The sequence below is a fragment of the Psychrobacter sp. M4 genome (genome assembly GCF_055699795.1).
Genome location: NZ_CM146740.1, coordinates 2,306,861 through 2,537,546, shown reverse-complemented (window position 1 = coordinate 2,537,546; position 230,686 = coordinate 2,306,861). Strand labels below are relative to the sequence as shown.

The window sequence follows — 230,686 nt, the reverse complement described above, 5'->3', positions numbered from 1 at the left end:
ACTCATCGGCAAAGCTACTCGGAGCACTAGACAATAAGCGTCCGTTTTTATCCGCTATGAGCGTCTTTAGATCGTAGTCCAGCCAAGAGGAATGAAGGTGATCAGAGCCAATCGAGGCTGATGTTGGTAAAGTGGGTGAGTTCAGCGAAGTTGCTGCAGATGGTGAAGAAGGTAAAGTTGGATAAGCCGTTTCTTCATCGAGATGGGTTATGCGCCTGCGTAAATTAAACGCGGCATGCGTAATAATCTCTGAATCCATTTGCTTAAAGTGACCATTTACAGAGCGCTGAACCCAGATATAAATAACGATTTGAGAGATGACAACGAATATCGTCAGTAAAAAAATCGTCCGCCATAGCAGAGGTAAGCGTCGATTTTCAAAGTTATATTTCATCTTATTTGGCTTCAGTGCTATTGGTGGCAACGCTATTCACTACATTGCCATTGATGGTAGCGTTATCAGTACTCGTATCCGAAGTATTTATGGCATCCAATCGATAACCCATCCCGCGCACGGTATGAATCAGCTTTATAGCAAATTCATCATCGATTTTGAGTCGCAGACGTCTTATAGCGACGTCAATGACATTGGTATCACTATCAAAATTCATATCCCATACTTGCGAGGCGATGACGGAGCGTGGCAATACCTCGCCTTGACGTTCTAATAAAAACTGCAATAGAGAAAACTCTTTTGCTGTGAGTTTAATGGCGGTATCACCTCTATGTACAGTGCGCTTGGCAATGTCCATTTTTAGATCCGCTATGTGCATAATAGTGCTTTTATAATCTGCTTGATTGGCGCGGCGGAGCAGACTCTTTATTCTAACTATTAATTCTGCAAAGGCAAAAGGCTTGGTTAGATAATCGTCTCCGCCAATTTCAATGCCTTTGATTTTATCACTCAAATCATCTTTTGCAGTCAAAAATAAGACGGGCGTATGCTTGCCAGCGGCGCGGTAATTGCGTACCAACTCAAAGCCACTGACATCAGGCAGCATCACATCCATTAATACCACGCTGAACTCATCTGTCATCAAGGCATGATAGCCGTCTAGACCAGTTGTATGATGGTCAACGATAAAGCCAGCCTCGGTTAAGCCCTTTTTTATATACTCTCCAAGCTTTACCTCATCTTCTACTAGTAATACTTTCATTATTACTCCTTTAAATATCACTCTGATAATTGGTAGCTTAACACTGAATCATTTTTAGACACGTCTATACATCAATTGGTTCGATTGCCTAGTTGTAATAAAGACTTGTATGACAACTTTGATTTATTTCTAACAAACATGTCATGTCTGCGTCATTAAGCTGTCAGTTTCAGTTTAGTATTCCCAATCAACGCTAAATAGAAAGCTTTGTCGGTTAGAGATGGCCTTTAAAAGATAAAGATGACTTCTATAAATAGCTTCACTAACAAACATTCTACTTGAATGTCCAATTATTTATCTTTGAGAGTATTATATGAAAAATTATGGTCTAAAAAGTGCATCTCTATTGTCACTATCGATGTCATTGTCGATGTTTGTCGGAATGTCAGCAGCAAATGCCCATACTACCAACCTAAGTACTTCAATTATCAACAACTGCGATGCGGTTACTCAATTTGCAAAAAATGCGGATCACAATGATGCGCAGATATCTGATGCGCAAATGAAAAGCTATGTCGATGCAAGAGTAGCCTGTCAAGTTCAGCATCAAGATCAACATCTGCAAGCTGAAAAGTATTTTGTAGACAAGTATGGTCGAGATCGCGACAGTAATGCTAAGGCAATACTAGAGGATTATGAACAACATTAAAATCTATAGATGCAAAGATGACAGAATTGTCATCTTGGTGTCATCTGTCAGTCAGAATGAGTAAGTTATCATTTAGACTGATTTGATGGTCTTAGTCTTTGATAGCTTTAAATTAAATATATTCTTTAAGTTTCAAGGCGTTAAGGCCAAATTCAACCCAGCGTAAGCTTTGCTAGCTGTTAATCAAATCAAATAAGGAATTATTATGTCACCATTCAAATCAATGTCTAAATCAATCATCGTCACTGCTGTTGCTTTAGTTGTTTCAACGTCTGCTATGGCTCATGATCCAAAATTGCATGCTGAAAAGGATCAAATGAACTGTAAAAAGATGGAAAAACATATGCAAATGATGCAAAAGATGGATCATAGCAAGATGGATATGAATGATCCTGCTATGAAAGCAATGATGGCTAATATGGGCAAAATGAAACAGATGTACCAAAAACATTGCGTCAGTAGTGACAATAGAAATAATGACAGTAAATCTTAAGAATTTTATATAGTCCTATGAAATATACATCACTACCAGGCAGCTTTGCTGAATAAGCAGTTTTATTAAGTAAACAGCCGTGCTAAATGATAGTGGTGTATTAACAAAAATAGATTTTAGGATAAATACATGAAATTCTTATCGGGGATACTTTTTGCCATTGTTGTTGCGATCGCTGGTGTTTTTGCTGTGATTACTAGTGGTGTCGTAAACGTTGGGGCCGATCAAGAGCATAGTCCAATGGTCTACAATTTCTTGGAAACGGCTCGTCATCGTTCTATAGAAAACGCGAGTAAAGATATCATCGTTCCGGATTTAGCGCAGGTGGACATGATTAGCAGTGGTGGCGCGGATTATAAAGACATGTGCGAAGGCTGCCATTTATCTCCTGGCGTAGAGCAGACTGATCTTAGTCAAGGCCTATATCCAAAGCCACCTAATTTTACCAATACTGATGTTGTTGAGCGTTACCAAACGCAGGCGGGTGCTAGACAAGGGTTTTGGGCGATTAAACATGGCATCATGGCGTCTGGAATGCCAGCATGGGGCGCAACGCATGATGACGATAGAATGTGGGCCATGGTCGCTTTTATTAGATCGTTACCTAAGTTAGATGAAAGTCAGTACACCATGCTAACGACTAGATTGGACGACGATATGTTGGATATGTCATTTGATGGCAATATGGATATGGATATGTCGGGCGATGAATCTGGAATGCAGCATTAATAATTAAATATATACACAACGCTTAGGAGTGACTTTATGAAGCGCGATACCAATATGTTTTCTAATGAACACAATCGGTTATCTGGTCGTGTTCTTTTAGTGATGGTGACATCTTCACTATTATTAGCGGCTTGTAGCCAATCAAATACAAGCGCTTCTGATTCGCAGCCTGTACAACCTGAGCCAACGGTTGCGACACAAACGGCTCAGGTAGCACAGCCACAAGCTGAGCTGACAGCGGTGACGGCTCCTTTGATAAACCAATCAGAGCTCCTTAAAAATGTCTCCGCCACTGTTTATAAAGATGCCAATTGTGGCTGTTGTAAAGAATGGATAGGCCATGCAGAAGATAATGGTCTAAACGCAACGGCACACGATGTTGCAGACTTGTCGGTATTCAAAGAGCGTTATGGCGTACCGCCGCAAATGCAGTCTTGTCATACGGCGGTTACTACCGACGGTTATGTCTTTGAAGGCCATGTCCCCGCCAAGCACATAGCCCAATTCTTAAAAAACCCACCTAGCGATGCTATCGGTCTTGCCGTACCTGGTATGCCAGTCGGTAGCCCTGGTATGGAATATCAAAACCAATTTATGCCGTATCAAATTATGCAAATCAACAAAGACGGTACGACAAGCGTTTATGCCGATATTGAGTCACCGCAGCAGCAATTGTAGTTATGGTTTGAATGTAGTTTTGATTTGAATAAAGTTAACCACCATCTCGCAGATTAAGTTAGGGCATTATTATGAATAATAAAAACATGCTTAACCGCAGGCGTTTTTTGACAGGGTCATCTACGCTACTTGGTGCGTCTATGCTATCGACGTTACCGACTATTGCAAATAGTGCCTTGGGGACAAATCAAAAAAACGTCGTCATTAACAGTGATAAACCCGATCACAAAGTACCCATACTGACAGGCAAAGAGTTTGATCTTTATATCAGCAAAAAGCCCATTACGGTTAATGGCAAGACGAGCATGGCGACGCTTATCAATGACTCATTGCCAGCGCCAACGCTAAAAATGCGCGAAGGCGATACAGTAGTGATCCGCGTCCATAACCAAATGAATGAGTCGACCTCTATCCATTGGCATGGTCTGCTAGTGCCATTCGAGATGGATGGCGTGCCCGGCATTAGTTTTGATGGTATCCCAGCCAATAGCACCTTTACGTATAAATTTACCCTAAAACAAGCGGGCACTTACTGGTATCACTCGCATACTGGATTCCAAGAACAAACCGGTATGCGCGGGGCGATTGTCATTGAGCCGAAAGGACGTGAACGTCATCCTATTGAGGAAGACCATGTCATTTTGCTCAGTGATTGGACGCACCGTGACCCACACAATTTGCTGAAATTATTAAAGCAACGCGCAGACTTTGATAATTATCATTTGCCAGATTTCAAAAAACTGCTGTCCGATATTGCCGCAACGGATTTAGAAGCTGCTTTTGATAAGCGCAAAATGTGGAATCAGATGCGGATGATGCCGACAGATTTTACGGATCTGTCTGGTGAAACGACTTTTACCTATCTGATGAATGGTAAAACCACTGCGGCTAACTGGACGCAACTTGTCAAGGCTGGACAGCCGGTCAAACTACGTTTTATCAATGGTTCAGCACAGACGATATTTGATGTACGCATCCCTGGTCTAAAAATGAAAGTCGTCGCGACGGATGGGATTGATGTCAGTCCTGTCGATATCGATGATTTCCGTATTGGGGTGGCCGAGACTTATGATGTCATCGTGACGCCAACTAAAGATGCCCATACGATATTTGCCCAAAATATTGATCGGACAGATTATGTGGCGACGACGCTTGCTACTAAAAAGGGCGCACGTGCGCCAATACCTGCTATGGATAAAGTTGAATGGCTGACCATGGCCGATATGATGGGTGCGATGGGAGATAAAGGTTATCACGCTCGTCATGCCAAAACAGAATACGACTTTAAGACGGATATGCGCGTCGATAGTCCGCGTATGAACCTTGATGATCCAGGTATTAACCTGCGTAATATTGATAGACAGGTTCTGACATACAGTCAGCTGCGCTCTGTTGATGAGCATATTTTGACCGAGCAGAAAAAACCGACTAGAGAGCTTGAGATTCACCTAACGGGTAATATGGAGCGTTACATTTGGGCATTAGATGGGGTTATGTTCAAAGATGCCGCACCGGTCAATATTAAGCCCAACGAGCGCGTACGTATTACCTTAGTCAATGACACCATGATGAATCATCCCATGCATCTGCATGGTATGTGGAGCGATATGCGTGCGCCTAATGGCGACTTTCAGGTTCGTAAGCATACGATCACGGTACAACCTGCTCAAAAAATTAGTTTTGATGTTACGGGTGAAGTTGGACGCTGGGCTTGGCATTGCCACCTGCTTTATCACATGGAAGCTGGGATGTTTAGAGAAGTTGCCGTTGTTTAATAAACCTTCGAATATGAGCCTTATTATGAAAATATATAAAGTAGGTCTACCGTTTATTGGCATGTCATCTTTGATGTTATTAATGTCACCTTTAGCAAATGCTGCTGAGATGTCGCACATGGATCATGGCAGTATGGATATGTCAGATATGGATCATAGCAGCATGGATATGTCGGGTGATATGTCAGGTATGGACCATAGTGGCATGTATATGTCAGGCGATATGTCGGAGATGGACCATAGTGGCATGGATATGTCAGGCGATATGTCGGATATGGACCATAGTGGCATGGATATGTCAGGTGACATGTCAGGTATGGACCATAGTGGCATGGACATGTCAGATGATATGTCGGGCATGGATCATGGCAGTATGGATATGTCTGGGATGCAAGGCGGTGAACCGCCAGCCGATGCTCGTAGTCCAGATTATTCAAATGGCGTTCCTTATGGAGAGCATGGGAAGCCTTTGATGATGGGTAGCTTACCGTTATGGGGCGTGTCAGTAGATGATTTGGGTTATCAGTTTGACGAGGATCAAATCAATTATGAGTTTGATACGTGGTACGGTACAGATAGCCATCGCGTATCGCTACGTAGCGAAGGTAGTATCCAAACTAAAGATGAAAAAGAAATTGATAGCTTAACCTCATTATCATACTGGAAGCCGCTTAGTATCTTTTGGAATGGGGAGGCTGGTGTTGCTTATGATACCGAAAATGATAAATCTGCCGTGATGGCTGGTATCACAGGCACTGCGCCATACTTCATCGAAACTGATGCTAGAGCGTATTTATATACTGATGGGCAAGTCCGGCTTGATTTAGCTGCGGAGTACGAGTGGCGTTTAGATCAGCATTGGGTAGTCATTCCAGAAGTAGAGCTGACGGCATTTAGTAAAGATGACACTGATAATAATATTACTAAGGGATTTAACGAATTAGAAACCGAAGTTAGGCTGACTTATGAGACATTGAGTCGACAGCTCGCGCCTTATGTGGGTATCAGCTATGAGACCGCTTTAGGCAACACAAGAGATTTGCGACGTCAAGAAGACGAAGCTGTTGATTCTAGTAGCGTGACAGCTGGTGTAAAATTTTGGTTCTAGTGTTAACCATGTAAGCAAAAAACAGTTTATAACACTAGCTCTAAAAAAAGGCACCTCTTCATTTAGGTGCCTTTTTTACTAAATTAAGGACATGAATATGAATAATCATATGGATAATAAACAGAAGCAAATGAACCCCTATGTGAAGTTCACCCTGATGATTTTAACATCGACAGTGGTGATGTTTATCATGATGTATTTTAATACTTATCAATGGGATCACATTTACTTTAGCGAAACCAGAGCTTATATGGCGTTATATATGGGCGCTATGATGGCTATTATCATGCTCGCCTTTATGACCAATATGTATAAAAAGACCAAGGTCAATCTCATGGTTTATGGGATTAGTGTCGTGCTATTTGCCTTTGGTTTATGGGGCGTTAGATCACAACAAACGGTCGATCAAGTGGATTGGATGCAAGCGATGATACCGCATCACTCGATTGCTATTTTGACCAGTACCCGTGCTGATATCGAAGATCCACGCGTACGACAGCTTGCTGATGACATTATCGAAGCACAAAAGCGTGAGATCGGTGAGATGCAGCAACTGATTAATGAGTTGGAATAAACAGTCATAAATTTTAAACACTTTGTATTAGGTGTTATTAAGTAAGTAGCCTATTGAAAGGTGTACGTACACATGCCAGTGCTATATCATTACTAATACTAAGGAAATAACATATGGAGTCCTTGTAATGGTTATTATGATGCACGGTATGATGAATGCGCCTATGCATGGCATGATGAATGGGTCAATGCATGGTATGGGTTGGGGAGGATCTATTGTCTCCTTATTGTTTACAGTACTGATTTTTGTGGTACTGATATTAGTTATTATGTCGCTAATTAAATATCTGCGTAAACCAGACTGAGTCTTAGGCTTAATTAAATTGTTAGGCATGTAAAGCAAGAGTAGAGACAATGGCTATCAGCGATAGATATAACTGATTCAAAATCTCTACTCATGGTCTTCAAGGAGTGGTTTTATGAAACATGTTGACGATGCCAAATCTATAAAAGGCGGACAGTACGATAAAGTTCCCGAAAACTATAACGGTACAGTCTATGCTTGCCCAATGCATCCGGAAGTTAGAGATGTTGAGAAAAGCGATTGTCCAATATGCGGTATGTTTCTTCAACCTGAAGACGAGGTTGCTGACTCTAGCAATAATGATGATAGTCACGCCAGTTGTCATGGAAAGGGTAGTAGCGAGGTAAAATCTATCAAAGGCGGTAAATACGACAAAGTACCAGACGATTATGAGGGTACGGTCTATGTCTGCCCGATGCATCCCGAAGTCCGAGACGTTGAGAATAGTGGCTGTCCGATATGTGGCATGGCACTTGAGCCAGAAACGGTTACTATCGGTGAGGAAGACACGTCTGAGCTTGATGATATGACGCGTCGATTTTGGGTTTGTGCCGTTCTTACTTTACCGCTATTTTTATACGCCATGAGCGATATGTTTGGGATAAACTTAGATCAGATTGGGCCACTCGATATCTCTGGACAACTTGGTCAAATCATACAATTGGTGCTCGCTACTCCGGTTGTACTTTGGGGCGCTGCGCCATTCTTTGTGCGCGGTTGGCAGTCTATAAAAAGCCGCAATCTAAATATGTTTACCTTGATTGCGCTAGGTGTAGGCGCTGCTTATATTTTTAGTATTGTCGCGACCTTTTTTCCTAATATTTTTCCAGACAGCTTTAGAGATGGCGCTGGTCAAGTGGGGGTGTATTATGAAGCGGCAGCTGTCATCGTAACCTTGGTGCTACTTGGCCAAGTGCTGGAGTTGAAAGCCAGAAGCCAGACCTCGGGCGCAATCCGTGCTTTACTTGAGCTCGCACCGCCGACTGCAAGACGTGTCGATGAACACGGTAATGAAGTCGAAGTCTCACTTGATGAAGTCGTCAGTGGCGATAAGCTAAGAGTTAGACCAGGGGAGAAGTTACCAGTAGACGGTACTGTGCTCGATGGTAATAGTAATGTTGACGAATCAATGGTAACGGGCGAGCCTATTCCTGTATCGAAGGTAGCAGGAGATACAGTCACTGGCGGTACGGTGAATGGTACTGGCACGCTATTGGTCGAAGCGGTCAATGTCGGAGCAGATTCGGTATTATCCAAAATCGTGCAAATGGTTAGTGAGGCTCAGCGTAGCCGTGCGCCTATCCAGCGCTTGGTAGATCAGGTGGCTGGCTGGTTTGTGCCCATTGTGATTGTCACCTCCATCATAACCTTTATTGTGTGGGCGATATTCGGCCCTGAGCCGGCTATGGCTTATGCACTGGTCAACGCTATCGCGGTACTCATCATCGCTTGTCCTTGTGCGCTAGGACTTGCCACGCCGATGTCAATCATGGTCGGTACGGGAAAAGGCGCGCAAAATGGCGTCCTTATCAAAAACGCCGAAGCGCTAGAGACCATGGAAAAGGTCGATACTATTGTCGTTGACAAGACCGGAACGCTAACCGCCGGTAAGCCTGAGCTGACTGCTATTGATGCGCTGGCAGGTCAAGATGAGGATGAATTTTTAGCGCTAGTAGCGGCAGTAGAAAGCGCCAGTGAGCATCCTTTAGCAGAAGCTATCGTGAGAGCCGCGCAAGATAGATCACTCATTATTCCTAAAGCTACTGACTTTAATTCGACCACCGGTGAGGGCGTACAAGCCGTAGTCAATGGTAAACAGGTAGCTATCGGTAACTCAAAGCTTATGGAGAGCTTAAACAGCTTCGATCAGGATTTATCTACTAAAGCCGACGTGCGTAGAAAGGATGGTGAAACGGTCATGTTCGTGGCTATAGACGGTAAAGCTGCTGGTATTATTTCAGTGGCTGACCCTATTAAACCAAGTACCAAAGAGGCTATTTCACTGCTTCATGACGCAGGACTAAAAGTCGTCATGCTGACCGGCGATAACGAAAAAACCGCGCAGGCCGTCGCCAATAGATTAGGCATCGATGACGTCCATGCGGATGTGTCACCAGAAGACAAAAACCGCATCGTCAAAGAGATGCAAGACAGCGGTAAATTGGTGGCGATGGCAGGCGACGGTATCAACGATGCGCCCGCATTAGCGCAGGCGGATGTCGGTATCGCTATGGGTACTGGTACTGATGTGGCGATGGAGAGTGCAGGGGTGACGCTATTAAAAGGTGATCTAATGGGTATTGCAAAAGCTCATAAGCTCAGTCATTCGACCATGCGCAATATCAGACAAAACCTGTTCTTCGCCTTTATCTACAATGCACTTGGCGTACCGATTGCCGCAGGTGTGCTCTATCCCTTCTTTGGACTGCTGCTTAGTCCTATGATAGCAGCGGCAGCTATGAGCTTGTCGTCAGTATCGGTGATTGGTAATGCGCTGAGATTGCGTACTTTGGATTTGTGATTGCTGATTAGTACTACAACTTATGTGTTAATCTAATTAAAAAGAGACGTTAATCATGTTAGATTTAGCCAGTATGAGTCCAAAAGATATCCGAGCATTGATTAGAAAAAATGAGATCGATGTGCCTACCTCTGGTATGAGTAAAGGTCATGTGCAAGCAAATTTAGTCGTAGTACCTAAAGATTTGGCTTATGATTTTTTATTGTTTGCCCAAAGAAACCCTAAGCCCTGTCCTGTTTTAGATGTAACCGATATCGGTAGTGCTGAGCCAAAACTCATGGCAAAAGGGGCGGACTTAAGGTTTGATATACCAAGATATAGAATATATAAATATGGTGAATTGGTTGATGAGGTAACAGACTTAGAGGATTACTGGAGAGATGATCTGGTCGGCTTTTTACTAGGATGTAGTTTTTCTTTTGAATCTGCTCTACTAAATGCCTCAATTCCTATCAGACATATCGAAGACAATCATAACGTCCCTATGTATCTCACCACGATAGAGACTGAGCCTGCTGGCAATTTTTATGGAAAAATGGTGGTGAGTATGAGACCGATCCCGTATCAGCTGATTACCAGAGCCGTGCAAGCCACTTCTAGGTTTCCTCAAGTTCACGGTGCCCCGATTCATATAGGCGATCCTAGTCTTATAGGTATTAATGATATAAATTCCCCTGATTTTGGAGAGCCTTCAATCATAAAAGAAGGTGAGGTTCCTGTGTTTTGGGCATGCGGTGTCACCCCTCAAAGCATAGCCATGACCAGCAAGCCTGAGCTTATGATTACTCATGCCCCGGGATATATGTTTATCTGCGATCCAAAAGATGAAAGCTTGGCGGTGTTATAGCTGAAAAATGCCTAAGCTACAAGCTGTTGTAATAGTTTAAGCGATAGCTGACCTTCCACAAAAAGGCGGTACTGAATTGAACCAGTACCGCCTTTGATTTGCTGTTTTTAAAGCAACTTATAAAAAACGCCAATCAATAACAGCGTTTTATGCTAAATGATGAACCTCCTGCAAACCATAAACAAGGGTCTCTAGCCCCTCCATTCTGGCTTTTAGCTGCAGTGATAAATACTGAGAGTAGTGCCGCGACTGATGCAATTTGCCACCGTGAAACCATAATGCCTGTTGCTGGGTGGGTTTCCACATATTTCTTAACTCACCTTCCCAAGGCCCCGGATCTTTCTTGGTATCTGACCCCATACCCCAGCACTTACCAACTTTGTCAGCCACTTCTTGCGAGATTATTTTTGCCGCCCAGCCATTCATAGAGCCATACCCCGTGGCATAGACAATCAAATCCGCCTCTAACTCTGTACCATCGGTGAGCACTACCGAATGCGGTTTAATATGATCAATGCTAACGCCAGATTTAAGCTTTATTTTACCTGTAGCTACCAGCTCGGATGCGCCCACGTCAATATAGTAACCAGAACCTCGACGCAGATATTTCATAAATAGACCCGTATGATCTTCACCAAAGTCGAGCATAAAGCCTGCATCGGTTAGCTTTTGATAAAAATCAGCATCGATCTCTGCCACTTTACGATAAACCGGCTCATGAAATTGCGGCATGATTTTAAAAGGAATAGAGCCGAAAGTCAGATCGGCTTTATAGGTAGTCATGCCATTTTCAACCGCCTCTTCTGAATATAAACCGCCGAGCACCTCATCCATCAAGGTATCTGATTTGATAATATGCGTTGAAGAGCGCTGGATCATGGTGACGTCTGCGCCATTTTCCCAAAGGGTAGCGCAGATATCATGCGCTGAGTTGTTTGCGCCCAGCACAACACATTTTTTGCCTTTATACGCCTCGCCGCCCAGATGCTGGCTTGAGTGATGCTGCTCTCCTGCAAAGTCTTCCATACCAGAGATTTCAGGAGTATTTGGTAATCCCGACATGCCAGTGGCCAACACCAGCTGCTTAGGATGCAGCACTAAACGTTCACCGTCTCTATCGACCTCTACATCCCACTGCTGCAACGCCTCGTCAAAGGAGGCGCTGACACATTCCGTCGAGCCCCAATAGTTAAGTTCCATAAGCTTGGTGTACATCTCTAACCAGTCGCCAATCTTATCTTTTGGGGTAAATACCGGCCAGTTCTCAGGAAAAGGAATATAGGGCATGTGGTCGTACCACACCGGATCATGCAAGCACAACGACTTATAACGGTTGCGCCATGTATCCCCCGGCTTTGGCTGCTTATCAATGATAATGGTCGGAACCTCAAGCTGGCGTAAACGAGCGCCAAGACCGATACCGCCTTGTCCGCCGCCCACGATTAAGCAGTAAGGCTGCTCGCTATAACCCAAATTCTCCTTCTCAAGTTCGCGTTTTTCCAGCCAGGTTAAACGATCAGGGTTAATGCCATGTTCGGCACCTTGTGGACGCAGCTTTTTACGCTTTTCAGGGTAGTCTTTAAGCTCAGTCATGGTGGTTAGTAATGTCCAAGCTTTGCCATCACGCAGGCGTAGATGTCCATAACCTTTGGCTACTTTGGTATTAAAGCTTATCCAAGCTTCTATAATCCCATCAGTTTCGACCGCTTCTTCATCAAGCTGCCAGTTATGCGGCTGGGTAGTCTCTAAGGTATGCGCCAGCATCTCTTTGATAGCATCTTGCCCCTCTAGCGTTTTTATATTCCAAGTAAAGGAAACTAGGTCACGCCAATATCCTTCGGCCTCAAAACATTCGGCGGCTTTGTCTATATCTTGTGCACGCAAGGCGTGATCAAAGTCTTGTAGCCAGTCGGTGACTTGCTGGCTTGCGGATAGTTTGTTGTCCTTATTTTGTTTCATCATAAGATTCCTCTCCATGGTTATCTTAATTTACGTCATCGCTGAACTTCAGGTGCAGCGGTAAACGTTTACTGAAAAGCAACTTTTTAAGGCGCATCAAAATACATAACCTATTGATATACAATAATATTCTTTTAAAGGATAAACAAGAAGAAGTACATTGTTTTTGTAGCTATTATTATCTAAATATCTTTGCCATATATATTTTTAATAAAAGTATAGTGAATCCTAAATAAATAGAGTACAGCTATTATAGCGTGCTACTGGTATAAATTTTCCTTGCTTGCTGTGCGACTTTGTCACTGTTCGATGCTGCGTAAAATTCATCCCAGTAGCACTGTATTTATTTTATAGTGGAATGACTATAGTACAGCCTATAGGCTGAGTGGGGTTTGCGATACTCGACACTATAAAATAATCTATGTTAAAGGCTGTCCTAGATAAGCAAAATAATCTAGGATAGTCTTTAAATCATTAGCACCTAAACTATTGATATTTAAACTATTAGCAACAGGCGAGATCATCATGAAATTAAACCTAACACCGCCTTTAAAGCCAAGCTATTGGCAACAGTCCATTGCTCCAGTAGGAGTATTGCCTGCGTTAACTGGTGAGCATCAAGCTGATATAGTGATTATCGGCGGTGGTTTTGTGGGGCTATGGACGGCCTTAACTATCAAGGAATATGAACCCGATTGTAAGGTGGTCGTGCTCGAGCAAGATATTTGCGGCGGCGGCGCTTCAGGACGCAATGGCGGCATGGTGATGTCTTGGTGGCCTAAGATTAGCTCATTGAATGTTCTTTGTAGTCCAGAGGAGACCTTGTTCTTAGCAAATGCCTCAGAGCGAGCCATCAGTGAGTTAGGTGAGTTTTGTTTGCAGCACAATATCGATGCTCATTTTGTACAAAAGGGCTGGTTGTGGACAGCGACTACGCCCGCTCACGTCAACGCTTGGGACAGTACCCTAAAAGTTTGCGAGCGTTTAGGGGCAGCGCCATTTGAACGTCTTTCTGTCGAGGACTTGCAGCGCCGTACCGGCTCTAGCAGTCATCTTGCTGGGGTTCTAGAAGCATCGAATGCCACCGTACAACCCTTTGCTTTAGTGCAAGGAATGCGCCGCGTGGCCCTAGAGAAGGGCGTCAGTATTTACGAGAAGTCAGGGGTAACTAATATCGTATCGGGTAATCCCGTGCAAGTGCAGACAAAAGGAGGAGTGATAGCCGCGCAAAAGGTTGTGTTAGCAACCAATGCTTGGTCTACATCCATTCCTGCCTTGGCGCGTACAATCGCCGCAGTGAATAGCTCCATTGTGGTTACCAAAAAGCTAAATGAGCAACAAGCGTGGCAAGGAGGAGAGTGCATCACGGATTCGCAGTTGTTAGTAAATTATTATCGCAAAACTCATGACGGCCGCATTGCCTTTGGTAAGGGTACGGGTGCCATGAGTTACGGCTCAATCATTAATGAGGTCTTTAGTGAGGATACAGAGAGTATCGATATGACCCGCGATGATTTTTTTAAGATTTATAGCACCATGGATAAAGAGATTGTAGAGCAAAGTTGGTCAGGGCCTATTGACCGCACCTTTGATAGTCTGCCAGTTTTTGGTTCCTTGTCTGCGCACAATAACATTTTTTATGGTATAGGCTGGAGCGGTAATGGGGTAGGCCCAAGCCGTCTTGGCGGACGTATTCTAGCCAGTATAGCTTTAGAGCGTGATAATGAGTGGAGTCAGTGCAGTCTGGTTGATAGAGCTTATAAACCTTTTCCTCCTGAGCCGTTTCGCTATTTAGGGGGGCGTTTGGTGCGCCGTGCAGTTATCCGTAAGGAGCAGGCTGAGATGTCAGGACGTGATGCCAATGTATTGGATCGTTGGCTGGCTGGTTTGGCACCAGCGGGTCTGGAAGATAAATAAATTGTGTAGGGTTTGATCGCTATTTGTTGGCTGTCGCAAGATGTACTCGATCTATGTATTGCTATGACCATAACTGAACGCTCAAACACGCTATAACTGTCAAATTAGAATCAATCAAAAATAGGGTAGTGGCACAATAAATGCTTATCATTAATACTTGAAAATAGGCCTAATTAAAGAATAAATAGCGATACTCTAAAAGCTAAATATTTGTCAGGTGATGCCTTAAATTAATTAAAAATTACCATCGTAAATGATTGATTGTATTGAGGATAAAATATGAAGTTATATGTGCTAGCGTTGACGCTGCCGTTATTGACCGCTTGTATGAGCATGAAGAATGTCAAAGAGTTGCCCCCAGAGCTGGTTTATCAACCGCCTGTATCGGGTGCGACGGCAACGATCATGGGTAAAATGGAACCGCGCCATACTGCTCTGGTCGGTGATCGTATTGCTTATATTATCGATATCGATGGCAAGCGCGTGCCCAAAGAGAGAAAAGAGGTTTACAGTGATACTTGGGATAATGTCTATCCGCTCACGACAGGTGATCATACGGTAACGGTCACTTATCGTATGGCAGGGCACTATACCAAGCCGACGAAGCTTACCTTTAACGCTGAGGCGAGTAAAAACTATCAGCTAGATTTCGTCACTGATATCGGTACGGCGTGGCTGAGTAAAGACAGTTATGCTGATATTTGGATTAAGGATAAAGCAACGGGGCAGCCCGTGACGGAGGTGGTGCGGACGACGCCACCGCCTGCGCCGAGGACTATTTCTTATCCTATTATTATTAATAATAGATAACTAAATAAGAAAATTTTTTGTCGATTTTAGAAGCAGCTTTAGCATATAGCTAAAGCTGCTTCAGGCGTATATAGAATATTTATTAAGGTATCACTATAAGTCCTTTACAAACTATTCGTTATTGAATAACTTACTCATTATTTGACATATTTCTTTCTCGAATATAATCGTTATAAATAGCGACTTGTTCTTCATGTTTATCAAAATAAAAGTCGAAGAAAGCTCTTTGAGCGAAGCATTTTGGAGTTATGTTATATTCTTCTTCAAAGTTTCTCCATATAAAACCTTCTTCGTCCTCATGAGTTTCGTCACTATCTTCAAAGTAGAATTGATATATGCAATCTTTAGGAATGCTGGGGTCTAAAATCTCGAAAATGCGTTTATCATACAAAATAGGCTCCTTATTATCATTCTCAATACGATAGTACTCTCTATGAATTTCTATTATCTCATAGATTTTCTTATGACTGAGTGCGGTACCCTCAATAATTTTCTTATAAAACTCATCGCATTCGTCAATATTTTTCAGTTTAACTTTCATATACTTTCCTAATAGTTATTAGTTTTAAAATGGATCGTTCTCTCCTGCTCTTTTCCATCCAACAGTAGGGCCGTTCTTTAGTTGATACCAATGGTATTCCTTACCGTTACTGTCCCAACCCTTCTTTTTTGTCCAATCACTAGCTCTACCACCGAATTTTTCTACTAGAACATCTACTTTCCTAATACCACTACCAGTGAACATTACTTCAGTTCTCCTATTAGAATTAGTAGCAATATTCTTGATCATAGCATTACTTGGTTTATTTCTATTCGCATAAGCAATATTGAGTCGTTGTAAATCATCTTTTAATAGGTTAGCCGAATTTCCTGAACTTTTCTTCAAGTCAGTACCTACAACTAAATCAAAGCCTGCTAATAATCTACTCGTAGGAGAGCTGGAACTATTAAATACAGTTAACAAATCATCCGCAATGCCCAATAGTTCATCAGCACCTTGCTCTCTAAAAGAGGTTTTTATATCATCAGCAGTGATCTTTTTGCCAGCTTTTCGTAAATCATCAAGTTTATCAAGAGTTTTGACTAGTATTTTTCCACCAGAACTTACGAGTTTGAAAACTGAATTATTTTTTACAGCTGTCCCAGCTGTATTGGCTGCTACATTAACATCAACATTGGTCAATAATGCTACAGTACCAGCAGATAATTTTGCTATATCCGTAATTTTTACTATTTCATCATCAGTTAAATCAAATGGATTATCAACTAAATAATCACCAATCATCTCGCCTACAGCAGCACCGATCGCACCAGCATCGCAGCTTTGGCTTTTCGCACTCGCTGATACACACCCTACCCCAGCAGCTACTAATTTATGTGCTAAATTATCAGCAAAATCGTTGGAGTCAAAACCTTTTACCAAACTACTAAAGGTTTGGGCTGCAAACACATCTACCAGTGAGCTACGCAAACTATTTTTTAGAGCCTCTTCAAAGCTCATACCATTAATGGTAGCATCAACAACGGCTTGAGTTACTCCAGTACCTACGCCATTTGCTAGCTTCTGTCCAAAAGTATCTGTAGCGGCGCTACCTAAACCTAACTGTGCGCCTACGCCTGCCGTCAACGCTGCAGTTGCCATATTACGAACAGTATCGCTACTCGCCATATCTTTTAACGTTTTACTGATATCGCCCTTGTTATTAATCAAGGTAATAGCAGCTTGCGTCTGTAAAGCAATACCAGCAGCATTAGTAGCTACCATAGATGCGGTGAGACCTGAACCTGCTGGACCTGCTGCGACAGCGATAGCAATAGCGATCAATGCCGCTGCCCCCGGAGTCAACCCTTCTTGTGTATAATCCCACTCTTCTTGAATGAGGTTGACTTGTACCCAGTTGATATCATTACTCTTATCTAAATCAGCTAGATACTCATATCCGGGCTGCTTGGATAGCTCAAGTGCAATTTTACCAAGCTCTTCGGGACTCTTTTGGATACTAGCTTTGGCTTTATTGTTGATATCGACAGTGACATTGACTGGAACTTTTATCGTGACTCCACCAGGTGCAGAAATAGTCGGCGTTTGATTGAATTTAGGCAGGGAGTAGGCAAGGCGAGCATACGGTAACGGTCACTTATCGTATGGCAGGGCACTATACCAAGCCGACGAAACTTACCTTTAACGCTGAGGCGAGTAAAAACTATCAGCTAGACTTCGTCACTGATATCGGTACGGCGTGGCTAAGTAAAGACAGTTATGCTGATATTTGGATTAAGGATAAAGCAACGGGACAGCCCGTGACGGAGGTGGTGCGCACTACGCCACCGCCTGCGCCGAGGACGATTTCTTATCCGGTTATTATTAATAATAGTTGATTGGTGGAGTTCATAAAAATAACTCTGGTACATGACCAGAGTTACTTTTGTCTTGAAGTTGAATTTTTAGACAAATTATTTTTGACTGTTTTAAACTTTAATGCGAAAGATATTATCCATCGCTCAGGCGGTTCTAAAAACCAGCAATCTTTTGATGCTAATTTAGATAAAAATTTAGCCTTTAATCTTGCTTTTTTTCATGGTACCTACGTGCTAAAAACTATCTCTTATACTTTATTGGGAAGTAGTCGTTAACTTTATCAGGGTAATTAATCTCTAAAATTAACTTAAACTCGCTATCCATCTCTTTCATTAACGCTTTACTTTCCTCAGGTTTATAAGTGTTCGTTATAAGCTCTCTTTGAATCCACAACTCACTACCCCGCCACATGTGTTTAGTAAGATGATCATAATAACTAACGCTAATGTAAAGTTTAACAAAGTCAATAATAATATCATTTTTAAAGAAGCTAGTACAAAGCTTGAAGTCCAGCTGTTTGGACAAAAAGTCAAAACAATCTATCTCTTTGGCTCTTACACGTTTTATATTATTAATGAACGACTCTTCGTTTTCTAATTCTTCTGAAAGAAGTTTCCTTGAATAAGCCCATTCAATCATGTAAAAGAAGAAAATCGCATAGTACTCTAGTTCAATTCCAGAAATATCTGAATTAATTTCAAAGTCATCAAATTCTATAATTTTGCTCATAAACGTATCCTAAAATAAGTAATTAGATACTAATTTCGTGTTTAGTTTTGGAGATTCTATGGGAATAACAGCTCCGATTTTAGTCCCAGACTTATCGGTTCTGTTTGTAAACTTCCAAACAGACCAATGCATTTTTTGAGAACCTGGTTTAATTTTTTGACCCGTACTTTGAATAGTTGCACCATTTTTATTTAGATAATAGTCTTTTATCACTTGATTAGACGCTTGTAAACCTCTTGAAGCTTTAGCGGTCATATCTATAACTCTTCTAGGATCTGTCCTTCTTTGAACCCTTCGAACACCATTATCAGCCCGTAGGTTGGGTGAAGCCTGCGACACCCAACGTCATAAAGTAATATAAACCATCAATCATAACTTGCGACATAAAATGCAATACCGAAGGCCCAATGACAAAAGAGCCATCAAGGGGCAAGTTATTTCTTCACCATCAACCTTGCTGATAGATCAAGCGCTTTATTAATTGAGCAAATTGACGTTTTACGATAAGCTTTTAAAACGGCATATAACGTTAACTATAAAACCAACTCATAACTCGTACTACGACCTGCCGCTGCAGACTTTTGCAGCATCCTTTTTTCTATCAAGTCATTGATATCGCGTAGGGCGGTATCGGCTGAGCATTTCATCATCGTTGCCCATTTTTTAGTGGTCAGTTTGCCATAAAAGTTAGTCAATAAAATATTGAGCATCTTTACTTGACGCGCGTTCAAAGCCTGCTCACGATGTCTCTGCCAAAATTTTGCTTTGCCGACTATTTTATCTGTCGTCTCTAGCGCTGATAGCAGTGCTTGCTCTAGCGTTTGCAAAAACCAGACCAGCCAACCTGTGATGTCACTATCACTTTTTTGCGTACGTTCCAATATCTTATAATAATCATTGCGCTGTTTGAGAATCTGCGCCGACATACTATAGAAGCGCTGGGCACTGTCATCACTTTGCGCCAGCACTCGCTCGGTGATAGCGCGGGTCAATCTTCCATTGCCATCATCAAAAGGATGCAGTGTGACAAACCACAAATGAGCGATTCCTGCTTTTATCACCAAATCCAAATGACTTAATTCACCTTTTGGCGTGTTAAACCATAGTAAAAACTGCTCAAGCTCTCGCTCTAATCTATCTGCACTTGGCGCGACAAAATGTACTTGCTCACGGCCATAGCCACCAGAGATAACTTGCATAGGCCCTTGGCTATCATCACGCAGCATGCCCGCTTTAATACGATAAAGGCCACTGTAGCCCGCTGGGAATAGGGCCCGATGCCATCTCAATAAATCATCTAATAATAATGGCTTATCAAAATGATAGGTTGACTCAAGCATCATGGTCACTACCGCGTCAATCTCGCGAGTAGCTGCAGGCATAGCGCTATTATCTACCCCTAAGTGCTGAGCCACAGAAGAGCGTACTTGTTCGATATTTAAGTCTTCCCCTTCTATCTCGGATGTTTTAACGACTTCCAAGGTCACAGCATCAAGCTGGGCTTCGACGTTTAACTCAAAGCCTAAGGTTGAGAGTTTACCGAGTAGGCGTCCTTGTAATATGCGTACACGACTGACGAGAGGCAATAGCGCTTTATCTGACCATTGCCACTCAGTCCAGTCTGATCTTTCATGAATATAGGTAGTATGTTTCATTGTCGTCTCAAATATGCGCTGATTAATGCTATTATTCTCCGCATATTATGCATGGATTAAGTGGTCTATTCAACGCATTTAATGTGTGCAAGGCGACAGGAAAGCCTGTGTCAAAAGGCGAGCGCGGCATTTGGCAACGTCGGTTTTGGGATCATTGTATTCGTAGTGAAGCGGATTATCGGGTTCATATTGACTATATCGCTGTTGTTGAAAATCAGGAACCCTGTGAAGCATGGCTATGTTGAACGGGTTCAGGATTGGCGCTATTCATCATTTTATCGATTTGTGGCAGATAGTTCGTTACCTGTGAATTGGGGTAATTGAATGAATTTTTAAGGGTTATCTGTTGGATGTCGCAAGCTTCACCCAACCTACGTGCTAAAGCCCCAGCTTAAAGAGCAGCGCAAATAAATTATAGGCTCTATCAAACCCCAAAACCCACCCAAAAAAATACCGCTAACCCAATGGCTAGCGGTATTTTAATACTATTTTTATATAGTGGTACCGGTGGTCGGACTCGAACCGACACGCTTTTAAAGGCAACGGATTTTGAATCCTTTGGCTATCTTAAATAACTAGATATACTTAACGATAATAAGCAATGATTAGAGGTAAAATATATTTATAAACAATGACTTAGGTTTAAATCAACTATGTTTAGCTATAACTAAAAAGATGTAACAATATTTTTCGAGTATCAAATAAGTATCAAAATTACTTTTAAAAATTGGTTTATTTAACTGATTTTAGATCTCGTCATTAATTTCAATATGGTGAAGCACATTTATATGACGGACTTCGATTCAGTTAGGAGTATCAAAAAAGTTATCATCACATTGTGCAAAATGTTGAATTGTATAGATTGTAACAATCAAATCTTGGCTCAATCGTTTATTCCTAATTATCACACTGAATGCGCAGCATATCGAATCAGCTGCCATACATTTATTTGCGGCTTAGCCGATAAGCTCTATAGCACATAATTATTTATCCTATGTTAGATATAAGCAGTCGTTAGTAGTCCAGATGCATTTAATGTCACTGACCCACTCCTTATTCGTGCAATTGTCATCAAACTAATAATTTAGCGCGTTTGGATAGTCGAGCTTATTATTTGCTTATGCTTCCTAAAGGTGCAGATGACCTTTTTTTAATATTTAGCACTCTTCATAAGTAGCTTTAAGATCACGTTAAGACATTTCTTTACCAAGGATCCATATTAGTCCAAGCATAAACGTAACCGAGAACCTCTAAGCTATCTATTTTAGATTTAGAAATTTTCTCATCTGGATATTCCTTGTTCTTACATTGTAGTAGCAGACCACCATCAGACTGACTAAATAGTGCTCTTACCCCGTAAAAACTATTCCTTCTTATTAAGTAAAACTTGCCATTTTTTATAGTGCGTTTAGTTAAATCTACTGAGCACTGTGCACCAACACTAATTAGTGGCTCCATCGAACTATCTTCTTGATTATAAAATAAGGTCTTATTTAAGTTAGTATTCGTTCTTCTAGCAATCTCAGATTGCAATCTTAATGTCTCTTCTACATATTTAAAATCTTCTATAAACATACTTAAATTGGAGTATTTCTTTATCTGTTCCAATATTGACCTATTTTCAATAAAATCATCCGCTTTTTCCTCCCATTCTAGCCACTCTTCATACTCTTCTATTTCACGCTCTTGTTCAGCAGAAAGCTGATATTGTTGTTCAATTTTTTCATGCTCACTAAACATTTTAGTTTCAAACTCTTCCTGTAAAAATCGAATGCTATATGGAAGATCAGGTTCTAAACCGAGCTCTGCAATGTAATGATCCCTCATACTTTCTTCGTAAGCGTTCATATAGTCCATAGCGTCGTCAATATCTTCATAAGAACTGTAAGGATATTCACCGTTTAGTATCCAATACTCAGAAGTTTCTAATACTTCAGAGAGGCGGCGAAGATACTCCCCACTTGGACAGGCTTTAGCATTTAGCCATTTAGATACGCTCGATTTGGAAATTCCTATAGCTTTTACAACATCAACTTGCTTTAAGCCTTTAGAGTCCATTAAATCTTTAATTCTCTCAGCCACTTTATCAAGATCCATACTCATAAATAATCCATTGCTGTTGTTAAAAGTTTCTTTTGATAATTCAGTATAAAATAATTAAAGGAAACTTTATATAATATAAATTCTTTTAATGTAACTTTATGTTATAAAGTAACTATTTTTATAATTTAAACCTATCAATAGAAATAAAATAAACACAATTTATACAAATAAAGAACTATCATAAGCTAAAGTCTTCTTATGAGCTATATCTACCTTCATTAGATAACAACTAAATGAGTGAATGCTATGAGTAAAAAAAGTTGGTCAGAATATACAGATGATGAAAAAGAGGTGTTAAGACAAAAAGTTATCGAAGCTGCTCCAGAAACTCCTTTTCCTCCTGAATTTGCCGCCGCCTATATTGGCAAGTCGTTGCACACATTACAACATATGCGCTGTCATCAATCAGACGCTATTACTTATAGCAAAGCTGGCAGGCATGTTTTATATCGTAAAAAACATCTTGATGAATATCTTGATGTCTGCCAAAGGTCATGTACATCAAATTAAATGTTTGTGAAAAGTATTAGTAAATTCAGGACAAATTATATTTAAGGATATTAATGATGAGGAATTCAAAAAATACACCAATTAGCTCTAGTGCCATGCATTATGTTAATCATAATTTCGGTGACTGGGAGCTTGAAACTCGCCATATGACGCGTATAGAGAAAAGCATATATTTAGATATGCGTACGAATTATTTAAAAGATGGTAAGCCGTTTACTTCTGATGTAGATCTATTGGCGCACAGGTTATCTTGTAACAGTGATAATGAAAGAAAGGCCTTAGAAATAATTTTAAAAGATAAATTTAAATTGGATAAACGTACTAAATCTTATAAACACACTGCGTGGGAAACTACTCTAAAAAATTATAGGGCTCGCAACTGGGAAAATAGTACAAACGATACAACAGGCAGTAGTGATGTCACGACTGATGATAGTAACACTATCTCAAACACTCCCTTAACTGATGCTCAAAGAAAAGCCAAGTCACGTGATGCTGAAAAGATAATGCGTCAGCAGTTATCAGACATAGGTGTAGATAGCACAGGCACTAAAGGCATGACTAAGTTGCGAAAATTATTTGACATACATCAGCATAAAATTAACTCAAACAACAATAACATTGCAACGTGTCACTCTGAGAGTCACGCAATAGTCACGCAAAAAGAAGCTATAACTATAAAACATGAACTAGAAAACAGAAAACAAGAAACATTTGAGAGAGAGGCGCACTCACAAGGTTCTTCTATTGTGTGCTCAGATGTTCAAACTGATTTTGTTGAGCAAAATGATACTAACCATGATTTATCCACTAGCGGTTATGATGGTATTGAAAAATGGCAAGCACCCTCAAAGAGCGTTATGCAAGTTGATCTATCTCAGGCAAGTGTGAAATTAGAAATGACAGATAATGAGTATAAGTTACACGTTGAAGATTTTAAAACTTATTACGCAGAGAAGGCTCAGAACGGCAAGCCTTTAGAAAGTGAAGGTATTCGTAAGCTAAGACTACGCCAATGGTTACAGCGTGTTGTAGATGGCCAACGCACTATTAAAAAGCAGACCGATAAACGCTTCAATATCGATGATGAAGACTGGGAAAATGAGAGAAGCAGCAAATCAAATAAGAATGATAGCAGAGAGATTACGACTGATGTTTATCATCCAAGTCATAAAACTTCATCAACTTCTAAAGTTAAAGCCAACCCTAAAATTAATGTAGTTCTTAACGGGTTATGGAGATCATCGCTACCAAATATGTCAGTTGATGAAACCTACACATATATAGGACAACATCAAATGCCTGGCGAGTCGCAGGACGAGACTTATGATCGATTAATAATTGAAATACAAAAAGAAAAATAAATTTGAGACAGTATGAAAACTACAAACTTAAAACCAAATCAAAAGCTCATTAATTTAGATAGAGACAAATTAATTGTACATCCACAAGCTGAGCAAGCTTTAATAATTTGGCAAAGACTTAGGCTTAGCTCATCTTCTGTGAGCATTAGATATCTAGATAAGTTTTATTGTCCACCTATTAGAGTGATCAAAAACAGTAGTGATACATATTACTTTATTAATGATTTTGAGAGAGTTAATGACTTATTAAGAGTAAGAGACGTGGACAGTTATCCATGTCTTGTTACGCCTGAGAGCATCAAAGATATTCAAATGCTGGCATGGTCTGAAGTAGTACAACTTACTAATTTAAAAAATATTAATCATCTAGACTTGTTTAAGGCGCTTAAGCAGACAGCGCCTAGCTCAGTTATTTGTAAATTGATGCGCATAGAGGTTTTATCCGTTGAGTCGTATTGTCAATATGCAGGTATTAAAAAGGCAAGCTTTGAGTATCAACAATGCAGAAGATCTATTGAGAACGATGTGATAGGTATTCCAAAAAACATGGATTGGCTGGTGAACTAATTATGATGAATTTGAGTAGAGATGAGCTAAAAACAGCTCTCAATAAGTTAATACCTAAAGATTCCCCTGACAGTCTAAAAATACAAAATTTGATTATTTACGTAGTGGGCTTTAGGCCAGACTTTGCTCTGAATATAAACTCCACTATAAATTTATTTGAGGTGACTTTTACAAGAAATGAATGCGCTAGCATAGCTAATACGATTATTAAAGAGCAGAAAATTGAAGAATGGGCTGTCTCATATATGCTCGTAATGTTTTATAAAAGATATGGAACGGTAGATAGCAAAAACAGTGCTTGGCAGTTTATGAGTGTTTACCTACAAATAACTTTAAGGATCACACTGCGAGAGGATAATCACTTTGCTAAGGTCAGTCAGTTAGGCGTTAGAGTCAGAATGGGATTAAATTCGCACAATCCTCAATCTGAAATAATAAATGAGCTCATTGGTATACATGCCCAGCAGAGTTCATTAGAAAGTGTACTAAATGCTATTCGCCAGTATGAGGCTTTAACTAAGCAGTCAGAAGCGTCAAATAAGGTTGTCAATACAAAGCTGGCAGCAAAAATTAGCCGCATTAGGCTCGCCTATGAGGTTGTGGCGGAAGATAAAGCGTTTATTGGCAAGACTTATTCTAAGTCTGATGACACTGACAATAATAGTGTTGGTTTAAACAAGGTTTTTCTTGATAGTGATGATGAACCACTTAGAGCCACTATATTTGGGATAAGTCACCAAAACGATAATGTGTCCTCCAATGAAAATTTAGCTGATGATGATCCAGAGAAGCTTTTAGATAATGATTTTAAGCCTTCTAAGTATACTGCTAAGTCTGCTGAGCTGCAGCAATGGAAACTCAAAAATAACTTTCGCCACGCTAGGCGCAATCAATTTGGCTTTCCAACAAGCTTAAGGCAGTTAAGTTTACTCAGTATTCAAAAATTGTTTAATAGAGTTTGGCAGCTTTCAATGGTTACGGATGATTATAGTCGTTTTGGCTATGTAGTTATCTTAATGTCATTCCTTAGTGGACGTAAGATCCAAGAAGTCATTAATGAACTTGGCAAAGAGAAAAGCCAACGCACGTGGCTCAGCAGTAAAAAAATAATAGGTGAAAGCTACTACACTTTGAAGATTGTAGTAAACGTTACTATGAATCGCAGAAGTCATCTACTGCAACATCGCAAGAGCATTGATAACGAATTTATACTTCTTTTACCTACTCAGTTGCATTCCATTATTGACGCAGTCAATATCGAAAATACAGATATATCTGAAATACTAAAAGACCTACAAGAACAATTAGACCTGCCTGCACTCAGTTATCAACACATAAATTCAGCTCTATACCTCATCATAAAAAATAAGTTAAATGAGCCGTTGCACGCTGATTTAATCACTGGTGTTGACGTTAGACATAGCTCGCCTCTTTACTACACAAGCATTGATTCTAATAGTATTGAGAATACATATAGAAGTGCTATTTTGTTAATGAGAAAATATTGTCCTGATATGATTCAATCACAGCTTCGTCAAGATTACAAAACTAAATCAGAAAATATAGAGCGCCAGAGTTATATCGGTAGTGATATGGCTTTAAATAAACTGACATGTCAAAAGTTCTTTTCAGAATTAGCGAATGGAGCCGAAAGTTTTAATGGATGCCTTGAGCGAAACTTAAGTATTCGACAGGATCGTTATATAGAGCAGTTTAATGCCTATGGTATTTGGCTATGGCATATTATCATGATTCAGACAGGTATAAGACCTGTTGTACATGCGCCAGGTGTGTTAAACCAGCTTGATTTTATAGCAGGGTTGTTTTGGGTCTCTGATAAAGAAGAGCGTCAAGGACAAGAGCAGGGAAGACTCATACCTTTAAGCAAATTTTTAATTATAGCGATACAAAATTATATTGAATATATAAAAGAATTTGCTTCACTGCATAATGTTATATATCCCTCTGAGCAGTTTCCCATAGATGATATTTTAAACTCTCGCCAACCTATTATTCAAATCTTTAGTAAAAACCCTAAGGGGTTTTCAGGCATTACACCTAGCAAAGTTCGCTATCAATTAAAGAGATTCTTTAGTCATCAAGACAATTGGCTGAGACACCAGTTGCGATCAATGTTAGTAAATAGAGCGCCAGAGCACTTGATATGCGCTCTTTACGGTCATGAACACCCTGATCAGGAGGCGATGCATCCAATGTCTTCATTATCAATTAATGAGCTAAAGGGAATAAGTAACTATTTGGATGAAATTGCTTATGAACTTAATCTGAAACAAGTTGAGGTGACTATATATGTCTGAGCTAGTTGCACATAAGCTAAGAGCTGAGAATCGTAATAGCGCTCATGAGGACATTAAGAACGAAGCTAAAAGCCTTGTTAAGTCTTATATGAACTCTAATCCACTCTGTAAAGGTATAGATCTGTTTGATTATTACCAAGATATAAATACCATTTTAGAAATCAACTTTGACACTCCTCTTAGTTTTCAGCTGGCACGTCAAGGATTTTTAGAAGTTATTCGTATATATAATAAAAATCATAAAGTTTATCTTGATGAGCCAGTTGTTCCTGTCTTAGCAGAGAGAGACAGCTTGAGCATTGGTTATGATTGGTTCGTAAAGGGGTCACAGGTCAGTCAAGCCAGCCGAGAAATGATAGAAATATGGCAAAGGAAGGTAAAGTTCACTACCAATGATTTGGTCGAATCCGCGATATTCTGCAGCATTGTCTACGGCGGCCTTAACGATATTGAAGTATTAAAAGCATTTTACGAATGGCTTTTGGCTGAATCCGAAGTCTATAGAATAGATTTACCTAGTGAAGGTAATACGGTAGGTGTTGAGAGTGTACCGATTATTCTATTAGTTATTGACGATAATAGTTATGGGTGTTGGGAGTCATCTAGTAGAAACTCAAGTGATACTCCTGACAGCGAATTAAAACGCTATGTTGAGTATGTTCCAGATGACGTAACGTTGTGTTTTTTATATGCGTTAAAGGATAAAGTTTTTAAAAAGGGAGACATTAAATCTTTCGATACAATAATTAGTGATATTAGTAGAAAACTTTCACTGCAAAACAAAGATAAGACAAAGCCACATCTTTCACACCTGATCAAATACGCTAACTATCACTGGAGACAATTAGAAGGAGCTGATATTGATAATGCATTAGCTACGATCAAGCAGGGTAAAATTAAAACTACAAGTCTACCTATAAATAAGCTGCTTAGTTACAATAAAGAAGAAATTAACTCTAATGTTAAACAGCTGCAATGGAATGAGTTATTTGAACTAGATTATTCTAAGCCTATAAATGCAAGTAGAGAAAGTATAAGTTATCCTGCGTTTAGTAAAAATATGATCAGAGCAATTCAGGAAGAGCTTAAAGATACTAGAGTAAATGCCATAGATGGTATTGAGCAGTTACAGAATGAGTTTCTTCAACCAAACGCACAGCGCATACTAGGATGGGTACGTCAGTTATTGGATGATAAAAGTTTAAATCAAGAGAGCATAAGCAAATATTTGGGGTGTATAGGGCGCGATTGGTTGATGCTGACAATTAATGAGGATATAGATAAATGGGACGGCGAAGACTTTGAGGTTATTTATGAGCAAGTTATTCAGAGCAAAAATAAAGATGGTCGAAAAAAATCAGTCATAAATAAGGATTCTAATTTTGAAAATGAGCTGGCAAGTGGTAATGATAGTACTTATATAAATAAGTTTAAAGATGTTCAAGGTTTTACTTATGGTCGTTTAAGAGCTTTTCATGATTATCAGCGTGAGTGTCATGATGCGCCCTATGTATATTTTGCATGGCGTAATAATAGGCAAATCGTCAAAGCTAATATCATTTCTCCTCGCATCTACCATGCTATGAAAGTATATGTTGACGAATCAAAGTTAGAGCTTGAGCAGAAAAGAATTTGTCTAGTTGTTCTGAGTATTGCTTATAGAACAGGGCTACGGATAAAAGAGCTCATTGGTATTAGAGTTTCAGATATTGCAGATATTTATACTGACAATTATAATCAAGAAATTGATGAGCCTAAGATTTGGATAAGACCGAATCGTTATCGTAGACTTAAAAGTAGCAGTGCAAGTCGTGTAATACCTATTAACTGCCTTTTAAAAAAAGATGAAATGGATTTGTTTATCGAGCTTTTTAAGCATCAGAAACGGTTAAAACGGAAATACTTGTTCTCACAAGGTTCAGGTAAACAGCCATTACCGAGTACGTTCTTTAGTAATATGATGAAGTTAATTTGGGATAGACTGCTTGGAGAGCATGACTTTACTTTTCATAGCTTTAGACATACAGCCATAAGCCAACTGGCTTTAGTGCTAGGTAAGTCTTCCTTAGCATCAATAATGACAGATTATGATGCTAAGCAGCGTGAGACTATTATTGAGGGTATTCTTGGCTACCATAAAGCACAAGGATCATGGTTTGGGCTGGCAAGTTTTGCAGGGCATTTGACACCTGATACAACATTTGAGCACTACATTCATACTGCCCACCTGCATACAGCAATACAGTTAGCTGATGCTAAGTTACAACTTCCTTATACAGTCTTTCAGCAAATCACAGATTTAAAATATCAGACTATACATAGACAAAACAAAGATGTTTACGATGCTAAGTCTAAAAAGGTAAGACTTAGCCTGCTAAGATCGTACTTAGTTAAAAGCTTAGTGACTAATAAGAACCCTTTATTTGTTGATAGTCTTAATATTTCTACAAATTCGCCAGTCATAGAATCTAATAGATTAGCATCGCAATCTATTTTTATTCATCAAAAATATTCGGATGTGATTGCCTATTTAGAAGAGCTACAGAAACTTAACTTAGAAAAACGAGATAGACTATTGCCTGAGGTTGCTATAAGACATGGCATTAATATAACCGAAGCTAGACAGTTATATTACAATGCAAATCAGGTTTTTGCTAGCGATGAGAAACTGTTATTAAGCTCACCAAATGGTAGTAAGAATCAAGAGTTATTAGTTAGAGCGTTAGAAAAGGCGTACCAGATGTCTATTCATGAACCCGATCAACTAAAAATGTTTGTTGAAATATTCGTAGCTAAACAGAATTTAAAAACATCATCTATACATTTTGGGATCAAGCCTAGTGAAATAAAGATGTTAGAGCAGTTCTTAGAGGTAGGATGCAAACTTATTAATGCACTACACTGGCAAATTAGAGCTTCAAGTGAAAACGAAGTAACTCAACTAAAACGATGTTTGAAGCTAGATAGTCAGATACGTACTGGAAGTCGTCAAAATTTCCATGGTTATGAAGTTAGGGTAGTGCAGAAAAAAATCAAACGATCAGATAAGAATATGGCTATATCTGAGAATTATTATGCTTCATCAGGTGTGCTGAAGTATCTTGGATATTTATTGAGTGTGCTGATTTATATAGAGTAGAGTCTATGCTATTTGATATTATAGGTAAACCTACAAGATGAGCGATAGTGGATTTGATATATTAGGTAGTACGCTTAAGTTAAAGCTTTACATTCACTGCTGTATGGCATAAGTTTGAAATAGCTTGGGAGTAGCAATTACAGACATTTTATCTATTAGACTATTAGGACTAAACTATGGAAAATCCAAATAACGGTGGTACGAATTCAGATCGTAAAGAAATATCAGATAAGGGTTCTAAGCCATCAGATAAGGGTTCTTGGCCATTAAGTAATAACGGGCAGCGACCAACCCCACCCTCTAGCAACATGCCACCTCTTAAAAAACCGAAAAAATAATATATTAACCTTACTTTTAGTAAAACTTATCTGTGGGTTTCAACTTATCAAAACTATTAGGATAGAATTATGGGGCATTCAAACAATAATAATTCAGGTTCAGATCGTAAAATAAAATCCGATAGAGGGGGTTCTTCTGGTAGACCTCTAGGTGATGCATCTATTGGACAAAGGCCGAGCCCACCAACCAACGTACTACCTCCACTTAAAAAACCAAAAAAATAATATGTTTAAGTCTGTTTGTGATAACGCATTTCTAAAAGTTTGATATCCTCTCTAGGGAAGTAGGTAACCATACTGCCAAGATCGTCTGCCAGTTTGACATCATCCTCTTCTTCCCAGTTTTCACCTGCTTTTGCAATATGCGTTACATAGAAGGCGATACCATCCTCATCCATAGTAAATGGTGCAAATGGCTCGTCTAAAAATTCACTTGTATTTTGAGAGGCATAACAAGTACCGTCTTTGTGGTATAGTTTGATCTGTGTTGCTGCTACTCCTTTATGTGAAGATAGCGTTTTCCATACATTTCCTAAATTTAGAGTGCTACTCACTTTCTTTTTGTACAAGTAGTCTCTCCATTTCTTCTCGCCTCTTGTCAGCCACCAGTACGCTATCAATATCCCAGACGGTATAGAGAAGTAAGCATAGGCTGAGTCCCATAATTGCACTGCGAGAGCAGTTGGTAGACCCAATACCAATATCAGCATCCACACATCGACTAGTTTTTCAGTCTTTCTATAATCACGCCTGAGCAATATATAGCCTAGATAACCCGCGACAAGTGTGGCTTGAACCTGCAATGGCAGTTGTAATAATTCCTGCATATGCCCCCCCCTAATATTTGACTAATATTATTACACACACTAAAAATATAATTTGAACGATAATACGCAATAAAAAACCATCTAAAAATAAGCGGATTTTATTATAAAAATACTAGGAAAGATTAGGCAAGGTAACGTAATTTAGGCTTTAGTTTTTTAATATGCACCAACCTTATTTGTCAGCAAATTAACTTGAATATAATTTAAAGCTTCGATAATTAAAATTACTATAGTTTCCATATCATAAAATTTCAAAACTCACATTATCTAAAACTTCACCCAGTGAAAATAAATTATTATCAACAATATTGTAACCATAATGGTGCTTATCATCAGAGAGCAGTTCTTTTTTCTTCCAGTCTAGAATATCTTTATCGATACGCCCGGCTGATTCTAATAGTGAATAGAAAGATACCTTTTTATGGGTAGAGTTCGTATCTAGTAGTTGAAACTTGACTTCGGCTTGAAGGGCTGTATCATTTTTAAACCTTCGCATTAATGGCTGATAGAAAAAATGGTATTCATAATACGCTTCATTATAGTTAAGGAAAACGATATCAAAAAAATCCATTATATTTTTCAAATCTCTGAATAGAAATTTCATCGAATACGCTAAATCTCTATTTGTTGAAATAGATTTTTCTGCAATTTTATCAAATTCACTTTTTAGCTCTTCATTTTTAGGCCAGCCGTAACATAAAGCCATTAACCTACCTGAATGCTTGTCTATACCCTCGATTTGAGATACTAGATCATATACATCCTTATCTTGGCTAAAGCGTTCTCCAAGCATTCGACCACTATAGACAGCCAAACCTTCATTATCGCTATCAATATTCTTAATTAGAATATTCTTCAAAGAATTACTATTTGTTGATATTTTGCTTAGGAAATCTATAAGGTTAATGTTATCGATGTCATCAATATTATCTTCAATAAAACTTAAGATGTAGGGGGCGGATTGAGCATCTTTTGATGAATATTTAGCTATGAACCCCCAAAGAGGTTGGAGGTTATCGATACTGTGTCTTGATATTTTACTGAAGTCTTTGTCGATTACTTTATAGATATAGTCGAAGTTTGCAATAAGTTTATCTGTCATAACTCTACTATGTCTATAACTATCGTCAAAACTTAATTCAGGACTAGCACGTCTTTCTTCATCGGTTCTATCTGCCATGTATTGAGACTCATCTAATAGCTGATAGTAATCATCTAGACTTTCTAGAGTTAGAAAGCCAAAAAAAGCAATGCGTCTATCCACTTGAAAAGTCGGTCCAGTCTGGAACACTAAATTTTGAGATACATCCAAAACTGTTTCAGGAAATTTTTCCTTTATAAAGTCGAAATATGTTAAAGCAGAGGCTGGTTTTATCACCTCATTCTCTTCGTCATGGAACTGGCTTAATCTACTTACAATTTCATCATCACCAATACGGTTTTGAGCCAGCTCACTTATAAGCTTTAATCGCAAGTTTTCTGCCAAAGGTAAGGAGGTTGAAATTAGATCTTCAAAATTGAGGATTAGGGAAGAATAGTATTTAAAAATTACTTCTGGAAACTTTGATAGGTTTTGAATTGCTAGTTTCTTAACTTTATCATTCTCATAAAAATGATTAATCATTGTATGTAATGCTTCGTAATATCGACCAGTCTCTTTATTCAATGACTCAAGTTCGTAATCAATAAAATTGTCTAAGACATTTTTATCAAAATAATTTCTATCTAATGTGATTAGTGGAGATAATGCACGCTCTCTAAATCTACACTCTTTGTCAAAAAGTATACCTTCAGCGATAATAACACCTTCTGAAGGTTTGTTTCTAAACACATCTTTTATATAATATGCAGATATAGACGCGTATGCATTAGTTGACTTAAAGTAGTTTTCTAAAGACTTTTGTACCTCCTTATCACAACTCCAACCAGCTAATAATGCCGTTATTGACCAATAGGCACTAGAAGAGCTTTCTAAGGTATCCAAGAATTCTCTCTTATTTTCATCCGTACGTCCAATCAAGCCAGCATAGGATTTTTCCATTTGTGGATGGATTCCTTTGGCGCTTTTGATTTTCTTATTAACTACTGAAATAACTTTAGGATTGTTACTAAAGTTTTCTGCTAATAACTTCCATAAAATAGCGGAATGCATAAATGAAAAAGGATACTCTTTATTTTCAAACTCTTCTGTTATCCTATCTACTACTTCGTCTAAGTCATTATAGTGTTCAAACAAGATACGCCATGCAGTTTCTTTCCTAATTTTTGCATCACTTATACGTAAGTTTAAAGAGTCAATAAGATGTATGTAGAGCTCTTTACTCTTTGACCAACCATCAATTAAAATTCTTTCAATCTCATCATCAAGTGTATAACTTGCGCTTCTTTGCTTATTAACGAACGTATCTAAGTCTTTAATAGTATGACAACCTAAATGAATCTTTAATTTCATGACAAAGACAAAAATATCAGGGTGCTCTGTAGCTCCATACTTGTTTACATATTTCTTTTTAATCCTATTATCGACCTTGTCAGAGATTATTGAATTAATAAGATAGGCAAGTATTTCAGGGTTATAACAGCTTTCCATAAGTTGAGCAACTTTATCAAAAAGCCACTTATCATCAATAAATTTCTGTATTCGCTTGGACGATTCTAATTTCTGATAATGGTTTCCATCAATAATGGACTTAAACAGAAACTCTTTGATAGCTGGTGTAAGTTGGTCGAAATTGGCATGCTCTAGTGCTTGTAGACGAGTATCACTGTAATTATACTTATTAGGGAAGTATCTAAAAAAGAAATCGAGTAGTTGAGAACGTATTTTGTTATTAAAAAGGGCTTTTAACAGTATCTCCCACATAATTTCTTTTTTGGTAGGATTGGTCTCGTATTCGAATGTTTTGATGAAATCACTAAGGTAGTTTTTGGACAAATCCACTGGTGCATTGCTTAGTGTTAAGGCTATAGAGGCTTTCAGAAAGTCGACATAATGTAATTCATTACCTTCCGATATTTTTATACAGTCAAAATGCTGTTTAAAATATTTTTTCTTCGGCGAGGGGATTAAGCCAAAGTAAAAAGTAATCACTTGATTCCATTGTAGTAAGCTTGCATAAGCCTCAATCTTGCCCTGTGATACATCAGAATCAAAATTCATAAGGTACTTAGCAGACATAAATTCTTGAAACTGACGGTGCATAAAAGCAATTTCAGTAGGTGATTTTTCTATGATGATACCAATTTTGTTAGCGCCAATATCCAATATATCTTTACTGAGTTTTTTTGCTTGCGGAGAGTGATAGTGCATTTCTTCTTCAAAGTATTTGCTAATTACCTTGGTTGCATCATTTTTTGATATTACTCCATCATGATGCTCTTCTTGAATATGCATAGCCAGTATGATAAAGACTTCTTCAATATCAAAATCAAGGTCTACTTCTTCTGATATGTTTGCTGATACTCGGCGTTTAGTAGGGTGTTTTTTTATCAAGTATTCAGTAATACTCTCAAGTATTTCTACTTTATTTTTAGGTAGTACTGCATTCTGAAATCGTTGAGAAATTAGTATGCTAAGTAATAAAGGATTGTCGGATAATCTGTAGAGATCTTTAGACTTCTTTAACTCTACTAAAAATTGATTTGTCTCCAATTCAACGTATCCGTTAATTGTCTTATTTAAATGAGCCATCAGTTTAGTGTACCAATAACTTATGTGTTCTTTTTTTTGAGTATCGGATAGGTTGGCTATAGTATGGATTTGTAATTGTTGGAAGTACTCTTGCTGAAGTCTATATCCGTAAGGCCGACTAGAATAAATAACTTTCGCATTCTTGAGAGAGGTTTGAGTCTCAATTTTTGCTATAGCTTGCTTGGCAACAGTTATATTTGTCCATTCATCGACACCATCTACTACCAATAGTAAGCGTTCGTCATCTAACGCATCTTTGACTATATCGAATATAGACTCACTGTTATTACTTTTGAACCATAAACACAATAAGTCACTAAGGTTAAGGTTTTCATCTCGATGCAGATTTTTAGTAATAAATGCGAATGGCAACCAAATAGGTAGTAAGTCGCCCCATTTCTTAGTTATATTTTCAAGTTTGGGATGCGTAGATAATAAGTCTAATACAAGATAACGTAACAATGTACTTTTGCCAGAGCCAGGCTCTCCTAGTATCATTATATTATCTGAGGTAGGTAAATGAGCATCTATGCTCAATCGAACCTCGGTTTCATAATTAATAACTTCAAAACTCTTAGACTCTTTAGTTTTATCTAGTTCACCTTCTTTAGAGGGAACATCAGAGTATTCGAAATCATCTACTCTCTTATCAAGACGTCTATACTCACTTGCTTGTTGTTTCTGTATAAATTCTGGCTTAATAAATCGTTCTTGAAGCCTGATAGCACAATCATCCAGATAGCCAGACGGAATGCTAGGGTCATATTTTTGAAAAATAGTATCGTATATCCTATAGAGCTCTACTCGATAAATAGTAATTTGATGAGCATCTAATTTCTTAGTCTTTCGGATTTGGTTTAGTGAATCTTCTCCATGAAATGCTTTCACCCATCCTTCACCAAAAAAATCGAATACAATGGATGGATAGTCTTTTAATAGTCGTGAAATTTTAGACTTATCGAGTGTCTTAAATGTGATACCTTGGTTCGCAAGCTTGGTTTTCAACTCATTAAATTTATTTTGTAATTCAGTTCTATCCAGCGTTGTACTGGTACAAAAGGTAAATTCATCACTATTTTTAAACCAATCTCCATCTTCGAAAACTTTAACAGCTTTGTCTAAATCACCTTCTTTCACTTTTTGATATTTTTTACATTGATAAGAGGCGTACTTATCCCCGTTATAGGCAAAGATATCAATACCATCCTGCTTCTGACCTTTAATACCATAGATTTCACAATCATCAATCGAATGATGAATTTGAACTATTCTAAGGCAGAGCTTTTCAAAGTCTTCCCAAGCCAACTCTTCAACTGGCAAAGTATCAACTGTTCCTTGAATTGGAGGTTTTACTTTAGAAGTATTAGGAGTATGAAGGTATGTAGTATTGAATTCATCAAGCATGGAATAGCCGTTTCGATTATGACAGTGGTTTAGTTAGTATATAAGGGTTTAAAGTTATTTGTATATGCTAAATTTGGAATAGAGAGGTTGTTTAAAGCTATGAGTAAGGCTGAGCTCCTAAAATAGCCGACTCCCAGCGAACTTGTTATTACAAACTAAAAGTAGTTAAGATATCGTAAACAAACTAGATCGAACGTAATCTGTCTTATAAATATTACAACAAACGAACCTTAAAATAAGCTTAGGAAGTCAAAATATTTTTCACAATTAAGCGGTAGTTATCCAGATAATAACATTTGTAAAGAGTGTTATATGCTAGAGATACTATTATTAGCATTGGCGTTAGCAGCTGATGATGGCTTCGCCGCTTCAAACCCTAATATTAAGCACACCACCTAAGTAAAATGATAAATACAAAAAGGGTGCTAACGCTATATTTTATAATACGTGAGCAACCTTTTTTACTACTACCTACATCTAATCATTATCCATATTTATTCATCATACTAATAATTGCAGCCCCTCGTTAACAAAGCTATGAGCATCTAAGAAATTATCATTTAATCTATAAAATAATCTTACTAAAAACATAATCATCAGTGAGCTTTAGTGCTAGCCCGCTGCTTGAATACTAATAAGCAGACAATGATAAAAACTAACAGCGCAGCTGATGCACCAAAGCGACTCAATGCAAGACCGCCATGATCAATAGGTTTATCTAAGAAGTCACCTAGCGCTGCTCCTAGAGGTCTAGTTAGAATGAAAGCACTCCAAAATAGTAGTGTTTTAGATATTTTAGTACCAAAATGGGCTAGAGCAATAAGTACTAATAAAGAGCCAAAAATGATAGCACTCGTTGTATAGCCCATGCCTTTAGTGTCTGCTACCCAGTCACCAAGTGCAGTACCTAATGTTTGCGAAAATATAATTGTCGTCCAATAAAATACTTCCGCTTTAGGTATTGCTAATACTATTGACGGCAATGCTGCCCATCGTTTTTTGCCACGCTATTAAACACATACCAAGTAGAGCTACTAGCAGCGCTGACCCGCCAGCGTAGCCAATTCCTAAGGATCTAGTCACGTAATCCGCTATCGTTGTTCCCAAAGTCGTTGTCGCTATAATGGTGATCCAATATAACCATTTATTAAATGAATTAGCTTTGATTTGGGTGGCTACTGCTATAGCAAACAATACAGCGAATATACCAGTACTGACAATATAGCCTAGGTTTAGCTACATAGATAAGGCGTCACCTGCTGTCTCACCAAGCGTGGTAGCAGCGATTTTAATTATCCAAAAAAGAAGGGTAACTTCTGGAACTTTGGACAAAGCTTTTAACAGGGGATCGTAACTAGAACCAGTGGGTGAATATCGGGCGTTCAAGGTTGTATTCATAGGTGGATTCACTCTATTGAGAAGCAAATTTAATGTTACGTTGTAGACGTCACTAAATTATCAGTAGAGGAGTTAAGAAAGTGTGAAGATATAGCTAATTAAAGCTATTAAAATTTGTATGTATGGGTTTAGAAGATTAGCGTTATACAAAGTCCTCGATTACCATTTAAATTTAAAATTTCAGAAGTAGAGTCATTCATAAAGACATCGATACCTGCCTGCTCACAGATTGACTTGACGATAGAGAGCCCAAGTCCTGTGCCTTCTATTTGTTGTGATTGCTTACTGGCACTATCTGATCTTGAAGCGCTTATAGTATCGCTGGATTGATCAGTAGCTGCTGTTAGCTGATTGAGCCGTACAAAAGGGTCAAAAGCATTTTCATAATCGCTAGGATGAATGCCTGCACCTGAGTCTATTATCTGCAATACCAATCTGCTACCTGACGTTTTATATAGATTACTTGGTTTTCCAGAGTGAATTATATGTGAGCCAAAATTATATTGAGTATTTAGAGCTAATTTATTCAAGCTATCTGAGTGTGGCTTAAGTTGGTACAGTTTAATCATTACTTGACCACCAGCTGGCGTGTAAATAATAGCGTTTTGAATCAGATTTTTGATGAGCATTAATAGTGAAGTCTCATCTATCTTTACTTTGCTATTAGACTCTAAATCGACAGTCAGCTCAATGTTCTTATTATCTGCAATAGGTATGAGTAAACCGATGACTTGTTCGATTATAAATTTAACGTTAGTCGATGTATCTTCATTACTGAGTGCTGTATTGATATTACCCGCTCGTGCCAGTGTTAATAGCTGCTCAACCAAACTTTGATTACGTTTCAGGCGAATAGCTAGTTTATCAAGACCTTCCGACATAATGTCATCATTAGTAATACGCTGTAGTCGTTGTAGCTGTAATGAAATGGCAGTCAGTGGCGAGCGCAGTTCATGAGCGGCATCAGCGATAAAGCGTTGCTGACGTTCAATACTGATTTTCACCAAAGCCAATAGTCTATTTAGGGATTCGGCTAATGGTAGTAATTCAGAGGGTAGGCTGTCAATCTGTAATGGATTTAAATCATTTTCATTACGCGCGCTTATTTCATGATGTAATTGGCGCACAGGTTTCATCATTCGCCACATGATAAAAGGGAGTAAAAGCAGTAATAATGCTATACCGATAATAAGCGGTAAAAAAGACTGTAAAGCGCTGGCTTTGGCTAAATCATCCTGTAAATCCGTCTGTTGGCGTAAGATTAGCGCCACTTCTTCATTAGGATCTAAAGACTTGATCTCGACATCATTTCTATAAGTTCGCCAAGAATGGCCGTCAATATCTTGATCACTTATTCCTTTTGGAATGCCACTTACTAACGCCATCGGTATAGGCTCTGAGTAATCATGCTCATCATCGCTTTTATTGTTCTGATAATCTTGTACTCCGTTATCGAGTGAAGCAGAGAGTATGACGATATCAACGGTGATAGCACCATCATCGTCATCGGTATCAAAATGGATGTTGCTGCTGGCATGTTCTTCATTGCCTAAAGCAGCCGAATTACTATTTAAACTACTAATATTAAGCGACTGCTCTAATAAAGCGGCGGTATTTTTTAAATTATCATCTTGAAAGTCATTTATCTCGTTATAGCTATACCAAAACCCGTAACCCCCCGCGATTATGGCCAATAGTAACAATGACAAAACGGACCAAAAGATTAGTTGGAATTGTAGGGAGTTAAGGAGCTTACGGAATTTAGGCATATCAGTTATCTTCTAGAAATGACAAGGTGTTTTTAAAGTCATGTGTTTAAAGTTAGGCATTACTGATATACCATCCAAGGCCGCGAACATTCTTAATTCTAGCTTGTCCGACCTTTTTACGTAAGCTATGAATTAAGAACTCGATGGCGTTACTTTCAACTTCACCGCCCCAGCCATACAGTGAGTCTTCAAGCTCAGTCTTTGACATCACCTTTTCAGGAGACTGCATAAAGGTAGTGAGCAGCATGTATTCTTTAGCGGTTAAATCTACAGGATTGCTATCCATCATGACTCGTTTATGCGCGGTATCTAAACTCAAATTGCCAACCACTACCTGATTATCCGCTTTACCTTGGGCACGGCGAATCAGTACACGCATTCGTGCAAAGACTTCTGCTAGCTCAAAAGGTTTAACGACATAATCATCGGCCCCTGAATCTAATCCTGCAATTCTGTCTTTTAATTGATCGCGTGCGGTGAGTATTAACACTGGTGTATCAATCCTGGCATCACGCATAGCAGTTAATACGCCCATACCATCAACCTCTGGCAAGCCTAAATCTAATAAGATGATGTCATAAGGCTGCACCCTTAATGTCAGGATAGCTTGGCGACCATCTTTCACCCAGTCGACAGTGTAAGCCTCATCTTGCAACGCTTCACTCAGACTCTCACCAATCATAAAATCGTCTTCGACCAGTAATACGCGCATGGGTATTCCTTATTTGTGAGCTATTTTCTTGGCTATTAGGGTTATCAAAATATAAAAGACGGTTTGCTTTAGCTATAGTGGTACTTTTTAAACGGTATTTGAATTAAAAAGCTCTAATCGATACTAGTGTACAGAGTAGAGCTTCGTGGAGATATATTAAAACTAAATTTTTACCGCATTAATCATCATCGTCTAACTGACTACTGATAACCTGACCATTCATGCTATCGATCATTAGTTTGTATATTTCCATCCCTTTAGCCATTTCAATCTCATAAGCGGGTATGCCGTTATCAAAATCGAACTCTGCCTCAATAATTTTACCATTGATACTTTCCGTCGCTTTTTGCATGGCTTGGGTTAGGGTTATCTGTGCTTGTTTCATAGCGTTATATTCTGCTATATCTTCCGCACCGAGTTTTTTCTGTTTAGTCTTGAGAATTTTACCGCTACTGGCATCAATTTTTACTTCATGCTCCACACCATTCGCGATAAACTCAATGTCATACTCGCCACCTGTCATATAATCGTTTTGGTCAAATTCAGCGCTAATTAAGTCTCCTTTGACTGTTTTTTGCGCAATAGCGATGGCTTGCTCTAGACTAATTTTGCTTTTCGCTATTGCAACTGCGTCACTAGTCTTTGCGCCCGAAATAGCGGGTATTTGACCTGAGGCAATGGCGATGGTACCGATACCTAGAGCACCAACGACAACGATGGCTGATTTGCTTAGTGTTGATAGTTTTTTCATAATATTTACTCCGTATTTAAGATTCATGGCTGACTACATCATCGATGTGAATGTCAGATGTGTCCATCATACAAAATAAGACATAGGAGAAACTTAGCGTAGAGTAAGCGTTTGATTAGAGGCTGAAAAATTGAGAGTGATGAAACCTATTCACTAGAACAGATTTATCTTAAAGCTTTGTAGTACGGTTGCGAATAATGCAAAAAATAAAGCCGTCAGCAAGCTACTAGACAATAGTGCCATACCAAAACCAAATTTATTGAGCAGGTAAGGGAATAACAAGAAAAAAGGCAACGTTCCGAGAACATACCAAAAGGTGTAGTAGGCGTGATTACTTATCTTAGCGATCGGCTGCTTTTCAACATACAGCCAAATTAAGGTAAGAAGCGTGACTAAGGGCAAGGAGGCAAGCAAAGCGCCGACTCTGTCGCTACGTTTGGCAACCTCCGAGATAACAACAACCAGTGAGGCAGTAATTGCGTATTTAAGCCATATATTCAAATCACACTCCTAGATTCAGATCACTCTATTCAGATTTTATTAACTTCAACAGACACATGAGACAGCTGAGGTAGGGATTCTGATAATATTTTTTTGTATTCTTCCGTACTTAAAGGGTATGGTGAGGAAACTGAAAGAATGGCGGCTTGGTGGGTTGACGCTATTTTCCACACATGAATATCGTTAATAATCGTATTTTTCTTATCGAGAGTCTGCGATATCCTCTCAAAAGTTGCAACATCAACAGATTTATCTAAAAGCACGGTACTCGATTCTTTGATCAATCCATAAGACCAGTGAAGAATCACTATTGCACCGACAATGCCCATGACAGGATCAATCCAGATGATGCCTATATATTTACCGGTCAATAACGCCACGATAGCAAGCACAGAAGTAAGGGCATCCGCTAAAACGTGTAAATAAGCCGCTTTCATATTGTGATCATGGTCATGATGATGGTCGGAATCGCCATGATGATCATGGCTATGGTGGTGATGGTCATCTTTAAGTATAAATGCCGATACTATGTTTACTATCAAACCGACAACGGCAACGATAATGGCTTCGTTAAAATGTATATTATTTGGCTCTACTATTCGTTGGACTGATTCTAAAATCATTAATAATGCGACAATGGCTAATGCAATGGCACTCGCAAAACCACCGAGATAATTTACCTTGCCCGTACCAAAACTAAATGATTTATTATTAGCGTTCTTTTTAGCGTACGAATAAGCAAAGATAGCGATAAGAAATGCGGCTGAATGCGTGCCCATGTGCCACCCATCAGCAAGTAATGCCATGGAGCCAGACCATGTACCAGCAGCGATTTCTAAAACCATGATTATCGTCGTCAACCAAAATACAATTTTTACTTTAGATTTGTTTTGGGTGCTATCGACACCGAAATCATGAGAGTGTTCCCACTGAATACTTGATTCTTTCACGTTTCAAATCCCTAGCTGTGTATGAAAAGATGGCAATCTTATGTATTATAAACATCATCAATAAATATACTACCCCCCAGTATAAAATGAGGTAATAAAAACAATGTCACATACTCAAAAAAACAAGAGCAAGCTACTAGGGCGCATTAGACGTATCAAAGGTCAGTCAGTAGCAATAGAAGCGTCATTAGAAGGCAATCCTGAATGTATGGCTCTTTTGCAGCAAATAGCGGCATTAAAGGGAGCGGTAAATGGTCTTATGAAGGAGGTCTTAGAAGAGCATATAAGAGAACATTTAGGGGCAGAAGACATTACCCCGCAACAACGACAACAAGAGATAGAAGATGTGTTATCTATCCTAAAAACTTACCTAAAGTAGAAAGATAAAAGTCTTTAAAAAGGTACTATTTTATTATGTTAGAAATATTATTATTGGCGTTAGCACTTGCTGCGGATGCGTTTGCGGCTTCAATTGGTCTTGGTTCAACGCATAGAAGCGATGTTAAGTCGCAGTTTATAAAAATGGCGTTACTTATTGGATTATATTTCGGGGTTGCTCAGGGGATGATGCCGCTGATTGGTTATGCGCTTGGCTCTACCATGCTAGGTTGGTTTGCTGAAGGGGCTGCTTGGGTTGCTTTTGTCATACTGGTTGCGCTTGGGATTAAGATGCTCTATGAGTCGCGTTCAGTTAATGATGATGATACTCGGATTAACTTAAGTCATAAAACATTACTGTCGTTGGCTATAGCAACGAGTCTTGATGCGATGGGGGCAGGTTTTACTTTGAATCTATTGTCGGTTAATGCTTATGTTGCCTGTTTAATCATAGCACTGACGACAGCTGTTTTAAGTGTCTTAGGGGCTTATATAGGACGCCAATCAGGGACATGGCTCGGCAGTTGGGCAGAAGCTTTGGGCGGGGTAGTGCTAATAGCGATCGGTGTGAAAATGATTGTTTAAAGTATTATGACGCCCTTTATGATGCTTTTTATTATGAGCTACTCTTCTAAAAAACACGCTGGCCAGCGCACAAGCAATGGTTAACGACAGCAACATCGACACTAAGGTGTGACTAAAGAAATGATCGCCAAATAGCATTTTATAGAGTCCCATTGTCCAACCTAATACGGTTACGATTTCAAATATTCTGTAGCGATACTTATGCAAAGTAGGTAAAAATGCTAAACCATACAAAGAAAATCCTGCGCTGGCATGAGCTGCTGGAAAGCATTTTACATCGGTTTTAGCGAGCATATTTTGCCAGATGTTTAAATAGGGTAAGTCACCACCGAATAAGGTTAAATGATTAGGGCAACTGACATGAGTGACACCCTTTAATAGCGCGATAGTAGAAGGTACTGCAATAAGAATAATCAGTAAGTAACTTATCTCACGAATTGAAAAGGGCACGATAAATTTATTGAACTTACTATTGGCAATATAAGTGTTATTTGAAGATTGTCTGTATTTGACAATTAATATAGCTAATAAATAGATAGCTGATAAAATTAATAACGTTTTAGGCCCATCATAAAAAATAAAGGCGTAAGGCTGAGCGCCTTTTTGTATAAGCCATTGTCCATTAGTATAAAAAAGCTCACTAATACGAATATCAAACTGGCTATGCTCAAATATCAGAGTTGCAATGATAGTTAAGCAAAGTAGCTTGAGCCACATCCAATGAGATGAGTTATTTTCTAAAGTCATTAAAACGCCTTGTTTATTAAATCGCAAAAAATATAAGCATTAGTTAGTATAAAAGACTGGATACTGCCATCAACCACAAAACAAACAACAGCAATAGCGATAGAAATTGAGCAGCAGAGCCGACATCTTTGGCTATCTTAGCTAAAGGATGTTGCTTGGTTGAGGTGTGATCGACACTCGCTTCGATACCCGTATTGATAAGCTCAACGATAAGAGATAGGAAAGAGGCAACTACTAGCATCATTTTGATAACTACGCCAAAAGGCATAAACATAATGATTGTGAACAGTACGAGATTGAGCCATAAAACCTGTCTAAACGCTGCTTCAAACTTATAAGCCGCCTTAAAACCATCTATAGAGTATCCTGTAGCTTTTAAGATACGAGCCAGCCCTTTTTTACCTTTAGCATTACTGGCAAAGCTATCAGCTACAAGTAGAGTATTAGATACTTCTTGATTTTTAGAGTATGAGTTTTCTTGATCGTTCTCAAGAGTAATCGGCTTAAGAGGGCTCATATTAATGGCTTAATAGTTATTAAAAGCAGAGTAGATGGTAGGTTTTAAAAATAAAATAAAAAAGTGCAATCACCGATATAATTATTGTTGTAATGATCCCAGTGTAGGAGAAGGGCACTGGTTAGCACTTGGGTATCAGTATGAGCTTGAGGTTGTTAAGAAAACGTTAAGAGAAATAAATTTAATCATTTTGCTTAAATTCATTTAAATAGAACGACTATCAATCTCAGAAAATTGACAGTGCACTATCACTAATTTGAAATTTAAATTCGACATATACTAAAAAAGCAGTAGCCGACACCTTGGTTATCATTGTATCGGTTACTGCTTCCTATTAATGATGAGATAAAAGCTAAAAGTTAGTGCACTCACTGATATGATCAATTGTTTCAACGATTCTATTAGAGACAACCAGTTGGCCCTTAGTTTCCGAGCTTTGATTGCTTTTTAACCATCATCCTCCATATCAACTTGACTACTCAAAACCTTGCCAGTATTGGCATCTATACTCACATCGTATATCTGATTGTCTTTGACAACTTCGATGTCATATAAGGCTTGTCCTTTTTCAAGCTCGAACTCAACACCAATTATTTTACCATTTACGCTTTGAGTGGCTTTTTGCATAGCACTAGTTAGCGTAACTTTGGCCTGCTTCATGGCGCTGTATTCAGCCATATCTTCTTTATCTAGTTTTTCTTGCTCAGTCTTAATAACTTTGCCAGTATTGGCATCGATCTTGACCTCGTAAGAGGTACCATTAGAGATGAATTCAACTTCGTATTCACTCGTTGCAGTACCTTTATCATCATCATCGTCGTCATAATCAAACTCTGCACTGACCAGATCGCCTTTGGCGTTTTGTTTGGCTATATCGATTGCCTGCGTTAAGCTGATTTTACTTTGCATAGCACTGACGGCTTCACTTGATCCTGTTACTGCTTTGGTATTGGTAACAGGGGCGGCTATAGCAGTTGCACCTACACCTGCAATAGTAAGGGCGATGAGTGCTGATTTGGTTAGCGTTGATAAGTTTTTCATGAGAGTCATCCTTTGTATTAAATCAATTTCTGACACACCGTTAGTGGTTTTGTCAGCTACCTTGTGGGTATAAATCTATAATACGAGAGACGACATAGGAGAAACTTAGCGAGGATTAAGGGTTTAGTTAGCGAGTTAAAAATAATAAAAATTTTTTTCTTGAGCTATTCAAGACGGTATTTAAATGGTCTTAGCCAAACCTTTAAAGGCAAATATCTGTTAACTTAAGCGTGAATATAGTGCTTTTCAAAATAAAAGCCATTACTCATTCTTATGCTTAACCTAGATGTTAAATCTGTTCAAGCTATAGAGGTTTTAAGCTTTTGTTTAAAAGCCTCTTCATAAGGTAAAAACGATGTCAGAAAAATTCTTACAAAATACGACCCTTATTGCTTATTCATCGTCACAAGTGTCAAATATGCCTTGTGATGATCTTACAAAGTTAAGCTTTAACTCAAATAGTGACGAAGTTTTTTGGCTCAACACCTATGGGTTGAGTGAGTTAGATGGAATGGAGCACGTTGTCATCCAAAACCAGTTTGATGACTTTTTAATTAAATCTTAGATTAACACACCAAGTGCAACGCTAATTAATATTATAGAACGCCTGCATAGGCGTCTTAAACCCTAATCGTTTTCTTGGTCTGTTGTTTAGTTTGTTCTCAATGTCCTGTATTTCATTATCAGAGACTTGTCTAAAGTCACAACCCTTAGGCAAGTACTCTCTGATAAGGCCATTGGTATTCTCGTTGGTTCCTCGCTGCCATGACGCATAAGCATCGGCAAAGAAGAAAGGGCTAAAGAGCTTTTGTTTCACCTTCTTATGCTGAGCAAACTCTTTACCATTGTCAGAGGTAATGGTCTTAACCTGCAACCTCACTGGCGCTAAGAGTTCTATCATTGCCTCTGATACTTGCTGTGCTGTTTTATGACCCACACGCTTCATCTTCAATAGCCCCGTTTTACGTTCAACGAGCGTGACAATCGCTTGCTTGTGATGCTGACCGATAACGGTATCCGCTTCCCAATCTCCAATACGTGAGCGTTCTTCAACAATACAAGGGCGCTCATGAATCGAGACTCTGTCATTGATACGACCACGGGTCTCAGCGGTTAGGCGTTTACGGTATGGTTTTCCTTTACGTCTGAGACACTGCCACAATGTACCGCCCTGCCTCTTATCACGCCAAATATAGCGATAAATGCTCATATGACTGATACCAGCATGAACGCCAGATATTTGCTCAGGACTCCAGTTCTCTTTAAGCTTGTCTGTCGCCCATGCCCAGAGGTCAGTCACAATAGTTGTGGCGTTGTTAGCCCGTCTGTCACAAGCCTTGTTATTAGCATGCTTTGCTCGGTAACCTCGTAGGCTTTTATTACGCCTAAGCTCTCTTGATATGGTACTGGGACTTCTGTTTAACACCCTCGCTATAAAATTAATACTATGTTTTGCCCCTTTAAGGGCATAAATCTGGTATCGTTCACCTAGGCTTAGATGTGTATAGCTCATGGTTGCAATCTCACTTTGGTCGGTGGATAAAAACTTTGATGCTAGCGCATCTAGGTCTTTTTTTCACCTTGCATTTGGTATTGCACTTCATGTGTTAATCTAAGAATTACTCCAAGATGATGAGCATGCCAATAAGGTTATTGAACTCGATAACGTACTATTTATCGGCTTAAAGATACTGAAAACTGACGACAAAAATCTAAATAATGAACAACTGATTTTCGTTGTATCAGCAAATATGTTATGGAGTTTGCAAGAGAATGATAACAACCATTTTCAGTGGATTCGTAACCGCTTAAGCGAAGGTAAAGGACAAGTTAGAAGCAAAAAAGTAGATTATTTGATTTTTCTGTTGATTGAATCATTAATAGTAAATTACGAAGAGACGTTTGAGAACTTATTGAATGCTGACGGTGATTCGATAAAGGTGACCAATATCAATCCAACACCTTATTTTACCAAGAAGGTTGAGGAGCAAAAACGTCGCATGTTAAATTTTAAGAAAGCGACGCTAAGCTTGCGTAATACGGTTGTAAAGCTTGAAACGATTAGTGTTATCCCTATGGACAGTAAGTATTTCACAGAGCTAAAAGAGCAAGCAAATAACTTAATTGATGAAATTGATTTTGAACTATTTGAGCTTGATAGTAAAACAAATCTAATATTTGCCATTCAGGGGCATCGTTTAAATGAAATCATGCGCACCTTGACTTTGGTATCGGTGGTGTTTATACCGCTGACATTTCTAGCAGGCGTTTACGGTATGAATTTTGAGTACATGCCTGAGCTAAAGTGGCACTATGGTTATTTGATTTTACTTGGTTTGATGGCAGCCATAACCGTAAGCATTGTCATATATTTTAAGAATAAGAAATGGTTTTAAAGCAGTTGTAATTTAGTTTTTCATGTTTTGAGACCTGCAAATATGACGTAGGGAATGCTTAATAGGAGTTGATAATATAATTAGCGAAAATATATTTAAATTAAGAGATAGCTGATGAGGTCTTAACACTTTCTTAATAGCAGGGTGGTTACTATATAAGCTCAAGCTTTTTGATTCAGTTTTATGATATAAGTTAATATTGAGTTAAGTTATTATAAACCGATAGTCAAGTTAGAGATTGAATACTAACAATTTAAACTTGCCAGCCAATTAAACTAGCCGCGCTGTGCGTTATGCTTAAGGCGCCTAATATAAGTAATTAGCAATGACTATAAAAAATATAAAGTTTAATTGGCATTGGCATTGGTTATTAGCTATTATTGCTATCGTCATGTTTGCCTTGGCATCCAAATCGGGCGCACACCTTAGATCTAGCGCAGGTAAAATCTGTCATTTTATCAACACCACCATTAACGATGTTTAAATCCGTTGCAACAGTTATAGCCGCCTACGTATTACTGAGCGTTTATGATCTCATAGCGGTGCGTTATCTAAATACTAAAATACCTTATCCCAAAATACTAAACACCTCGTTGACTGCTTTTTCGATTGGCCACACTCTAGGGGGTGTCAATGCTATCAGCAGGCGCGGTACGCTTTCACTATTATGGCAAGTATGGTGTTGAAAGTGCGAAGATTGCTAATATTATCTTGCTAGTATCTTTAGCATTTAGCTATGGCATGATGACAGTGATCGGTATATCACTAGTAGTGAATCCACATATGCTTTCACAGTTGCTTAGCAATATAGCTTGGCTTGCAAATATATCGCCATTAGTGTTCAAAGCGATCGGGTTTATTATTCTGCTATTAATTGCTGCCAGCCTTATATTTGCTGGCAAGTCAGGACGAGCGTTTGTTATAAAAAGCTGGCAATTGCAGCTGCCACCAGCCACGGTATTATTTAGGCTTATCGTGCTTGCCATTGTTGATATCGCTTTAGTAGCCTACATCATTCATATACTAATACCTGCCAGCACAGTGAGTTATCTAGAAGTTTTCTCAGCTTACGTCCAAGCTATTACAGTAGGTATTATTAGTCACGTACCAGGTGGGTTGGGTGTGTTTGAGCTAACGATGGTGGCCTCACTACCTAAGGTGGATAAAACCACGTTATTATCCGTGCTGCTGTTATTCCGTATTCTTTATTATTTCATCCCCTTTATGCTGGGGATATTATCGTTTGTCTTACATGAAGCTTATATTCGCTCAGGTTTGGATTCAAATAAAAAACGTAGAATGCTTCCCAGTGTCTGGATTCCACAGCTCCTTGCTTTGGCAACAGCGGGTTTGGGTATAGTTATGCTGGTCGTCAGTATCCTGCCGCCTGTAGCGAATCGAGAGCTATTACTGGGTGAGTTTATACCGATACCTGTTATCGAGATGTCTTATCTTCTCAATACACTCATGGGATTTGCTTTACTAGTATTAGCGCGTGGATTGTACCAACGTCTCAATGGCGCATGGCATATATCAATGTGGTTATTGGGTGCGTCAATAATGACTTTATTGGTTAAGCATTTAGAAATAGAAGTCGCTGTCATCTGTGCCTTATTGTTTGGCGTAGCCTACTTTAACCGAAGCTACTTTAACCGTCAGTCTAACTTGATGAGTTTACGCTTAAACGCGCAAACTCTCGTTTTATTATCAGTATTTTTAATCAGTCTATTCTGGGTAGGGATGTATGTTCATCGTCATGAAGCCTATAGTCCAGATTTATGGTGGAATGTGTCAGGAGATGGCGGCGCCCGTTTTTTACGCTCATACGCGATGCTCGCTATATTAACCATCGCCTATACTTTATTCAGTCTCATACGATTTAAAAAACCACTACCAAGCCTCCCCACAGCAATAGAGCTTGCCCAAGCTGAGCAAGTGGCTCGCAACTCTGCTTACTCAATTGCAAACTTAAGCTTGCTGGGTGATAAGCAGTTGCTATTTAGCGACTCGGGCAATAGCTTTATCATGTATCAAACCCATGGTAGAAGCTGGATCGTTATGTCTGATCCTATTGGAGAGGAGAGTGAGTTTGGCGCTTTGATTGAGACATTCATTGCGTTATGCCAAAGCTTTGGCGGTACTTGTGTCTTTTATGAAGTTAGCAATAGATATCGACATCTATTCAATAAGAATGGCATACAGCTGCTAAAAATCGGTGAAGAAGCTATTGTTGACTTAGATAAATTTGGCCTACAAGGAAGCAAAAACTCCAAATTCCGCCAAGTTATCAGTCGCGGCACCAAAGATGGGCTGAGTTTTGAAGTCGTGCCACAGGCGCAAATCTCAATAATAATTGGAGAGTTGAAAGCAGTTTCTGATATTTGGTTAGGCGATAAAAAATCAGCAGAAAAAGGATTCTCACTGGGCTATTTCGATGAAGACTATTTAAAACGTTTTGATTGCGCAGTAGTAAAATACCAAGGGGAAATCGTCGCTTTTGCCAATCTCTGGCAAAGTGGTCAGCTCAATGAGTTATCTATTGATTTAATGCGCTATAAAGGGGTGCAAAATAGCGAAGGTAAAGAAATTAAGAATATGATGGACTATCTATTTATTAACTTATTTATGTGGGGTAAAGAGGCGGGCTTTCATCATTTTAGTTTAGGGATGGCACCGTTTACTGGGTTTGAGGCTCAGGCTAAGCCGGTAGTTGAAAGCCATCCTTTAAAGAATAGTACTTCAAAAGATAATGGCTTAAATGACGACGAAGCCTTAAAAACGATGAGTCAACATATTATAGATAGCAAATATATGGAGAGTCCAGCAAGAGTTGAAGCTATTGGGCCTAAATGGCGCTATGTGACCAATACCGTGACCAAATACGGCAAGACTTATTATAACTTTACGGGACTGCGTAATTTTAAAGAAAAATTCAATCCTGAGTGGGAACCGCGTTATATAGGGATTGAAACGGGACTTCGTGCAGGCATGAAACCTATTAAAGGATTAACCGACACCACATTACTTATCTCTGGTGGACTGGGTAGTTTGGTTAAAACCTAGTAGCGCTCAGTAGGGTTGTCTTAATGGCCTTAACGATAATAAATACTAAACGTACTACCGCCTGTCGCATTAGCCTGATGCGTTAATTCCCAACCCATATGGGTCATAATACGCTGCACGATACTCAGTCCTAAGCCCGACCCTTCAACCTTATTACTAAATGCTTTATCTGTGCTCGAATCATCATCCGTATTGCTATGCTCTAAACGCTCAAAGCGCTCATACAGCAGCGGCATCATACTCTCAGGAATACCAAGACCCGTATCAGTGACGACTATTTTGTCACTATCGATAGTTATGATGACTTCGCCATCATCTGTATATTGAAAGGCATTTTTAATGAGATTGCCAAGTGCCATTTTTAGTAGTTCAGGACGCACGTTTGTAAAATACTCTTGTTCAGCGATTATTGTACAAGTGACTGACTTATATTTGAGCAGATAGTTTAATCGCTGCACCTCATTGATAGCAGTATTATTAATAGAGGTTTGCGGGGCATCCAGTTTTTCAGGAGCACGAGAGAGTAGTAATAACGCGCTGATAATCTCAGAGGTTTCTTTTGCGGTAGTGCTGATACGATTGGTAAATTCGCTTAAATGACTATCATGCGCTAATTGGGAGGCCAAGATCTCTGATGCGCCCATTATTATGGTTAAAGGGGTACGCAGCTCATGGCTGACATCGCCTGTGAATAATTGCTCACGCTTTAAATACTGCTCAAGATTTTTGTTTTTTTCATCAATAGCTCGTGCTAATACGCCAACTTCTGAGGGTAGATGGGTTAATTCGGTTAAATTGTGATGATCGGTCTCTACTGCTTTTTTTAAGTCTAACAACGGCTTAGTGATCTGCCGAGAAGAAAACTGAGAAAACACAATGGCAATTAATAAACTTAAAATAACCGCGACTCTTAAAGCATTAGCAAAGATATCTTCTAATTGTTCAAATATAGCGAGAACGGGGTAGTTTGCCATGACCAGCTCGGTATCTTCTAAGTAGGTCAAAATATACGCTTGTCCGCCCTGCGTGTAGGCGAAAAAATGTAGATTAGTATTAGAGGCACCTGTTTTTGTATTCACAGTGACAGACGTTTCTTGCACCGTTTTAGTTGCTAACGCTTTTAAATCGTCAGGCGCACTATCATAGCGATAAATCTTAATACCTGGATCGGCACTATAAATAGATTGTTCGCCCTCTTTTTCTTGACTCAGCTCTAATTGTTGGAGCAGGCGAGCTTTGACCAGCTCTTGCTCCATGCGGGTTTCAGCATACATAAAAATACTAACGAAAGTTGCGCACAGTAGTATGGCAAACACGAAGTAGGACAGCCGAAACTTATTAACGATAGACGTTATATTAAAAGAGGCTAAATTAAAAGAGGGTAGAGGCATCATGGCAGTGGCTTATTTGGATTTAACTTATGAAGTCGTTCGAATGAGCTAGCAATGCATTATAAAGGTTAGCAGAGCTTAAGCGTTATCAGGGTCGATGATCTGATAGCCAACGCCTGCTATAGTCATGATCATCGGCTCAATGAACGGTTTATCAACTTGAGCGCGAACACTATGCATATGCGTACGTAAGGCATCGCTACTGGGTATATCCTCGCCCCATACTTTTTCCTCAAGCTCATTCTTACTAACGACTCGAGGCGCTGCGCTAATCAGTGTATTCAGTATTTTAAATCCCGTTGGCGTGAGCTTTAATGATTTGCCTTCACGGGTAACCGTGTGCTTATCGGTATTTAAAGAGAGTTTGCCAACGGTAATATCATGTTGAAAATGATCGTCTTGATACCGACGAATCAAGGCTTTAATGCGGGATTCTAATTCGACAAGTGAAAAAGGCTTGACCAGATAATCATCAGCGCCACTATCAAAACCTGCGACTTTATCCAAAATCGTATCACGTGCCGTTAGCATGAGTACGGGTGTTTTATTATGCAATTCCTCTCGAAGCATCTTGCACAGTTTGGTGCCATCCATGCCAGGCAACATCACATCTAGTAAGATAACGTCATAACGATTGTTTGAAGCTAGCGTTAAGCCACTAATGCCATTATGAGCGTTATCGAGATCAAAGCCTTTGGGTTCAAAAAAAGCATAAATATTGGCGACGATATCGGGATTGTCTTCAATAATAAGTATTTTATACATAGCGGTCTCGTGCCTAAAAGCGAATAAGGTTTGGGTTAATAAACTTAATAAGTAGACTTAAAAAAAGTTGGCGCTGCTGCCACCTCATCGGTGGTAATACCAAAAAAGTTAAGTAAAGTTGGAGTAATAAAATCGTGTGATACCGGCTGATCAAGCATAAGGCTGTTTTTATCAATACTATTGTTATTAGTAGGCGACCAGATAATGACAGGTACCTGCTTTTGCGCAGCGGGTGCTATAGAGTACGGTAGGCCGTGTAAGTAGATATTATTCTCACCTAAACTCTCGCCATGATCACTAACATATACCATAACTACATCATAATCGGGCTCATAAGCTTTTAGCGTATCAATCACGTTATTCAAGAAGTAATCAGTATAACGAATGGCATTGTCATAGCCATTGATAACCGATTGGTCATCGCATTTAGATAGCTCATTGGTCATACACACGGGCTTGTATGCTTCAAACGCTTTAGGATAGCGCTTGTAGTAAGCAGGGCCATGATTGCCCATTTGATGTAATAAAATGAGCGTATCTTTGGCAGGAGCGTCTGTTTTTACAAGCTTATCGAAACCATCAAGCATACCACTATCCCGACATTCGTCATCGCAATTTGGGTTGATATCGCTTGTTCTGTAGTCCTCGAAAGTCACTCGATCTGCCACGCCTTTAGAGCTGGAGTTATTATCGCGCCAAATAACATTGACGCCTTGTTTATTGAGCGTATCTAGCACGTTTTCATTGTAGTCTGCTTCATCCAGATTATAGTCTGAACGATTAGCATAACTGAACATACAAGGCACTGAGTAAGCCGTAGAAGTACCGCAAGAGGTGGCATTTTTGAAGCTATAAATATTAGATTGCTTGGCAAGTAGTGGCATCGTATCGCGCTTATAACCGTTAAGGCCAATATGATCCGCGCGCACCGTTTCACCAACGACAAATACCATGAGTTTTGGTTTTGCTGTACTAATATTAGCGGTGCTAGCATTAGTGGCGCTACGTTTGGCATCAGTGGCGTGCAGTATCATCGTATCGGGGCGACGCAGCTCATCGATATAATCAGTGCCGAGTTTGATAATTGAATAAATAGGGGTAATAGGATTGGTATAACTGCGCACCATTTTATGCTGGCGAAAAAAGCTCGCATACTGATCACCAAAGGGCAATAAGCAAACGGCTGCTAAGGCAATAGCCGCTATCAAAGTAGCTGTCTTTTGTAGTATCGAGCGTCGTAAGGAAACATGCTTTATACGAATTTTAACAATAATAACAGCAGGTACAACGCCCAATATTATTATTCGAATAAAAAAACTTAGCGACATCAGCCCCATCGCTTCAGCCTGATCAGTCTGTAAGCTATTGATCAGCATATTAGTATCAAATATAGTGCCGTAAGCATCGGTAAAGTACCCGCACACAGCCGCTATCAGCACTAAAGCAATCAGCACTGGTTTGGCAATGGGTCGATAGCATAGCAACTGCACGACTAGCCACATTAAGCTACATAATAAGACTGTGAGAGACACTATAAAGCCAATGTTTGTGCTAAGTGGATAAACACTTAACACTTGCGTAAAAAAGCTAATATTGGCAGTGGCTATTAAATACAGCGCGACGATGATAATCAGAAAGCTAAGATTAATCTTGCGATCAAAGATTCTACTTAAAAAGCTTTTTTTCGTATTGGTTTGATTACTAATAGTGCTAAGTGCTTGAGAGGGTAACATAAGCGGGATTCTCAACAGGATGGTAAGGAATGCGATTCCTTACGATAGCAAGTAGCCTGTTAAGAAGACGTTAAGAGGATTGAATAGGAGTCTGTCTTTTGGTATTAATATTAAAAATTTTAGATGCGTAGGGTTATATAATAAGTAGCGTTAGACAGTATTGTTATGAGGATTAGAAAGCCGATGTTTGACAAACCAACCAATGATAATAACTACAGCAAACCCTAATATTAACAACACCACCTAACAAAAGTAAATTTTATAAGTTAGCGCTCTAAACCATGTAAGTAATAGCGTGTAGAGCTTTTAGGACTTGTCAAAGTAAAACCAATCTATGATATATGTAGATATCAATGATATTTTAAAAACCATAATATCGAGAAGTTTATTACCTAATAAGTTATAGTTTAAATTCAAATCTAGACTATTATAGGGTTAAATAATTTTTAATATCGATGCTAATTTTATAGCTATAAGCATATTCAAATAACCACAATGGTTAAAGGTATCGATCTAGCGACTACAGCTTCTTAAGTTATTGCTAAGAAACTATCCTTTAGATGATTATAGTAGAGTAGGGCTGTAGAGCAGGGTGACTGTGAATACCTATCGATTAAAAACTTGCAAAAAATCTATCAGTCATGGAGAGGCCCATTAGAAGATATGCAAACTCCTTATACCCCTTATTATCTACAAATCTGGCTATACAAATAATCTATCAGTCACTCTGAAGTGGTCTGCGTGATAGAGGATAATAAAGACTTTTATCGACATGTTTTTGAGCCAATAGATGAGCAGCCCAAAGAAGGTATTGAAAGCTCTACTCACTAGGGTCAGAACCCGGTGGAAAGTCATGACGTAGTTTAGCGACATTAGCCGCAGTGACTGTATCTGTAAAACTATTTAAATCACTATGCACATATTGAGTGACCGCTGCTATTTGCTCATCACTCATCATGCTATGAAAAGAGGGCATACCACGCAGCCCATTCATCACAACGCTAATAATATAATATTTTGATTGCATCTTACTGTTATCGGCAAGCGGCGGATAGTAACCTGCGCCTTGTGCACCCTTACCATCTTGCATATGACAGCCAGCGCAGGAATCGTCATAAAGCTTCTTGCCGTTGGTCGTTATAAAGCCCTTTTTACCTTCAGAACTACCTTCAAATTTTGCTAACCACTTTTGCAGACTAGCATCTTCTGCCATTGTTGGTAGCGAGCTGATATCAACGATATTAGCTCTTGGCGACCTAAGCTCTTCTTTCGTCATATAGACAGCACCCCACGCACCATTATTGCGACTGTCTTGATTATCAAAGACCGTTTGCTTGGCTTGTTGCTGACTGGAAAGAGTGGCTGTTGTATGAGCGGTTTGGTCTTTTTTATATTGACTACAGCCAGATAACGCGACTGTGCCTCCAATAGTTAATATCATTACCACAGCAAGCAGGTTTGGTTTGATCATATCCATGATTACCTCTACATTCATTATCGTTATCACAACTTAAGCATTCTTACTAATCAATGTCGTTAATCAACAACCATTCCGACTAGCCGAGCTTTTTTGCCTTTTGGTGTAGTCGCTGAGCGGCATCCATGCCAGATAAAATTGCGCCTTCTTGCCATGCTGGGATATGCGAGCAGTGCTCACCTGCTAGCACGATACGGTGATCAATCGCGCATAGCGTATCGTAGTACTGATCACGGCTTGATTCACTCCAAATGCCGTAGCAACCGAGCGACCATGGAATACGATGCCAAGCGACGGATGTCCCAGAGCGGAACTCTTTGGTATATTGCGGGTGGATATGTTTGCCATACTGTAGTGCCGAATCGATGCGCTCTTTTGGAGTAAGGGTATTAAATTTATAAGAGGCTTCGCCAAATCCATAGGCACCGAGTAGCACCCCTGAGCCAGTGGTAAACATATCGTGTGAAGGATATGAGATTTGTGAGATGGGCATGTCAGTATAAGTGATACCGCCATAAATCCATTCGTCTTCCTCCCAAAAGCGCCGTTTAAACTCCAAGCCTACTTTATAAGAGGTGTCATAAGGGACGGCTGCCATTGCTTGCTTCATTGGCGCTGAGACGTTAATGTCAATCTGGGTCAATACTGATAGTGGAATGTTGCAAATACACCAGTCAGCACGTACAGTTTTAGTTTCGCCATCTAGATTGTTACTGATGCTATTGCTATCGACGTAATCGACAGTGACGCCGCTCTCATCTTGATAAATTTTAGTGACTTTGGCATTGAAGGTAATCATATCTCGACATTCGCGAGTAAAGGCATCACCGATTTTCCCCATACCACCGACAGGCTGGAACATCGCTGGTTGATGGTCATATATCGTATAGTTGTTATAAATATCTGACCAAATACCCGAATTTAATAGTTTATTCATCGGTATCGGTGTCGAGGGTTTGGCATCAGGCATCAAACCGCCACCCGGATAAACGCTATAGCCGCGATGCTTACTGGTTTCGTGGCTCTTAACATAGCGATAATTGTTATCAAGGACGCCCCAGCCCTTCAAACCTTCTAATAGCTTTTCTTTATCCTCTTTATTGACCGTCTTATCAAGGCTACCGGTATTGACCGCTTTAGATAATAGCTCTGAGACATAGCCACGTATGTCGCTTTGCACCTCGCCTAAGCGTTGCGGTGCGCCATTAAAATGGGTGGTACGGTGTAAATAGGCGCGGTCATTAGTTTGTATAAAGGGCTGTAGTGCTACACCGAATTTTTTACAATAATGGAATAACGCATAATGATGAACCGGCAGCCGCCATGGTCCACCGTTAAAGTAGTTGCCTTTTTTAAAGTCGCAACTCACCTCGCCGCCACCAAGCTCAGTATATTTATCACCAGCGTTTAGTGTCCAACTGCGACCACCACCGCGATTTTGAAATTCAAGAACCGTCACTTTATAGCCGGCTTTACGGAGCTCATAAGCAGCGGTAAGCCCGCCCAATCCTGCGCCAAGTATCACAATGCTAGCGCCAGCAGGTGCACCCTTTAAATTCATCTCTTGTTTAAAGCTAGATTCAGAGGCAAAGCCCAATGTGGTCATCGCCTGATACATTGCCGTCGCTCCTGCGGTCTTACCAATCATTGACAGCAGTTGCCGACGTGTGGGCGATTGAAGCATATCATTCATTTTATTATCCTTGTTATAGAACCGTCATCCATGACATCAGGTGGTACTAGGTATTTTTATAGCTGTATTAGTAGTGAGGTTAATAATCCTTACTTTAAGATGCGTTTGACGTCAGCAGCACTGACATCACTAGTTGGTAGACCACCGAAATTTATCCGCACGTAATTGGTAATACTGGCGATCTGCGCATGACTTAACTCTTTCTCGAAGCCGGGCATTTTGGGTGCTGTGTTTAACGCCCCTTTTGCACCATAAGCAATAACGTTAATCAGTGCGTCTGGCTTAACGCGACGAATACTACTCAGTCCTACGATAGAGACGTAACGAGCATCGGGCTGCGCGTAACCATCGACCCCATGACAGCTGCCACAGGCAGCAAGATATAGCGCTTTTGATGAGTTGCGGTCATTATTAGAATGAGCATTCGTGGATATTTTTGCCTGCGCTAAATAGTCTTTTTGCTCTATTAAGTTATAAGTAATAGAGCTGCTGACCGGATTAGGCAGCCGTGATGTATCTATAGGTATCACGTAATCGTCAGTCTTGATGATAGGAATGACTTTTAAATAAGCAGCCATAGCGCTTAAGTCGTCATCGCTTAGATAGCGGGTACTATGGGCGACCGCTTCAGCCATAGGTCCACCGGCATAAGCGCGTTTATCGAGCATGCCAGTACGTAGATAAGTGACGATATCATTCTCGCTCCAACGCCCGATACCACTGTCATTATCTGGGGTAATGTTAGGTGCATACCATTTACCAAGCGGCGCACCAGATAAATATTTTTTCTTATCAAGACCTTGCGTAAGGTTGCGCGGGGTATGACAAGTGCCGCAATGCTCTAAGTTATTGACCAGATATTCACCGCGTTGCTGGGTTTGGGTGAGCCCTGTACGGTTTTCGGTAGAAGGTACATTAATTACGTTCCAAGCCAGCATTAAAGTGCGGATATTTAACGGAAATGGTAGCTTAGTTATATTTTCAGGCGACTCTTCTACTGGAGGTACGGTTTGAAAGTAAGCAAATAGTGCACTGATATCCGCATCAGCCATACCATGATAAGACGGATACGGCATCGCAGGATAAAGCTGATGCGTGGGTGCACGACCTTTTTGCAGAGCTTTTTTGAAGTCGGCTTCGGTATAATTGCCGATACCATAACGTTGAGAGGGTGTGATATTAGTCGAATAAATATTACCAATCGGTGTTTCAATCGCGACACCGCCGCTATAGTCCTCGCGATGACAAGCCATACAGTCAGCAGTACGGGCAATATAGGCGCCACGATTGGCTAGATCGCTATTCGTAGGACTTACATTGGGCAAGCTAATAGCGGGACTAACATTAAGCTGGCTTATTACATGAGGTAAGCCAGCGCTATCAGCCATGATAGCGCTGGAAGCCATACTAAGTGCAAGTACTGATAACATTATAGAAATTGGCTTCATAGTATCCTCGCTAGGCTGGCAAAAACTCATTTTTAATAACTTTGGCTATCGCTCTATAACTCGCTAATTTTTTACTGGACTGGAAAAGCTACTGTTTAGCTGCTTCAACTTGAATATTTAAAGTCAGATTTTTAGTCATGCCGAATAAGACATATTTTTTGATATTCCACTGGGTACGATCAATCGTGGCGGTAAAATTGCCGCCACAGACCGTTCTATTAATTGGAGAGCTCAGGTAACAATTAAATTTGGTCGCCAGTAAGCTAATAGGATGGGTCTGACCGTTTAGAGTTAGCTTGCCATCTACTCGTGTGACCTTTGGATTGTCTTTATCAGAGGTGAAATGCCATTTGGTAGATTCAAAACGTGCTAATGGATACTGTTCCATATTAAAAAAATCAGGTCCCATCAGTTTAAGATTAAAAATCTTGTTACCGGTGTTTAAGGATTTTATGGGAATAATAAGGGAGATGTCACCGGTTTTTGCGCTCGGATCATACTGGAGTATTCCGGTCACATTATAGAAGCCGCCAGTGGTAGCAGAGGTTTTGATGTGGTCAATAGCGAAGCGTACGTTGGAATGGTCAGGCTCAATTTTATAGGTAGCAGCATGGCTGCCAACCGTACAACCTGCCAGCAATAATAATGTCCCTAATCGCTTATAGTAACGTAATACGACTTTGTCAAATACAAGCTGGCTCATGACAACATTCCTTTGTTGTGTAATCTTACTTATGACACGCTTCGTAAAATTTTACTAGCCCTATCTTATTAAACTAAATACAAGGGTCGTTCATTACAGCAGATAAAAAACTACGTTTTCAATTAAATGTTATTGATATTACGTCGAGCCATTAAACGACGTTTTATAAACCAAGCAATAATAATAACCACAGCGAGTAATAAGAAACCTTTAGAGTACGGTGCTAGCATAGTCTCAATCACTTCGTAATTCTCACCAAAATAATAGCCAGCAACGGTCAATAAGCTTGTCCAAATGCTTGAGCCCAAAGCAGTAAATGCCAAAAAAGGAAGAATCGGCATTTTACTCATTCCCGCAGGGATGGATATAAATGAGCGAATACCCGGCACCATACGTCCAAAGAAGACAGCCTTGCTGCCATGTTTATCAAACCAAACACTAGAGGACCGTATATCGCTAGACTTAACGAACACGTATTTGCCATACTTTTGCGTAAATACTAGTAGGCGATCTTCATTCAGTAAGCGCCCTAGGTAATATAGCGGCAGTGCTCCAAGTACCGAGCCAAGCGTACCTGCTAGGATGACTAATATTAAATTTAAATCACCTTTTGCTACCGCAAAACCAGCGGCTGGCATGATAAGCTCAGAAGGTATGGGCGGAAAAACGTTTTCGGCAAACATAGCAAAGATAATACCGAGGTAGCCAAACTTTGCCATGATAATTAGTACCCACGCGCTTACCTGACTCATTAAAATACCTTGTTAAATAACTGATGTGATTTTTGCACCATGAGCCAATATATCATGCCCTTCTATTTCTACCTCTATCATCATAACTTAGCTTGCCGTTAAGATAGCGTTAAGGTGATGGCTAATGTTAGGAATAGTTTTAATTGATAGCTTGTTTTTAGAGATACAGTGAACGCTAGACCGCCACCCCAAATAGGCGTCCAATCAATGAGGTAGCAACCATTGCTAGCACGCCCCAAATCACGACTCTAGCAGTAGCAGGAATAACAGGTGCGCCGCCCAAACGCGCCGATATTACCCCAAGTAGCGCTAAGCCTATTATGGTCAAAGATGATAATGACCAAACCAGTGTTTGTGCGGGTAACAGGAGAATACCAATAATCGGTAATATCGCGCCAGCAATGAATGATAACCCAGAAGCCACTGAGGCATGAATCGGTTTTGCTTGACTTAAATCTGTTAAGCCAATCTCATCGCGAGCATGAGCCTCAAGTGCATCATGCTCAGTCAAAGCGACAGCAACTTGATGTGCCAATACGTGATCCAGCCCACGTGTCTCATAAATCTTAGTCAACTCAAAAAGCTCGCGCTCAGCATTATGAGTCAGCTCATGCAATTCTTTATCTAGATCCGCTTTTTCGGTATCTGCTTGTGACGATACTGAAATATACTCACCAGCAGCCATTGATAAAGCACCCGCGGTCAATGCTGCCATTCCTGTTAGTAGCAATGTCTGACTATTTGTACTTGCTGCAGCGACACCGACCAATAAACTAGCGGTTGAAATCAACCCATCATTTGCGCCCAGTACTGCCGCTCTTAACCAATGATTGCGGTTACTTAAATGAGCTTCGTCATGAATAGAATGGTGCATAAATACCCTCAAACGGTTTAGACATAAATTAGAATATGTCAGTGTAGCCTATAATGTCACACCCTTTCATACAACTTAGCAGACGGTCACTTTGCTTGCTTTAGCGCCACTAAGCGATAGGTCATCAGTAGAAAAATCAGTGTCTGACTACCTGCGTAAAATAACAATAAAGGCAGCGCTTTACTGTCCGATCCCACCATAAATACGTGAATGCTGATAAACATATAAGCCATAAAAGTTAAAAAGTGTAGCCAGCGCCAAGCTGATTGCCCAATATATTTCTTAATATAAAAGCTAAAAGCACAGATAAACAATAGCCAAAACCCCAATTGTCCTAGTGCAACGCCTACACGCTCAGTCTGAAAACCAAAAGGAAGTAAAATTTGCCATAGATTAAGGTTTAAGAAGTTATCTGCTAATAAGATACCTGCATGGAACGCAGCAAAGCCCACTGCTATCAGGCTTAAATACTGATGTAAGGCAAATACCCGCGCTGCATTAAAATGCTTGCCTAAACGAGTGCTTAGCAACAAGCCAAAAACGACTGCTAGCCAAAATAATGTGTAGGCAATAACCCCACTTGCGCGTGACAAATACCAAAAATGTTTATCAGTGGCTGTCAGCAGCTGAGAAACCGTCTCTCCCCATGTGAACAACGCATAACCGCCGACTCCAGCAGCAATACTTAATATTAAACCAACCCATAAAGCCTGAGTGAGAATATTGGTGTTGGAAGCAGTATGACTGCGACTAGGGTGGTCTGTGTGCATGACTATACTCCTATGAATGGCTCTACTTTATCTATTAAATCTTGCGTATGTAGGATGATAAGTTAACCAGGAATCAAGTCTGGATGTAGTAAGTTTGGCTGAACTAAGTTTGGACGCATGGCAGATGTCATCAGAACTTTGTTATTCGTATCGATTAACAGCGCAGCAATATGATGTTTGTTAAGCCATGCCATCGCTTCCGTGACGCCAAGAAGCACACAGTATTTTGCGTAGACTTCTGCTGTCATCGTGTCCGTAGCCAATACAGTTGCAGTCAATACATCACTATTTACGGAACAAGAATAACGAGGGTGAATTAAATGATGTTGCCAGCGGCCTTCATGCCACCAGCGACGATAGTCTTGTCCAGACGTAGCGACAGCGCCCGAGCTGAGTTTGAGGATAGCGATATCTTCTTCTTGAACATGCTCACTGTTAGCAACGTAAGGTTTGGCAACAGCAACTCCCCAAGTCATTGGTTTATCTATTTGGGCTCTTGGAATGCCAATAGCCATATCTCCACCCATATCTACTAAGCAAGGAAATTGCCAGTCGTGAACTCGGCTAATATGCTCAGCCAGCTGCATGGCGCACCATCCTTTTACATATCCATTCAGATCCAACGCCATTCCAGCGGGAAGATATACTTGATGCTGTCCATCAGCTAACTGGCACAGTTGGATACGCTCTATGTGCTGATGGTCCAATTTAGAAGCGTTCGTTATAGAGGTATCTTGCAAATTTGTATTGGTATTTAAATTAACGTTCAAGTTTGAACTAATAACAGGCAAGGGTGGCACAGACACTTTGGGTAGAGTTTCAAATGAATGCTTATAGCCAGCGTTCCAAAGATCTTTAAGTAAGGTCGGCGTTACCAAACCTTGAGTTTTTGAGACAAAATGAATGGCACGTTGCAAAACCTCAAATAACTCTGCACTGACTTGCCTCCATTGATCAGTATGATGATTAAGTCGCATCAGCTCACTGGTCTCATCAAAACGATTAAACGTATGTTCCCAGTGAGTTAAGCGCTGCTGAATATCACTTGTCAGAATAGCAATTTGCTGGTCTATTGCTATCGCTGAATACTGCATGTTCAGCATTGTCGTATTTAAGCTGACTTGAATATGACAACCCATCGCGACCAGTTGGATAGTTGCGAGTTGTGGTATGTTTTTATTAAGCACGTTTTCTTTCATTAGGGGTCTCCATCTTTTTGCGACTAGGTATAAATTGAATGACCATTAACCTTTTTATTGAGAAGAACGTGTGCGGGCGACAACCCTTATTGCTTGAACAGACTCTACTTCGTTGACCTGTCGCAACTGGTTGATATCAACAATTGGCGTCGGATTAATAGCACTCTCACTACCTTCAGAAGCAACCGTACTTAACATGGCGGTGTTCACAGGCGCAGTGTCGGCTTCTTGATTGAGTAGTATTAACCATCCCGCCATAGTGCCTGCAATCGAGACGATCATAATGCTGCTTTTAAGAGAGGCAAAAGGATCTGTCTTTTTAGCGGTTTTACTAGTGGCTGTATTAGAGGTTTGGGCCTGATGTGATTTGGTATTAGTCATCGTATTCATCCTCATCATGTTGCTGATAGCTCGTAGCAATCAAACGCCCACTCTCTTTATAGCGTTTGTCGTCGTGTTTTTTATTGCGGTGTTTATCATCATCGTGATGCTTATCTTTATAGTCATCATGATCATCGTCTTCTTCTTCTTCTTCAAAGCCCTCAGCACGATAGTCACTAGCAACTGGATTTAAGACAGCACCAAGATTGGCATCAATATAACTAGGACCGCTGTCTAATAGCACTTCATAAGCGACTGTACCGTTATAGTTGATAAGCTCCGGGGTCGCCTGCAATGTCGCATCAGGAGCCCCTTGTTTGGCAAGCGCGGTTGCTTGCTCAGCAGTCAGTGCAGCAAGAGATGAGGTTTGGGTAGATTGAGAGAGAGGATTGGTGACTGCTGTAAACGATGATAAAGAAGGAGAGGTTATGTCAGGATTTTGACTCACAGTATTTGCTGCTGCTTGAACGTTATCAGCATTAGGCGACTGGACAGATAAAGCGATGACGCCGCCAAAAAACACTAATGAGGTCGCACCGACAGTTAATAACAAGGGTTTTAATAGAGGTAAGCTCATAATAGGTGTACTCCGTATACTATTAGGGAATACAACTAGCATACGTAGTGAATATTAACTCAAGCTTAAGAAAGTAAGGTTTAATTTTTTATAGTGTTTTTATAAGACGCTTGATGGTGGTTTTTTATCTATTACCGTTGCGATAAAACCTACTTCTGGTGCAGTGCGGTTCGCAAACGTTATGGCGAGACCATGTAGCTCGGCAATTCGATTAACAATGGAGAGACCTAAGCCGCTACCCAATTGGCTTTGACCTGCTGGACGATAAAAGCGTTCGCTTAGACGCGCTAACTGCTGCGGATCTACGCCTAAGCCATTATCAACTACTCTAATAGTATTGGTATCCAATTGAAGTTCAATCAAAGCCCCTTCAGGACAGTAGCGAATGGCATTGTCTAACAAGTTGCGGATTAACAATTTGAACAAGATAGGATTGATAAGAATCGGTAAAATATCAGCAGGGTTATCACACTGTACAGTACGTTTTAATTGAATATGTTTTTCACGAGCCAAACGATTAACATCACTAAGTACAATATCCGTTAGCGCCAGCCAATCTGGTTTTTCTAATTGCTCAGGCGGTAATTGTTGTTGCGGTTCTATTTTGGCTAAAATCAGTAGTTGGTCAACTAAATGAGTGGCGCGCTCAATGCCATTACTAATTTTTTGAGCGTGGTAAAACAGCTGATTATCATCTTCTATATCTAATAGCTGTAATATCTGCTGTTGCAATAAGTCCGCTTGTAGTTTTAATGCCGCAAGTGGACTTCGTAGCTCATGCGAAGCATCCGCTGTAAAGCGTTGCTCACGTGCTAAAGTTTCCGCTACTTTGACAAACAAAACATTTAAGGCGGTCACTAAAGGCTGAATCTCTTTAGGTACATCTGCAGTGATGGGACTATCATCTTGCGGCTGGCGTTGAGCAAGCTCGGTACTGATTTGGGTTAGCGGCATAAACCCGCGCCGAATTAACCAAATAACCAAAGCGATAAATGCCAATAGCCCAATCAACATCGGCAGCACTTGCACAGACATGGCGCTGACAATCATCTCTTGGCGAGAATCTAGATTTTGACCGACCGCAATCACCCGATCTTTATGCTTAGAATCATGGTCATCATGAACATAAAATAAACGCCAGCGCTTACTAAATGGGTTGAGGCGCTGATACGCAGAATCATGCGCTTCTACAAAACCATGCTGATCAGATAAAAAGGCAAAGGATTGACCATTTTCATCGGCCATTAATAAGCGTCCTTTTTTATCCCAAATGGCAAAGCCCATATAGTCATCTTTAGCATTACCAAGGTCACCTGACAGCTGCTTACTGTTTAAGTTGTATATTTTGGCGGAACGCTTCTTTTTACTTTTACTATCCTCTTGCTCATGATCGTCTCTATCATCATCGTCTTTAGGAGCGACACCTATTAGATAGCGGGCAACTTGAGTAATTTGGGTATCATTCATCTCGTTTATTTCGTGCCACAGCCGCAACGCAATAAAGCTGGAGGTAAGTATCCATAACAAAGGAAGACCAATCAATAAGGAGGTTAATAGCCGTTGCTGGATACTTTTCATAGGCTCACGTGTACTTACATATTAAGTAAAATAGACAAGATAGATAAGCTAAAGGTAATCAAGGATATCATTCATGACTGTTATAAGAGGGATTGAGATAGTAGCCGATACCGCGTTTGGTCAAGATAAAGTCATTGCCCAGTTTTTTACGTAAGTGATGAATGTGCACTTCAATGGCATTACTTTCGATATCTTGTTGCCATCCATACAGTTTATCTTCTAAGCTCGCTCTACTATGGATTTGTTTGGGATGGGTCAGCATTTGCTCCAAGATTGCCACTTCTTTGATGGTCAATTCAATCACTTGACCTTGATACGTTAGTTGCTGATTATGAGGCTGATAGGCAACCTCGCCATAACGGATTTCAGGTTGGCTACGTCCCTGACTGCGTCGCATCAAAGCTTGCAGACGAGCAACAACTTCATCTAATGCAAACGGCTTAACCAAATAATCGTCAGCGCCCACATTGAGTCCTGCCACCCGATTGGCAATCGCGTCGCGTGCAGTGATAATTAAAACCGGCGTATCAATGTGTTTGGCGCGCCAATTTTGCAGCACGGTCATGCCGTCCCCTTTTGGCAAGGTTAAATCAAGCAGCACCGCATCAAACATATCCTCTTGCAGCGCCATTTCACCTTGCTTAGCATCACTGAACCAATCGACCATCATGCCATGGCTTTTTAAGCCGAGAATAATACCTTCAGCAATGCTGCTATCGTCTTCTATTAATAATATACGTGACATGTGTTTTCCATCGCTCTATTTATTCTGCCGCTTCGTTTATTTCATATTTGACGGTTCATCTGTCACCGTTTTATTGCCGGTTATCATCGATTTAATCAGGTTTTGGCGTTGCCAGTAACTCATGGCAATCGCAGCGATAATATGCAAAGGAACGAGTAGATATAAACTGTTTGCTAATAGCTCATGCACATCTTCAAGAAAATCTTCATTACCAATGATTTCTGATTCCATTAGATAACCGGTTATTCCTAATCCTATAATCACTGCCCATAACGATAGTATCATAAGGGCTGCCAATGGATTATGCCCAAGATGCTGCTCATCAACACGGCGAACACTTAAGTCTGATATATGATACTTAAGTCGTGTTGGTGTGGGAAAGAAATTAGTAAAGCGTGCATATCGAGTGCCAATTAAACCCCAAAGCAAGCGTATCACCACTAATCCTACCACGGTATAGCCTACATAGGCGTGTAGATCGCTACCGTCTTCAGTAAAGAGTAGATTGGCAATAATACCCGCTGCCACTGTCCAGTGGGTGATTCTAACTAAAATATCCCAAACTCGTACTTGTCTCATCTTGGGGATGCTGGATGACGGTACGCCAGAATTAGGGATCAAATTGGTGGTGTTATTTTGGCTCATGATCGTCACTCCCTTAAGAATACATTTGTTTATTAACGATATTTGGCTGCAAGAAACTAAAGCGAAGCGAGATATCGTAAGCAGACTAGATGTCGCAGTGTCTGTCTTATAGCTATTACAACAAATGAACCTTAAGGTGAGCTTAGTAAGCTAAAAAATTAATCGCTGATTAATATATTATGAAATGCCTTTTTCTTAAGCCAGTAGAAAGAACTTAGAATTTGTAATGCAGTAATAAATAGAGCAACTAACTTAACAATTTATCTATGTTAAGCTTTTCTTAAGATTTCCTTAAGTTTTATCTATTATGATTGAGTTATCAACATGGCAAGTTGTAAAACCCATTAAGTGTGTTGTTGAAATCAATTAAAAACTCTAAAGGCAAGGAGAACATCATGAAAAACTTATCAATATTTAGTAAGTCTATTGTTATGACACTTAGTATGATAGCGGTTAGCAGCGCTACTATTTCTGTTGCACAAGCTGCTACTCCAGCCGTAAAGGTCAGTGAAGCGGTGGCAGCAGCAAAAAGTAAAATCAGCCTTGAACAAGCTATTGCTATTGGCAATAAAACGATTAAAGGCGATCTTGTCAGTGCAGAGTTTGACCAAAAGGGTTATTCGGCAGGTGGTAAATACGATGTTAAGTTCATCGCTAATAATACTGAATACAAAATAAGAATCGATGCTGATACGGGCAAGGTTTTAAGTGCTAAACAAGATCAGCTTGATAGAGAGGATATGGCAGAATACAAAGCGATGAAACAGGCGAAAGTTAGCCTAAACCAAGCAATGAAAAAAGCCACTCAAGATGTAAACGGAAAAATCATTAAAGCAGGGTTTGATGTTGACAATGGCAAGTCAGTGTATGAGATTAAAGTTGCTAAAGGCAATCAGATACACAAAATCGTTATCAATAGCATGACTGGTAAGGTTATTAGTAGTCGCCTAGAAAGCTCTGACGACGATTAAGAATGCTGTCCACTAACTTTTAATGCTGTAATTGTAATCCTACTTAATAATGGCTCTAAGCGGTACTCAAGTATCGGTTAGAGCATTTTAATTTAAAGTATTCTGCGTTTAAAATAGCTTTAGCTTAGACTGATAATAAATGCTTATAGACGATACTATCAATAAAGGATGCTTCATGCGCGTGATCTATGCTGTCAACCCCGTAGACGTTAAGTTGGGAGATTTTAATCAAACAATCTGAATATAGTCATCAAATAATATCTGTATTGGCGATCTATCGTCCAAACTCTTTTTAATCCTAGCCTAACTATCTATACCTATAAAAATCAGGCAAGTGCTTACCGTTAACTAAAAAAGAGTAGTCTTAAAGTTTTGTAGGAATATTGCGAACAGTACAAGAAAAAAAGCTGTTAGCAAGCTACTAAGAGTAGTGCTATACCAAAGCCAAACTTGTTGAGCAGATAAGGGAATAACAAGAAAAAAGGTAGGGTTCCAAGAACATACCAAAAAGTATAGTAAGCGCGATTGCTTATCTTAACTATCGGCTGCTTTTTAACATACAACAAATGAACCTTAAGGTGAGCTTATGAAATCAAAGAATGTGAAGACTTAGTGGATGTAGTGGCATATCTGAGGTCATATGCTACCTTAAGACTCAGTTAAGAATTAAGTAGTAGTATCATTCATGCTTTTTTAAATAATCTAAACTTGGTAAAACAAGCTTTCTTAACTTTAATGAAATAATTTTAGGGAGTCTATTATGGCCTTAAAGGCTTGGCAAGCTATCGTTAGTATCGTAGCAATTACTTCAGTCACTGTACTCATGCAAATCCCCTCTGAGACATGGGCAACAGCAGCAACAGCCAGCCTAATACTAGGTGCTTCAGCTTTAGCATGTATGGCAATCTCATGCATACTTGCTAGTCGTTGGCATGTTGTTGAAGGATTATTTGGTGGTCTAGATAGAGTGTATGAAGCTCATAAATGGATTGCCATCTGGGCATTGGTATTTGCTGTCTATCATTTCGTTTTTAAAGCCAAATTAGACTCTTGGGATCTTGCACCCATTTTAGAATTGTCTAAGTATTGGACGCGTTTGATACGACAACTCAGCATTGTCGCCCTAGGTCTAATTGTGATGTTGGCATTGAATAGAAAAATCCCGTATGGCAACTGGCGTTGGTTACATAAATTCTCAGGGCCACTTTTTTTAATCGTCATACTGCATTGGTTGAGCTTTAAGTCACCTATTACCTTGACTAGCCCAGCGGGCATTTGGTTAGCGCTAATTTGTGGTTTAGGGGTGATTGCCGCGCTGTACAAAATGCTACTGTACCCTTTCGTTGCCAAAGTTGGCGAATATAAGCTCGTGTCTATGTCTCATGGCAAAGCGGCTATACACTTGGAATTTGAGCCAGTGGATAGTAAATTCCCCTTTAAAGCCGGTCAATTCGCTTTTATCTCTCTTAAAGAATCAGGTTTGCGTGAGCCGCATCCCTTTACCATAGCCAGTGCGCCCTCAGATACTGGACACATTCATTTTGTGATTCGAGCATTAGGCGACTACACAAAAAAGCTTAGTGAACAAGCTAAAGTGGGTATGTTAGCTGATATTTATGCCCCTTATGGTCATTTCAAACGCAAGCTGAACGCAGAGCGTGAAGTCTGGATTGGGGCTGGAGTAGGAATCTCACCCTTTATTTCATGGTTAGAGGATAAAACGGTCGGTCATTTTGAACAGGCTACTTTGGTTTATTGCTTCAGTCCCTCACGCGCTTTTCCTAGTGTTGAGCGTATGAAAGAAGTAACAGATCAATCTGGTGCCGATTTTGTGGCCAATCCGAGTGGTAGCGATGCCATGGCTGATGCAATTCGCAAAGCAACCAGTGAAGTCAATCCAAAGGAGGTTCAAATCAGCTTCTGCGGCCCTAAAGGCCTGCTACAAAATGTACAGTCACTCATGAAAGAGTATGGCATTCCCGCCAAAAACATTCATTATGAGCTCTTTGATTTTCGCTAGAACACATAAAAGTTGCTGTGCTTAGCATTAACCTGATAAAGCAAATGGTACGCTTATTTAAGCCTTAGATCATCGTTGCTAGGGCTAAGTAATTGAATGACAAACCCCGATATTAATAGCGTCACCTAAGAAAAGTAAATTTCATAGCTCAGCCCTCTATGCTATATAAATAATAGCATATAGAGCTTTTCTGACTTATCAGAGTAAGGTTGTTCCATGGCATATGCAGATGTTGATACCCCAATTTTAATAAACTCACCTAAGTAAAATACCAAATCAGATAAAAGTTCCTAACGCTACCTATAGTAGTGTTGGAAGCCTTTATTTGATGTCCCTAATGTCTAAAAAATAAGGGCATACATCTAATATAATAAGATTTATACCCCCTTAATAATAAAGTCATTAACACCTAATAAATTATAATTTGGCTCGTAAAAATTCATACCCCGACTTTCACAAACCCCGAGCTTAACAAAGCCACCTGAGAAATCTTGTTATTAGCCATTCGTAGTGAAATCCTTGTATGGAAAGGCTCAGATGAACTAGTGATATAGCATTTTCACATTTTGGTAAGTAATCAGTACATCTATAAATGCGATTTTTAGACCCGCAATGTTATAGGAAATCACATCTAACAATTTTGAATTATGGATGTAAGTTAATTCTAAAAACGCTCATTACTTCAAAACCACCTTGCCAGCCGCACCATCCATTCGATAGTTTTTAATGTCCCCGGCGATAACCAGGTTAATTGCTTTTTCAATCTCATCAAGGGGAACATTAAACCACTCTGTCGCCTTGTAGAGGTTATCGTTTGCTGCTTTTGAAGATACCTTGACTCTTTGATCATAAAAGAAGGCGTGCAACACACCTTCCACGCTTCGGGCATTGGCGTCATAAACCTGCCATTCAGCAATAATATTTACAGGCTGTTGTAGGAATGCAGTATCCCTAATTGAGTGCTTAGTGCGCGCCTCTCCTGTAAGGGTTGAAAAACCAACTTTATGCAGGTGCTTATAGTGTGCTAAATTGCTTGGCGTATCAGTTAGCTTGGCGACATAAATGACACCAGTAAGCTGTCGATCATCTCCGAAGTTTTTGGCCAATTCATCATTCATCCAGTCAGGATCGGTAATTAATAGCTGATAGCTGTTTTCATATTTATACTGAGCGGTAGCCAATGAGCGGATGAGCATATTAGACTCAGTACCATTAGCAAACACCAGACGAAGTCGCTGCTGGTTACGCTCATTCTTTCGATCCTCTGCTTGGTATATATCCGCTACATAACACAAAATCCCGTTTAAAACGAAGACGCTGCCAATGTTGATATCTTTCACCGATGAAAAGTTGGTTTTAGTAAAAGCCCCCGTTTGAATGGCTTTGGATATACGCTCAAAGGTTGCCTCAAACTTATAAAAGTCCTTACATTCAAAGCGAGTTGCTATTTCTTCATCATCGTACTGGTCATAAGTATTGCGAGAATTGAGCTGACTATCACTGACTAAGATTTCAGAATGGATGTTGTCAAAAATCCCTAGGTCATCACTGTTGAAAATATCATCTAGAGTGTTAATAACAGGTGGCTCGCTAACAGTATCGATGACCGGCTCAGCTTCCTTAGTGCTAGCGCTGATTGCCTTTTTAGACCCATCACCCTTATTATTCAGGCTTTTTACTGAGAGTGTCGGCTTGTCGTCAGATAGGGTAGACGCCGTACCTTGAGCAGTTAGTAAACCATGCTTATCTAAAGCTAGCAGTTCTTGCGAGTTTGCGTGGTTGGTTTGTATGGTAGCTAAGAGGCGAGCATTTATCTTTTCATTAATATCGCTAGCACTGCTACTAGGCACGCGCCCATGTTGATCGATAAAAAGGTTGATACTGTCAAACTGCTGCGCTAAAACGCTGTTATTCGTCGGGCTTTTGGTAGCAGGCTTTATATCGTCTAATAAACCAGTACTGTCATTTAAAAAAATATCGTCTAGTGTTTTGTACTCACGACTTTGATAGATCTCATCGAGTTTAATCATGACTATTGGCTTCTCGCTTAGCTTTTTGGTTTCTGACATAGGAGATAACTTCAATCATGCGCCGCTCGATAGCATCTTCTGAGTTTCTATTAGGCTGACGACCTTTATTCTTGATAAAAGCCACTATCTTTGGCCACATTAGTACCGCTTCGGCCTCGGTTACGGTCGAACGGCTGGCATGCACGACGTCATTGATGGTTTGCAAGACTTCTTTATCGACTATTCTGGAGAGGACTTCATACGCATCATGAAAGGGGTTGACTGATTTGACAAGATCGATGGGAAGGTTGTTCACATTGACAAACTTACTGCCAACCTTCACAAAGCCGTTGCTAGGATTTGAGTCATTGCTGCTGCTTGATTTGGTTTTAGGGTTATATATTTTTGCGTCAGCTGGCAGGTGGCGCTCTTTGACAATATCGTTTTCATTGAGCTGACTTTTTCGTTCAGCATTGAGAGTAGCGATATCTATATACTCATGACCTTGCTTAATGAAACAGCGTTCATTTTCGATGATGGCATCATCAGGGATATCTTTACCTGCAACCACGCCACCTTGACGGTTGATAGCCATATACTGCATGACGCCTTCTTGTACTTGCCGTACTTCATTGGCATCTAGCGTTGGGTATTTACTACGAATAATACTTGGAATAACGGTATCCGATACTGCTTCTGTCTCAACGTTATTGGTTTCGGCAGCGATATACTTTTTAATATGATCTGTGTTTTGGGCTAGCTGGGCCAATATCTCTTCACGGTCTTGGTTAAGTATATTCATCACTCGATCAGAGGGAGGATTGACGGTGTCATCAATAATAATAGTACCTGCCGGCAAGTCTGCCTTACCTAATATATCCAGCTCACTACGACGTTTAAAGTTGATATTAGGTTTGAGTACTTGCTCCATCAGTAGTGATAGCGTAATGGCTTTTAATAAGTCATTAACGGAGCTTGTCACCTCAGACTTATCCGCTTCTGGCTCAGCGATTAGGTTGGTAAATTGGGCATGGTGTTTGCCCGCGCTATCGCGTGTTGAGCGGCCAATAATCTGCACCACCTCGGTCAGCGAGCCTCGATAGCCAATGGTTAATACGTGCTCACAATACTCCCAGTCGAACCCTTCTTTGGCCATTCCAAGGGCTACGATGATATCCATATCATCGCGAGAGGCAATATCCGCTAAGTAAGCTTGCGTATTTACTCGTATGGCATCATCAGTCACTAAGTCAGCGAGTAGTAAACGCCTGCCATCATGTGACCGTATGGTGATGACACCAGTATTTTCATCACGAGATTCAATTTCACCGATAATATCGATGATACGACCAACGGTCTCATATTTGTCAGTCTCAGCGGTTAAGCTATTAACGTTAGGGATGTGAATGATGGTCTTTTTGCTGGTATCTAAGCACTCATCTAAGGCGTCAAAGAATGATTTTTTATAAAAGTGATAGCCAAGTCCTAATGACTTTAGGTGCTCATAACCATTCAGCTGTTCGTAATAGGTGTAAGTCACCTTATCAAACTTCTCTTCATCGTTATCTGACAATATGGGTACTGAGTCGCCACGGAAATAAGAACCCGTCATTGCCACGATATGCGCGCTGGTCTGCGTCATAATGCCATCTAGTATGGCACCCAAGCGGTTAGAATCATCTGCAGAGACGTGATGGAATTCATCAATACCGATAAGTACATCGTTAAATAACTCGATGCTACCGCCATCCTCAATTACTTTGTCAAAGCCATATCGAAAGCTATGATGGGTGCAGACTAGGACTTGGGGAAGAGAGTTATCATTGACGCTTGAAGTGACAAACTCTGAGAAGATGGCAGTCTTACGAATATCACTTTGCGCGAGGCTTAAGCATAAGTTATAGCGGTCTGCTACTTCCCAATCCGCAAAGAAACCATAATCACTCAGCGCTGTTGACTTAAAAGATTTACCAATACTCATCTCTGGGACGGCAATGATGACTTTTTTGACACCTTGGTTGATAAGCTTGTCTAAAGCCAAAAACATCATGGCACGTGACTTACCAGAGGCGGGAGGTGACTTAATGAGTAAGTACTGGCTATTACGCTTCTCGAACGCACGTGCCTGCATTTCACGCATGCCTAGCTTGTTGTTCTTTTTGCTTTGACCAGTGCGGGCGTAAGTCTGATTTAGGATATTAACAGTTGCAGTCATAGTAGATTCATTATAGGTGGAGATGATCGTAAATCTTTAGCGTAGTAAAAACACAGCTCATTTATCATAACAATAGTGCAAAATTAGTAATAGCAAGTCAGCGTATTATTATTACGATCAAACTCAGCTTTTGAATCATACAAACCGTCACTCATATAGTCTGATGTCCGACGTGTCTTGAAGTGTTTCCAAACACTTTGCATATCTGCGTTCTTAGCAAACTTCAGAACGTATTCACCACCTTCTGACTCAGGTCTAAATTTATAATGATACTCTGCTAGAGGCTGTTCGCGGTATTTGACCCCATTTGCAAACTTAATATGATATTCAGTATATTCATTACTGGTCTGAATGCTCACATCCTTCATCAGTGGGCTATAACCAGGGGCCCATTGAGACCGTGGAGCTATAGAAAACTCGTAAATCTCATCATTTTCATTCGGTTCTGCAAGCGTCTTCATTTTCATTGTTCTGCTAATGAACTTATTATGATTTTCATTGATAGAACTATAAATGGGTCCGTCTCCGATACAGCCATCCTCCATCCAAGCAAACATTATGAACATGTCACCCATAGGAAGGTCTTGACCATTTTTGCCTTTTAACGATATTAGATCGCTTTGTGGCGCGGCTGATGCTTGACCTATAGAAAGTACGAGTAGGGCAGTAAAGGCTACGCTTGGTAAGATTTTAGAAATCATAATAGAACGCTCTTTATAAGGTGTTTGATGTTTTTTACATAAGTACTAAATGATGCTACTTACTCTTCTTTTGGGAAGTCTTTTTACCTTTGCTCTGCTTTTCCGCTTCGATAAGCTGCTCATAACGTGCCAGTAAATGCGCCAAACGCTCTTCGGTATTGGCAAATCCTTGCGGACGATACAGCTTGTCCACCGCATCATCAAGCCTGCTATGGGCTTGCTTTAAGTCGTCAGGCATCTTCTCTGGATCGTATAGCTCTGCGAGAGTCATGCCAGCATTACTAGCGCGAGCGAGTAAGATTTCTTCCGCAAGATTTTCAATATTCTTTTTCTGTTCGTCAGTTACATCAGGAAATGGGAAGGTGTTGTAGACGATAGTTCCAGAGTATCTGTAATCGCTTTTTAGACGACCAGCAACTAAGCGCATCCAGTCATTATGAATAATCGAAGTTAATATCCCAAAATCATATAAAGAACTATTAGTTATAATCTGAACTAAATTTGTAGCTATTTTTTGCTCATCTATAAAGCCTATAGGTACGTATCTTCTACGCTCTGAACTTACACTAGGTATTAAAATAGCTTGATTTGGGTTTTTTGTTTCTCTAAATAGGTGAGGCCTTTCTGCTAGCTTATTTGCGCTTTCATCATCACAATCTAAACGGTATTCCCGTACTTTTTCTACTCTTTCTTTAATCAAAGGAATAGAGTTTATTTCATTTTGTTCTATATCCTTTAACCATAAACACCATCTATCTTTGCCATTTAGATATTCATCAGAGCCAACGACTTTTCTTAACCATTGACTTGCTTCAGGATTTTTGAGAATCAACTCATTTTTTTCTTCACTATTTAATAATAAATTTCCATCGTCATAAGGCATATTGCCTTTAGAGATTGGAGGAACAGAGCATAGTGGCTTACTACGTCTAGAAATCGCTATATTACCTCCCTCAAATAAATAAGGAGTGATGTTTTTAACTGTTTTTTTACTAGTATTGCGCTTAATGTTTATGTAGATATCTTTGCTTTCATTATTGTTTGTTGAGAGCCCTATGATAACTACATGAACATTTGCATTATCTTTCGCATTATTTTTCCAAATGAATGTTTGGTAAGCAAATTTAATTGTAATACCTAAATCGAATATATATGGAAAGAGCATTGCTACCTGTTCACCTTGAACTACTGAATTTGTAGCAACGAATGCAAGTTTAGCGGAACTGTTTTTAATATAGTCAGCACCACGCCAAAACCAAGAGGTGACATAATCTAAGGTTTTATACTTCTTAAAACCTTTAAAGACAATAGCCATATCTTGATTCATACTTTCAGGTCTTTTTACATTTCCTTTAAAGGGTGGATTACCAATAATATAAATCTCATCAGTACCATTATTTAGACAGACCTCATTCCAGTCAACACGTAAGCTATTACCATGAATGATATGCCCACTGTCTTTAAGCGGTAGCATAGGGGTTGATGCGCCTAGCTCTTGCTCGAATAGCACATTCATTTGATGTTCAGCGAGCCAGAGTGACAAACGCGCTATTTGACTGGCAAAGTCGTCATACTCGATACCGTACAAATTATCTAAGCTGACCACACTATCAAAGCCTAGACCTAATAGATTGTCTTTAGAGCCTAGTAAATCGCGTTGTGCCTTTAATACATCAATCTCTAGTTTGCGTAACTCTTTATAAGCGATGATTAAAAAGTTGCCCGAACCGCAATATCCGTAACATAGTATAGTGGTGACATCAGTTTAGCCTATTAATCATATAGGTCTAACAGAATAAGTGTGTGTCACTACGTAAGACAATAAAGTGGTGACATATAGCATTTTTTGTCACCACTCTACAATAAAGGGGTTCTATGATGTGGTTTGAGCGTCTAGGACAAACTATATCTATATAATCAATCTTCTATAGTTTTGATATAGAATCACTTCGTTTGAGGTACTATTAACCCCAAGTTTTCTTGTATCAAAATTACTTAGATTTTCTTATAGTGAGTCAATTATGGTTTTGAGTTGAGGGGTAGTGACTCCATTATCACAAAATTTATGAAACATGTCTTTGTAGTCAGGATTTACGATATACTCTTCTTGGTTCAATTTAGAAGCTGTATTGATCAATATAATGTTGTTAGAAAGCATGTTTTTCACCTCATTTCCACCACGTTTTGATTTTACTTCAACGGTTTTCTTAGGCATAAATCGCCCATTCTTTATGAATAACCTTATAAACTTGGCTAGCCTTTCTTCTTTTTTTATACTACTATTTTCTAAAGAGCTCTCAATCAAATCTAAGACATCTGAGGTCTTGCCTAACTTTATAATTTGATTGGAAAAATGGTATGGTTTAATTTGAGAGCCAGCATGATCTGAGTGGTCAATATTTATAGTGCCTGTATTAAAAAGTGTATGCTCATTAAAATTACAGCTAACAAATCCTGGGTAATTGTCTATATAGCAATTATCTATAGTAAGATTTGAGAAGTCAAATAGTGGCTTAGGTGAGGCCTGCATATTTTTTATATTGCAAAGTGATATATTCTCTAATTTATTTTTATCAGAATTAGAGAATATTTCAAGAAGAGCATCGTTTAAATGTTGTGTATTTTCGAGTTTTTGCTTTGATTTTAGTATTCCTAAATATAAAATAAATAAGCTTGAAATATATATTTCGTAGTTGCTGTTTTTAGATTGAACAATATCTTCAATATTCTGTAAAACGAAAAAATGTATATCAGATATATCTAGGTCAGATAGTCTCGATCCTATGTCTAAGGAAAAGTAGTTTAAATAACTAACCTTTGAAAGAAGTAGTAATAAAATACTTTCTTCTAAAATATCTCCACTGTAAAATCGTTGTGAGATTGATATTTTCAGAAAAAAATCTCTTAAGAAGTCATATCTTATTCCTATGCTATCTTTACTATTAAAATTAATAAATGGATGAGCAAGTAATAAAGATACAGTTTTATTGTCAGGATTTTCAATAATATTATTAACTATTAATATAAATTCAGACTTACTAATTACTTGCTTTTTTTCACTTATCTTACATAGAATGTTAACTTGATTAATAAGACTTATATTGAGTTTTTTGACTTCACGTTTACATACGGCATGCACTAAATAATCTAGCATACTACTTCTTATAAAACATAATTCAGAAGATTCCTGATCTTCTATATCGAAAATATTTGATATAGAATCTTTGTTTATATCTGACTTAACTAGCTCGCTAATCGTATCTAACATAAACGGGCTATAGTAGCTCTCATTTGACCGCAATAATAAATTTTCAACTATACTCATGGATTTTTTTTGAAGCTTATTTTCATTCTTAAAACAACTTTCAAAAAACTTCTCCGCTTGAGATTGATTAAATGGTTTTATAACAATTTTCTCTATATCAAACTCCGATGGAATAAGATAAGAGGCTTCCTCCCAAATAGAGTCTCTACAAGTAATTATTATTTTAGTTCTAGCTAGATTAAAACAATAATCGTCAAATATATTTTTTAAGAAATATTGTAGCTGGAACTTTATACTTATCCCAGAAATTATTTCATCTAGTCCATCTAATACTATTATAAAGCTACCATTATCTATAGAGAGCTTGAATAGTTCTTCAGTAAAGTAGTTTGAGTCTGAGGAATCAGCTTTGTATAAATCATAAATTGTAGATACTCTATCCGATTTTAATTGATCTAGTAAAAACGATGAGTCGAGGAACAGCACATAATGCTCATTTATATACTTAAATTCTTTTAATGTTTTATTAAGGAAGTTTCTAGCAATTGTTGTTTTTCCTACTCCACCTGCTCCTGTTAGTACAACTACTGGATTATTCTCCATTTCAAACCATTTTTTTAGTACATGGGAAGCTAAAATATCATTATTTTCATCATCTATACTTGCAGAATAATTTTCAATAAAATTTTTAGTGTTTGGGAAGTCTTCAGTAAAAGCAAATGGTTCAAGATATTTTTTATATAGATGCTCTCTACCAAAATCATCTATGAAGTCTATATTAACTTCGCGACTATATATTGATTTAATACGATTTCGTACGTAATCCATACGTGTTTTTGGAGAAGTACCATTAGGCTTATCAATTAATAATACTAAACTTCCCTGGTTTTGATTAATCGTTTGAAATTCTTTAAATAGCTCTTCAATAGAGTTTTTTAAATTGGTGCTACCAATATATGAGAAATAAGTTTTTTCTCCATTTATCTTATTTATTAATTCATATAATTCATAATATTTTTTCGAGTCTTTTCCTTCTATAGGAAAATTGTCTGAAATCCTAAAAGTATCGTTTTTTTCTAAATATGATATTACTGTATTTTTTATAGTTTTATTCTGGTTGGGTTGTAAAGGTAAAAATTGGGTAGAAAATGCCTCTTCCATCTTTTTTTCTATTTTTTTTATTTGTAGCAAACTCATAACATCTACATTATCATTTTTATTTGATAAGTTTCCATTATTTCCTCTACAAAGAACTGTGTTTGCCTTGTAATCAGTACTTTGAGTCTGTATGTCGTTTTTCAAGAAATGTAACTTAAATGGCTGATTAATCTCAAAATGTATTATATTAGCCCCATTAGCCAGTCGTAGATAAAACTTAAAATCAATATTCTCAAAATCTGATATAAATTTGGATAACTTAGAATTTATACCCCTCTCTAATTTTTTAAAACTAGATTCATCTAGATCAAAATCATTAAACTTCTTATCATTCTCGTCGTATCCTATAATTAGATGTCTTTTTTTCCCAAACGAATCCAAATTTGAATTTACTAGTGCAAGAAAGTCTTTGATGAATTCTCCCCAGTTTCTTGTTATATCAAACCTTTCTCCATCATTCCTTTCTAAACTCCAATACCATTCACTTTTGAATTCTATATGACCGCATTCTTCTTGATTGCATATTTCTGCTATCTTCATGAAAAAAATCCTATGTTTAGATTACGATTTCAAAAAATATTTAAATGCACTGATTTAACGATATTTTCTTTTAGTTTAAAATGCAAACTATATCATTTTAATTTTTTATCTAGACTACTTTATTTTTCTTAAAATTCTGAGCTTGTTCAAATATCTCTTTATAGACCTCTTTTGAGTCCACAGGTGGATAGCCCCATTCATCAAGCAATATCATCAAATCAAACTGTAGTTCTGCTTTAATATCATCGCGCTTATTCCAGTCGGTGTATCTCGCCTTATCATCTATGAGCTTTTTCACCTCTTTTGACAGCTCAATCAGCTTGTCTTCGGGATAGGTAAAGTCGTATTTATGCGCCAGTGACAGCAGGATGTCGTAAAACGCCTTTTCTTCAAAGTCGATACCCATCTCACCAAACGATGCCATCTCTTCGCGCAGCTCGTGATAGAGCTTTATGATTTCATCAGAGAAATCGCCAATGACTTCAGCACGTAGTAAGTCCTGCTCGTCACGGTCGTTATACTTCTCAACCAAGGCATTCATCTTCTTACTGAAATCGACGCCCTTAACCTTATTGGTCTTTTTCAGCTCACCAATGGCTTTAGCGAGTAGCTGTTGTAGTAGCTCTAACTTGGTATTGGGCTGTTTAATCACCTCAAGCTTGGCTAGGTAGTCTTCATCGAAGATATCAATCTCACCGTCGGTGTTATCACCAAGCTTAAAGATTTCTTCAACGCCATCACTCAGCAGCGCGTCTTTTACCAGGTCACGTACCTTTTGGTTCATCTGTTCGACGTCAGGTGCGCCACCAGTGGTTATTTTAAAGATGATAGTACGAATGGCTAGGTAGTAATGGATCTTGTCCTTGTGCGCTTTTGTGAGCTCACTGCTACCGACGCAAATATCATAGGCAGACTTCAAACGCTTGGCCAAATCCATAAAACGCTTTTCTAACTTCTTGGATTGCAGCGCAAAGTCAGCAGCCGCATTTAAGCAATTAAGTTGCTGCAGTGGTGTGCCATTAAAGTACAGGCTAGAGTCAAACTTATGGTAAACCGTATCCAATAGATTCAAATGGTCTTTCACCACCACCACTGACTTTTGGATGTCTTCTAGGTTTTGAATCTGACCGCCAGTGTAATGTGAGAGCGCCAAGTTCATCTGTTTTTTGATGCCGATATAATCAACCACTAAGCCGCTTTCTTTACCTTCAAACTTACGGTTGACCCGTGAGATGGTTTGAATCAGGCTATGCTTTTGCAAAGGTTTATCAATGTAGATGGTATCGAGAAAAGGTACGTCAAAGCCTGTGAGCCACATATCGACAACGATGGCGATTTTAAAGTTAGATTTGCCATTTTTAAACTGACGGTCGAGCTCTTTACGATAGTCTTTATTACCAAGATTATCCCACATGCCTTTTGCGTCATCCTTGTTACGAGTCATGATCATCTTGACGCGCTCCATCGGTTTAACTTTTTTCTTATCGCTTTCAGATAAGGTTGAACCTTCTTCGCACGCTCGTACCTCATCCCACTCAGGACGCAGCTCTATGATGTCTTTGTACAGCTGATAGGCAGCTTCACGGCTGCTACAGACAAACATCGCCTTGCCTTTTTGTGTGGTGCCCTCAGCGACGCGTGATTCATAATGCTTAACGAAATCTTCTGCGATGGCTCTAATGCGGTCAGGGTCACCAAGAATGGTGGACATGCTCGCCATGGCTTTTTTGCTTTTCTCAATCTGATATTCATTGGTGCCAGCGTCGGCGCTCTCCGTATAGTACTTCTCTACTTCATCAAGCTGCTTGCTATCGAGTAGCACTTTGGCGGCGCGACCCTCATAGACAATACGCACGGTGATCTCATCAAATACCGACTCAACCATGGTGTAGCTGTCAACGACGGGACCGAAGACATCAAGGGTGGCATCAATCGGCGTGCCTGTGAAGCCAACGTAAGTGGCATTGGGTAATGAGTCATGTAGGTACTTAGCGAAGCCGTAGGTCTTTTTAACACCATCTTCAGTAACGGTGATTTTTTGCTGGAGATTGATTTGGCTACGGTGCGCTTCATCAGAGATACAGATGACGTTGGTACGCTCTGTCAGTAAGGCTAAGTCTTCGGTAAACTTGTGAATGGTGGTTAGGAACACACCGCCACTCTTACGTCCTTTGAGCTCTTCTCGTAGCTCAGCACGACTCTCGACACTGATGATATTGTCATCGCCGATATAGGTCTTGGCATTGGTAAAGGTTTTGGATAACTGATCATCCAAATCGGTGCGGTCAGTGATTAAGATAATGGTTGGACTACCAAGCGCCGCGTCTTTCATTAGCAGACGGGCTAGAAACAGCATGGTAAAGCTTTTACCACAGCCAGTCGCGCCAAAGTACGTACCACCCTTGCCGTCACGTAAGCCATTATTGTTAATTAAATTGCCATGACTGTCGAGCTGCTTCATGTGCTGCTTGATATTGTCGTATAGCTTGGTGGCGGCATAATACTGCGGATAGCGACAAACGATTTTTGCATCAAAGCTTGATTTGTCAGGTACGTAAATAAAATTACGGATAACATCGAGCAAACGCGTTTTATCAAATAAACCGCTCATCATGGTCAATAAGGAATGAATGCCGTCTTTCTCTAACTTCTCATCGCCTGTGACTTTGCGCCAAGAGTAGTAGAATTCATAAGGCGCAAAGAATGAGCCCATCTTTGAGTTGACCCCATCGCTAATCACGCATAGGGCGTTGTATTTAAACAGCTCTGGGATATCGCGCTTATAACGGGTGGTCAGCTGGGTGTAGGCATCAAACATGGTGGCATCTTCACGGATGCTGCTCTTAAATTCAAACACCACCAGTGGTAAGCCATTGATATAGAGAATGCCATCAGGTATACGCAGCTCAAAGCCTTGTATCTCCATCTGATTGACGATGCGAAAGCGATTGTTATCGAGTGCTTCATAATCAATCAGCTGGATGTATAAATCTTTTTGGGTATAGTCTTCACGCTTGAGGGTGAAGCCATCAGCAACAAGCTTCATGATGGCTTTATTGGTATCGTAAAGGTCGGAGGCAGGAAGGTATTCAAGCTTATGAATGATGGACTCAATCTCGTACTCTGTGATCAAGTCAGCTTTATAACGGGTGGCTAGAAAGTGTCGAAGATCAGACTTAATCAGCACATCGTCAGGATTGCGGTCGAGTGCTTCACCAATCGTATGTGGATAGCCTTCAGCTGCTAGTAACTCGATAATGGCTTGTTCAAGTCTGTCTTCGGTGAATTTCAACTATAAGTCCTTTTTTAGGTAAATAGAGCATGTTTCAATAACATTAGTAATCTCTGAAGGCAATGTGAACCCTACAAAGCTGCAAAGCTGGATGTCGTTTCATAAACTTTTTTTACTGGATTGAACTTCATAACGAAGCTTTTATTGATAAAGTCAGGAAGTTCAGGATCATCAGGAGGCACACCCTTATAAGTCAACATAATGGGATAGTAAGCAGCGTTTTCAGGTATTACTTTAACAACCCCTTCATAGTCGTAATATAAAGGCGAGTCTTCTTCTTGATAGCCACTATTATCTGCACCCGCATCACCTAACATATAAGTATTGATGAAATCATTTTCAGGTAATTGCAGTACCGCCCACCCACCTGTTGTTTGACCTTGAAGCATGTAGTCACTTATAAATATACTACCTACCAGATTTTTACCTAAAGGCTGTAAAGTATCTTTAATGTCATTGTTTCGAAGATTCATCAATCCCCAGTGTTCATAGAAAACTACGCTCTCTGATGTTCTGCTTACTAATTGAAACTGTCCATTGCTAAGCTTTTTAAAACTAAATAAGTCAGCTGTGGAGCCACAAGGAAAGCAGTATTCTGATGATTCATCATTGACGATTACCTTTTCAATAGTCACTAAATAACGTGGTTCACCTTTTGCGTTGTCATAAAACTCTATAGGGTGCATTAAAGCGACTAGTCTTACTCCATTCGTATCAACCTGACCCAAACCGATGTTTGGCATCGAATCAATGTATTCATCACTGACGGACGTAGGTCTCATCTGACCGCTATAAAACTCGCGCATGACTTCTTTAAAGCTTAGGTCTGTAATTTTGACCTGAGCTATTTGACTGGCAGAGAAAGCAGGAGCGGCAGCCATTGCAGGAATCGCGGATAAAGTGCCCAAGCTGAGCGCCAAACTAAGTAAAAGCTTCTTCATCTTGAACTCCATTAATGACTACATTTTTGGGATAAACGTTTACTGTCAAAAGCTATACAGCTTCATCTACAAGTGCGTTAGCGTCTGGTATGCGTAGCTCGCCCGACATTAACTTGGGTAAAAGGGTGTCACGGATTTTGGCGAGCGTCTCATTATGGTTACTGTTCTCACCAATTTTTTTCAGAAAACAATATGCTAAATCATCAAATTTTTCTAGAACTTCTGATGGCGGTATAATGCACTCTAAATCTGCAACTACGCTAGGATTAATAGCTGGATAAGCACCACCATCTGCAATATGTGCAAAATAATCAATCACTATACTTTGAGTTAGTCCAAGATAAATATAAGTTCGATTTATAGACTCTATGGGTTTCATCACTGCAAAACCTGTACTACCTGTTAAACCTTCATTATGAATAAAGGCGAATGATCTATTACCAGGTCGAACCGTTCCTATGATGGTATCATCGGTTGATAATACTCGTTTAGCTCTGCTAGGTGCTTCAGAGGATGAATAAGAAACAACCAGATCTATTTTTCCATTATTTGTATTACCTAAATCCACGTATGAAATCTCTTCAGGCATACTTTTTTTACTCCAAGACAGTGGGTTTAGTTCTGCCAAATCTGAATATTTCCCAACTGCCCAACCCCTCGGAATCCAACCCATCTCTTCCGTAAACTCAAACTCATCAGGGAATAATTTTTGAATATCTGCGTTGTCTTTTCTTTCAATCGTTTTACGCTGCTCAGCACGTTCAGCGAAATCATCAGGTATAGCATTACCAGCCGCGAACGCATTATCAATCACCGGATCAAAATCCACAAACCAACTCTTAAACAACGCCTGCGCCATCGCCTCTAGCGTTTCGTTCATGTGGCGATTTAGCTCGATTTTGTCATCCAAAGAACCAAGAATATGGGCAATGGCTTTTTGTTCTGTGAGTGGCGGAAGAGACACCTCTATAAAATTAAAGGTATCTCTAGTGATTGTGTCAAACACAGCACCATGAGTAATACGTTGGATATTAGAAATGGAATGCTTTAATAAGTAATATAAAAAGTCATTTAATGTGTACTCAGTTTTTGCATCAATCCCATAGCATGATTGATTAAATGCCATCGTTTTTGAAACTTGAGCAAGCTCACCAACCGTTCCACGAGCCGATATAATAATCTGCCCTCGTTCGAGTAACTTAGTACTACTTTTTTCCAAACCTAGTTTCGTAATAGTTTCGTCAGACTTCTCTACATGCCTATACTCATTATTAAAATCCTTCACTGATAACCAAGGAATATCGCCTCCCCAGTACTCTGCAATACTTCTTTTCGGCGTGCCACCACCAATTAGATTTATAACTTCTGATAGTTTAAAATCAGCCCAATCATTCACCATAACCCAGCACCTCCAAGTTCTGACGAATAGTCGCGTCTAGCTTTTGTGACTCTTGCATTTGCGCATATAGCGTATGGCTTAACTCTAGCATCTTAGTCTCAAACGGGATGCCGTCATCTTCGATAGCAGCAGCACCAACATAACGCCCAGGAGTGAGTACATAATCATTGGCTTTAATGTCATCAAGTGTGGCTGACTTACAGTAACCTGCTTCGTCTGCATAAGCTTCATAACCGCCTGCTTCCGCCTCACCGCGCCATGCATGATAAGTCTTAGCAATCGCCTCGATATCATCAGTAGTAAATTCTTTATGCGTACGATCAACCATACTACCGATAGCACGCGCATCAATGAATAAAGTTTCGCCGCTACGATTACGCAGCCCTTTTGCTTTACTATCAGCGGAGGTGGCGGCTTTGTCCTTACTGATGAACCATAAGCACACAGGAATCTGCGTGGTATAAAACAGCTGACCCGGTAGCGCAATCATACAATCCACCAAATCATTTTCGATAATCTGCTGACGTATCTCACCCTCACCACTTGTCGTAGTGGACATCGAGCCATTTGCCAGTACGAAACCCGCAGTCCCATGCTCAGACAATTTAGATATCATGTGCAATATCCATGCATAGTTGGCATTGCCTGTAGGCGGTGTCGGATACCCTGCCCAACGTGGATCATCCACTAGCTCATCAGACGCCCGCCAATCCTTCTGGTTGAAGGGTGGGTTTGCCATGATAAAGTCAGCTTTGAGATCTTCGTGCTGATCTTTAAAGAAGGTATCGGCAGCCACATCACCCAAGTTGCTAGAGATACCGCGAATGGCAAGGTTCATCTTAGCCAGTTTGTAGGTCGTGCTGGTGTACTCTTGCCCATAGATAGACACGTCCTTGGTATTGCCGTGGTGACTTTCGATGAACTTAATAGACTGGACGAACATACCGCCTGAGCCACAGCACGGATCATAGATTTTGCCTTGATACGGCTCTAGCATCTCTGCAATCAGATTGACCACCGACTTGGGCGTATAGAACTCACCGCCGCCTTTGCCTTCAGTCGCGGCAAACTTACCCAAGAAATATTCGTACACGCGCCCGACGGTGTCTTCTTCTGGATTACCAATAGTGTCGATGTTATTGATCACATCAATCAAGGCAGCAAGCTTACTAGCCGTTAAGCCTAGACGCGAGAAGTAGTTATCAGGCAATGCGCCCTTCAATGATTGGTTGGTCTTCTCAATCGTACTAAGTGCCGTATCGATTTTAAGCGCGATGTCTTCTTGCTTGGCATTCTGCTGAATGAAGCTCCAACGACTCTCTTCTGGCAAATAGAAGACGTTATCTTTGGTATAGGCTTGCACCATATCGATATGCTTTTCATAGCCCGTATCGATAAGCTTCTGTCTTTGCTGTTCAAAAGTATCGCTGATAAATTTTAAGAAAATCAGGCTAAGGACGATGTGCTTATATTCTGATGATTCGACGCTACCGCGTAACTTGTTGGCAGCATCCCAAAGGGCTTCTTCAAATCGACCATCTTTTATATTTTCATTCTTATTTGCAGGTGTTTTAGCCATGTTTCTTTATTCTCGACTGTTAGTGTTTTTCATTGTGTATAGTAGGATAGGGTAGTTTGCTGTAAGGAGATACATATATAAGTAATGCAGCTATTGTAGCCTTGAGACATCAATTGCTGGTAAGCGGGCTTTCAATCGTTCATTTTCCAACGTTAAATCAACAATTTCACGCTGAGTCTCTACTAACATTGATAGGGCTTTATCTCTTTGTTCTTGTAACGAAGTGACTTGCTCCCTTAACGCTCTATTCTTTGATCTCTGAGCAAGCATCATTTGTCTTGAGGACTTCTGGACAGGATCTTCCTTGTGGTCTTCTATCCATTTTTGAATTTGCTGAGATAGCTCAGGATATCGAGAACTCCTTAAGGCCGATGGATTCACACCTGCTTCTTTAGCAACGTTGTTCTGGCTTACAAGAGTTCCTTTAGGTAAGATTTCTGGCTTATTAGATTTTAAGCGTTCAAATGCTTCTAAGAACCTTATTTCCGCCTTACTGACTACTTTTTCTTTGGCTTTCGGTTTAGCTTCTATGAATGACATGAATAGCTCGCTCCGCTGATTCTAGTTGGGCTTGTAGAGACTCGTGTAATGGTGTTCCAATTTCAACAATATTTATTTGGCTACTCAGCACATCTTTTAGCTGATTGATCATGGGTAACTTTTCTTTATCTATCAATGCAGATTTACATGGCTTTTCATTACCAAAACCCATACAAGAGCTAATATTGCTTATTCCGCCTAAAGGACAGGGTGGTCCTAAATTGGCACAACCACCAAGGAACGTCTCACGGTAGCTTACCTTGCCAGTTTTGGCAGCAGCTAAAAGCTGCTTATGATCTTTTTCTGATATCTCAGACAAGAGCTGTTCTTTTCGTTTCTCAGTATGTGGAGAGATGTAATGGTCAGCTTGTAGCTCTTTAAGATCTCTGACTATAGATTCGTACATTTCACGTAAATAAAAACTACGAGCTTCATCATTTAATGGTTCTTTTAACTTATAATAATTTTGGTGGTGTATCAAAAAGTATGCTGAAGAAATAAAGGAGGGGTGACAGCCGAAGCAAGATGATATATTTGAGGTTATGAAGACACAAATAGATATCATATGCCCCGACTGTCACAGTCCTAGTTTAAAGAAGAATGGCATAAAAAGCTATGGTAAGCAGAACTACCAATGTAAGGACTGCAAACGTCAATTCATTGGCGACCATGCTTTAACCTACCAAGGCTGCCATTCGCAAATAGAAGACAAGATACGGCTAATGACGGTTCATGGTTGCGGCGTCAGAGACATAGCCGTTATAGCCTCTATTAGCATTGGTAAAGTCCTTAGCACCATAGGCTCATCGGTCTATAAGATTACACCTAAAAAGCGCTACTATGAACGCTTAGAGGTTGATGAGTTTTGGACTTACGTGTATCGCAAGAAGCGTAAAGTTTGGCTTATTTATGCTTATGACCGTGATACTAATGAGATTGTCGCTTATGTCTGGGGCAAACGTGACCTGAAAACAGCTAAGAAGTTAAGAGCACGTTTAAAGCAACTCAAAGTAAGCTACGGTTCTATTAGCATGGATAACTGGGATAGCTTTATAACCGCATTCAAGCCTGACAAGAAACAAATTGGCAAACAGCATACCGTAGGTATAGAAGGTAATAATTGCCGTTTGAGACACCGATTGCGACGAGCGGTTCGAAAGACCTGTTGCTTCTCAAAAAAGTTTGATAACCACTTTAAGGTGTTTGATTTGGTGTTCTTTTATGTCAATTATGGCTATGTCTGATGCCAGCATACTTTTTAAAACACCACCATAATTTTGACCGTAATACTGGCTCATAGCTCGACTAGCATGCTTTAGCTGGTACTGTACTGAGAACTCTGAAACAAGCCCACTTGCAAGCATATTGACGGCTCCTGTACGCCTTAACTGATGCCATGCTAAAGGCCAGACTTTACCAACCGAATATTTTTCTGGATCTAAGCCACTTGTAAGTCTATTAGCCATTTCTAGATCTTTTTCGGTTATCCTCAGTTCATTTTCATCGAACAGCTTAGGCCATAGCTTAAGAGATTCAATATATCTACGTGGGGTTTTGAATAGATTTTTACTTTGCGATGCATTTTTCGATATCCACGGTTCGTGTGACGTACACTGTAAAACAGGGTTATCAATAAACTCTTTAGGTAAATTCGCATAGGGGTTTTCTTGAGCAGCTAGCATTCTCAAAGATGCAATACTAACCATAGCATCAATCGCTATTTTCACACTTGGAGAAACTATCCAACGAGCATGGCTATCTTCGAGAGTCTTAGTGGTAGCTCCTCTTATTAAATAAATCTCAGTCCCCAGTGGGTCTACTTCGACTTCAAAACAGTCAGCTCTCAGCCTATTACATTCTTCGACACGCATTAAGGAGAAGTTCAGTGTATAAGCTAACCCTACAAAGCTAATCAAGCTCATATAACTTGAAAGCGTTCCAATGCCAAATACCTCGTCAGCATTACCCCATTTTTTTAGTAGAGTATCTATTTCAAAAGTCTTAGCTGTATTAGCAAAGCTTCCATAGAAAATCTGACCTGACGGTCTTTTACCAATATACCTAGCAGAATTGAAAGGTGATTTCTCTAATAGCCCATTGAATGCATGTGAAAGCTTGCCACCAGCGTTATTAGCGTAAGCTTCCAAGCAAAATTTATAACATTCTTCTATCTTGTCTTTATGCGCTATGAAATCATCTAAGCACTCTTTTAATCTCTTTACCTGATAATGCCATAATCTAGTAGGAATATATGCTGTTTGAATTTTATCGCGTTTAACTACTGCACTGACAAAAATACTCATACCCTTTTCATCGAGAATATTAAATCCAATTTCTTTTGATATGAACATAAGGTCATTCAGGTAAGTAATTAAATGTTTTTCTTTAATCGTAGGATTAGAGGCTATTTCTTTAATTATGTCTGGAAAGTCAGACAGCTGAGAGGCACTGATGTTATGTTGTGAGCAAATTACAAATATGGGCTTTATTGTTGCAAACTTAGAAACTAGAGATCTTGGGTTAGTTACTGCTGCATAACCCCAAAGCCACCAAGCGACAATTTGTCGTAATAAATTGGCATTATCTTGACTAAGTTTATGACCTTGCCCCTGTCCATCACCAAAGTAAATCTTTAAATTGCTACCCTGCCAAACTGAAAAATCCCATCGAGCATCACCATACCGTGAAATGACACTACCATCTGTGTCAACAACAACAGGAAAATTAGAGGAAGGAGGCCAGCAATTAGGACGGAAGTTAGGTGAATCTGCTTCAATAAATGAAGAAGCAATTTGCAACCCTGGAAGGTTTGATATATTCATACCATAACCTCCAACAGTCTTATATAGCCATCCCAAGCAGGATGGTAATTACCTGAGCGAATTGAGTTTTGAGCATCTTCCACCCATGTATTTCGGATCTCACCACCATCAGAAATGGCTTTGAGCTTTGATGTAATTCTATCCATTACAAGGTTACCTGGATGGATGTGATTATGTTCAGATGGTTTATAGAGATTAGTTTCAAGTCTTTTGAGTTGTAAGTGTGATGCTAGCTTCCAACAATATTCTGAACTCATCACATCTCTATGTTTCTCACAAAACAGGCAGCCTTCAGGACTTATACAGTCAGGCTTAGGTGCATTTTCTGGGAAATTAACTACTTGCTTAGGTTGATGTGAATCTACGCACAGTCCTGGACCAGGTGCTAATTGAGCGGGGTCTATCAAGTTATGAAACTCTATAATCTCACTTGATGCTCTTTGATGATGAGGACGCATATAGTCTTTAAGCAACACTTCTGTTGTATGACCCATTTGCTCTGCTGTGAGATTTAAGTCATTCGTTTGCCTTAATAACCAGTTAATACGTGTATTGCGTAATTGAGTAGGGTTAATAAATAGAAGGTTATGATTTTTGAGTAAGTTCTTGAGAGTGCTGATGCTTACCTTAGATGTTTTGGTGCGAATCATGCCTCTGCTTATCATTGGGAATAGCCTTTCATCGTTTTGACTTAACTCTGTCTCATCCAGCCAATCTAAGTATTTCTGTAGGTGGTCACGGTACGCTTTATAACAGCGAAAAATGGCTTCACCTTCTCTGCGACCCTTATAGACTCGGAAAACTTCATAGTCCTCTCCATCAGACTGCCATCTGTAAGTGCTTTTACTTAAAGCTACTGCTTGAGATAGGTTCATTCCAGTTTGCGCTATGAGTATCAGTAACTCTGATTCAATTCGGAGGTTTAAGATTGATGATCTTTTATGAGTTTCTAAAAGGCTGATGTTCTCCGCTAATGGTTGTCGCGCAATAATAGCTCTTTTCTTTGAACCGCTATTTTCTATTGTTGTAACATCTAAGTAAGGATCAATTAAGTTGCCAGCGACCGTTAAGGATTTATTTTCATTGAGTAAGATTTCTATAGGTAAACTGCCGCGCACAGTTTTAATGTCTAAATGATTACAAATAGCAGTTAATGTATGTCCAAACTCAAAAGTGTCTGCTAAATTCTGTTTATCAGCTTTTGTGCTCAAAACCTTAGTGGGTTTTTTTGGTCTTTTGAGCCTCGTTGTAAGCATAAGACTGTGCCCAGGCTTAGCACCTGGTAGGTCTAAAGCTTTAGCGATTAAATTTGCTATTGTTGAGGCTCGTTTATATGCCGTCATTTGAGCGATATCTTTATTAACCTTAACTCTATTTAGTAAATGCTCAGTCCAAGCTTTAAAGGTAGGTATGATAGCCTTCTCTGTAGAAGGCATATCAGTAATATCTATCCAACTATAGAATGACCATATACGTTCTAAATATGTACGCAGAGTTTGTTGAGAACTTCCTTTACTAACATAAGATTTTAAAACCTCATGCAACCTTATAATGAAAGGCAGCCTGTCTTGAACTATATCTCTAAATTTACCATCACTGATAGCTTGGATTGCTACATCGCGTCTAACACTTGTAGCTCCCTTATATAACAAGACTTGCAAATTCCAAGGTGTTTCATGGGTACCTAAAGCCAAACCTTTCACGGTAAGATCTAATTCAGACATTTTTATGGCTCTCTATTAATCCCATAAAAGCTTGGGTAAATGCATCAGATACTTCTTTCATTGCTTTGTTGTTTTCAATGAACTTAATATACTTCATAGTCGTGATTTCATCCTTATGGAGACAGGCCTCTCTGACGAACTGAATAGACTCACTAACGGGCATGAATTTTAGAGCTAATTTCATCAGCTCGGTAGCATACGTGGCACGAGTTCTATGAAAATGAAAACCTCTTAATACCTTTACACCACAATCCTTTCCTATACTGCGAAAACGAGACATCTCAACATTTACTGCCCGACTATTATCACCGCTATATGTATTGCCATATCTAGTTAAGAAAAGAACATCCTGATCTTTATAAGACGCTAGAGCTTGACGCTTTAAACGCCTCGTACTCATAGCGTAATCTAACAGAGTATCAACCAACTCTTTTGGTATTGGAACTGAACCTGTTACATCAAATTTTGTTGCTACTGGTGGTCTAGCACCAGGTCCTACAGATAGCGTCTTTAACCCAACATTTGGGATAAGAGTGGCATTTTGAAGGGTAGACACTTTTAAGTCAGTAATTGAGCCAAGTCGCAAACCTGTGAAAAAACCTATTCTTAACATCAAGGCAAATTCCTCAGAAGCACGTTCATCAGCTAAGGTCAGAATCTCTTTCATGCCTAAAGCTGATACAGGTAATAGCCCATCTTCAAGATTAATAGACCCTGCTACTTTGCGGTTCGGAATAGCTAGATCTGTACTTGATACACGTAAAGTGTGTTCCAGTCCAAATCCGTTCGTAATCTTGATTCCTACAAATCTATCTTGCCACATCGGCCAATCTGGTGAAATAAGACCCTTCTCTTTGACCCATTTATAATATCGGATGACTGAGGACATTCTTTGAGATGTAGTACTAGGGGCTAGCTCACCTAAGTTTCTAGCTTGTATCAGTGCGCCTCTAAATCGAATTAGGCATCGCTCATTCTCTCTCTCAGGAAAATGCCACCAATCAATTGACTCAGCCTCTAGCCATTTTGCATAAGCCAGTAGGTGAGACATATTAGATATGACAGTCTTGATATTACGCTTAGAAGAAGTTGCCTGTTCTAAAGCCCATAAGTTCGCTTCTGCCCAAGTTGAGTTATCTTCCCAAACTATTTGAGGCAGTCTATCGATACTTTTAATCTTGAGTTCATTCCAGGATATAGAATTATTCTTGACTTGAATTGAGCGAGGTTGGTAATTGATAAATTCTAGGCTAGCCACTTTTATTTCCTTAATACCAGATCATCATTAGAAGTAATGTACTAATAATCAAATAATGATATCTATGTATTAAGTCATCATTATGTCACTAGATTATCATGTATGATGTGTTATTAAAAGTACCTATGTAACGTTTACCTGCGGCCGGGTCAAATACTTTGATTTGGCTTATACGGGTAAGTAAGGCATCTAAGCGCTCGGCTTTATTGTTTTTATGGCGATTGTCATGACTCAGCGCTATGGCCGTGTCTAGCTCTGCACGTAGCTCGTCTAAAAATAGCGGCTGAATGACCTTCATGATATTGCTAACACTGGTGTAATGCTGTCCTAAGCTGCCACGTTGCTCAGGGTCGATCACTGCTTGGAACATGGAGCCAAAAATATCTGGGTTAATCTCGGCCCAGCTCAAACGTGCGCACTCTAGCAAGATACGGCGGGTACGTGCATCAAACTCAGGAATGGCGAACTGATATTCAAATAAGCTGCCGTTCACATAGGGGAATGCACTTAGATGAGTGGGCTTGGCTTGACGCTCGGTGCTAGACTCAGGTAAGTCTAAAACCTCAAACAGCTCATACAAGACGCCATCGACGTCACTGCCATCTATATTGGTGGTTCTATCAATCACGTCATAGAACTGGTCTGCTTTAAAAATACCCGTATCTTCGGCATAAAAACAGAATAGCAGCCGCGTTAAAAATATATTGAGAGCATGTAAGTCATCAGCAGTATTAAACTCGTTGAGCTTACGGATATGGTCAAACAAGCGTCCCATCTTTTCAGAGGCTTGAACATCTGCGGGGTGCTCTGAGTACTCACGTGCACGCTCTAGGCCGGCAAGTGGCAATAAGAAATGATAGTTTTTATAAAGATCGGTAAAGTCGCAGTCAAGCGTCTCATCATATTTAGTATCGTTAATCAGTACGGTGTTGAAGTCCGTTACCATCACCATACGGATTTTGTGCTGGTTGATGATTGGGCTGTTCATGACATCTTTTAAGGCTTTAGCAAGGTCTTGACCCGCATCTACAGGCTTGAAGTAGATACGATGCTTATTGGCAACCTCGCCAGCCTCAGGATTGGCGGCGACGTTAAAACGACCGTCATTCTTTTTAAGTGAGGTTATCGTAGATTTTGAGACATCTAGCAGCGTTAGAAAATCGTATATAAAGTCGTCTTTTTTATTCTTATCAATGACTTTGATGGTTAATTTTTCTAAATCTTCAAAAAACTGAGTTTGGTTAAATGCCATGGTTGTCTCTGTAGATGAATTACGGGTGTAAATAAGCAGGCTAATGTGCAATTATAGCGCTATCTTATCGTATTTGAAGGCTTAAGTGTTCTGAAAAATAGGGGGTATATAGTATTTTATTGCTTATGTAGTCGATACGCTACAAGCTTATTAACAAGGGTTAATGATGATAGTTGGTACTAAGTTTCAGGGTGATTCTACTCGTATTGCAAAGATTCAGCATGATTGCTATGGAGAAGCATTGCGTGTCATATTTAATTTTTCTGTTCAAAAACATCGTGAAGCTGAAAGGGTAGTTGCTGTTCGCACTGAACTGAGCGACTTACGTGATGAACCTAGTAGTTTTAATGATCATAGGCCTCTGCAGTGGCTTCATGACCGTATGGCAGCCGCGTTCCGTATGGAGTATTGTCTTAATGCAGATTTATTCACTTATGTGATACCCGATCCTCATACACCCGCAGAAATTACTACTTTTTGGTTTGACTTTCTAAGAAGAGAGCTGGCGAAAGTATTTGCTAATCATTTAGAGCTACCTAGATTGATACTTACCGCTGCTGCCTATCCTAATCCTAATCCCAAGGGATCAGATGCAGAGGACGAGATTTATAGATTAACCAAGATTCTATATCCTGAATTAGAATAGATAAGTGTTTATCCATTAAAATCATATACTAACTTTTAGTTCATATTTATTAGTTTTATAAACTATTTTTTCATCTTTAGTCTAGGGCTAGCGTGTCTTCAATTGGATAAGCTATAAGTAATAGCTCTGCACACGACAAAAAAATCATCCCCACCCGATTTTCATAGGTTTAGGGGTTAAAAAGCTAACTAACCCCAGTTCGGGATAAGGGCTCAAAAAAAGATAAAAAAAGAAGTCCAAAATTGCTAAAGTAAGTTTACCAAGACCACTTAAGCAAAAAGGACTTCTTACATGGACAACCTAACCGAACTCTACTGCCATATTGACGACTTTTATCAGCAATTCAAACCTGAGTTTGACGCTCATTTAATCGCAACGGGACACCAAAGGTTAAGAGCATGCCAGATAAGTGTAGCAGAGATTATGACCATCTTGGTACTGTTTTATCAACTGCGGTATCGACAGTTTAAGGCGTTTTACTACCATCACATGCTTGGCATGATGAAACGGGCGTTTCCAAATCTGCCGAGCTACTCGCGATTGAGCTATGCTGAAAAAACCGTAGAGATAAACTTGGTAAACTAAGCGTATTAATCGGAGTTTATCATGACCAAGAAAGTAAGAACCTACAGTGACGAATTTAAAGCCGAGGCCGTCAAGAAGATATCAGACAATAATGGCAATATCTCAGCCACTGCAAAGCAGCTTGGCATTGCCATGCAAACGCTATCAAATTGGCATAACAAAGCCAATCAAGGCAAGCTTGTCGGCACAGAGCAATACGATCCTGATCTTATGAGTGCTCTTCAAGAAATAAAGCAGCTCAAGCGGCAGCTCAAAGTGGCTGAAGAGGAACGCGAAATACTAAAAAAGGCGACGGCGTACTTCGCGAGAAACAGTTAGTCAGGTACGCCTTTATCAAAGACAACCAGTTCCTCTTTCGCATCACCACTATGTGCCGTGTGTTAAGGGTTAAGCCATCAAGCTATTACGACTGGCTAAGTCGTGATCTCAGCGACCAACAGATACATCGCAACCAGTCTGAATTACTGGTTAAAGCGGCTCACAATGAAACGAAAGAACGTTATGGCGCAGATCGACTGCATGCTCATCTAAGCGAGCAAGGCCATAACATTAGCCTATACATGGTAAGAAGCATCAAAGAGGAACACGGCATTAAATGTCGTCGTCATAAGCGCTTTAAAGTCACCACTGACTCTAATCATCACAAACTGGTCTATCCAAACGTGCTCGATCAGAAGTTTGACACCAGTCGCCCTAACCAAGCATGGGTAAGCGATATTACTTATATCTGGACACATGAGGGCTGGTTGTATTTAGCGGGAGTCAAAGACTTATATACCAAAGAGCTGGTCGGCTATGCGATCAACAAACGCATGACCGCAGATTTGGTCTGTCGCGCATTGAACATGGCCATCAGGAATAAACGTCCAAACAAAGGGCTAATCGTTCACTCTGACAGAGGCAGCCAGTATTGCAGCCATGCCTACCACAAGATCGTTAAGCAGCATCAGTTTACAGGTTCAATGAGCGCTAAAGGTAATTGCTTCGACAAACCCCCATATCAACAACATCACCTAAGAAAATTAGACTTCATAATCTAGCCTTATACACTATATGAATAATAGCATTCAGAGCCTTTCGACTTATCAAAATAAAATAGACCTATAGTAGGTCTACATATTATTAATATTTTGAACACTAGGATATTGAGGTGTATGCTACTTAGCAATCAATAATCCTACAGTAACTTCAAAACAATACTCATCTTTGTTAGTGATATTGACCGTACCTTTATGAGCATTAGCAATAGCCTGAACGATAGATAAACCCAAACCTGATCCTGAATGGTGCTGGCTAGTTTTATCATGACGATAAAAGCGCTCAAACAATCGATCTGCTTCGCTTTGGTTTAGAGGTTTTTCTAGAAGGTTAGTAAAAGTTATCTCTAGCCAAGATTGCTTCGCGGTTTGAGTGTTACTTTGATCGTCTTCAAGCATCTTATAATTATTAACGGAAGTATTTGGAGTGTTGACAGTGGCTGATATTGTGACGACGCTATTACTAGCGGCGTAGTAGATCGCGTTTGATAGCAGATTAGCAAATAGCCTTTGTAATAAACCTTCATCGCCTAATACTGCCTTAAAATCTCCTAATTTTACAAAAGTTATTTTACGATCCTCGGCAATCATTTCAAAGTAATCTAACAGCTTATTGATTAGGACCTCAGTATCTACAGTAGTCACTTGCGAATCACTCAGTCCTTTTTGGGTTTTTGCTAGCAGTAGCATGTTGTTAATCATCGCCGATAATTGCTCTAAGGTGTCATGTTGCTGATGTAATTGTTCGACATATTCCTCTTCCTCTCTAGGCTTATTTAACATGACTTGCGTTTGCGTAATCAGCGTCGCTATTGGCGTGCGTAGCTCATGCGCGATATTGTCTGAAAATCGCGACAACGACTCAAAATTGCTTTCAAGCTTAGCCATCATCGAGTTATAGGATTCTGCTAAAGGTCTTAGCTCTAATGGCATATCACTAACTATTACTCTTTCGCTCAATCTTTCAGGATGAATACCTTTCATCCTTTGCACGATAGTGGATAAAGGGGCAAAACCCCAATACACGCTTAAGGCTGCTATTGAAACCAACAGTAGTGTGATGGCAAATAGGATCAGACTAAGTTGACGGTTAAACTGTAATAAATACTGATGATGCACGTCAATGGGTAAGGCGATAAGGGCAAGCATGTCATCGTCTCCAATAACCATAGCTCGATAACGTCTGTCTTTAATATTTATTACAAACTGTCTGTCATCATGATTTTGCTGTAATGATAATAGGTTAAAGTCGGCACTTAATTCATTAGCAAAGTTTTTGGGAGTACTAGATAGCAATCGCCCCTCTTTATCAGCAATGATAGTTTTTAGATCGTAATCTAGCGCTGATGAATGCAGGTGATCATCATTTTCTGTGGCTATTGTAGGAAGTAGATTTGAAGAAGCTTTCGAGCTTAGCGGTTGTTGAGTGTTTGATGGACTTTGAGGCTTAGGTAGTGTCTGAGAGGCTATTTGGTTATCCGCCTCTGTTACGCGCTTACGTAGATTAAAGGCTGCGTGGGTAATGATTTCAGCATCCATTTGCTCAAAATGGCCTTTAACAGAGTGCTGTACCCAGATATAGATTATCAACTGCGATAAAACGACAAATATCGTCAATAAAAACACAGTTCGCCATAGTAAGGGTAAGCGTCGATTGTCCAATCTATTTATCATATTGGCTATCTTCCGTTTCGCTGGCAGCTTTATTACTAGCTGAAACGTCGACAGCATCTAATCGGTAGCCCATGGCACGCACAGTATGAATTAGCTTGGTATCAAACTCATCGTCTATTTTTATACGCAGACGTCTTATTGCCACATCAATCACATTAGTATCGTTATCAAAGTTCATATCCCATACTTGTGAAGCAATGATTGAGCGTGGTAATACTTCACCGCGGCGCTCTAATAGAAACTGTAATAGGGAGAACTCTTTTGCGGTTAGTTTAATGGGCGTGTCTCCTCTATGTACAGTGCGCTTGGCAATGTCCATTTTGAGATCCGCTATTTGCATGAGCGTACTTTTATAGTCGGCTTGATTGGCGCGTCGTAATAAGCTTTTTATCCTGACTATTAACTCTGCAAAGGCAAAAGGTTTGGTCAGATAATCATCACCGCCAATCTCAATCCCCTTGATTTTGTCATCTAAATCATCTTTTGCGGTTAGAAATAACACTGGCGTATGCTTGCCAGCCGCTCGGTAATTACGTACTAGCTCAAAACCGCTAACATCAGGCAGCATAACATCCATGAGTATCACGCTAAACTCTTCAGTCATCATAGCATGGTAGCCATCTAAACCTGTCAGCTGATGATCAACAATGAAGCCTGCTTCACTTAAGCCTTTTTTTACATATTCGCCGAGTTTTAATTCATCTTCTACTAGTAGTACTTTCATAGTAATCCTTCAATATAATTATGATTTTATAATACCCAAATCAATATAAATGACAAAACGGACTGGTATCTGACAAAGATGTCATGCGCTCGTCATCAAATGGTCAGTCTTCGTTTGTTAATCTATACCTATAGTACATAGCGGCTCATTCTTGATACGAGTAGCTACTATGAATTATTACTACAGGTAATTAGTTTCAATATTTAATAATTTATTAAGGATGTTATATGAAAAGCTATCGTTCATTCAAAAAAGTGGTGCTGCTATCCGCTTCGATGCTTATCGGTATATCAGCAGCTAATGCGCATACTACCAATCTAAGCACTTCAATTATCGATAATTGCGATAACTTAACTACGTTTGCCAGAAATCTAGATCACAATAACGCGCAGATGTCTGATGCTCAAATGAAAAGCTATGTTGATGCACGAGTCGCTTGCCAAGTTCAGCATCAAGATCAACATCTGCAGTCTGAAAAGTATTTTATAAAAAAATATGGTAGCGATCGTGATAGAAATGCTGATGCCATACTAAATGAATACGTGCAGCATTAAAATATAAAAGTAGCAAGATGACAATATTGTCATCTTGCTGTCATCTCTCTGTCAGAATCAATAAGTTATGCTTTAGACTGAATTAATATCCTAAAGCTTTATGTACCCTCAACTAAATCAATTAAGGATTAACCATGTCACTCTTTAAATCAAAGTCTTTACCTAAAGCAATCGTAGCCACTGCCGTCGCTCTAGTCGTTTCAACCTCAGCTCTAGCACATGATCCTAAAATGCACGCTGAAAAAGATCAGATGAACTGTGAAAAAATGGAAAAGCATATGCAAATGATGCAAAAAATGGATCATAGCAAAATGGATATGAACGATCCCGCTATGAAATCAATGATGGCTAACATGGGTAAAATGAAACAAATGTATCAAAAGCACTGCGTAACAGATAAAAGTGACTCTTAAACATTGATTTTATAAATCCTTTATTACTGCTAGATAGTTTCATCAATCAGTAATAAGGGTTTGTAGGAAATATTTGTAGACGCTAAGAGTAGGGTATTAAAGAAAATGGATTTTAGGATAAACCCATGAAGTTTTTACTAGGAGTACTTTTCACTGTCGTGGTCGCTATTGTTGGTGTCTTTACTGTGGTTATGAGTGGTGTCATTAATATTGGCGCTGATCAAGGACATAGTCCATTGGTTTATAATTTCTTGGAGACGGCTCGCACCCGTTCAATAGCCTACGCTAGCAAGGACATTATTGTTCCAGATTTAGAAAAAGTAGAGATGATTAGCTCAGGCGGTGCCGATTACAAAGATATGTGCGCAGGCTGCCATTTGTCTCCTGGGGTAGAGAGCACTGATTTTAGTGAGAGCCTATACCCTAAGCCACCTAATTTCACTAATGCGCAAGTAGTTGATCGTTATAAAACGGATGCAGGAGCTCAGCAAAGTTTTTGGGCGATTAAGCACGGTATTATGGCATCAGGCATGCCAGCATGGGGTGCTTCTCATGACGACGATAGAATGTGGGCAATGGTCGCTTTTATTAGATCACTACCTGAGTTAAATGAGAATCAGTATACCATGCTAACCACTAGACTGGATGATGACATGATGGATATGTCACTGAATAGCGACATGATGGATATGTCAGAAGGTGGAGCTGGAATGCAGCATTAATTCTTCCATATTCCTTTATAAAAGCGCAGTGCTAAATAGTGCTGCCTTTTGGGATTTAAACTTTGCCTATACTACACTTAGTTATAGGGTATAAATCTTTAGAAGGTTCAACAGATAAGCAGACGCTTAGGAGTAAGTTATGAGACGCTATATAAATATAATGGGCAATGGACATAAAAAGGTATCAGCTTCTGCTCTTTTACTAGTAGCAACGTCAACAGTAATGGCTTGTAGTCAGCCCGATACTAGTGTTTCAAATTCTACTCAAACTGAGCCAACGCTTGCCACCAAAAGTGCTCAAATAGAGCAACCACAACCGCAAATGATGTCTGTCAGTGCTAATTCAGGTACTGGGTCGACAATTCTACAAAACGTCTCGGCTACAGTTTACAAAGATGCTAATTGTGGCTGCTGCAAAGAATGGGTAGGCTATGCCGAAGGTCATGGTCTAAGCGCAACTGCGCAAGACGTTACAGATTTATCTTTATTTAAAGAGCGTTACGGTGTCCCGCAGCAAATGCGCTCTTGTCATACCACCGTCACTACTAATGGTTATGTTTTTGAAGGTCACGTTCCTGCCAAATACATGGCACAGTTTCTAGCCAATCCGCCAACTGATTCCATCGGTCTTGCGGTACCGAGTATGCCAGTTGGTAGTCCGGGCATGGAATATCAAGATAAATTTATGCCCTATAAAGTCATGCAATTGAACAAGGATGGCAGCACTCAAGTGTATGCGGCTATTGAGTCGCCAGCGCAGCAGATGTAGTTCTATTAATAAGTTATCAGATATATAAGTTCAACTCTCATTTCATGGATTAACTTAGGTCAATATTATGAATAAAAACAGATTTAACCGCCGACGTTTTTTAACCGGATCCTCTGCTGTCCTTGGTGCCTCCTTGATGCCGACTATTGCTAGTAGCGCATTGGGACAATCGAGTCGCTCAGGCAGTCAGGGCGCTACTATTAACAGTGATAAACCCGATCATAAAGTACCCATACTGACAGGCAAAGAGTTTGATCTTTATGTCAGCAAAAAACCCATCATTGTTGATGGCAAGTCAAGCACGGCGACGCTCATTAATGACTCATTACCAGCGCCAACGCTAAAAATGCGCGAGGGCGATAAGGTAGTGATACGCGTCCATAACCAAATGAATGAGTCGACCTCTATTCATTGGCATGGTCTACTAGTACCGTTTGAGATGGATGGCGTGCCCGGCATTAGTTTTGATGGTATACCAGCAAATAGCACCTTTACGTATAAATTTACGCTGAAACAATCTGGCACTTATTGGTATCACTCGCACACTGGATTCCAAGAACAAACCGGTATGCGCGGGGCCATCGTCATTGAGCCGAAAGGGCGCGAACGTCATCCTATCGAGGAAGACCATGTCATTTTGCTCAGTGATTGGACGCACCGTGACCCGCACAACTTGGTTAAACTATTAAAGCAACGCGCAGACTTTGATAATTATCATTTACCAGATTTTAAAAAGCTACTGTCCGATATTGCCGCAACAGATCTAAAAGCTGCTTTTGATAAGCGCAAAATGTGGAATCAGATGCGGATGATGCCGACAGACTTTACTGATCTGTCTGGTGAAAAAACCTTTACCTATCTGATGAATGGTAAAACCACAGCGGCTAACTGGACGCAACTTGTCAAGGCTGGACAGCCTGTCAAACTACGTTTTATTAATGGTTCAGCGCAGACGATATTTGATGTACGCATCCCCGGCCTAAAAATGAAAGTCGTCGCGACGGATGGGATTGATGTCAGTCCCGTCGATATCGATGATTTCCGTATTGGGGTGGCCGAGACTTATGATGTCATCGTGACGCCCACTAAAGACGCGCATACCATATTTGCTCAAAACATAGATCGGTCAGGCTATGTTGCGACAACGCTTGCTACCAAAAAAGGTGCTCGTCCTGCGATACCTGCTATGGACAAAATCGAATGGCTGACGATGGCCGACATGATGGGCGCCATGGGATCGAATGGCTATAACGCTAAACATGCCAAAACAGAATATGACTTTAAGTCCGATATGCGCGTTGATAGTCCGCGTATGAACCTTGATGACCCTGGTATTAATCTACGTAACATTGATAGAAAGGTTTTGAATTATAGTCAGTTGCGCTCTGTCGGCGATGAGATAATGGCAGAGCAGCGCAAACCCACCAGAGAGATTGAAATACATCTGACGGGAAACATGGAGCGCTATATTTGGGCTCTAGACGGGGTTATGTTCAAAGATGCCGCACCGGTCAATATTAAGCCCAACGAGCGCGTACGTATTACCTTAGTCAATGACACCATGATGAATCATCCCATGCATTTGCATGGTATGTGGAGCGATCTGCGGATGCCTTCAGGTGAGTTTCAAGTACGTAAGCATACGATAATGGTACAGCCTGCACAAAAGATAAGCTTTGATGTCACCGGAGAAGCTGGCAGATGGGCATGGCATTGCCACTTGCTCTATCACATGGAAGCAGGGATGTTTAGAGAAGTTGCCGTTGTTTAATAAACCTTCGAATATGAGCCTTATTATGAAAATATATAAAGTAGGTCTACCGTTTATTGGCATGTCATCTTTGATGCTACTAATGTCACCTTTAGCAAACGCTGCTGAGATGTCGAACATGGATCATGGCAGTATGGACATGTCTGGTATGGATATGTCAGATATGGATCACAGCAGCATGGATATGTCGGGCAATATGTCAGATATGGACCATAGTGGCATGGATATGTCAGGCGATATGTCGGATATGGATCATAGTGGTATGGATATGTCAGGCGATATGTCGGATATGGATCACAGTGGTATGGATATGTCAGGTGACATGTCAGATATGGATCATAGTGGCATGGATATGTCGGGCGATATGTCAGGTATGGATCATAGTGGCATGGATATGTCGGGCATGGATCATGGCAGTATGGACATGTCAGGAATGCAAGGTGGCGAAGCACCAGCCGATGCTCGAAGCCCTGACTACTCGAACGGTGTTCCCTATGGTCGCTTTGGTAAGCCTGTGATGATGGGTAGCTTACCGTTATGGGGCGTATCAGTAGACGATTTGGGCTATCAATTTGACGATGATCAAATCAATTATGAGTTTGATACGTGGTACGGTACAGACAGCAACCGCGTAACGCTACGTAGCGAAGGTAGTATCCAAACTAAAGATGATAAAGAAATTGATAGCTTAACCTCACTATCTTACTGGAAGCCACTTAGTATTTTTTGGAATGGGGAAGCCGGTGTTGCTTATGATACCGAAAATGATAAATCTGCCGTGATGGCTGGTATTGCAGGCACTGCACCTTACTTCATCGAAACCGATGCTAGAGCTTATTTATATACTGATGGGCAAGTTCGTCTAGATCTAGGTGCGGAGTATGAGTGGCGCTTAGATCAACATTGGGTAGTGATTCCAGAAGTAGAGCTGACGGCATTTAGCAAAGATGATACAGATAACCATATTACTAAAGGCTTTAATGAGTTTGGGGCTGACGTTAGGCTTACTTACGAGATGTTAAGTCGTCAGCTCGCGCCTTATGTGGGTATCAGCTATGAGACCGCTTTAGGCAACGCAAGAGATTTGCGACGTCAAGAAGACGAAGCTGTTGATTCTAGTAGCGTTACAGCTGGTGTGATGTTTTGGTTCTAGTGTTAACCATGTAAGTAACAACAGTTTATAACACTAGCTCTAAAAAAAGGCACCTCTTTATTTAGGTGCCTTTTTACTAAATTAAGGACAAGAATATGAATAACCATATGGATAATAAACAGAAGCAAATGAACCCTTATGTAAAGTTCACAATCATGATTTTAACATCGACAGTCGTGATGTTTATCATGATGTATTTTAACACCTATCAGTGGGATCATATTTACTTTAGTGAAACCCGAGCTTATATGGCGTTATATATGGGCGCTATGATGGCTATTATTATGCTTGCCTTTATGACCAATATGTATAAAAAGACTAAGGTCAATCTAATGGTTTATGGGATTAGTGTCGTGCTATTTGCCTTTGGTTTATGGGGCGTTAGATCACAACAAACGGTCGATCAAGTGGATTGGATGCAGGCGATGATACCGCATCACTCGATTGCTATTTTGACCAGTTCGCGTGCTGATATCGAAGATCCACGTGTACGTCAGCTTGCTGATGACATTATCGAAGCACAAAAGCGTGAAATCGGTGAGATGCAAGCACTTATTGATGAGTTGGAATAATATATTATGATACCAATAAGTAAGCTCTTCTTTAAAAACTATTTACTATATCGCGTCTTTTAATTCTAACTATACCTACTCCTTACTTCAAAAATAACCTGTAAAACTGAAGTTCTACGAAGAAATAGATTAAGGTCGAATAAGTATGAAGCAAGATAGAACGACTCGCTATCAGAAGGATAGTTTGACATTATCAGGAACAGTTATGCTAGGTACCGGTGTCATGATCGGTGCTGGTATTTTCGCTCTGACCGGTCAGATGGCTCAGATGACGGGTTCGCTTTTCCCACTTGCTTTTCTAGCCGCCGCAATCGTTGTTTCTTTTAGTGCCTATTCTTATATCAAAATCTCTAACGCTTACCCGTCGGCTGGCGGTGTTGCAATGTACCTGCATCAGGCATACGGAGATCGTTTACCGACTGGATTTAATGCCCTGCTGATGTATTTCTCCATGGTTATAGCGCAGAGCTTTTTGGCCCGGACGTTCGGGTCATACACTATGCAGTTATTCGGTGGCGATGACAGCGGTCGCATGGTATCCATCCTTGGCGCCGCGCTTATTCTTGCTGCGTTCTTTATCAATTTACTTGGTAATCGTTGGATTCAGGGGGTTGCATCGGTTATCGGTATTATAAAAATTGTCGGTATTCTTATATTCGGGTTGGTTGGTATCTGGCTAGCTGATAGCTTTGCAGTTGATTCTTCTACATTAGGTGACACTAATACTGTTGGTGACTTTCTTGGCGCAACGGCGCTAGGCATACTGGCATTTAAAGGCTTTACCACGATTACCAACAGTGGCTCGGAAGTAAAAAATCCTCATCGCAACGTCGGCCGTGCCATTGTAATATCAATCGCAATATGCGTAGTTATTTACACTCTAGTCGGTTTCGCGGTGTCTAGTAATCTATCTCTTGCCGAAATCATCGAAACTAAAGATTACTCCTTGGCTGCCGCCGCACGCCCAGCACTTGGCGACTATGGTCTATGGTTCACAGTTGCAATCGCAATGGTAGCTACCGCTGGCGGCCTCCTTGCTAGCATCTTCGCAGTCTCTCGTATGCTTGCTATGTTGACTGAGATGAAGCTGGTGCCTCATCGTCATTTGGGAATGCCGGGAAGCGTTCAAAAACATACGTTGGTCTATACTGTGGTGTTGGGTTTAGCTTTTACGACGTTATTTGACTTATCACGAATTGCAGCGCTTGGCATTGTTTTCTATCTAATTATGGATATCGCCATTCATTGGGGTGTTTTGCGATACCTTCGTCAGGATATAAAGGCGGTGATGTGGGTGCCTATAGTGGCCATACTTCTTGACCTGTTGGTTCTCGGCGGTTTTGTCTGGATTAAACTAAACTCAGATCCATTCGTACTTGGCGTAGCAGTCGTCACTATTGTAGTGATTGCTGTGGCTGAGCAGGTTTACCTGAAATCTTCAGCGAGGAAAAAAGCTATCGAAAAAGATACGCTTGCAGACCATCATTGACAGTAACATCAAAGAGTTTACAGAAAAATTGTTTGGTTAAAAATTGCATAGATTTAAGCGTCTGCTTACTATCTTCAAGAATTGATTTCATGCAATACGATATTCATAAAGACAACAGGGAAAGTAAGCTATGAATGAGTCATTTAATCACGCTGGAACTTGGGGTCTCGCACTAATTGTTATTGTTCTGATTTCTTGGTTCTTTTACCGTTATTTCGCACCAAAGAACTGGCGTGAATGGGCGGGTGCTGGTGTAGTTCAGGCTTTCATTATTGCACTTTACGCAGAAATGTATGGCTTTCCGCTCACTATATATTTATTAGTACGGTTTTTTGGTTTGGACAGCCAATATGTCAGCGCTAGCTTATGGTCGACCCTTGTTGGTTTAGGTGAGACAGGCATGATGATCTCAATGCTACTCGGCTATGCTATTGCATTTTTAGGAGTCGGTCTTTTTGCTCAAGGTTGGCGCCAAGTCCACAAAGCACGAGGGGGAAATCGTTTAGTAACTGATGGACTCTATGCCTACGTACGTCATCCTCAGTACACCGGGTTGTTTATTGCACTGTTCGGTGAGGGTGTGGTGCATTGGCCAACTCTGTTTTCAATCGGTCTGTTTCCAGTGATTGTGCTTGTATACACATGGTTAGCTCGACGTGAGGAACGGCATATGTTTGAAGAGTTTGGTAAAGACTACCTTGCTTACAAACAGCAAGTGCCAATGTTTATTCCTCAATGGGGTCAATGGCGTCAACTTGCCGCCGCCGCACGAGTTAAAAAGTAATATCAATACAGGATAAAGCTTTAATTCATACAAATCCTTAGAGTTAGCATGGTTAGATACGATTGGTTATCTTGAGCTTGAACCACATCATACAATAGTGAGGATTACTAAGATGGTCAAATCAAACTTAACAACAAGTACTTTAAGGATTGCCCCTGTTGGCAATAGTGTATCGTTGTTTCTACTCATTAGTTATCTATTATGCATAGGGTTTGGTTTACTCGCACCCGAACAGATAGCGATGCACGAAGCTTGGGCACCTCTACTACCTGGCTTTGAGTGGTTAACATGGACAGGTTTTCTAATTGGACTTGTAGAATCATATCTTTACGGTTGGTATTTCGCCATCTTGTTCGTGCCACTATATCGTTGGTTCGCCAAAGTGCGCTAAAGATATTGATATATTAACAGTCAGTAAACCTCTTCGGTTCGAGTAAAAATTAATTGAAGAGTTGGAGTGATCACAGTTTAGACTGAGGAGAAATCATAATGAATGGGTCAATGCATGGCATGATGAACGGCTCAATGATGTATGGCATGGGCTGGGTTATGATGCTTATCTGTTTGTTATTCACCCTACTATTTTTCGCAGTACTAGTACTATCAATCATGGCACTGCTCAAGTATTTGCGTGATAAAAACTAAATTCCAATTGAAAAGTATAGAAATTATTTTTTAGAGGTTTTTAGATTAATGATTAGATGAATAGCAATCGAGGATTGATGATAGTGCTTTAAGAGTTGTACTTATTATCAATATTTATTGTCTTCAAGGAGTGGTTTTATGAAACATATTGCCGATGAAAAATCTATCAAAGGTGGTCAGTACGATAAAGTACCGGAAAATTATAGCGGTACGGTCTATATTTGTCCTATGCATCCAGAAGTAAGAGATGTTGAAAAAAGTGACTGCCCAATATGTGGCATGTTTCTTAAACCTGAAGACGAGGTTGCTGAATCCAACAACCATGAAGATAGTCATGCGCATTGTCATGGAGCGGATGCTAATAATAGTAATGAGGTAAATTCTGTCGAAGACGATAAGTACGACAAGATACCGGAAAATTATAGCGGTACGGTCTATATTTGTCCTATGCATCCAGAAGTAAGAGATGTTGAAAAAAGTGACTGCCCAATATGTGGCATGTTTCTTAAACCTGAAGACGAAGTTGCTAAAGATGATAGTCACGCTAGCTGTCATGGAAAGGATACTGATAGTAGCGGAGTAAAATCTGTTAAAGGCGGTAAATACGATAAAGTACCTGCTGATTACGATGGCACGGTATATACCTGTCCTATGCATCCTGAAGTGAGAGACGTTAGAAATAGCGGTTGTCCGATATGTGGTATGGCGCTTGAGCCCGAAACGCTTACTATCGGTGAAGAGGACACCTCAGAGCTTGACGACATGACTCGTCGTTTTTGGATATGTACCGTGTTGACTGTACCGCTATTAATATATGTGATGAGCGGTATGTTTGGAGTTGACTTTAGTCAGTATGGTATACCTTCACAGGTTTTACAATGGGCTGAGTTAGTGCTCGCGACCCCTGTAGTGCTTTGGGGCGCCGCCCCGTTTTTCGTTCGTGGCTGGCAGTCTATAAAAAGCCGCAATCTAAATATGTTTACTTTGATTGCGATAGGCGTAGGCGCTGCTTATATTTTTAGTATTGTCGCGACCTTTTTTCCCGATATTTTCCCAGACAGTTTCAGAGATGCCTCTGGTCAAGTCGGAGTCTACTATGAAGCAGCAGCTGTCATTGTAACCTTGGTGCTACTGGGTCAAGTATTAGAGCTCAAAGCCAGAAGCCAAACTTCAGGTGCGATTAGAGCTTTGCTTGAGCTCGCACCACCAACCGCAAGACGTGTCGATGAAAACGGTGAAGAAGTCGAAGTCTCGCTTGATGAGGTCGTCACTGGCGATAAGCTACGGGTTAAACCAGGTGAGAAACTACCCGTAGATGGTACAGTGATCGATGGTAATAGTAGTGTTGATGAATCAATGGTGACGGGTGAGCCAATCCCTGTATCAAAAGTAGCAGGAGATACAGTGACTGGTGGTACGGTAAATGGCACCGGAACGCTATTAGTCGAAGCGGTCAATGTTGGAGCAGATTCAGTATTATCTAAAATTGTACAAATGGTTGCTGAAGCCCAGCGTAGCCGCGCGCCTATCCAGCGCTTGGTAGATCAAGTGGCGGGTTGGTTCGTACCTATTGTTATTGTCACCTCTATCATAACCTTTATTGTCTGGGCGATATTCGGCCCTGAGCCCGCTATGGCCTATGCCTTGGTTAACGCGATTGCGGTACTGATTATTGCTTGTCCTTGTGCCCTTGGTCTAGCGACGCCGATGTCCATTATGGTTGGTACCGGCAAAGGCGCGCAAAACGGCGTCCTCATCAAAAATGCTGAAGCGTTAGAGAGTATGGAAAAAGTCGATACCATTGTCGTCGACAAGACCGGAACACTGACCGCTGGTAAGCCCGAGCTTACCGCAATTGATGCGCAGGTAGGTCAAGATGAAGACGAGTTCCTCGCATTGGTAGCCTCAGTAGAAAGCGCTAGCGAGCATCCTTTAGCAGAAGCTATCGTTAGAGCAGCTCAAGAAAGATCACTCATTATTCCTAAAGCTACTGACTTTAATTCGACTACTGGCGAAGGCGTACAAGCCGTGGTCGATGGTAAGAAAGTCGCTATTGGTAACTCTAAGCTTATGGAAAGCCTAAATAGTTTTGATAATGAGCTGTCCACTAAAGCTGATGTCCGTAGAAAAGACGGTGAAACGGTAATGTTTGTGGCTATAGACGGTAAAGCTGCTGGTATTATTTCAGTTGCTGACCCTATTAAACCAAGCACTAAAGAGGCTATTTCACTGCTTCATGACGCAGGTTTAAAAGTTGTGATGCTAACCGGTGACAACGAAAAAACCGCGCAGGCAGTCGCCAATAAACTAGGTATTGATGAAGTTCATGCGGATGTCTCACCAGAGGATAAAAACCGTATCGTCAAAGAAATGCAAGACAGCGGTAAATTGGTCGCTATGGCGGGTGATGGTATCAACGACGCACCAGCGCTAGCGCAAGCTAATGTTGGTATCGCTATGGGAACCGGTACCGATGTGGCGATGGAGAGTGCGGGCATTACCCTGCTAAAAGGTGATTTAATGGGCATTGCCAAAGCTTATAAGCTTAGCCACGCCACCATGCGCAATATCAGACAGAATCTGTTTTTTGCCTTTATCTACAATGCACTTGGTGTTCCTATTGCCGCAGGTGTGCTCTATCCCATATTTGGGCTTCTGCTCAGTCCGATGATAGCAGCGGCAGCGATGAGCTTGTCGTCATTCTCGGTGATTGCTAACGCGCTGCGATTGCGCCGTTTGAAACTATAATTCTGGTACGGTAAAAAGTGTTCTAAAGCACACTGACACATACTGGTCTAAACAAGATCACAAAATATAAGGATACCGTTATGGGCAGCTTTTCTATTACACATTGGCTGATTTTATTGGTCGTAGTGGTGGTCATATTTGGTACTGCCAAGCTTAAAAATGCAGGTAAAGATTTAGGCGGTGCGGTGAAGGGTTTTAAAGAAGCGGTCAAAGATGAAGAACCCGAGAATGCTCGCAAAAATCATGTGCTTAGCCATGAAAATAGTACGCCAGCTGCAAGTAATGATTTAAATACGCGTGTAGGTAATCAGGCTGATGATATGGAAATCAGCCCTATTTCCACTGATGACCAGCCTAAAGTATGAAGCGCGCCGCTTATAAATAGCGGCACTAAGTAGTCTATTAATATATGTGACTGTTATGTTTGATATTGGGTTTTCCGAATTACTCTTGTTTGGCGTCATTGCTTTAATCGTATTGGGCCCAGAAAAACTGCCGCAAGCCGCACGTACCGCTGGGCAATGGTATGCCAAATTGCGTCGCACGATTTCAACCTTACAGTCTGATATAGAGTCTGAGCTTGATTTGGCTGAGACACGAAAACAGATGCAAGATGAGCTGGCAAAGATTCGTCAGACTGAGACAGACATGCGGCGTGAGTTAGCCGAGATGCGCGGTAGTATGGATAAGTTTGAAAACTCGCAAAACCAAAGCTTAGATACTTCCTATCAGTCAAACACTCCTCAGCAGCAAAATCATCAGCCAGATACTTCCTCTTCTTCAGCTATAGAGAAGGGGGATAAATGAGCTTATTTAAGCGCCAAAAAAGTCGCCAAAGAAAGTTAGCAAATACAGATGCTAAGGCGTCAGATGCTACCCATAATGTTGAGACTGATAATGTGCTGAATGTGCTTAGCGACATGCCTATTACTGAGCATTTGATTGAATTACGCAAGCATCTCATCAAAATATGCGTAGCCGTTTTGATCGTCTTCTTAGCATTGGTAGGGTTTTCGCGTGAGCTCTACAATCTTTTATCAGACCCTCTGGTTGCGCAGCTGCCTGCGAATTCGACTATGATTGCTACTGATATTACCTCGAACTTTATGGCACCTATTCGCTTGACGATTTTCGTTGCTGCCTTTGTAGTGATGCCGTATATTCTGTATCAAATTTGGTCATTTATAGCGCCTGGATTATATAAAAAAGAGAAAAAAATCACTATTCCAGTGCTGATATCTTCGATATTCCTATTTTATTCTGGTGTCGCTTTTGCCTACTTTGTGGTACTCAAAGGCGTATTGAAGTTCTTTATTTTATTCGCTCCGCAAAACGTTATACCTATGACCGATATCGACAGTTATTTAAGCTTTGCGCTAAAGTTATTTATGGTATTTGGACTCACTTTTGAGATTCCAGTGGTTACTTTATTATTGATAATGGTCGGTATCATATCCACTCAGAGTCTAGAGAGTAAGCGCCGATATATCATCGTCGGTTGTTTTGCTGTGTCAGCGGTAGTCACACCGCCCGATGGGGTGTCAATGCTATTGCTCGCGATTCCAATGTGGCTACTGTTCGAGTTAGGTTTGTTTTTAGCGAAAGTACTCATTAAAGAAGAGCGTAAAACCGTATAACCTTGCAAAGTAGCTAATTTATAAACTAGATATATTGCAAATTAAGTATCTTGCAAAATGACTATTTCGTAAAGTAACTATAAAAATAACCTTATCTTAAACATTTAAGACACTTTTTTTATTTTGGCTGTCCCCTAAACCCTATCAGTACATTCAACTTAGTAATGAGATTTAAATGGAATCCCTAATTAATAATAAAAACAAAACGAATGATAATCTGGCAAATCAGCTTAATCAAGAGTGCTATTGCCGTACTTTAGATCGTAAAGCGCTTAATAACAGCCTGCAAGATCAATTAGTAAACACAAGAGATAATCCACTAGGAGCCAATGAGCTTAATAAGCTGTTTTCAGCGACACCGGTGTTCGTCCCTAAGACAGAGATAGAAGCAATGGTGCGAATCATCGCAGCTATTGAGTCGACTGCTAGACTACCGTCATATCAACAGCAAGTACTGTCGTGGGCACCCAATATCGCGGCTTTCGATCCGGGGCCAATAGGGGCCTTTATGGGTTATGACTTTCACTTAGGGAGCGATGACCCCAAGCTTATTGAGATCAATACCAATGCTGGAGGCGCATTTTTAAACGTAGCACTTGCCCGCGCACAAAAACACTGCTGTCGCCCCTCAGAGCAAAGTGTTGCTACTACTAAAATGCTTGATGGGTTTGAAGAAGCGGTCGCTAATATGTTCATACAAGAATGGCAGCGACAATCGGCAACTAGCATGCCCAATCGCATTGCTATTGTGGATAATGAGCCCAAAAGCCAGTTCATGTATTTGGAGTTTCAGCTGGCCTGCCAACTACTTCAAGCTAAAGGCATTGATACCGTTATACTCGATCCGTCTGAGCTTAACTATGCTGATGGTGTACTGACAGCTCATAGCAAGCCCATTGATATGATCTATAATCGGTTAGTCGATTTCGCCTTTGAAAACCCCAACCACGCCGTGCTTAAAAGTGCCTATTTAGAGGGTGCGGTAGTAGTAACCCCCAATCCGCATGCCCATGCTATATTCGCTAATAAGCGCAACCTGACTTTACTATCCGATACGCAAACTTTGCAGTCGTGGGGACTAGGTGATGATGATGCAGAATATCTAAAAAAGTCAGTACCAACTACCAGAATGGTTACAAAAGAGGATGCAGCAGAATTATGGCGTACTCGGAGACAATTGTTTTTTAAGCCAGTAGCTGGTTATGGTAGTAAGGGCGTTTACCGTGGCAGCAAGATTACCCGCCGCGTATTCGAGACTATTTTAGATGAAAGCTATATTGCGCAGACCTTTATCCCTGCTACAGAGCGATCAATAAAGATTGATGATGTGGTGACGACTAGAAAGGTAGATATACGTCTTTATACCTATGCAGGACAGCTGCTACTAACTGCTGGGCGTATCTATCAAGGCCAAGCGACTAACTTTCGCACACCAGGGGGTGGCTTTGCGCCTGTTTTTCAAGTCTGAACATAGCATGAACATGTAGCTTTGGCTTCTTAAGTAACGTTTACTAGTTTAATTATTCTGCATACCAACTTATCAATAAAACATCATGCTGAATTGGAAAGATGATGATCCAAACCGTTATCCACTACTTCCTGCATTTTGGCATGCCGTTGATTATTGCCTATACTTTTTTTCGTGATGATTACAAACTGTAGTGGCATAATGAAATAGGACAGTAGATAAGAGATACCATCTTAAAAAAGCCAAATCAAGTGCTAATTAGCTCAACTCTTGCTTGGTAAGGTTGCTGATGTTTAACCACGCCGAAACAAATATGCACAAGCTTACGCATCGCCGCACAGACAGCCTGCATTTTGCACTTACCATTAGCAAGCAGTCGCTCATACTGCGCCTTAATATCAGGATTATGCTTAATGGCGACTAGCGCTGGCATATACAGTTTGGCTCTGATATCACTTGAGCCATTCTTTGCTAAGCGAGACTTGCCTTTAAATAGCCCTGATTCACTATGTTTGGGAACTAAGCCTAAAAAGGCGGCCATTTGTGACGCTTGACTAAACTGCTTATTATGCATCAGCGACACCATCTGCTTTGAGACAACAGGGCCGACGCCTTTAATAGTTTGTAGTAGAGTCTGATCTTGCTTTAAATTGTGATGATGATCGATATGGTCATCAATATCACCATTGAGCTTAACAATAGCGGCTTGCAAAGAGGCTATCATATGCTCAATAGAAGCTTTAACGATAGGAGCGGTGTCTGTGGCCTGCGCTTTTTCCAATCGATTCAGCTCACATTGTAAGTCTTCTTGTAGTGCGTCTAAGCGCGACAATAATGACTTGAGGTGACGCGCCTCTGCTGGCGGCGGTGTCCATAATTTAGGCTTAGCACTATAGGTGTAGCGGGCTAATAACATACTGTCTTTTTTATCCGTCTTGTTGCGACTTCCTAAACTAGCAGCATAGCTTTTGATATAAGCAGGATTGATAATACTGACGTTAAGACCTTTATCAAATAGGTAGTAGGCGATGTTCTCGTGATAGACTCCTGTGGCCTCGACCGTGATGTGAATATTACTTAAGTCGTCAGTGATGTTAGCAATGAGCCAGTTGATAAGAGCAGCGTAGTCACTGTGATCATTTTTAAAGACTTTAGTTTTGAATTTTAGTTTGTCAGTGTCTTTGAGCCATGCAATATCTAGCTTATTTTTACTAACGTCTATGCCTATATAATGTGTCATCTTATTGTCTTCCCTTGTTTATGCAGTGTCACTCATGGCATCTGATAAGATGTCGAGGCACTTGGATACCATTCAGAATATTAAGATGATAGGATGAGCATTGGGCATAATCTCTTACACAGTGTCTAGGCACTAAGGTTATACTCATACTCTCAATGCTCATGAATAACTGCTTTATTTTATCAACTTTCGTTGGCAGTATTAAGCGATTATTCAAGATACAAGGTTATACTATCACCAAGACTGGAGAGAAGATATGACCACCAAACGCGGACGCTACAGCCAAGAATTTAAGCTAGAAGCCATTAAACTGGTTGAAGATCAAGGCAGGAAGATACCAGAAGTAGCCAACTCATTAGGTATCGGCAAAACCACCTTAGAGAATTGGGTATATAAATACCGTAAAGAACAGCAAGGTGTCATGCCATCAGAAGGCAAAGCCCTAACGCCTGAATTACGGCGTATACAAGAGCTTGAAAAACAGGTCAAACAGCTTAAGATGGAGCGAGATATATTAAAAAAGGCATCTGCTCTGCTAGCCCAAGACAATCTCAGCGTCTATCGCTAATAACCAAGCTTGCAGAGCATCATAAGCATATTAGCAAACACAAGCTATGTGAACTGTTTGGGGTTGTTAGAAGCAGCTATTACAACAGTACTAAATCTAGGTCTATAGACATTGAACTTATAAGGCTCAAAGCCTTAATCAGAGAAGTATTTGAGCAGTCAAATGGCTCGGCTGGTGCAAGGACGGTATCTGCTATCGTCACGCATCAACATGACATTAAACTCACACGCTACAGAGCAGGTAAGCTGATGGCACAAATGGGGTTGATTAGTCGACAGATAAAATCACATAAGTACAGGCGTTGTGAAAAATTCCATAAAGTTTATGGAAACATACTAGACCGTCAGTTTGCGCCCACTGCACCAAACCAAGTGTGGACAGGTGATGTTACTTATATTCGTATCAAAGGCGGATGGTGTTATTTAGCCATCGTTATGGATTTATATGCTCGACGTATTGTTGGTTTTGCCTTGTCAGATAGCCCGAATACCCAGCTGACCACATCTGCACTAAAAATGGCATATCACATAAGACTTGAGCCTAAAGGCGTGCTGTTTCATTCAGATCAAGGCAGTCATTATACCAGTGAAGAGTATGCTAAATGCGTAGCCAAGTGCAATGGTATGTCGCATAGTATGAGCCGACGAGGCAACTGTTGGGACAATGCACCTACAGAGAGGTTCTTTAGAAGCTTTAAGACAGAGTGGATGCCAAAAAACGGCTATGACAATATTGATGAGGCTCGGCAGGCAGTAAATGATTATATTTGGGGCTATTATCAAAGTGTAAGACCACACAGCTTTAATGAGTATTTAACACCGAGCGAGAAAGAGAGGCTTTATTTCAACAAAAACCTCTTAAGTACTGTCTAAAAATATTTGACCACTACAATTTAGCTAAAGACTATCTCGACTATGTGTAGCATAGGGCTGCATAAACCTATGTCAGGATACTAACGTTATTCTGGCATAAGAAAAATAGTTCAAGTTGTTATAAGGAATAAAGCTATGAATCCAAACAATAATAACTACCATCAGGACATTCATCAGTCTGATACTTCTAATAAAACATTAAATACTAATGACAACTGGATTGAGAAAATATGGGCGTGGGCAGATGAGTTTGAGCTCAAGCATTCTGAAATTCCTCGTAATAAAGAATCACTGTTAGCCCTAAAAAAGCTAGAGATCTTAGAGCCTGAACATGATGAGCAACACTCAAAAGACGTCTATAGAATAGCCTATCTACCCGATGAGCTTACCAACCTTACAAATCTAGTAGATATAACTATCAGTGGCATATGTTCAAGTCATTTACTGCCCAATATCGGTAAGCTCACTAATCTAACCAAACTGTCTATTAGTCACTCTAAACTTGTCGCATTACCTGAGAGCATCGGGCAACTGAGTTATCTTACTGAACTCTTTATTGATCAAAGTGAACTCGAAGCGCTACCTGATAGTATTGGACAACTTCATAACCTTACTAAGATGTTCATTGGTCGCTGTCAGATTCAATGTTTACCTGACAGCATTGGACAGCTTACTAAGCTTACGGTACTTGATATAGTTCACTGTGAGATTGAAGAACTGCCTGACAGCATAGGGCAGCTTATTAACCTCGCTAAGCTTTTTATTAGTTATTGCCCGCTCAAGCACTTGCCTGACAGCATAGGGCAACTCAAAAATTTAAATGACCTTGATCTTATTAACTGTGATCTCAAAGACCTACCTAGTAGTATTGGACAGCTTACCAACCTCAACAAGCTTTATATTAATCGTTGTCGTATTAAAGAGTTGCCCGCCAGCGTTGGACAACTGAGCAGTCTTACAGAGCTTTTTATTACTCATTGTGAGCTTGAAGAGCTACCTGATAGCATAGGCCAGCTTTTGAGCTTAACTCACCTTGACCTGCTTCACCTTGAACTAACGGAGCTACCCGATAGCTTTGGACACCTCATTAACCTTGCTGAGCTTAATATTATCAACTGTAAACTTAAAGTATTGCCTGATAGCATCGGACAGCTCGTTAACTTAACTAAGCTCAATTTTAATCACTCTAAGCTTGAAGTCCTACCTGATAGCATAGGGCAGCTTATTAGCTTAACTGAGCTTTTTATTAGTCATGGCAAGTTTGACAAGCTACCTGATAGCGTAGGTCAACTTACTAATCTAGAGAAGCTTTATATTAACCATTGTAGCCTCAAAGAGCTGCCTGAAATCATAGGGCAACTTAAGAGTCTGACTGAGTTTTTTATCAGTTATTGTAAATTGGGCAAGCTACCTAATAGTATTGGTGAGCTTAATAATCTTGTTAAGCTTGAGCTTGTTTATTGTAATCTTAGAAACCTGCCAGATAATTTTACACAGCTGAATAGTTTGAGATGTATCAATCTTACTGGTAATCCTCTTGATAGGCTTTCTCCGAGGGTGAAATGTTATTTACGTTCTATTGATACAGTCTACGGTTGGGATAAACAATCATACTCTTAGCGGTCGTGCGATATTCACATCATACTCTTAGCAAACTTCAAACCCTAATATTAACAACCTCACCTGAGTAAAATATCAATTTAAACGAAGGCTACTAACGCTATATATAGCATAGTGTTAGTAGCCTTTTTTAATGTCTCAAATGCACAAAATATAAGCGCATATATACCATGAAGTAAGATTTATAGCCCCTCAATAGTTGAGTTTTTGACATCTAACAAATTATGATTTCGCTCGTAGAAATTCATCAAATCCTCATTAATAATGACAGTGTGGATTCCTGATAAGATTATTATTGGAGAATAACTTAGCACACACATCGCTAGGCTGAACCTATCATTCAGTGTCGAAAACATCATTCGCTCAAACTATTTTTACTAGATATAACGGGGTGCGCTATAATCCTTCACACATATCAAATAGCCCTTCTAAATATTAAGACGACGCTTATGACAACCAATAACTTCTCTCAAACTGCTGATTTCATTTGGTCAGTCGCTGACCTATTGCGTGGCGATTTTAAACGATCCCAATTCGGGCGCATATTATTACCCTTTGCACTGCTGCGCCGTTTAGAGTGCGTATTAAGCGACCATAAAGATGCGGTTGTCGAAAAGTATGCCGCTATCAAAGATCAAAATATGCAGGAGCAGCAACTAATTCGCGTGAGTAAGCGCGCATTTTATAATACTTCCCCAATGGACCTAAGCAAGCTTGGTCAAAGTGATATCAAGGACAATCTAAACACCTATATTCAATCCTTCTCTAAAGACGCACGGGAGATATTTGAGTATTTTAAGTTCGAAGAGTTCGTCGGACAACTAGATGATGCCAACTTGCTGTATCAAGTAGTACAAAAGTTTCAAAATTTTGACCTCAGTCCTGAAGCAATATCGAATCATGACATGGGCTTAGTGTTTGAAGAGCTCATCCGCAAGTTTGCCGAAAGCTCCAATGAGACGGCAGGCGAGCATTTTACGCCACGTGATATTGTACGTTTGACGACGTCCTTAGTCTTTATGGAAGATGACGAGGCGCTCACCAAAGACGGTATAGTTAGCTGAATGTAAAACTGTTATGGATTTAAACGCGCTACTGGTATAAATTTTACTTGCGTGCTGCGTTCCCAGAGGCTGCGCAAAATTCATCCCAGTAGCGCTATGACATTTTTAGAGTGTATCTACTATATCATCCGTACTATCTACGATCCAACAGCGGGTACAGGTGGCTTCTTATCATCGGGTATGGAATACGTGCTTGAGCTAAACCCAGACGCGGTGATGCGCACTTTTGGTCAAGAGCTTAACCCTGAGTCCTATGCTATTTGTAAAGCAGATATGCTTATTAAAGGACAGGATGTCAGCCGTATCAAACTTGGCAATACCTTATCCAATGATCAGCTAGAGAATGAGCAGTTCGACTATATGCTCTCCAATCCACCGTTTGGGGTGGACTGGAAAAAGATCGCAGGCGAGATCAAAGATGAGTATGAGCAAAAAGGCTTTGAAGGGCGTTTTGGTGCTGGCTTGCCAAGAGTGTCAGATGGCTCCTTGCTATTTCTTATGCATCTGCTTAGTAAGATGCATGACAATCATAACTCTAGCGATAAAAACGCCAATTTTACAGATGCGCAGGGTAGCCGTATCGGTATTATTCTCAATGGCTCACCACTATTCACGGGCGGCGCGGGTAATGATGTGCCAGACGATAGTAGTCGTTATGCCACTGACTACCTATGGAATGAAGTGCTGACCCCTGAGCATTTATTAGCTATTCTGGGCCGCTTCGTGCATTTGCAAATTGAAACAGTAGAGGACTGGGAAGGGCGTAAGTCCAAAAAAGAAACGCTGATATTTCCGCGTTATCATCAGTGGGATGTGGTGACCAAATTGGTTAACGCCGCTATCAATGAAGGCGTAGGGCACAGCTCTGAGCAACGCTACCTTATTCAGCATAGCGCAGGCTCTGGTAAGTCGAACTCTATCGCTTGGACCGCGCATCAGCTCTCCACTTTGTATAATAGCGATGGCGATAAGCACTTTCATTCCGTCATCGTTATCACCGATCGTACAGTGCTCGATGACCAGCTACAAGATACTATCTATCAGTTTGAACATGCCGATGGTGTAGTAGGTCGAATCAATAATAAAGAGGGCGACGGCTCCAAGTCAGAGAAGCTAGCGGCAGCATTAGAGAACTCACAGCCCATCATAATTGTCACCATCCAGACATTTCCCTTTGTGTTGAGAGCGATTGAGAACTCAGCCGTGCTAAAAGAGCGTCGCTACGCCATTATAGCTGATGAAGCGCATTCCTCACAGACTGGCGCTACTGCGCGTAAGCTTAAAGAAGTGTTAGTGTCGGGTGATGCTGGAGGAAGTGACGATAATAACAATAATGACGATAAGCCACTATCTAGTGAAGACATGCTCGATAACATTATTGCCACGCGTCGTAGTAGCCCTAATCTGAGCTATTATGCCTTTACTGCTACGCCAAAACCTAAAACTATAGAGCTGTTTGGGCGTCTGCCTAATCCTGAGCTGCCGCCATCTAAGCAAAATATTCCAGAGTCTTATCATGTCTACTCCATGCGCCAAGCGATAGAAGAGGGCTTCATACTAGATGTGCTAAAGAACTATACCAACTATAAAGTAGTCTATCAGTTGACTCAAAAGCTGGTCGCTGCAGATGAGGAAGTAGACACTCGCCGTGCGACTATCAAGCTCAATAACTGGGTACGCTTGCATGATCATAATATCTCACAAAAAGTGAAAGTCATCATTGAGCACTTTAATAAAAACGTCAAAGGCTTACTTGGTGGACAAGCCAAAGCGATGGTGGTGACTGGCTCGCGTAAAGAGGCAGTACGCTACAAGCTCGCCTTTGATCGTTATATTAGTGAGCAAGGCTATCAGCGTATTAATGCTATGGTGGCCTTTTCAGGTGAAATGAGCTTTCATGCTAGTGATCCCGATAGCAGTGCTTTGCTTGAGCAAAAATTTACCGAGCAGACTATGAACCCCAATCTAAAAGGTCGGGATATGCGCAAAGCCTTTGATAGCGATGACTATCAAGTGATGCTAGTGGCTAACAAATTTCAGACAGGATTTGATCAGCCCAAACTTTGCGCTATGTATGTCGACAAAAAGTTAGGCGGCGTAGACTGCGTACAGACGCTCTCACGTTTAAACCGTACCTATGCGGGCAAGTCGGAGAGTGGTACCTTTGTGCTCGACTTCTTTAATGATCCAGAAGATATATTAGAGGCATTTCAGCCGTATTATAAAAATGCCACGCTAGATGAGGTCTCCGATCCTGATAGTGTATTCGAGCTATATGACAAGCTAGTAGCCAGTAAAATATTCCATTGGGCTGAGGTTGAGCAGTTGGTCATTGCCTTTTATGCTTCGAGTAAATCTAACGCGGCTATCAGTAATATCTGCAAGCCTGCCGTTGAGCGTTGGCAAAAGCGTTATAAGCTTGCCCGTGAGCAAGCGGTGCAAGCTAAGATGCTGCTTGAGCGTAGCAAGGCTACAGCAGATGCTGTGCTGATTGCCAATGCCGAAACTGATTATAAAGGCTATAAGATAGAGCAAGACGCACTTGAGATCTTTAAAAAGGATCTGGCTACTTTTACCCGTCAGTACGAATTTATGTCGCAGATTGTCGATTATGATAATAAGGATCTGGAGAAGCTAAGTCTCTATGCTCGCCATCTGCAACCTATGCTACGTGAGAGACTCGATGACGATGAAGAAGTGGATCTTAGTAATATCGTTATGAGCCACTACCGCTTGTCTAAGCTACGTCAGCAAGACCTCAAACTGCAAGAAGATAGTGTCAATCCACTGAAGCCTGGGAGCGGTGGTACTGGTAAGGCTAAAGACAAACAAGAGGACTGGCTATCGAAAATAGTCGCTAGGTTAAATGAGCTATTCGATACTGAAAATTTGACCGATAGCGATTTAATTAGTTACTCGCAAACCATCTGGAATAAAGTCAATGAAAATCAAATTGTAATGAAGCAGATCGCTAATAACACTGCAGATAAAGCGATGCTTGGCGATTTTCCAAACGCTACTTTAGACGCCATCTTTGATAGCCAAGATGCTTATCAAGAGATTACCAAACAATTACTATCAGACCCTAAGCGCTTGAGTCAATTCACGCGGTTTTTACTGGATACGAAGGTAAAGGCATAGGAGAAGGTAAACCCTAATTATGTGCGATCATCTTATAAAGCATGAATATATATAAGAATGTATTGCTAGATCAAAAGTCAAAATAACTAAGGGTCAATATGGCTTTTATTTGCATAAAAAACGATGAAAAAATCTATAGTTTTATATATAGCTTAAAAGATTGGATAGCTTTAAAAGAAGATAAATCGTCCAGTTTCAATATGGCTTGCTGTGGTAATCAGGCAATACTAAAGACAAGTAAGCTAGGTACGAAGTTCTTCGCTCATAAGGCAAAACCTAAAGACTCTAACTGCTCGACTGGTGGTGAAACTGCCGAACACATGCATATCAAATATCTTGTTATGAAAGAATTGGATAGAAACGGTTGGGTTGTAGAAGTTGAAAAAGCGGGGCTTACCCCAAGTGGTGAGGAGTGGATTGCTGATATTTATGCAGAGAAAGGCAAAGCTAAGATTGCCATTGAAGTGCAATGGAGCCCTCAAGCTTTTATAGAAACAAAACGCAGACAAGAAAAATATGCTCAATCAGGCGTAAGGTGTGCGTGGTTGCTTAGAAGTGGCTCAATTAAAGATACCAACGCAATTACAGGCGATTATGCCTATAGTACGAAAGACATACCTGTATTCTCTATTTATAGAAATAAGACGCAGGACAATCAAGCTTATATGATCTATAACGTGAATAGGCTAGACAGCAACAGTAGTCGGTACAACCACCGTTCATTTAAGCCTATTACGCTACCATTAGAGAGTTTTATACAAAGATTGGTGTCACAAGGCCTAGTTTTTATACCTTATGAGCGATTCACCTCTACAAAGTTTAGATTTAAATCCAATGGTATCACTGAGATGACTTTAGGGGTGAGTAAAGACTCTTGCGCTAAATGTGGTTACTCCAATCCGATAATTTCTGAGGTGAGATATAAAGAAGACTATAAAGTACGTTCTAAGAAAATAAAAAATTGTAGCGATAAAGAGCTTAGAATTATTAATACGCATTTTTCTAAGCATTATGTTTTTTCACCCATAAAAAAGGTGCGTAGTGAAATACTGAACAAAGTTTTTATAGTCAACACTTGTGTTGAATGTGGTTTTGTCATAGATAGAGATGGTCAGTATAGTACCTATTTAAAAAAAAATTTCACTAAGCCGCTTTTTATAAAGCATTTAGGTCTTAATACAGAAAAATTCTATACTTCGAATACAACTCTTAATACGGAATGTGTCTACCGTGTAAACAACAGTTTCAAAATCAAATATAACGAGAGTTTTGAGTTTGGTAAATGGGTTACTAGAGATAGTGAACCAGTTTAATCAGGATAATTGGCATATATGATTGTTTATAAAAAATCATAAAATGTAATTTACTACTGTAGATTTTGCAATAATTACTAGATCTCTTGCATAAGTCATTGCTAGCCTTCGTAACTCCGTCAGTGGAAGTCAATGAACTGGTACTTTTGCAAGAGATCTACTATATAAGTTTGAAAGCAATCAAACGTAATCCTTTTGCCATACTGCGTTTTTGCAAACCATACAACACCAACTATCTTGAGCACGCATATATAGGATATCTGCTGGCATCTCTACCGGGCAAGCACTTGCGCAGTACTCACAGAGCACATCATCTAAACAAGCGTAACATTGAGCAATCGTCTCAAACAATAGATTTGAGCTGATTCTATATTTATGACATAGCATTCGTACATGTTCAAGATAATCCTCCTTATGATCATATGCCCAATAGTCGACACAGATTCTTTCGTCTCTAATATTCTGTGTCATACTCAGTTCAAGCTTAATACCCATAATATATCTCCTAATCAAAATGTCGTTATATGTTCTATCGATTAGTTAGTTGTACAGAACTTTAAAAAATTATATGAAGTTATGTCTGCAAGAGGCTCTTAATTACCTCATCTTGAGTCATTCCTATATGCTTGCAATAAGAATCTTCAATCTCGTCTAAAGCTTCACGCAATTGTCGCTGTGATACTTGTATGTATTGTAATGTCACATCATCACTAGATTTAGCCTCACGATGATTTAGCAGTCTCTTGAGCACAGGGTAGCTTACATTGAGACTATTGGCGACAGTGCCAAATGTACGGCGTAAATCGTGAGGGGTAATATGCATGCTAGCCTTATTTGATATCGAACGGTAACTACCGCTCAAATCCTTGACATGGTCATCATTTCTCTGCAAATCACTCGGAAATACCCAATGCTCTCCATAGCTCAATCTAAATCGTTCACTGAGTATGGCTTGAAGTATTTTTCCAGTTGGCATATGGTAATCAGAACCATTTTTAGTGGCTTTAAAGACAATGCGAGCAGCGTCAAGGTCTACATCTTCCCATCTTAGTGATTGCGCTTCATTTAAACGAACACCAGCAAACATAAAAAGCAATAAAATATCGCGAGCGTTATTACTATAAGGTGCTTGTTTAAATGAACTACCGTCTCGGTGCTCTATCAAAGTTTTAAAATATACTCCCAAATATTCCTCCTCAACATGGTGAGTACGAGGTTTAATTTTGTTCCAATCATTTTTGGCATTCAGTATTCGAATGGGTTGGTCCTTTATTATGTACTCTTCATCATCATCTAAGAAGCTATCTTGACAATAATTCCATACTGATCGAAGAGCTCGCATAGTGGCATTTGCCTGAGCTGGACTAGACTTACTTATTTGCTTATGTTTTTCACTTATCATAGTTTTAGTTATATCGTTTAAAGACACTTCAAGCCAATCATCAAGTCGACCAAGTATCTGTTGGTCGTAAGTCTCAACAGTACGGCTGGCAAGATTAGGTTTCATAGATTTAAAGTAGATATAAGCTTCATTTAGTGTTGGCACGTTAAAATCTGGTGTATCTTTTATTTTTGGAGTAGCGTGATAGCTATCATATACATCAAGTCCCTTCTTTATGTTGACCATCATTGTGCTGGCTTTTTCACGAGCTTCAGTCAAAGTGATAAGGTGTGTTTCTTCAACTTCGTCACGATAGAGCTTACCGTTAATGCGTTTGTGAAGTGTGTATCGCTTAGATTGTTTACCCACACGAAGTGCGAAGCCTGTTAATACTTCATCCATGTAAATATCTGTGCCGCTTGAGGTGTATGCTACTGAATCAACAAACTTCTTACTAAGCTTAACTTTCATATCTCATCCGTACCGCATTATTTATCGTGTTAATAATACTATAATACGTTAAATAACAGATGCATCAAAGTATCAAGATAGTATCAAAATTTTATTTGATACTATTATTACTCGAATAATTTATAAATAATTCACGCAATAAAAAACCCTCACAATCCATAGACTGTAAGGGTTTCGTATATTGGTACCGGTGGTCGGACTCGAACCGACACGCTTATAAAGGCAACGGATTTTGAATCCGTCATGTCTACCAATTCCATCACACCGGCGTGTTAGAGATAAGGCCAAAAGAGCTTATCGAATGGAGTTACAGTCTGAACTGTATAGGCGCGTATTATAACAGCCTATAATTAAGCGTCAAGAATTATTTGCAGTATTCAACTTATCTTTATTTAACCGACAAACGCACGCTCAACCACATAATCGGCTTGTACGCCCATGCGCGGCGAAACAGTAAGACCAAATTCATCTAATATCGCTGAAACATCAGCATTAAAAGGCATACTACCGCAAATCATCACCCGATCATCGTCTTTGTTGATCGGCGGCAAACCAATGTCTTCAAACAGTTTACCCGACTTCATAAGCTCAGTCACGCGGCCGGTGTTTTTAAAGTCTTCGCGAGTGACAGTAGGGTAGTAAATGAACTTTTCGCGGTACCACTCGCCAAATAATTCATCATTGGGTAGCTCTTCTTCAAACATCTCGCGATACGCCAAATCCTCCACGTGACGCACACCATGCACCAAGATAATTTTATCAAAGCGCTCGTAGACCTCTGGGTCACGGGCGAGTGCCAAAAACGGTGCAAGTCCGGTACCCGTCGATAGCATATACAGATGCTTACCAGGTAGCAGATCATCCATGACCAGTGTACCAGTAGGCTTTTTACTGACCAATAGCTCATCGCCAACTTTGATATGCTGCAAGCGCGAGGTTAATGGGCCGTCTTGGACTTTGATAGAAAAAAACTCTAGATGCTCTTCATAATTGGGACTAGCGATTGAATAAGCGCGTAGTAGCGGCCGACCATCAATGACGATACCGATCATTGCAAACTCGCCATTACGAAAGCGCAAACCATCATCACGTGTGGTTTTGATGCTAAATAGATCATCACTCCAGTGATGAACCTCTTGAACCGTTTCGGTGCGAAGTTTTGACATAAAGTCCTCGTCGATAAAGTGTTGTCTGAATGAGTAGGTTTAAATATTATTAGTTTTAAATGAATATTACATTAATAAGTATTATATTAAAAATTTCAATGATGCTTTTGAGGTTGAAAACGTATACAAATAATAGATGCTGTATTTGTTCTTAAAAACTGTAGTGCCGTAGTTGTGATCTATTTATAGAGCCGACACCTTACGGACGCAAGCGATTCTCAAAATTTAGCGCTCATGATAGCAAACTTTAAAATAAAAATCCGCTGAGCGGCTTAGGGTCAGCATGATAAAATAGAATATCGTTAGTAAATAATTGTGTATGACGCTTTGATAAGCTGTTATAAAGCGGCTTTTATGCTGTCTCAATATGGACAGTTTTTTATTGAAGTTAAGTTAGCAAGTTAATTAGAGGAAGCCTATGTCTTTTCACCATGCCCCAGTTATAGGCTATCACCGCGCGCCCTTATCGCAAAAGTTTGGCGCGCCAAGGCAGCCCAACTTGGTCAACATAATAAGCGTTATTGAGATGGTCGCGCCTTATGACACCCCAGCTGCTTTTGTAGGACTAGAGGCATTTAGCCACATCTGGCTGACCTGGCAATTTCATCACAATCATCTAAATAAAGAAAACAGCAAGCATAAAAACAGGTATAAAAGTGAGGACGCTTATGAAGACAACGCTAGCACCTATTTTCGTGCGCAAGTACGACCCCCAAGGCTTGGCGGCAATCAAAAAATAGGGGTGTTTGCCAGTCGCAGTATGTATCGTCCCTCAGGCTTGGGCTTATCAGTGGTAAAGCTTGAAAAAGTGACGGTGATAGAAGGACGGATTTTATTAATCATAAGCGGCGCGGATATGATCGATGGTACGCCCATTATCGACATCAAACCTTATGTGGCTTATAGCGATGCGCTCACTGATACCCATAGTGGCTTTGCGTCCGCTGCTCCTGAATTATTAACAGTGACTATGACAAACTTTGCGTATGAGCAATTTGTCACTCTGATTAAAAAACAAGAACTTGATAATCTGAATAATAAAAATAGTCCTACCAATAGTGGTACGAAAAATGCTGTAAAAACATCAACGCCAGACCCAGCTGATCCCTCAGCCGCTTTGATAGTTGCTAGTGTCCAAAAGCAGTTGCTCGCGTCTGATATGGAATTGATTCAAGCGCTGATTGCGCAAGACCCGCGTCCAGCTTATCGCCGTCATGAGCTTAATACCGTTTTTACCATGCGTTATAAATCGGTTGATATCAGTTTTTGCCAAGTAGATGAAGGACAATTGCAAATAACGGCGGTGGTAGAGGTAGATTGAATTTTATAAGATAAAGTTATTGTAGTTTAACTTACTGGCAAGCAGATGATCGCGTAGGCTGTGGCTTTAGCCCAGCATAATAATAGTAAAATTAATAACTGCGCAAAATTTATATAAAAACACATTTGTACAATAGCCAGTTTTTCGAAAGTCTTTATACCAATCAGTTAACCATAAAAGAAGAAAAGTATGTCCGCTCCCCAGTTTTCATTAATAATAGATTTGCGCTGGTGCCTTGATGAGCTGCTAGCGGATAGGGTGATTGATCAGCGCGGTTATAATTTAGTATTGACCAGTCGCCGTGACAAATCGCAGCATCCACTGGTCACCATTAGCGAATTTGGTCTGCCTAATAGTCATATTGAGCACGATACTGAAAATCTTCTTGATAAAAATAGTAACAACAATAATAGTAACAATGTTGACAATAAGCTGACGCTGGCATGGCTGAATCAATGGCTGGCCACCAAGGCAGAGTTGCCGCTAGTGCGTATTGACCCATTAAAGATCGACGTGCCGGCAGTGACACGCTTGATGTCTTTTGAGTACGCGCGCTTGCAGCACATTTTACCGATTGAGGTGACAGCGGACGAAGTGATTATCGGTACCGATCAGCCCTTTTATACGGACTGGCACTCCAATATCGAACAAATCATTAAATCAAAAACTTATCGCAGCGTTTATATCAGTCCAGAGCAGATCAATCGCTACCGCCAAGAGTTTTATCAAGTCACCCAAGCGATTGCTGGCGCTAACAGCGTGCACAAACGCGCCGCCGCCGATGTCACCAATGTTGAAGCCCTGCTACAGCTCGGTGATAATACCAATCCTGATGCCAATGATCAGCACATTGTCAAAGTCGTTGATTGGCTGCTGCAATATGCGTTTGAGCAGCGCGCCAGTGATATTCATTTAGAGCCGCGCCGCGAGACTGGCAAGGTACGCTTTCGTATCGATGGCGTGTTGCATACGGTTTATGAGATGCCACTGGCTATTATCGTGGCGGTGACCGCGCGTATCAAAATCTTAGGACGACTCAATGTGGCTGAGAAGCGTAAACCACAAGATGGCCGCCTAAAAACCCGAACCCATCATGGCCTTGAGACTGAGCTGCGCCTCTCAACTATGCCGACCGCTTTTGGTGAAAAGCTGGTGATGCGAGTGTTTGATCCAGAAGTTTTGGTGCGCACCTTTGCCCAGCTTGGGCTATCTGGCAAGCAGCTGGCAACGTGGCACGAGCTGACCGCGCATCCCAATGGCATTATCCTTGTTACTGGACCGACGGGCTCGGGGAAGACTACCACTTTATATAGCACGCTTAAACAGCTGGCGACCGAAGAGGTCAATGTCTGCACTATCGAAGACCCTATCGAGATGATTGAACCGGCCTTTAATCAGATGCAGGTCAATCCGGGCGTGGACTTACATTTCGCTGGTGGTATTCGCTCCTTAATGCGCCAAGATCCTGATATTATTATGGTAGGGGAGATTCGAGATCAAGAGACTGCCAACATGGCAGTGCAGGCATCCTTAACTGGACATTTAGTGCTCTCAACGCTGCATACCAATGATGCGCCAAGCGCTTTGACGCGTTTGCATGATTTAGGTATTCAGCCGTTTCTGACCTCAGCGACTATCCTTGGCGTTATGGCGCAGCGCTTATTGCGTACGCTTTGCACGCATTGTAAGCAAGCGGTTCCTGTTATTGATGATAGCGACATTGCAGTGCAGTGGCAGGAGCTGGTGCAGCCTTGGCGCGCGTCAGTTCCGGCACAGATTTATACCGCGCAAGGCTGTGAGCACTGCCGACATACTGGCTATCAGGGGCGTATTGGACTGTATGAGATCATGCCGTTGTCTCATGAGCTAAAAAAGCTAGTCGCCGCCGATGCCAATTTAGATATGCTCAAACAACAAGCGTACCGTGAAGGTGTGCAGCCATTACGTTTGTCGGGTGCCAAGCGTATTAGTGAAGGGGTGACCACGATAGAAGAGGTGATGCGGGTTGTGCCTTTAAATTGAGTGGGGCCACAGCCTAACGCTCCCAGCGTACGTTTTGACGAATGATCTTAGCAGGCGTGCCCGCGACCATACAGTTTTGCGTTTTAATTGGTTTATTGACAAATGAACCGGCCGCAATAATGCAGCCATTAGCGATAGTCACGTTTTTGGAGATGGTCACGTTGGCGGCGATCCAAATCTGATCTCCTACTATCACATCAGATTGCGCACTGTTTATACGCTCATTGGAGTCTAGATCATAAACCTTGTGCACATCGGTGGCGCGAATCTCAATACCGCGCGAGATCATGCAATCCTTGCCAATCGTCACGCTCTTATCGCGCGCTAAAACGTAGCAGTCAATAGCCGTGGTACGCGCGCCAATATGAATATGCAAATGATTACCAACAATTAATAAATGCCCGGAGAATTTGACGCCGTCTTCGATAGTGATTTGGTTGTGATTACCATTGATATCAATTTTTAACTTATTAAATTGACCATTTTTACCGATACTAACTTGATTGTCATGACCTTGACGAATGGTAATAGCTGAATTACCAATAATACGCGCGTCTTTGGCGATGTTGATATGATTATTACGACCTTTATTCGTTAATAAAAACCGCTGTCGATACAGATATTTAGGCAGTAAGGTTTTGCTGACAGGGGATAGGGTAACGGTTTTTTTGGGCTGCATATAATAAGACTTGTAAGAGATGAATATAAATAAGCGCGGTTCACTATACTATAATTAATACAAACTCTAAATACCACTTGAAAAGTGGCGTCTGTAGAGCAATTAATATGACTACCCTTATATATTACTGATTTTAATAATTAATTTTTTAAAGTTTTAACAACGAGATTATTTATGTTTACTGATACCCATTGCCATCTGAACCGGTTAGATTTGACCAAGTATGACGGTCAATTGTCCGGCGCTATTGACGCTATGAAAGCCGCTAATGTAAACCGCGCGATGGCAATCATGTGCGACTTTGCTGAATATGACGAGATTGCTGCTATTGTCAGCACCTATAGTGATGAGATGCTTGACTTAGGAATGAGTGTTGGCATCCATCCTTGTGAGGACATAGGTGTATTACAGTCGGCAACTACTGAGCGTTTGATCAAGACGGCCAGCGCTGATCATGTTTGGGCAATAGGCGAGACGGGGCTGGATTACTATTGGTCGACCCAAAATGCCAGCGCGCAGCGCGACAGTTTTGCGCGGCATATTTATGCCAGCCAGCAGTTAAAAAAGCCACTGGTGGTGCATATGCGTGATGCCAAACAAGATACGATTGATATCCTAAAAGCGGAAGGTGCCGAGCACGGCATCATTCACTGTTTTACTGAGGATTGGGAAACCGCCAAACGTGCGCTGGACTTAGGGTTTTATGTTTCATTCTCTGGTATTGTGAGCTTTAAGAGTGCAAAAATGATTCAAGAGGCGGCAAGAAAAATGCCAAGAGACCGGATACTCATCGAAACCGATAGTCCTTATTTAGCTCCTGTCCCTAAACGCGGCAAACCTAATGAGCCAGCATATGTTCCTTATGTGGCAAGCTTTATCGCTGATATGTATGAGTGCGAGCCTGAAGAAATTGGCAAGTTAACGGCAAAAAACTTTGAAAATTTACTGGCACAATATCACTAAAATCGTTATGCTATGACTAGTCAGTCATTAATCAGATGTTTTTATACTTAATCTTGTCAAGCCTTAGGAGAGATTATGAGTCGTCAACACCAGTTCAAAGCGCGAGAGGAGAACATCTTAGCGATGGCTGAGCAGCTGCTGCTTGAGTCAGGCGATGGTGATATCACCTTAGATAGTTTGGCCGATCAGCTCGATCTGGCAAAGGGGACATTATATAAACACTTCTCGAGTAAGGATGAGCTGTATCTGCGTATTATCATTCGCTACGAAGAACAATTATTCGAGATCAATCAAATTGATGATTGTCCATCAGCAGGGATCGCACGTTTGATATTTCAGCAGCTACTTAATCCACAAAAAGCCATGCTACTTAACCAAATTGAGGAGCGGCTGGCAGCCTCAGTTACTGGTCTTAATCGTTTATTTGGCGAGCTGTACGATATTCGCCGTCAGCGTATGAAACGTATGCTCGATATCATTAGTATTTATTTAAAAGATCAAAACAGCAGTATGAGTACCCGTGATTATCTGTCCACGATTTGGGCTATGGGTCAAGGCGGAGCGGGACTATTAAACTCAAGCTTTTATCAGCGTTACTTAGGTCGCCGTGATACCTTGCGTTATGTTTTCGTTCAACAGATGCTGGAGTTGCCCAGTCACTATCCAGCTACGGATATCGATGAGAATACGCTTGATGAAGACATGCAAGAATTGGTTGAGCAGATTGATACCGAATCAGAGGTGCATCGTAACACGCATTATTAATGACGCTTGTATTAGCAGCATGCAAGTTTGGTACATTATTTTATGTCTTAAGATATCTCAAGACTCAGTCCAATTTAGTGGCCATCACTCATTCTCCACATCTAATAGATATCGGCACCTGTACTTATTATATTGACTAGTATTGATTGACTAGTATCAACAGTTAGTATTGACCGTTAGCCTTATAACCATACGCCGCTTATGCCTATTAAATCTACTCATCGTCAAATCTTCCAAACCAGTACACAAACCCTGCCACCTCGTATCAGTCATTCGCAGGCAGGTTTTACGCTGGTCGAGATCATAGTGGTGGTAGTTATCTTATCTATCTTCGCTGGTATGATAAGCCTATCTGTCAGCAGTAGTGATGCCCGCAAAAACCGCGCCTTTTATGAGCATCTTACCGATTCCTTAAGCTATGTCAGACTGCTATCGGCTGAGCGTATGCAGCCTATGGGGCTGAGTCTACAAACCAATAGACAAGGGGAGGTGACCCCCATCATTGTCACCTTATCCAACCCTTATATTAGCTACCAAACTCAAGTATTGACGAATAGTGGCGATAATACCCCTAAAAACGCCATGGAGCTGTCGGCCGATTTATCTACTATGACGACGGCAAACGAAGAAGCTTTACCCACGCCAAGTTGGGAGCTGGAACCTGAGGTCAGCTTACCAGAGCTGCCAGCTGGGGTCAGTTTAAGTATTCAAAGCTTGCAGGCCGATAATAGCTCTAGTAGCCAACAGGCGCAAAACTTGCAGCCTTGGTTTACCAATCAGGCAGTACCACAAGTATTATGGTTTGGCACTGGGCAGGCGGCTCCGGTAACCATTGAGGTACGCTATGACTCACGTCTGGTTGGCAACGTCATCACTATTATGCCTGATGGCAGTATGACTATAGGGCAGGGGTCATAAGCAATGATTAGAAAAGATACTCAAACTACGCCTCCGTCCAATCGAAGCGCTTATCAAGCGGCATCGTTATCGAGGCGTGAAGCCGGCTTTACCCTAATTGAGGTTATGGTAGCCCTCGCTATATTAGCAGTAGTTGCTGTTGCTGCAAGTCGTGCCAGCAGTGCTTATCTAAACTCGGTTGATGTGCTACGCACCCGAACGCTGGCGCATTTCGTTGCTCAAAACGCTGCCGCTGATCTACGTATTCAGGATACTTGGCTGACGGCCAACACTACTCAAACTATCGATGCTCAAGGCCGTCAATGGCAAATAACTATGAACACTAGCGATACGATAACGCCAGCACTAAAAGAGGTCAATATCAGCGTTGCTCCAATTGTAGATGGGCAAGCTGGTGCGGCGGTAACGGATATTGATGTGATGATCAATAATGCAGAGCAAGAGATTGGTGCTTTGGATTTTAATCGCTTAGGCGTCAATAGCTCAACCCCTGGTAACCAAGCAGGTCAGTTGAGGAGTGATTCGTGAGGCAGCAGCGCGGCTTTACTTTACTTGAGCTGATGGTCGCCATGTCGATCTTCGCTATGCTGGCGGTTGCAGGCTGGCAGGTGTTTGATAGCGTTAACCGTGCTCGCGAGCGCGCGCAGTATCATGCTGATCAGTTGGCAGTGTTGCAGTATGCGTATTTGCAACTGCAACAAGATATGGGACAAATAATTGCTTATCAGGTACCGTCTGACAGTGCTGATAGTGCTAACAGTGTCGACACTAATGACAATCAAGATGACCTATTGGCCGAGCCGTTTATGAGCTTAAATGAGGCGCAGATCAGCTTTGTACGCTTTGCTGATCCAGATCCACGTTATCAAAGCAGTCCTAGCTTGCAGCGCGTTGATTATGTGATTGCAGATGAGCGTCTTATCCGACGCCAATATACTGACATTAATAGTAGTTCTAATGACATCAGCTTAGATACTGTGCTCCTTGAGGGTATAACTACAGGGCTTTGGCAAGCTTACTTACCGGAGGTGAGTACCCAGTTTCCTAGCTCTGATCTTGATGTTAATGATGGTATGGATGAAGAGCCTGAGGTGATATTACTACCCAAAGGCGTGGGCATCAGCTTTACTTATGAGGATACTCCCATTACTTGGCAATTTGCTCTAGCGCCCCAGCCTTTACCTAATAGCAGTAATAGTGATGATCCCTATCTATGATCATACCAGCGACGGTTTTACCTCTAGTAGCCTCACTTTTGATAAGGTATGGCATGGTCAATAATAAGGACTGCTTATGACGGTGCTGCTAAAGATGCCATTGAACACGCCAGCGGACTCGCAGCGCGGGGTGGCGCTATTGACCATTTTACTGTTAGTAGTCAGTATTACGGTGGTGGCAGGTAGTATGCTTGCCAGTCAAAAAATCGTTATTCGCCGCAGTGGCCTGCTGTTTGATCAAAATCAGCTGCTACAAGATATCAACGCCGGTCAACAACTAGCTGTTACTTTGATTCGCGCCGATGATAATCTGAACGATACCGATAGCGCGCAAGATATCTGGGCGCAGCCACTACCGCCTTATACTTTAGGCGGACATAGCCTTACTATTGAGCTACGCGATGAGGCGAGCCGCTTCAATATTAATAACCTGTATCATGACAACGAGGTGGATAGCGCAGCACTAGAGATGTTTCAGCGCCTACTGCAGCAACTAAACCTAGATCCTGACCTTGCCACTGCGGTACTAGATTGGCAGGATGCGGATAGCGAGGTTTATAATGATGGCGGTGATGAAAGTATTGTTTACGCTCAGCAAGGAGACGGCAGCGTAAATAAAATACCATCCAATCAACCTTTTGTAAGTATTGATCAGCTACAAAACATACGCGGGGTAAGTCCTGAGGTGTTGGCATCCTTGCGGCCATACATTACTGCTGTGCCTTATTTCCTGCCTATTAACATCAATACGGCTAGCTCTGCGGTATTGGCGGCACTCGCCAAAGATATGACATCAGAGCAGATGCGCGAATTTACGGATCAGCGTCAGCAAAACGTATTGACCTCTGTAGATGATATTTGGCAGTTACCGCCGCTAAACAGTGCAAATACAGAGCAAAGCGGTGTGGCAACTTCACTGTTGAGCGTAGATAGCCAAGCTTTTATGGCACTCATTACTGCTACTGATATGGGCAGCTTAGGAGCGCCAAAACAGCGTTTTGCTACGGTATTGATTAGCAAAACTCGTCCTAGTAACGATAATGAAACTGGTGACAATAATACTGGTAATGGCGGTCCGGATAAAAATCCTAACAATAATGCTACTAACAACGCTACTAATAATGCCAATCCTAATAACAATGTTGATGACGATGAGCAGCCAAAGACGGTAAAAGTAATTAACCAACGTTTATGGGCTTTTCGACCCGCTTTTTAATCTTTCAAAAGTCGATAAATAATGTAGAGCTGATGCACTATCAGTCCGTAAGGCGCGTCTCTTCGCTCGATTTCCAGTTGTAAGCACCATAAAACAGCATTTGCGCTTGGCGAGTACAGTTGTGCAGCATGAGCTGTTTTTTATTTTCAATCTCTGTTAAGTCGACTTCATCGTCATGTGCCTCAGAATAGGTCAGCTCAAGCCAATCAATAATCCAAGAAAAAAACATATTGATACCCGCCTCAGACAATAAACGCCGATCGTAAGCATTGATATGTACAAAAGCAGGCTGTAGCGCCAAATCTTCCCCCAATATCTCACTATGCATTTTGAGCAAATCACTAATCGCTTTACGCACGGCCTCTGAGCCGCCAAAGCGTTCACTAACCAAAAACTGCCAATAGCGCGGCTTGTCACTGACGGTTTGCAAAAACAGTTGGATACTTTTAGCGATTTGTCTATCAAAACTACGTTTGCGTCCAATCTGTAGACTGTCTTGCAAGATAACTAGGGTACTGCCCAATTCTTCGAGCACCAATGCCTTACCCAGCGCTTCCATATCATCAAAATGACGATAAAATGCGGTAGGCACGACGCCTACTTCACGAGTAACTTGTCTCAGGCTAATGGAGCTAAACGATTGCCCCGTCATACATAGATCAAGCACGGCGTTGAAAAATGCGCGCCGAGTTTGGAGTTTCTTTTGTTCGCGACTGCTCATAATGTTTCAAAACTCATAGTATTTTAAAGCTCACTATATTTTAAAGCTCGTAATATTTTTAAATTTTTAGTATTTCAAAACTAACTGATAGAAGTTTATCATACTCGTTTTAATGCAAAAATACGAATAAGATACCCAGTTGTACTAGATTGGCTAAATTTAGTAGTGTCTTTAAGCTTTCAAGCTTTCAAGCTTTTAAACTTCTAAGCTTTTAAATCTCTAAACCCTCAAGCCTTTAAACCCGCAAACTGCTAGACCATAGTACCCCAATGGCCTTGCAACTCTTGCGCCAATCGATAAGCTTCATGATCGTTCATACCAGTGATAAAATCCAAGATGTTTAAAATATTGTGATAAATGTTGTCCGACAATATGCGCTGCTGCTCATCCAAGTGCGGCTGCAAAAGGCTCAATAGACGCTGTTGCTCAAAGGGTTTGGGAGCAGTAATCAGTGCTGTCCAAGCAAGCGGCATAAAGGCATCAAGCAGACGATGCAAACATTGATTGGCCATCAGCTCCATACGTACTTTGCTTGGGTGATTAAAGATTTGTTCGCGCGCTAGCTGTTTGGCCCCGTTGATGCCGCTTTGTACGAAGGGGTCGCAGTGAGTAAATAAACTACCGGACAAGGTTCCCGCTAGCATCGCATCGCTATTAGCAACAAAAGCATCGGTCACCATATTGACTAGGCGCATCATAGCTCGCGCTCGCAGCGCGGCCAGTTGTTGACGCACTGAAACCTGCTGGGGTAGGTTGATGGAAGAGGGGCGCTCGCCAATCAGCTCATAAAATATAGCTGCCACGTCAGGATAGCTGAGCATATTAAGATGAATTCCGTCCTCTAAATCTATTAATGCGTAGCAAATATCATCAGCCGCTTCTAGTAAATAAGCTAGGGGATGGCGAACAAAACCATCGTGCTGCGTAGATCGCGGCAAATGTAAGCAAGCGGCTAGCGCTTCTAGCTGGTCCGCTTCACTATAAAAGCAGCCGAACTTTTGCGCTTTATCTGTTAATTTTCCTGCACTAATTTTATCAATGTCATTGCTATGAGTGGCCAGCCATGGATACTTCATAAAGGCGCCCAAGGTCGCACAGGTCAAGCGCATGCCGCCTCTATCAGGATGATGCTCATTGCGCACCAGCAGCCGAAAGCCTTGCGCATTGCCTTCATAGGCAATGACGTCTAATTGCTCATCAGGGCTTAAATGTTGCAAGATCACTTGACGATCAGGATGCAAAAACCAATCGCGAATGGCATACTCGCCAGCATGACCAAAGGGCGGATTACCGATATCATGAGCAAGGCAAGCGGCTTGCACAATGACGCCAATGTCTGCTGGACTCACCCCAGCTGGCAAGCCATTTGGCAATTTATCATGGAGCTTCTCAGCCGCCATCATCCCTAAAGAGCGACCAATACAAGAGACTTCTAGTGAATGGGTTAAGCGTGTGTGAATGCCTAGCTGATTGGTTAAAGGATGCACTTGGGTTTTTTGATTGAGCTGACGAAACGAGTGCGAGAACACCAAACGGTCGTAGTCTTTATGAAAGGAGGTGCGTGCACTGTCTTGCACCGGCGCTTGTTGATCACTACCTAAACGCTGAGCGTTAAACAGTCGCGCCCAGTGATCGCTTGCACTAAAAGGTTTACTAGCATAAATAGTCATAAGTTATTATCCATTATTATTGTTATTGAAAGCTAAATTCTATGCAGACAACTAAACCTAGTATAATAAAAAAGCCAGCGCTAAGGCTGACTTTTAATGTGGTAATAAGACTACGTAAATGACGGTATAGAACTATTTAAACGTTAAATCTAAAGTGCATGACATCGCCATCTTGCACGATATAAGTTTTGCCCTCTAAACGCATTTTACCAGCCGCCGCCGCGCCTTTTTCGCCATTGTATTTGATAAAATCATCATAGGCGATGACCTCAGCGCGAATAAAACCGCGCTCAAAATCAGTATGAATAACGCTTGCCGCTTGTGGAGCCGTCGCCCCAATCTCAACCGTCCAAGCGCGCACTTCTTTAACCCCAGCAGTAAAGTAAGTCTGCATATCAAGTAGATCATAGCCGCCGCGAATCACTTGATCGAGACCTGCCTCTTCCATGCCCATCTCATCCAAAAAGTCTTGCTTATCAGACTCATCAAGCTGCGCGATCTCAGCTTCGATCTGATTGCACAAAGCGATGACAATAGACTCATCACCCGTAGCGTAATCGCGGACAGCGTCGAGATAAGGATTATTTTCAAAGCCATCCTCAGAGACATTAGCAATATACATAATGGGTTTTAGGGTAATTAAACCATAGCTGCGAATGAGCTTTTTCTCATCAGCATCCAAATTGGCTACGCGCGCAGCTCGGCCTTCTGCTAATAATGGCTCGACTTTTTTGAACACCTCAAGCAATGCTTGCGCGTCTTTATCACCGCCTTTGGCCTTTTTGGTTTGGTTGTGGATTGCGCGCTCAACCGCTTCAAGATCAGCCAAAGCCAATTCAGTATTAATTGTTTCGATATCATCAATGGGGCTGACGCGGCCATCGACGTGGACGACGTTGTCATCATCGAAGCAGCGTACTACATGCGCGATAGCATCGGTCTCACGAATATTGGCTAAGAACTGATTACCCATGCCTTCGCCTTTGGACGCGCCTGCGACAAGGCCAGCGATATCTACAAATTCCATGGTAGTGGGTAATACACGCTCAGGATTAACAATGTCAGCGAGCGCTTTGAGGCGCGGATCGGGTACCGGTACGATACCGGTGTTAGGATCTTTGGTACAAAAAGGAAAGTTTTCAGCGGCGATTCCCGCTTTGGTCAAGGCATTAAATAAAGTTGATTTACCGACGTTTGGCAGGCCGACGATACCGCAGTTGAATCCCATAATGGTCTCTCAATCAATTAGTATAATATAGTGTAGTGTGGAATAAAAATTGGCGCTATTGTAGCAAAGTTTAACTGTTAGCGGGCGTATAGATGTGCTAATTTCTAAGGGTAGCATTGATAAAAATGCGACATTAAGGTAAAACTATGAGAAGCTTGAACAATAAAGAAGCGGTATGGATGGCATTGTCGGACTTGTTCGTTGACCATGATATCGATCATGAACATATAGCCAATCAAGTTGTTCATTTAACGATCAGTGAAGTAGAACATATCTTGTTTTATGAACTAGCCCCGGTCTGTATGAGCAACTTACTAATGCCTGCGCCAACGGTTTGTGAAAGGTTTAGTGAGGATTATGTCCTCTCAAGCGTAGCGCAGCATTTAGAAAAAATGCAGTCTAACGGGTTTTATCGGCGCAAAGTTTTATTAAAAATAAAGCTATATAAAATCTTTTTAAAGCGAGACTGGTTAAAGCTAATGGCCAGAATGCGCCGAGCCCAAAAGAAGCATGTAAATGACTTACAAAATTATGATTTTTAGGATTAAAGCTCAAAAAGTTATTCTTTACTTTGGACTACGCCAATCATTACGCCCATCTCTTTTTTATCATACTTATTGATACTGGGTGCATAAAGTGCCGAAGCAATACCGCCGTCCAAAAACAGCGCGTTGTCACAATCTAAATCTTCTTTAAACAGCGCGGCAAATTGATAAAAGCTAACTGGCTCTTCGCTATTAACAAACTGCACGCTCCCATCATTGCACACACCTGCGCCATTACGAAACTTAAGCGAAGTACTCTCTGGATTGAACTCAGAGTGAATGGTGCCGTCGATTACCAGCATAGGTCCTGACTGGGTGGCATACCAAGGCTTAGCTTGATCTCTTTTAAGCTGACCATCTAGCGCATGACTTTCTGTAATTTGGACATTACCAGAGTGATCCCACCACATCACGCCATTGGGCAATAAATGAAAATTGCCACCGCCCTCATTAAGATTTAGCGCGCGTCTCTCTTCACCTGCGATGACCGTATAACCGATCGGTGCGTAATCTTCATTATACATACCAGCGTTCATTGCAAAAGTAAGGGTTTGCGAATTGGGTAAGGTATTTAGCAAATTATCAAAAGTGAGTAGGGGCTGATTATAATTGGGTTGTTGCCAAAATAACTGTAATTGGTATTGAGAATCATCACCGCCAAGTACCTGCTTATCAATACCACAAACACTATAACTGAAGGGTTTATCGTGAGTTTGACACGACCAATCCATTGATGAGTTGTTCAATGGATTGGGCTGACAAGCATTTATGGTTAAGGTAATCAAAGCTAGAGCGACTAGATGAATAGGGTTGAACCAAACAGGGGTAGTAAAAATAAGGCGCGGCATCAATCACTGATCTTGTAGGTTAAAGATCACGAATTATAAGCGATTTTGTCGCCCCTTTACTACTTTTTGTATGCTGACTATGTTACCTACTGACTATTTATATACTGTTTATGGTTTAATTTGAGGTGTCAGCGCTGTCTGACATCTCTGGTAGATCACGAAAAGTATGATTGACATTACCCACCATACCACTAGGATCAATGAAGTCATCATCGACAGTTTGTTCTGTAGGCGCGCTGGTTTCTTTACCTTTATCGCGTGAGTCTTTGTTATAAGCAATTAGCGCATCGTTATTGGGCAAAAAAGTCTGGGGGTCTGCCATCACCCACATTTGATTGAAAATATCAGCACGGGCACTGCCATCGAGTAGCGCGCCTTTATCCGTGAAGTAAAAGAACTTCGATAACAGTTTAATCTGTCCATCATCCAAGCGCCGCGCGATATGATAAGGTTGCAGCTGGCTGGGATGCTCAAGTCCTACCGCACCTACAATGTTGGCTAGAGACTTAAGCGTGTTTTTATGAAAACTTGCCACGCGCTCCGCTTTACTAGGTACATCAAGCGCTTTTTGGCGATAAGGGTCTTGGGTGGCAACGCCTGTGGGGCACGTATTGGTATGGCATGAGCGCGACTGAATACAGCCAACCGCAAACATAAAACCGCGTGCCGAATTACACCAATCTGCGCCCAAAGCAATCATCCGCGCGATATCAAATCCCGAGACAATCTTACCGCTAACGCCAATTTTGATTTTATCGCGAATACCAGCGCCAACCAAGGTATTGTGCACCACTAAAAACCCATCTGCCATGGGCATGCCAACATTGTCCATAAACTCAACGGGCGCCGCTCCTGTACCGCCTTCAGCGCCGTCCACAACGATAAAATCAGGATAGTTATCGGCTTCAATCATGGCCTTAACAATAGCCATAAATTGCCATGGTTGACCGATGCATAATTTAAAGCCGACTGGTTTACCACCTGACGCTTCACGTAGCTGCTGCCAAAAAGCCACCAGTTCACGCGGCGTACTAAAAGCGCTATGTGAAGCCGGCGAGATACAGTCTTGACCCATCGGTACTTCACGGGTCTCAGCGATCTCTTGGGTGATTTTCTCCGTTGGTAGGACACCGCCTTTACCGGGTTTTGCACCCTGTGAGAGCTTAATCTCAATCATCTTCACTTGTGGATCAACGGCTTTTTCGGCAAAAGACTGTAAACTAAAATTGCCCTCGCTATCGCGGCAACCAAAATAACCCGTACCAATCTCCCAAATCAAATCGCCGCCAAACTTGCGATGATAAGGGCTGATCGCGCCCTCTCCAGTATCGTGAGTAAAGCCGCCCATTTTGGCGCCTTGATTGAGCGCCATAATCGCATTGGCCGATAGGCTCCCAAAGCTCATCGCGGAGATATTAAATACCGACATATCATGCGGCTGCTGACAGTGCTCATTGCCAACGATAATGCGAAAGTCTTGATTGTCTAAAGGCGCACTAATCGCAGACTGCAAAAACCACTCTTTACCATGCTTATACAGGTCGTTTAAGGTGCCAAAGGCATTGGTATCGCTAACGTTTTTGGACCGCTGGTACACCAGTGCGCGCTGCTGGCGCGAAAATGGTACTTGCTCTTTATCATCCTCAAGTAAATACTGACGAATCTCAGGACGAAAGTCCTCAAGGACATAGCGAATGTGACCGGCAACCGGATAGTTTCGCAATATGGCATGTTTGGACTGGATTAAGTCATAAATACCTAAAGCTACTGCCAAACCGCCAAGCACAATTAGCCACCAATTTATCAACAAGAGCCCTGCTAAGAACAGAAATATAGCCGCACCAAAGGTACTGTAGCGCAGTAGTACGCCGACTAGATAAGGCGAGCTGGTTTTGGGTTCAGGGTTTAGATTGGTACGAGATTGGGGCATAGCAACGCTCAACTATTAAGTATAGACAATATAAATATGAAAAATAAAAACGCGATATATGATGTGAGCTAATTAGATAATTAAGTCACATATTTATCGCAAATATCATGTACTTATGATATCACGGCTTGCTATTAATTGAGTAACGGTATGCTAATAAGATGCTTATTTTCATAAGGTTTTAACACCCTACATATACTAAAGTCTTCTGTTTGTCAGTAGTTTTAAACGTGATCGATACGGGTAAGAACTGCTCAATCAGCCATGCTTGGGTTTCGGTATGTTGGCTGATAAAACGGGTACTAAACTCGCTGCCACCGATAGGCGCAAAGCCTGCTTGCAAGCACTTAACACCAATCTTCATGCCATATCTAGCTAGAGCAGGGACAAACGCTTGCTGCAAAAAATTGGTAGTTGGCGCCAAAGGGTTATGCGTGCCGCCTTTGATTTTGATTGTCGATGTTTTACTGGTATCCGTATTAGCAAACAGTAGAGCAGGACGCTATCTATATGCAAACTCGCGAGATAAGCTAAAAAGTCCTAATGATAGTGATCGTTTGCGTAAGTATCTTATGAAGTTTAATTTGAAGTTTGATGAGTTGGGGTAGGATTCTAAGTCGTTACTTTTACAGAGTCTGCAAACTAAAGGAACCTTCGTCAAAAACCTGTGTACGATTGGTCATTAACATTGCACCCTTACTATTATTAGTAGATTGACCTTTTCTAAGTGATTGCGAAAAACTGAGTGTGAAGTTTTTTTCGAGTTCAATATAGGGAAGTAAGTCAACCATAGGCACTTTTTGCCCTACATCATGAATAGCCACTGTGAAAATCTGTGGTTCTTTTAAAGCATGAGCAGGAATTTTAAGTGTGACACCTTTATCTAAATTGGCCTTTAGAGCAGAGGTTGGATTGTAAAAAAGCGTTTTTAACCCTTTACGATAATAGTGAGTATTGACCGTAGCAGGATACAAGCTTGAGCTAATATTTCTGAGTCCAAATAGAGCCTGATAATTTAAATGCTCTTCAATAGTTAAAGGTTTAGCAAGATTTAGGCGACCATTAATGCCATTTTTATTTTTAACACTGTTTTCAAAATCAATATAGTTTATTTTAGAACCTATAGGTACACTTATGGCTCCTATAAAGTTTGCATCGCCATTTTTTTTAGGTAATAAATGAACGTTTTTGTTTAAATTATAAGAAAGGCACTTTTTACTAGTTGAGCAAATTTTGACTTTTTCAACACTATATTTACCATCTAGGTCAGATAATACATTTAGTCTTAATATTTGATTATCTGCATTTAAAATAGCAAAAGAGCTTACTGATAAAAAGAGTAAAGGTATAGTTATAAGCACTTTATTAATATTCATATAATGTCTCTGCATAGATTGATAGGAGCTATGATTTTTATTATAATCTTTTCCAAATCCTAGAGTTGATAAAATACATTATATTTGTTCACTTTTTATTCGCTTGAAACTGTAAAATGGTACTTTAATCTAGCTCAAAATTATGCAGAGTGACAATGCTGGGCTAAAGTACCAGCTTATGAATTCTCAACTTTTTTAATCCCCACGCCCAATTCGCTCCGCCAAAGCCTGCAATTTTGGCACAATTGTCGCCGCATATTCTTCACTATCCCAGTTCGCCCTTGGCACACTGGCATTAAGCGAATATTCGTATTGTCCGGTTGCCACATCAAACACGCCAACTGCGACTGCTAAAATATCGGGTGAGAACTCACCATCAGATAACGTATAACCGTGCTTTTTATAGTAATTTTGCGCATCGTTCAGCAAATTTTGCGCTTGTTGATACTCAGCCTCATATAACTGTTCTTGCAGATGGTTATCAATAATCTTTTGTCGATTAGGCAAGCTTGTCGCATAAAAAGCTCGTCCAATAGCCGTTTTATCGATAGGAACAGCCGAGCCGACTTGTAGATTAATTGATAGCCGGGTAGGGCTGCGATAACAAGCCAAATAGCGCATTTCCCCTTCGATCTCCGTAGCCAGATTTACTGAAACCTCATTTTCCATAGCAAATTGGCGTAGCAGTGGTTCGGCAAGCGCTACCACATCATAGCGACTCCAAGCTATAGCGCTTAGACGCACTGCGCTGCTCCCTAATTGATACTGACCTTGCATTGTAGTGCGTAAAAAACCAAGCGTGGTTAGAGTATAAATGAGCCGCGTAACGGTCGCTTTAGGTAGACCGCTCATCTGACATAATTCTTGATGGCTAAGCGTTTCATGATGCTCAAACGCTGCTAATAAAGCCAAACCGCGTCCAAGAGCAGTGACAAACTGTCTATCTTCACTTATCTTACTTTGATTAAGTTTATCGCAGGTTTTTTCCAACAAAGAGTCAGTTAGTTTCGGTTCTAAGGCTATAGCTGTCATTTTATATCCATATTTTTGATGAAAAATTTTTGGTTAATAAATTTTGAGAACAAGAATAAATAAGTTTTAATAAATAGTTTACAAACTAACCAATTTTTGCTTTAATAGTACATATTATGAAACTAAGTTTCACATAGTGGAACTAGTTTGTCAAATAAGCTTTTTCAGTTCTTGCTACAACATTCTATTTTTTAGCTATCCAAGTTTTAATTCATTTAGGCAAACAAGCCTTACACCAACCCGTCAAGGAGTATGACATGGCCCCTATTACCAATCCACGTACCAGCTCAAGCCCAAGTTTTGATTGGGAAGATCCGTTTTTGCTGCGCGACCAGTTGACCGATGAAGAGCGTATGGTTACTGATAGTGCCCATCAGTTTTTCCAAAAAGAGCTCATGCCTGGTATCTTACAAGCGAACCGTAATGAGACTTTTGATCGCAATATCATGCGTCAGATGGGCGAGATGGGCCTGCTTGGTGTCACTATTGACGGTTATGGCTGCGCAGGATTATCTAGCGTCGCTTATGGTCTGATTGCCAAAGAGATCGAAGCTGTGGATTCAGGCTACCGCTCAGCGATGAGTGTGCAGTCAAGCCTGGTGATGCATCCTATACATGAGTACGGTACCGAAGAGCAACGCGAGAAGTATCTACCTAAGCTGGCAACAGGCGAATACGTTGGCTGCTTTGGTTTAACGGAACCTGATTCAGGATCAGACCCGGCTTCTATGTCAACGCGCGCACGCAGTGTTGATGGCGGTTATGAGCTGACTGGTAACAAAATGTGGATCACCAACAGCCCTATCGCTGACGTGTTCGTGGTTTGGGCTAAAGACGATGAAGACAAGATTCGCGGCTTTATTCTAGATAAAGGCATGAAAGGCTTGTCAGCACCAAAGATTGAAGGCAAATTCTCATTACGCGCCTCAGTCACTGGTGAGATTGTGATGGACAAGGTATTCGTACCAGAAGCTAATGCGTTCCCAGATATTCGCGGATTAAGTGGTCCGTTTGGCTGCTTAAATAAGGCACGCTATGGTATCGCTTGGGGTTCAATGGGCGCCGCTGATTTTTGCTGGAAAGCCTCGCGTCAGTACACTCTTGATCGTAAACAGTTTGGTCGTCCATTAGCAGCGACACAGCTTGTGCAATTAAAGCTTGCCAATATGCAAACCGAGATCGCTCTTGGTCTGCAAGCAGCACTGCGCGTTGGTCGTTTGATGGATGAGCACAACGCCGCGCCTGAGATGATATCGCTAATCAAACGCAACAACTGCGGTAAAGCACTCGATATTGCACGCGTGGCTCGTGATATGCACGGCGGTAACGGTATCTCTGATGAGTATCACATTATTCGTCATGTTATGAATTTAGAGGCGGTCAATACTTATGAAGGTACTCATGATATTCATGCGCTAATCTTAGGCCGTGCACAGACGGGTATTCAGGCATTCTTCTAACTCTTTAATTTAGCTACCACAAGCTAAAAGTTATCCTAAAACGTACGCTACTGTTTGGCTGTTAAACGCTTAACACTGGCGTACGTTTTTTAGTTTTGGATTAAGTAATAAAAAAGTGCCATTTAAAAAAATAGCAAAATAAACTAAGAATGAAGAGAATACTATGGACAAAATAGATAGTAATAATCAGAGCAATGACGCTGCTAATAATGACAAGCAAGGGGCTTTACACGGAATCAAAGTGCTTGATTTATCCAGAGTGCTAGCTGGGCCTTCTGCTACGCAAGTACTCGCGGACTTGGGTGCAGAGGTAGTTAAGATTGAGCGTCCAGGTATTGGCGATGAGACCCGCCACTGGTCGCCGCCAGCTTTTAGTGATCATACTTCTGCTTATTACGCGACCATCAACCGTAATAAAAAATCCTTAACGGTAGATATCACCACCCTTGAGGGTCAAAAAATTATCAAGCAGCTTGCCGCTGATAGCGATATTTTGGTGGAGAACTTTAAGGTTGGCGGGCTTGAGAAGTACGGCTTGGATTATGACAGCCTTAAAGAGAATAATCCGCGCCTGATCTATGCCTCGCTAACCGGTTTTGGTCAGACAGGTCCTGATGCTAGGCGACCAGGTTATGATTATATAGTCCAAGGTCTATCAGGACTGATGAGCATCACCGGCCCAAGTGATGGTGAACCGCATAAAGTTGGTGTGGCGGTCGTAGATTTATTTGCCGGATTACAATTAACTATCGGTATTCAAGCGGCGCTGATCGCCCGTCAGCGTACCGGACGCGGACAGCATGTCGATGTGGCGCTACTAGATAGTGCGCTTGCGATGCTGGCGAACGTCGGTATGAATCACTTAGCATCAGGTAAGGTGCCACCAAGACTTGGCAACCAGCATCCCAATATCGTCCCTTATCAGGTATTTGCAGGCGCAGGCGAGCAGCATTTTATTTTGGCTTGCGGCAATGACCAACAGTTTGCAAGGCTTTGTCAGGTTTTAGACGTTGATTGGTATGAAAATAAGCGTTTTGCGACCAATCCGGCACGAGTTGAAAACCGTAAATTGCTGTGTGATTGGCTGGCTGACAAGTTTGCCGAGCAGACACGCCATCATTGGCTTGATGCACTGAACAAAGCGGGCATTCCTTGCGGGCCAATTAACGATATAAGCGAGGCTTTGGCGATGCCACAAGCACAGGCACGCGAGATGATTGTCGATTTTAGCGAGCAGGGCAGTCCGGTCAGAGCGCTGGGTAATCCGATAAAATTATCAGAGTCTCCAGTTAGTTATCGCACGCCGCCGCCAAATTTAAGCGAGCATACCGATGAGACTTTAGCAAATTTAGGTTATGACAGTGAGATGATCGCTAAGCTTAAAGCAGGTGGGATTGTTTGATTGATGTTAACGATACTGTCGCTGTTGAAGCTACAAACTTTCATCTTTACTTATCGTAAGGCATGAAGTGCTTAGCAACTTTGACAATTCATTTTGTTTAGATAATATAAAGCTAACAGTTTGAATTTACTCATCTTAACAATCTCTTTAGCTCTCGTTTGCAATAGCATCTGAACCGTGCTAGCTTTGATATTATCAATCATAGTTATTAGGAGAACAGGATGAATCAGCGTCAGAATTTCGTTAATAACAAATACGTCAAATCCCACAACTCAGAGACTTTTGATCTGATTGATCCTACTACTGGCGAGAGTATTGGTCAGTCTTCAATATCCAATGAGCAGGATGTCGAGGAAGCATACGCGGCGGCCAAGGCTGCCACGGCTACTTGGGGTCGCACCACTCCTTCAGAGCGACAAGCAGCGATACTAAAGATCGCCGACGCCATAGCAGCGCGTCGTGACGAGCTAATAGATGCTCAAGCTCGCAACACTGGTCAACCGAAGTATTTGATTGCTTCAGAAGAGATAGATGGTAGTGTCGATCAGCTACGTTTTTTTGCTGGCGCAGCACGCATGCTAAATGGAGTGCCATCGGGCGAATACTTGGAAGGTTTTAACTCAGCGCTGCGCCGCGAACCGATCGGCGTTGTAGGACAGATTACCCCATGGAACTATCCGCTTATGATGGCGGTTTGGAAAATTGGGCCTGCGCTTGCAGCTGGCAACACTATTGTCCTAAAACCATCGGAAACCACTCCTGATTCCACGCTATTGTTAGCAGAGATTGCAGCGGAGTTTTTGCCTGAAGGCACATTTAACGTGGTGTTGGGTAACGGCAAGACGGGTGCTTTAATAGCAAGCTCGAAAGTGCCTGGGCTGGTGGCCATCACCGGTTCTGTGCAAGCGGGTAAGGCAGTCGCCGCCGCTGCAGCAAAAAATCTAACTCAAGTACATTTGGAGCTGGGAGGTAAGGCTCCATGTGTGGTCTTCGATGATGCTGATCTGGACGCCGCCGCGGCCAATCTTACTGAGACTGGTTTTTTTAACGCCGGTCAAGACTGTACAGCGTCTACTCGGCTTCTGGTTCATGAATCAGTCCATGATGACTTCCTCGCTAAGCTGGTTAAGGCTGCCAAGGCTACGAGATACGGAACCCCGGAGAAGGATGATATCCTGTATGGGCCACTCAACAACGCAGGCCAACTTGAGCGGATTGAGGGTTTTTTAGAGCGCCTACCTGTCCATGCTACGGTAGCGACTGGCGGTAAACGAGACCAAGATATGTCAGGATTTTTCTTCGAACCGACTATAATTGACGGTTTGCGTCAGGACGATGAGGTCATCCAAGACGAGATTTTCGGGCCTGTCATTACGCTGCAGACGTTCTCAACAGAGGAAGAAGCAGTACGTATGTCCAATGACGTAGAGTACGGTCTAGCGTCTTCAGTGTGGACCAAGGATCACGCTCGTGCACTGCGGGTATCGCGGGACTTAGATTTTGGCTGTGTCTGGATTAACTGCCACGTTCCTCTTGTCGCAGAGATGCCCCATGGAGGTTTCAAAAACTCTGGTAATGGTAAAGATTTATCTAGGTACGGTGTAGAGGAGTATACCCGAATCAAGCATGTCATGAGCTCAATGGAATGATTGCAAACCTTGCAAACATAGCATAGAAGTCAATATGAAAGGAGAAAGTTGACATGACTGATATTCGTAAGCTCGTGGTTACTGCTGACAGGGAGCTTTTTACCGAGCATGATGTGACTACTCTAGAGCGTAACTTTTCAGCTGATTACGTCGAGCACTCACCGCTCATTGCAGAGGGGCTGCAAGGTTTGAGAGATCTTGTCGCAGATGCTCCTGATATGCGCCATGATGTGGTACGCGTGTTAGTGGACGAAGCAAAAGGATTGGTCGCCTTGCACGGTTCTTACCCTGGGCTAGATCCGAATGAGCTATACGTCGGCTTCGATATTTATCGCGTTGCCGATGGCAAAATCGTTGAACACTGGGATGTGCTCGTCACTGAGACGCCGCCTAATGGGTCCGGCCATACTCAATTAGACGGGCCGACTAAGATCGATGAGTCAGTGGATACTGAAGCCAATCGTGCATTTGCAAAAGCGATATGGCACACTTTTCTGCAGGCACAGGATTACCGCTCCATGGACAGATTCGCGCGTCCAGATGGTACTTTTACACAGCACTCCGGAGACATCGCTGATGGTGTTACGAACATGATTGAGTTTTTAGAAGAGCTAAAACGAGAGGATAGCGCACTGACCTATGACACGCTGCATCGTACTGTCGCTGATGGAAACTTCGTCTTGACGCATTCTGAGGGTTCAATTGGCGGTGAGCGCCATGCGTTCTGTGAGCTGTGGCGTATTGAGGATGATCATGTGGTTGAATTATGGGATGCGATTGCGCCTGTGCCATCTGATGATAAGCTCGCACATCGTCATGGTGCGTTTATATCGACGGAGTCTTAAAGAATTTATTACTTTATTTAGGTAATGAAGTCTTATTATTTTGATAGTCTGGAACAGTATTTTTATAAAGACGCTGTTCCAGTTTTACTTTTAACATAAATTTATTCAATACTTCAAGCTGATTGGGCTGTAATAAAGCCTAGATGCTGTTCAATCTGCTGAGCAAGCTCAATAAGTACCGCACTGACTTCCTCGCGTTTGACTTCATACTCTGCTTGCAAGAAGCTTACTGCCATGCCCGCGATAGCGTTACCGGAGGCATTACGAATATAAGTGCCCAAGCAGTACATACCCTCACGCAGTTGACCGTCGTCAAGTGAGATACGGCTATTATGGATAGCGGCAAACTCTTTTGATAAATCAGTGAAGTTATCGACACCATTCGAGGTGAGCGGTGCTGGAAAATTACCATCATACAAAGATTCGATGGCTGGCATCGATAGCGTTGAAAGCATGGCTTTACCTGTAGCTGAAAATACCGCTGGTACGCGTACGCCAGCACGAAAAGTAAATCCTAGCGGAGCTGGCGCTTCATGACAGGTCAAAAAAACTACTTCGCCCATGTCTAGTTTGGATAGAGTAACGGTATGCTGTAATAGCACAGGGTATTGCATGATTAAATCCTTGAACAGCTGAATAATACCCTGCTGCTGCTCGTATTTACCTGCCCAATAGAGCAGGTAGGAGCCTAGATGAAAGCGGCTTTCAGCATCTTTATAGATGACGTGTTTAGACAACAGACTTTGCAAAATATTATGCGTGGAGCTACGCGCAAGCTGTAATTGCTTAGCGATTTGTGCTGCGGTCAAAGGCTGCGGATTAGCTGTAATTAAGTCTAAGATTTGAAAAGTTTTGTCTAGGGCTGGAACCGCCGTCGTGCTCATAAGTTGACCTTAATAAATAAAAAAATAAAAGAGGAATAAGGGTTGCAAAGTATCAGCATTCATTCTTATAATAAAATCTAATATAGAGAATAGTTGTTCAGTATATTGAACGATTAACAATTTATCAATAATTATATACCTCTATTTTTTATCAAACTCCTACTACATACACTATTGACATAAACTACAAGGAACGTTGCTATGCCCCAAGCTACTTCACAAACCTCACTGAAACTCTCAAATCCGGACCTGCTCAAACAACAATGTTTTATCAAAGACAGCTGGCAAGATGCTAGTGATGGTGCAACCATCGATGTCACCAATCCGTTCAGTGGCGAGCTTATCGGTACCGTACCAAGCTTAACCAAACAAGATGTTGAAGATGCTGTCGCTTATGCCGATCAAGTACAAGACTCATGGGCAGCCAAAACAGCGCAAGAGCGCGCCACCTTGTTACTAAAGTGGGCAGATCTGATCGATGAAAACCAAGAAGATTTAGCTGTGCTTATGACCGCCGAGCAAGGTAAACCACTAACTGAGTCGCGCGGTGAAATCGGTTATGCTAACAGCTTTATTCGCTGGTTTGCCGAAGAAGGTAAGCGCGTTTACGGTGATGTGATCCCTGCCAATAAGTCGCAGCTGCGCCATGTGATCTTAAAGCAGCCCGTTGGAGTGTCAGCTGCTATCACGCCTTGGAACTTTCCAGCGGCGATGATTACTCGTAAAGTAGGACCGGCTTTAGCTGCAGGTTGTACCATGATTATCAAACCGGCGACCGAAACGCCATTTTCTGCCCTAGCGCTTGCTTCTTTAGCTGAGCAAGCGGGTATTCCAGCAGGCGTCGTCCAAGTGGTCACTGGTAAATCCTCTGTTATCGGCGAGATATTAACTGGTGATAGTCGTATACATAAACTCTCCTTCACTGGCTCCACCGAAGTGGGTCGTACCCTAATGGCTCAGTGCGCGCCAACGATCAAAAAATTATCATTGGAGCTTGGTGGTAACGCGCCTTTTATCGTCTTTGATGATGCTGATCTTGAAAAAGCAGCTGATGGCCTGATCGCCTCAAAATTCCGTAATGCGGGTCAAACCTGTGTTTGCGCCAACCGCGTTTATGTGCAAGAGAGTGTCAAAGATAAGTTTTTAGAGGTCTTTGTCCAAAAAGTTAAAGCGCTAAAGGTCGGCGATGGTATGAAAGAGGGCGTGGATATTGGGCCTTTGATCAATGAAGGCGGCCTTGAAAAAGTACAAGAATTACTTAAAGATGCACTAGATAAAGGGGCGACCTTAGTTGCAGGTGGTGATACCAATGACGCCTCGAAACTAAGCTTTAATCCAACGGTCATCACTGATCTTAACTCTGATATGGATATTAGTCACGAAGAGATCTTTGGTCCTATTGCAACGATATTTATCTTTAAAGACGAAGAAGAAGTCATTCGCCGCGCCAATGACACTATTTATGGCCTAGCGGCTTACTTCTATAGTGGCGACTATGCACGCTCATGGCGAGTTACCGAAAGCCTTGAGTACGGTATTATTGGTCATAATACAGGTCTTATCTCAACTGAGGTCGCTCCGTTTGGTGGCGTTAAGCAATCAGGCTTTGGCCGTGAAGGCTCAAAATATGGTATTGAAGAGTATGTATCAACTAAATACTGGTGCTCTGATATCAGCTAATTTAGATCATTAAAACCTTATTATTACAATACTAGAGACTACAACGCTAAGTATTCAAGTGACTTAACTAAAGTGACTTCATTAAAGTGACTTAACTAAAGACACTATTAACCAAAAAGATATTAACTCAAGAATAGGATATCCTTATGTCTACTACAATTGATCGTCATGACACCCAGCATACCGATAATATGCGCACTAGCAATGATAAACAGACTACTAACGACTCGCTACTACAGCGCCGTAAAGCGGTACTGCCAACAGGACTTGGCGTAGCTTTTCCTATTTTTGCTGAAAAAGCCAAAAACTCAGAAGTTTGGGATATCGAAGGCAATCGCTATATCGATTTTGTTGGTGGCATCTCGGTACTTAATACTGGTCACAGTCATCCTAAGATTATCCAGCGTGTCCATGAGCAAGTGGATAAATTCACCCATACTGCCGCGCAAATGATCAACTATGAATGCTATGTTGAGCTTGCAGAAAAGCTTTGTGAAAAAGCGCCAATCAGCGGTGCTAAAAAAGCGTTCTTTTTGACTACTGGTGCTGAAGCGGTTGAAAACTCCATTAAAATCGCTCGTGCCAAAACTGGTCGTCCCGGTGTCATCTCTTTCGTTGGCGGCTGGCATGGTCGTACATTGATGTGCATGAGCCTAACGGGTAAAGTACTGCCATACAAAAAGAACTTTGGCCCGATGCCAGGTCCTGTTTTTCACGCGCTATTTCCAGCTGAAGAGCTAAATGTCACCGAAGAGCAAGCTTTGCATAGTCTTGAGATGATATTCCAAGCCGATATCGATCCAAGTGAAGTGGCAGCAATGATCATTGAGCCGGTACAAGGTGAAGGCGGTTTTCATCAAGTAACGCCATCATTTGCCAAAGCGCTACGCGAGATCTGCGATGAGCACGGTATCGTATTGATTTTTGATGAAGTGCAGTGCGGCTTTGCCAGAACCGGTACTTTATTTGCCGGCGAGCAGTTAGGTGTTGAGCCTGACCTTATGACCAGTGCTAAGAGCTTGGCTGGTGGTTATCCGATCTCTGCGGTTATTGGCCGTGCTGATATTATGGACGCACCGCAAGTGGGTGGCCTTGGTGGTACTTACTCTGGTAACCCGCTAGCCTGTGTAGCCGCTCTAGCTGTTATAGACATTATTGAAGAAGAAAACTTACTTGAGCGCAGTGTCGAGATTGGCAACAAGGTTGGTGCTTTCTTAAAGGACTTAAACCTTGATAGCATTGGTAATATTCGCTATAAAGGCGCGATGCTCGCATTTGAGTTAATTGATAGCGAAGGTAAGCCTGACACTGATGCAACTGCTAATCTAAAAACAAAAGCTTTTGAGCACGGCTTATTATTGGCTTCTTGTGGTATGCATGGCAACGCGATTCGTGTGATGGTACCACTGACCGTTGAAGATGAGGTGCTACAAGAAGGTCTTGATATTATCGGAAAAATATTATCCGCCTAAGTAGATATTTGAGATAATATAGTTTAGTAAGGCTGCTATCAGAATGTTTTATTTTGAATAAATACTTTAGAACAGCGCCTTGTACAACAAGGTGCTGTTTTTATTTGCTCTATTTAAAAGGTATTTATTAAAGGGCTTGTGTTCAAAAAGACTGACATGGCGCTTTATCAATAGATGATTTACTGAACAGCTACTAACAACGATTATAAAAAATTTACATGGATGACACATAAACAAGGAATAAGTTATGTCTGTAATGAAAAAGTCGCTAGGGGTAATCGATATTATCGCCTTAGCATTCGGGGCTATGGTCGGTTGGGGCTGGGTCGTCTTGGCCAGTGGCTGGGTGGTTTCAGCAGGTACTTGGGGCGCGATTAGCGCGTTTTTAATCGGTGGTATTGCGGTCGTGCTGATCGGGGTCACTTATGCCGAGCTATGTGCATCTATGCCGATCACAGGCGGAGAGCACACTTACACGCATCGTGCATTGGGTGTTAACGTCTCTTTTATATGTTCATGGAGCATGCTCTTTGGTTACTTATCTGTGGTTGCCTTTGAGGCTGTGGCGTTACCGACGGTCGTAGAATACCTCATACCCAATTATAATCAAGGGTATTTATGGAATGTAGCAGGTTGGGATGTCTATGCCACGTGGGCAGGCGTTGGTATGGCAGGCTCTATACTGGTGACATGGTTGAACACTCGTGGTCTAGAGGTCAGCGCTTGGTTCCAAAAGACAGCCGTGGCAGGTATTTTGCTCGTTGGTGTCTTATTGTTTGTCGGGGCAGTATTGTTTACGCCTGAGAATAATAGTGCTCCATTATCGCCAGCGTTCATCGGTGGCATTGGTGGCATTATGGCGGTCATCGTCATGGTACCCTTTATGTTTGTAGGTTTCGATGTCATTCCGCAGGCCGCAGAAGAGATGGACTTAACTCGTCCTAACATTGGTAAGTTCTTAATTATCTCTTTAATTGTCGCAGTCATCTGGTATATTGCGGTCATTTGGAGTGTAGGCGTAACCTTACCTTTAGCGCTAGCGGAAACCTCTACGCTGGGTACCGCTGATGCCATGGAGACCGCTTGGCAAGGTAAATGGGCAGGCGTGTTATTAGTCATCGGTGGCGTACTGGGTATCATGTCGAGCTGGAACGCCTTTTTAATCGGTGGTAGCCGTCTACTTTATGCCATGTCCAAAACCCATATGTTACCAGCATTTTTAAGTAAATTGCATCCCAGACACAATACCCCTATCAATGCTATCTTGTTGATTGGTGGCCTTGCGACACTGGCACCGCTGTTTGGTCGCAAGATGCTCGTCTGGATTGTGACCGCTGGTGGTTTTGGCGTTGTTATTGCTTACACCTTAGTTGCCTTGTCATTTTTGGTGTTGCGTTATCGTGAGCCTAATATGGTACGTCCGTTTAAAATTCCTGCGGGTAAAGTGGTCGGTATTGTGACTATTATTCTAAGCCTAGGCCTATTTGTACTATATCTACCCGGTATGCCATCTGCGCTTAGTGGCATTGAGTGGTCGATCTTTATTGGCTGGACTATTCTCGGTATCATCTTCTTTGCTTATGAGTCGATCAAAAATCCAGGTAAGAGCAAAGTAGTCATGAATAAGGAGCTTGAGGAGTTAAAAGTAGTGAATCAGCACTGGTTAACACAGAATCCTACTAAAAGGTAATCTTTGAATCTCAAACATAAAAAAGCCTAACAATGAACTGACCCCCTAAACTTGGACAGTTTAAGTTTACATCAAGGACTGAGTTCTGTACTTTACAGGACTCAGTCCTTTTAGTTTAAGTTGAATTCTCTCATGATTATAGTAGTGGATATACTCATGAATCTGTTGCTCTAAATCCTCAATGGTATTCGGTTTCTCAATATAAATCGTCTCACATTTGAGCGTACCAAAGAACCCTTCCATCAATGCATTGTCTAAGCAATTACCCTTACGGCTCATACTTTGATTAATATGATTCGCTCTAAGCGTACTTGCAAACGGTTTCATTTGATAGTGCCAGCCTTGATCTGAATGCAGGGTGAGCTCCTCTTTGCGCTTTGCAGGTATGTTTTTAACGGCACGCTCAAGCATCTGTTTGACTAAGTTATAGACGGGTCGTCTTGAAAGCTCGTAGCTGATGATCTCATTGTTGTAGCCATCGAGTATGGGTGATAGATACAACTTATCACCGCCGACCTTAAATTCAGTGATGTCAGTAAACCATCTGCGATTAGGCGCACCTGCTCTGAACTTACGCTTGACCCTGTTCTTAGCTATAACGCCGCACTGTCCTTTGTAGGATCGATACCTTTGTCGTCTGATTCTGGCAGTCAGCTTAAGCTGTCCCATAAGCCTTGCAACCCGCTTATGGTTGACCTTTAGTCCTTCATTCTTAAGTGTCTGAGTGATTCGACGATAGCCATATCGACCTTTATGCTGGTGGTAGATATCACGGATGCGCTGTTTCAAGGGAGCGTATTTGTCTTTATCCCAAAGACTCGCTCTATGATAGTAGAAACTACTCCTTGCAAGCTTTGCTATGGTGAGTAAGTCAGATAACACGTGCTGTTGTCTTAGTCCTTCGATGAGCCTTGCTTTTTGTCTGCTTGTTCCTCCGCTCTGAGCAAGGCATCGAGCTTTTTTAAATACGCATTCTCCGCTCGTAGATACTCGTTCTCACGTTTGAGCTCTGCTAGGGTCTTGTCCTCATCAGGTTTGTCTGTGATAGGAGAGGTCATAGGATTACTACCTTTATATTTAGAGGTGAGTCCAGACATACCGTAGTGTCGATAAGCGTTGTGCCAGTGGCTAATAAGCGCAGGTGAGCTGATAGTAAACCTAAGGGCAGTTTCAGACTGACTTAGTCCTTCTGATAACATCACAGCGAGCACTTTATACTTAAAGTCGCTACTGTATTTAGTCCTATCGACCTTAGGCTTGATAGCGTCTATGCCACCATGTTGATATTGCTCGACCCATTTGCTGACAAACCGCGGATTTACAGAAAACTTCTCACTGGTAGCATGTCCGCTATGTCCTTGCTTGTAGTATGCTATGACTTTGATCTTAAAGTCTAGATCGTAACGCATAAAATAACCCCCATAAATTGTGTCCAACTTATGGGGGGCAGTTCACAATTTTGTTAGGCTTTTTCTTGATCTAAAGATTGGTTTTTCTAAAAAAAGTTAAAGATCAAGACATATCACGGATCAGCTTATAGTTCAAAAATTCAGTAATACCAAGATGACCCAGCTCACGACCAAAGCCTGAACGCTTAACACCGCCAAACGGCGTGTTAGCCTCAGAGCCGGAAGGAGCATTAATGGTTACCATACCCACTTCTAACTTATCAGCGATCTCAGTAGCTAATGCTGGATCTTGCGTTTGAATAGAAGCCCCCAGACCAAAAGGCACGTCGTTGGCGATCTTAATTGCCTGCTCAATATCTTTTGCTTTATAAATCACAGCGACAGGGCCGAACAGCTCTTCGCGGTAGACATCCATTGATTCAGTAACATCGGTAAGTACCGCAGGTTTAAACCAAGCGCCAGGCTTGTCTTTAACCATCCCGCCCTCTACCAAAACAGTAGCGCCTCCTTGTATGGCACTATCTAGCTGCTGTTGTAAATTAGTAGCCGCCGCCTTCGAAGATAGGGGACCAATAAACGTTTTCTTATCTAACGGATCAGAGAGGCTCATATTTTTTACAGCATCGGTAAAGCCTTCAACGAACTTGTCGTGGACAGCGTCAACAACGATCAGGCGTTTGGCCGCGTTACAGGCCTGTCCAGTATTACCAAAACGTCCTGTAATAGCGTTTTTTACTGCCTGTTCGATATCAGCGTCTTCTGCCACAATAAAGGCATCAGAGCCGCCAAGTTCTAATACGACTTTCTTAAGAGCCTCGCCCGCTTCTTTAGCAACGGCTGCCCCCGCACGTTCAGAACCGGTCAACGATACTCCTTGAACTCGACTATCATGGATAATAGTCGCCGCTTGCTCGTTGGTCGCGAAGATATTATTATAAACACCCTCTGGTAAGCCTGCATCTCGTAAAATATCAACGATAACCTCAGCGGTTTGCGGGCACTGTGGGGCATGCTTTAGAATAATAGTATTACCTGCCATTGCATTTGGTGCCACAAAGCGCGCTACCTGATAATGCGGATAGTTCCATGGCATGATGCCGAACAATACCCCGACTGGGAATTTTTCTACAAAAGCTGATCCATCATCAACATCGATCTTATTTGGAGCCAATAGTTTTTCAGCATTATCGGCATAATAGCGATAAATCTCGGCAACCAAACCAATCTCACCTTTACCTTGAGCCACCGGTTTGCCCATCTCTTTGGCAATGATATCTGCCAGCTCGTCTTGACGCTCAAGATAAATATCAGCAACCTTATGCAATATGGCACTACGCTCACTAAGCTCTATGCCGCGCCAATCCTTATAGGCATTCTCCGCCTTTTCAATAACTTGCTGAATATCTTGTTCAGTGGCAGTAGGGTAGGTGGCTTCTACTTCACCAGTCGCGGGGTTAGTTACTTGATAATCACTCATAAATATTCCTTGGGTTAAATTCCGTTTTTGATAGTTGTTTGCCATCGTTACTTAAAATGACGTTATAAAGCTCAATTGTAAAGCTATTTTCTAATTATTTTAGAAGGTTAGTAAAACTACTGTCAACGAACCACATTAAAAAACTACGGCTTAACGGCGGGCTGCTGCTGAGTAATACAGTGAATATTACCGCCGCCAAAAACAATCTCTTTAGTTTGTACTCCCACTACTTGATGACGAGGGAAGATTTTTTCAAGCTGATTAATTGCTAAACTGTCGTTGGCATCATCATATTGCGGTACAATAATAGCGTCATTGCAGATTAAAAAATTAGCGTAAGAAGCAATACAAATATCACCACTTTGGCGCACTTTGGCATCATCAGACTGTACAACGTCATAATGATTAGGTAAGGTTACTGGCTGCTGAGTACAGCACAGCTTATGAACGGTCAATGAGCGCCCTTTAGCGTCTGTCATATGGTTTAGCTGCTGATAAGCTTTTTGCGTGGCGGCATAAAAGGGATGATCCACGTCCTCTGTGTATAGGCAAACTACCTCGCCCGGACGAGCAAAGCAGGCAATATCATCGATATGCCCTGTAGTCTCCTCAGGGTCAATACCATCATCAATCCATAGCACCTTTTGGGCGCCCAGATAGGTTTTTAGTTTGTCTTCAATCTGGTGCTCGGTAAGATGCGGGTTGCGCCCAGGACTAAGCAAGCACATGCGCGTGGTCAGTACCGTGCCTTCACCATCGACATGAAAAGCGCCGCCTTCTAACACAAAGTTTTTAGTACGATAGCGCTTAATACTTAATTGATCGCACAGGCGTGCGGCAAGCTTATCATCGTCATCCCAAGGCGCATACAAACCATCATAATCGCCGCCCCAAGCGTTAAACATCCAATCACAAGCACGCAGCTCACCTTTATCATTGACCAAAAACGTCGGGACGATGTCACGCGCCCAAGCATCGTTACTGGGCATCGAGATGACTTCGATGTCATCGGCTAGGCCATCACGGCACGCTTGATAATCATTGGGGTTTACCAATACAGCAACTTTACAGAAGCGATTAATAGCTAGGGCTACTGCTTTATAAGCCTTTTTGGCAGGCTGTGCTTGATCACGCCAATTATCAGGACGATAAGGCCATATCATCCAAACTTTTTCTATTGGCGCAAATTCCGCTGGCATATAAAAGTCATCATTGATAGGGGTGGAGTCTGTGATTAACGAGTCTTTGTTTGAATAGTGAGAAGGTTCTTTAAATGATGACATAATAATTGCCTTATAAAATTAACAAGCTAATACCAACGTGCTGCTAGCCATGACCCAGTAAAGTGCCATACATAGAAGGACGGCGATCGCGGAAAACGCCCCATTGCTGGCGATCTTGAGCCAGCTTATCCAAGTCAAAGCTTGCGCTTATAAACTCATTTTTATCGGTTGATGCTTCTTTTATGATAGCGCCGCGTCCATCAGTGATAAAAGAGCTACCATAAAATGCCATAACGCTGTCATTGCCATTTTGAGTAATCGTTTCTTCGCCAATACGGTTGGAGGCAATGACTGGCATCAAATTGGCGGCCGCGTGACCTTGCATACAGCGCTGCCAGTGTCCTTTTGAGTCGATATTTAAAGTTGGCTCGTCACCGATGGCGGTTGGATAAAACAATAACTCAGCACCCATCAGTGCCATACTACGCGCACACTCAGGAAACCACTGATCCCAGCAAATACCCACACCGATCTTGGCGTATTTGGTTTGCCAAACCTTAAAGCCGGTATCGCCTGGAGTAAAGTAGAACTTTTCGGCATAAGGAATACCATCTGGTATATGGGTTTTGCGGTAAGTGCCGAGTATCTCACCATCGGCATCGATAACCACGATACTATTGAAAAAAGTATTGCCTGCTTTTTCATAAAAGCTAATGGGCAAGACAATTTCTAGATCTTTAGCCAATTGTTTAAAATGTTGAATAGCACTATTGTCTTCTACTGTGGTCGCCAATTTAAAATAGTCAAAATCGTGAACTTGGCAAAAATAAGGGGTTTCGAACAGCTCTTGTAGCAACACAATATGGGCACCCGCCTTAGCAGCTTGGGTTACTAGGTCAGTAGCAGTAGCAATATTTTGTGATTTATCCCAACCACAAGCCATTTGAGTAGTAGCAACGGTTACAGAACGCATATTTAATTCCTTTTAGTAACTTTTAATTATAAAAGATTGTGATAATTGCCAATGATAAAATCGTAATGGGTAATTACTAACTAGCAATTACCCATATTTTAAGATTTAATAGCTTAGAGTTAACGGCTGATATTTAACAAAATAATTATTAAATACTTTACATCAAGCCATGGCATACCCTAAACCTATAAAGGTGATAACGGACAATCCTGCTCCTAGCATCGCATAGGGAAACTGCGTAAAGGCATGTTGCATGGGTGAACAGCCTGCGCCCTGAGCCGCTAGTAGCGACGAGTCACTAAAGAAACAAGCATGACTACCAAATGAAGAAGCTGATAACAATGCACCGATCATAAGCGGCGTGCTCACACCTAGTGCTAAAGATATTGGAAATACAATCGGCATAGCAAGGACGTATAGACCCCAGCTTGAAGAGGTAGCAAAGGTTAAAAACGCCATAACGGCAAAGATAACAGCAGGGAAAATCATCACTGTCATATAGGGGGTAATGGTCTCAATGACATAAGAGGTCATACCTAGCTCATCATTGATTGCTTTTAAAAAGAAACCACCAACTACGGTTGAGAGCGGATATAACATCACTTTAAAGCCTTTGAAGATAGCTTCAACTTGAGTTTCAAAGCTTAAGATACCTTGTACCCAATAGATAATAACTGTAACAAAACACGTTAGTAACGCCCCACGTAGTAAATCAATTTCAAAATAAACCGTGGAGATAATGAGCAAGATCATAGGAAAGGCGAAGTTAAGAATATTGGCTTTAAACGACAATTTGCGCTTAGCTTTGACGTTTGACACCAGTTGCTCTTCTACAAAGGCTTCAGGAACAGGGTTACCACCTTTAGCACGTTTTTCTGCTTTTTTCATTGGCCCCCAATCACCTAATATGCCATAAGCGACCAAAAACACAATCAAAAGGGCAAACCAAGCATAAGCCATATAAGGAATAGCACTGATATAAAGGGTAATACCATCACCATCCCCTGCAACACCATTTTCTTCCAATAGACCAGCAAAATAAACGGCCCAAGTAGAGATGGGCACTAAAATACACATCGGCGCAGCGGTTGAATCGACTATATAGGCCAGTTTCTCACGTGATACTTTGTAAACGTCCGTTAGTTTTTTGACTGAGGTTGAGACAGCTAAACAGTTGAGATAATCATCAATAAAGACAATGACCCCTAAAGCAAAAGTCGCCAACAAGGACTGTCGACGCGACTTGATAATTTTTTGTAGCCATTCGCTAAAGCCATCTAAACAACCACTAATTTCAAGCAATTGGATAAGCCCGCCCATCAAGCCACAAACGAGTACAATCCAAATAATGGTTTCATTACCTAAAACCATCGACATGTTATCTGCAAAAGGGGAGATAAGATCAAAAGGATTGAGCATAACCAGACCAGCGACGCAGCCTGCTATCATTGATTCAAAGGGACGTCTTGATACGATAGCAGTTACCAATACTAACAGCGTAGGTAGTAAAGATAAGGCACCCCAAGACTCTTCGCCACTACGACTAAAAGACAACCAAGTAAAAGCGAGATATATCGCTATGCCTGCTAATAGAGTAAGAAAAACTCGTTTATTATGATATTGTCGTTCCACAGCATCATTGAGCTTCATATTCATGGTTACACTCCTTGTAAAATCTTAAGTTTTTATACCACAGTATGTGTTATTTGATTTATTTTATATAAACAAAAGTTTATATAAAGCATCACAACACTCCATTGCTATGATGCGTTAACTTATAACAATTAATATTCCTCAAAATAAAGCTTTATAAATAAAGAATTATAACTAAACTATTATCTAGCAGTTTACTCTGTTAGTCTACAGTCCGGTACGATCTTTTAGGGCATACCACCATGATCCCATGACCGAGTAAGGCACCCGCAGAGCGCGGCCGCCAGGGAAGGGTATCCATGGAATTTTAGCAAAAGCGTCAAATTCGGTAGTATCACCATTGATGGCTTTGGCTATGATTTGCCCAAACAGATGCGAGCCGGTAACCCCATGACCGCTATATCCATGCGCGAAATAAACCCGATCATGCAGCTTACCTAATTGCGGTACGCGAGAAAAAGACAAAGCAAAGTTGCCACTCCAAGCATAATCTATTTTGACATCGCGTAGCTCAGGGAATATTTTATTCATATTGGGCTGAATCTTGGCTGCGATATCAGCAGGGTCTTGACCACCGTAGACAGACCCACCCCCAAATAGCATACGTTTATCAGCTGATAGGCGATAATAGTCGAGAATATAGCGGACATCTTCAACACAAACATCAGAAGGTATCAGCTTATCTGCCAAATCTCCTAACGGCTCAGTCGCAATAATTTGCGTCGATACAGGCATGACGCGGTCGGTGAGTTTGGGAATGACTTTGTTTAAGTAGGCATTACCGCAAAGAATGGCTTGCTTACAAGTTACGGTGCCAAATTCAGTAATCACTTTGATCGCATCATCGGCATACTCAATGTCGACGACTAAAGTGTTCTCGTAAATCGTGCCGCCCTTTTGTTCGACAGCCGCCGCCTCACCAAGTGCTAAGTTTAGCGGATGAAAATGCCCACCTGAGTGATCTATCACTCCGCCAACATAAGCATCAGTATTGATATATTTTTGCATACCCTCACGATCTAACATCTCGCGATCGTGCATACCGTGGCTTTCCCACAAGTCGTAGGTTTCTTGCAGATCTTTTAGCTGACTGGCATTAAAAGCGGCAAAGATGTTTTTTTCTTTAAGATCGCAATCAATATTATAATCTGCTATAAAACGGCGAATGATTTTGCCGCCACGGGTCACAAGCTTACCGACGAAGTCTGCGTTTTCTTGACCATAAGACTTTTTGATTTTTTGCAAGCTAGCGTTAAGACCATTGACGATTTGGCCACCGTTACGCCCTGATGCGCCCCATCCAATTTGTGCGCCTTCTAAAACTACAACTTCATGATCGGTTTCGACCAGATGTAGCGCTGCCGATAAACCGCTATAGCCGCCACCAACGACACAAATCTCAGTTTGAATATCGTTTTTCAAAGTAGGTCTATCAGGCTTAGGATTACGACTGGCCGCATAGTAGCTGTCAGGATATTGGCCCTTATCTGAATAATGCGGAATGTTACGCTTATTGTTAGATGAGACAGTATTAGACGGCTTGTTGTTTGTCTGAAGCTCTTGATTCATAGGCGGCGTAGCGTTGCTATTTGACATATTAGACATCCTGTAAATAGGTTAAATATTCGAGATTGGTGACTTGCTGAGCAAAACGTTTGGCTTCTTGTTTTTTAACAGCGGTCAAAAGCTCAATCATCTCACTTGGGAAGAGCGAATCAATGATGTCGCTATTTTCAAACTTACGGATAGCAGAAAGCCAATCTAAGGGCAGAGTTTTAAGCTCCGCCTCATCGTAGGTAATACTGTTGATAGGCTCTGGCGCTGCAAGCTTGTTTTCGATGCCGTATAGCATGCCGGCAAGAACCGCGCTACAAACTAGATAAGGGTTGGCATCAGCGCCTGATACTCGATGTTCAACGCGGCGTGCCGCAGTGTCACCACCAGGAATACGCACGGCTGCGGTGCGGTTCTCATACCCCCATGAGATGTTGTTGGGAGCTAGTGTCCCAGGCGTGAAGCGGCGATAAGAGTTGACATGCGGGGCGAACAGTAGCGTGCAATCTGCCATGGTAGCTAACAATCCTGCTACGGCATGACGCAGCATATCTGAGCCTTCCTCTGAACCATCATCAAAGACATTGTTACCGTCTTTGTCGAGTAAGCTGCAATGGACGTGAAAGCCATTGCCTGATTGCAAACCAAACGGTTTCGCCATAAAAGTTGCGGTCAGCTTGCGGCGGGTAGCCACAGATTTGACCACTTGTTTAAATAAAATAGCGTCATCAGCAGCTTTTAGCGGATCGTCGACGTGTAATAAATTGATCTCAAACTGACCACAGCCGTTTTCGGCTAAAGCAGCATCAACAGGAATATTAAGCTTATGACACTGCGCGTAGACTTCATCTAAAAATTCATCAAACTGCAATAAATCATTAATGCTTAATATAGAGGTTTTATTGAGTCTTAGTCCGCTTTTTGGGCGAATCGGCGGTTTTGGGGTTTCGCCTTCGGTATAATCAAGCAAGTAAAACTCAAGCTCAGTGGCCATAACTGGCGTGAGGCCCAGCGCTTTAAATTTCTTACTGATGTAATCTAGAACGTGACGAGCATCGCCATAATAAGGTTGATTGTCTTCGGTGTATAGCCATACAGGCAGGAGTGATGAGGGCGCACTAGTATTGAGCAGAGGATAGGATGCACGTCCGGTAGGCTTGGCAATGGCATCTATATCGCCATTAGTTTGTGAGGACTCAATAACATCAGCGCCCCATATATCAACGCCTAAAATAGATAAAGGTAGCCTGATACCGCCACTTTTTGCTTTTTCCATCTGATCAAAGGGGACGCGCTTACCGCGAAGCAAACCGTTGATGTCGCCTGCTGCAATATATACGTATTCGGTGTTGTTGGCAGAGTCGACCAATCCATTGGCTGTCGTCATGTCTATTATTCCTGTTTATTTTGAGGCGCCATTCGCCTACTTGATATCTTGGTATGTAAATTGTACTTTTATCTTGCTTATGCATTCCAATATAGAACTGAAATTTATAGTTGTCAATAGCTATTTAAAACTCGCTTAAAGTAATTTATAAGATTCATTAAGAGTTAACTTCTATAATAATGAAATTTATAGTTTACATTATATGAGATGGTATGCTAATTTTGACCTAGAACTGCTCATTAGACATATAATGAAATATGAACCACTAGATATAACTTTTTAAGCTCAAATCTCACTGGAGAGAACTATGCAAGCCTTTAGACCTGTTATTGCCATCATCTCTTGTCATAAAATAGTTGACGGTCAATCAGCACAGACGGTATATCAAAAGTATGTTGATGCTATAAACTTTCATGGTGGTAATCCCATACTGCTGCCCAATACAGCTGCTGATGGCGAGAATTTTGAGGCAATAATGCCAATGGTAGATGGTATTTTATTAACAGGAAGCTATAGTAACGTCGCTCCAGATCGTTACGGAGCGGTGCATATTGAAGAAAAACAGGATTTAGGTCGTGACGAGCTCAGCTTTAAGCTACTAGCTTATGCCGAGGAGCATAATGTACCTCTACTGGCAATATGCCGAGGCCATCAGGAGATGAATGTGCATTTTAATGGCACCTTGTATCCTGACTGGCGTGAAGTGGAAGGATTTTATGAGCCACATTTAGAGGACGCTAACGACCCGCTCGAGGTGCAATACCAGCCAGTACACAACATTAATATTAAAGCGGGCGGAAGACTTGCAGCGTTCGCCGAGCAGTTTCAAGTCAACTCTTTACATAAACAGGCGATTAATAAGGTGGGCGCGCGCTTATTCGTTGAAGCGCTGGCAAATGATGGGCTGGTTGAAGCCATAAGTTTACCAAAACATCCATTTATGCTTGGTGTACAGTGGCATCCTGAAGTAAACTATGACAAAGACGCTATGTCCAAATTTTTATTTACGGAATTTGTTAATCATGCCAGTCAAAGACACTCAAGATAAAGCTGTTACTAGTAGTGATAAGATCAGTACCAATATCAGTACCAACAATGATAATGAAAATACACCAGTAGCTAAGCCAGTGCAAAGCGTGCCTGAAACTGCAGCTACTGACAAACCTGAAGAAAATATCGGTAGAAAAATTAACCAGCTGCGTCTTGCTAAAGGCTACTCGCAGCGTAAGCTGGCAAGACTTGCTGGACTGACCAATACCTCGATTAGCGCTATTGAACGCAATAAAGTCAGTCCTGCGGTCAATACTCTAAAAGCGGTGCTCACGGTATTAGACTCTGATCTCAATACTTTTTTTAGTGATGATTGGGAAGATCGTAAGGCTAAAGTAGTGGTGACACCAAAGGATCTGATAGAAATTAGTGAGCCTAGTAGCCGAGTTTCGTTAAAACAGGTTTATAACCATACGCCAACCAAAAATTTGGGGTTCTTGATTGAAGTTTATCAGCCCAATAGCTCAACGGAGGAGAAAATTGTTCATGAAGGTGAGGAGATTGGCACAGTGATTGAGGGCAAGATTGTTATTCGCGTCAACGAGACCACTTATCTGCTCAATAAAGGGGATAGTTATGTGATTAACACCAATAATCCCCATACTTTTATAAACCCTACCAATGCCATAACTCGTATTGTTAGCGCCCATACCCCAGCGACTTTTTAAACTAGATTGAATAGCAGAAGTGACTTGACTAGCAAACGTTAGTATCATGACTTATAAGACACCTATATTTTCAATATTATCATTCAATTCATGACAAACTTTAGGATATATCAAACCTCTTCATTAGTAGATTTTGAGAGGTTTATAGTCTCAGAGCTCCGTTTTTTAGAAGTTTTTTTGGTTAGCTGAACGGGCGCTTTTGCTTTCATGACTTTTTCATCAAAACTAGCGTTCTTATTAGCGTTGAGCCTGTCAGAAGGTTTGAAACGGTTTTTAGTCCTTTTTATCAAATCGACCTCTAATAACGCTTTCTCTTTTATTTGTAAGTCATTGTATAAGCTTTGATAGACCGCAAGGGTTTCATCTATCATCTCGCGCATGGTAAATTCATTGGTCATATGAGGACGAGTCACGCTCTCTAATTGATTTCTGACTGCTTTACATAAGCTTTGGGCATTATACTTTTTGACTAGACCTTGTGGGTATAAAGGCTGCAATATCTCACTGTACGCCGCTTGATCCCAGCCGATGACAGGCGTACCTAGATGAATGGCTTGTAGCGCATTGATACCGATAGATTCAGGTTGATTGGCTAGTGCCAGCACAATATTGGCCGCCGATAGCCATTCACGCATATCATTGCGTTTGCTACCGACATAAGTGATACGATCAGCAAGATCAAGCGCATTAGTACGCTGACGAAAATCTTCGTGCGCCACATTCCCTTCTCGGTAATCCTCATCCATGATAATGGCGTGAATCTGCGGAAAATCTTCTTGCAGATTGCCCAAGATATCAATCAGCCACTCCTGACCGTACTCATTGCCGATGATAGAGGGAAACACCAACCACTTTTTATGCTCAAGCTCAGGATATTCAGCAAAGGTACGCCGTAGCCAATAAACGGATGGATTATGTCGATAAGGATAACGCCGAGTATCAACGCCGCGGTAAATACGTTTGATAACCCTTTTGCCCATATCCTCGCGGCGCAGACCGTTTTTTAGATAATCTGTCACGCTATCAGATACGGTGATGATGGTATCGACATCGAGCAGTGCTTGCGAGTATTTATTAATCGGATAAAAGCCGTACATAGTTGAGACTAGCTTGGGCTTGCGTTTGACACGGGCACGGCGCAGCGCTAAATGTAGTATCCACGCAGGTGTGCGTGAGTGTACATGGATGATATCAGGACTATATTTTTCAATAAGATGGCGTAGTGGGACTACTTGTAACAGTGATAGCCAAGACTTTTTATTGATATGTAGCTCGTGATATAGATTGCCATCACGCTCTAAGCGTTTAACCAGCTCATTATCATTATCAGCGCTTGATACAATAATAGAGGTATGGCCATTTTTGACCAAAGCTCGTCCAAGATGAAAAATACCGCGTTCGGATTCATCATGTTTCAAAGACGATAATAGACGCATAACTATCATAAGAGCGCAAAGAGTCCATTGGCTATATTAAACTGCTATTGTCAGTTAAAAATGAGTAAAACTCAACCTTTAAGGTTGATGGTCAATCAAGGCTTAGTGCTCTAATCTTACTAGAAGAGGGCCACTAAAAGGTAGTAAGTTTTTATAAAGGACAATAAACAGCGTTATCACATAGCCACAATCAATAGATCAACGCCTTTTTTGCAAGTACTCAGCATTAGGCAATACTTGCTTTTCACTCAAATACTTCCAGTAGCGCTGCGGCAAATACTGCTTGTGCAGACGCATATTTTTGCGCTCTTTGATATTGACGTTGGTAAAGTAGCCTTGCCAAAAGCGCTGATAACGCTGCTCATCAATGCTATGAATACTGGCAGGATTACGTAGTACCGCCTCATCAAGATCGGTTATGGTTTGTAGGGCTGCTGGATGTGATGGAGTGCTCGTACTTTTATCATAATAAATACCATAACCGCGAGTTAGATCATAAATTGCCCAGTGCTGATCCTGATAGCGCTGACGAAAATGCTCACCAATGAGCGGCAACACATTAAAATCCGGTTCAACTCTAGCAAAATAAATGTCGTCGGTAGTATGCTCAAAACGCACAAAAGCTTCCATCCGATGCCGCTCGCGCCCAACTGATTTCACGGTTTGTGCCAGCTCAAGCACGTTTAAATTACCCAAGTCTTGCATAATATCGCGCTCAGGATGATCAAGCGCGTATTTGACTACATTGAATAAAGTCGTCCCGATGTTGTCTTTTTCAGATAAAAAACCCCATAATAACTGGCGCATACCAGAGCGCCCTAGCAGCTGGTTTAGCTTGGTCAATACGCGCTCAGCTTGCTCTCCATTAGTAGCAACATGAGTCGCTTGAGCAATGAGCGATGGTACGTAACGTTCATTAGCTATCAGTTGCAAAGCCTCATCGTGCTGTAATTTATGAGCATAAACGTAGAACACTGCGCTAAGCCAGCCCTCAAAGCTTGGCTCATACAAGACAATGCTCGGCGTTAACTGACCTACAGCATAGGTTGTATTTTGCATAGGTTGTAACATTCATTACCCTCAATTGATCAAGACAATACGAATCAAAGCTAACTGATCAAAACCTAGCCATTAAAACAGTGCCAGTTGCCCGCTGCGCTGATCTTTATACTTGGTTTGGGTTTGCGCCAGTACATATTGACGAAAGTTATCACGGGTTAGATGCGCTAAATGTTCATTTTTACCTGTAGTAGCGATAAAGTATTTAGCACGATTGACCGCCGCGCCCATTTTTTTAAGATGATAAAGCGTTAATTGATTAAACTTACGCGCTTTGACTATCTTTTTCGCTGTCTTCACTCCAATACCCGGAATACGCACAATCATCTCGTACGTTGCGGTTTGGATATTCACCGGAAAATGCTCACGATGGCGAATCGCCCATGCTAGCTTGGGATCGCAGTCCAAATCCAAAAAAGGCGATTCTGGCTCGACAATCTCATGCGCGCCAAAGCCATAAAACCGCATCAGCCAATCGGCTTGGTAGAGGCGGTTTTCACGCACCATGGGCACCGGTGTACCGATAGCGGGCAGACGGCTGTCCGATAACATCGGCACATAGCCTGAATAATAAACGCGCTTAAGGTCGTATTGTTGGTAAAAGTGGCTGGAGAGCTGAATGACTTGCAGATCGGTCTCATTGCTTGCGCCAACGATCATCTGACTGGTTTGCCCTGCTGGCGTGAATTTTGGCGCTTTTTTATGAGTTTTGCGGCTCTCACGAATAGTGATGATCTCTTCTTTTACCGTCTCCATTGGCGCTTTTAATTGCTCATGCGACTTCTCTGGCGCCAGCAGTGCCAGCCCCGATTTGGTTGGAATCTCAATATTGACGCTCAAACGATCGGCATAAAGTCCAGCTTCTAGTAACAGCTCTTTTGACGCGCCAGGGATGGTTTTTAGATGAATATAGCCATTAAAGCGCTCGCGGGTACGCAAAATTTTGGCGACCTCAACCAAACGCTCCATCGTATAGTCACCGCTTTTAAAGATACCGGAGCTTAAAAATAGCCCCTCGATATAGTTGCGGCGATAAAACTGCATAGTGAGATCAACTACTTCCTCAACCGTAAACGCCGCGCGCGGGGTGTCATTGCTTTTGCGCGAAGTGCAGTAAGCACAGTCGTAAATACAGTGATTGGTAAGTAAGATTTTGAGCAAGCTGACACAGCGGCCATCTTCGGTATAGCTGTGGCAAATGCCGGTTTTTGAGGCGTCACCTAGTGCGCCGCCTTGGTTTTTACGCGTGCCAGCGGATGAAGAGCAAGAGACATCATACTTAGCCGCATCGGCTAAAATATTGAGCTTGCCTTGAAGCCTGTCATAATTGATGGTTGCCATAAAGGAGATTACCAATTAATTTATTGGTATCTATTTTAACAAAATTAGGGGTAAGTCATCGGAATTATAGGAGAAACTATAGGAATAGACGACAACCGTTGTCGTTTGCTAGGCATAAGAAATAACCTTGATCATTTACGTATGACTCAAATAATCAAGGGTATAGAGGTTAAAATTTAACTGTAGTTTCGGTTTTTATAGGTGGGTATTAAGCAAGCTCGGCCGCTAAGCTTGGCAAATAGTTCAAAGCACCAACGACTAAAGTTTCAATACCAGTACGCAAGGTAGTTGGATTACCGGGGAAGTAGTAGGGTGAGTGCGGCATCTCAAGATTACGCATTTTTTCGACTACAGTGTTGCCCTCGGTTTCCTCCCAGCGCGCCGCTGGCGTGCTACCGACAAACCAGTATAAACTTGGAATATCTGCACCGTCAAAGCCGCCGACGCTGGCATTACCAAAGAGTGGGAAATCCTCGCTACCGTTTAGTTTTGGCACCTCATATATATTCTTCGCCCCAAAGTAGTCGGCGTGGGCACGGCGTACACTCTCAAAAGTCGCGGTATCATTATCTAAACTGATGGTATCGTTCATAATTGTGATCTCAGGCGGCTTCGGCGAGCGACCAGCTTCGCATTCAGCATTAATGATACGATGGATCGCATCGACGACCTGAGCGTGTATCTGATCGTTAAAGCTGCGCACATTGATCTCAAGCTCAGCGTGATGCGGAATGATATTGGCTTGAGTACCGGCGTGCAATTTACCTACCGTTACCACCACTGTCTCCTCAGGCGGTACTTCACGCGAGACGATCGTTTGCAGGCGCGTGACTACGTGAGCGGCAATGACGACCGGATCAATCGTTTGCGCAGGCATTGAACCGTGACCACCGTTACCATGGATGATCACCCCTAGGTTGGTACAAGCCGCCATAGCAACGCCTGACCGATGACCTACGGTACCTGCAAGACCCGGCATATTGTGCTGACCGAGTATTACATCAGGACGACCAAAGCGCTCGTACAAGCCATCTTCTAACATAGCTTTGGCCCCGCCGAACACCTCTTCGGCCGGCTGACAAATGAGCATCAATGTCCCAGACCAGCTGTCTTTTAGGTTATACAATACCTCAGCTGCGCCAACCAAGCAGCTACTGTGCATGTCGTGACCGCAAGCATGGCTAACGGCGGTTTCTCTACCATCTTTTTTTCCTACCTCTTGACTGGCATAATCAAGTCCGGTCTGCTCTTTAATAGGCAAAGCGTCCATATCACCCCGCAACATAATAGTGGGACCGTCACCGTTTTTGAGCATAGCAACCACACCCGTTCTGCCGACTTTGGTGGTCACTTCATAACCAATATCACTAAGCTCTTTGGCAAGACGCTCGCTAGTATTTTGCTCAGCAAAAGATAATTCAGGATGCTGATGCAAATGTTGATACAAAGCTTGGGTCTTATTAAAGATTTGATCGACTTGCTCATTCACATCGACTTTAATATCATTAATATTCATAATTTTCTCCGTCTATCTTTGTTAGTAATGATTTTTATTTCAAAAATCTAATCTATATACTTTAACTTAAAAGACCTAACTAGAAGCCACAGGGTCAGGTTTGGTTAAGAATTTTTGCCAGATAGCAACCACAATGACGTTAAGTAGTAGACCCCAAATACCAGCGTGCCAGCCAAAGGGTGAGCTTAGACCTGCTATTCCAAAGTCCATGAGTATAAATAGTAGTGTACCCAGTATCGCGCCTACCATCACACTTTGACGCCTCAAGTTTGGCATGAATAGCGCGCCCATAACCATAGGGAACATTTGTACTATGATTCCGTAAGCTGTGAGCAATATGACAACTAAAGAGCTGGGGTTTACCAAAGCTAATATATAGGAGATAGCAGATAACCCGACTACACTCATACGAATGGCATTGACACTGGTGTTTTCGCTCGCGTTTTTCATGACTGTAGGTTTTAAAATATCTTGCACAAAAATAACCGCTGCCGTGTGCGCTAAATTAGCTCCTGTAGACATCGCAGCTGCTAGTGCGCCTGAGAGCATAAGACCGACAATCCAAGGCGAGAAGTCAACCACATTAATCACCATCTCAAGCAAGATCTTATCTGGGCGATCCAGTGGATTACCTTCGAATACCAAAATGCCCGCAAAACCGATAAACAATAAGGGTATGAGCAGGTAAGCATATAAAGGATAAAAAACACTGACCTTGCGTAAGGCTTTGCCGCTGTCGGTGGCATAAAACTTCATAAATAGATGCGGCCACATGGCACCACCAAAGGCACTGATCAAAATAGCGGTACTAAAGTAGCCCCAATTCATCCCATTAGCACCTGGCATCGTCAAGTATTCGGGCGCTTGCTCTTGCAGACGCAAAAACATCTCACCAACGCCGCCGTATAGTACCTTAGGAATAGCCAATCCTAAGAACCAAGCAATGACGATCATCATGATGCCTTGCACCAAATTAGTCCAACCGATACCGCTAAGACCACTGGTAAAAACATAAATAGCAACCACCACAAAGGCTAGTAAACCGCCGAGCCAAAACGGTATCAAACCATCAGTCGCCGCTTCAAACAACAAGCCTGCGCCAGCGATTTGAATAGTAAGATAAGGCACTAAAGCTATAATCCCAATAACGCCAGCAAGCATGCCCAGTGTTTTACTATCAAAATGATCAGCGATCATATCGCCTTGGGTTAAGTAACCATGCTTGCGCCCAAGCTCTGATACTCTTGGTCCCATGGTCCAAATGACAATCGGTACCAGTGCCAAATAGGCCAAAATATAAAGTGCTGGCGCGCCATTTTGATAAGCCCAGCCCGGTGTGCCTAAAAAGGCAAATGCTGAAAATATCTCTGCTCCCAAAATAAAGAACAGCACGATGACACCCATATGACGCCCACCAGCCACATAACCTTCAAGGCTTGAAGCAGAAGCACCTCTAGCACGGATACCAACGATAAGTACACCGATGAGGTAGACGAGCGTTATAGCGACAATAATTAACGTATCACTGCTCATGGGTATCGCCTCCTTGGCTTACTAGATAAACCAGCCAAGTGCCAGCAAATAATATAAACATCCATAGGACATACCAGAAGATAAAGAAAGGCAAGCCCATAACAAAAGGTTCAATACGATTGCCAATGAGCGCTCCTGGCCATATCATGGCAAGGGTACAGATGGCGAAATGCACCCATAAAATATATTTTGATAGCATATCATCTCCTAAAAATTCCGTTTAATAGCAGGTTTTTATTTACCTAAAATTTGAAATAAATATTAAAAGTAAAATGTAGCTAGCAGTTTGACATGGCTATAAAAAACAGTGCTTTATTCAACAGCCGAATTTCACGCACAAAAAAACGCTGTTAGCGATGTGATCGCTACAGCGGTTGAAAATGTTTTTTATTGAATGGCAATATGGGTTATTCGTGGCAGTAAGGAATAACTTATTTCTAATAATAGAAAGAGGGAGAGAGTAAACAATCATATGGCATCCTTGCCGTTTCCGTTTTGCTACTTTTACATAGGTTTTCAGTATATTACTGTGTACTGGTCAGTATAAACACATTTAAACTGTTTTTACCAGAGTTTGTTGAATATTCAAGTAATTATTACGTTGATCAAAACTAAAACCAAAAAAAATATAAATACAAAGGTCATGTTCTAGCCATAAATCACTTCCATGATCTCATACTCAACCACGCCTTTTGGCGTCTCAATACGGGCTTCATCACCTTCAGACTTACCGATTAAACCTCGAGCAATAGGGGAGTTGACTGAGATTTTGCCCGCTTTAAAGTTCGCTTCGTCATCACCAACGATCTGATAACGGGTTTCTTCTTCGGTGTCCATATTTTCGATAACGACCGTTACCCCAAATACCACACGTCCCTCTTTGGGCAGCGTCGATGGATCAATGACTTGGGCGGCGCCAAGCTTGGCTTCGATATCACGGATGCGCGCTTCACTAAAGCCTTGCTGCTCACGAGCGGCATGATATTCTGCGTTCTCTTTTAAGTCGCCATGTTCACGTGCTTCAGCAATAGCGGCGGTGATACGCGGACGATCAACGGTTTTTAATTGTTTGAGCTCACTTTCTAAAGCGGCATGTCCTTCTGGAGTCATAGGGTAACGTTGCATAATTTTTCCTTAAACCAATACCAGCACACCATCTCATAACGAGATGGTGCTGATGCGGTTGCAATGAGTGTCAGTGATATAAAAAATTGCGTTTATGCGTATGATAAAACGCGTAATAAAAAGCATAGTCGCTATTTGCCACTATGCTCTTTATGAAGTTCTTTAAGATTTAGATAGGTAAAGTAATATGCCTAATCTACTGAATTTATAGCCTTAAGTCAATACAACTAACTATTTGCCTCGATAGGTTCTGCTTGTGCGTGCAAATCTTGCAGTTTATAAACATCAAAGGGCAGATCGATAGCGTAAGATTTGCATACTGCGTCAGCCGCGCCTAAAGTTGTGACATAAAAGACTTTACCTAATAGGGCACTGCGGCGGATAGAGAATGAATCCTCCTGCGCCTGTTTGCCCTCAGTCGTATTAATAATAAGGTCAATTTTACCGTTTTTCAAGGCATCGACGATATGGGGACGACCTTCGGTAACTTTATTGATTTGCTTGGCTTCAATGCCGTGGTCGCTAAGTACTTGTTGCGTACCAGTTGTCGCCACAATCTCAAAGCCATACTCTTTTAGCTGGCGAGCAATAGGAGCAATTTGCGCTTTATCACTATCACGTACCGAAATAAAGACGGTTTTGGTCTCATCTTTAGTAGGCAGACCAGGCAGACGCTCATTACTACCGATGACTGCTTTGTAAAAGGCTTCGCCAAAGGTTTTGCCCACGCCCATGACCTCCCCAGTTGATTTCATCTCAGGACTCAAGATAGGATCAACGCCGGGGAATTTGGCAAACGGGAATACGGATTCTTTTACCGCATAAAATGCAGGTACAATCTCAGTCGTGAAACCTTGGTCTTTGAGCGAGGTACCCGCCATGCAGCGCGCTGCCACCTGAGCAAGTGAGGTGCCGATACACTTTGAGACAAAAGGTACGGTACGGGCGGCGCGCGGGTTAACTTCCAAAATATAAACGGTTTCACCTTTTACGGCAAACTGGACGTTCATAAGGCCGATAACGCCAAGCTCTTTGGCCATCGCCACCGTTTGCGCGCGCATCACATCGCACAGCTCATCAGATAGCGAGTAGGGCGGTAAGGAGCAGGCTGAGTCACCCGAGTGTACGCCTGCTTGTTCGATATGCTGCATGATACCGCCAATGACGACGTCTGTACCATCACAGACGCAGTCAACATCAACTTCAATGGCGTCGTCTAAGAAGCGATCAAGAAGTACCGGCGCTTCATTGGACGCTTGTACTGCTGTGCGTAGATAGTGTCTGAGCTCCTCTTCATTGTAGACGATCTCCATGGCACGGCCACCTAAAACATACGATGGGCGTACGACTAGCGGATAGCCGACATCTTTAGCTTTAACCAAGCCATCCTCTAAACTGGTCGCCAAAGCATTGGATGGCTGAACAAGATCAAGCTGTTGGATCATATGCTGGAAGCGCTCACGGTCTTCGGCGCGATCGATAGCATCAGGGCTGGTACCGATAATATTCACGCCAGCCGACTCAAGTGCACGGGCAAGCTTTAGCGGTGTCTGACCACCGAACTGGACGATAACGCCGTCTGGCTGCTCAACGCGGACGATCTCCAGTACATCTTCAAGCGTGATAGGTTCAAAGTAGAGACGATCAGAGGTGTCGTAATCGGTCGATACCGTCTCCGGGTTACAGTTAACCATGATGGTTTCATAACCATCATCGCGCATGGCAAGCGCGGCATGGACGCAGCAGTAATCAAACTCAATACCTTGGCCAATACGGTTGGGCCCGCCGCCGATGACCATGATTTTTTTGTTATCAGTTGGATTGGCTTCGCATTCCTCATCGTAGCTTGAGTACATATAAGCGGTGCTGGTCGCAAACTCGGCCGCCGCCGTATCGACGCGCTTATAGACTGGATAGATGTTCAAATCCCAACGCTTTTCGCGCAGCTGTTTTTGCGATACACCAAGTAGCTTCGCTAGACGCAAATCTGATAAGCCTTTACGCTTAAATTGGCGCAAGTTGTTTTCGTTAAGCTCACCAAATCCTAATTCTTTAATATGGGCTTCAGTGTTAACGATATCTTCAATCTGCACCAAAAACCACGGGTCAATATTGGTAAACTTAAACACCTCATCCACGCTCATACCGATACGAAAGGCGTCCGCGATATAAAAAATACGCTCAGGCGTTGGAATAGTCAGCCGATTGACAATCTCGCTGCGCGCTTTATCAGCACTCAAGCTACCATCTTTAATAGCAGCAAAGTCGATTTGCTCATCGAAACCATCAGCGCCGGTCTCAAGGCCACGTAGGGCTTTTTGCATAGACTCTTGGAAGTTACGCCCAATTGCCATCACCTCACCGACCGACTTCATTTGCGTCGATAAGATATTGTCCGCTTGCGGGAACTTCTCAAAGTTAAAGCGCGGGATCTTAGTCACCACATAATCTAGCGTTGGCTCAAAGCTGGCAGGTGTTTTGCCGCCAGTAATGTCATTTTGTAATTCGTCAAGCGTATAACCAACGGCTAGTTTGGCAGCGATTTTAGCGATTGGAAAGCCGGTTGCTTTGGATGCCAATGCTGATGAGCGCGAGACGCGCGGGTTCATCTCGATGACGACCATGCGGCCGGTTTTTGGGTTGATACCGAACTGGACGTTTGAGCCGCCAGTCTCGACCCCAATCTCACGCAGTACTGCAAGAGAAGCATTACGCATGATTTGATATTCTTTATCGGTCAAGGTTTGCGCGGGGGCTACGGTGATTGAGTCGCCCGTATGCACGCCCATGGGATCAAAGTTCTCAATGGTACAAACGATGATGCAGTTGTCGTTTTTATCCCGGACAACTTCGGTCTCGTACTCTTTCCAGCCGATCAAAGATTCATCAATCAGCAGCTGATGGGTCGGGGATAAATCAAAACCGCGTTCGCAGATCTCGATAAATTCATCGCGGTTATAAGCGATACCACCACCTGAGCCGCCCATAGTGTATGACGGACGAATAATACACGGGTAGCCCATTTTCTCTTGGGTAGCAAAAGCCTCTTCCATCGTCTCGGCGATCTCAGCACGCGGACACTCAAGGCCGATACGTTTCATCGCCTTGTCAAATAAATCGCGGTCTTCTGCCATCTCAATTGCGTCTTTGGTGGCGCCAATCAGCTCACAGCCGTATTTTTCTAACACGCCATTTCGATCTAGCTCTAGCGCACAGTTAAGCGCCGTCTGCCCGCCCATGGTAGGCAATATCGCATCAGGACGTTCTTTGTCGATGATCTGTTCAACCGTTTGCCAAGTAATCGGCTCAATGTAGGTGGCGTCTGCCATTGCCGGATCGGTCATGATGGTGGCTGGGTTTGAGTTGACTAAGATAACGCGGTAGCCTTCTTCGCGAAGGGCCTTACATGCCTGTGCCCCTGAATAGTCAAACTCGCACGCTTGACCGATGACGATAGGGCCTGCGCCAATGATAAGAATGCTTTTTATGTCGGTACGTTTTGGCATAATGTTTTTAAGTCCTATTTTGGCGGGTTGGAATTTAATTAAGAGTCTTATGATCAGATTGAACTGAATTTATATCGTCGGGCATATTATCCCAATAGTCTGTATCGAGTTTCTTTATACTAATAGTTTGTTCAACCTGAACACCCAATCCGTATTTGTAAATATATTCAGCTAGTTTTTGACCATCTATTAAGACAATCCTTGCATTGGAGAGATTTTGTGCATAAGTAATTGCATCGGCAGAAAATCTTGAAGTAGTGATAAAGACACCTTTGTTTGCGTTATCACCTAATAATGCACCAGCAAAACTTTGAATATCTGGACGACCAATAGCACTGCCTTTGTTATAGCGTTTAGCTTGGATATGTATTCGACCTAAGCCCAATACATCTTCGTAAATTTCACCATCAATACCACCGTCTTTCGTGTATGGCGTCACGCGCCCTGCTTTTTCAACAGCACCGCCATAACCCATTTTTTGTAATAGTTCAATGACTAGTCTTTCAAATGCTATAGGCGTTTTAGTCAAGATGGTATCTAATATTTCATCATAAGTTTCTTGACGAATAGTTTCATAAGAGGCGTAGAGCTGTTCTTGCGGTGTATTAGCATTTTGGTTAATATCATTTTCTTTAACATTCTTTACTAGCTCGGTTTCAGTCGATTTTTCTGCTTGTCTTTCTGCCATTTTCTGCTTGACGAAAATATTAATATCTTCGTTGCTTTTGTCTAAAAACGATTTTCCTAAACCATTAATTTGGTAATGCCCCCTTTTCGGTCTATCTAACATGTCTGTAAGAGCAAAATAACTTAATGCCCAAGAAATCCTATCAACTAATATAAGTCCATTACCTGATTCATACTCTTTGGAAGCTTCTTCATCTGTAAGGTTAAGATGCTTTATCAAAGGTTCAGTGAACTCTGACTTTTTCCATACTCTACCGTCTTCTAAAAGCGTCAGTATAGGTTTTCTCAAGTCATCGAAATGCGGAATACTCATTGTTATTTCTTCGCCTTTTCCATCATCTGCGCAAACTTAGCAAACAATTCAGCGGCATCATGCGGGCCGGGGCTGGCTTCAGGGTGACCTTGGAAGCTAAAGACAGGTTTATTGGTCAGCTCGATACCTTGATTAGTCCCATCAAACAGTGAGCGATGGGTGACTTTGATATTGTCAGACAAAGTCTCTTCATCAACCGCAAACCCGTGGTTTTGACTGGTAATCATTACTACGCCGGTGTCCAAATCTTGTACCGGATGATTGGCACCATGATGACCAAACTTCATCTTAACTGTGTTGCCACCACTGGCAAGGCCAAGTAATTGATGACCTAAGCAAATCCCAAAGGTAGGAATGTCAGTCTCTTCAATTATATGACGTACGCTATCGATAGCGTAATCACAGGCGGCTGGATCGCCGGGACCATTCGATAAAAAAATGCCGTCAGGATTCATCGCTAGCACCTTTTCAATAGGCGTTTGCGCGGGGACAACGGTGACGTGCGCGCCAATGTCTACGAGCATACGTAAGATGTTGGTCTTAGTACCAAAGTCATAAGCGACAACGTTGTATTTGTGCTCGATATGCGTACCCAGCTGCCTATAAAAGCCGCCTGTACCGCTGTCATGACTACCGGGCGCATCACGGTTAAGTAGAGTGTCAGAGAACTCCCACGTACCCGTTGTCCATTCAAAACCCTCTGGGTGCGAGGCTTCTTTAGCAAGATCCATCCCCTTAAGGCCAGCAAATTCTTGCGCCAATTTGATAGCTTTTTGTTCGTCAGCAGTAGTGATGGTTTCGCCATTAGAAGCTGTCATGATACAGCCGTTTTGTACGCCTTTATCGCGTAGTAAGCGCGTAAGCTTGCGGGTATCGATCTCAGCGATAGCGACGGTATCATTACGCTTTAAATAATCGCTTAGTGATTCAGAGTTACGAAAGTTCGAGGTGACCATAGTAGCGTCACGAATAATAAGACCTTCGGCCCATACTTGATGCTTAAAATCGACATTGCCAGATTCGGCGTCCTCGCTATTGGTACCAGTGTTGCCGATATGCGGATAGGTAAGCGTTACTAATTGACGAGCATAGCTTGGGTCAGTGAGGATTTCTTGGTAGCCGGTCATAGCGGTATTAAAAACTACTTCACCAACGCGGTGACCGAGACTGCCGATACTGATACCGCGAAAAATAGTACCGTCTGCTAGTGCCAAAATGGCTGGTGTTTGGGTCGATGAACTCAAGGAAGGCCTCCGCTGGTTTTGATGAGTACTTTTGATAAGTGCTGTACTACTCTTGCGGCAAATAGTGCGCACTTTTATGGCTTAATCCTCGCTTATTGGGACTACAGGCAAACAAAGATAAAGACATAATGGCAAAAATTTTCCACAAAAAAGCGAGAGGACTAATAGATGAAAAGATACTTGATTCACAGGGTGGTGAAGAGTAACTTACATCATGTCCGCTCGCTTAGGCACAGATTTTGCGTATTATATATAATAACTAGGTAGATAGCCAGCCGATTTTTGCTGTTATAGTGTTTTGCATAACCATTATTTTGCGATCGTCCTTATAGCCATAGAGTTATAAATCTCATACTAAAACGTCTGGATTTTGGTCACTAGCTTTGCCACAATGGACGCCATTAATGGCACAATTAAACAAACGGCTAATAAAACAAGGAAGCGTTATGATTTATAAATATCTGGATAAAACCCCACAGTTTGCTAGCCCTTTTAACGGCTGGGTCGCAGATACTGCGCGGGTCATCGGCGATGTGTATTTGGGTCATCAAGCCAGCGTTTGGTTTGGCGCTGTCATTCGCGGTGATAATGAGCGCATTCATATCGGTGATTATAGTAACGTACAAGAAAACAGTGTGATCCATACTGACGAGGGCATTGAGGTCAAGATTGGCAACTATGTGACGATCGGGCATTTGGCGATGTTGCACGGCTGTGAGATAGACGATAATAGCTTAATCGGTATCGGCGCGGTCGTGCTTAATAACGTCAAAATTGGTAAAAACTGTATCATTGGCGCTAAGGCTTTAGTGACCGAGGGCAAAGTAATTCCAGATAACTCAATGGTCATGGGTGCACCAGCGAAAGTAGTCAAAACCTTGAGCGATGAGCAGGTAGCGATGCTTAGAGAATCAGCTATGCATTACGCTGATCGTTGTCAAAAGTTTAAAACTGGTCTGCAAGAGATTGAGCAACCTGAATAACATCGTTCAGCACTCATTAACCAGACTGATAACTAAGATATTTGAGGGTTAGGTCCTATTTTTGATTTAACATTATACTAATTTATCGGTAACGCTATAAATTTGGCAACTTTAACTATAATTGAATAAGGTTTCATCATGCAGGCAAGTCCACATAACCAATCAGGCCAGCAAAAAGAGCTGGCTTTATTTGATTTAGATCATACGCTACTAGATGTCGATAGCGACTATCTATGGGGCGAATATATCGTTAAACATAACCTCGTTGATGAAGCCGAGTATCGCACTGCCAACCAAAAGTTTTATCAAGACTATATTGAAGGCACTCTTGATGCGACTGAATACAACGAATTTGTTGCGCAGTTTTTAAGCAGTTTGCCTATGGAGGAGCTTATCGAGCTACGTGAAGACTATATTAAAACTGAGATTGAGCCGCACATGCGCCCAAAAGCCATCACCGTATTGCGTGAGCATTTAGATAGAAATCACGAAGTCGTTATTATCTCAGCGACTAATGACTTTATTGTCTCTGCTATCGCTGAGCGTTTCAGTATTGAAAAAGCTAATATTTTAGCCACGCCGCTTGAGGTCATTGATGATCGCTATACCGGTAAATTGACCGATAAACCCAACTTTAAAGAAGGTAAAATCTATCATCTTGAAAGATGGGTCGCACAGCAACAGGCTAAAGGCATTAGCTTCACTAAAACTTATGCCTATTCGGACTCCAAAAACGATATTCCACTGCTAGATTGGGCCGATATTGCGGTCTGTGTCTCGCCGGATGACGCGCTACATGCTCATGCTTTAGCGCATCGCTGGGCAGTAGAAGATTGGACAATTTAGTTTTGCTGATATTTAAAAGTAATGTAAAACTATCATAACCTGAAAACATATACCGAATATTTTACTAAAATTTAGGAACCTTTATGGAAATTAATCCCTACCAAGAACAAATTAAAGACTTATCTGAACGTGGACAGGACCTGCGGAGGTATCTTTGACGTCGATGGCAAAAAAGAGCGTCTAGAAGAAGTAAATTTAGAATTAGAGAACCCTGAGCTGTGGAACGACCCTGAGCGGGCGACCAAAATCAGTAAAGAAAAAAGTCAACTCGACGGCGTCATCGATGTGGTGGTGTCGCTTGAGACCACGTTAGAAGATGCGGCCGCCATGCTTGATCTAGCCGTAGAGGCTGATGACGAGACACTATTAAAAGATGTGCAAACTGAATTAGACAATGCTGAGAAGCGGGTGGCTGATTTAGAATTTCGCCGCATGTTCAGCGGCGAGATGGACCCCAATAATTGCTACTTGGATATTCAATCGGGTAGCGGCGGCACTGAGGCGCAAGATTGGGCAGAGATGCTGCTGCGTATGTATACGCGCTGGGCGGAGGCGCACGGATTTAAAGTTGAGGTGATTGAAATATCATCTGGCGGGGTGGCAGGCATTAAGTCGGCGACCTTAGCTATCAAAGGCGATTACGCCTTTGGCTGGCTGCGTACTGAGATTGGTGTGCATCGTTTGGTACGCAAATCACCTTTTGATAGTAATAACGGTCGTCATACTTCTTTTGCAGCCGTCTTTGTGTCGCCTGAGATTGACGATAATGTCGAGATTGATATCAATCCGGCTGATTTGCGTATTGATACTTATCGCTCGTCAGGGGCAGGGGGTCAGCACGTTAATACTACCGACTCGGCGGTGCGTATTACCCATGAGCCAACTGGCGTAGTCGTTGCCTGTCAAAACGAGCGTAGCCAACATGCCAACAAAGACACCGCGATGAAAATGCTACGCGCCAAGCTTTATGAGCTTGAGATGCAAAAGCGTATGGAGAAGCAGCAAGCGGTCGAAGATAATAAATCTGATATCGGTTGGGGCAGTCAAATCCGCTCTTATGTGCTCGATGATTCGCGAATTAAAGACTTGCGCACTGGCGTAGAAACCTTCAACACTGGCGCGGTTCTAGATGGCGATTTAGATCAATTTATTGAGGCGAGTCTTAAGGCTGGACTGTAAATTGTCATTATAAAACATTGTTATAAAATATCGTTTTAAGCCATTTAATAAAACTTACTTAAGGAAAACTATGCCAAGCGTCAATCAATATTTCGATAATAAAGTTACCTCTATCGCTTTTCAAACTGCTATCAAGCCTGCCACCGTTGGCGTCATGGAAATCGGCGAGTATGAATTTGGTACCAGCGAGTTTGAGACTATGACTGTAGTGAGCGGAGCATTAATCGTCAAATTGCCAGATAGTAATGACTGGCAAACTTTTGCAGCGGGTGAGCAGTTCACTATTGAAGCCAATAAAAAGTTTCAAGTTAAAGTTGAGGTGGAAACAGCTTACCTATGTACTTACGGGTAAAGAATATTTTTTATCTTAGGAGTAGTCATTATAAGAAACGCCAAGTATTCATATTTGGCGTTTTTTGTCGTTATTATATTTCTATCTTAATAGTTTTACACAGCCTTACACATTATCTGCGCCAAACAAACAGCAAAACTAGCAATATCTATTTATTCTTAAGAGCTATCTAACCTCAAAAACACAATAAATAAAGGCAAAATAGTTTATGGACAAAACGACTGAGCAAACATATAAATCAGCTCTTACAGATGATTTGCGACATGACTACGAACGTTTAGCTCAGCGCGCCAATTTGCGTTATGTCAGCGACGATGAGCCCGGCTTTACGCGCAGGCGCTGGGGGCGCGGTTTTACTTATCGTGATGCGACTGGCAAGACAGTAAAAGATAAAGCTTTGCGTCAGCGTTTCGACTCTCTTGTCATACCGCCTATGTGGTCAGATGTTTGGATATGCCAAGATGAAAAAGGCCATTTGCAATCAACAGGCCGCGATGATAAAGCGCGCAAACAGTATTTGTACCATCCACTATGGGATAGCGTACGTGATCAAGCTAAGTTCGATGCGATGATTGGTTTTGCTGAGGCGCTGCCCAATTTGCGCGCGCAGGTTGAGCAGGATTTATCAGCAGAGGCATTATCTTACGCTAATGTACTGGCGGCTGTGGTTAAACTGCTTGAGACGACGTTAATTCGTATTGGCAATAGCCGTTACGCCAAGCTTAACAAAAGCTATGGTTTAAGCACTTTACGTAGTAAACACTTGAGCGAAACCGAGGATGGGCTGGCGTTTGACTTTGTAGGTAAAAGCGCTAAAGAGCATCATGTTGAACTGCAAGATGAGCGCTTAATCGATATTGTACAGGCGTGTTCTGAGCTGCCAGGCTACCAAGTTTTTAAATATTTAGATGAGAATGGCGATAAGCAAGTGGTTGATAGCTCTGATATAAACAACTATTTACGCGAACATCTTTGTAGTAACGGTTGTAGCGACAGACTGTATAGCGCCAAAGACTTTCGCACTTGGATGGCAAGTGTGCTTGCAGCGAGCTATCTTTATGATGAGCTGCAAACCTCAGAAGCCGGTGAGATATTAGTTAGTGCCCCTGATAGCAAACTGCGGCAGAAGCTGGTAACAAATATGGTCAAAAATGTAGCTGAGGAGCTAGGTAATACCCCAAGCGTTTGCCGCGCCTCTTACATCCATCCTATTATTATTGAGCGGTTCTTGGCCGGACAGTTTTTTGAGCCCTATAAACAAGCACGTCGCGGACGTACTAAAACTTATCAAAGTATAGAAGAAAAAGCCTTACTTGGGTTTTTAAATAACTTAAAATAAAAATGTATCTTGTTTTAATCTATTTCAAAGTACAGCTAGCGTCTTCATCCTAGTCATAGTTCATATTCACAAGAATACTCATCTAGACTCCTAGCTTTAAAAGTGATACGTTATGTATTGAAATAGATATAAACAGGCTACTATAAATAGAAGTAGCTACAAAAACAGCTATTTTCTCCTCTTATCTCAACTTTTGCTAAAGGATTAGCTCATGACCACTTCACCATTAAATAATACCCATTCTTTAAAAAGCTATAGCGATTACTATGACAACTTTGATATGGCATCGTTGTTAAAAGAAATCTTTGGCGATCATCTAGATGATAGGCTTAATGCTTATCTGGCTTGCTGTGGACGTCACGTTCGTGATGGTCTGGCGGATAAAACGGCTTTGGTTCATGAAGATACCGCGGGCATAATTACTCGTATGAGTTTTAGTGAATTAGATGTTGCCAGTGCGCAAGTCGCCAATTTATTACAATCTTATGGGGTCAAGGTGGGTGATCAAGTCGCCACTATGCTACCGCGTACCCCTGAATTATTGGTTATTGTATTAGCAACATGGCGACTAGGCGCTGTCTATCAGCCTCTATTTACCGCTTTTGGTTATGATTCTATCAAATACCGGATGGATAAGGCCAATACTAAAGTAGTCTTCACCAACAGCGAGAATCGCAACAAATTTGAAGATTTAGCGCAGCAAACTAAAATGGTCATGGTTGGCAATCAATCTGATAACCAAGCTTGGGATGATGATCATTACAACGAAATGGTTGTTAAACAAAACCAAACCTTTGAGCCGGTATTGCTCGATACTGATGCGCCATTTTTACAGATGTTCACCTCAGGTACGGTTGGTAAGGCCAAAGGCGTCAGTGTGCCTTTAGCAGCATTGCCAGCATTTTACTTATATATGCGCTACGCCATGGATCTGCGTGCATCTGATAACTATTGGAACATGGCAGATCCCGGCTGGGCATATGGGCTTTATTATGCTATCACTGGGCCTTTATTAATGGGTAACACTACTTATTTTAACGAAGCTGCCTTTGATGCGAATAATACGCGTGACTTTATCAAACGCCATAATATTACTAACTTGGCCTCATCGCCAACAGCTTATCGAATGATGAAATCCAGCGGCGTATTCGGCGATTCAGCTGACAGCACTGACAATACCGGGCATGGTCTAGTGCTACGTGTGGTCAATTCAGCGGGCGAGACTCTGAATACCGAAGTGGTCAGCTGGATTGAGAATTATTTAGGCTGCAAAGTTTGTGATCAATATGGGCAAACCGAGACGGGTATGACCTGCTGTGAGCATCACGCCCTAGAACATAAACGTCCAGTAGGTTCGATGGGTATGGCACTGCCTGGTCATACTTTGGTGGTACTAGACGATAATATGCAAGTCTTGCCTGATGGTGAGCAGGGTCAGCTGGCAGTGGTGGTCAGTCAATCACCAGCGTTTTATTTCCGTGGTTATAGCTGGAACGAGAAGCAAGCCTTTGTGGATGATTATTATCTAACTGGTGATGTGGTTGAACGCCATAGTGATGGTACTTATTGGTTTTCAGGGCGCGATGATGACATTATTACTACTGCAGGCTACCGCGTAGGACCTACTGATGTAGAGAATACAGTGCTTGAGCATGAAGCAGTTGCAGAATCTGCTGCTATTGGTGTGCCTGATGAGGTGCGCGGGCACAATATCAAGTCCTATGTGGTGCTCAAAGAGGGTGTTGACGCTAGTGATGAGATCGCCCAGCAAATCAAAGATTTGGTTCGCAAGCGTTTATCGGCGCATGCTTATCCGCGTGAGGTTGAGTTTATAGATGCGCTACCCAAAACACCAAGCGGCAAGATTCAGCGCTTTTTATTACGTAGCTTATCCGCTGATTAAAAAGTTCTAACACTAAATAGAAAAGGAGTAAAAATGGATATTGGCAATAATAGTTTTTTGGTAACGGGCGGTGCATCAGGTTTAGGCGAATCAGTGGTTCGCGCTATTGTCAATCAAGGCGGTAATGTCGTTGTCGCTGATCTCAATAAGTCGACAGGTCAAGATTTGGCAGAGGAGCTTGGCGATAAGGCTCGCTTTATTCGCTGCGATGTTACTAGCGGTGAGGAGGTACAAGCAGCTGTTGATTTAGCCGAACAAACCTTTGGCGGTCTACAAGGATCAATAAACTGTGCAGGCATTGTGATAGTACAAAAGTTATTAGATCGTGACAATAATCCGGCCGATCTTAGTGAATTTAGTCGCGGGGTCAATATCAATCTGGTGGGTTCGTTCAACGTGGCACGTTTAGTCGCGGCTAGTATTGCTCGCCGTGTTACAGCTACCGCTGATGATAAAGGCAATACTGAGAAAAACACAGACCAAGGCGTCATTATCAATATTGCATCCATCGCCGCTTTTGATGGCCAAGTCGGGCAAGGTAGTTATGCCTCTTCAAAAGCTGGCGTAGTTGGTCTCACTCTGCCATTAGCGCGTGAATTGGCTCGTCATGGTATTCGCGTTATGACTATCGCCCCAGGGGTTTTTGCCACCCCTATAATGCAAAGCATCCCTGAAAAAGCACGTGAGGAGTTAGAAACAGCCGTGCCTTATCCCAAGCGTTTAGGCGCTCCTAGCGAGTTTGCCAGTCTAGTAACGCACATCATCAACAACGCCTATCTAAACGGTGAAGTTATTCGTTTAGATGGCGCTATTCGTATGATATAAATATATTCATTTTTATGCATATTTAATCACACACCTTACACAAAAGTTGATATAATGCTTTGACATATTGCGAAGATGTTACTTAACGGTAAGTCAAAAAGGTCAAAGCTTATGTCACTTTCCAACAAGAGTTCTGACAAAAAATCCTACCGGTTGGTTTCTTACTGGCTGTTTGCAGTCGTCAAATTTGGCGTTATTGTTCTGGTTAATACCCATACAATAGCCTGTAAAAATAAGTCACTTTCGCTTTTCGATAAACAAAGTAAATCTAGTATTAAGCTTTATAGCCAGTTATTTAATTACTGTTAATGGGTCGTATATTCAAACTCCCATGGTCGGTTTAGGTGATAACTCAGTTAATAATGTCTTCATTTATTGGTAATAAATAGCTTAGACATATTATTGGACTCAACCGCTTAATCAAAACGACAGCTTCAATGTTTTATTGATTAATTAGTAAAACTTTACTAATGATCCATGTGGTTCTGAGCCAGCGAAGTCAATAGCAAAATTGTGTTTGTAAAAAAAATAAAATAAATATCAATTTTTCTATAAAGAAAATTTACTTTTGTTTATTAATAATAATAAATCTATTTACATTTATAGTAAGGGCATCCTGTGTTTGACAAATATACTTATCATGAATACAGAAATGATATTCAAGGGCTAAGAGCTGTAGGTGCTATCATTATTATGGTATTCCACATCTGGTTCAACAAGGTATCAGGTGGGGTTGATGTTTTCTTTGTTATCTCTGGGTTTTTGATGGCATCTATTGTCCTAAAAGGATATTTTTTAAACGGTACCGTTAGTCCGTTTCCGTTTTGGAGCGGGGTGGTAAAAAGAGTATCACCATCAGCTTATATCGTACTAGGTGCCACGCTAGTTGCTAGTTACTTTATTACCTCTCCTGTGCTCATATATAGTGTATTACATGAGATTATTGCCAGTGCTGTTCATTTAGAGAATATTCAGCTGATCAGACTTGCTGTTGATTATCTAGCTACTGGTCAGCCTGACAGTCCCGTCCAACAGTTCTGGGCACTGTCTATTCAAATGCAATTTTATGTGATTTTTCCGCTAGTACTTATTCCTTTGGCTTATTTGACCAAGAAAACTCAGAACTCTATGCCTCTTTTTTTAGGGGTAGGTTTTATTATAGTGGCGTCTTTTATTTATGCTACGCTATTGGTGAGAAGTAACCCGGCGATGAGTTATTTTAATCCGTTGTCAAGAGTTTGGGAGTTTTTCTTTGGGTCACTCTCATATCTATTGATAGCCAATATGCAAAGGATTAAGTATAGACAGCTTTTAGGGATATTAGGGATTGCCCTGATCATTGGCGGCGCTATCTTTATACCTAGAGGCGCTAACTTTTCAGGGCCTGTCTCTTTGATTCCGGTATTAGGTGCGGTCGCTATTATCATGTCCGGTATTGGCAGTAAAGGCGTGGTGAATAAGCTATTATCCCATAGGTATTTGGTGTTTTTGGGCGGGATATCTTTTACGATCTACCTGTGGCATTGGCCGATACTGGTGTTTTTTAAAGAGTACTTTGGAATTGAGTCGGTCAGCTTGCTTCAAGGTTTAACCATCATGGTTCTCGCTACCATCTTAGCTTACTTCACTAGTAAAAAAGTCGAGTTTCCTCTTAGAAAAATACCAAGAGAGAAGGTATTGGTTAATTTCTCTATCGGGATATTATTTTTCTTACCCGTCGTTGTAGCTGCTTTTGCCTTTCGACAGGAAGTGGTCTCCACTACCGAAAACACCTTGACTACGTTGAATAACAAGTCTATTGAAACGTTCTCAGGAGACCGTATTTATATCGAGGATCGAGCTTTTAAACCAAATCGCGATCGTCTGCTTACTATCAAAAAGAGAGTTCCTGCTGCTTATGCCGATGGGTGTAACCAATCTATGGATGATCCAGAGGTCACCACTTGCGACTTTGGTGATGTAGATGCTGAGAAAACGATTATATTGGCAGGGGGTTCCCACGCGGTACAGTGGATTACCGCGCTAGACGCTATAGGCAAAGAGAACCATTTTAAAATTATCAACATGACCAAAGCTGCTTGTCCTTTGGGAGTAGTAGAAGATTCGAATGAATCTTGTCACGAATGGAACAAAAGCGCACTTGAGAAGATTGTAGCTATCAATCCTGATGCCGTTATTACCAACTCTACCAGAGCCGATGTCGACAAAGGTGAGTTTATCCCTGAAACCTATGTGGATAGCTGGCGCGTACTTGCTGATAACGGTATTAAGGTTATCGGTATCAGAGACAATCCACGTTTTGCATTTGACGTACCAGATTGTCTACATAGAAATAGAAATTCGGCAGATGAAAATGCTTGTATGGTAGATCGAGCGAATATCTTGCAGCCGACTGATCCTTCTGCCGCCTACCAAGATATTATTACTGGAATTGATATGTCGGATATGTTCTGTACTGCAGATGTTTGTCCTACTACTTTTTCTGGAAGAATTATGTACCGAGATGCTGAGCATATCAGCATAGAGTATGCCAAGTTTATACAAGATAATTTTGAAAATAAACTAAAAGAGGTCATGCCTGATATAGGCTAGTAACTAGTATTAGTAACTAATACTAGTTACTGAGCAGGAGTATAAGTCTCTAATTAAAAAGCGTTTGCATGCCTAAGTGGTGTGTAAACGCTTTTTTTTTGCCATTTATTTATTGTCTTTTTTCTTAAGTTTTTTAAATGTTGGCGCAGCCTGCTATAGTGTTTTCTATAGCTACCAGAAAGTCACTAACTGCCATTGACATGAGCTATTCATGAGTTGAAATACAACTTAACATACCATATATAGATAGCAGTCAAATTAAGGCGATACTCTATAATTTTGTTATAACAAGAGGCTTGCCAAAAATACTAATTATAAAAGGATAAAAATATGAGGTTTGAGAAATTTACTCAAAAGCTGCAATCAGCTATTCAAGAGGCGCAAAGCCTTGCGCTAGGGCGTGATAATACGGGCATTGCCCCTGTTCATTTACTTGCCGTTTTGTTGCAAGATGAGTCTAATCTATCGATTTGTCAGCAAGCAGGAGCATCCATTCCTGCGCTTAAGAACGGCGTGGCAAAAGCACTCGATAACCAAGCGACGATTAGCAATCCAACGGGAGAGGTCAACCTAAACCCTGATTCAGTAAAGATACTGAATCTTGCTGATCGACAAGCCCAAAAAGAGGGTGATGATTTTATAGCGACCGAATGGGTGATATTAGCGCTGGCAGAGCAAGGCGAGACTAAAAAGATATTCGAAAGTGCTGGCGTGACCGCTGATAAGTTAAAAGCAGTCATTGAAAAGCTACGCGGCGATCAAACCGTCGATAATCAAAACGCTGAAGACCAACGTGACGCTTTAAACAAATACACTATAAATTTAACCGAGCAAGCGGAGCTTGGTAAGCTTGATCCGGTTATTGGCCGTGATGAAGAGATACGCCGTACCATTCAGGTACTGTCGCGTCGTACTAAAAACAATCCTGTGCTCATCGGTGAACCAGGGGTCGGTAAAACGGCGATCGTTGAAGGCTTGGCACAAAAGATCATTAATGGTGATGTACCAGAAGGTCTGCGCCGTAAAGAAGTGCTGTCACTGGATTTGGGCGCACTAATCGCTGGCGCAAAATTTCGCGGTGAGTTTGAAGAGCGTCTCAAAGGCGTATTAAGTGATCTTGCCAAACAAGAGGGTAACGTCATCTTATTTATTGATGAGCTGCATACCATGGTCGGCGCAGGTAAGTCTGAGGGCGCGATGGATGCTGGCAATATGCTAAAACCGGCGCTGGCTCGCGGTGAGCTACACTGCGTTGGCGCAACAACCTTGGATGAATATCGTCAATATATCGAAAAGGACGCAGCTCTTGAGCGCCGCTTCCAAAAAGTATTGGTCGATGAGCCAACCGTTGAAGACACCATTGCGATTCTGCGTGGTCTCAAAGAGCGTTATGAGCTGCATCATGGGGTCGATATTCAAGACAGCGCTATTATTGCAGCGGCGCGTATGAGTCATCGTTATATTACTGATCGCAAACTGCCGGACAAAGCTATTGATTTGGTTGATGAAGCCGCCAGCCGTTTGCGTATGGAGATGGATAGCAAACCTGAAGCATTGGGTAAGCTCGATAGCCGTCTGATTCAGCTAAAGATGCAGCGCGAAGTGCTCAAAAACGAAGAGGACGCTGGCGCTAAAGCTGAGCGCAAAGTATTGGATAGTCAAATTGAGGAGCTAGAAAAAGAATATGCCGATCTCAACGAGGTTTGGCAAGCTGAAAAAGCATTGGTAAAAGGCAGTCAGCAGCTAAAAGATGAGCTGGATAAAGCCCGTATCGCTTATGACAAAGCTAGCCGTGAGGGCGATTATGAGACGATGAGTAAGCTGCAATATGAGACTATTCCGCAGCTGGAGCGCCGTATCAATGAGTCGGATTTGGCTGAGCAAAAAGAGCAGTCAGGCGAGCCTGCGGGGGTTAAACTACTACGTAATAAAGTTACGGATAATGAGATCGCCGAAGTGGTAGCGGCGGCTACCGGTATTCCGGTCAGCAAGATGCTACAAGGTGAGCGCGATAAAATGCTCGCTATGGAAGATAAGCTTCATGAGCGCGTCATCGGTCAAGACGAAGCCGTTGAAGCTGTTGCCAATGCCGTACGCCGTAGCCGCGCAGGATTATCTGATCCCAATCGTCCTTCTGGCTCGTTCTTATTCTTAGGGCCAACGGGTGTGGGTAAGACCGAATTGACCAAATCACTGGCTAACTTTTTGTTTGATAGTGAAGATGCGATTGTGCGTATCGACATGAGTGAATACATGGAGAAACACAGTGTTAGTCGTCTAGTCGGTGCGCCTCCAGGTTACGTCGGTTATGAGGAGGGTGGTACCTTGACCGAAGCGGTACGTCGTAAGCCTTATAGTGTGATACTGTTTGATGAGGTTGAAAAAGCGCATCCTGATGTGTTCAATATTTTACTACAAGTACTGGATGATGGACGTTTGACAGACTCGCAAGGCCGCGTTGTCGATTTTAAGAACACGGTCATTGTCATGACCAGTAACTTGGGTTCGCACAAAATCCAAGAGATGGTCGGTGATGACTATCAAGATATCAAAGCGGCAGTCATGGATTCAGTCGGTGAGCATTTCCGTCCTGAGTTTATCAACCGGATTGATGAGATCGTAGTATTCCATGCCCTTGGACAAGAGCAAATGGCAGGTATTGCTGATATTCAGCTAGAGCGCCTGCGTCAACGTTTACAAGATCGTGAATTGGATATCGTTATGTCTGATGAAGCTATGAGTCAACTAGTGGCAGTCGGTTATGACCCAGTATATGGCGCGCGTCCTTTAAAGCGTGCAATCCAGCAAGAGATCGAAAACCCGCTCTCATTGAAGCTACTGGCAGGCGACTTTGTCGCAGGAGATATTATTAAAGTTGATTTGGGTCAAGATGACAAGCTTGTCTTTGATAAGCTTAGAATGAGTTAATATTAAGCGCTTTATAATAGTTTAATTTATGCTTAATTAAAACCAACCCCTTATTTGCACTAGCAAGTAAGGGGTTTTTTCGTTGCAAAGTACAAAATTTGTACCGCAGCAGTAGTTTGTCTTGCTATATTAATGAGAGCCTAATTCTTAATTATGCATCTTTAACAAAAATGGCATTTACACTCTGGTGTGTTGAGAATGGGTATACTAGCGAACAAGGATGATTATTATGAAAACAACTAGCAAATATATCAGTGCACCTTTAGCAATAGCAGCCTTACTTTTTGGCGTCTCGGCTTGCTCTAATCCAACAATGACTAGAGCTTCTGACACGCCTCTTAAGAGTACCAACAATTCTGCAAGCAGCTCTAGTCAAATACAAGCAAGTACCGAAAAACCTACTTTTACCACTGAAACGGTTGCCACTTTTGATGAGCCGTGGGCGATGACGGCATTACCTAAGAGTGACAATGAAGCGCTTAAACTACTCGTCACCCAAAAAACAGGCGAATTGTTTGTCGTTAATACCGAGACCGGAACCAAAACCCAGGTAAGCGGCGTACCTAAAGTGGCTTACGGTGGACAGGGCGGATTAGGAGATGTTGTTTTAGCGCCGGATTTTACAACTACTAATGCTGTCTATATTAGCTATGTCGAGGAAGGCATGGGCGCTGATAACAATAAATTTGGTGCCAAAGTCATCAAAGCCACACTTGCAGGATTAGATACAGACCAACCAAACTTGCAGGCAGTCACTCCAATCTGGCAGCAAAACCAAAAGGTTAGCGGCCAAGGTCATTATAGTCATCGTTTATTGTTCTCACCCGATGGACGCCATCTTTATATTAGCTCAGGAGATCGGCAGCAAAAAGACCCAGCACAAGATATGAGTGTCAATTTGGGTAAAATTATTCGCCTCAACCCTGATGGTTCGATACCAGATAATAATCCGTTTGCAGATGAAAATAGCACAAGTGATATCGCCTCGCAGTTTTGGACGATAGGGCATCGTAATGTGCTCGGTATGGTATTTGATGACACCGGCAAATTATGGGCGCACGAAATGGGACCAAAAGGCGGCGATGAGTTTAATCTAATTGAACAAGGTAACAATTATGGCTGGCCTATAGTGTCCAACGGCCGTAATTATTCAGGTACAGATATTCCTGATCATGATACGCGGCCTGATTTTACCGCGCCCAAAGTCAGCTGGACACCCGTCATATCTCCATCATCAATGAGTATATATGAACGTGGTAGTCATAATGACTTTCCAGCGTGGCAAGGAGATGCGTTAATTAGTGGACTATCATCGAAAGCATTAATTGTAGTAGACATAGACGACAACAATGAAGCCGCTGAGCGCTACCGTTATGATATGGGCGCGCGTATTCGTAGTGTGCTGGTGCAGAACGGATCAGTATGGCTATTAGAGGATGAGACTAATGCCAAATTACTCAAACTACTGCCTGAGTAAGTATGGCAAACAGTCTATTTCTATTTTTGGTATCAATAGTTGAGCCTATATAAAGATTTATGACTATGTATTTAATAACAAAAATCGTGAGAGTAGAGAAGGTGTGTCTAGTGGGTTTAATATTGTAATTAATTGATAATTAATGGTTAATTTGTTAAGGTACGACCTCTGAAAAAACGAGGCTACTAGATAAATGAATCATGTAAAGGTTGAAAGATTAGGCCCTTTTCCTAGGGTAAATAAACCCGTTTTTATTACCTCAGGTGTTTTAATCGTCGGCTTTATTCTCTTTGGGGTATTTTTCACCGAAGCCGCAGCAGCGCTTTTTAGCTTTTTGCAGAGCTTTATTACTGATAAATTTGGCTGGTTGTTTATCATTCTAGTCAATATAGCGCTCATATTTTGTATTTATCTAGCAGCGAGTCGCTACGGCGATATTCGTTTGGGCAATCAAACTGAACGACCGCAATATACTTTATTTTCATGGATCGGGATGCTGTTTTCAGCAGGTATCGGTATTGGACTGGTATACTGGGGCACAGCAGAGCCCCTATACCATTATATGGCACCGCCACTTGGTGAAGCTGAAACGTTGGACGCCGCTAAACAGGCGATGAATCTCTCATTTTTGCACTGGGGATTACACGCCTGGGCGATTTATACCATCGTGGCTTTAGCGCTAGCCTATTTTCATTTTCGTCGTGGTCTGCCTCTCTCGATTCGCTCAACACTATATCCCATACTGGGTCAACGCATTTATGGGAATTGGGGTCATACGGTCGATATCCTAGCCGTTTTTGGTACCATGTTTGGTGTGGTGACGTCTCTGGGCTTGGGAGTTATGCAAATTAACTCAGGTCTTGAGAACTTATTTGGCATACCAAATAATATCATAGTGCAGTTCATTACTATTGCTTTTGTGACAGCGCTAGCTTGTGGTTCGTTGATGCTAGGTCTTGATAAAGGTATCAAGCGTTTAAGCGATATCAATATGGGCTTCACCGGTGTGCTGCTGGCCTTTATGGTGATTTTAGGCCCAACGCTATTTATATTTGATAGTTTCATCGAAAACATTGGTAACTATATTACCGCGATTGTGCCTTTGTCTACTTGGGGTGAAGCTTATAGCAGCACTGATTGGCAAAGTGCTTGGACCATATTTTATTGGGCTTGGTGGGTCAGTTGGTCGCCATTTGTAGGGGTATTTATTGCCCGTATCTCTCGTGGCCGTACCATTCGCGAGTTTGTGCTGGGTGTACTACTGATTCCTATGACGATTTTGTTCTTCTGGTTTACTACCTTTGGCGGCGTCGGTATTCATATGGAGCTACTTGCTAATGCAAATCCAGAGATGATAAGCCCAGGGTTAGTAGAAGCGGTACAAGCAGATATAGGTAGCGCAATTTTCCAACTGGTCGAGTACTATCCACTGACCAAGCCGATTACCTTTTTAATTGTGATTATGATTGTATTATGGTTTGTGACGTCCTCAGACTCAGCAAGCTTTGTCATCGATATGCTAACCGCTGGCGGTGATACCAATCCGCCCAAGATCCAGCGTTTATTTTGGGCGCTGATGCAAGGCTTAATTGCAGCGATACTGTTAGCAGCAGGTGGTCTGGGTGCATTGCAAGCCGCTGCTATCGTAGCAGGACTGCCGTTTGCTTTTGTCATATTTGTGATGATGTATGCGTTACTGCGCGGTTTGGGCCGAGATCGTTTGATTCTATACCGAGCCCGGCAGCGCTTTATTACTGATGAGTCTGCCGATCATAACTCAGCTGATGAGTTCGTCGATGAGCATCTGCTCAAAGGACCACCTAAGATTGTTAAAGGCGATTAAATATTTAAGCTTGTATCGTTAGCCCAATTTCATACAAGTTGGGCTTTTTAATGACGCAAATTTATATCTTTAATTACAAATTTTTAAGAACACTAATGATGTTAAAAAATGACATTAAATTGATAACTTAGTAATCTTTTGTTATTGTAACTTCCTTCTAAATTCTGGAAAACATAATGAGTGAACTCAAAATTGGCCGCTTAGGGCCTTTTCCAAGAGTAAATAAGCCCGTTTTTATTGCCTCAGCTGTTCTTATTCTTGGCTTTATTATTTTTGGTGCTTTATTTCAAGACTTAGCCGACACTGTATTTACGAGTCTACAAGGTTTTATCACCCAACGTTTTGGTTGGCTGTTTATTATTTTGGTGAATGTCGCTGTGTTTATGTGCTTGTATCTAATCTTTAGTAGGTATGGGGATATCAGGCTAGGTCATCAGACCGAGACGCCGCAGTATAGTCTCCCTTCTTGGATTGGGATGCTGTTTTCAGCAGGTATTGGTATTGGTATCATGTACTGGGGTACCGCCGAACCGGTTTATCATTTTATGGCACCGCCACTTGGTGAAGCTGAAACCGTAGAAGCTGCTAAACAAGCGATGAACATCTCCTTTTTACATTATGGTATACATGCTTGGGCTATCTATGCCATCGTGGCCTTATCGCTGGCTTATTTTCATTTTCGCCGTGGTCTTCCTTTATCTATTCGTTCCAGTTTATACCCGATACTGGGTCAAAAAATCTATGGAAATTGGGGACATGCCGTTGATACCTTGGCCGTATTCGGTACGATGTTTGGGGTAGTAACGACGCTTGGCTTTGGGGTATTACAGATTAACTCTGGCCTAGAAGGTCTGTTTGGTCTACCTAATACCATAACCATGCAAGTTATTTTGATCGCCTTTATTACTATGCTAGCTTGTGGCTCCTTGCTCATGGGTTTGGATAAAGGTATCAAACGTTTAAGCGACACCAACATTGTATTGACCTTTGTCTTGTTAGGATTTGCGTTCATTCTTGGTCCTACGCAGTACATCATGGACAGTTTAGTCGAAAACACTGGTAACTACCTACAAAACATGGTGCAACTTGGGTTTTGGAACGAAGCTTACAGTAAAACGGATTGGCAGTCTTCGTGGACAATATTTTACTGGGCGTGGTGGATCAGTTGGTCACCATTCGTTGGGGTATTTATCGCCCGTATTTCTCGTGGTCGTACTATTCGTGAGTTCTTGTTGGGGGTATTATTTATACCTATGATTATTCTATTCTTCTGGTTTACAACCTTTGGTGGGGTAGCCGTAGATATGGAATTGATGGGTAATCCTGGCTTTATTGAAGTGGTACAAAACGACTATGGTAGTGCTATTTTTAAACTTATGGAGTTTTATCCTTTCACACAAGCTACCACCATGCTTATCGTGATTATGATTGTTTTATGGTTTGTCACCTCATCAGACTCTGCTAGTTTCGTTATTGATATGCTCACCTCGGGCGGCGAGACTAATCCTCCTAAAATTCAGCGCTTATTTTGGGCTATTACCCAAGGTTGTGTGGCTGCTATTTTGCTAGCGGCAGGTGGTCTTGGCGCTTTGCAGGCTGCTGCTATCGTGGCAGGATTTCCTTTTGCTATCGTCATGTTTATCATGCTTTATGCACTGATACGAGGGCTTGACCGCGATAGATTGATACTGTACCGAGCAGAACAGAAATTTATCACAGCAGAGTCTGTAGAACATAATACGGCGAATGAGTTTGCTGATGAAGGGTTGCTAAAGGGTCCACCTAAGGTTGCCAAAGGTGATTAACTGACAGCATTAAACTGTCTTTTAAACTGCAGCTACTTTTATTGATTTTAGTGTTTAATAATTTTAATAACTTTTGCAGCTATAGCCTCAATCTATTTCTAGGTTGGGGTTTTTCTTTAAGAGTTATTTACTAAGATTAGTACCACAGCTGCATATTATAAATCTAAACACTGAAAAAAGCCAAGGTAGCGGTTGAGCTAAATACAACGTAAGCGAAACATTGTCAATAGACAATGATATAAGCTTCTAAAGCAGTTTTATATCTTTAGATTAATTATCTTAATATTACATTTGATAATGAGTTGGTATCTTGATATCGTAACGAATTTTTATTTCTAGGAAAGTCTATGGATCATGTCAAAGTTGGCAGAGTGGGGCCTTTTCCGCGCGTAAGTAAACCGGTATTTTTGACCTCAGTGATTTTGATTACTGTTTTTATTATCTTTGGTGCGTTGTTCAATAAGCAAGCAGAGATTGTATTTAACCAAGCCAAAGAGTTTGTATCTTTGCGTTTTGGTTGGTTTTTTATAGCGGTAATTAATACCACATTACTTATGAGTATCTATATGATATTCAGCCGATACGGTGATATCAGGCTTGGCCATCAAACTGAGAAACCTGAGTACAAGCTCCTGTCTTGGATCGGGATGCTGTTTTCAGCGGGTATCGGTATCGGACTACTTTACTGGGGTACCGCTGAGCCGCTTTATCATTATATGGCGCCGCCGCTTGGAGAGGGGGAGACCGTAGCTTCGGCTAAGCTTGCGATGAATATCTCCTTTTTGCATTATGGTATCCATGTGTGGGCGCTATATGGCATGGTCGCTTTAGCTTTGGCTTACTTTCACTATCGACGTGGTCTGCCGTTAGCTATTCGCTCGACGCTGTATCCTATATTGGGTAAGAAAATCTACGGGGGCTGGGGGCATACGGTTGATACGCTTGCGGTATTCGGTACCATGTTTGGGGTGGTAACCACTTTAGGACTTGGCGTACTACAGATTAATTCAGGCCTTGACACTTTATTTGGTATTCCCAACAATATTAGTGTGCAAATTATTTTGATTGCTATTATTACGGTATTGGCGGGTATGTCCCTGTTCTTAGGTCTTGATAAGGGTATTAAGCGTTTAAGCGATATTAATATCTTTTTGACCATTATCCTATTAAGCTTTGTGATTATCCTAGGTCCCACGCAGTTTATTTTTAACAGCTTTATCGAAAACATTGGTAATTATATCCATCAAGTCGTGCCATTAGGCTTTTGGACCGAATCCTATGAAGGTGAACAAAACTGGCAAGCCTCATGGACGATATTTTACTGGGCGTGGTGGATTAGCTGGTCACCATTCGTTGGGGTGTTTGTCGCGCGTATCTCGCGTGGTCGTACCATTCGCGAGTTCACTTTAGGGGTATTACTCATCCCAGTAGCCATTTTGTTCTTATGGTTCACCGCCTTTGGTGGTTCAGCTGTGCATATGGAGTTAATGGCCGCCATGGATCCTAATGTGGTTAGCCCCGGGTTGGTGGAAGCGGTCAGAGCCGATACCGGTAGTGCTATCTTTAAATTGATGGAATCTTACCCACTGACGACGGTATTTAACTTGCTGATTGTGACGATGATTGTACTATGGTTTGTCACCTCATCGGATTCAGCCAGTTTTGTTATCGATATGCTGACCTCAGGTGGTGACACAGATCCACCAAAGATTCAGCGCCTGTTTTGGGCCGGTACTGAGGGCGTGATCGCAGCTGTGCTACTAGCGGCGGGTGGTTTGACCGCTTTGCAGGCCGCATCTATTGTATCAGGGCTGCCTTTCGCCGTTGTGATATTAGTGATGATGTATTCATTACTGCGCGGTTTGAGCCGAGACAGCCTGATTTTATACCGTCAGCAGCAGTGGTTTATCACTGAAGAATCCGCAGCTCATAACTCTGCGAATGAGTTCCGTGATGAAGAGCTACTAAAGGGTCCGCCTAAAGTTGTGGTAAAACCGAGCGAGTAAAGCGAGTAAATAGTAGAAATAGCGAACTAATTACCATTCTTATATAAGTAAAACCCCAGCTAATTACAAGCTGGGGTTTTGTTTTGGAAGACTAGAAAATAAAAATCCTTGAGTCCTAAAACATTTACTTAATTATTTGGATTATCTTCCTTGTTAATTTGAACATACTTATCAAAATTTTGCGCGTAATCAGTTAGGTTATCGCTGAGCATTTGACGATACTGTTTGGTATAAAACTCGATAATATCTTCTTTTTCCTTAGCAAAATCATCACCCTTTACAAAACCAATTGAGGCCACCGAAGCACTATAACGGGCAGCGGCATAAAGAAGAGAAGCGCCCACTTGGCCCGAGTGCGCATCAGGCCCCAACTGGCTATTAGCGACACTAATAATAGCGTCAGCACGCTGATAAAACGCTTGCATCTCAGGGGTAATCTCAAGCGGTGTTTCAGGGTTCTCATTGGTGTTTACATTGTTGTTCTGCGTATCGTCTTGCGACATGGATAACTCCTATTAAAGATGATAATTATGTAGTATGAGGCGATCGATATAGTCAGGTGCCAATAACGTTTGATGATAACGTTTAAAGCGCTAAAGCGTCATATTAAAAGTGTAACTTAAAATTTAGCCACAAAAAAACCAAACTTCTTAGTGAGCAAATTGCTGTTATGAAGTTTGGTTTTTTATTAAAACTGGCTGTTGTTTATTAATCTAGTTGATACTAAATTAAATGGATACGCTAGGTTATAACGCGAGACTGGGACAAATTTTCCTTGCGTGCTGTGCCTACGCAGACAGAGGCTGCGCAAAACTCATCCCAGTCTCGCTGTATCCTTCTTATATTGACCTAACTATTATTGATCTAACTATAATTTTAAAAGATAAAAATCATTTAAGACTTATAACATCTAAAATTTATAAATGAATTATAGTCCCGCATCGGCTTTTAGTATCTCAGCTTTGTCCGTCTTTTCCCAAGTAAAGGCGGTCTCAGAGCCTGGGCGACCAAAATGCCCAAAGGTAGCCGTTTGCTGATACATAGGCTGTAAAAGATTGAGCATACGAGTAATGCCATAAGGACGTAGATCAAAATGGGTGCGAATCAGTTGAATAATTTTCTCATTACTGATTTTACTGGTACCAAAGGTATTGACTGAGATTGAGGTTGGTTCAGCAACCCCAATAGCATAGCTGATTTGCACCTCGCAGCGATCAGCAAGTCCTGCGGCGACAATATTTTTGGCGACATAACGCACGGCATAAGCGGCGCTACGATCAACCTTTGAGGGATCTTTACCACTAAAAGCGCCGCCGCCATGCCGCGCCATGCCGCCATAGGTATCGACGATAATTTTACGTCCCGTAAGGCCTGCATCACCAACAGGACCACCGATCACAAACTTACCCGTTGGGTTAATATGATAGCGTGTGCCAGCGTGTAGTAGCTCGGCTGGCAGGACTTGTTTGATGATGTTCTCCATCACCGCTTCTTGTAGATCGGTTTGTGAGATACTCGGGTCGTGCTGAGTGGAGAGTACGACAGCATCAATCGCTGTCGGATGACTGCCATCGTATCTGAGAGTGATTTGCGCTTTGGCATCAGGACGCAGCCAAGGTAGCTCACCAGCTCGTCGCAGCTCAGATTGGCGCTGCATAAGACGATGCGCGTATTCGATCGCTGCCGGCATCAATACTTCGGTCTCATTACTGGCATAGCCGAACATCAAACCTTGGTCACCTGCGCCTTGCTCCTCAGGACTCATGCGATCCACGCCTTGCGCGATCTCAGGCGACTGTTTGCCAAGCATATTGATGACGGCACAAGTTTCACCGTCAAACCCTAAGTCTGAGTGATGATAACCTATGCCGTTGACGGTATCACGGACGATACGTTCAAAATCAATATTGGCGGTCGTTGTGACTTCACCTGCCAATACTACTGCACCGGTTTTGACCAAGGTCTCACACGCGACCCTAGCATGTAGATCTTCACGCAAAATAGCATCAAGTATCGCATCTGAGATTTGATCAGCCATTTTGTCAGGATGGCCTTCGCTTACGGATTCTGAGGTAAATAAACTGTATTCACGCATAATGGGATCGCTTAATGGCAGGGACTGTTATTGATAAGTACAGTCATTATTAAATGGTAATAAAAACAAGAGGTAAAAGTGACTCAAAAATGGCCACATTTTACCCTGAATTGGGGTAAAACTCTAGGGTATGTTTGCTACTTCCTAATAGGCGCAGCTAGTAGCAGTGTTTAAGTATTAAGCTAGTGAGTATATTTGGTAGCAGTCGCTATTAGTGTGGTTATTGTCATTATTATTAAGGCTGATAGAAGTCATCAAGCTCGCTATCTTCTTGCCAACGATACTCCGTGTAGTTGGCAACTTGCCGAGCGATATCAACACCTTGTCTGTCGGCAATGAAGCCCAGCGCCATATCCATACCAGCACTAACGCCTGAGGAGGTATAAAATTTATCGTCCACCACCCAGCGTGCTTGCTCAACCCAGTGTACTTTATCCGATTGGGCAATTACCCATTGCCACGAAAGCTTATTGGAAGTAGCGCGTCTATTATCTAAAATACCTGCCTTTGCTAATAGCGCACTACCGGTACAGACGCTTAGCACCCAATCAGCTTGATCAGCAAACGTAGTAAGGGTTTGTAGAAACGGCTTATCATTAATCACTTGCCGAGTGCCCATACCGCCGACTATTAATAAAATATCGGTTACATGCTTAAGCTCTGCTACGGCGATAGTCTGCATAGCAACGCCATGCTTACTACGAATAATACCGCCTGCCATTGAGGCAAATTGGATTTGATAATGCTCAGGCAAGCTTCCCAACATCTCGACGGGACCGAATAGATCTAAGGTTTCAAAATTTTTAAATACTAGCGCAGTAATGGTTTGCATAAATCATCCTTTGATTTAATCTTAAGCTCTAATGATAAGGTTAAAGCTCTAAAAATTTAGCCTTATCCTTAAACATGCATTCTTCATAAACCGGACAAGCCCTGCATTTAGGCGTACGCGCTTGACAGGTATAGCGCCCATGCAAGATAAGATAGTGATGCGCGTCTAGTATCAAGTCCTCGGGAATACGTTCAACCAGTTTTTCTTCAACGATAAGTACGTTTTTTCCAGTTGCCAGCCCGGTACGATTGCCAACGCGAAAGATATGCGTATCTACCGCCATAGTTGGCTGACCAAAAGCGGTATTTAATACCACATTTGCCGTCTTACGACCAACGCCTGCCAGCGACTCTAAATCTTTACGGTTATCAGGCACTTGACTGTCGAACTTCTCAATCAAGTCATGGCAAGTTTTAATGATATTTTTAGCTTTAGCATTGTATAAGCCGATATTTTTGATATAAGGCTTTAACCCTTCTTCCCCTAATGCCAATATCGCCTCAGGGGTATTGGCAACCGGATAGAGCTGTTTGGTAGCGATATTAACGCTAATATCTGTCGCTTGCGCTGATAAAATAACGGCGATGAGCAGCTCAAAATTGCTTTTGTAATGCAGCTCGGTGACTGGCTCTTCAATCGTTGCCGCCAGCTTCTCTAAAAAGGGGCGGACATACCGATTGGGCATGCGCCTTGAAGGCGGAGTATCGGCAGTCTTATGTTTGACGGTTTTGCTCATAACCGTACCTCTTTACATTATTTTTAATTACGTTGTTTTTAATTGCATTGTTTTTAGGAATCAAGTGTAATATTTAAAGCTTATAGCTTTGCAAGATCGGCTTGTAGCCCGGCAAGCTCAGCCTGTTTACTTGCGTTTGGACGCACGCTGAGCTGCTTTTCTAGCTTTTTGATTTTACTGCGTAGTTTGGCCGCGGCGATGGTATCTTTGGCTTGGCGTTCGCTAATAGTTAACGTTTGAGTCGCGGCATTATTAAGTTTTGCCTCAACCATACTAACTACGGGCTTTTTATTGCTACTATCAGTAAGCTGCTCGGTTACGCGGCTAAGATGAGTGTGATAACGCAGGCGTAGATCGTCCTGTTCTTGTTGCCGTTCGATGGGCGTAATCTGCCGATCGATAGTCACCAGGTCAATACAATCAACGGGGCAGGGTGCAATACACAGCTCGCAGCCTGTGCAAAGATCAGTGAAAATGGTATGCATGTGCTTGCCCGTACCGACAATGGCGTCAACGGGACAGGCTGGAATGCACTTGGTACAGCCAATACAATCATCCTCACGAATGATAGCACGTACCTCGGTAGGGCGTTTGGTGACAGGGTCTATAGGCCACTGTGAAGATGCCGCCGTAAGAGATTCTTTATTATCGTCTGCAAATATTTGATCGTCTATCAGTAGTTGCTGGATCGCGTCAGTGACGGGTTGGCCGCCGGGAACACATTTGTTATAAGCCTCACCGTTTACCACGATAGCGGCCGCGTAAGGCAAGCAGCCATCAGGATGCTCGCACAGACCGCACTGCGTTTGCGGCAAGCAAGCATCGACCCGCGCAATAGTCGCTTGCTCAGCATCGCTAAGGGCATCCAAAGCTAAAGTATCGAACAAAATAGGTAAATTCGTTAGGCGTTTTGGTAAAGTGCTGGACATTTAATGAATGGCCTTTAATCTGGCGTAAAAAGGTAATGATGGATCGTAGTATAGTCAATGAGATATAAAAAGCATGTTTAAATCTATATAACAGTTTTACTTCTAGCTGACTATATACAATAAAAGAGCAGGTAGACATATTGCAGACTATAGCATAAGCGTCATTGTCAGTTAATTAAACCCAAAACTATCATTGCGTTTAAATGCAATTAAAGCGTTACCCCTTGCTCATGGACAATTTGCGCAATTAAGTCATAAGCGATACTGCCTCTAAAAGGTATCTTGGGCAGGTTTGAGATATCAAAAAAATCAGCGTGGGATAGCTCATCTTCTTGCAGTACAATCGCGCCACTAACGTAAGTCGCCCGAAAGCCTAACATTAAATTAGAAGGAAACGGCCAAGGTTGACTGCTGACGTAACGGATATCTTGTAGACTAATACCGACTTCCTCGCCAACTTCGCGCACTACAGCATGCTCTAGACTTTCACCTACTTCGACAAAACCTGCAATTAGTCCATATTGTAGCTGCGTGGCCGGTCTACCATAACGGTGGTGATGGGCAAGTAGGATTTGCATCTCACCCGTTTGCGGGTTGGGACGTGTAATTGCAGTAATGACACAAGGCTGTACGCGCGGATACTGACGTAGCCTGCAAACGGGACATACCATAGCACGCTCACCGGATCTAGCAGCATGTACAGCGGCGCTACAGCGGCTACAAAACTGGGTATCCGCCTGCCAACGCAGCAGCTGCATAGCTTGACTAAGCTGGCTTGCAAGCGCTGCTGGCAACTGAGTAAGGAGTTGCCGATAACTGATAAAAGCAACGTCTACGTTATTTTCTGATAGAGCATTGTCTAATAAAGCGTGGTTTGATGCAGAGCTTTTTGATGAGGCAGGCAATGAGGTTAACGTAGAGTCGTTCTCAAGTCCTTTAGGAACAGCAATGCCATTATTTTTTGCATAATCATAGGTAATGGCACTGGTTGCTGGAATCTCTTGAAAAGCGCTTGAGGAGCTTGGCTTGGCTTCCCAATTACTCGGTGCTAAGCTTGCCAATAGCTCCACACGGCCTACTTGATAAGGGGTAGCTATGCTTTGTTCCTTACCATCTACCGTAGCGGCTGGAAGCTCAACCTGCATAGGCCACCAACCTTCCGGAGTTTGGCGACATAGTATAGTATCATTATCAAGTACAAAAGCGCTGTTCATCATTGGCGGTCCAAGACAGCTGCGATCTTATTTGATAGCAGCTGTATATTAATTCATTAATATGGTTTGAGCTATAAACTGTTTAAGCTACAAGCAATTGACTCAAGCTATGTTGACCGACATCGATTGATTGTTTGCTTACCGGACGATTGTATTCAAACCCATCCAAACGATAGTCTACTGCCATGATCACATCAGCAATATAGGCAAGATTGTGATCTTCGATGTCTGCCCCGTTGCTAAGACGTTCTTGCAAATGGGTGGCTAATTGACTAAGCATACTGGCGGCAGTAGGAAGCTGTAAAAAACGTATCGCTCCTGCAACCTGACGCATCATCTCAGGTATGTTTTGAATATTGAGTAGCTCACGATTCTCATCTGCCAAGTAGTCGCTAATCGCTTGCTCAGCACTTGATATAGCAGAACGACTCTCTTGTATCAAGGTATCATAAGCCGTATTGATTTGATGCAGTGATATATGGTGGTTATTCACTGGCAGATGAATGGCACCAGGCGTATGCATTTTTGCCATTGCAATGGAAGCATTCTCTGCAGTTATTAGCGCTAGCAACAATGAGTCAAAGTCATCAGGGCTAGGAGTATACCATTTAGATACTGCATTTGCAGCCGTTTCTAGGGAGGCTGCAGCCTTTGGTAAGTTTAATAATTGTAGCGCTGAGGCAAGCTCAGTAAGATCAGCGGCTATGGAGGACACCTGCGCTTCAGTAGTGCTCAGAGCCTCGCCGCGTGCATAGCTATCGACCTTTTCTTTGATAGTACTAATTTGATTTTGAATAATGTCGTTTAAGGTATCGGTGATAGCGCGGTTAGGACCAAACAAAAAGCGCTGCATCTGTTCGCGCTGTGAGGTTTCTATTTGGTTGGCGGCATACTGCATGCACAGCGCTTTAGCTTGTTGTCCTTCACGCTGGCAGGCAAAGCTGACCAAATCAGCAAAACGGGTATCCATCACCGGCAAGTAACTTTGAAACTGCTGCTCTACATAGATAAGTGTATGCTTTTGACTCAGATTGAGCGGCAAAATACTTTTGATGTCGCTGACGGCAACCATCGCTGCTTGCCAAAACAAGCTGTTGGTGTGAGCGGCGATGGTGTTACAAGCAGCACTCATAGCATCTAGCTTTTGCTGCGCATCAGCACTTAAAGAGTGGTTTTGGTTCTGATAGCCAAGTACTACGCCAAGGCCACTACGATAAGCATTGATAAGCAGGTCACGATCAAGATTTAACTCGCTAAGTGCCTGAAAGTTTTGCTCAGGGTTGGCAACTACCACACTGCTGCTACCAAAGTTGGCAAAATAATCCGTATCGATAGTGTCTTGCTGGCTATGGGCATATAGTTTGTTAATAATAGGTAGCAGCAAACTTGGCTCTACCGTTTCGGTTAGTAGGACAAATTCGACATAACGATCAAGGGTGATAATAGCCTCTGATAAGTCCATAATCAAAGCAGTATCATTATTATCACCACTATCATAGAGCCGCTGTAAACCTTGTACAATAGCGCAGCTCAATACTTGGCCACCTATTAAATCGATCAGCTCAAACACACAAGACAATTGAGTCAGCACGCTAATAGAGTCTAGCAATAAAGGCGCTTGCTCTTTATCATCATTAAACTCGCTTAAGTGGATTTCAGCGTCTTTAAGAATGATTGTAATCTCATTATGCAATAAGTGTAGGGAGGGTAAATTAAAGTTGGTAACACTAGGGGCGGGGGCGGTTAACGCTATTTGCTCAGACTGGCTCATAGTTATTTTTCCGTAAAGTATCGATAAAGTCGAATCTATCAACAGCTAGTGATTTATGAAAAATGGTTGTTAAAGAGTTTAAATAAGCGGCCAAATCTTGTATTTAAAACGATAGTTGTAAGTTTTATTTATAAACTTCGTCATTACAAGCTTTGCCTCTACCTAAACCAAACATACCTTTTGATGCCGTCTACCAATGGGACAAATTAGACTGTAAGCTTGGATACTCATCGGCCAAGCCTGCTAACCAGTCTTGGTGAGCACGGTCATCTACCGCTGACTCTAGCAATAAAGATGCCAAATTAGAAAAATTGCTATGAGCGCTAGGACCACCATCAGTTTGTCCATCTTCTTCAATAGCTAAAGCGACCTGACCCCCAGTCATAGCCAAATATACTTCTGCTAAAATCTCAGAATCTAGCAACGCCCCGTGAAAAGTTCGATCTTGCTTACCTACATCTAAACGGCGCACCAAGGCGTCCAAAGTGTTTTTTTGTCCAGGATACTGCTGTTTTGCCATAGCCAGCGAGTCGGTGACTTGTACGCGCGCGCTAAAGTCTGTCAGGCCAACCTTACTAAACTCCGTATCCAAAAAGGTCATATCAAACGAGGCATTGTGCGCAATAATCTCCGCCCCATCCATAAAGTCATAAAGCTGCTGCGCCACCTGATCAAAGGTAGGTTTATCTTGTAAGAATGCCTCGGAGATACCGTGGATACGAATGACTTCTTCATCCATACCGCGCTCTGGATTAATATAGACGTGTAGTTTTTCGCCGGTAAATTTGCGCCCTACCATCTCGACGATACCAACCTCGATGATACGATCGCCTTTAAGCGCGTCAAGACCAGTAGTCTCCGTATCCATAATCAGCTGGCGATCGGCCTCATGTTTGTGGCTCGGTTTTGGCAGTAGGGGTACAAAGTTCGGGTTTGCTCGTGAAGTATCTCCATCGAATTTTGGCAGCTCTGATGTTGCATTCGAGATGTTGTCTGTGTCTGCTGTTTTAGTCTCTGCTGTTGGGTTCGCTGTCAGATTCATAGTATCGCTACTCATTGATGAGGGCACGTTTGATTCGTTGGGTGCTGATATGGTGGAGGTATCATTGTAAGTATCGTCAATTGGGTTTTCAGTAAGGCTTTCATCAAGCATATCAAAACCCAGTGGATCATTTTTTAGCCAGTCATCAGCGGCTATTTGCGCTTTTTTTTTAGTTTGAGGCTCAGCCATTTTTTCAGAGCTATAGACAGATGCAGGCTCGCTGCTAGCATTGACCCCAAGATTGGCAAGCTCGTCAGCTTTTTCGTTACCAGCGTGCCCGGCATGACCTTTAACCCAGTGCCAATCAACAGCGCGTCCTTGACAAAGCGCGTCTAACTGCTGCCATAAGTCTTGATTGGCAACTGGTTTTTTACTGGCCGTTTTCCAGCCACGCTTTTTCCAATTGCTTAGCCATTCGGTAATACCTTTTTGCACATAGCTTGAGTCCGTCCAGATCTCAAGCTTTGAGCCGTGCGGGCTATATTCTAACGCTTTGATAGCGCCCGTCAGCTCCATACGGTTGTTGGTCGTCTCTTTGTCGCCACCATACAAATCTTGTGTGTGACCATCCTCAAAGATAAGGTGCGCGCCCCAGCCGCCAGCGCCCGGATTACCTTTGCAAGCACCATCGGTATAAGCAACAGTAGTATTAGCTTTGGCGCTCATAGGGTCAATAGTGTTGGAGCGGATGGTAGTGCTGCTAGTAGCAAATAGAACAGTATCTGACATAAAAACTCATTGGGCTGATGATCGTTAAGTGTTTCATTTAATAGCGTTTGATTATAGCAAATCTACTATCAACATAGGAGATGGTAGCTAATAAATAGGGCGTACAAAACGATTGGTAAGCAGGTATAAACAACAAGGGTAAAACTGTAAAGACACCAATCAAAATAAAAGCTGCTACTGGTTTTCTGTTAAAATAACATGAGTGTTTTACGCACTAGAATTCCTTAACGTACTAACGCAGGACACTATCCATGCTTTTATATTTAGACGTTATACATAAAAAATCGACTGCTTTTATCGCTGGTATCGCAGTTAGTAGTTTGTTATTCCTAACTGGTTGTAATGATACTACTAACACGGTGGATGAGAATGGAGTTACGAGCGCGGCGACTTCTACGGTAGATTTATCAGTATTTGCAGGCTGCTATACCGTAAGCTATGATGAACCGGCGCAGATTAAGGTCAGTGAGCAATCCGGCATGTGGGTTATGCAAATGAAAGAACCTGCTAGCGCCAATCGGGTCTGGGATGATGCTGAGCCTTTAGAAGTACTGGATAACAGTGATATTCCTAAGTTTTTCTCTATTGATCCTGATAACGTTGATGCTGCTATCGCGCGTCCCGATAGGGTGCTGGTTATGGCGCATGTCAAACCCGTGTACGCGAATATTGATCCGCTGCTTGATAGTGAGTATTTGTCCTATATTTATAAAGGCGCCAATACGATTTATCAGGTTGAATGTGATGACACAAATACTGACATTTTAGCCAATCCCCATGCCAATATTGTCATCGATAATGTCAATGAAAGTCTTTAAGTATCAGTATTTAAGCTATAGTCCTTGAGTTTAAACCGTTAAGTATAGAGTCGAATGATATGAATTTTTTGAGTTATGTATTATTAGGCGGATTGTCTTATGCCGCTGGCTGGGCTGTGCGTATTTACGTCCTTGATAAGCAGCCCAAACCTGAGCAGCCTTATAATCTGAAGCATCCGGCTATTTTGGCATACCTGGCTGGGTTTTTTATTATTATGCTCATCATCTCATGGCTTATCGGACGCTATTTGTTAGGTCACGTCACTATTGATCTCCCCTTTATTATCGTTAATAGCTTGGTGGCGACTTTCGTGTACTCGTTTGGTCTTAATCCTGAAAAAGCAAACTATGAAGTACCTGATTGATCGCAGATTATTATTTTAATAATAGTTTAGGACAAGCAGACACAAAAACACAGTCAATGCTAAGCTCGTTGACTGTGTTTTGTATGATCAAAAAGGCTATTTATAGCTTGGCATTTACACCATAACAGTATTTACACTATAAATAAGAAAGCTAGGATAGTATTAATCTTTAGATTTGGCTTGTTTTTTGGTGCTCAATTTACCTTTATATTTTGTATTACTGTCAGACTTTGCATCCTCGTCTTTATTAGCATGCTCATCCTTCCAAGCTTTGTATTTACTTAAATCTTTTTCCATCAGCTTTAAGCAGAATCCTAGTACCAACGCATCATCAACTTGACCAATGAAAGGTATAAAGTCTGGGATAAGGTCGATAGGATTGAGTACGTATAACAAACCTACAACCGCTGCTGAGATAGTTTTATAAGGAATATCGCGGTAGTTACCTTGATAATAATCTTTGACCAAGCTTAGCAGTAATAGCAAGTCTTTGGAGTAGCGCTCAAGACCCTTACCATTTTCAAGCTGCTGGTTAATCTTGTCCTCTTTGTTCAAAATCTGCTTGATACTATCCAAAAGGGATTGATTGTCTTTTTCTTTATCAGCCATGCTTATGTTCCTTTAATAATGAGTAATCAGTTAGTGAGTAATCAGTAATTTATTACTATTTACTATAACAAGAGTAGAGGTAACTACCAAATAAGGTTATGAGGTAATTTGTATGGTTTTTATCTATGAGAAGAAAAATATCTAAGAGGTTAGCATTTTGAAATAAGTTACAATAGACGGTTTAAAGTAAATAATAGCCTAAGTAATGTCCCATCAAGATATTGTTAACAGAAAAGTAGAGGCAATAATAAACGATGCATACCATCATATCCACATTCAGTGCTCCATTGAGTAATAAAAAGAATAATAATGAGAAAAGGGCAGTGAGAAGTAAGGAAACAGTATTTAATATTAATAAGGACGCTACTGAGCTAAGTCGTCGCCAATTTTTGTATCGACTAGGCCAGCTAGGAGCGGGTGCGGGCGCAAGTTTGCTGGCAACACAAAGTTTGGCTGTCAATATAGCGAATCAAAATGACAATCACAACCATAGTGACCAACTCACTAAAGACGATCTGCCAACTACTATAACTGCTAATAATCCGCCAGTTGCGCCCAACTCATCCTGCATCCTGCCTACTATCGAAACCCGTCTATTCGCCAGCTCCAACGTTGGCAGCAATGATACTCGTAACCAGCTGGCACTCGAGCGCTTGGCCTGTGCTGGTTTTAAAATCGATAACCCTAAGATCGTTGATCGCCAGTATCTACGCTTTGCTGGTACCGATATTCAGCGCGCCAGCGACCTGCAAAATATTGCCACAGGGGCTATCGCTACGCCCAAGCTGCTTATGGGAGTGCGCGGCGGCTATGGGGCGATGCGCATTTTGCCTTTGATTGACTGGCAAACACTAGGCCGTCTGATGACTGAGCGCGGTACGATATTGACTGGTTTTAGCGATGTCACCGCGATTCAGTGTGCGCTGTTGGCGCAAGGACAGATGAGCTCGCTTGCCGCGCCGATGCTCTATAGCGAGTTTGGTAAGACTATGCCCAATGAGGTCAGTTGCCGCCAGTTTGTAGAGGCTCTGACCAATCCTAATTTATCTATTGAAATAACTAGCGCAGATTTGACCAGCAAACGCTTGCCTGCGATTCTGGCAAAAGATGAGAACCAAAGCTTAACGGGTACTATTTGGGGCGGTAATCTAAGCGTAGTATCGGCGCTGGCAGGCAGTCCTTATCTACCGCGCATCGATGGCGGTATTGTGTTTTTAGAAGATGTTGGCGAGCAGACTTATCGTATCGAGCGTATGCTCTATGATCTGTATTTAGCAGGTGTGTTTAAGAACCAGCAAGCCATCGTGTTTGGCTCCATAACGGGACAAGGGGAGGACAGTTACGACGCGCGTTATGATGTTGCCAAGGTTGTGCGCCAATTGCATGAGCTGACAGGACTGCCTATTTATAACGGCATGAGCTTTGGACATATCGCCCAAAAGCATAGCTTTCCTTTAGGCGCGAGATGTCAGATTAGCCCTAACGCGCTAGGCGGTTATCAGTTAAGTTTTGCTGATTATCCGATTGTTGAGGCTAGTGCCATGAATGTGGCGGGGCTTTGGCAGGGTAGTTAGGATAACTACTATCGCTGAAGATCTGGCGTTTGTGCTTCTTCAAGGTTTTCAAGCATATCGATATTTTCATAAAAAACGGCTTTTCCCTCATCGTCCTGCCTAGTAAGCCTACTCAGCAAGCTAAAGATTTTATCAGCGACAGGGGTATTAAGAATATCGCCGTCGCTGCTACTAAATGACTTGGTTTCTTTCACATTTACAGTCTCTACCAATAGCCACAATCCGAGTATTATTGCAACCAATACAGCCGTCCATCGCAATGTAGATTTTTTCACTAATACCTCACGTACTTGATATTTTAGACTTCTTCATCATTCAAATACTTTATATATGATCGTTGATTCTACTAGCATTTGTTTGTTAGTGGCTTTGATTTTATGTGTATAATCAAAATATCATTCTAGTTTTAAGAGTACCAATGCCATGAAAAATCTTAACCAGTATGTGTATAAACAACTTACCAGTAAGATCAACATAAGTGCCTTTGCTTTAGGCAGTGTGCTCGTCATCAGTGGCTGTAGCAACAGTCTAGTTAATAATCAACCGATGCAAGCCGTGGATCAAAAACCTATAGCGAACAAGGTGGAGAACGCGGTGCTCCTACAGACTGACAGAGATTATATTGCCGCTGACGACTCCGCCTCAACAACAGAGGGCATCTTGCAAGTAGTAAGTGCCAACAACCAATTCGCTATCGATCTGTATCAGCAGTTAAATAAGCAGCCCAATCAGTCAGATAAAAATGTGTTTTTCTCGCCTTATAGCTTATCTACGGCGATGGCCATGCTTTACGCCGCAGCGGAAGCAGAGACCAGATCACAAATTGGGCAAACCTTTCATTATCCGTCGCCAACTATTCTCAATCCCAATAGCGCTGCTCTTTATAACCAATTCAACCAGCCTAACTCAAACTATGATTTAAGCACAGTTAATGACTTGTGGCTGCGCCAAGATTTGCGTCCTAATCAAGCTTATTTAGATATTGTACAGCGTTATTATGGCGGTCAAGTGACCAACCTTAATTTTATGAACAATCCTGAACCTTCACGTCAGACCATTAATAAGAAGATCGCTCAGCATACCAATCAGTTGATCCCTGAACTGCTTCCTAAGAATAGTATTCAACCTGACACCGCTACAGTATTGACCAATGCTGTCTATTTTAAGGGCGACTGGAAAATGCCTTTTGAGGTTCAAAGCACCAGTACTCAGCCCTTTTATAATCAAACTGGCGCAAGCGCTAACGTTGAGATGATGCAGCTACAGTCGTATTTTGACTATACAGAAGATGACCAAGCACAGATCGTGCAATTGCCCTATAAAGGCGATGATTTATCAATGCTGGTCGTCTTGCCAAAATCAAAAGATAAGGCAGCTATGCAGCAGCTGGTACAAAATTTAAACGCCTCTAAAATCAAGCAATGGAGTGCAGACTTAGTAGGGCAAGAAGTAAACCTGCATTTACCAAAGTTTAAGCTTGAAGAGGGCTACGATATGAAAGCGTTATTGTCAAATATGGGTATGGCAAGGGCGTTTCGAGAAGAAGCTGAATTTAATTTATTTGATGAGAGACCACCTATAAAGATCGATGATGTTTATCATAAAGCGGTAGTCATCGTGGATGAAACTGGCACTGAAGCTGCGGCAGCGACAGGTATTGTTGCCGTGGTGACCTCTATGCCTATGAATCCGCCAGTTGTTTTTAAAGCCGATCATCCCTTTATATTTATGATTAAAGACAATAAAACTGATGCGATATTGTTTTTGGGCCAAGTGAATAAGCTATAGCTTGAGGGTGGGACAGTTTATGAGAATAATGAATAAAAACGTAGCTAGGATTTTTGGTTTAAGCACAGCGTTAATAATGTTAGCAAGTTGCTCAAACTTTACCTTGACTAATCCTACTTCTACTAGTCAAAGTGTACCAGTGGTAAACGCTGCAGCAGTCTCTGTTAATTGGTCAAAAATAGAAGCGACTGCCGATAAATTTTATCAAAACAATCCTCGTTCTAATAGAATAGGCGTTGATAAACGTGCTGCACAGATTTATGCCAACGAATTTGAAGTGTCAATAGCAGAAGCAGAGCGTAGATTACTCATACAACAATATAGCTCGGGGCTTTTAAGAGCAATTGAGCAAGAATTGAAAGACAACGTTGTAAGCGCTTATTTTGTTAACGATGATCCAAAAGGGTTTCGAATTGGTCTAAATACGCTCACGAATTTACAGTCTGACCGATTTATCTATGAGTTTAAGCAAGGCGTTTTGCAAGGAGAGACGATAACGTTAGATATTCATCCAAATGGTGAAAAGACACTAGAGCAAATACTTGCGCTAAAAGACAAAGTAACGCCTGAAATATTTGAGCGCTATCCTAATACTCAAGGTGTAGGTTATAGCCCTGCCGATAATACTATTAGCGTATCAATATACGTACCGTCTTCTTCTAAAGAGTACCGTCAGAAAGTTGAAAGTGAATTAAATAAATTGGTTGGACATCCCGTTAAAGTAAATTTTATGTCAGGTCGAATGATGCCGCCGATACTTTTAGAAGAGTCCGCTGTATTGCCGAACAAGAACAGTAATGAAAAGAGATAAGATGCGTCTTTTCAGCTTTCCTTTCAAATATGAGTTTTCTGTCAAAAATTGAGCGTACAGATGAAAAAAGTATTCTTGATTTTAACAAGCTTAGTGGTAGTCGGTTGTACGACAACCCCCGTAGCTAGTCCGCTCGAACCAGTGCCAGCTATCAAAACTGTTCCAGAAACCATATTGCCTAAGCAAAAAACCAGTATTTTTTATTACTATGTTCATCCAGTAAGACCCGCTCAATCAGCAGCGGTTGTAGAAGGAAATTTTGCATGGAGAGAGGGTTGTATCTATTTAGTAGGTAAAAATGGTTTTTATCACACAGCTATGTTTCCACTCTATCCAAAAGGTATTGTTAAATGGGATGAAGCGACCAAAACCCTAAATCTTAATGGTCGTGTTTTTAAAATGAGAAATTTTATTTCAACAAATGGACAGTATTCAGATTACGTCCCTAACAGCCCTATTGGTATAGAATATGAAAAACAAGGCGATAAAAAATGCTTAACCCCAACGGTTGCATTTATAGGTACTTTTTTCGATTAAAAAGTGAATAAGGTAGGTTAGGAATGTATAAATACACTTAGTTTAAAAATGAGTAATTTAGCGTTGAACATTCATATTATAGATAGGTTAACCTTAAAAGTAGCGCATAACTGACGTTAAGTGATAATATAAATAGGTGTTAATCTATCTTTAAAATAAGGACAGGGAGTCTAAAATGTTAGGGAAAATGATGCATCAGCCATTGCTGATTAGTAGCTTGATCGAGCATGCCGCACGCTATCATGGCGATACGGCGGTATTATCTAAGGAAGTCGATGGGTCAATGACGCATAGTGATTGGTGCACCATCTCCGATAACTCAAAACGCTTAGCCAATGCTTTGCAAGCGCTAGGACTAAAGCGATCAGAGCGCTTAGCGACACTAGCTTGGAACAATCGTCGCCACTTAGAGGCATGGTATGCTATCTCAGGTAGTGGCATGATTTGTCACACCATCAACCCGCGGCTGTTTCCTGAGCAGCTCAGCTACATTATTAATGACGCTGACGACCGCGTCTTGTTCTTTGATACTACCTTTTTACCGCTAATCATGGCGATTAAAGATCAAATTGACCATGTTGAGCATTTTATCTGCTTAGGCGCTCGGGATGAGAAGGTGCTAGAGCAATTGCCCGACGTGCTGTTTTTTGATGACTTGCTAGCCGCGCATACGGCTGATTTTGATTGGCCGCAGCTTGATGAAACGACGGCCAGCTCGTTGTGTTATACCTCAGGCACGACTGGTAATCCCAAAGGCGTTCTATATTCTCATCGCTCCTCATTGCTACATGCCATGGCCTTATCTATGCCTGATGTCTCAGCACTATCTGCGCAAGATGTTTTGTTGCCCGTAGTGCCGATGTTCCATGTCAATGCTTGGGGCACGCCTTATGCTGCCGCCCTAACCGGTTGCTCTTTGATATTACCGGGGCCGAACCTTGATGGCGATAGTCTAGTGTCATTGATTGATGATTATCAGGTGACTGTCGCTTTAGGGGTTCCGACGATTTGGCAAAGCTTATTAACCGCTGCTAAAAATAGCGGCAGTAAACTTGCTAGCATGACCCGTAATATTGTCGGCGGCGCCTCTTGTCCTCCTTCTATTATCAAAACTTTTAGAGAAGATTTTGACTGCGACACCCGGCATGGCTGGGGCATGACCGAGACCAGTCCGCTTGGCACTATGAATCAGATCAAAGCCAAGCATAAATCGTTAAGCAAAGAGGAGCTCAACGAGCTGCGTAACTTACAAGGTCGACCGCCCTATGGGGTTGAGATACGTGTCACCAAAACTGATCAGCCGCTTGAACGTGTCGCTGAGGATGGCGTGTCTCAAGGACGTCTACAAATTCGCGGGCACTGGGTTATTGATGATTACTTCACCGAAAACAAAGATGCTATCACTGAAGATGGCTGGTTCGATACTGGCGATATTGCCACTATCGATGCTGATGGCTATATGAATATTCGGGATCGCTCAAAAGATCTAATCAAATCAGGCGGTGAATGGATATCTTCAGTTGAGCTTGAGAATATTGCAGCCGCCCATCCGCAAGTCAAAATGGCAGCAGCGATAGCGGCTACACATAAACAGTGGGGCGAGCGTCCGGTACTCATCGTGGTTAAGGAGGCGGAGTCCGAACTTACTGAGGCGCAAATGCTGGAGTTTTACCAAGGTAAAATTGCCAACTGGCAAATACCAGATAAAGTTATCTTTGTCGATAATATTTTGCTCAATGGCGCTGGGAAAATGGTGAAAAAAGACTTGCGGGACGAACATGGCGATGTGCTGCTGAGTGCGTAGTATTGTTATCAGCATAGAGAAGTATGAGTTATCGGTCGTGCTTTCGATAAATGAACTGTACTGAAGAAAGTGTAAAGAAGAGCTTAATAAGATAAGTGTATAAATAGCAGGGCGTCTTAATAAAAAGAGTAAAAAGCTGTTTGCATGACTAAATGGCCCCTAACCCTAACTATGCTCTTTTAGGTTTGCTATTAATCTTTGCATAGTAGCTTTTAGCATAAGTACATTTTCAACAGGCAAGCCATCTAGCATTTGCTGTTCAAACTCAATAGCTTTGATTTTGCACTGCTCATAGATGGCTTGCCCCTCATTGGTGAGACTGATAAGTAGGATACGTCCATGATTGGGGTCATCACATTTACTTATCCAGCTTTTTTCCTCCATGGTTTTGATGATCTGATTCGAAGCTTGGGGGCTGATAAACGAGCGTGAAGCCAGTTTGGCATTGGCCATTTTGCCATGCAGATGTAGGTTTGAGAGCATGGTAAACTGTGGCAAGCTTACGCCCACTTCTAACAACGCCTCGCTAAGTTGTTGATTAATCAGTTTATCTAGTTGTCCTACGCTATAGCTAACGGTTGGAATGTCGCTCATAAGTTTATCAAGTTGCAGGTTTTTCAATTGACTTTCCTTTTGATGCTCTACTGGCTTGATAGCGGTAAATCTTGTAGCACCCTATAGTCGATGCGATATAAAAGGCACACTTAAATCTATATAACCGTCTTATTTTCAGCTGACTATAGGCTATTTCGCCAAAAACCTCAACTTATCTGTCTCATCGCTATATAAGGCAGTATGTTCGTCCACTCTGCTGTTGCGAAGTTTACGTTGGTTAAGCGTGCCTTTATCGGTTTTTTCACCAAGGGCTACACTGGCTGGATTCTCCATTAGATAAATGCGAGCAATGCGTTTTGAGCTGGCTTCGTAGTCGTCATTAATCTTATTCATAAAGTCGCTAAACCAAGCTTGCACTTTATCGTGTTCTAATACTTCTTTTAAACTGGTGTTGGTCAAGCCTGTCAAATGGCGAGCTGCTTTTTCTTTGATAAATACAAAAGCGCCAATCTCATCTTTGCCCTCGCCAGTTAATACCACGTCATCAATCATCTCAAGCCCTTGTAATATTATACGGCTGCGCAATTCACTAACGTTGACAAAAGTGCCCGTCATTAGCTTGAAGTCTTCGGCGATACGGCCATCATATACCAAACCTTTTGCTGGATCATCAGGATCGTAAAACAACACCCCATCACCTGTACAATAAAAACCTTCTTCATCAAAGCTGTCACGAGCACTGCTGTTACTAGTACTACTGTTAGTCGTATGATGTCGCCAGTAGCCTGCCATAACGTGGGGCCCGCGAATGCGCAATTCTAGTTTGTCTTGCACGGGTACAAGCTTGACTTCAACCCCTGGAGCCGGAAAACCCACAAAACTGGCATTGGTGTTCGCAGGTCCTGTGGTAAAGGTACAAGAAGGCGCGGTTTCGGTCATACCCATCCCGGCCATAATGCGAATTTTTTCGCCGCAGTGCTGATAGCTGATATCGCTAAGCTTTTGCCAGAGCTCTTGCGATAATCCTGCGCCGCCAAACAAAAACAGATCAACGTTTTTAAAAAAGTTATCACGTAGCGCTTTATCGTCCTCTAGAGCGCTGGCAAGCATAGCCCATCCTACGGGTACGTTGAAGTATTTACTGGGCGAGATCTCTTTGAGATTGCGAATGGTTTCATCAAAGCTACCTGCGATAGGACGACCATCATCAATATAAAACGCGCCGCCATTATATATAGCAACGCCAAGGTTATGGCTGCCACCAAAGGTATGATGCCAGCTTAACCAATCGACCAACACTGGCGGATCGTTCTCATCTAAGCGTAGCGTTTGTTTAAGCATTTGCTGGTTGCTACAAAGCATACGGTGGGTAGTCGGTACGACTTTAGGATCGCCTGTCGAACCTGAGGTAAACAGAAACTTCACAATGCTATCGGCGCTAATTTGCTGCTGCCTATGTTCAACCTCATCGGTAGCTTTAGTAGCAATAAAGTCGTCAAAGTTTAAGCAGGGCACACCGTCAAGCTCTCCAGTGGTGGTAATAATAGGTTGGTGCAGTTGCTCGCAGGCTTTAAGCTGACGCAAAAAACCCTTGCCATCACCTGCATAAAACAATGCTGGAGTGACTTTATCGATGACGTATTGTAGTTTGTCAGGGGTTTTGGCCAGTAACGAATAGGCCGGAGCAATCAAAGTATAAGGGACGCCAGCAAGCATAGCGCCAAACATCAATAAAAACACTTCTATTGAGTTTTCGGACAATATCATCAGTGGGCGCTCTGCCGATAGCTCGTATTTAAGTAAAGCTTGCGCGATGCTACGAGACTTTTGTAGCACTTCACTATAAGTAAGCTTTATCCAGTCGCCGCGCTCGCCAGTTGCGGTATCGGCTTCACGTTGAGCGATAAGCATTCTATCTGGATATTTGTCTGCGTACTCATAGAGTTTGTCAAATAAGCGCTTTGGATAATCTTGCAGCGCTTCGACAGCATCGATATAAATAATATCGCCATTTGATCCGCTGGTCTGGCGAACGTGGACTTTATGACTACCTATGGCAACCGCTCGTTCCGGATAAGTGTGGTAGGTAAATTGGGTCATAAACGGCTCCCTTCGTCTTAACTGATGATGTCCTTATCTCGTATAGCGTCAAATCGGATAGTGTTTTGGCGTACTACGCATGGTCACCCAGCGCAGCTCGGTAAATTCACTGATTGAGGCTTTACTACCAAAGCGCCCATAGCCGCTAGATTTAACACCGCCAAATGGCATGGGAGCTTCATCGTCAACGGTAGCAGAGTTGATATGGCAGATGCCGCTTTCGATACGTTTGGCAAGCGCTATAGCTCGTCCAATATCTTGGCTAAAAACGGCAGAAGATAGTCCGAATTCCGAGGCATTAGCTTTATCAATCGCTTCGTCATCGTCCGCTACGCGCTCCAAAGTACAGACTGGCCCAAATGATTCTTCGGTGTAGAGTTGCATATCAGGCTTGATACCATCTAATAAGATGGGGCTAATGGCAGTGTCATTAACGCGGTAATCAGTGATGGCTTTCGCGCCTTTATCTTCAGCGTCTTTGACCATAGCCATAATACGATCGGCGGCTTGTTGGCTTACGACGTGAGCGATATGCACAGGTTCAGTTGGCAGTCCGGTAACAAAACCCTCAATTTTGGCTTTGAGATGTTTAATAAGTTTATCAGCAACCTTTTCATTGACAAGAACGCGCTCGGTGCTCATACAGATCTGCCCTTGATTAAAAAAAGCACCAAAAGCGATAGCGTTGGCCGCCTCCTCTAAATCAGCATCTTCGCAGACGATGACAGGGGCTTTCCCGCCTAGCTCTAGAACCACCGGTTTTATATACTCAGCGCACTGTTTGGCAATTATTTTGCCAACGTGCGTTGAGCCAGTAAAATTAATACGTTTGACCGCGGGGTGAGCAATAAGCGCGTTCACTACCGCTGGGGCATCTTCGCTACTGTGCGTAACTAAGTTGACTACGCCCGCGCCTAAGCCTGCCTCGTTGAGAGTTTTGATCAGGAGCTCATGAGTAGCAGGACAGTTTTCAGAGGCTTTGAGCACCACGGTATTACCGCAAGCTAGCGGCATAGCAAGCGCGCGGGTAGCTAGGATAACGGGCGCATTCCAAGGTGCCATACCGACAACCACGCCGCACGGCACCCGCCAAGCCATGGCTATCCGGCCTTCAGCGTCGCTTGGAATGATGTCTCCTTGAATTTGGGTAACCATTCCTGCAGCCTCGCGCAGCATATTGGCAGCCACTTGCACGTTAAAGCCATACCATGCCCCACTTGAGCCCATCTCAGTCATGCCAATGTCGATAAATGTTTCTGCTCGCGCCGCAAGCAGGTCGGCGGCTTTAAGCAAGCGGATACGCTTCTCGCTTGGCGGTAGCGCTGACCAAATAGGGAAGGCAAGGGCTGCCGCCTCAATAGCTTTTTTGGCATCAGCGGCTTTACCTGCCGCAGCTGTGGTCACTGTTTTGCCTGTAGTTGGGCCAATATGGTCAAAAGTGCTGTTATCACTGGCTGGGCACGATTGACCATTAATGAAGAGTTGCACGTGATTCATAATGGAATTCCTTTTCCTTGATCGAAATCAGATATGATCCTTTTACTTTTACAAAGAAGAATACAAACGATTTAGCGCTTATAAGTTTGCAGGCCCGGCTTAATGCTCTTTTCATCAAGGAACTGACGCATGCCTTCAGCACGTCCGTTTTCTGGATCCCGCATGAGGCATTGGTCCAGCTTGGCGTAGAGGTAGTCCTCATTTTGATCCCACGTCAGCTCTCGGCAGCGCTTAAAGCCGTTTTTGGCATAGCGCAGGACGACTGGGTTTTTCTCAAGGAGCACTTTAGCCACTTTTTCCACTTCAGCTTTTAATTCATCGAGGGGGACACTTTTATTGACTAGGCCCATTTGTTCCGCTTTTTTGCCTTTGAAGGGTTCGCCCGTCATGATGTAGTAGAGGGACTCACGATGACCTACGGTATCCGCCATGGCTTTACTAACTAGGTTACCCGGCGGAATGCCCCAATTGATTTCTGAGAGTCCAAAAGTGGCTTCATCGGCGCAGTAAGCAAGGTCACAGGCGACCAGTGGCGAGAAGCCCCCGCCGAAACACCAGCCATTTACCATAGCGATGGTTGGTTTGTTATACATGCGCAGCAGTTGCCATTGCCATTTACAAGCATCGCGGCGCGTTTTTTCTTGGAAGATCTCAGGTTGCCCATCGGTTTCGCGAAAGTACTCTTCTAAATCCATTCCTGCTGTCCAAGCACTGCCTTCACCGGTGATAACCACCACGCCTGCCTCTGAGTCTTGCTCTAGCGTTTCTAGAATATCAATCATTTCACGGTTAAGCGTTGGGCTCATGCTATTACGTTTGTCTGGGCGGTTAAGGGTGACCCAAGCAATGTTGTCAGTAACCTCGACTTTGACGGTCGTCCAGCGATTTTCATAACTTGGCTTTTCATGACTTGACATAGTGTGCTCCATGCGATGTTAAGTTACTTTACTACTCTATTGAGTAAGTCTTATTGAATAGAGGTTTATACTATCAACAAACTTTATAATATGTAAAGTTTTATATCAACTAAATTGATATAATTATTTGACATTATATTTATATAAGCTTTATTATACTTTTAGTATCAGCTATTTATGAAATATTGATATTATCTAGTTATAAGTTAACTTTATAAATTAATTTTAACTTTTATTAAGAAAATATGGACTGGTTTTGTACGAAACCTTCAATCAAAAGGATTTGATTATGTCTCTTACGTTTTCTAGTTTGACCGCTAGCTTCAGCACATCAAAATTGTTTGCTGCGCTGGGGTTATCGTTTGCATTATCCACAAGCTTAACGGCTTGTGATAATGCAAATCAGACAACTCAAACCACAACAAGTGACGCTAATGCCAACGCTGTAGCAGGAGAGCCGATTGTCCTACGTATGTCGCACTTTATGCCTGCGCCCTCGGTTATGAATACGCAAGCATTTGAGGTTTGGGCCAAAAAAGTCGAAGAAGAATCGGATGGTCGTCTTAAAATTCAAAATTTCCCGGGGGCAACGCTCAGCAAGCCCTCTGATACTTACGACGCGGCGGTAAGTGGTAAAGTCGATATCGGTATCCAGTTGCAAGGTTATACCAGTGGGCGCTTTCCACTGTCCCAAATCGCTGAACTACCCGGCCTGTCAAATTCAGCGGCGCAGATGAGCTGTCTGATGCAGACGTTATACGATAATGGCACTATCGCCGATGAATATCAGGATTCACATGTGCTAGCATTGTATGGTCTGGGACCTGGGGTTCTGCATAGTAATAAGTCTATTGCCAAACCTGAAGATATGAATGGTCTTCGTATCCGTCGCCCTTCTGCAGTGGCTGGAGATATTATCGAAAGTATGGGAGCCGCGCCTGTAGGCCTGCCTGCCAATGATATTTATACCTCCCTACAGCGCGGGGTCATTGATGGCTTAAGCTTACCTTGGGATGGGGTACCTATCTTTCGGGTGAATGAGCTGGTTGACAATCACACCAACATTCCGCTGTATTCTTCAGGCTTTGTGATGACAATGAATCAGACAAAATACGACTCACTTCCCGATGACTTAAAAAAAGTCATTAATGATAATTCGGGTATGGCGTTTTCTAAAATGGTTGGGGATGTAATCAGTGAGATGGATATAAAAGCTCTGCAAGCGGCTAAAGATGCAGGCAGTACTATTATTGAGATTCCGGATCCACTAAGCGACCCTGATTGGTCAGAACCATTAAAACAAGGCACACAAAAATACCTCGACTCTGTCGATCAAAGTGGCGTTGATGCTGATGCCATCTACGAAAAAGCGCAGCAAGCTAGTGTAGCTTGCAGGGTTTAAGATTTTTTGGACAAAATGAAATTCAACACGCCCTAATCTCATCTTTTAAAAAAGGAAATCTTATGCGTATTTACAACGCTCCTTTGGCAGAAATGCGTTTTTTACTCACCGAAGTTTTTGATGCGCCGTCATTTTGGCAAGCTAACGAGAGTCTCAATCATATTGATATGGATACCGTTAATATGGTGTTAGAGGAGCTGGCAAAATTCACCAAAAACGTACTATTACCGCTTAACCGTAGTGGCGATGAAGAGGGCGTTGGATTTACCCATGACGCGCAAGGCTATGGACAGGTGACGACGCCAACGGGCTTTAAACAGGCCTATCAGCAGTACATGGAGGCGGGCTGGGTGGGATTAGGTGCCACTACAGAATATGGCGGGCAAGGCTTTCCCAAAATGGTGTCCATGTTCCAAGAAGAGATGATGTTTAGTGCCAATCAAGCTTTTGCGCTGTATCCTAATCTTGCTTTAGGTGCCGGATTGTGCCTTTTAGAATCAGCTTCTGAGGCGCAAAAAGATATTTACCTAGAAAAAATATACTCTGGCGAATGGGCTGGCACTATGTGCTTGACTGAGGCCCATGCCGGTACCGATGTCGGTTTAACCAAAACCAAAGCCCTGCCCAATAAGGACGGCAGTTATAACCTCACCGGTAGTAAAATTTTTATTACGGGCGGCGATCATGATTTGACGGATAACATTATCCATCTGGTATTGGCAAAGACGCCAAATGCGCCTCTCGGCTCCAAAGGGGTTTCTTTATTTATTGTGCCCAAGTATCTGGTTGAGCGTGACGATAATGGCGACTATCAGCTAGGCGCACGCAATGCCGCCTCTGTTGGCTCGGTCGAGCATAAAATGGGCGTTAAAGGCTCGGCAACTTGTGTACTCAATTTCGATAATGCTAAAGGCTGGATGATAGGTGAGGAGAATACGGGCCTTGCCTCTATGTTTATTATTATGAATTATGAGCGTCTGGCCATTGGTGTACAAGGCATCAGCGTGACAGAACTTGCTTATCAAAATGCGGTTGCTTATGCCAATGAGCGCCTGCAATCTCGTAGCGACTCTGGTATAAAGACCCCTGATAAGTCAGCAGATGCCATCATTCACCATGCCGATGTGCGCCGAATGCTACTTAATGCCAGATCCCACACCGAAGCCTCGCGCTGCTTGGCGATGTATGTTGCCAAGCAATTGGACACAGCAAAATATAGTAAGGATGAGCAACTTATCAAAACGGCTCATGCTCGTGTGGCCTTATTGACGCCTATTACCAAAGCGTTTTTGAGCGACAAAGGTTTTGAGGCGACTGTGGATTGCCAGCAAGTCTTTGGCGGTCACGGTTATATTCGTGAGTGGGGCATGGAGCAGATTGTACGTGATGCACGTATTGCGCAAATCTATGAAGGCGCAAACGGTATTCAGGCCTTAGACTTACTAGGACGTAAAGTTGCCAAAGATGGCGGCGCTAAGTTGTTTGACTTTTTAGCAGAGATCAATGACTTCGTTAATAATATGCAAGCCGAGCATCGCATCAAACAAGCTACGTTGCAGGCGACTGCTAATATTGAGGCTTTGACCAAAGCGGTACTGGCTAACATTGGCACGCGCAAAGATGAGATTAATGGTTGCGCGGTGAACTATCTGCATGCGGTTGGTTATCTGTGCTTTGCTTATATGTACGCACTAATAGTGGAAGCCAGCTATGACAACGACGACTTATTTTATGTTAATAAATTAAAATTGGCCGATTACTTTATTGATCACATTCTGCCACGTATGCAGTCACATATAGAGATGGCGCAAGCGGGAAGTGAGTCCATGATGGCTTTTGATTTATCTTATTTTGAGAGCGTTTGATTAAGGTTTAAAAATATTATTCACATCAACCATAGAGTAAATTGTTAATGTCAGCAAAAACAGCCGTTCTGATACAAAAAAGGGCCATACTGAATTGAACCAGTACGGCCTTTTATTTACCATAAGTCACTTATATCAGTAACGCTCAACTTACTCTGAGCTTAACAGTTCGACTTAACTCTAAGGAGTTCAATTAATGTATGGCAGCTTCACTAACATCTTGATATTATACGGTCGGTTTCACACTCGCTTCATATAGTTAGATATAATTCATGGTTAGGAAGTTGACATGATTGTCCGGCAAAAACCGAATGCTATAAAGATATTTTTCACCATGCGCGGCTCAGTGCTTCCCAAGATTTATCGCCAAATCTTATTTATTACTTTGCTAAGTATGATTACAACCATCATTCAGCACTGGATTCCTAACTCATTTCCTTATTACAGTACCGCGCCTTTTACCTTGATCGGTATTGCCTTATCGTTATTTCTCGGCTTTCGTAATAATGCCAGTTACCAGCGCTGGTGGGAGGCTCGCGGTTTATGGGGACAATTGGTTTTTGAGACTCGCAGCCTTACTCGTCAATTGCTGTCTTTTATCGATGGTGATGACGAGATCGGTCGGCAGACGCAGCAAAGTATGATTCATCTTGCCATCGCCTTTACTCATGCCCTGCGCCATCGTCTGCGTGGCAGCTCGCCTTGGGAGGATGTCGAGCGTTTTGTAGAGCCGCAGTATCATGCCAGTATGCGTGAGGCGCGCAACTTGCCTGAGTATCTGATGCGCCTATTGGGCAAAAAGCTAGGAGACAGTCGGCGTCAGAGGTTACTGTCAGAGCACATGGTACAAAACATCGATGAGCGCCTGACGTCGATGACTATCGTGTTAGCCGCCTGTGAGCGTATTCATAACACGCCGTTGCCCTTTGCTTATATGTTACTTGTGCACCGTACGACTTATCTATACTGCTTTTTATTGCCCTTTGCACTAGTGGCCTCGCTAGGCTGGGCGACGCCTTTGATCTGTGCCATGATCGCTTATACTTTTTTTGGTCTGGATGTATTGAGTGAAGAGTTAGAAGACCCTTTTGGACTTGCAGCAAACCAGTTACCGCTTAGCGCTATGTCACGGACGATTGAGATTAATTTATTAGAAGCGCTGGGGGAGGCTGATATTCCAGAGGATATCAGGGCGACTAATGGTTATTTGCCTTAGAATTTGTTTTAGATCTTTAAGCTTATTTTTATAGTAAGTAAAAGCCACCTTATCATTTCGTAAAGTGGCTTTTTTTGATAAATTACATCCCTTGGGCAAACCGTCTCTCAATTTCAGAATCATTTACCGTAAATAAGTTTTACCTATTTTCGTCACAAAACTGTCTTAAAAATAACTTAAAACTATCTTAAATCATCATTGACAGCTGTCAGAGTAAGTCATAAAGTAATTTGATGAGTTCAAAAAATGACGATTGAATTTTAAACTATGTAACTATACTCGTCATTAAGCTCTACCTTACTTTCATCAACATAAAGGACTATGAGATGAGTATATCTATAAAAGATACTCTGGCCGCTAAAGGCGTTCATCCTAGCGATGAACATTTAGCGATTATTGAAGAGAAGTGGAATGAGTACGAGCAGTTAAAAGGCGACTTAGAAGGTGTTGCTCTTGATGATGCTGATATCGCATTAGTCAATATTGCTGGAGACGATCATCATGAATAACATGCATAAAGAGTTATTAGAAAAAACCGTCACAGAATTGGCGGATTTGATCAAGAATCGTGAAGTCTCTCCTGTAGATGTCACCAAAAATATTTTGGAATATATCGACAAGATTAATCCCAAAACCAATGCTTATATCTCTATTACTGCCGATACCGCCTTAGAACGCGCACGTGAAGCTGAAACTGAAATCACTGCTGGCAACTATAAAGGGATTTTCCACGGCATCC

Annotated in this window: 194 protein-coding genes, 1 tRNA gene and 5 pseudogenes (2 of these 200 cut by a window edge); 99 read left to right on the top strand and 101 right to left on the bottom strand. The window is 41.7% G+C overall.

The window, feature by feature from the left end; genetic code table 11:
- Both ACR63N_RS10505 and ACR63N_RS10500 read right to left on the bottom strand, forming a co-directional pair.
- Nucleotides 1–394, bottom strand: partial view of an ATP-binding protein gene (locus ACR63N_RS10505; RefSeq protein WP_367106845.1) — the beginning only. It extends 1,055 nt beyond the left edge of the window; 394 of the gene's 1,449 nt are visible here — the first part of the coding sequence; its start codon is at nt 392–394; its stop codon lies off the left edge, out of view.
- A gap of 1 nt (nt 395) precedes the next feature.
- Complete coding sequence (locus ACR63N_RS10500; RefSeq protein ID WP_367106846.1) at nt 396–1,157, bottom strand: heavy metal response regulator transcription factor; 762 nt, start codon at nt 1,155–1,157, stop codon at nt 396–398.
- Nucleotides 1,158–1,470: 313 nt separating this feature from the next.
- Between ACR63N_RS10500 and ACR63N_RS10495 the strand changes: the two genes are divergently transcribed.
- The 10 genes from ACR63N_RS10495 (at nt 1,471) to ACR63N_RS10450 (ending at nt 10,834) form a co-directional block, all read left to right on the top strand.
- Entirely contained in the window at nt 1,471–1,806 is a 336-nt protein-coding gene (locus ACR63N_RS10495; protein ID WP_367106847.1) for a hypothetical protein, read from the top strand.
- Nucleotides 1,807–2,011: 205 nt separating this feature from the next.
- On the top strand, nt 2,012–2,299 hold the full coding sequence (locus ACR63N_RS10490; RefSeq protein WP_367103959.1) for a hypothetical protein: 288 nt from the start codon (nt 2,012–2,014) through the stop codon (nt 2,297–2,299).
- Nucleotides 2,300–2,428: 129 nt separating this feature from the next.
- Nucleotides 2,429–3,028, top strand: a complete 600-nt coding sequence (locus tag ACR63N_RS10485) for a c-type cytochrome (RefSeq protein ID WP_367106848.1) — start codon at nt 2,429–2,431, stop codon at nt 3,026–3,028.
- 36 nt (nt 3,029–3,064) lie between these two features.
- Nucleotides 3,065–3,706 carry a DUF411 domain-containing protein gene (locus ACR63N_RS10480; RefSeq protein WP_367106849.1) on the top strand — a complete coding sequence of 214 codons (642 nt, stop codon included), beginning with the start codon at nt 3,065–3,067 and terminating at the stop codon, nt 3,704–3,706.
- 71 nt (nt 3,707–3,777) lie between these two features.
- A complete protein-coding gene (locus ACR63N_RS10475; protein WP_472781992.1) occupies nt 3,778–5,481 on the top strand; it encodes a copper resistance system multicopper oxidase in 1,704 nt (567 codons plus the stop codon).
- Nucleotides 5,482–5,506: 25 nt separating this feature from the next.
- Entirely contained in the window at nt 5,507–6,589 is a 1,083-nt protein-coding gene (locus ACR63N_RS10470; RefSeq protein ID WP_472781991.1) for a copper resistance protein B, read from the top strand.
- 97 nt (nt 6,590–6,686) lie between these two features.
- A complete protein-coding gene (locus ACR63N_RS10465) occupies nt 6,687–7,163 on the top strand; it encodes a DUF305 domain-containing protein (RefSeq protein WP_472781990.1) in 477 nt (158 codons plus the stop codon).
- Between the two features lie 127 nt (nt 7,164–7,290).
- A complete protein-coding gene (locus ACR63N_RS10460; RefSeq protein ID WP_367106853.1) occupies nt 7,291–7,467 on the top strand; it encodes a hypothetical protein in 177 nt (58 codons plus the stop codon).
- Nucleotides 7,468–7,581: 114 nt separating this feature from the next.
- Nucleotides 7,582–9,987: a copper-transporting P-type ATPase gene (locus ACR63N_RS10455; RefSeq protein ID WP_367103966.1), complete on the top strand. Its 2,406-nt coding sequence runs from the start codon at nt 7,582–7,584 to the stop codon at nt 9,985–9,987.
- 55 nt (nt 9,988–10,042) lie between these two features.
- Nucleotides 10,043–10,834 carry a putative hydro-lyase gene (locus ACR63N_RS10450; RefSeq protein WP_367103967.1) on the top strand — a complete coding sequence of 264 codons (792 nt, stop codon included), beginning with the start codon at nt 10,043–10,045 and terminating at the stop codon, nt 10,832–10,834.
- 147 nt (nt 10,835–10,981) lie between these two features.
- Here the strand turns inward: ACR63N_RS10450 and ACR63N_RS10445 are convergent, their stop codons facing one another.
- Nucleotides 10,982–12,796: an NAD(P)/FAD-dependent oxidoreductase gene (locus ACR63N_RS10445; protein ID WP_472781989.1), complete on the bottom strand. Its 1,815-nt coding sequence runs from the start codon at nt 12,794–12,796 to the stop codon at nt 10,982–10,984.
- Between the two features lie 522 nt (nt 12,797–13,318).
- On the opposite strand from ACR63N_RS10445, the gene ACR63N_RS10440 reads away from it, so the two are divergent.
- Both ACR63N_RS10440 and ACR63N_RS10435 read left to right on the top strand, forming a co-directional pair.
- Nucleotides 13,319–14,710 carry an FAD-dependent oxidoreductase gene (locus tag ACR63N_RS10440; protein ID WP_367103969.1) on the top strand — a complete coding sequence of 464 codons (1,392 nt, stop codon included), beginning with the start codon at nt 13,319–13,321 and terminating at the stop codon, nt 14,708–14,710.
- Nucleotides 14,711–14,989: 279 nt separating this feature from the next.
- Entirely contained in the window at nt 14,990–15,520 is a 531-nt protein-coding gene (locus ACR63N_RS10435) for a hypothetical protein (protein ID WP_367103970.1), read from the top strand.
- A gap of 130 nt (nt 15,521–15,650) precedes the next feature.
- Here the strand turns inward: ACR63N_RS10435 and ACR63N_RS10430 are convergent, their stop codons facing one another.
- Nucleotides 15,651–16,061 carry a hypothetical protein gene (locus ACR63N_RS10430; protein WP_367103971.1) on the bottom strand — a complete coding sequence of 137 codons (411 nt, stop codon included), beginning with the start codon at nt 16,059–16,061 and terminating at the stop codon, nt 15,651–15,653.
- Nucleotides 16,062–16,085: 24 nt separating this feature from the next.
- Nucleotides 16,086–17,345, bottom strand: a complete 1,260-nt coding sequence (locus ACR63N_RS10425) for a DUF637 domain-containing protein (RefSeq protein ID WP_367106859.1) — start codon at nt 17,343–17,345, stop codon at nt 16,086–16,088.
- Between the two features lie 320 nt (nt 17,346–17,665).
- Here ACR63N_RS10425 and ACR63N_RS10420 point away from each other — a divergent pair, with 320 nt between their 5' ends.
- Complete coding sequence (locus tag ACR63N_RS10420; protein WP_367106860.1) at nt 17,666–17,899, top strand: hypothetical protein; 234 nt, start codon at nt 17,666–17,668, stop codon at nt 17,897–17,899.
- Between the two features lie 220 nt (nt 17,900–18,119).
- Here the strand turns inward: ACR63N_RS10420 and ACR63N_RS10415 are convergent, their stop codons facing one another.
- From ACR63N_RS10415 to ACR63N_RS10405, 3 genes are all read right to left on the bottom strand, one after another.
- Nucleotides 18,120–18,608, bottom strand: a complete 489-nt coding sequence (locus tag ACR63N_RS10415; RefSeq protein ID WP_367106861.1) for a DUF7832 domain-containing protein — start codon at nt 18,606–18,608, stop codon at nt 18,120–18,122.
- 9 nt (nt 18,609–18,617) lie between these two features.
- Nucleotides 18,618–18,863, bottom strand: coding sequence for a hypothetical protein (locus ACR63N_RS10410; RefSeq protein ID WP_367106862.1), 246 nt, complete (start codon nt 18,861–18,863; stop codon nt 18,618–18,620).
- Nucleotides 18,864–19,141: 278 nt separating this feature from the next.
- Complete coding sequence (locus tag ACR63N_RS10405; protein ID WP_367106863.1) at nt 19,142–20,263, bottom strand: Fic family protein; 1,122 nt, start codon at nt 20,261–20,263, stop codon at nt 19,142–19,144.
- A 107-nt stretch (nt 20,264–20,370) separates the two neighbouring features.
- Between ACR63N_RS10405 and ACR63N_RS10400 the strand changes: the two genes are divergently transcribed.
- The gene (locus tag ACR63N_RS10400) at nt 20,371–20,508 is read left to right on the top strand and encodes a hypothetical protein (RefSeq protein WP_367103978.1); all 138 of its coding nucleotides are present in this window, start codon (nt 20,371–20,373) and stop codon (nt 20,506–20,508) included.
- A gap of 958 nt (nt 20,509–21,466) precedes the next feature.
- Here ACR63N_RS10400 and ACR63N_RS10395 read toward each other — a convergent pair.
- On the bottom strand, nt 21,467–22,366 hold the full coding sequence (locus ACR63N_RS10395) for an XRE family transcriptional regulator (protein ID WP_472781988.1): 900 nt from the start codon (nt 22,364–22,366) through the stop codon (nt 21,467–21,469).
- A 246-nt stretch (nt 22,367–22,612) separates the two neighbouring features.
- On the opposite strand from ACR63N_RS10395, the gene ACR63N_RS10390 reads away from it, so the two are divergent.
- From ACR63N_RS10390 to ACR63N_RS10365, 6 genes are all read left to right on the top strand, one after another.
- Nucleotides 22,613–22,876: a MerR family transcriptional regulator gene (locus ACR63N_RS10390; RefSeq protein ID WP_201582887.1), complete on the top strand. Its 264-nt coding sequence runs from the start codon at nt 22,613–22,615 to the stop codon at nt 22,874–22,876.
- 53 nt (nt 22,877–22,929) lie between these two features.
- Nucleotides 22,930–24,240 (top strand): DUF1376 domain-containing protein, encoded by a 1,311-nt coding sequence (locus tag ACR63N_RS10385; RefSeq protein ID WP_472781987.1) that lies wholly within the window; start codon nt 22,930–22,932, stop codon nt 24,238–24,240.
- A gap of 12 nt (nt 24,241–24,252) precedes the next feature.
- Nucleotides 24,253–24,807, top strand: a complete 555-nt coding sequence (locus tag ACR63N_RS10380; protein ID WP_201532036.1) for a hypothetical protein — start codon at nt 24,253–24,255, stop codon at nt 24,805–24,807.
- Nucleotides 24,808–24,809: 2 nt separating this feature from the next.
- The gene (locus ACR63N_RS10375) at nt 24,810–27,125 is read left to right on the top strand and encodes a hypothetical protein (protein WP_472781986.1); all 2,316 of its coding nucleotides are present in this window, start codon (nt 24,810–24,812) and stop codon (nt 27,123–27,125) included.
- The gene (locus tag ACR63N_RS10370) at nt 27,118–30,264 is read left to right on the top strand and encodes a site-specific integrase (protein WP_472781985.1); all 3,147 of its coding nucleotides are present in this window, start codon (nt 27,118–27,120) and stop codon (nt 30,262–30,264) included. Before ACR63N_RS10375 ends, ACR63N_RS10370 begins: the two co-directional genes overlap by 8 nt.
- 176 nt (nt 30,265–30,440) lie before the next feature.
- Entirely contained in the window at nt 30,441–30,602 is a 162-nt protein-coding gene (locus ACR63N_RS10365; RefSeq protein WP_201567576.1) for a hypothetical protein, read from the top strand.
- A 230-nt stretch (nt 30,603–30,832) separates the two neighbouring features.
- On the opposite strand, the gene ACR63N_RS10360 is transcribed toward ACR63N_RS10365, so the two are convergent.
- The 8 genes and pseudogenes from ACR63N_RS10360 to dmeF form a co-directional block, all read right to left on the bottom strand.
- Entirely contained in the window at nt 30,833–31,429 is a 597-nt protein-coding gene (locus ACR63N_RS10360; protein WP_201567578.1) for a hypothetical protein, read from the bottom strand.
- Between the two features lie 241 nt (nt 31,430–31,670).
- Complete coding sequence (locus ACR63N_RS10355; RefSeq protein ID WP_472781984.1) at nt 31,671–36,524, bottom strand: NACHT domain-containing protein; 4,854 nt, start codon at nt 36,522–36,524, stop codon at nt 31,671–31,673.
- A gap of 596 nt (nt 36,525–37,120) precedes the next feature.
- Nucleotides 37,121–37,922, bottom strand: a pseudogene (locus ACR63N_RS10350) (COG4705 family protein).
- A 128-nt stretch (nt 37,923–38,050) separates the two neighbouring features.
- A complete protein-coding gene (locus ACR63N_RS10345) occupies nt 38,051–39,631 on the bottom strand; it encodes a sensor histidine kinase (protein WP_472781983.1) in 1,581 nt (526 codons plus the stop codon).
- A gap of 112 nt (nt 39,632–39,743) precedes the next feature.
- Nucleotides 39,744–40,403 carry a response regulator gene (locus ACR63N_RS10340; RefSeq protein WP_201532031.1) on the bottom strand — a complete coding sequence of 220 codons (660 nt, stop codon included), beginning with the start codon at nt 40,401–40,403 and terminating at the stop codon, nt 39,744–39,746.
- 178 nt (nt 40,404–40,581) lie between these two features.
- Nucleotides 40,582–41,154 (bottom strand): PepSY domain-containing protein, encoded by a 573-nt coding sequence (locus ACR63N_RS10335; RefSeq protein ID WP_472781982.1) that lies wholly within the window; start codon nt 41,152–41,154, stop codon nt 40,582–40,584.
- 153 nt (nt 41,155–41,307) lie between these two features.
- Nucleotides 41,308–41,655, bottom strand: a complete 348-nt coding sequence (locus tag ACR63N_RS10330) for a DUF3147 family protein (protein ID WP_227673153.1) — start codon at nt 41,653–41,655, stop codon at nt 41,308–41,310.
- 29 nt (nt 41,656–41,684) lie between these two features.
- On the bottom strand, nt 41,685–42,605 hold the full coding sequence (dmeF, locus tag ACR63N_RS10325; RefSeq protein WP_472781981.1) for a CDF family Co(II)/Ni(II) efflux transporter DmeF: 921 nt from the start codon (nt 42,603–42,605) through the stop codon (nt 41,685–41,687).
- Between the two features lie 103 nt (nt 42,606–42,708).
- Here dmeF and ACR63N_RS10320 point away from each other — a divergent pair, with 103 nt between their 5' ends.
- Together ACR63N_RS10320 and ACR63N_RS10315 are read left to right on the top strand one after the other, a co-directional pair.
- Nucleotides 42,709–42,984, top strand: a complete 276-nt coding sequence (locus tag ACR63N_RS10320) for a metal/formaldehyde-sensitive transcriptional repressor (protein WP_201532028.1) — start codon at nt 42,709–42,711, stop codon at nt 42,982–42,984.
- Nucleotides 42,985–43,019: 35 nt separating this feature from the next.
- Nucleotides 43,020–43,568, top strand: a complete 549-nt coding sequence (locus ACR63N_RS10315) for a manganese efflux pump MntP (RefSeq protein WP_472781980.1) — start codon at nt 43,020–43,022, stop codon at nt 43,566–43,568.
- On the opposite strand, the gene ACR63N_RS10310 is transcribed toward ACR63N_RS10315, so the two are convergent.
- The 3 genes from ACR63N_RS10310 to ACR63N_RS10300 form a co-directional block, all read right to left on the bottom strand.
- Nucleotides 43,536–44,315 carry a PAP2 family lipid A phosphatase gene (locus tag ACR63N_RS10310; protein WP_472781979.1) on the bottom strand — a complete coding sequence of 260 codons (780 nt, stop codon included), beginning with the start codon at nt 44,313–44,315 and terminating at the stop codon, nt 43,536–43,538. The genes ACR63N_RS10315 and ACR63N_RS10310 overlap by 33 nt on opposite strands.
- A gap of 43 nt (nt 44,316–44,358) precedes the next feature.
- Nucleotides 44,359–44,832 carry a diacylglycerol kinase gene (locus tag ACR63N_RS10305; protein WP_472781978.1) on the bottom strand — a complete coding sequence of 158 codons (474 nt, stop codon included), beginning with the start codon at nt 44,830–44,832 and terminating at the stop codon, nt 44,359–44,361.
- A gap of 447 nt (nt 44,833–45,279) precedes the next feature.
- Complete coding sequence (locus ACR63N_RS10300) at nt 45,280–45,873, bottom strand: PepSY domain-containing protein (protein WP_472781977.1); 594 nt, start codon at nt 45,871–45,873, stop codon at nt 45,280–45,282.
- A 355-nt stretch (nt 45,874–46,228) separates the two neighbouring features.
- On the opposite strand from ACR63N_RS10300, the gene ACR63N_RS10295 reads away from it, so the two are divergent.
- A complete protein-coding gene (locus ACR63N_RS10295) occupies nt 46,229–46,438 on the top strand; it encodes a hypothetical protein (RefSeq protein WP_472781976.1) in 210 nt (69 codons plus the stop codon).
- A gap of 21 nt (nt 46,439–46,459) precedes the next feature.
- Here the strand turns inward: ACR63N_RS10295 and ACR63N_RS10290 are convergent, their stop codons facing one another.
- Nucleotides 46,460–47,386 (bottom strand): IS30 family transposase, encoded by a 927-nt coding sequence (locus ACR63N_RS10290; RefSeq protein WP_472781975.1) that lies wholly within the window; start codon nt 47,384–47,386, stop codon nt 46,460–46,462.
- A gap of 139 nt (nt 47,387–47,525) precedes the next feature.
- Here ACR63N_RS10290 and ACR63N_RS10285 point away from each other — a divergent pair, with 139 nt between their 5' ends.
- The 3 genes from ACR63N_RS10285 to mprF all read left to right on the top strand — a co-directional run bounded on the left by ACR63N_RS10285 (nt 47,526) and on the right by mprF (nt 51,332).
- Nucleotides 47,526–48,269: a CorA family divalent cation transporter gene (locus ACR63N_RS10285; RefSeq protein WP_472782737.1), complete on the top strand. Its 744-nt coding sequence runs from the start codon at nt 47,526–47,528 to the stop codon at nt 48,267–48,269.
- 325 nt (nt 48,270–48,594) lie between these two features.
- The gene (locus ACR63N_RS10280; protein WP_472781974.1) at nt 48,595–48,753 is read left to right on the top strand and encodes a hypothetical protein; all 159 of its coding nucleotides are present in this window, start codon (nt 48,595–48,597) and stop codon (nt 48,751–48,753) included.
- 149 nt (nt 48,754–48,902) lie between these two features.
- Nucleotides 48,903–51,332 carry a bifunctional lysylphosphatidylglycerol flippase/synthetase MprF gene (gene mprF, locus ACR63N_RS10275; protein ID WP_472781973.1) on the top strand — a complete coding sequence of 810 codons (2,430 nt, stop codon included), beginning with the start codon at nt 48,903–48,905 and terminating at the stop codon, nt 51,330–51,332.
- A gap of 29 nt (nt 51,333–51,361) precedes the next feature.
- On the opposite strand, the gene ACR63N_RS10270 is transcribed toward mprF, so the two are convergent.
- The 16 genes from ACR63N_RS10270 to ACR63N_RS10195 all read right to left on the bottom strand — a co-directional run bounded on the left by ACR63N_RS10270 (nt 51,362) and on the right by ACR63N_RS10195 (nt 68,063).
- On the bottom strand, nt 51,362–52,726 hold the full coding sequence (locus ACR63N_RS10270; RefSeq protein ID WP_472781972.1) for a sensor histidine kinase: 1,365 nt from the start codon (nt 52,724–52,726) through the stop codon (nt 51,362–51,364).
- 75 nt (nt 52,727–52,801) lie between these two features.
- Nucleotides 52,802–53,488 carry a response regulator transcription factor gene (locus ACR63N_RS10265; RefSeq protein ID WP_472781971.1) on the bottom strand — a complete coding sequence of 229 codons (687 nt, stop codon included), beginning with the start codon at nt 53,486–53,488 and terminating at the stop codon, nt 52,802–52,804.
- A 44-nt stretch (nt 53,489–53,532) separates the two neighbouring features.
- Entirely contained in the window at nt 53,533–55,221 is a 1,689-nt protein-coding gene (locus ACR63N_RS10260) for a phosphoethanolamine transferase (RefSeq protein WP_472781970.1), read from the bottom strand.
- An 820-nt stretch (nt 55,222–56,041) separates the two neighbouring features.
- Nucleotides 56,042–56,698 (bottom strand): c-type cytochrome, encoded by a 657-nt coding sequence (locus tag ACR63N_RS10255; protein ID WP_443550335.1) that lies wholly within the window; start codon nt 56,696–56,698, stop codon nt 56,042–56,044.
- Nucleotides 56,699–56,777: 79 nt separating this feature from the next.
- Nucleotides 56,778–58,391, bottom strand: a complete 1,614-nt coding sequence (locus tag ACR63N_RS10250) for a flavin monoamine oxidase family protein (RefSeq protein ID WP_443550333.1) — start codon at nt 58,389–58,391, stop codon at nt 56,778–56,780.
- A gap of 89 nt (nt 58,392–58,480) precedes the next feature.
- Nucleotides 58,481–59,839 (bottom strand): cytochrome c, encoded by a 1,359-nt coding sequence (locus ACR63N_RS10245; protein WP_443550331.1) that lies wholly within the window; start codon nt 59,837–59,839, stop codon nt 58,481–58,483.
- Nucleotides 59,840–59,927: 88 nt separating this feature from the next.
- Nucleotides 59,928–60,542, bottom strand: coding sequence for a YceI family protein (locus ACR63N_RS10240; RefSeq protein WP_443550329.1), 615 nt, complete (start codon nt 60,540–60,542; stop codon nt 59,928–59,930).
- Nucleotides 60,543–60,664: 122 nt separating this feature from the next.
- Entirely contained in the window at nt 60,665–61,294 is a 630-nt protein-coding gene (locus ACR63N_RS10235) for a DedA family protein (protein ID WP_472781969.1), read from the bottom strand.
- Between the two features lie 175 nt (nt 61,295–61,469).
- Entirely contained in the window at nt 61,470–62,168 is a 699-nt protein-coding gene (locus tag ACR63N_RS10230; protein WP_443550325.1) for a VIT1/CCC1 transporter family protein, read from the bottom strand.
- Between the two features lie 86 nt (nt 62,169–62,254).
- Nucleotides 62,255–62,938 (bottom strand): ferric reductase-like transmembrane domain-containing protein, encoded by a 684-nt coding sequence (locus tag ACR63N_RS10225; protein WP_443550323.1) that lies wholly within the window; start codon nt 62,936–62,938, stop codon nt 62,255–62,257.
- 62 nt (nt 62,939–63,000) lie between these two features.
- Nucleotides 63,001–64,032: an FAD:protein FMN transferase gene (locus ACR63N_RS10220; RefSeq protein WP_472781968.1), complete on the bottom strand. Its 1,032-nt coding sequence runs from the start codon at nt 64,030–64,032 to the stop codon at nt 63,001–63,003.
- A 159-nt stretch (nt 64,033–64,191) separates the two neighbouring features.
- On the bottom strand, nt 64,192–64,536 hold the full coding sequence (locus ACR63N_RS10215) for a hypothetical protein (protein WP_472781967.1): 345 nt from the start codon (nt 64,534–64,536) through the stop codon (nt 64,192–64,194).
- Nucleotides 64,511–65,095 carry a PepSY domain-containing protein gene (locus tag ACR63N_RS10210; RefSeq protein ID WP_472781966.1) on the bottom strand — a complete coding sequence of 195 codons (585 nt, stop codon included), beginning with the start codon at nt 65,093–65,095 and terminating at the stop codon, nt 64,511–64,513. The genes ACR63N_RS10215 and ACR63N_RS10210 overlap by 26 nt, the downstream gene beginning before the upstream one ends.
- 99 nt (nt 65,096–65,194) lie before the next feature.
- Nucleotides 65,195–66,673, bottom strand: coding sequence for an ATP-binding protein (locus ACR63N_RS10205; RefSeq protein ID WP_472781965.1), 1,479 nt, complete (start codon nt 66,671–66,673; stop codon nt 65,195–65,197).
- A 67-nt stretch (nt 66,674–66,740) separates the two neighbouring features.
- Nucleotides 66,741–67,418, bottom strand: coding sequence for a response regulator (locus tag ACR63N_RS10200; protein ID WP_472781964.1), 678 nt, complete (start codon nt 67,416–67,418; stop codon nt 66,741–66,743).
- A 36-nt stretch (nt 67,419–67,454) separates the two neighbouring features.
- A complete protein-coding gene (locus tag ACR63N_RS10195) occupies nt 67,455–68,063 on the bottom strand; it encodes a cytochrome b/b6 domain-containing protein (RefSeq protein WP_443550311.1) in 609 nt (202 codons plus the stop codon).
- Between the two features lie 395 nt (nt 68,064–68,458).
- Here ACR63N_RS10195 and ACR63N_RS10190 point away from each other — a divergent pair, with 395 nt between their 5' ends.
- The gene (locus tag ACR63N_RS10190; protein ID WP_443550310.1) at nt 68,459–69,034 is read left to right on the top strand and encodes a PepSY domain-containing protein; all 576 of its coding nucleotides are present in this window, start codon (nt 68,459–68,461) and stop codon (nt 69,032–69,034) included.
- A gap of 760 nt (nt 69,035–69,794) precedes the next feature.
- Nucleotides 69,795–71,054 (top strand): ferredoxin reductase family protein, encoded by a 1,260-nt coding sequence (locus ACR63N_RS10185; RefSeq protein WP_443550308.1) that lies wholly within the window; start codon nt 69,795–69,797, stop codon nt 71,052–71,054.
- 677 nt (nt 71,055–71,731) lie between these two features.
- Here ACR63N_RS10185 and ACR63N_RS10180 read toward each other — a convergent pair.
- The 11 genes from ACR63N_RS10180 to ACR63N_RS10130 all read right to left on the bottom strand — a co-directional run bounded on the left by ACR63N_RS10180 (nt 71,732) and on the right by ACR63N_RS10130 (nt 89,174).
- A complete protein-coding gene (locus ACR63N_RS10180; RefSeq protein ID WP_472781963.1) occupies nt 71,732–73,123 on the bottom strand; it encodes a GIY-YIG nuclease family protein in 1,392 nt (463 codons plus the stop codon).
- Nucleotides 73,077–75,278, bottom strand: coding sequence for a DEAD/DEAH box helicase (locus ACR63N_RS10175; protein ID WP_472781962.1), 2,202 nt, complete (start codon nt 75,276–75,278; stop codon nt 73,077–73,079). Before ACR63N_RS10175 ends, ACR63N_RS10180 begins: the two co-directional genes overlap by 47 nt.
- Before the next feature lie 83 nt (nt 75,279–75,361).
- Entirely contained in the window at nt 75,362–75,979 is a 618-nt protein-coding gene (locus ACR63N_RS10170; protein ID WP_472781961.1) for a hypothetical protein, read from the bottom strand.
- A gap of 55 nt (nt 75,980–76,034) precedes the next feature.
- Nucleotides 76,035–77,657 (bottom strand): class I SAM-dependent DNA methyltransferase, encoded by a 1,623-nt coding sequence (locus ACR63N_RS10165; protein WP_472782736.1) that lies wholly within the window; start codon nt 77,655–77,657, stop codon nt 76,035–76,037.
- A gap of 327 nt (nt 77,658–77,984) precedes the next feature.
- Nucleotides 77,985–80,942 carry an NACHT domain-containing protein gene (locus ACR63N_RS10160; protein ID WP_472781960.1) on the bottom strand — a complete coding sequence of 986 codons (2,958 nt, stop codon included), beginning with the start codon at nt 80,940–80,942 and terminating at the stop codon, nt 77,985–77,987.
- A gap of 109 nt (nt 80,943–81,051) precedes the next feature.
- Nucleotides 81,052–84,234, bottom strand: coding sequence for a type I restriction endonuclease subunit R (locus ACR63N_RS10155; protein ID WP_472781959.1), 3,183 nt, complete (start codon nt 84,232–84,234; stop codon nt 81,052–81,054).
- Between the two features lie 71 nt (nt 84,235–84,305).
- The gene (locus tag ACR63N_RS10150) at nt 84,306–85,175 is read right to left on the bottom strand and encodes a hypothetical protein (protein WP_472781958.1); all 870 of its coding nucleotides are present in this window, start codon (nt 85,173–85,175) and stop codon (nt 84,306–84,308) included.
- Between the two features lie 52 nt (nt 85,176–85,227).
- Complete coding sequence (locus ACR63N_RS10145) at nt 85,228–86,574, bottom strand: restriction endonuclease subunit S (protein ID WP_472781957.1); 1,347 nt, start codon at nt 86,572–86,574, stop codon at nt 85,228–85,230.
- On the bottom strand, nt 86,564–88,153 hold the full coding sequence (locus ACR63N_RS10140; RefSeq protein ID WP_472781956.1) for a class I SAM-dependent DNA methyltransferase: 1,590 nt from the start codon (nt 88,151–88,153) through the stop codon (nt 86,564–86,566). The genes ACR63N_RS10145 and ACR63N_RS10140 overlap by 11 nt, the downstream gene beginning before the upstream one ends.
- Before the next feature lie 90 nt (nt 88,154–88,243).
- Nucleotides 88,244–88,693 carry a hypothetical protein gene (locus ACR63N_RS10135; RefSeq protein WP_472781955.1) on the bottom strand — a complete coding sequence of 150 codons (450 nt, stop codon included), beginning with the start codon at nt 88,691–88,693 and terminating at the stop codon, nt 88,244–88,246.
- Complete coding sequence (locus ACR63N_RS10130) at nt 88,674–89,174, bottom strand: hypothetical protein (RefSeq protein ID WP_472781954.1); 501 nt, start codon at nt 89,172–89,174, stop codon at nt 88,674–88,676. The genes ACR63N_RS10135 and ACR63N_RS10130 overlap by 20 nt, the downstream gene beginning before the upstream one ends.
- A gap of 61 nt (nt 89,175–89,235) precedes the next feature.
- On the opposite strand from ACR63N_RS10130, the gene ACR63N_RS10125 reads away from it, so the two are divergent.
- Nucleotides 89,236–89,937: an IS1 family transposase gene (locus ACR63N_RS10125; protein ID WP_472781953.1), complete on the top strand. Its 702-nt coding sequence runs from the start codon at nt 89,236–89,238 to the stop codon at nt 89,935–89,937.
- On the opposite strand, the gene ACR63N_RS10120 is transcribed toward ACR63N_RS10125, so the two are convergent.
- The 4 genes from ACR63N_RS10120 to ACR63N_RS10105 all read right to left on the bottom strand — a co-directional run bounded on the left by ACR63N_RS10120 (nt 89,866) and on the right by ACR63N_RS10105 (nt 95,749).
- A complete protein-coding gene (locus tag ACR63N_RS10120) occupies nt 89,866–91,515 on the bottom strand; it encodes a site-specific integrase (protein WP_472781952.1) in 1,650 nt (549 codons plus the stop codon). The two genes, ACR63N_RS10125 and ACR63N_RS10120, sit on opposite strands and share 72 nt — an antisense overlap.
- Nucleotides 91,512–93,239, bottom strand: a complete 1,728-nt coding sequence (locus ACR63N_RS10115; RefSeq protein WP_472781951.1) for a site-specific integrase — start codon at nt 93,237–93,239, stop codon at nt 91,512–91,514. Before ACR63N_RS10115 ends, ACR63N_RS10120 begins: the two co-directional genes overlap by 4 nt.
- A complete protein-coding gene (locus tag ACR63N_RS10110) occupies nt 93,232–94,497 on the bottom strand; it encodes a hypothetical protein (RefSeq protein ID WP_472781950.1) in 1,266 nt (421 codons plus the stop codon). The genes ACR63N_RS10115 and ACR63N_RS10110 overlap by 8 nt, the downstream gene beginning before the upstream one ends.
- Nucleotides 94,498–94,585: 88 nt before the next feature.
- Nucleotides 94,586–95,749 carry a type IIL restriction-modification enzyme MmeI gene (locus ACR63N_RS10105; RefSeq protein ID WP_472781949.1) on the bottom strand — a complete coding sequence of 388 codons (1,164 nt, stop codon included), beginning with the start codon at nt 95,747–95,749 and terminating at the stop codon, nt 94,586–94,588.
- 166 nt (nt 95,750–95,915) lie between these two features.
- Here ACR63N_RS10105 and ACR63N_RS10100 point away from each other — a divergent pair, with 166 nt between their 5' ends.
- The 3 genes and pseudogenes from ACR63N_RS10100 to ACR63N_RS10090 all read left to right on the top strand — a co-directional run.
- On the top strand, nt 95,916–96,395 hold the full coding sequence (locus ACR63N_RS10100; protein WP_201508718.1) for a hypothetical protein: 480 nt from the start codon (nt 95,916–95,918) through the stop codon (nt 96,393–96,395).
- 291 nt (nt 96,396–96,686) lie between these two features.
- Nucleotides 96,687–96,935, top strand: a pseudogene (locus ACR63N_RS10095) (IS982 family transposase); the annotation flags it as partial.
- A gap of 66 nt (nt 96,936–97,001) precedes the next feature.
- Nucleotides 97,002–97,984, top strand: a pseudogene (locus tag ACR63N_RS10090) (IS3 family transposase); the annotation flags it as partial.
- 153 nt (nt 97,985–98,137) lie between these two features.
- Here ACR63N_RS10090 and ACR63N_RS10085 read toward each other — a convergent pair.
- Both ACR63N_RS10085 and ACR63N_RS10080 read right to left on the bottom strand, forming a co-directional pair.
- Nucleotides 98,138–99,691: an ATP-binding protein gene (locus tag ACR63N_RS10085; protein WP_198336792.1), complete on the bottom strand. Its 1,554-nt coding sequence runs from the start codon at nt 99,689–99,691 to the stop codon at nt 98,138–98,140.
- Nucleotides 99,681–100,415 (bottom strand): heavy metal response regulator transcription factor, encoded by a 735-nt coding sequence (locus tag ACR63N_RS10080; RefSeq protein ID WP_198334105.1) that lies wholly within the window; start codon nt 100,413–100,415, stop codon nt 99,681–99,683. Before ACR63N_RS10080 ends, ACR63N_RS10085 begins: the two co-directional genes overlap by 11 nt.
- Before the next feature lie 227 nt (nt 100,416–100,642).
- On the opposite strand from ACR63N_RS10080, the gene ACR63N_RS10075 reads away from it, so the two are divergent.
- The 17 genes from ACR63N_RS10075 (at nt 100,643) to ACR63N_RS09995 (ending at nt 115,334) form a co-directional block, all read left to right on the top strand.
- Complete coding sequence (locus ACR63N_RS10075) at nt 100,643–100,969, top strand: hypothetical protein (protein WP_093068413.1); 327 nt, start codon at nt 100,643–100,645, stop codon at nt 100,967–100,969.
- A gap of 134 nt (nt 100,970–101,103) precedes the next feature.
- A complete protein-coding gene (locus ACR63N_RS10070; protein WP_193006275.1) occupies nt 101,104–101,382 on the top strand; it encodes a hypothetical protein in 279 nt (92 codons plus the stop codon).
- Between the two features lie 125 nt (nt 101,383–101,507).
- On the top strand, nt 101,508–102,104 hold the full coding sequence (locus ACR63N_RS10065) for a c-type cytochrome (protein ID WP_025645677.1): 597 nt from the start codon (nt 101,508–101,510) through the stop codon (nt 102,102–102,104).
- Between the two features lie 139 nt (nt 102,105–102,243).
- A complete protein-coding gene (locus ACR63N_RS10060; protein ID WP_025645678.1) occupies nt 102,244–102,873 on the top strand; it encodes a DUF411 domain-containing protein in 630 nt (209 codons plus the stop codon).
- Between the two features lie 67 nt (nt 102,874–102,940).
- A complete protein-coding gene (locus ACR63N_RS10055; protein ID WP_472781948.1) occupies nt 102,941–104,644 on the top strand; it encodes a copper resistance system multicopper oxidase in 1,704 nt (567 codons plus the stop codon).
- A 25-nt stretch (nt 104,645–104,669) separates the two neighbouring features.
- The gene (locus tag ACR63N_RS10050) at nt 104,670–105,797 is read left to right on the top strand and encodes a copper resistance protein B (RefSeq protein WP_472781947.1); all 1,128 of its coding nucleotides are present in this window, start codon (nt 104,670–104,672) and stop codon (nt 105,795–105,797) included.
- 95 nt (nt 105,798–105,892) lie between these two features.
- Entirely contained in the window at nt 105,893–106,369 is a 477-nt protein-coding gene (locus ACR63N_RS10045) for a DUF305 domain-containing protein (protein WP_201572229.1), read from the top strand.
- A 145-nt stretch (nt 106,370–106,514) separates the two neighbouring features.
- Nucleotides 106,515–107,858, top strand: coding sequence for an APC family permease (locus ACR63N_RS10040; RefSeq protein ID WP_220455939.1), 1,344 nt, complete (start codon nt 106,515–106,517; stop codon nt 107,856–107,858).
- 130 nt (nt 107,859–107,988) lie between these two features.
- Entirely contained in the window at nt 107,989–108,642 is a 654-nt protein-coding gene (locus ACR63N_RS10035; RefSeq protein WP_443541615.1) for a methyltransferase family protein, read from the top strand.
- Between the two features lie 112 nt (nt 108,643–108,754).
- Nucleotides 108,755–109,033, top strand: coding sequence for a DUF5676 family membrane protein (locus ACR63N_RS10030; protein WP_025645689.1), 279 nt, complete (start codon nt 108,755–108,757; stop codon nt 109,031–109,033).
- A 98-nt stretch (nt 109,034–109,131) separates the two neighbouring features.
- A complete protein-coding gene (locus tag ACR63N_RS10025) occupies nt 109,132–109,287 on the top strand; it encodes a hypothetical protein (protein WP_472781946.1) in 156 nt (51 codons plus the stop codon).
- A 138-nt stretch (nt 109,288–109,425) separates the two neighbouring features.
- Nucleotides 109,426–112,035 carry a copper-transporting P-type ATPase gene (locus tag ACR63N_RS10020; RefSeq protein ID WP_472781945.1) on the top strand — a complete coding sequence of 870 codons (2,610 nt, stop codon included), beginning with the start codon at nt 109,426–109,428 and terminating at the stop codon, nt 112,033–112,035.
- Nucleotides 112,036–112,115: 80 nt separating this feature from the next.
- Entirely contained in the window at nt 112,116–112,400 is a 285-nt protein-coding gene (gene tatA / locus ACR63N_RS10015) for a Sec-independent protein translocase subunit TatA (protein ID WP_472781944.1), read from the top strand.
- 55 nt (nt 112,401–112,455) lie between these two features.
- The gene (tatB, locus tag ACR63N_RS10010; RefSeq protein WP_192992010.1) at nt 112,456–112,842 is read left to right on the top strand and encodes a Sec-independent protein translocase protein TatB; all 387 of its coding nucleotides are present in this window, start codon (nt 112,456–112,458) and stop codon (nt 112,840–112,842) included.
- Complete coding sequence (tatC, locus tag ACR63N_RS10005; RefSeq protein WP_025645697.1) at nt 112,839–113,672, top strand: twin-arginine translocase subunit TatC; 834 nt, start codon at nt 112,839–112,841, stop codon at nt 113,670–113,672. The genes tatB and tatC overlap by 4 nt, the downstream gene beginning before the upstream one ends.
- A 175-nt stretch (nt 113,673–113,847) precedes the next feature.
- On the top strand, nt 113,848–115,140 hold the full coding sequence (locus ACR63N_RS10000) for an ATP-grasp domain-containing protein (protein ID WP_071001775.1): 1,293 nt from the start codon (nt 113,848–113,850) through the stop codon (nt 115,138–115,140).
- 101 nt (nt 115,141–115,241) lie between these two features.
- Nucleotides 115,242–115,334 (top strand): DUF6122 family protein, encoded by a 93-nt coding sequence (locus ACR63N_RS09995; protein ID WP_439261621.1) that lies wholly within the window; start codon nt 115,242–115,244, stop codon nt 115,332–115,334.
- A 53-nt stretch (nt 115,335–115,387) separates the two neighbouring features.
- On the opposite strand, the gene ACR63N_RS09990 is transcribed toward ACR63N_RS09995, so the two are convergent.
- Entirely contained in the window at nt 115,388–116,380 is a 993-nt protein-coding gene (locus tag ACR63N_RS09990) for an IS110 family RNA-guided transposase (RefSeq protein ID WP_472781943.1), read from the bottom strand.
- Nucleotides 116,381–116,636: 256 nt separating this feature from the next.
- Here ACR63N_RS09990 and ACR63N_RS09985 point away from each other — a divergent pair.
- From ACR63N_RS09985 to ACR63N_RS09960, 6 genes and pseudogenes are all read left to right on the top strand, one after another.
- A protein-coding gene (locus ACR63N_RS09985; protein ID WP_105244334.1) for an IS3 family transposase occupies nt 116,637–117,820 on the top strand; the annotation gives its coding sequence in 2 pieces (ribosomal slippage) (nt 116,637–116,910 and nt 116,910–117,820; 1,185 coding nt in all).
- 135 nt (nt 117,821–117,955) lie between these two features.
- Complete coding sequence (locus tag ACR63N_RS09980; protein WP_201600860.1) at nt 117,956–119,440, top strand: leucine-rich repeat domain-containing protein; 1,485 nt, start codon at nt 117,956–117,958, stop codon at nt 119,438–119,440.
- A gap of 449 nt (nt 119,441–119,889) precedes the next feature.
- Nucleotides 119,890–120,504, top strand: coding sequence for a type I restriction-modification system subunit M N-terminal domain-containing protein (locus ACR63N_RS09975; RefSeq protein ID WP_472781942.1), 615 nt, complete (start codon nt 119,890–119,892; stop codon nt 120,502–120,504).
- Between the two features lie 123 nt (nt 120,505–120,627).
- Nucleotides 120,628–121,134: pseudogene (locus ACR63N_RS09970) on the top strand (HsdM family class I SAM-dependent methyltransferase); the annotation flags it as partial.
- Nucleotides 121,135–121,137: 3 nt separating this feature from the next.
- On the top strand, nt 121,138–123,645 hold the full coding sequence (locus ACR63N_RS09965) for a type I restriction endonuclease subunit R (RefSeq protein ID WP_472782735.1): 2,508 nt from the start codon (nt 121,138–121,140) through the stop codon (nt 123,643–123,645).
- A gap of 98 nt (nt 123,646–123,743) precedes the next feature.
- Entirely contained in the window at nt 123,744–124,958 is a 1,215-nt protein-coding gene (locus tag ACR63N_RS09960; protein ID WP_472781941.1) for a competence protein CoiA, read from the top strand.
- Nucleotides 124,959–125,138: 180 nt separating this feature from the next.
- Here ACR63N_RS09960 and ACR63N_RS09955 read toward each other — a convergent pair whose 3' ends face one another.
- From ACR63N_RS09955 to ACR63N_RS09940, 4 genes are all read right to left on the bottom strand, one after another.
- On the bottom strand, nt 125,139–125,453 hold the full coding sequence (locus ACR63N_RS09955) for a hypothetical protein (RefSeq protein WP_201532294.1): 315 nt from the start codon (nt 125,451–125,453) through the stop codon (nt 125,139–125,141).
- Nucleotides 125,454–125,532: 79 nt separating this feature from the next.
- Nucleotides 125,533–126,810, bottom strand: coding sequence for a tyrosine-type recombinase/integrase (locus ACR63N_RS09950; RefSeq protein WP_442440322.1), 1,278 nt, complete (start codon nt 126,808–126,810; stop codon nt 125,533–125,535).
- Nucleotides 126,811–126,992: 182 nt separating this feature from the next.
- Nucleotides 126,993–127,079 (bottom strand) — tRNA-Leu (locus ACR63N_RS09945).
- Nucleotides 127,080–127,202: 123 nt separating this feature from the next.
- Entirely contained in the window at nt 127,203–127,976 is a 774-nt protein-coding gene (locus tag ACR63N_RS09940) for a ferredoxin--NADP reductase (protein ID WP_367103979.1), read from the bottom strand.
- Nucleotides 127,977–128,394: 418 nt separating this feature from the next.
- Here ACR63N_RS09940 and tsaA point away from each other — a divergent pair, with 418 nt between their 5' ends.
- Both tsaA and tfpB read left to right on the top strand, forming a co-directional pair.
- Nucleotides 128,395–129,297, top strand: a complete 903-nt coding sequence (gene tsaA / locus ACR63N_RS09935) for a tRNA (N6-threonylcarbamoyladenosine(37)-N6)-methyltransferase TrmO (protein ID WP_367106864.1) — start codon at nt 128,395–128,397, stop codon at nt 129,295–129,297.
- 189 nt (nt 129,298–129,486) lie between these two features.
- Nucleotides 129,487–131,319, top strand: a complete 1,833-nt coding sequence (gene tfpB, locus ACR63N_RS09930) for a type IV pilus assembly ATPase TfpB (protein ID WP_472781940.1) — start codon at nt 129,487–129,489, stop codon at nt 131,317–131,319.
- 13 nt (nt 131,320–131,332) lie between these two features.
- On the opposite strand, the gene ACR63N_RS09925 is transcribed toward tfpB, so the two are convergent.
- Entirely contained in the window at nt 131,333–131,998 is a 666-nt protein-coding gene (locus tag ACR63N_RS09925) for an acyltransferase (RefSeq protein WP_472781939.1), read from the bottom strand.
- Nucleotides 131,999–132,172: 174 nt separating this feature from the next.
- Between ACR63N_RS09925 and ACR63N_RS09920 the strand changes: the two genes are divergently transcribed.
- The 6 genes from ACR63N_RS09920 (at nt 132,173) to gspK (ending at nt 137,077) form a co-directional block, all read left to right on the top strand.
- Nucleotides 132,173–132,961 (top strand): TatD family hydrolase, encoded by a 789-nt coding sequence (locus ACR63N_RS09920; protein WP_367110484.1) that lies wholly within the window; start codon nt 132,173–132,175, stop codon nt 132,959–132,961.
- A 75-nt stretch (nt 132,962–133,036) separates the two neighbouring features.
- Nucleotides 133,037–133,726, top strand: coding sequence for a TetR/AcrR family transcriptional regulator (locus tag ACR63N_RS09915; RefSeq protein ID WP_367103984.1), 690 nt, complete (start codon nt 133,037–133,039; stop codon nt 133,724–133,726).
- 201 nt (nt 133,727–133,927) lie between these two features.
- On the top strand, nt 133,928–134,644 hold the full coding sequence (locus ACR63N_RS09910; protein ID WP_367106868.1) for a prepilin-type N-terminal cleavage/methylation domain-containing protein: 717 nt from the start codon (nt 133,928–133,930) through the stop codon (nt 134,642–134,644).
- 3 nt (nt 134,645–134,647) lie between these two features.
- Nucleotides 134,648–135,172: a type II secretion system minor pseudopilin GspI gene (gspI, locus tag ACR63N_RS09905; RefSeq protein WP_367106869.1), complete on the top strand. Its 525-nt coding sequence runs from the start codon at nt 134,648–134,650 to the stop codon at nt 135,170–135,172.
- Complete coding sequence (gene gspJ, locus ACR63N_RS09900; protein WP_367106870.1) at nt 135,169–135,861, top strand: type II secretion system minor pseudopilin GspJ; 693 nt, start codon at nt 135,169–135,171, stop codon at nt 135,859–135,861. Before gspI ends, gspJ begins: the two co-directional genes overlap by 4 nt.
- 76 nt (nt 135,862–135,937) lie before the next feature.
- Entirely contained in the window at nt 135,938–137,077 is a 1,140-nt protein-coding gene (gene gspK, locus ACR63N_RS09895) for a type II secretion system minor pseudopilin GspK (RefSeq protein WP_367106871.1), read from the top strand.
- A 40-nt stretch (nt 137,078–137,117) separates the two neighbouring features.
- Here the strand turns inward: gspK and ACR63N_RS09890 are convergent, their stop codons facing one another.
- The 3 genes from ACR63N_RS09890 to ychF all read right to left on the bottom strand — a co-directional run bounded on the left by ACR63N_RS09890 (nt 137,118) and on the right by ychF (nt 140,696).
- Nucleotides 137,118–137,798 carry a TetR family transcriptional regulator gene (locus ACR63N_RS09890; RefSeq protein ID WP_367103989.1) on the bottom strand — a complete coding sequence of 227 codons (681 nt, stop codon included), beginning with the start codon at nt 137,796–137,798 and terminating at the stop codon, nt 137,118–137,120.
- Nucleotides 137,799–138,049: 251 nt separating this feature from the next.
- Nucleotides 138,050–139,468: a deoxyguanosinetriphosphate triphosphohydrolase gene (locus ACR63N_RS09885; RefSeq protein WP_367103990.1), complete on the bottom strand. Its 1,419-nt coding sequence runs from the start codon at nt 139,466–139,468 to the stop codon at nt 138,050–138,052.
- Between the two features lie 136 nt (nt 139,469–139,604).
- On the bottom strand, nt 139,605–140,696 hold the full coding sequence (gene ychF / locus ACR63N_RS09880; RefSeq protein ID WP_472781938.1) for a redox-regulated ATPase YchF: 1,092 nt from the start codon (nt 140,694–140,696) through the stop codon (nt 139,605–139,607).
- A 146-nt stretch (nt 140,697–140,842) separates the two neighbouring features.
- Here ychF and ACR63N_RS09875 point away from each other — a divergent pair, with 146 nt between their 5' ends.
- Nucleotides 140,843–141,238: a DUF7079 family protein gene (locus ACR63N_RS09875; RefSeq protein ID WP_472781937.1), complete on the top strand. Its 396-nt coding sequence runs from the start codon at nt 140,843–140,845 to the stop codon at nt 141,236–141,238.
- A gap of 17 nt (nt 141,239–141,255) precedes the next feature.
- Here ACR63N_RS09875 and ACR63N_RS09870 read toward each other — a convergent pair whose 3' ends face one another.
- The 3 genes from ACR63N_RS09870 to ACR63N_RS09860 form a co-directional block, all read right to left on the bottom strand.
- Nucleotides 141,256–142,089 carry a phosphodiester glycosidase family protein gene (locus tag ACR63N_RS09870; protein WP_367110480.1) on the bottom strand — a complete coding sequence of 278 codons (834 nt, stop codon included), beginning with the start codon at nt 142,087–142,089 and terminating at the stop codon, nt 141,256–141,258.
- A gap of 115 nt (nt 142,090–142,204) precedes the next feature.
- Nucleotides 142,205–144,019 carry an FMN-binding glutamate synthase family protein gene (locus tag ACR63N_RS09865; RefSeq protein WP_472781936.1) on the bottom strand — a complete coding sequence of 605 codons (1,815 nt, stop codon included), beginning with the start codon at nt 144,017–144,019 and terminating at the stop codon, nt 142,205–142,207.
- 181 nt (nt 144,020–144,200) lie between these two features.
- The gene (locus ACR63N_RS09860) at nt 144,201–144,467 is read right to left on the bottom strand and encodes an RNA 3'-terminal phosphate cyclase (protein WP_367110560.1); all 267 of its coding nucleotides are present in this window, start codon (nt 144,465–144,467) and stop codon (nt 144,201–144,203) included.
- Between ACR63N_RS09860 and ACR63N_RS09855 the strand changes: the two genes are divergently transcribed.
- The gene (locus ACR63N_RS09855; RefSeq protein WP_367103995.1) at nt 144,454–144,627 is read left to right on the top strand and encodes a hypothetical protein; all 174 of its coding nucleotides are present in this window, start codon (nt 144,454–144,456) and stop codon (nt 144,625–144,627) included. The two genes, ACR63N_RS09860 and ACR63N_RS09855, sit on opposite strands and share 14 nt — an antisense overlap.
- An 18-nt stretch (nt 144,628–144,645) precedes the next feature.
- Here ACR63N_RS09855 and ACR63N_RS09850 read toward each other — a convergent pair whose 3' ends face one another.
- Both ACR63N_RS09850 and ACR63N_RS09845 read right to left on the bottom strand, forming a co-directional pair.
- Nucleotides 144,646–145,395, bottom strand: a complete 750-nt coding sequence (locus ACR63N_RS09850) for a hypothetical protein (RefSeq protein ID WP_367103996.1) — start codon at nt 145,393–145,395, stop codon at nt 144,646–144,648.
- Between the two features lie 195 nt (nt 145,396–145,590).
- On the bottom strand, nt 145,591–146,427 hold the full coding sequence (locus ACR63N_RS09845) for an IclR family transcriptional regulator (RefSeq protein ID WP_367103997.1): 837 nt from the start codon (nt 146,425–146,427) through the stop codon (nt 145,591–145,593).
- 257 nt (nt 146,428–146,684) lie between these two features.
- Here ACR63N_RS09845 and ACR63N_RS09840 point away from each other — a divergent pair, with 257 nt between their 5' ends.
- The 4 genes from ACR63N_RS09840 (at nt 146,685) to ACR63N_RS09825 (ending at nt 151,783) form a co-directional block, all read left to right on the top strand.
- Nucleotides 146,685–147,887 (top strand): acyl-CoA dehydrogenase, encoded by a 1,203-nt coding sequence (locus ACR63N_RS09840; protein WP_472781935.1) that lies wholly within the window; start codon nt 146,685–146,687, stop codon nt 147,885–147,887.
- A 163-nt stretch (nt 147,888–148,050) separates the two neighbouring features.
- Complete coding sequence (locus ACR63N_RS09835) at nt 148,051–149,289, top strand: CaiB/BaiF CoA transferase family protein (RefSeq protein WP_472781934.1); 1,239 nt, start codon at nt 148,051–148,053, stop codon at nt 149,287–149,289.
- Between the two features lie 221 nt (nt 149,290–149,510).
- Nucleotides 149,511–150,938, top strand: coding sequence for an aminobutyraldehyde dehydrogenase (locus ACR63N_RS09830; protein WP_472781933.1), 1,428 nt, complete (start codon nt 149,511–149,513; stop codon nt 150,936–150,938).
- 53 nt (nt 150,939–150,991) lie between these two features.
- Nucleotides 150,992–151,783, top strand: a complete 792-nt coding sequence (locus tag ACR63N_RS09825) for a nuclear transport factor 2 family protein (protein WP_367104001.1) — start codon at nt 150,992–150,994, stop codon at nt 151,781–151,783.
- Between the two features lie 113 nt (nt 151,784–151,896).
- On the opposite strand, the gene ACR63N_RS09820 is transcribed toward ACR63N_RS09825, so the two are convergent.
- Nucleotides 151,897–152,667: an IclR family transcriptional regulator gene (locus ACR63N_RS09820; protein ID WP_367104002.1), complete on the bottom strand. Its 771-nt coding sequence runs from the start codon at nt 152,665–152,667 to the stop codon at nt 151,897–151,899.
- A 201-nt stretch (nt 152,668–152,868) separates the two neighbouring features.
- Between ACR63N_RS09820 and ACR63N_RS09815 the strand changes: the two genes are divergently transcribed.
- The 3 genes from ACR63N_RS09815 (at nt 152,869) to ACR63N_RS09805 (ending at nt 157,509) form a co-directional block, all read left to right on the top strand.
- A complete protein-coding gene (locus ACR63N_RS09815) occupies nt 152,869–154,347 on the top strand; it encodes an NAD-dependent succinate-semialdehyde dehydrogenase (protein WP_472781932.1) in 1,479 nt (492 codons plus the stop codon).
- 191 nt (nt 154,348–154,538) lie between these two features.
- Entirely contained in the window at nt 154,539–155,819 is a 1,281-nt protein-coding gene (gene gabT / locus ACR63N_RS09810; RefSeq protein ID WP_367104174.1) for a 4-aminobutyrate--2-oxoglutarate transaminase, read from the top strand.
- Between the two features lie 247 nt (nt 155,820–156,066).
- The gene (locus ACR63N_RS09805) at nt 156,067–157,509 is read left to right on the top strand and encodes an APC family permease (RefSeq protein WP_367104004.1); all 1,443 of its coding nucleotides are present in this window, start codon (nt 156,067–156,069) and stop codon (nt 157,507–157,509) included.
- A gap of 66 nt (nt 157,510–157,575) precedes the next feature.
- Here ACR63N_RS09805 and ACR63N_RS09800 read toward each other — a convergent pair.
- The 8 genes and pseudogenes from ACR63N_RS09800 to ACR63N_RS09765 form a co-directional block, all read right to left on the bottom strand.
- Nucleotides 157,576–158,418, bottom strand: a pseudogene (locus ACR63N_RS09800) (IS3 family transposase); the annotation flags it as partial.
- A complete protein-coding gene (locus ACR63N_RS09795; protein ID WP_367105913.1) occupies nt 158,403–158,918 on the bottom strand; it encodes a transposase in 516 nt (171 codons plus the stop codon). The pseudogene ACR63N_RS09800 and the gene ACR63N_RS09795, both read right to left, overlap by 16 nt.
- Before the next feature lie 103 nt (nt 158,919–159,021).
- Nucleotides 159,022–160,395 (bottom strand): NAD-dependent succinate-semialdehyde dehydrogenase, encoded by a 1,374-nt coding sequence (locus ACR63N_RS09790; protein ID WP_367109446.1) that lies wholly within the window; start codon nt 160,393–160,395, stop codon nt 159,022–159,024.
- A 143-nt stretch (nt 160,396–160,538) separates the two neighbouring features.
- Nucleotides 160,539–161,678: an agmatine deiminase gene (gene aguA, locus ACR63N_RS09785; RefSeq protein ID WP_367107126.1), complete on the bottom strand. Its 1,140-nt coding sequence runs from the start codon at nt 161,676–161,678 to the stop codon at nt 160,539–160,541.
- Between the two features lie 43 nt (nt 161,679–161,721).
- Nucleotides 161,722–162,591 carry an N-carbamoylputrescine amidase gene (aguB, locus tag ACR63N_RS09780; RefSeq protein ID WP_367104007.1) on the bottom strand — a complete coding sequence of 290 codons (870 nt, stop codon included), beginning with the start codon at nt 162,589–162,591 and terminating at the stop codon, nt 161,722–161,724.
- A 162-nt stretch (nt 162,592–162,753) separates the two neighbouring features.
- Entirely contained in the window at nt 162,754–164,247 is a 1,494-nt protein-coding gene (locus ACR63N_RS09775; protein WP_367104008.1) for a Na+/H+ antiporter NhaC family protein, read from the bottom strand.
- A 204-nt stretch (nt 164,248–164,451) separates the two neighbouring features.
- On the bottom strand, nt 164,452–165,840 hold the full coding sequence (locus ACR63N_RS09770; RefSeq protein WP_367104009.1) for an NAD(P)/FAD-dependent oxidoreductase: 1,389 nt from the start codon (nt 165,838–165,840) through the stop codon (nt 164,452–164,454).
- 1 nt (nt 165,841) lies between these two features.
- On the bottom strand, nt 165,842–167,185 hold the full coding sequence (locus ACR63N_RS09765) for a glutamine synthetase family protein (RefSeq protein ID WP_367107125.1): 1,344 nt from the start codon (nt 167,183–167,185) through the stop codon (nt 165,842–165,844).
- Between the two features lie 307 nt (nt 167,186–167,492).
- Here ACR63N_RS09765 and ACR63N_RS09760 point away from each other — a divergent pair, with 307 nt between their 5' ends.
- The gene (locus ACR63N_RS09760) at nt 167,493–168,233 is read left to right on the top strand and encodes a gamma-glutamyl-gamma-aminobutyrate hydrolase family protein (protein WP_472781931.1); all 741 of its coding nucleotides are present in this window, start codon (nt 167,493–167,495) and stop codon (nt 168,231–168,233) included.
- Complete coding sequence (locus ACR63N_RS09755; RefSeq protein ID WP_367109443.1) at nt 168,208–168,903, top strand: cupin domain-containing protein; 696 nt, start codon at nt 168,208–168,210, stop codon at nt 168,901–168,903. The genes ACR63N_RS09760 and ACR63N_RS09755 overlap by 26 nt, the downstream gene beginning before the upstream one ends.
- A 110-nt stretch (nt 168,904–169,013) precedes the next feature.
- Here the strand turns inward: ACR63N_RS09755 and ACR63N_RS09750 are convergent, their stop codons facing one another.
- From ACR63N_RS09750 to carA, 10 genes are all read right to left on the bottom strand, one after another.
- Nucleotides 169,014–170,348, bottom strand: coding sequence for a glycosyltransferase (locus tag ACR63N_RS09750; RefSeq protein WP_367109442.1), 1,335 nt, complete (start codon nt 170,346–170,348; stop codon nt 169,014–169,016).
- 189 nt (nt 170,349–170,537) lie between these two features.
- Complete coding sequence (locus ACR63N_RS09745) at nt 170,538–171,398, bottom strand: TIGR03915 family putative DNA repair protein (protein ID WP_472781930.1); 861 nt, start codon at nt 171,396–171,398, stop codon at nt 170,538–170,540.
- Between the two features lie 72 nt (nt 171,399–171,470).
- Nucleotides 171,471–172,739 carry a putative DNA modification/repair radical SAM protein gene (locus tag ACR63N_RS09740; protein ID WP_367109441.1) on the bottom strand — a complete coding sequence of 423 codons (1,269 nt, stop codon included), beginning with the start codon at nt 172,737–172,739 and terminating at the stop codon, nt 171,471–171,473.
- A 208-nt stretch (nt 172,740–172,947) separates the two neighbouring features.
- Complete coding sequence (locus tag ACR63N_RS09735) at nt 172,948–174,255, bottom strand: amidohydrolase (RefSeq protein WP_367109440.1); 1,308 nt, start codon at nt 174,253–174,255, stop codon at nt 172,948–172,950.
- A gap of 75 nt (nt 174,256–174,330) precedes the next feature.
- Nucleotides 174,331–175,788, bottom strand: coding sequence for a sodium:solute symporter family protein (locus tag ACR63N_RS09730; RefSeq protein WP_367104017.1), 1,458 nt, complete (start codon nt 175,786–175,788; stop codon nt 174,331–174,333).
- On the bottom strand, nt 175,778–175,987 hold the full coding sequence (locus ACR63N_RS09725) for a DUF3311 domain-containing protein (RefSeq protein ID WP_367104018.1): 210 nt from the start codon (nt 175,985–175,987) through the stop codon (nt 175,778–175,780). Before ACR63N_RS09725 ends, ACR63N_RS09730 begins: the two co-directional genes overlap by 11 nt.
- 449 nt (nt 175,988–176,436) lie before the next feature.
- Entirely contained in the window at nt 176,437–176,913 is a 477-nt protein-coding gene (gene greA, locus ACR63N_RS09720) for a transcription elongation factor GreA (protein WP_367104019.1), read from the bottom strand.
- 227 nt (nt 176,914–177,140) lie between these two features.
- Nucleotides 177,141–180,419, bottom strand: coding sequence for a carbamoyl-phosphate synthase large subunit (gene carB / locus ACR63N_RS09715; RefSeq protein ID WP_472781929.1), 3,279 nt, complete (start codon nt 180,417–180,419; stop codon nt 177,141–177,143).
- A 34-nt stretch (nt 180,420–180,453) separates the two neighbouring features.
- Entirely contained in the window at nt 180,454–181,419 is a 966-nt protein-coding gene (locus ACR63N_RS09710) for a restriction endonuclease (protein ID WP_367109438.1), read from the bottom strand.
- Nucleotides 181,420–181,421: 2 nt separating this feature from the next.
- Nucleotides 181,422–182,663 (bottom strand): glutamine-hydrolyzing carbamoyl-phosphate synthase small subunit, encoded by a 1,242-nt coding sequence (gene carA, locus ACR63N_RS09705; protein WP_472781928.1) that lies wholly within the window; start codon nt 182,661–182,663, stop codon nt 181,422–181,424.
- 446 nt (nt 182,664–183,109) lie between these two features.
- Here carA and ACR63N_RS09700 point away from each other — a divergent pair, with 446 nt between their 5' ends.
- The 13 genes from ACR63N_RS09700 to ACR63N_RS09640 all read left to right on the top strand — a co-directional run bounded on the left by ACR63N_RS09700 (nt 183,110) and on the right by ACR63N_RS09640 (nt 202,741).
- Complete coding sequence (locus ACR63N_RS09700) at nt 183,110–183,646, top strand: gamma carbonic anhydrase family protein (protein WP_472781927.1); 537 nt, start codon at nt 183,110–183,112, stop codon at nt 183,644–183,646.
- A gap of 138 nt (nt 183,647–183,784) precedes the next feature.
- Entirely contained in the window at nt 183,785–184,492 is a 708-nt protein-coding gene (locus tag ACR63N_RS09695) for an HAD family hydrolase (protein ID WP_367109436.1), read from the top strand.
- A gap of 83 nt (nt 184,493–184,575) precedes the next feature.
- Nucleotides 184,576–185,671, top strand: a protein-coding gene (gene prfB / locus ACR63N_RS09690; protein ID WP_367104025.1) for a peptide chain release factor 2 whose coding sequence is annotated in 2 segments (ribosomal slippage) — nt 184,576–184,647 and nt 184,649–185,671 — 1,095 coding nt in all. Because the reading frame shifts where the segments join, the coding sequence is not laid out codon by codon here.
- 70 nt (nt 185,672–185,741) lie between these two features.
- Nucleotides 185,742–186,023, top strand: a complete 282-nt coding sequence (ppnP, locus tag ACR63N_RS09685; protein WP_367104026.1) for a pyrimidine/purine nucleoside phosphorylase — start codon at nt 185,742–185,744, stop codon at nt 186,021–186,023.
- A 208-nt stretch (nt 186,024–186,231) separates the two neighbouring features.
- Nucleotides 186,232–187,362 carry a DNA topoisomerase IB gene (locus tag ACR63N_RS09680; RefSeq protein ID WP_367107114.1) on the top strand — a complete coding sequence of 377 codons (1,131 nt, stop codon included), beginning with the start codon at nt 186,232–186,234 and terminating at the stop codon, nt 187,360–187,362.
- Nucleotides 187,363–187,573: 211 nt separating this feature from the next.
- Entirely contained in the window at nt 187,574–189,265 is a 1,692-nt protein-coding gene (locus tag ACR63N_RS09675) for an AMP-binding protein (RefSeq protein WP_472781926.1), read from the top strand.
- A gap of 33 nt (nt 189,266–189,298) precedes the next feature.
- A complete protein-coding gene (locus tag ACR63N_RS09670) occupies nt 189,299–190,090 on the top strand; it encodes an SDR family NAD(P)-dependent oxidoreductase (RefSeq protein ID WP_472781925.1) in 792 nt (263 codons plus the stop codon).
- A gap of 618 nt (nt 190,091–190,708) precedes the next feature.
- On the top strand, nt 190,709–192,682 hold the full coding sequence (locus ACR63N_RS09665) for an acyltransferase family protein (protein WP_472781924.1): 1,974 nt from the start codon (nt 190,709–190,711) through the stop codon (nt 192,680–192,682).
- Between the two features lie 330 nt (nt 192,683–193,012).
- Nucleotides 193,013–195,610, top strand: a complete 2,598-nt coding sequence (clpB, locus tag ACR63N_RS09660) for an ATP-dependent chaperone ClpB (protein WP_367109432.1) — start codon at nt 193,013–193,015, stop codon at nt 195,608–195,610.
- A 229-nt stretch (nt 195,611–195,839) separates the two neighbouring features.
- A complete protein-coding gene (locus ACR63N_RS09655) occupies nt 195,840–197,087 on the top strand; it encodes a PQQ-dependent sugar dehydrogenase (RefSeq protein WP_472781923.1) in 1,248 nt (415 codons plus the stop codon).
- A 193-nt stretch (nt 197,088–197,280) separates the two neighbouring features.
- Entirely contained in the window at nt 197,281–198,930 is a 1,650-nt protein-coding gene (locus tag ACR63N_RS09650) for a BCCT family transporter (RefSeq protein WP_367107108.1), read from the top strand.
- A 176-nt stretch (nt 198,931–199,106) separates the two neighbouring features.
- Complete coding sequence (locus ACR63N_RS09645) at nt 199,107–200,735, top strand: BCCT family transporter (RefSeq protein WP_367107107.1); 1,629 nt, start codon at nt 199,107–199,109, stop codon at nt 200,733–200,735.
- Between the two features lie 347 nt (nt 200,736–201,082).
- Entirely contained in the window at nt 201,083–202,741 is a 1,659-nt protein-coding gene (locus ACR63N_RS09640) for a BCCT family transporter (RefSeq protein WP_472781922.1), read from the top strand.
- A gap of 128 nt (nt 202,742–202,869) precedes the next feature.
- Here ACR63N_RS09640 and ACR63N_RS09635 read toward each other — a convergent pair whose 3' ends face one another.
- From ACR63N_RS09635 to dnaQ, 8 genes are all read right to left on the bottom strand, one after another.
- Nucleotides 202,870–203,244 (bottom strand): DUF3144 domain-containing protein, encoded by a 375-nt coding sequence (locus ACR63N_RS09635; RefSeq protein ID WP_367104036.1) that lies wholly within the window; start codon nt 203,242–203,244, stop codon nt 202,870–202,872.
- 425 nt (nt 203,245–203,669) lie between these two features.
- Nucleotides 203,670–204,836: a methionine adenosyltransferase gene (gene metK / locus ACR63N_RS09630; RefSeq protein ID WP_367104037.1), complete on the bottom strand. Its 1,167-nt coding sequence runs from the start codon at nt 204,834–204,836 to the stop codon at nt 203,670–203,672.
- A gap of 235 nt (nt 204,837–205,071) precedes the next feature.
- On the bottom strand, nt 205,072–205,668 hold the full coding sequence (locus ACR63N_RS09625) for a DJ-1/PfpI family protein (RefSeq protein ID WP_472781921.1): 597 nt from the start codon (nt 205,666–205,668) through the stop codon (nt 205,072–205,074).
- A 40-nt stretch (nt 205,669–205,708) separates the two neighbouring features.
- A complete protein-coding gene (gene nth / locus ACR63N_RS09620) occupies nt 205,709–206,404 on the bottom strand; it encodes an endonuclease III (RefSeq protein ID WP_367107105.1) in 696 nt (231 codons plus the stop codon).
- Nucleotides 206,405–206,484: 80 nt separating this feature from the next.
- Nucleotides 206,485–207,333 carry an RnfABCDGE type electron transport complex subunit B gene (locus ACR63N_RS09615; protein ID WP_472781920.1) on the bottom strand — a complete coding sequence of 283 codons (849 nt, stop codon included), beginning with the start codon at nt 207,331–207,333 and terminating at the stop codon, nt 206,485–206,487.
- Between the two features lie 209 nt (nt 207,334–207,542).
- Nucleotides 207,543–208,550 carry an NAD(+) diphosphatase gene (gene nudC, locus ACR63N_RS09610; protein ID WP_367111661.1) on the bottom strand — a complete coding sequence of 336 codons (1,008 nt, stop codon included), beginning with the start codon at nt 208,548–208,550 and terminating at the stop codon, nt 207,543–207,545.
- 79 nt (nt 208,551–208,629) lie between these two features.
- The gene (locus tag ACR63N_RS09605; protein WP_367107102.1) at nt 208,630–210,318 is read right to left on the bottom strand and encodes a hypothetical protein; all 1,689 of its coding nucleotides are present in this window, start codon (nt 210,316–210,318) and stop codon (nt 208,630–208,632) included.
- Nucleotides 210,319–210,508: 190 nt separating this feature from the next.
- Nucleotides 210,509–212,026: a DNA polymerase III subunit epsilon gene (dnaQ, locus tag ACR63N_RS09600; protein ID WP_472782734.1), complete on the bottom strand. Its 1,518-nt coding sequence runs from the start codon at nt 212,024–212,026 to the stop codon at nt 210,509–210,511.
- 314 nt (nt 212,027–212,340) lie between these two features.
- Between dnaQ and ACR63N_RS09595 the strand changes: the two genes are divergently transcribed.
- A complete protein-coding gene (locus tag ACR63N_RS09595) occupies nt 212,341–212,907 on the top strand; it encodes a hypothetical protein (protein WP_367104043.1) in 567 nt (188 codons plus the stop codon).
- A 59-nt stretch (nt 212,908–212,966) separates the two neighbouring features.
- Complete coding sequence (locus tag ACR63N_RS09590) at nt 212,967–213,272, top strand: hypothetical protein (protein ID WP_367109424.1); 306 nt, start codon at nt 212,967–212,969, stop codon at nt 213,270–213,272.
- Between the two features lie 162 nt (nt 213,273–213,434).
- Here ACR63N_RS09590 and ACR63N_RS09585 read toward each other — a convergent pair whose 3' ends face one another.
- Nucleotides 213,435–213,881: a YkvA family protein gene (locus ACR63N_RS09585; RefSeq protein WP_367107099.1), complete on the bottom strand. Its 447-nt coding sequence runs from the start codon at nt 213,879–213,881 to the stop codon at nt 213,435–213,437.
- Between the two features lie 323 nt (nt 213,882–214,204).
- Here ACR63N_RS09585 and ACR63N_RS09580 point away from each other — a divergent pair, with 323 nt between their 5' ends.
- Nucleotides 214,205–215,455, top strand: a complete 1,251-nt coding sequence (locus ACR63N_RS09580) for an LD-carboxypeptidase (RefSeq protein ID WP_472781919.1) — start codon at nt 214,205–214,207, stop codon at nt 215,453–215,455.
- An 8-nt stretch (nt 215,456–215,463) separates the two neighbouring features.
- Here the strand turns inward: ACR63N_RS09580 and ACR63N_RS09575 are convergent, their stop codons facing one another.
- Nucleotides 215,464–215,649 carry a hypothetical protein gene (locus ACR63N_RS09575; RefSeq protein WP_367104046.1) on the bottom strand — a complete coding sequence of 62 codons (186 nt, stop codon included), beginning with the start codon at nt 215,647–215,649 and terminating at the stop codon, nt 215,464–215,466.
- Nucleotides 215,650–215,878: 229 nt separating this feature from the next.
- Between ACR63N_RS09575 and ACR63N_RS09570 the strand changes: the two genes are divergently transcribed.
- The 4 genes from ACR63N_RS09570 (at nt 215,879) to ACR63N_RS09555 (ending at nt 220,395) form a co-directional block, all read left to right on the top strand.
- Complete coding sequence (locus tag ACR63N_RS09570) at nt 215,879–217,243, top strand: serpin family protein (RefSeq protein WP_472781918.1); 1,365 nt, start codon at nt 215,879–215,881, stop codon at nt 217,241–217,243.
- A 28-nt stretch (nt 217,244–217,271) separates the two neighbouring features.
- Nucleotides 217,272–218,054 carry a hypothetical protein gene (locus tag ACR63N_RS09565; RefSeq protein WP_472781917.1) on the top strand — a complete coding sequence of 261 codons (783 nt, stop codon included), beginning with the start codon at nt 217,272–217,274 and terminating at the stop codon, nt 218,052–218,054.
- A 60-nt stretch (nt 218,055–218,114) separates the two neighbouring features.
- The gene (locus ACR63N_RS09560) at nt 218,115–218,591 is read left to right on the top strand and encodes a hypothetical protein (RefSeq protein ID WP_367107096.1); all 477 of its coding nucleotides are present in this window, start codon (nt 218,115–218,117) and stop codon (nt 218,589–218,591) included.
- Between the two features lie 175 nt (nt 218,592–218,766).
- Nucleotides 218,767–220,395, top strand: a complete 1,629-nt coding sequence (locus ACR63N_RS09555) for a long-chain-fatty-acid--CoA ligase (protein WP_367104050.1) — start codon at nt 218,767–218,769, stop codon at nt 220,393–220,395.
- 165 nt (nt 220,396–220,560) lie between these two features.
- Here the strand turns inward: ACR63N_RS09555 and ACR63N_RS09550 are convergent, their stop codons facing one another.
- The 4 genes from ACR63N_RS09550 to ACR63N_RS09535 form a co-directional block, all read right to left on the bottom strand.
- On the bottom strand, nt 220,561–221,016 hold the full coding sequence (locus ACR63N_RS09550; RefSeq protein WP_367104051.1) for a MarR family winged helix-turn-helix transcriptional regulator: 456 nt from the start codon (nt 221,014–221,016) through the stop codon (nt 220,561–220,563).
- 123 nt (nt 221,017–221,139) lie between these two features.
- Nucleotides 221,140–223,050 carry a feruloyl-CoA synthase gene (locus tag ACR63N_RS09545; protein WP_367104052.1) on the bottom strand — a complete coding sequence of 637 codons (1,911 nt, stop codon included), beginning with the start codon at nt 223,048–223,050 and terminating at the stop codon, nt 221,140–221,142.
- 48 nt (nt 223,051–223,098) lie between these two features.
- Nucleotides 223,099–224,547, bottom strand: a complete 1,449-nt coding sequence (locus ACR63N_RS09540) for an aldehyde dehydrogenase (RefSeq protein WP_367104053.1) — start codon at nt 224,545–224,547, stop codon at nt 223,099–223,101.
- Nucleotides 224,548–224,618: 71 nt separating this feature from the next.
- Complete coding sequence (locus ACR63N_RS09535; protein WP_367107093.1) at nt 224,619–225,464, bottom strand: p-hydroxycinnamoyl CoA hydratase/lyase; 846 nt, start codon at nt 225,462–225,464, stop codon at nt 224,619–224,621.
- A 289-nt stretch (nt 225,465–225,753) separates the two neighbouring features.
- On the opposite strand from ACR63N_RS09535, the gene ACR63N_RS09530 reads away from it, so the two are divergent.
- The 5 genes from ACR63N_RS09530 to ACR63N_RS09510 form a co-directional block, all read left to right on the top strand.
- The gene (locus ACR63N_RS09530) at nt 225,754–226,866 is read left to right on the top strand and encodes a TRAP transporter substrate-binding protein (protein WP_472781916.1); all 1,113 of its coding nucleotides are present in this window, start codon (nt 225,754–225,756) and stop codon (nt 226,864–226,866) included.
- 62 nt (nt 226,867–226,928) lie between these two features.
- Nucleotides 226,929–228,731, top strand: coding sequence for an acyl-CoA dehydrogenase family protein (locus ACR63N_RS09525; protein WP_472781915.1), 1,803 nt, complete (start codon nt 226,929–226,931; stop codon nt 228,729–228,731).
- 289 nt (nt 228,732–229,020) lie between these two features.
- The gene (locus tag ACR63N_RS09520; RefSeq protein WP_367107090.1) at nt 229,021–229,947 is read left to right on the top strand and encodes a bestrophin family protein; all 927 of its coding nucleotides are present in this window, start codon (nt 229,021–229,023) and stop codon (nt 229,945–229,947) included.
- 326 nt (nt 229,948–230,273) lie between these two features.
- Nucleotides 230,274–230,456, top strand: coding sequence for a hypothetical protein (locus ACR63N_RS09515; RefSeq protein ID WP_367104058.1), 183 nt, complete (start codon nt 230,274–230,276; stop codon nt 230,454–230,456).
- Nucleotides 230,449–230,686 carry the beginning of an amidase gene (locus tag ACR63N_RS09510; RefSeq protein ID WP_472781914.1) on the top strand. It continues 1,184 nt past the right edge of the window, so 238 of the gene's 1,422 nt are visible here — the first part of the coding sequence; it begins with the start codon at nt 230,449–230,451; the stop codon falls past the right edge of the window. The genes ACR63N_RS09515 and ACR63N_RS09510 overlap by 8 nt, the downstream gene beginning before the upstream one ends.

Bases quoted from the DNA above. Each gene is read 5' to 3' on its own strand.
- ACR63N_RS10485 (WP_367106848.1), top strand. From the start codon at position 2,429: ATGAAATTCTTATCGGGGATACTTTTTGCCATTGTTGTTGCGATCGCT.
- ACR63N_RS09645 (WP_367107107.1), top strand. From the start codon at position 199,107: ATGAGTGAACTCAAAATTGGCCGCTTAGGGCCTTTTCCAAGAGTAAAT.
- ACR63N_RS09875 (WP_472781937.1), top strand. From the start codon at position 140,843: ATGAGAAGCTTGAACAATAAAGAAGCGGTATGGATGGCATTGTCGGAC.
- ACR63N_RS10295 (WP_472781976.1), top strand. From the start codon at position 46,229: ATGTCAGAAAAATTCTTACAAAATACGACCCTTATTGCTTATTCATCG.
- ACR63N_RS09625 (WP_472781921.1), bottom strand. From the start codon at position 205,668: ATGCAAACCATTACTGCGCTAGTATTTAAAAATTTTGAAACCTTAGAT.
- ACR63N_RS09915 (WP_367103984.1), top strand. From the start codon at position 133,037: ATGAGTCGTCAACACCAGTTCAAAGCGCGAGAGGAGAACATCTTAGCG.
- nudC (WP_367111661.1), bottom strand. From the start codon at position 208,550: ATGATGAACAGCGCTTTTGTACTTGATAATGATACTATACTATGTCGC.
- ACR63N_RS09845 (WP_367103997.1), bottom strand. From the start codon at position 146,427: ATGACAGCTATAGCCTTAGAACCGAAACTAACTGACTCTTTGTTGGAA.
- ACR63N_RS10210 (WP_472781966.1), bottom strand. From the start codon at position 65,095: ATGAGCTTACCTCTATTAAAACCCTTGTTATTAACTGTCGGTGCGACC.
- ACR63N_RS10100 (WP_201508718.1), top strand. From the start codon at position 95,916: ATGATAGTTGGTACTAAGTTTCAGGGTGATTCTACTCGTATTGCAAAG.
- ACR63N_RS10480 (WP_367106849.1), top strand. From the start codon at position 3,065: ATGAAGCGCGATACCAATATGTTTTCTAATGAACACAATCGGTTATCT.
- ACR63N_RS09825 (WP_367104001.1), top strand. From the start codon at position 150,992: ATGACTGATATTCGTAAGCTCGTGGTTACTGCTGACAGGGAGCTTTTT.
- ACR63N_RS10460 (WP_367106853.1), top strand. From the start codon at position 7,291: ATGGTTATTATGATGCACGGTATGATGAATGCGCCTATGCATGGCATG.
- ACR63N_RS10060 (WP_025645678.1), top strand. From the start codon at position 102,244: ATGAGACGCTATATAAATATAATGGGCAATGGACATAAAAAGGTATCA.
- ACR63N_RS10000 (WP_071001775.1), top strand. From the start codon at position 113,848: ATGGAATCCCTAATTAATAATAAAAACAAAACGAATGATAATCTGGCA.
- ACR63N_RS10365 (WP_201567576.1), top strand. From the start codon at position 30,441: ATGGAAAATCCAAATAACGGTGGTACGAATTCAGATCGTAAAGAAATA.
- ACR63N_RS10255 (WP_443550335.1), bottom strand. From the start codon at position 56,698: ATGGATATGATCAAACCAAACCTGCTTGCTGTGGTAATGATATTAACT.
- ACR63N_RS10370 (WP_472781985.1), top strand. From the start codon at position 27,118: ATGTCTGAGCTAGTTGCACATAAGCTAAGAGCTGAGAATCGTAATAGC.
- ACR63N_RS10175 (WP_472781962.1), bottom strand. From the start codon at position 75,278: ATGACTGCAACTGTTAATATCCTAAATCAGACTTACGCCCGCACTGGT.
- ACR63N_RS09910 (WP_367106868.1), top strand. From the start codon at position 133,928: ATGCCTATTAAATCTACTCATCGTCAAATCTTCCAAACCAGTACACAA.
- ACR63N_RS10235 (WP_472781969.1), bottom strand. From the start codon at position 61,294: ATGAGTCAGGTAAGCGCGTGGGTACTAATTATCATGGCAAAGTTTGGC.
- greA (WP_367104019.1), bottom strand. From the start codon at position 176,913: ATGCAACGTTACCCTATGACTCCAGAAGGACATGCCGCTTTAGAAAGT.
- aguB (WP_367104007.1), bottom strand. From the start codon at position 162,591: ATGCGTTCTGTAACCGTTGCTACTACTCAAATGGCTTGTGGTTGGGAT.
- ACR63N_RS10360 (WP_201567578.1), bottom strand. From the start codon at position 31,429: ATGCAGGAATTATTACAACTGCCATTGCAGGTTCAAGCCACACTTGTC.
- ACR63N_RS09885 (WP_367103990.1), bottom strand. From the start codon at position 139,468: ATGACTATTTATGCTAGTAAACCTTTTAGTGCAAGCGATCACTGGGCG.
- ychF (WP_472781938.1), bottom strand. From the start codon at position 140,696: ATGGGATTCAACTGCGGTATCGTCGGCCTGCCAAACGTCGGTAAATCA.
- ACR63N_RS10415 (WP_367106861.1), bottom strand. From the start codon at position 18,608: ATGAGCAAAATTATAGAATTTGATGACTTTGAAATTAATTCAGATATT.
- ACR63N_RS10185 (WP_443550308.1), top strand. From the start codon at position 69,795: ATGGCCTTAAAGGCTTGGCAAGCTATCGTTAGTATCGTAGCAATTACT.
- ACR63N_RS10025 (WP_472781946.1), top strand. From the start codon at position 109,132: ATGAATGGGTCAATGCATGGCATGATGAACGGCTCAATGATGTATGGC.
- ACR63N_RS09605 (WP_367107102.1), bottom strand. From the start codon at position 210,318: ATGAGCCAGTCTGAGCAAATAGCGTTAACCGCCCCCGCCCCTAGTGTT.
- ACR63N_RS09735 (WP_367109440.1), bottom strand. From the start codon at position 174,255: ATGAATATTAATGATATTAAAGTCGATGTGAATGAGCAAGTCGATCAA.
- aguA (WP_367107126.1), bottom strand. From the start codon at position 161,678: ATGTCATCATTTAAAGAACCTTCTCACTATTCAAACAAAGACTCGTTA.
- ACR63N_RS09995 (WP_439261621.1), top strand. From the start codon at position 115,242: ATGATGATCCAAACCGTTATCCACTACTTCCTGCATTTTGGCATGCCG.
- ACR63N_RS10500 (WP_367106846.1), bottom strand. From the start codon at position 1,157: ATGAAAGTATTACTAGTAGAAGATGAGGTAAAGCTTGGAGAGTATATA.
- ACR63N_RS09670 (WP_472781925.1), top strand. From the start codon at position 189,299: ATGGATATTGGCAATAATAGTTTTTTGGTAACGGGCGGTGCATCAGGT.
- ACR63N_RS09835 (WP_472781934.1), top strand. From the start codon at position 148,051: ATGGACAAAATAGATAGTAATAATCAGAGCAATGACGCTGCTAATAAT.
- ACR63N_RS10455 (WP_367103966.1), top strand. From the start codon at position 7,582: ATGAAACATGTTGACGATGCCAAATCTATAAAAGGCGGACAGTACGAT.
- ACR63N_RS09555 (WP_367104050.1), top strand. From the start codon at position 218,767: ATGTTAGGGAAAATGATGCATCAGCCATTGCTGATTAGTAGCTTGATC.
- ACR63N_RS09955 (WP_201532294.1), bottom strand. From the start codon at position 125,453: ATGGGTATTAAGCTTGAACTGAGTATGACACAGAATATTAGAGACGAA.
- gabT (WP_367104174.1), top strand. From the start codon at position 154,539: ATGCGCACTAGCAATGATAAACAGACTACTAACGACTCGCTACTACAG.
- ACR63N_RS10475 (WP_472781992.1), top strand. From the start codon at position 3,778: ATGAATAATAAAAACATGCTTAACCGCAGGCGTTTTTTGACAGGGTCA.
- metK (WP_367104037.1), bottom strand. From the start codon at position 204,836: ATGCGTGAATACAGTTTATTTACCTCAGAATCCGTAAGCGAAGGCCAT.
- ACR63N_RS10435 (WP_367103970.1), top strand. From the start codon at position 14,990: ATGAAGTTATATGTGCTAGCGTTGACGCTGCCGTTATTGACCGCTTGT.
- ACR63N_RS10170 (WP_472781961.1), bottom strand. From the start codon at position 75,979: ATGATTTCTAAAATCTTACCAAGCGTAGCCTTTACTGCCCTACTCGTA.
- tatA (WP_472781944.1), top strand. From the start codon at position 112,116: ATGGGCAGCTTTTCTATTACACATTGGCTGATTTTATTGGTCGTAGTG.
- ACR63N_RS10145 (WP_472781957.1), bottom strand. From the start codon at position 86,574: ATGGTGAATGATTGGGCTGATTTTAAACTATCAGAAGTTATAAATCTA.
- ACR63N_RS09695 (WP_367109436.1), top strand. From the start codon at position 183,785: ATGCAGGCAAGTCCACATAACCAATCAGGCCAGCAAAAAGAGCTGGCT.
- ACR63N_RS10135 (WP_472781955.1), bottom strand. From the start codon at position 88,693: ATGTCATTCATAGAAGCTAAACCGAAAGCCAAAGAAAAAGTAGTCAGT.
- ACR63N_RS10140 (WP_472781956.1), bottom strand. From the start codon at position 88,153: ATGGCTAAAACACCTGCAAATAAGAATGAAAATATAAAAGATGGTCGA.
- ACR63N_RS09760 (WP_472781931.1), top strand. From the start codon at position 167,493: ATGCAAGCCTTTAGACCTGTTATTGCCATCATCTCTTGTCATAAAATA.
- ACR63N_RS10115 (WP_472781951.1), bottom strand. From the start codon at position 93,239: ATGTCTGAATTAGATCTTACCGTGAAAGGTTTGGCTTTAGGTACCCAT.
- ACR63N_RS09950 (WP_442440322.1), bottom strand. From the start codon at position 126,810: ATGAAAGTTAAGCTTAGTAAGAAGTTTGTTGATTCAGTAGCATACACC.
- ACR63N_RS10075 (WP_093068413.1), top strand. From the start codon at position 100,643: ATGAAAAGCTATCGTTCATTCAAAAAAGTGGTGCTGCTATCCGCTTCG.
- ACR63N_RS10225 (WP_443550323.1), bottom strand. From the start codon at position 62,938: ATGCACACAGACCACCCTAGTCGCAGTCATACTGCTTCCAACACCAAT.
- ACR63N_RS10305 (WP_472781978.1), bottom strand. From the start codon at position 44,832: ATGAGCCCTCTTAAGCCGATTACTCTTGAGAACGATCAAGAAAACTCA.
- ACR63N_RS09680 (WP_367107114.1), top strand. From the start codon at position 186,232: ATGGACAAAACGACTGAGCAAACATATAAATCAGCTCTTACAGATGAT.
- ACR63N_RS09870 (WP_367110480.1), bottom strand. From the start codon at position 142,089: ATGCCGCGCCTTATTTTTACTACCCCTGTTTGGTTCAACCCTATTCAT.
- ACR63N_RS09655 (WP_472781923.1), top strand. From the start codon at position 195,840: ATGAAAACAACTAGCAAATATATCAGTGCACCTTTAGCAATAGCAGCC.
- ACR63N_RS10030 (WP_025645689.1), top strand. From the start codon at position 108,755: ATGGTCAAATCAAACTTAACAACAAGTACTTTAAGGATTGCCCCTGTT.
- ACR63N_RS10450 (WP_367103967.1), top strand. From the start codon at position 10,043: ATGTTAGATTTAGCCAGTATGAGTCCAAAAGATATCCGAGCATTGATT.
- ACR63N_RS09570 (WP_472781918.1), top strand. From the start codon at position 215,879: ATGAAAAATCTTAACCAGTATGTGTATAAACAACTTACCAGTAAGATC.
- ACR63N_RS09925 (WP_472781939.1), bottom strand. From the start codon at position 131,998: ATGCAGCCCAAAAAAACCGTTACCCTATCCCCTGTCAGCAAAACCTTA.
- ACR63N_RS09850 (WP_367103996.1), bottom strand. From the start codon at position 145,395: ATGAATATTAATAAAGTGCTTATAACTATACCTTTACTCTTTTTATCA.
- ACR63N_RS09805 (WP_367104004.1), top strand. From the start codon at position 156,067: ATGTCTGTAATGAAAAAGTCGCTAGGGGTAATCGATATTATCGCCTTA.
- ACR63N_RS09730 (WP_367104017.1), bottom strand. From the start codon at position 175,788: ATGAGCAGTGATACGTTAATTATTGTCGCTATAACGCTCGTCTACCTC.
- ACR63N_RS10085 (WP_198336792.1), bottom strand. From the start codon at position 99,691: ATGATAAATAGATTGGACAATCGACGCTTACCCTTACTATGGCGAACT.
- ACR63N_RS10380 (WP_201532036.1), top strand. From the start codon at position 24,253: ATGAAAACTACAAACTTAAAACCAAATCAAAAGCTCATTAATTTAGAT.
- ACR63N_RS09815 (WP_472781932.1), top strand. From the start codon at position 152,869: ATGCCCCAAGCTACTTCACAAACCTCACTGAAACTCTCAAATCCGGAC.
- ACR63N_RS10205 (WP_472781965.1), bottom strand. From the start codon at position 66,673: ATGAAAAGTATCCAGCAACGGCTATTAACCTCCTTATTGATTGGTCTT.
- ACR63N_RS10195 (WP_443550311.1), bottom strand. From the start codon at position 68,063: ATGAGCCAAAATAACACCACCAATTTGATCCCTAATTCTGGCGTACCG.
- ACR63N_RS09960 (WP_472781941.1), top strand. From the start codon at position 123,744: ATGGCTTTTATTTGCATAAAAAACGATGAAAAAATCTATAGTTTTATA.
- nth (WP_367107105.1), bottom strand. From the start codon at position 206,404: ATGAGCAAAACCGTCAAACATAAGACTGCCGATACTCCGCCTTCAAGG.
- ACR63N_RS10105 (WP_472781949.1), bottom strand. From the start codon at position 95,749: ATGGCATTTAACCAAACTCAGTTTTTTGAAGATTTAGAAAAATTAACC.
- ACR63N_RS09525 (WP_472781915.1), top strand. From the start codon at position 226,929: ATGCGTATTTACAACGCTCCTTTGGCAGAAATGCGTTTTTTACTCACC.
- ACR63N_RS10200 (WP_472781964.1), bottom strand. From the start codon at position 67,418: ATGTCACGTATATTATTAATAGAAGACGATAGCAGCATTGCTGAAGGT.
- ACR63N_RS09840 (WP_472781935.1), top strand. From the start codon at position 146,685: ATGGCCCCTATTACCAATCCACGTACCAGCTCAAGCCCAAGTTTTGAT.
- ACR63N_RS10465 (WP_472781990.1), top strand. From the start codon at position 6,687: ATGAATAATCATATGGATAATAAACAGAAGCAAATGAACCCCTATGTG.
- ACR63N_RS10375 (WP_472781986.1), top strand. From the start codon at position 24,810: ATGATGAATTTGAGTAGAGATGAGCTAAAAACAGCTCTCAATAAGTTA.
- ACR63N_RS09530 (WP_472781916.1), top strand. From the start codon at position 225,754: ATGTCTCTTACGTTTTCTAGTTTGACCGCTAGCTTCAGCACATCAAAA.
- ACR63N_RS09940 (WP_367103979.1), bottom strand. From the start codon at position 127,976: ATGTCAAAACTTCGCACCGAAACGGTTCAAGAGGTTCATCACTGGAGT.
- ACR63N_RS10490 (WP_367103959.1), top strand. From the start codon at position 2,012: ATGTCACCATTCAAATCAATGTCTAAATCAATCATCGTCACTGCTGTT.
- ACR63N_RS10125 (WP_472781953.1), top strand. From the start codon at position 89,236: ATGAAGACACAAATAGATATCATATGCCCCGACTGTCACAGTCCTAGT.
- ACR63N_RS10290 (WP_472781975.1), bottom strand. From the start codon at position 47,386: ATGAGCTATACACATCTAAGCCTAGGTGAACGATACCAGATTTATGCC.
- carB (WP_472781929.1), bottom strand. From the start codon at position 180,419: ATGCCAAAACGTACCGACATAAAAAGCATTCTTATCATTGGCGCAGGC.
- tsaA (WP_367106864.1), top strand. From the start codon at position 128,395: ATGTCTTTTCACCATGCCCCAGTTATAGGCTATCACCGCGCGCCCTTA.
- gspK (WP_367106871.1), top strand. From the start codon at position 135,938: ATGACGGTGCTGCTAAAGATGCCATTGAACACGCCAGCGGACTCGCAG.
- ACR63N_RS10220 (WP_472781968.1), bottom strand. From the start codon at position 64,032: ATGCAGTATTCAGCGATAGCAATAGACCAGCAAATTGCTATTCTGACA.
- ACR63N_RS10355 (WP_472781984.1), bottom strand. From the start codon at position 36,524: ATGCTTGATGAATTCAATACTACATACCTTCATACTCCTAATACTTCT.
- ACR63N_RS09615 (WP_472781920.1), bottom strand. From the start codon at position 207,333: ATGTCCAGCACTTTACCAAAACGCCTAACGAATTTACCTATTTTGTTC.
- ACR63N_RS10410 (WP_367106862.1), bottom strand. From the start codon at position 18,863: ATGACCGCTAAAGCTTCAAGAGGTTTACAAGCGTCTAATCAAGTGATA.
- ACR63N_RS10270 (WP_472781972.1), bottom strand. From the start codon at position 52,726: ATGATGCCTCTACCCTCTTTTAATTTAGCCTCTTTTAATATAACGTCT.
- ACR63N_RS10245 (WP_443550331.1), bottom strand. From the start codon at position 59,839: ATGAAGCCAATTTCTATAATGTTATCAGTACTTGCACTTAGTATGGCT.
- tatB (WP_192992010.1), top strand. From the start codon at position 112,456: ATGTTTGATATTGGGTTTTCCGAATTACTCTTGTTTGGCGTCATTGCT.
- ACR63N_RS09710 (WP_367109438.1), bottom strand. From the start codon at position 181,419: ATGAGTATTCCGCATTTCGATGACTTGAGAAAACCTATACTGACGCTT.
- ACR63N_RS10420 (WP_367106860.1), top strand. From the start codon at position 17,666: ATGGCAGGGCACTATACCAAGCCGACGAAACTTACCTTTAACGCTGAG.
- ACR63N_RS10405 (WP_367106863.1), bottom strand. From the start codon at position 20,263: ATGAAACATACTACCTATATTCATGAAAGATCAGACTGGACTGAGTGG.
- ACR63N_RS10050 (WP_472781947.1), top strand. From the start codon at position 104,670: ATGAAAATATATAAAGTAGGTCTACCGTTTATTGGCATGTCATCTTTG.
- mprF (WP_472781973.1), top strand. From the start codon at position 48,903: ATGCTATCAGCAGGCGCGGTACGCTTTCACTATTATGGCAAGTATGGT.
- ACR63N_RS10045 (WP_201572229.1), top strand. From the start codon at position 105,893: ATGAATAACCATATGGATAATAAACAGAAGCAAATGAACCCTTATGTA.
- dnaQ (WP_472782734.1), bottom strand. From the start codon at position 212,026: ATGAGCGCCAAAGCTAATACTACTGTTGCTTATACCGATGGTGCTTGC.
- tatC (WP_025645697.1), top strand. From the start codon at position 112,839: ATGAGCTTATTTAAGCGCCAAAAAAGTCGCCAAAGAAAGTTAGCAAAT.
- ACR63N_RS09520 (WP_367107090.1), top strand. From the start codon at position 229,021: ATGATTGTCCGGCAAAAACCGAATGCTATAAAGATATTTTTCACCATG.
- ACR63N_RS09565 (WP_472781917.1), top strand. From the start codon at position 217,272: ATGAATAAAAACGTAGCTAGGATTTTTGGTTTAAGCACAGCGTTAATA.
- ACR63N_RS10260 (WP_472781970.1), bottom strand. From the start codon at position 55,221: ATGTTACCCTCTCAAGCACTTAGCACTATTAGTAATCAAACCAATACG.
- ACR63N_RS10250 (WP_443550333.1), bottom strand. From the start codon at position 58,391: ATGAATGATATGCTTCAATCGCCCACACGTCGGCAACTGCTGTCAATG.
- ACR63N_RS10265 (WP_472781971.1), bottom strand. From the start codon at position 53,488: ATGTATAAAATACTTATTATTGAAGACAATCCCGATATCGTCGCCAAT.
- ACR63N_RS10280 (WP_472781974.1), top strand. From the start codon at position 48,595: ATGACTATAAAAAATATAAAGTTTAATTGGCATTGGCATTGGTTATTA.
- ACR63N_RS09635 (WP_367104036.1), bottom strand. From the start codon at position 203,244: ATGTCGCAAGACGATACGCAGAACAACAATGTAAACACCAATGAGAAC.
- ACR63N_RS10445 (WP_472781989.1), bottom strand. From the start codon at position 12,796: ATGATGAAACAAAATAAGGACAACAAACTATCCGCAAGCCAGCAAGTC.
- ACR63N_RS09865 (WP_472781936.1), bottom strand. From the start codon at position 144,019: ATGCCCCAATCTCGTACCAATCTAAACCCTGAACCCAAAACCAGCTCG.
- ACR63N_RS10040 (WP_220455939.1), top strand. From the start codon at position 106,515: ATGAAGCAAGATAGAACGACTCGCTATCAGAAGGATAGTTTGACATTA.
- ACR63N_RS09980 (WP_201600860.1), top strand. From the start codon at position 117,956: ATGAATCCAAACAATAATAACTACCATCAGGACATTCATCAGTCTGAT.
- ACR63N_RS09990 (WP_472781943.1), bottom strand. From the start codon at position 116,380: ATGACACATTATATAGGCATAGACGTTAGTAAAAATAAGCTAGATATT.
- ACR63N_RS10230 (WP_443550325.1), bottom strand. From the start codon at position 62,168: ATGCACCATTCTATTCATGACGAAGCTCATTTAAGTAACCGCAATCAT.
- ACR63N_RS09585 (WP_367107099.1), bottom strand. From the start codon at position 213,881: ATGGCTGATAAAGAAAAAGACAATCAATCCCTTTTGGATAGTATCAAG.
- ACR63N_RS10320 (WP_201532028.1), top strand. From the start codon at position 42,709: ATGTCACATACTCAAAAAAACAAGAGCAAGCTACTAGGGCGCATTAGA.
- ACR63N_RS09975 (WP_472781942.1), top strand. From the start codon at position 119,890: ATGACAACCAATAACTTCTCTCAAACTGCTGATTTCATTTGGTCAGTC.
- ACR63N_RS10430 (WP_367103971.1), bottom strand. From the start codon at position 16,061: ATGAAAGTTAAACTGAAAAATATTGACGAATGCGATGAGTTTTATAAG.
- ACR63N_RS09765 (WP_367107125.1), bottom strand. From the start codon at position 167,185: ATGACGACAGCCAATGGATTGGTCGACTCTGCCAACAACACCGAATAC.
- ACR63N_RS09515 (WP_367104058.1), top strand. From the start codon at position 230,274: ATGAGTATATCTATAAAAGATACTCTGGCCGCTAAAGGCGTTCATCCT.
- ACR63N_RS09795 (WP_367105913.1), bottom strand. From the start codon at position 158,918: ATGCGTTACGATCTAGACTTTAAGATCAAAGTCATAGCATACTACAAG.
- ACR63N_RS09560 (WP_367107096.1), top strand. From the start codon at position 218,115: ATGAAAAAAGTATTCTTGATTTTAACAAGCTTAGTGGTAGTCGGTTGT.
- ACR63N_RS10315 (WP_472781980.1), top strand. From the start codon at position 43,020: ATGTTAGAAATATTATTATTGGCGTTAGCACTTGCTGCGGATGCGTTT.
- ACR63N_RS10385 (WP_472781987.1), top strand. From the start codon at position 22,930: ATGATGAGGAATTCAAAAAATACACCAATTAGCTCTAGTGCCATGCAT.
- ACR63N_RS10310 (WP_472781979.1), bottom strand. From the start codon at position 44,315: ATGACTTTAGAAAATAACTCATCTCATTGGATGTGGCTCAAGCTACTT.
- ACR63N_RS10300 (WP_472781977.1), bottom strand. From the start codon at position 45,873: ATGAAAAACTTATCAACGCTAACCAAATCAGCACTCATCGCCCTTACT.
- ACR63N_RS10470 (WP_472781991.1), top strand. From the start codon at position 5,507: ATGAAAATATATAAAGTAGGTCTACCGTTTATTGGCATGTCATCTTTG.
- ACR63N_RS09775 (WP_367104008.1), bottom strand. From the start codon at position 164,247: ATGAATATGAAGCTCAATGATGCTGTGGAACGACAATATCATAATAAA.
- ACR63N_RS09745 (WP_472781930.1), bottom strand. From the start codon at position 171,398: ATGCAAAATACAACCTATGCTGTAGGTCAGTTAACGCCGAGCATTGTC.
- ACR63N_RS10335 (WP_472781982.1), bottom strand. From the start codon at position 41,154: ATGAAAAAACTATCAACACTAAGCAAATCAGCCATCGTTGTCGTTGGT.
- ACR63N_RS09790 (WP_367109446.1), bottom strand. From the start codon at position 160,395: ATGAGTGATTATCAAGTAACTAACCCCGCGACTGGTGAAGTAGAAGCC.
- clpB (WP_367109432.1), top strand. From the start codon at position 193,013: ATGAGGTTTGAGAAATTTACTCAAAAGCTGCAATCAGCTATTCAAGAG.
- tfpB (WP_472781940.1), top strand. From the start codon at position 129,487: ATGTCCGCTCCCCAGTTTTCATTAATAATAGATTTGCGCTGGTGCCTT.
- ACR63N_RS09740 (WP_367109441.1), bottom strand. From the start codon at position 172,739: ATGGCAACCATCAATTATGACAGGCTTCAAGGCAAGCTCAATATTTTA.
- ACR63N_RS10215 (WP_472781967.1), bottom strand. From the start codon at position 64,536: ATGATGAGGATGAATACGATGACTAATACCAAATCACATCAGGCCCAA.
- ACR63N_RS09920 (WP_367110484.1), top strand. From the start codon at position 132,173: ATGTTTACTGATACCCATTGCCATCTGAACCGGTTAGATTTGACCAAG.
- ACR63N_RS09540 (WP_367104053.1), bottom strand. From the start codon at position 224,547: ATGAATCACGTGCAACTCTTCATTAATGGTCAATCGTGCCCAGCCAGT.
- ACR63N_RS10020 (WP_472781945.1), top strand. From the start codon at position 109,426: ATGAAACATATTGCCGATGAAAAATCTATCAAAGGTGGTCAGTACGAT.
- ACR63N_RS09820 (WP_367104002.1), bottom strand. From the start codon at position 152,667: ATGAGCACGACGGCGGTTCCAGCCCTAGACAAAACTTTTCAAATCTTA.
- gspI (WP_367106869.1), top strand. From the start codon at position 134,648: ATGATTAGAAAAGATACTCAAACTACGCCTCCGTCCAATCGAAGCGCT.
- ACR63N_RS09590 (WP_367109424.1), top strand. From the start codon at position 212,967: ATGAATTTTTTGAGTTATGTATTATTAGGCGGATTGTCTTATGCCGCT.
- ACR63N_RS09755 (WP_367109443.1), top strand. From the start codon at position 168,208: ATGCCAGTCAAAGACACTCAAGATAAAGCTGTTACTAGTAGTGATAAG.
- ACR63N_RS10160 (WP_472781960.1), bottom strand. From the start codon at position 80,942: ATGAAGATAGCAGAAATATGCAATCAAGAAGAATGCGGTCATATAGAA.
- ACR63N_RS10120 (WP_472781952.1), bottom strand. From the start codon at position 91,515: ATGAATATATCAAACCTTCCAGGGTTGCAAATTGCTTCTTCATTTATT.
- ACR63N_RS10440 (WP_367103969.1), top strand. From the start codon at position 13,319: ATGAAATTAAACCTAACACCGCCTTTAAAGCCAAGCTATTGGCAACAG.
- ACR63N_RS09750 (WP_367109442.1), bottom strand. From the start codon at position 170,348: ATGATAGTTATGCGTCTATTATCGTCTTTGAAACATGATGAATCCGAA.
- ACR63N_RS10495 (WP_367106847.1), top strand. From the start codon at position 1,471: ATGAAAAATTATGGTCTAAAAAGTGCATCTCTATTGTCACTATCGATG.
- ACR63N_RS10055 (WP_472781948.1), top strand. From the start codon at position 102,941: ATGAATAAAAACAGATTTAACCGCCGACGTTTTTTAACCGGATCCTCT.
- ACR63N_RS10395 (WP_472781988.1), bottom strand. From the start codon at position 22,366: ATGAGTATGGATCTTGATAAAGTGGCTGAGAGAATTAAAGATTTAATG.
- ACR63N_RS09890 (WP_367103989.1), bottom strand. From the start codon at position 137,798: ATGAGCAGTCGCGAACAAAAGAAACTCCAAACTCGGCGCGCATTTTTC.
- ACR63N_RS10080 (WP_198334105.1), bottom strand. From the start codon at position 100,415: ATGAAAGTACTACTAGTAGAAGATGAATTAAAACTCGGCGAATATGTA.
- ACR63N_RS10190 (WP_443550310.1), top strand. From the start codon at position 68,459: ATGAAAAACTTATCAATATTTAGTAAGTCTATTGTTATGACACTTAGT.
- ACR63N_RS10340 (WP_201532031.1), bottom strand. From the start codon at position 40,403: ATGCGCGTATTACTGGTCGAAGACGATTTTATGATTGGTGAGAGTCTG.
- ACR63N_RS10240 (WP_443550329.1), bottom strand. From the start codon at position 60,542: ATGAGCCAGCTTGTATTTGACAAAGTCGTATTACGTTACTATAAGCGA.
- ACR63N_RS10035 (WP_443541615.1), top strand. From the start codon at position 107,989: ATGAATGAGTCATTTAATCACGCTGGAACTTGGGGTCTCGCACTAATT.
- ACR63N_RS10070 (WP_193006275.1), top strand. From the start codon at position 101,104: ATGTCACTCTTTAAATCAAAGTCTTTACCTAAAGCAATCGTAGCCACT.
- ACR63N_RS09650 (WP_367107108.1), top strand. From the start codon at position 197,281: ATGAATCATGTAAAGGTTGAAAGATTAGGCCCTTTTCCTAGGGTAAAT.
- ACR63N_RS09675 (WP_472781926.1), top strand. From the start codon at position 187,574: ATGACCACTTCACCATTAAATAATACCCATTCTTTAAAAAGCTATAGC.
- ACR63N_RS10065 (WP_025645677.1), top strand. From the start codon at position 101,508: ATGAAGTTTTTACTAGGAGTACTTTTCACTGTCGTGGTCGCTATTGTT.
- ACR63N_RS09535 (WP_367107093.1), bottom strand. From the start codon at position 225,464: ATGTCAAGTCATGAAAAGCCAAGTTATGAAAATCGCTGGACGACCGTC.
- ACR63N_RS09770 (WP_367104009.1), bottom strand. From the start codon at position 165,840: ATGTCAAATAGCAACGCTACGCCGCCTATGAATCAAGAGCTTCAGACA.
- ACR63N_RS10150 (WP_472781958.1), bottom strand. From the start codon at position 85,175: ATGAAGAAGCTTTTACTTAGTTTGGCGCTCAGCTTGGGCACTTTATCC.
- ACR63N_RS09700 (WP_472781927.1), top strand. From the start codon at position 183,110: ATGATTTATAAATATCTGGATAAAACCCCACAGTTTGCTAGCCCTTTT.
- ppnP (WP_367104026.1), top strand. From the start codon at position 185,742: ATGCCAAGCGTCAATCAATATTTCGATAATAAAGTTACCTCTATCGCT.
- ACR63N_RS09725 (WP_367104018.1), bottom strand. From the start codon at position 175,987: ATGCTATCAAAATATATTTTATGGGTGCATTTCGCCATCTGTACCCTT.
- ACR63N_RS10390 (WP_201582887.1), top strand. From the start codon at position 22,613: ATGAGTAAAAAAAGTTGGTCAGAATATACAGATGATGAAAAAGAGGTG.
- ACR63N_RS09640 (WP_472781922.1), top strand. From the start codon at position 201,083: ATGGATCATGTCAAAGTTGGCAGAGTGGGGCCTTTTCCGCGCGTAAGT.
- ACR63N_RS09545 (WP_367104052.1), bottom strand. From the start codon at position 223,050: ATGACCCAATTTACCTACCACACTTATCCGGAACGAGCGGTTGCCATA.
- ACR63N_RS10180 (WP_472781963.1), bottom strand. From the start codon at position 73,123: ATGTCAGAAACCAAAAAGCTAAGCGAGAAGCCAATAGTCATGATTAAA.
- ACR63N_RS09830 (WP_472781933.1), top strand. From the start codon at position 149,511: ATGAATCAGCGTCAGAATTTCGTTAATAACAAATACGTCAAATCCCAC.
- ACR63N_RS09595 (WP_367104043.1), top strand. From the start codon at position 212,341: ATGCTTTTATATTTAGACGTTATACATAAAAAATCGACTGCTTTTATC.